Source organism: Caballeronia hypogeia, assembly GCF_001544875.2.
Classification (GTDB): Bacteria; Pseudomonadota; Gammaproteobacteria; order Burkholderiales; family Burkholderiaceae; genus Caballeronia; species Caballeronia hypogeia.
In genome coordinates this window covers 287,210-512,662 of sequence record NZ_FCOA02000001.1, presented here as the reverse complement: position 1 = coordinate 512,662, position 225,453 = coordinate 287,210, and the positions used below count along the sequence as shown (strand labels likewise).

Sequence of the window (225,453 nt, the reverse complement as noted above, 5' to 3'; positions counted from 1 at the left end):
CGCATCCGCTACATCCACGCGGAGCAATACGTGTCCGACGTGGTGAAGGCGTACCAGCGCAAGGCGTTCGACGACTTCAAGCGCTATTACCATTCGCTCGACCTGCTGCTGATCGACGATATTCAGTTCTTCTCGGGCAAGTCGCGCACGCAGGAAGAGTTTTTCTACGCGTTCGAGGCGCTGGTCGCGAACAAGGCGCAGGTCATCATCACGAGCGACACGTATCCGAAGGAAATCTCGGGTATCGACGATCGCCTCATTTCGCGCTTCGATTCCGGCCTCACCGTGGCGATCGAGCCGCCCGAACTGGAAATGCGCGTCGCCATTCTGATGCGCAAGGCGCAGTCGGAGGGCGTGAGCCTGTCGGAAGACGTGGCGTTCTTCGTCGCGAAGCATCTGCGCTCGAACGTGCGCGAACTCGAAGGCGCGCTGCGCAAGATCCTTGCTTATTCGAAGTTCCACGGCCGCGACATCAGCATCGAGCTGACGAAGGAAGCGCTGAAGGATCTGCTCACGGTGCAGAACCGCCAGATCTCGGTGGAGAACATCCAGAAGACAGTGGCCGACTTCTACAACATCAAGGTCGCCGACATGTATTCGAAAAAGAGGCCGGCTAACATTGCGCGCCCACGCCAGATCGCGATGTATCTGGCGAAGGAGCTGACGCAGAAGAGTCTGCCCGAGATCGGCGAACTGTTCGGCGGACGCGATCACACGACCGTGCTGCATGCCGTGCGCAAGATCGCGGCCGAGCGCGGCACCGACGCGCAACTGAACCACGAACTGCACGTGCTCGAGCAGACGCTCAAGGGCTGAGGAGCCGATCGGCGCTGCGCGAAGAACGCACGCGTCATTTATTGCGTTCCGCAGCCTGTTTTTTGACGAAAACGCCTCCATTTTTAGGGAGCGGTTCCGTTTTGAGGCACAATATAGGTTTAGCCGTCCGTGGCCTGGGCGGCATTCGAGCGCAGTTTTCGCGAGTGACCGGCGGGGGGCCGGCAACGCGTGTTACGAGGTTGTCCGTTGGGCAAATCTGGTGGCGAAACCGGCGGACAGGCCGTCACATCAACGAAGGAACTCTATGCAACTGGTCAAGACCGAACGAGATAATCTTCTAAGGCCGCTGCAAACCGTGAGCGGTATCGTAGAACGCCGCCATACGTTGCCGATCCTCGCCAATTTGCTCATTACCAAGAACGGCGCAGACGTGTCGTTCCTCTCGACCGACCTCGAACTCCAGATCACGACTCGCGCGGACTTCGGCGTCGGCAGTGACCAGGTCGCCACCACGGTCGCCGCGCGCAAGCTGCTGGACATTCTGCGCGCGATGCCCTCCGGCGAAGTCGCGCTCGACCTCTCCGACAAGCGCCTGACCGTGCGCTCGGGCAAGAGCCGCTTCAACCTGCAGACGCTCGCGGCGGATGAATTTCCCACCGTCAACCAGGCTACTGACTTCGGCGCGAGCCTTTCGGTTCCGCAAAAGACGTTCCGCCAGTTGCTCGGCATGGTCTATTTCGCCATGGCCCAGCAGGACATCCGCTACTACCTGAACGGCATGCTGCTGGTGGTGGACGGCGACCAGCTCATGGCGGTCGCGACCGACGGTCACCGTCTCGCGTTCTCGTCGATGAAAATCGAAGGCTCGTTCCCGCGCCAGGAAGTCATCATTCCGCGCAAGACGATTCTCGAACTCCAGCGCTTGCTTGAAGACATCGACGATTCGCTGAAGATCGACATCGCCGCGACGCAGGTGAAGTTCAGCTTCGGTCAGGTGGAACTCGTGTCGAAGCTGGTCGAGGGCAAATTCCCGGACTTTCAGCGCGTGATTCCGAAGGCGCACAAGAACACGTTCGAGATCGGCCGTGAAGAACTGCAACGCTCGCTGCAGCGCGCGGCCATTCTGACCTCCGACAAGTTCAAGGGCGTGCGCTGCCTGGTCGAACCGGGCCAGCTCAAGATCATGTCGACCAACGCCGACCAGGAAGAGGCGCAGGAAGAACTGGAGATCGCTTACCAGGGCGACACCGTCGATATCGGATTCAACGTCACGTATCTGCTTGACGTGCTCGCGAATCTGAAGGTCGACACGCTCAAGGTGAGCCTTGGCGACGCCAATTCCAGCGCGCTCATCACGATTCCCGAGAACGAGGAATTCAAGTACGTGGTGATGCCGATGCGTATCTGACGCGCTCAAAACCAAAAATACTCCAAGGGGCGGCGCGCCCCTTTGGCGTTTTTAAGGTGTTTCGAAAAGTTCGAGCAGTAACCCAGGCAGTGACGCAGAACCGGAAAAAATCCATGACTGAAAACACAAATTCGCAACCCGACAACAAGCCCGACAACAGCTACGGCGCCTCGTCCATTCAGATCCTGGAGGGTCTGGAGGCGGTGCGCAAACGGCCGGGCATGTATATCGGCGACACGTCGGATGGCACCGGTTTGCATCACCTCGTTTTCGAAGTGCTGGACAACTCCATCGACGAAGCGCTCGCCGGTTATTGCGACGACATTCACGTCGTGATTCACGCGGACAACTCCATCTCCGTCACCGATAACGGCCGCGGCGTGCCCACGGGCCTGAAGCGCGACGACAAGCACGATCCGAAGCGCAGCGCCGCCGAAATCGTCATGACCGAGCTGCATGCGGGCGGCAAGTTCGACCAGAACAGCTACAAGGTGTCGGGCGGCCTGCACGGCGTGGGCGTGTCGTGCGTGAACGCGCTGTCGGCGTGGCTGCGCCTCACTGTGCGCCGCGACGGCAAGAAGCATTTCATGGAGTTCGCGCGCGGCGTGGTGCAGAACCGCGAGATCGTCGAGGAAGACGGCGTGCAGTATTCGCCGATGCCGGTCGTCGGCGACACGGAAAATCGCGGCACCGAAGTGCATTTTCTGGCCGATGTGACGATCTTCGGCAATGTCGAATTTCATTACGACATTCTCGCCAAGCGCATGCGCGAGCTTTCGTTCCTGAACAACGGTGTGCGAATCCGTTTGACCGATCAGCGCACCGGGAAGGAAGACGATTTCGCGTTCGCGGGCGGCGTGAAGGGCTTTGTCGAGTACATCAACAAGGCGAAGACCGTGCTGCATCCGACCGTGTTCCATGCGGTGGGCGAGCGCGAGAACGTGACCGTCGAAGTGGCGATGCAGTGGAACGACAGCTTCAACGAAAGCGTGCTCTGCTTCACGAACAACATTCCGCAGCGCGACGGCGGCACGCACCTCACGGGCCTGCGGGCCGCGATGACGCGCGTGATCAACAAGTACATCACCGACAACGAAATCGCGAAGAAGGCGAAGGTCGAGACGACCGGCGACGACATGCGCGAAGGCTTGTCGTGCGTGCTCTCGGTGAAGGTGCCGGAGCCGAAGTTCAGTTCGCAGACGAAGGACAAGCTGGTGTCGTCGGAAGTGCGCGCGCCGGTGGAGGAAGTCGTCGCGAAGGCGCTGGAAGATTATCTGCAGGAAACACCGAACGACGCGAAGATCATCACGAGCAAGATCGTCGATGCCGCGCGTGCGCGTGACGCCGCGCGTAAAGCGCGCGAGATGACGCGTCGCAAGGGCGTGCTCGATGGCATCGGTTTGCCGGGCAAGCTGGCGGATTGCCAGGAGAAGGACCCGGCGAAGTCGGAGATTTATATCGTCGAGGGTGACTCGGCGGGTGGATCGGCCAAGCAGGGACGTGACCGCAAGTTTCAGGCGATCTTGCCTCTGCGCGGCAAGGTGCTGAACGTGGAGAAGGCGCGCTTCGACAAGCTGATTTCTTCCGAGCAGATCGTGACGCTGGTGACGGCGCTGGGCTGCGGCATAGGCAAGGATGATTACAACCTCGACAAGCTGCGTTATCACCGAATCATCATCATGACCGATGCGGACGTGGACGGCGCGCACATCCGCACGCTGTTGCTGACGTTCTTCTATCGGCAGATGCCGGAGATCGTCGAGCGCGGGTATATCTATATCGCGCAGCCGCCGCTCTACAAGATCAAGGCGGGCAAGGACGAGCGGTATATGAAGGACGCGCACGAGCTCAATCAACATATGCTGAAGCTCGCGTTGCAAGGGTCGGAACTGATTGCGACGGAAGGCGCCGATCCGATTTCCGGCGATGCGTTGGGCGAACTGGCGCGCGCGTATTTGCTGGCGCAGGCGGTGGTCGACCGTCTCAGCCGCATCTACGACGCGACCGCGCTGGAAGCGGTGATGGATGGCGTCGTGATCGATCTGTCGTCGGAGGAAGCGGCGCAGGAGTCGGCCAAGCGGCTGGAGGCGCGTCTGCGCGCCGATCCGCTGAAGCCGGAAGTGTCCGTCGAGCCCGCCTACGATCAGGTGCGTGAACTGCGCTCGCTGCATATCAAGCGGCGTCATCACGGCAATGTGAAGGTTTCCGTGTTCGACGAAGACCTGCAACTCACCGCGGATTACAAGCAGCTCGTGTCGACGGCGGATACGTTCAAGGGCTTGATCGGCGAGGGCGCGCTCATCAAGCGTGGCGAGCGCTCGATGGCCGTGACGGATTTCAAGAGCGCGATGAAGTGGCTGATCGCCGATGCGGAGCGCAACGTCTCGAAGCAGCGTTACAAGGGGCTCGGTGAGATGAACCCCGAACAGCTTTGGGAAACGACGATGGACCCGAGCGTGCGGCGTTTGCTGCGCGTGCAGATCGAAGACGCGATCGCGGCGGATGGGATCTTCACCACGCTCATGGGCGATGATGTGGAGCCGCGTCGAGCGTTTATCGAGAATAATGCGCTGCGGGCGGGGAATATCGATGTTTGAGCGGTAAGCGTCCTCGCCAGAACAAAACCCGTGACCGGATTCATCGTCACGGGTTTTTTTAATGACCGATCTACGTCCGATTAGCCCTTCAACGGCAACCAAATCTCCGTCACCAGATCCGCGGGCGCCGTCTCCCTCGGATCATTCACATAAACCTCGAAAACCGGCGCCTCACCCGTCTCGCGCCCGGACTTCGGCAACCATTCCCCATAAAGCCACTGATACGCGAAACAAAGCTGCGCATAAGGTCCGACATGCGTGAGCACCGCAAACTCGCCGCCGGCGACCTCCGCGCGCGACACCGGCGCCTCGAACTTCACCGCATCCGGCTCGAACAGCTCGCAACACGCCATCGACCGCAAATCGTCGGCGGGAACCACCGAAGGGTCATCGAAATAAATCCCGAGCGAGCGCGCTCGCGGATCCACCAGTCCGCGCGTCGCGAGCCAGTGAAACAGCAGCTCGAACGCCTTTCCGATGTTCATATAGTCGCCCTTGTGCCCGATCGCCGCGACCGTGAATCCGCTCTGCTTACGAATATCGACTTGATGCATCGCCGTATCTCCTGATTCAATGTCATCCAGGGAAACAAACATCGAAGCGCCGCCTTCAGTTCGGAACTGCCCCGGCGCCATCCGGTAACTTGCCTGAAACGCCCGTGAAAACGCCTGCACGCTGCTGTACCCGGCGCGCTCGGCAATCGAATCGATCGGTCCGGCGTCATGCACCAGCTCATTGGCCGCCCGATGCAGCCGCAGCCGGCGCACCGTCGCCGCCGCGGTCTCCCCATAAAACCCGTGATAAATCCGATGCCAGTGATACGGCGACAAACACGCCACCTCGGCGAGCCGATTGAGGTCCAGTTCGTCATCGAGATGATCGTGGATGTACGCGACCACGCGCGCGAGCCGCGCTTCGTAGAGCCTGCTGCTCATCGTCCGCCCCGTAAGTAATCTCGCTTGCCAGGAAAAGTAGCACGACCCGCTTTAGCATTTCTTGCTGACTTGCGCTGACCTGTACCAACCGCCTCGGCGCGCGAGACGCGTACACTTTCGCCTTTGGGCGCCGAAAAGCACCGCCGAGTCGGCGCCACTCCACCAGAGAAACACGAACATGTTCACCTGCCGAAACCAGTCGTGCGGCGCCGAATGGGCGCTGTCGGACGTCGACATCCACAACGAAGGCCAGGGCCTGCTGTTCCGCTGCCCGATGTGCGGCGCGCGCAATTACGTGACGCGTCACAAGACCGAGGAAGGCGAACTCACCTACGACCAAGTCCAGGAACTTCCGCCCAACGGCAAGCGCTAACCGCCATGACCACCGATAACTCTTTCAGCAGCCTGCAGCTTTCGCCCGCGATGCAGTCGAACCTGCAGCAACTCGGCTATCAGTCGATGACGCCGATCCAGGCTGCGAGCCTGCCACTCGCGCTCGCGGGCCACGATCTCATCGCGCAGGCGAAAACCGGCAGCGGCAAGACCGCCGCGTTCACGCTGCCCGTGCTCGCGCGGCTCGACACGAAGCAGTACGCGGTGCAGGCGCTCGTGCTCTGCCCGACGCGCGAACTCGCAGATCAGGTCACGCAGGAAATCCGCCGCCTTGCGCGCGCCGAAGAAAACGTGAAGGTGCTGACGCTGTGCGGCGGCACGCCGATGCGTCCGCAGATCGCGAGTCTCGAGCACGGCGCGCACATCATCGTGGGCACGCCGGGGCGCATCATGGATCACCTGCAGCGCGAGACGCTCTCGCTCGACGCCGTGCGCACGCTGGTCCTCGATGAAGCCGACCGCATGCTCGACATGGGTTTCTTCGACGACATCGCGTCGGTCGCGCGCCAGTGTCCGAAGGATCGGCAGACGCTGCTGTTTTCGGCGACGTATCCGGAAGGCATCGCGAAGCTGAGCCAGCAGTTCCTGCGCAATCCGCGCGAGATCAAGCTCACCGAGCAGCACAGCAACGCGAAGATCAAGCAGCGTTTCTATCAGGTCGAGGACGACGAGCGTCTGCACGCGGTCGGGCTTCTTCTCGATCACTATCGTCCGGTGAGCACGCTCGCGTTCTGCAACACGAAGAACCAGTGCCGCGATCTGCTCGACGTATTGCGGGCGCAGGGCTTCGAGGCGCTGACGCTGCACGGCGAGCTGGATCAGCGCGAGCGCGATCAGGTGCTCGTGCAGTTCGCCAATCGCAGTTGCTCCGTGCTCGTCGCGACCGATGTCGCCGCGCGCGGGCTCGACATCGCGCAACTGGAGGCGGTGATCAACGTCGACGTGACGCCCGATCCGGAAGTGCATGTGCATCGCATCGGCCGCACGGGGCGCGCGGACGAGGAGGGCTGGGCGCTGTCGCTCGCGAGCATGGACGAGATGGGGCGCGTCGGCGCGATCGAGGAGGCGCAGCGCAAGGAAGTGGAATGGCATCCGCTGAACGAGCTGACGTCGGCGGAGCCGGGTCACCTGAAACCGCCGATGGCCACGCTGCAAATCCTCGGCGGCCGCAAGGACAAGATCCGTCCCGGCGACGTGCTTGGCGCGCTCACCGGCGAAGCGGGCTTCGACGGCAAGCAGATCGGCAAGATCAACGTGATGGACATGGTCACTTACGTGGCTATCGAACGGAATGCGGCCGACGACGCCGCGCGCCGCCTGAGCGCGGGCAAGCTCAAGGGCCGCAAGGTGAAAGTGCGGCGGATGTAACGCCTCAGGCTTTCTGTGACGGACCGTCGGCCATGCCGTCCGACGCCGCCTTCGACGGATTGCGCGTCATCAGCCGCAATCCGCTCGCGATACTGCCCGCGCCCGCGAACGCCGCACCGAGCGAGAGCGCGAGCGTCGGCCCGTGTTTCCCCGCGATGCTGAAGCACAGCGCGACGAGCGCCGCGCCCGTCGCCTGTCCGATCAGACGCGACGTCGCGATGGTGCCGCTCGCGCCGCCGCTGCGTTCGCGCGGCGCGCTCGACATGAACGCCTTCAGATTCGGCGACTGAAAGAACCCGAAGCCCGCGCCGCAGATCGCCATGCGGAAGCAGATTTCGAGCGCGTGCGGCTGCGCGGGCAGCATCGCGAGCGACACCATTCCCACGCACAGAATCGCGAGCCCGACGCCGCCGAGCAGGCCGGGCGCGTGCCGGTCCGACATGCGCCCGGCGATCGGCGCCATCAACGCGACGAGGGCGGACCACGGCGTCATCAGAAAACCGGTTTCGACCTGGCTGCGACCGAGCACACTTTCAAAGAAGAACGGCAGCGACACGAACGCGAGCCCCTGCGCGGCGAACGAGCAGATGGCGGTCATCGTCGAGAGCGCGAACATCGGGCGGCGGAAGAGATCGACGGGCAGCATCGGCGCGGGATGACCGCGTTCGCGGCGCAGCAGCAGAACGCCCGCGACGACCGCGAGACCGAACGAGCCGAGCACGATGCGCGCGGGCGCGCGCTGCGACGCTTCACCGAGCGCGAAAATCAGCGACGCGAACGTGATGACGTTGAGCAGCGCCGCGACGCGATCGAAGCCGTGCGCGGCGCGTTTGGTCTGCGGCAAAGAGCGCCCCGCGATCATCAGGGCGAACACGCCGACGGGCAGATTGACCGCGAAGAGCCACGGCCACGTGCCGAGCGAGAGCACGATCGATGCGACCGTCGGCCCGACCGCGAACGCGATGCCGACGACCAGCGCGTTCAGCCCCACGCCGCGCCCGAGCCGATGCGGCGGAAAGATCGCGCTGATGAGCGCGGCGTTGACGCTCATGATCGCGCTCGCGCCGAGTCCCTGAAGCAGACGCGCGGCGACGAGCGAAGGCAGCGACCACGAGAACGCGCACACCGCCGACGCCACAAGGAACACGATGAGCCCGCCGAGATACACGCGCCGATGTCCGAGAATGCCGCCGAGCGCGGCGAAGGGCAGGAGCGTGGCGACCATCGCGAGCTGATACGCGTTGATGATCCAGACGGAGGCGGCGGGCGTCGTGTGCAGATCGGCGGCGATGGCCGGCAACGCCGTGTTGGCGATGGCCGTATCGAGCGTGGCGAGCGCAACCGAGAGCAGGATCGCCGCCATGCCGCGGCGCTCGAGCGGGGTCATCGGGGCGTCGGGATCGTGTGGCAGGTTTTGGGGGCGTTCTTCGGTGGGCACGGCGGCGAGTTCGGATGTAAGCAGACGGAGAATAATCCGACACGATACGGGAAGATGACGCGTTTCGCTGGGCGCTGCTGCGGGAGCTTTCAACGCGATGTCAGCGGTTATGCTGGGCGGACGAAAACCGAAGGAGCCCGGAGATGACGATTCGAATCGTGAGACTGGGGACGCCGCGCGCGAAGGACGAAGGACTGCGGATCGGCACGGTGCGCAGGCCGCCGCGCGGAGTGCCGAAGGCAGAGTTCGCGAAGCGCGATTTCTATGACGTGTGGTATCCGGTGCTTTCGCCGACGCAGGATCTCGTGACGCAGGCGCTTCACGCGGAGGACGACAAGGAATGGCGCGCGTTCGTGAAGAAATTCAAGGCGGAGATGGCGCAACCGGATGCGAGCAAGACGCTGGATTTATTGGCGGCGTTGTCGCATACGACGAATTTTTCGGTCGGGTGTTATTGCGAGGATGAGGGGAGGTGTCACCGGTCGGTGCTGCGGGAGTTGCTGGTGAAGCGCGGGGCGGAGGTGGTTTGAAGCTGATGCGCGATGACGCGGAAACGAAAAAGCCCAGTCGTATGACCGGGCTTTTCGCTTGAATCTGGTGGTGGGGCGTGAGTGACTCGAACACTCGACCTACGGATTAAGAGTCCGCTGCTCTACCAACTGAGCTAACGCCCCAACAGAAGCGAGATTATAGCGGGGGCTTTTGCAGGAGCGCAAGCCCCCGCGCAGAAAATTCTTAATCTTTTTACGAACCGGCTTTCCGCATGCATCGGCGGGCGCCCGACTGCCCGGTATCATGGCGCATCCATCGGCGACCAGAACACCATAAACCACATGGACGAATCCTCGATACGAGCCTTGCTCGACAGCATCCTGGCCCCGTGGGTCCGCGAACTCGGCCTGGCGCCGCACGCGATCGCGAATGACGAAATCACGCTGCGCCTCCCGTACTCCGACCATCTGCGCCACGCAGGCGGCGTCATCTGCGGTCAGGTCTTCATGTCCGCCGCGGATACCGCGATGGTCGTCGCCATCTCCCACGCCCTGGGCGGTTTCCAGCCGATGACCACCGTGTCGCTCAACACGACCTTCATGCGGCCGGTCAAAGAAGGCGACGTGCTCGTCACCGCGAGAATCCAGCGCCGCGGCCGCAATCTCGTGTTCGGCGAAATCGAATTGCGCGACGCGCAGAACGAACTCGCAGCCCACGCCACCACCACTTACGCGCTCATCAACAAATAAATGTTCGACCAGGTCGTATTCGCCGGCGGCGGCAACCGCTGCTGGTGGCAAGCCGGTTTCTGGGATGTCATCCGCCCGGAATTGAGTCTGAAGCCGCGCATCATCGCGGGCATATCGGCGGGCGCGGCCACCGCGTGCATGCTTTACACCAACGAGTCGCGCTGGGTGATGGACTACTACGCCCACGCGTTGCGCGACAACACGAAGAACGCCTACTGGGGCAACCTGCTGCGCGGGCAATCGGTGTTTCCGCACTACCGCATCTATCGGCAGGCGCTGCTCGACATCTTCGCGAATCGATTTGCCGAGCTGCAAAGCGCGCCCGAAATCCGCATCGGCGTGTCGCATCTGCCGCGCTGGCTCGGCGCGCGCAGTGCGGTCGCGGCGGGGCTCATCGCATACAACATCGAAAAGTACGTGCGCAAGACGCTGCATCCGACGCTCGGCCAGGCGCTCGGCTTTCATCCGGAATTCGTGACGGCGCAGGAATGCGCAAGCATCGACGATCTCGCCGATCTGATCCTGCAGTCATCGAGCACGCCGCCGTTCACGCCGGTACTTCGTCGACATGGCCGTCCGGTGCTCGACGGCGGCATGGTCGACAACGTGCCGGTCTCCGCGCTCGATGCCGCGCCGGGACTCGTCCTCGTGATGGTCACGCGTCTCTATCCACGCGAGCGCATGTTCGTTGTGCCGCATGGCGAACAGAAGCGCGTCTACATTCAGCCATCGCGCAAGGTGCCGATTTCGAGCTGGGACTATACGAGCCCTTCGCAAATGCAACATGCTTACGACCTGGGCCGCGCGGACGGCGAGGATTTTCTCGAGCGCCTGCCGCGCCTGATGGAAACAGCAGCGCATTCAGCCTGAGGAGCAGACCGTGGCGAAGAAGCATACGTATCAACTGAGCATCGACTGGACCGGCAATCTCGGCTCCGGCACGTCAGCCTATGACGCCTACTCGCGCGATCATCTGATCCGCGTCGGCACCAAGATGGCGATCGAAGCATCGAGTGACCCGGCTTTTCGCGGCGATCCCGCGCGGCACAATCCGGAGGAATTGTTCGTGGCGTCGCTGTCGTCGTGCCACATGCTCTGGTACTTGCACCTGTGCGCGACGAACAAGATCGTCGTGACCGGCTATATCGATGAAGCCATCGGCACGATGCAGGAGGAATCGAAGGGCGACGGGCGCTTCACCGATGTGCTGTTGCGCCCGCGCGTGACGATCGGCGCGGGTGGAGACGCCGGTCTCGCGGCGCGCCTGCACGAGGAGGCGCACCGTTTCTGCTTCATCGCGAACTCGGTGAATTTTCCGGTGCGATGCGAGCCGTCGATCGAAATCTCGACGCTCTGACTTCAGGAACGCTCAACGCCGGCGCACGTGCTGCAACGCTTCCTTGTTGAAGACGCTCGACGTGTCGCCCATATCGAACGCGAGGATATTCCGGAACGCCGCGCCGAAGTACAGCTCGTAGCTCTCGCGCTCGACATAGCCGATGTGCGGCGTGCAGATCACGTTCTCCAGCCGCAGCAGGCCGTAGCCTTGCAGGATCGGCTCGCTTTCGAACACATCGACGGCGACCATGCCCGGACGGTTGTGATGCAGCGAATTGAGCAGTGCGTTCTCTTCGAGCAGCTCGGCGCGGCTCGTGTTCACGAACAGCGCGGTCGGCTTCATGCGCATCAGGTCGTCCTGCTTGACGATACCGGTGGTCTCGTCGGTCAGACGCATATGCAGCGTGAGCACATCGCTCTGCTCGAACAGCGCCTCGCGGCTTTCGGCAACGTCGAAGCCATCTTCGCGCGCCGCGCTCTGCGAATGCTCGCGTCCAAAGACCAGCACGTTCATGCCGAACGCCTTCCCATAGCCCGCCACCAGCTTGCCGATCTTGCCGTAACCCCAGATGCCGAGCGTTTGCCCGCGCAGCACTTGCCCCAGGCCGAAATTCGGCGGCAGCGCGGACGTCTTCAGTCCCGATTGCTGCCACGCGCCCTGCTTCAAATTGGCCACGTACTGCGGAATGCGCCGATGCGCCGACATGATGAGCGCCCACGTCAGTTCGGCCGGCGCGACCGGCGAACCCGTGCCCTCCAGCACCGCGATGCCGCGTTCCGTGCACGCATCGATATCGATATGACCGCCGCCCGCGCGCCCGGTCTGGCTGATCATGCGCAGCTTCGGGCATTTGTCTAACAACTGCGAACTGATACGCGTGCGCTCGCGGATCAGCACCAGCGCGTCCACTTCCGAAAGTCTGCTGGCCAACTGTCCGAGACCACGCACCGTGTTATTGAAGACCTTCACCTCATGGTCATCGAGCAGGTGGAAGCAATCGAGCTTCCGGACGGCGTCCTGGTAGTCGTCGAGAATGGCGATTTTCATGGGCATTGGTTGGCTTTTGTTAGGCATCAAACGTGCTGCTTTTTAATCGAGGGCGAGAATAGAGCGCCTAAGTTCGGGTAAATACCGATAAATTGCGCTCTATTGCGCGTTATTGCGCTGCATCATGGTGTTCCGGCGGTGCAGTGTTATGCTTGACTCCCCATTTTTCTTGGAACCTCGCGCGTCCGCGCCAAAATCAAGAATTTTCAGCGCAACTTGCGGAAAACACGGTAATCCACGAGGAGCCAGGCCACTTAGTATCTCTTTTTAACAGTTTGTTCCTTTACGACGCAAGCCGCGGACCCATATGGCTGGCGAGGTAAAGGATTCATGCCCGTGACGCCGCATTGGCTTGCGAACCGCATTTCGTGCGATGGAAAAGTCTTCGAGACTCGCACGAGAAAGCCCGGCGGTTTGAGTCGCAAACGCCTCTCGCATGCAGCGTCTGAAGGGCGCAAGGTTTTCTTTGCAGAGAAACGGAGACAGCTCGATGAACCAGCCCGCAGTAGTCGAAGACAACAATAAGAACGCCGTCGAGATCGAAGCGCCGGCCTATGTCCGGCACCGAAAACTGATCGAATGGGTGCGGCGTGTCGCGGCCCTGACCAAGCCGGAGCGCATCGAATGGTGCGACGGCTCGCAGGAAGAATACGACCGGCTTTGCCAGTTGATGGTCGACGCCGGCACCATGAAGAAGCTCAACCCCGAGAAGCGCCCGAATTCCTTCCTTGCGTGCTCGGATCCGTCGGATGTGGCGCGCGTCGAAGACCGCACGTTCATCTGCTCGCAGCGCCGTGAAGACGCCGGCCCCACCAATAACTGGATCGATCCGCAGGAAATGCGCGTGACGCTCGACGGCCTGTTCGACGGCTCCATGCGCGGCCGCACCATGTACGTCGTGCCGTTCTCGATGGGCCCGCTCGGCTCGCCGATCGCGCATATCGGCGTGGAATTGTCGGATAGCCCGTACGTGGTGACGAACATGCGCATCATGACGCGCATGGGCCGCGCCGTGTACGACGTGCTCGGCGAGAATGGCCAGTTCGTGCCGTGCGTGCATTCGGTGGGCGCGCCGCTCGTCGATGGCCGCAAGGACGTGCCCTGGCCGTGCAACGACACGAAGTACATCGTCCACTTCCCGGAAGCGCGCGAAATCTGGAGTTTCGGCTCGGGCTACGGCGGCAACGCGCTGCTCGGCAAGAAATGCTTCGCGCTGCGCATCGCGTCGACGATGGGGCGCGACGAAGGCTGGCTCGCCGAACACATGCTGATTCTGGGCGTCACTTCGCCGGAAGGGCGCAAGTATCACGTCGCGGCGGCGTTCCCGTCGGCGTGCGGCAAGACCAATTTCGCGATGCTGATTCCGCCATCCGACCTGAACGGCTGGAAGGTGACGACCATCGGCGACGACATCGCCTGGATCAAGCCCGGGCGCGACGGCCGTCTCTATGCAATCAACCCGGAAGCGGGCTACTTCGGCGTCGCGCCGGGCACGAGCGAAAAGACCAACTTCAACGCGATGGCCACGCTGAAGGAAAACGTCATCTTCACGAACGTCGCGCTGACCGACGAAGGCGATGTCTGGTGGGAAGGCATGACCGACACGCCGCCCGCGCATCTGATCGACTGGCAGGGGCGCGACTGGACGCCGGCAATCGCGAAGGAAACCGGCGTGAAGGCTGCGCATCCGAACGCGCGTTTCACGGCGTCGGCGGCGCAGTGTCCGTCCATCGATCCGGATTGGGAGAATCCCGCTGGCGTGCCGATCGACGCGTTCATCTTCGGCGGACGCCGTTCCAACACGGTGCCGCTCGTGACCGAAGCGCGCAACTGGAAGGAAGGCGTCTACATGGCCGCGACCATGGGTTCGGAAACCACCGCCGCCGCGGCAGGCCAGCAGGGCGTCGTGCGTCGTGACCCGTTCGCGATGCTGCCGTTTTGCGGCTACAACATGGCCGACTACTTCGGCCACTGGCTGAAACTGGGCGAGCGCCTGGAAGCGACGAACGCCAAAGCGCCGAAGATCTTCTGCGTCAACTGGTTCCGCAAGGGCGACGACGGCAAGTTCGTGTGGCCTGGCTTCGGCGAGAACATGCGCGTGCTGAACTGGATGATCGGCCGCATCGAGGGCGCGGCGCAGGGTACGGAGCACGCGTTCGGCATCTCGCCGCGTTACGAGGACATCGACTGGGGCGCGCTCGGCTTTACGCGCGAACAGTTCGAGCAGGTCATTTCGGTCAACGATGCCGCCTGGCGCGACGAACTCGCGCTGCACGACGAGCTGTTCACGAAGCTGAAACAAGGTCTGCCGGAAGCGCTGCCGCAGGCGAAAGCCGGCATAGAGAAGCGTCTGGCCGCCTGAAGGCGCATCGATGAGTGAATCGTCCGGCGCGAGCCCGCGCTGGATTCGTGTCACAAATTGAATCAATCCCCATATCTCGGGCCCGCTTCGGCGGGCCCGAGTTTTTCTGCGCATACACTGTCAAAATTGACTCCGCCAGTACTTTCCTGCATTTCCAAAAATGGCATGAAACTGACGGGGTGTTGTGCAATTGACAACAATCGGTGATCTTTCATCTGCCCAACGCCCCTAAGCATCAGATTTTTTTCGAGTTTTTGGTGCTTACCGGCAACTTCTGCACGATTGCTTCAGTCCTAGGATAATCCTGAATTGCTTTGCAGCAGAATTCGAGCCGTCTATGCGGCAGGAGTTGTCTTATGGATCATTTGCAGTCGATGAGAGTGTTCGTCCGTGTCGCCGACCTGGGGAGTTTCGCCCGGGCCGCGAGCGCGATGGACATCTCGAACGCGGTGGCGACGCGCCACGTCGCGGACCTGGAAGGCCGCCTCGGCACGCGCCTGCTCAACCGCACGACGCGCAGCCTCTCGCTCACCGAGTCCGGTCAGGTTTATCTGGAACGGGCCCGGCAAATTCTCGACGAGCTGGAAGACGTCGAACAAATGGTGGTGGCGCGCAATCACGAACCGCTCGGCTCGCTGCGGATCGTCGCCCCAGTGGTGTTCGGTCTGCATAATCTCGCGCCTGTATTACAGACGTATGCGCAGCGCTACCCCAAAGTCGTGCCGGATGTGACGCTGGTCGATCGTCAGGTCGATCTGGTCGAAGAAGGTTTCGACGTCGGCATCGTCATCGCGCGGCAGGTGAAGAGCGCGAGCGTCGTCACGCGGCGGCTGACGACCGGTTGCATGACCGTGTGCGCGACGCCCGCGTATCTGGAAAAGCACGGCACGCCGACGCGTCCCGATCATCTGCTCGAACATCCGTGCCTGAGCCTGCCGTCCGAGTATTGGGGCGACGAGCGCGTGTTCACCGGTCCGGACGGCGAAGTGCGCGTGCGCCCGCAGAACGTGATCATCGCCAACAACACGGAAATGCTGCGCCAGTTCGCGCTGCTCGGCATGGGTATCGCGATTCTGCCGAGCTATCTGATCGGCAACGATACGACGCGCGGCCAGCTCGTGCGCCTGCTCGGCGACTATCAGCTGCCGCAGGTGGAAATCAACGTGGCGTACCCGAGCCGCCGTCACTTGCCGGCGAAGGTGCGGACGTTCATCGATCATCTCGTCGAGCATTTCAGCCAGACGCCGAATCATCAGCTCGGCGAGCAGTGGATTCGCGACGGGCGCGGCCGGCCGATCGCACATCCGCACTACGAACACGCCGATGACGACGCGCCGCCGCCGCGTTCGCGTCCCATCGACGGTGAACTCGCGCCGAAGCTCTCGAAACCCTCGCGCACGCGCGGGCGTGTACCGGTGGCCTCGCCTTTTTGAAGGGCTCGCGCCAGGAAGCGCAAATAAAAAACCCCGCGAATCGCTTCGCGGGGTTTTTTCTTGCAGATCAGCCGATGACGCTGACGCTCAGCTTGTCTTGCGCGCGGGCGCCTTCTTGGCCGCCGCCTTTTTCGCGGGCGCTTTCTTTGCCGCGGGCTTTGCGGGCGTGGTCTTGGCGGCGACCGCGACATCGCTGTCGCCGGAGTCGTCGCCGTTATCGGCCGATGCTTCCGCCGCCGCGCCGCGCTTGGCCGCCGTCTTCGCGCCCGGTTTCGCTTCCTTCTTCTCGAATTCGAAGCCGATCTTGCCGTCCGGCTGCTTCACGAGAAACGCCTTGAAGTTGCGACCGGTGCGCGACGACTTGAAGTTCGTCAGCAGATCCGTGCGGCCTTCGTTCAGGAGCTTCTCCATCTGTTCGCGCGCGATTTCCTGCTGAAGAATCACCTTGCCCGAACGGAAGTCGCAGGTCTTCGGATTCGACACCGAGTTCTCGCAGACATAGCTCATGCCGTGCTCGAACACGCGCGACTGGCACTTCGGGCACGCGCCGACCGGCGTTTGCTCGGAGAAATCGGGCGGTTCGCCGTCGTCGCCGCCGGTGTCCTGACCGAAATCGAATTCAAGCTTGTAGTTCTTGATCTCGTCGTCGAGCGCGAGCTTGAGAATGGCCGAGAACGGGCGGCCCATCTTGCTGCGGAAACCGGACAGCGGTCCGATGGTTTTCTCGCGCAGCAATTCCTCGACTTCCGGAATCTCGAACTGACGTCCACCCGGAATCTTCGAAATCGAAAACTCGCACTTCGTGCACGCGAAGCGGCGATAGTTCTCCTTCACCTGCGCGCCGCAGTTGGGGCACGGCGTTTCGAGCGTCGCGTAATCGCCGGGAATCGTGTCGGAATCGTATTCCTTCGCGCGCTTGACGATGGTTTGCGTCATCCGCGCGATTTCCTGCATGAACTGATCGCGATGCAGACTGCCGCGCTCCATCTGCGAGAGCTTGTGCTCCCACTGGCCGGTCAGTTCCGGCGCGGTCAGTTCCTCGACGCCCAGACCGCGCAGCAAGGTCATCAACTGGAACGCCTTGGCGGTCGGGATCAGTTCGCGGCCTTCGCGCACCATGTATTTCTCGCCGAGCAGACCTTCGATGATCGCCGCGCGCGTGGCCGGCGTGCCGAGCCCCTTCGCGGCCATCGCGTCGCGCAGTTCCTCGTCTTCGACGAGCTTGCCCGCGCCTTCCATAGCCGAAAGCAGCGACGCTTCGTTATAGCGCGCGGGCGGCTTGGTCACGAGACCGTGGGCCTCGACCTTTTCGACATCGACCTTTTCGTCCTTCTGCACCGGCACGAGATTGCCTTCCTCGCCCGCGGCTTCGCGGCCGTAGACCTGCAGCCAGCCCGGCTCGACCAGCACCTTGCCTTCTGTCTTGAAGTGATGGCCCGAAACCTCGGTGATGCGCGTCGTCACGAGATATTCGGCCGCCGGGAAGAACACCGACAGGAAGCGCTTCACGACGAGGTCGTACAGCTTCTGCTCCGGCTCGGACAGCGACTTCGGCGCCTGCAAGGTCGGGATGATGGCGAAGTGATCGCTGATTTTCGAATTGTCGAAGATGCGCTTGTTCGGTTTCACCCAGCCCTTGTCGAGCACCTGCTTGGCGAACGGCAGATAGTTGTTGCTTTCCTTGAGCATGGTCATCGTGTCCTTGACCGTGTTCAAGTAATCCTCCGGCAGCGCCCGCGAATCGGTACGCGGATACGTCAGGACCTTATGCTTTTCATACAGCGCCTGAGCGAGACCGAGCGTGTTCTTCGCCGAAAAGCCGAAGCGGCTGTTGGCTTCGCGCTGCAAGCTCGTCAGATCGAACAGCAGCGGCGACATTTGCGTGGACGGCTTGGATTCCTCGGAGACCGTGCCGGTCTTGCCGCGACACGCCGCGACGATAGATTCGGCTGCCGCGAGACTCCAGAGACGCGAATCGCGCTGCTCGGGATCGTTCTCGACGCGCTTGAACTTCGGATCGAACCAGCGACCTTCGTACAGGCCCTTCGCCGCGATGAACTCGGCGCGCACTTCCCAGTAATCGCGCGGCACGAATCGGCGGATTTTTTCCTCACGTTCGACGACGATAGACAACGTTGGCGTCTGAACGCGACCAACGGTTGTCAGGAAGAAGCCGCCGCCCTTGCTGTTGAACGCGGTCATCGCGCGCGTTCCATTGATGCCGACGAGCCAGTCCGCTTCCGAGCGGCAGCGGGCGGCGTCGGCGAGCGGCTGCATGTCGGCGTCGCTGCGCAGGTTTGCGAAGCCTTCGCGGATGGCGGCGGGCGTCATCGATTGCAACCACAGGCGCTGGACCGGCTGCTTCGCCTTGGCGTGCTGCGCGATCAGGCGGAAAATCAGTTCGCCCTCGCGCCCCGCGTCACATGCGTTGATGAGCCGGTCGATGTCCTTGCGTTTCAGCAGCTTCGTCAGCACCTTGAGGCGCGACTCGCTTTTCGCGATCGGATTCAGGTCGAAATGCGGCGGGATGACCGGCAGGTTCGCGAAGCTCCACTTCCCGCGCTTGACGTCGTATTCCTCCGGCGCGGCGATTTCCAGCAGGTGGCCGACGGCGGACGAGAGCACGTAATCGTCGCTCTCGAAATACTCGTCATGCTTCGTGAAGCCGCCCAACGCACGCGCGATGTCGTTCGCGACGGAAGGCTTCTCAGCGATGATCAGGGCTTTGGACATGACTCAATAGGGTTGGTAACTGGCAGCGGCCCGGTTTGGGCTGCTTTAACGACCGCTTTATAGCACAGGCTTTGAACCGTGGGCGCGCAAGCGCGAATCGCGGCATGGCCGCGCCGAGCTATCGACGCGCGTTTCGACGACCGCGAAACACTCGTTCCGATCAGGCCGTAGCAAGCGCCGGGCGCAGTTTCGGCGCACCGGTCATGTTCGGCAGCGCGGTCAGATCGATCAGCATCCGCCCGACGATGCTCGCCTGCGGCAACACCGTGCCGAAGAAGCGCGTCGTGACCGAGTCCTCGATCAGGATGGTAGGAAAATTTTCCACGTCGAGGTCGTCGAAGCGATCGGCGTGGTTCTCGATATCGATCCAGGCAAAGCAGATGTCCGGATGCGCCTCCGCGAGCTTGTCGAAACCCACACGATACTCGCGGCAAGTTCCGCACCACTCCGCGCACAAACAGGCTACCAACAGCGTGCCGGGCTCGGCGATGCGCTCCGCGATGCGATCGGCATCGGTATCGAGATTCAGCGCGGACATGGCGTATGCGGGGTCCTTTCTTCGTGTGGACTGCGAGGATGGTTCATTTTTCGCGAATGTAGCACGACGCGGCATCACGAGCGTTCGATGGCCGTGAAGCGGCCTCCCGCCAGCGCCGCCACGCGGCCCGACATTTCGAGTTGCAGCAACGCGCACTGCAACGCGGCGCCGTGCAGATCGGTGCGCGCGGCGAGAATTTCAAGCGTCGCGGGCGCGTGACCCAGCGCGGCGAGAACGCGCTCCGCGTCTGGGCCGACCGTAGCGACGGCGACATCGGCCGGACTCGCGGATGCCCAGCTCGCGCTGACCGGGCGCGCCTTCGCCCGCCTTGCCGCAGCAACCGCCTGCGCGGATGTGAAACCGAACTCTTCGAGCACCTCTTCGGGGGTCTCGACCAGCTTTGCGCCCTGTTTGATTAGGCGATGACAGCCCTGCGAAAGCGGTGCATGCACCGATCCGGGCATCGCGAAAACATCGCGCCCCATTTCGCCGGCAAGCCGGGCGGTGATGAGCGAACCGGAGCGCATCGCCGCCTCGACGACCAGCACGCCGCCCGACAGGCCCGCGATCAGCCGGTTGCGCTGCGGAAAGTTCGCGGAGCGCGCGGGCGTGCCGAGCGGCCACTCGGACAGGATCGCGCCGTCGCGGGCGATTTCATGCGCGAGCGTGTGATGCGCCGCCGGGTAGACGAGATCCGCGCCCGTGCCGATCACCGAAATCGTGCCGCCGCCGCCCTCCAGCGCGCCTCGATGCGCGGAGGCGTCGATGCCGAGCGCCAGCCCCGACACCACCGCGAGCCCGGCGTCCGACAACGCCCGCGCGAAGCGCCGCGCGTCTTCCAGGCCTTGGGGTGTCGCGTTGCGGCTGCCGACGATCGCCACCGCGCGCGCCTGCAGCAGGTCGAGACGCCCTTTGGCGTAGAGCAGCGGCGGCGGGTCGGGCATGGTGAGCAGCGCCCGCGGATAAGCGGCGTCAGCGAGCGTCAGAATGTGGTTGCCCGGCTCCGACGCCCAGGCCAGCGCCTCTTCAATATAGTGGTCGAACGGCATGCCTTCGATATCGGATGGCGGCGCGAGCACGGCTTCGGCGGCGCGGGCGTCGGCGGTTTGCGCGAGCGTCGCGAAACTCTCCGACAGCACTTCGAGCGGGCCGCCGAAAGCGCCGAGCAGCGTGCGCAACGCGATGGGGCGTAATCCCTTCGCGTGGGCGAGGCGCAACCAGGCGCGGAGTTCGTCGGCGTCGTGTGTCGGGACGGGCGGGTCGGTCGGCAGGGCGGCGGTCGTCATGTTAAGATTTTTGATCCGGAACAGATAAAGAAACGTCGCCGGCCTTGGGTCTTGCGACCTGAAGCGCCTTGAAGCGACGCCGTTCTGGCCGCTTGCCGGCGGCGTTGAATCCCCTGGATTCACCCGCATATCTTCGGCAATGCCGCCACTCACCCGCAACCTGGCCGAATGGCCGATTTACACGCGTCGCGGCGCGCGTAGACAATCCGAATCATGGCTCTGCTCAAGATACTCAACTACCCGGACAAGCGGCTCAACAAGGTGGCCAAGCCCGTCGCCGTCGTCGATGACCGCATCCGCAAGCTCGTCGCCGACATGGCCGAGACGATGTACGCCGCGCCCGGCGTCGGCCTCGCTGCGACGCAGGTGGACGTGCACGAGCGCGTGATCGTGATCGACGTCTCCGACGCGCACGACCAGCTAATGGTCTTCATCAACCCGGAACTCGTGTGGACCAGCGACCAGAAGAAGGAATGGGAAGAGGGTTGCCTGTCGGTGCCCGGCATTTACGACTTCGTCGAGCGCCCGGACAAGGTGCGCGTCAAGGCGCTGAATGAGAAGGGTGAAACCTTCGAGCTGGATTGCGACGGCCTGCTCGCGGTGTGCATCCAGCACGAGATGGATCACCTGGCGGGACACGTGTTCGTCGAATACCTCTCGACGCTCAAGCAGACGCGCATTCGCGGCAAGATGAAAAAGCTGGAAAAGGCGCTGTAACCCATGACTCAGTCGCTGCGGGTGGTTTTCGCCGGTACGCCGGAATTCGCTTCAGCCGCGCTCGCGGCGATTCACGCGGCCGGTTTCTCCGTGCCGCTCGTGCTGACGCAGCCCGACCGGCCCGCCGGACGTGGCATGAAGCTCACCGCGAGCCCGGTCAAGCGCTTTGCCGTCGAACACGGGCTCCAGGTCGCGCAACCTGCCTCGCTGCGCCGGGCGGGCAAGTATCCGCAGGAAGCGGCCGATGCCATCGAGTTGTTGAAAGCGACGCCGCACGACGTGATGGTCGTGGCCGCGTACGGACTGATCCTGCCGCAGGAAGTGCTCGACATTCCACCGCGCGGCGCGATCAACATTCACGCATCGCTGTTGCCGCGCTGGCGTGGCGCTGCGCCGATTCATCGCGCGATCGAAGCGGGCGACGCCGAGACTGGCATCACGCTGATGCAGATGGATGTCGGCCTCGACACCGGTGCGATGATCCGCGAATCCCGCACACCGATTCTCCCCGACGACACCACCGCGAGCTTGCATGACCGCCTCGCGCAGATGGGCGCGGAGCTGATCGTCGCGGGCTTGCGCGATCTGGAGCGCGACGGTTCGCTTCCATCCACGCCGCAGCCGGAAGAAGGCACGACCTACGCCGAGAAGATCGCCAAGAACGAAGCGGCGCTCGACTGGCGGCGTCCGGCGGTGGAGCTCGCGCGGCAGATTCGCGCGTTCGATCCGTTTCCCGGCGCGTCCGGCACGATCGGCGACGCCGTCATCAAGATTTGGGCCGCGCAGCCGGTCGAGGGCGCGGGCGAGCCGGGCGTGATCGCGGAGGTCTCGCCGGAAGGCATCGTTGTCACGTGCGGCCGCGACGCGCTGAAGCTCACGCAGCTTCAAAAACCTGGCGGCAAGCGCCTGCCGGTGCGCGAATTCCTCGCGGGCGCATCGCTCGCCAAAGGCCAGCGTTTCGCGCTGCCGGAAGCGGCGAACGTCCCCAAAGCATAAGGACACCGGCACAGGCGCGGCGCTAAAATAAATAGTTTCCCCACGCGCCCGCCTGTCTGGAGTTTCCGATGCTCGGCATTACCGGTTTCACCTTCTTTCTCGTCGCCGTCTTTCTCTTGAACGTCACGCCCGGTCCCGATACCGCGTACATCGTCGGGCGCAGCGTCGCGCAGGGGCGTGGCGCGGGCATCGTGTCGGCGCTCGGTATCTCGGCGGGCTGCATCGTCCACACCCTCGCGTGTGCGTTCGGCTTGACGGCGATTCTGGCGGCATCGGCGACGGCATTCACGGTCATCAAGATCGCCGGTGCGATTTATCTGATCTATCTGGGTGTGCGCCTCGTCTTCGCAAAGCACGAGGACGCCGACGCCACGAGGCAAGCGCAGGCGAGCGAGAAGGCCGCCCCCAAGTCGCTGCGTCAGCTTTTCGCGCAGGGCTTCGTGACGAACGTGCTGAATCCGAAGGTCGTACTGTTCTTCGTGTCGTTCTTCCCGCAGTTCGTCGCCGCCGACAGCCAGCACAAGGCGCTCGCGTTTCTCACGCTCGGCATCGTGTTCATCGCGATGAGCACGGTCTGGAACGGCTTCGTCGCGTGGATCGCGGGCAGCGTCACCGAGCGTTTCGCCGGCAAGTCGGGCGTGAAGAAATGGCTCGATCGCGGCGTCGGCAGTGCGTTCGTCGGGCTGGGCATCAAGCTCGCAACCGCGCATCGCTAAATTGTGCATCGCTCAATTGAATTATTGACGGATGCCACTATCTAACATTTTGCTTACAATCGTCGTTCCGGCTGCGTTGGCCGGGACCACCGCGCAATTCGCGCACTGCACATAGGGAGAGGAGCTCCGGACATGTTCAACTGGGTCAAAACCGCGATGCTGATGGCTGCGATCACGGCCCTCTTTGTCGTGATCGGCGGAATGATCGGCGGGTCGAAGGGCATGATGCTCGCGCTTATCGTCGCGCTCGGCATGAATTTCTTTTCGTACTGGTTCTCGGACAAGATGGTTCTGCGCATGTACAACGCGCAGGAAGTCGACGAAACCACCGCGCCGCAGTTCTATCGCATGGTGCGCGAACTCGCCACGCGCGCTCAGTTGCCGATGCCGCGCGTCTATCTGATCAACGAAGACGCGCCGAACGCGTTCGCCACGGGCCGCAATCCGGAGCACGCGGCGGTTGCCGCGACCACGGGCATTTTGCGCGTGTTGTCCGAGCGTGAAATGCGCGGTGTCATGGCGCACGAGCTCGCGCACGTGAAGCATCGCGACATTCTGATCTCGACCATCTCGGCGACCATGGCCGGCGCGATCTCCGCGCTCGCCAATTTCGCGATGTTCTTCGGCGGACGCGACGACGAAGGCCGCCCGTCGAATCCGATCGCGAGCATTCTGGTTGCGATTCTCGCACCGATCGCGGGCGCGCTGATCCAGATGGCGATCTCCCGCGCGCGCGAGTTCGAAGCCGACCGAGGCGGCGCGGAGATTTCAGGCGATCCGCAGGCGCTCGCGAGCGCGCTCGAGAAGATTCACGCGTACGCGACCGGCGTGCCGTTCCCTGCGGCGGAAGCGCACCCCGCGACCGCGCAGATGATGATCATGAATCCGCTCTCGGGCGGCGGAATCGCGAATCTGTTCTCGACGCACCCGGCCACCGAGGAGCGCGTCGCCCGGCTCATGGAAATGGCGCGCACGGGCCGCTTCTGAAGCAAGTGATGTCGCTGTGACGAAGGCCGTTCCGGTTGCGCCGGAACGGCCTTTTTTCTGCACTTCGGCCGCCCGTCCGGGCGCGCCATCCCCGCACGTTACAATTCTTGTCCACACGAGCCGTGTGCCCGACCGTTTCACCGTTCCCGTTTCGACATGACCGATCAGCCTTCCCGCCGGCGTCACGCCGCGCACACTCGCCTGAGCGCGCTTCGTCTCGCGCCCGATTCGCTCGCGTTCGCGCTCGATTGCGCCGCGCAGGCGGTGGGCGCGGTGCGCGCGGGCGCGGCGCTGCCGGCGGCGTTGCAGACGGTGATCGCGTCCGCGAAACATTCGGAGGCGCGCGGCGCGGTGCAGGACATCGCGTACCGCGCAATGCGCCGGCTCGCGCTCGCCGATGCGCTGCTGCACCGGCTCGTGAAGAAAGCGCCGCCGCCGCATGTGGGCAACGTGCTCGTGTGTGCGTTCACCCTGCTCGCCGACGACGAAGCGCACGCGGCCTACGCGCCGTTCACCGTGGTCGATCAGGCGGTCGGCGCGATCGCCGCGCGGCGCGAATTCGCGTTCGCGAAGGGCCTGGTCAACGCGGTGCTGCGCAACTTCCTGCGCGAGCGCGACACGCTCATCGACGAGATGCGCCAGAACGAAGTCGCGCGCTGGAATTACCCGCAATGGTGGATCGACGCAGTGAAGCGCGGCCAGCCCGACGCCTGGGAACAGATTCTCGATGCGGGCAACGCGCAAGGTCCGCTGACGCTGCGCGTGAACGCGCGTCATGCGAGCACCGATGAATATCTCGCGCGGCTGAAAGATGCGCATATCGAAGCGGACGCGGCGGGCCTGCATGCCGTGCGCCTGTGCACGCCGATGCCCGTCGAGCGCATTCCGGGTTTCGACGAAGGCGTGGTTTCGGTGCAGGACTCGGGCGCGCAACTCGCGGCCCAGTTGCTCGACGTGCGCGACGGCATGCGTGTGCTCGACGCGTGCGCCGCGCCGGGCGGCAAGACGGGGCACATTCTGGAACTGGCGAACGTCGATCTGATCGCGCTCGAAAGCGATCCGGAGCGCGCCACACGCATCGGACAGAATCTGACGCGCCTGAAGCTCGACGCGCAGATCAGAACCGGCGACGCGGGAGAGCCCGCGCAATGGTTCGACGGCGCGCCGTTCGATCGCATTCTCGCGGACGTGCCGTGCTCGGCGTCGGGCATCGTGCGGCGTCATCCGGACATTCGCTGGCTGCGGCGTGCATCGGACATCGACGCGCTGGTGCAGGAGCAGCGGCGTATCCTGAGCGCGCTGTGGCCGCTCGTCGCGAAAGGCGGTGAACTGCTTTACGTGACGTGCTCGATCTTCCCCGAGGAGGGCGAGTCGCAGGCCCGCTGGTTTGGAGCCGCGCATGAAGATGCGGTACGATTGGACGCGCCGGGCCAATTGTTGCCGATAGCGGCGCGCGCTAGCGCGGGTGCGGTACAGGGTTCACCGGACGGTACAAATCTCGAAGGCTCTGGGCCCGACGCCGCGCAAGGCGCTGTTCGAGTCTTCGCGGACCACGACGGATTCTTCTACGCGCGCTTTCAGAAACGGTGACGATCAAACGCTTTTTTCCGCTGAGGCTCGCGGCCGTCGTCTGGACTGCGCTGACGCTCTGGTTGAGTCTCGCCGCGGCCGATCCGGCGCTCGCCGAGACGATCGGCGTGCAGCGCGCGTCCCTTCAGGCGGACGGCAATGGCTGGAGCCTCGACGCGCATTTCGACTTCGACCTCAATACCAGCCTCGAAGATGCCGTGAACCGCAGCGTGCCGCTTTATTTCACGATCGACTTCAATCTGTCGCGACCGCGCTGGTACTGGTTCGACGAAGAGCCGGTCAACGTGTCGCAGAGCATTCGCCTTTCCTATCAACCGCTCACCAACGAATATCGCGTATCGACGGGCGGGCTGCAATTGCGTTTCGCATCGCTCAATGAAGCGCTCGCGGTCATCAAGCACGTGACTTCGTGGCATGTGATCGACCGGAATCAGGTGCGTGGCGGAGAAACCTATACGGCGTCGGTGCGCATGCAGCTCGATATCGCACTGATGCCCAAGCCGTTCCAGATCGACGCGGTGAATAACCGCGACTGGAACCTTTCCTCGGACTGGAAGCGTTTTACTTTTACGGCGGCAGAGCGTGCGAAATAGATTTCGACGCGGTCGCACCGACATGAAGAGTTTCGTCGTTCGATTGCTGGTCACCACGGTTGCGCTCACGGCAGTCCTGCTGCTCGTGATGCTCGCGCTCGCCAGCGCGAACACCGAGTTCTTTGACCGCTATTACGGCTGGCTCTACGCGGCGAACGTGGCGGTGGCGGTCGTTTTCATGCTGATCGTCATCAGCCTGATCATCATCATCGTGACGCGGGTGAGGCAAGGGCGCTTCGGCACGCGATTACTCGCCAAGCTCGCGTTCATCTTCGCGCTCGTCGGCGTGGTGCCGGGCGCGATCATCTATGTGGTCTCGTATCAGTTCGTGTCGCGCAGTATCGAGTCGTGGTTCGACGTGAACGTGGAAACCGCGCTCACCTCGGGTCTGACGCTCGGGCGCGGCATGCTGGAAAACTCGCTCGCCGACTTCAAGAATCGCGGCCGTCAGATGAGCGAGCAGCTCGCGAGCGCCGATCCGTCGAGTCTCACGCTCGCGCTTCTGCGTCTGCGCGATCAGTACGGCGTGCAGGACGCGGTCGTGTTCGAGCGCCCGCGCGACCAGTACAACCGCGAGGATCTCGCATCGAACAGCGGCTCGCAGCGCGTGGCGGGCTTGCGCACGGTCGCGCAGGCATCGGGCAATTACTACGCGCTCCTGCCGACCAACGAGCCGACCAGCACCATGCTGAAGCAGGCGCAGGACGGACCGTACGGCGCAATAGAAGGCGAGATAGACGGCGATCCGAAATCGAACGGGCCGAAGGGGGCGCTGCGATTACGCGTGATCACCAAGATTCCGGACCCGACCACGACGACCGAGTTCCAGCACGTCGACCGCTTCCTGCAGATCGAGCAGCCGGTGAGCCAGGCGCTCGCGCGCAACGCCGACGCCGTGCAGCGCGCGTATCGCGAATATCAGGAAAAACGGCTCGGGCGCACGGGCCTGCGCAAGATGTATATCGGCACGCTGACGCTCGCGCTCTTCCTGGCCACGTTCATCGCGATGATGCTCGCGCTCGCGCTAGGCAATCAGCTCGCGCGGCCGCTGTTCCTGCTTGCGCAGGGCACAAAGGAAGTGGCCGAAGGCGACTACACGCCCAAACGCGAGATCAATTCGCGCGACGAGCTCGGCTTTCTCACGCAGTCCTTCAACGCGATGACGCGCCAGCTCTCCGAGGCGCGCGCGGCGGTCGAGAACAATCGCATTGCGCTGGAGCACTCGAAGGCCTATCTGGAGAGCATTCTCGCGAACCTCACGGCAGGCGTGTTCGTGTTCGATCGCCAGTTCCGCCTGAGCACCGCGAATCGCGGCGCGGAGCGCATCTTCCGCCAGCCGTTCGCCGCGCTGCTCAATCAGCCGCTCGACCGGATCGACGTCCTGGCCGAGTTCGGCGCGATGGTGAGGAAAGCGTTCGCGGAGCGCGATGCAGCGGCTGTTGGCAGCGGCCATCCGGTCGGCGATCGCGGGCACTGGCAGCAGCAGGTCGCGGTCACGGTGCCGGGCGAAAACGATCCGCTCACGCTGCTCGTGCGCGGCACGCAGTTGCTCGGCGTGACCGAGAGCGAATCCGAGGATGCCGAAACGACGGGCTACGTCGTCGTGTTCGACGACATCTCCGACGTCATCTCGGCGCAGCGTTCAGTCGCGTGGGGCGAGGTCGCGCGGCGTCTCGCGCACGAGATCAAGAATCCGCTCACGCCCATTCAGCTTTCGGCGGAGCGTTTGCAGATGAAACTCGCGGACAAGCTCGCGCCGCCGGATGCGGACGTGCTCAAGCGCGCGTCGACGACCATCGTCAATCAGGTGCAGGCGATGAAGCAGATGGTCGATGATTTCCGCGAATACGCGCGCACGCCGCCCGCGGTGCTCGGCAACCTGCAACTGAACGATCTCGTCGCGGAAGTGCTGACCTTGTACGGCATCGAGGACGGCAAGACGCCCATCAAGATCGATCTCACGAAGCTGCCGGTGATACGCGGCGACGCGACGCAAATTCGGCAGGTGATCCACAACCTGCTGCAGAACGCGCAGGACGCGGTGGCCGAAGTCGCGGAGCCGCGCGTGCTGCTTGAAACGAGAACAGTAGAATATGGCGAGCCCGATGCTTCGGGGCACGCGCGAGTCGCGGTCCGCCTGACGGTTTCGGACAACGGCCCGGGCTTTCCCGCGCGCATACTTTCACGTGCTTTCGAGCCTTACGTGACGACGAAAGCGAAAGGCACGGGCCTGGGACTTGCAACGGTGAAGAAGATCGTCGACGAGCACGGCGCGCGCATCGACATACGCAATCGCTCGAAGGCGGCGGATGTGATCGAAGGCGCGCAGATATCGATTCTGTTTCTACAACTCGCGGACGATACCGCGGCGCCCGGCGCGACGCCTCCGGGGGCTGCAGCGACGGCGAATCACGGAACGACAAAAGCAACAGTGCAGACAAGGGCAGCTTAAATGGCAACCATCCTGGTGGTAGACGATGAAATGGGGATCCGGGAACTGCTCTCCGAGATCCTGAGCGACGAAGGTCACGTCGTCGATGTGGCGGAGAACGCGCAGGTCGCGCGCGACTACCGTTTGCAGCAGATGCCCGATCTCGTATTGCTCGACATCTGGATGCCCGACACCGACGGCGTGACGCTGCTGAAAGAGTGGGCCGCGCAGGGCAAGCTCACGATGCCGGTGATCATGATGTCCGGTCACGCGACCATCGACACGGCGGTCGAAGCGACGAAGATCGGCGCGCTCAACTTTCTCGAGAAGCCGATCGCGCTGCAGAAGCTGCTGAAGGCCGTCGAGCAGGGACTCGCGCACGGCAGCGCCGCGCCGCCCGCAGCGACGTCTGCGAAGCCGCCGGCGGCAGCGAGCGCATCGGGCGTGCCTGTCGCGGCCGCGTTGCCGACGGCCTCGGCGCCGAACGCATCCGGCGACGCGGGGGCGAGCGGCGTGGCGCAGGGACAGAGCGGACAGACCGCGTCCATCTCGTTCGACATCCCGCTGCGCGACGCTCGCGATGCATTCGAGCGCGCGTACTTCGAATATCACCTCGCGCGCGAGAACGGCAGCATGACGCGCGTCGCGGAGAAGACGGGGCTCGAGCGCACGCATCTGTATCGCAAGCTCAAACAACTGGGCGTCGATCTCGGACGGAACAAGAACGAGGTCTGAACCGGTCCTGAACGAGACCTGAGCGTGCTTTCGATTTTTTCGAAAAAATGCGCAAGGGGGCTTGAGAGGCGCGATAGTCTCTGCTATAGTTTCACCTCTTCGTTGGCCCGGTAGCTCAGTTGGTAGAGCAGCGGATTGAAAATCCGCGTGTCGATGGTTCGATTCCGTCCCAGGCCACCAGAATGCAAGAAGCCCGAGAGTTTAATCGCTCTCGGGCTTTTTCATTTCTGCCTCGCGATGTGAACGGGGCGCATGCGTTCAAGCAGTGCGCCCGTCTTGCAAGGTTACTTCGGATTCGCCGCGACGAAGTTCTTGAACGCGGTATAGGACGCCTTCTTCGTCACGCCGTCGTTCTTCAGCAGGCCGTATGCGCCTTCGCCGCCCGCCGGATCGTCGTACAGCTCGTAGGTCTGGATCGCCTGAATGTTGTACTTCGAGGCCACCGCGACGAACTCGCCCATCATCTGATTACCGACGAGATACGACGCGATCTGCTGATCCGTGCCCAACCACGGACGCACGCCGAATTCGTTGATCCAGATCGGCTTGCCCATTTGCTGGAGCACAGCCAGCACGTCGTGGCAACCGGTGCCGCCGCATGCATGCGTGATGTCGCCCTGATCCGAATACCAGTGCCACGCGGTAATGTCCCAGTTCACGGCCGGATGACCCGCCGAGCCATCGGGCTGCGTGCCGTTCGCGAGCATCTGATAGAAGCCGTAGTGCAGCCACGCGCCGCCGCCCATGATGATCTTGCCGTTCGGATCGATCGACTTCACGCCGGCGATCATGCCGCGGATCACGCCGCGCGCCATCTGAAACTTCGTGTTGTCGTACTGATCGGGATTCACGCCGTCGAGATTGCCGGCGAGCGCGTCGGCTTCAAGCTCGTTCGTCACTTCGTAGTAAGCGTATTTGTACGCCGTGGCCGTCCACACGCCGAGTTGATAGCCCGCGTTATAGGCATCGGTTTCGGTGCTGAAGTCGAGCCCCATCAGCATGACCGGATACACGGTCACGCCTCCCGCCGCCATCGTCTTCGCGATGCCCGCGAGCTTGGTCGCGCCGTACTGGCTGAACACCTCGTTGCGATACATCTTCACGCCAAGATCGTGCAACTGCGAAAGCTGCAGTGCGGGGCTGGAAATGTCGTACGCGCCGCCTTCGTTGTTGTGACCGTTTGCGCCGTAGAAGATCTTCGCGGCTTGCACGTTCTTCACGATTACGCTGACGTTCTGCACCGAGCGCGTGCCGCCCGTCGAGTCCGTGGCGGTGATCTGCCAGGTGTGCGTGCCGTTGGCTTGCGCGGTCGTGTCGACGGACATCGTGAACGCGCCGTTCGACGGCTTCACCGTCGCGACCTGCTTGCCGCTCGTCATGTCGACGACGGAAACCTTGGCCCATTTGGTGCCCGTCTTGCCGTTCACCGTCGCGGTGCCGGAGACGGTGGCGTTCGCCGTGGGCGACGTCACGCTGAACGTGGTCGTGGTGCGGCTCGCCGCATCGGCGGTCGATGCAAGATCGAACGCATCGTCGCCGCCCCCGCAAGCAACGAGCATCAGGCTGGTCGCGACTGCCGCAGCGATCAGGCTCGCCTTCGGCGCGAACGGAACGCGCGCGGCGCGCTGAGAGGTTTTGGTCTGGCTGTTCATTTTTTTGATAAGAACTACTGATCGAGATGATGTTTTGCCGTCGAAGTCGGTGCGTCGCCGGAGCGCCTCGAACGGCGACGGGTCGGAAACGGACCTGCGATCCCGCTTGACCCTGCGGGTGGGTTTGAAAATCAGGCTCGTTCGGCATGCGAATGAAGTGCTGGCCAGCCGCTTCATCGACGATCGCGGACAAACGTTTGCCCGCGCGTTCCGCCGATCCGGCGCTTTATCGCTCCCGGGAAAATATGCCGATAAACTGCTGATTTAAAACATTTTGTTACATGTATATCGGCGGAGGCGGTACGGGGTTTAGCGCGATCGGCAGATTATTTCATCTGATTTTTATATTTCGGCAATAAATACTGTTCGTGCGCGCGTAAAAAAGCCCGAGAGTGGATGGCGCTCGGGCTTCATCGGATTGGCGGTTGATCGTGCGACGAGCGCGGCGCGGCTCTATCTCGAATGCGACGCGATAAAATTCCTGACCGCGCCGAATGCGTCCTTCTGCGTTTTGCCGTCGTTTTTCAAGAGACCGTAGTTGCCTTCGCCGCCGGGCGGGTCGTCGTAGAGTTGATAGACCTGGATCGAGTGAATGTCGTAGGTCGATGCGAGCGAAACGAACTGCGCCATCATTCTGTCGCCGACCATGTAGGACGCGATCTGCTGATCGCTGCCGTAACTCGGACGCACGCCGAATTCCGTCAGCCAGATCGGTTTGCCGAATTGCTTGAGCACGGCGAGCACGTTGTAGCAACCGGTGCCGCCGCACGCATGGGTGATATCGCCCTGTTCGGAATACCAGTGCCACGCGGTGATGTCCCAGGTCACGACGGGATGGCCGCTCGAACCGTCCGGTTGCGTGCCGGATGCGAGCATCTGATCGAAGCCGTAATGCAGCCACGTTTCGCCGCCCATGATGATCTTGCCCGCCATATCCACCGACTTGATGCCCGCGATCATTCCGCGAATCACGCCCCGCGCGCGCTGGAACTTGCCGTTGTAATACTGCTGCGGAGAGACGCCGTCCACGTTTCCGATGAGTCCGCCGTCGCTCGAACCGAGTTCGTTCGACACCTCGTAATACGGATATCGACGCGACTGCGCCGTGAGCCGGCCAAGCGCGTAGCCGGCCCGGTACGCGGCGGGTTCGTCGTTGAAATCCGTGCCCATCAGCAGAACCGGATAAACGGTGATGCCGCCTGCGGCCATCGTGTCGGCGATTCCTGCGAGCTTGATCGCGGCCCCCAGGTTGTAGACTTCGTTGCGGTAGATCGTCACGCCGAGGGTTTTCAGTTGCGAGAACTGCAACGCGATGCTGGACAGGTCGTACGCGCCGCCTTCGTTGTTGTGGCCGTTCGCGCCGTAGAAGATGCTGTTCGTGGGCGTGGGCGTGGGCGTGGGCGTGGGCGTGGGCGGATCGGCCGATGCGGGCGCGCTGCTGGCAATGGGGCTGCTGGCGGTGGCGCTGCCGGTACTGGAAGCGGCTTCGGTGGCGGGGCCGACAACGGCGACATCGCTCGCGCCGGGCGCTACGGCGCTGCTCGCCGCGACGGCATTGCCCGCGCCGCCGACGCTCGCGGAAGAACCGACGGCGTCGCTTACGCTTTCGCCTCCACCTCCACCTCCACCTCCACTTCCACCTCCACCTCCACCTCCGCCACAAGCGACGCACAGAACGCTGACCGCGACCGCGATCAACTCAGCCTTCGCGCGATTGAGCAAAACATGGCGCGCGAAGGTATCGGTCGAAATCATATTTTGATCAGTGATGCGAACGAATATGGGCGCATCAGCGAGATTGGTACATTCGCTGTAACGTGGATCGGGAAAGGCGCTCCGCGAGCGCAGCCGAAATGCCGACCGTCAAAAAAACGTGATCGACCGACGTCATTGCTCCGAATTCAGCAATATTTGCCGGATTCGGCGTGAGCCAGGAAAGGCTACCGGACCTCCGGCGGTGCTGTAAATTGCCATCTGGCAATTGCCGGCAACGCGCGGCGAAACCTGCTCGAACTTCGCGCATCGAACGCCGTCATTTCCCTCGATGCGGCGCTTTTCGCGGCATTTAGTTCGTCTGGGCCAACGCGGCCGACGCATCCCCGCGACAAGCCCGCCAAACACCGCGCCGCGGCTCGGCGAACATTCGCGTCACGTGATAAAATTCGCGCCGAATTAAGGACTTGCCTCGTCCTCGGACCTGCAAGTCCTTTTCTTTTCGACGCTCCGAATCGCTCGCGCGTTGCGCCGAAATACTCACCCGACGCCAGAAACGACCGCCGCACGTTCCGCTATCGGCGGCATAAATGGCTTGCGCGTCCGGGCAAAGGTCGCCGGCCTATACTGGACTCGCGGGCAACGCCGCCCGCATCGCTCGGCGCGAAGTCCGGTCACTCCGACTGACTGTGCGGCGCGCGACGCCATCTCAATCACGGAGTACGGAGCTTTCACGGTGACTCGGATAGACGCTAAAGACAGCGCGCTTGTGCTGTTCTCCGGCGGCCAGGACTCGGCCACTTGCCTTGCATGGGCGCTCGAACGTTACAGGACGGTCGAGACACTCGGTTTCGATTACGGACAGCGGCATCGCGTGGAACTGGAATGCCGCGACGGGTTCCGCGCCGCGGTCTCGCGCGAATTTCCGCACTGGGCCGATCGCCTTGGCGAGGATCACATGATCGATCTGTCGGTGTTGGGCGCCATCAGCGACACGGCGATGACCCGGGAGATCGAAATCCAGGCAACGGCGAGCGGCTTGCCGAACACGTTCGTGCCGGGCCGCAACCTGCTGTTCATGACGATTGCCGCGGCCGTGGCGTATCGGCGCGGATTGAAGGTCTTGGTCGGCGGCATGTGCGAAACGGATTTTTCCGGATATCCGGATTGCCGCGACGACACCATGAAAGCGCTGCAAGTCGCGCTCAATCTCGGCATGGAAACGCGCTACGCGCTGGAAACGCCGCTGATGTGGCTCGACAAGGCCGACACGTGGCGTCTCGCGGAAACGCTCGGCGGCGAGGCGCTCGTCGAACTGATCCGCGTCGAAACGCATACGTGTTATGTCGGCGAGCGCGCGGAACTGCACGAGTGGGGTTTCGGCTGCGGCCAGTGCCCGGCATGCAAGCTGCGCAAGCGTGGCTATGAGGCGTATCGCGCAGGCGAGCAGGTCGATACCGCGCCGGTCTGATTATTTATTCGAGGTTCACAGGGCAGTCATGACGTACGCGGTAAAGGAAATTTTCTACACGTTGCAGGGCGAAGGCGCCAATGCCGGGCGTCCGGCCGTGTTCTGCCGCTTCGCGGGCTGCAATCTCTGGTCGGGGCGCGAGGAAGATCGCGCCGACGCCGTCTGCCAGTTTTGCGACACCGATTTCGTCGGCACCGACGGCGAGAACGGCGGCAAGTACAAGACGCCGGCGGAACTCGTCGCGAAGATCGCGTCGCTGTGGCCGGAAGGCGCTGCGCACAAGTTCGTCGTTTGCACCGGCGGCGAGCCGATGCTGCAGATCGACCAGCCGTTCGTCGATGCGCTGCACGAAGCGGGCTTCGAAATGGCCATTGAAACGAACGGATCGCTGCCGGTGCTGGAAAGCATCGACTGGATCTGCGTGAGTCCAAAAGCGGACGCGCCGCTCGTCGTGACGAAGGGCAACGAGTTGAAGGTCGTGGTGCCCCAGGACAACCAGCGCCTGGCCGACTACGAGAAGCTCGACTTCCAATACTTTCTCGTTCAGCCGATGGACGGCCCCTCGCGCGACATCAACACCAAGCTGGCGATCGACTGGTGCAAGCGCCATCCGAAGTGGCGCCTGTCGATGCAGACGCACAAATACCTGAACATTCCCTAAACGGTCAGCCGACGTGCAGACGATTACCCGAAAACTCGAATTCGATGCGGGCCACCGCATTCCCGACCACCGCAGCCAGTGCCGCAATCTGCATGGCCATCGCTACGTGCTCGAAATTTCGCTGCAAGGCGATCTGGTCGACGTCGAAGGCGCGCCCGACCGCGGCATGGTGATGGACTTCGCCGACGTGAAGGCGCTGGCCATGGAGCATCTCGTCAACAAGTGGGACCACGCGTTCATCGTTTATGAAGGCGATGTCAAAGTCCGCGAATTCCTGCAAACGCTGTCGGATCACAAGACCGTCGTGCTGGACCGGATTCCGACCGTCGAGAATCTGGCGGCGGTCGCCTTCGATATTCTCGCCAACGTCTACGACGCGCATTACGGCGTCAATCTGAAGCTCAAGCGCGTGCGTCTTTACGAAACGCCGAACTGCTGGGCCGACGTCGAGCGCACCTGATTCCGGAAGGGTGGAGCGCCTGGAGCACGCCGGGCGCGCGCACCTTTGTCACGGTATGATCGTCCGATGAGTCGCCCATTCCCCGGGCCGACGCGACACGGAGCGCACGCATGCCGTCACTTCTTCCGTCGTTTTCATCGCCACGGCCGCGCGCCGTGATCCTTCGAAGCGAAGGAGCCGCGCGATGAGCACGTTCACCAATCCCATCAAGCAGCGCCTTTCCGAGACCGGCACCTTGTTCGGCCTGTGGCTGTCGCTCGGCAGCGCCGATGCCGCCGAAGCGCTCGCGCACGCGGGCTTCGACTGGCTCTGCATCGATATGGAACACTCGCCGAACGATAGCGCCGACGTCGTCGCGCAACTGCGCGCGATCGCGGCCGCACATCTGCCGAGCGAGCCGATCGTGCGTGTGCCGACCAGCGAAGGCTGGCTGGTCAAGCGCGCGCTCGACGCCGGCGCGCGCACGCTGATGTTCCCGAACGTGCAATCGGCGGAAGAGGCCGCGCGCGCCGTGCGGCTCACGCAATATCCGACCGAGGCGGACTTACACGGCCTGCGCGGCGTCGCGGGCGCGGTACGCGCCGCGGCATACGGCATGCGTCGCGATTACGTGGCGAGCGCGAACGCGCAGATCGCGACGATCGTGCAGATCGAATCGGTGGCGGCGCTCGAAGCGGTCGACGAGATCGCCGCGACGCCGGGCGTCGATTGCCTGTTCATCGGTCCGGCGGATCTCGCAGCGAGTCTCGGCCATCTCGGCGATGGCAAGCATCCCGACGTGCAGGCGGCGATCGACAAGATCGTCGCTGCAGCGAACCGCGCCGGTATCGCGAGCGGGATCTTCGCGCTCGACGCCGCGAGCGCCAGGCAGTATGCGCAGGCGGGCATCAAGCTCGTCGCGATCGGCGCGGACGTGATGTGGCTGTTGAAGGCGACGCGCGCAGCTTTGCAGGAGGCGAGATCATGAAAACGGCATGGGCGCTGGTGGCCGCCGCGCTGAGTTTGTCGCTTTCGAGCGGCGCGGCGCTTGCCGACAGCGCACCGAAGCCAACCGACCTCGCGACGCAGAACGCCGTCGCCGATTACAACGCGGGCAATTTCACCGCGGCGCGCTCGGAGTTTCGTCGCGCGGCGCAGAAGGGCAGCCGTCTCGCGGAATTCAACTACGCGATGATGCTGCTCAACGGCGAAGGCGGTCCGGCCGATGTGCCCGAAGGCAAGAAATGGCTGCGCCGCGCCGCCGACGCCAACATGACCCACGCGCAATACGTCTACGGCAAGATGTACGACGACGGGCAGTTCGTCGAGCGCGACCCGACGGAGGCACATCGCTGGTTCTTGCGCGCGGCGAATCAGGGGCATGTGCAGGCGGAACTGGCGCTCGCCAACCAGTTTCTCGACGGACGCGGCACCGCGCGCGACAACACGCAGGCGTTCGCGTGGTACAAGAAGGCGGCCGAGGGCGGCGACATGACGGCGCAATACGTCGCCGGTTCGTTTTACGAGCGCGGCGGCGACGGCGTCGAGCGCAATCTGAACGTCGCGCGCGCCTACTATGCGGCGGCGGCGGCGCAGGGCGACCCGGCGGCCAAGCTCAAATATCTGCAACTGAGCGCCGAACTGGAGCAGAAAAAGCCTCAGTGACGTCGTGCGTCGGAAACAAAAAAGCCGTGGATTTCACAGGGAATCCACGGCTTTTTGCGTTTGCAAGGGCGATCAGCTTTGCATCAATCGCTTCTGTCGCGCGACGCTCATGATCAGCCCGACCGCGACGCCGAGCGTCGTCAGCGCGGTGCCGCCATAACTCATGAAGGGCAGCGGCACGCCGACGACCGGCAGAATCCCGCTCACCATGCCGATATTGACGAACGCATAAGTAAAGAACGCAAGCGTGAGCGATCCGGCCAGTAATCGCCCGAAGAAGGTCGCGCCGTTCGCCGCAATGAAAAGGCCGCGCGCGATCAGCGCCATATAGAGAAAGAGCAGCACCAGTCCGCCGGCAAGGCCGAACTCCTCGGAAAACACCGCGAAGATGAAGTCGGTGTGCTTTTCAGGGATGAATTCGAGGTGCGCCTGCGTGCCCTTCAGCCAGCCCTTGCCGAGCGTTCCGCCAGAGCCGATCGCGATCACCGCCTGAATCGTGTGGAAGCCCTTGCCGAGCGGATCGGAAGTCGGATCGAGCAGCGTGCAGATACGGTGCTTCTGATAGTCGTGCATCATCGGCCAGACGACTTCCGGCTGACAGATCTTGTCCTGGAACGTCGCGATGCCCGCCACCGCGATGACCGCCGCGATCAACACGGGCACGATCAGCTTGAAGCTCAGTCCCGCGAAGTAGATGACGAACATGCCCGCCGCGAACACGAGCACGGACGTGCCCAGATCCGGCTGCTTCGCGATGAGGCCCACCGGCAGCATCAGAATCAGAAAGCCGACGATGTAATCCCACCAGCGAATGTTGCTTTCGCGCTTCTGGTAGTACCACGCGAGCATCAACGGCATCGCGATCTTCATGATTTCCGACGGCTGGATCACCACGCCGACATTGAGCCAGCGCTTCGCGCCCTTGCGCGTCAGGCCGAATGCCGCGACCGCGATCAGCAGCGCGACGCCGACGGTGTACAACGGCACCGCGAAGCGCATCAGCGTTTGTGGCGGAATATTGGCGAGCACCCACATCAGGCCGAAGGTCAGCATGATGTTGCGCAACTGATCCTCGACGCGCCCGGGCACGTCGAGGCTTGCGCTGTACAGCGTCACGATGCCGACGCTCAGCAGCAGGAACACGATGAGCGCGAGCGGCTTGTCGAAGCCCGCGAACATGCGCTTGGCACGATCGATCACCTCGCGCTTGTCGAATTGCATGTGCAGTTGCATGGCGGTTTCCTTTATTCGTCGATGCCGCCGGACGGCGCGAGCACGCGCACGCCGTCGTTTCCGTTGCCGCGCACCATGGTGGGCGTCGGCTCGGTCGGGCGCTTCTTCGGCTCGGGCGCGCGGCCGGGCGTCGAAGCGGGCAGCGCCGCTGCAGGCGTCGGGGGCGCGGCCGAACCAGCGCGCGGCTTTTGCGCTTTCGCCGCCGATGCAGAAATCGCCGGCGCGGACGCCGCTCGGGCGACACTGGGATTCGACGCCGCCTGAGGCGAAAACGCCGGCGACGAATTCGCCACCGAGGCGGGCAGCGCGATTGCGGCGGGCGATTGTGTGCCGCCGATCATCGGCAGGCCGGAATCTTCCGTCGCGGATGCGGCGGCGGCGACCGCCGCAGCTTCCGCGCCCGGCTTCAGGCGATCGACCAGATAATAGTCGAGCACCTTGCGCGCGATCGGGCCGGCTGATTCCGCGCCCCAGCCGCCGTTTTCGACGATCAGCGCGAGCGCGATCTTCGGATTCTCCGCCGGCGCGAACGCGATGAACAACGCGTGGTCGCGCAGACGCTCGGAGGTTGCGCCGTGACCCCGGTAGTTCGAGCCTTGCAGCGAATACACCTGCGCCGTGCCCGTCTTGCCCGCCGCGAGATATGGCGCGCCCGCGAAGACCTTGGCCGCCGTGCCGTTCGTCACGACGCCTTCCATCGCGTGCTTGATGAAGTCGATGTCTTTCTGCGCGACCGGTATCTTGTTGCTCGGGTCGCGCACGACCGCGCGCATGTCCTTGGTGATCGGATTCTCGATATTGCGCACGAGGTGCGGCTTCATCACGACCCCGTTGTTCGCGAGCGTCGCGGTGGCATGCGCGAGTTGCAGGATCGTGAACGAGTTGTAGCCCTGGCCGATGCCGAGGGAAATCGTTTCGCCTTCGTACCAGCGTTGCTGCTCGGGCTTGCGATACGCCTTGCGCTTCCATTCCGTCGACGGAAGAATGCCGCGCGCCTCGCCCGCGATATCGATGCCGGTGATCTGGCCGAAGCCCCACGGCTTCATGAAGCCGGCCATGGCGTTCACGCCGAGATCGTGCGCGAGCATGTAGAAGTACGTGTCGTTCGACACGACGATCGCGCGGTTCATGTCGACCCAGCCCTGTCCGGAACGCACGTCGTTGCGGAACGTGTGGCCGCCGAAGGTATAGGAGCCCGGATCCTGGAAACCCCAGCCCGGCGTGCGCTTGTGCAGCGTCAGCGCGGCGAGCGCCATGAACGGCTTGTAGGTCGAGCCCGGCGGATACGTGCCGTGCAGCGGACGATTCAGCAGCGGATGATCCGGCGAGTTGTTGAGCGCGTCCCAGGTTTGCTGATCGATGCCGTCGACGAAGGAATTCGGATCGAAACTTGGCGCTGAGACGAACGCCAGCACGTCGCCAGTGGAAGGCTCGATCGCGACCAGCGCGCCGCGCTTGCCCGCGAAAGCCTGTTCGGCGACCTGCTGCAACCCTATATCCAGCGACAACTGGAGATTGTTGCCCGGCGTCGCCTGAGTGCGCGACATCGTACGCACCGGACGGCCGCCCGCCGTGACTTCGACTTCCTCGAAACCGGTCAGGCCATGCAGCTCGGTTTCATAACTCTGCTCGACGCCGATCTTGCCGACGTAATCCGTGCCCTTGTAGTTGTTGGCATCGAGACGCGGATCGTAGTGATCCGAGCTTTCGTCGTTGGCGTCGCTGGCGTCGTCGATGCGCTCCTGATCGCGCTGCGAAATCCGCCCGATATAGCCGATCACGTGCGCGGCGGTCATGCCGAGCGGATATTGGCGGAACAGGCGCGCGCGCACTTCAACTCCGGGAAAGCGGAAACGCTGCGCGGTGAATTTCGCGACTTCCTCGTCGGTCAGGCGCGTGCGGATCGGCAGGCTTTCGAAATTCTTCGAATCTTCGAGTAGTTTCTTGAAACGGCGGCGGTCGCGCTGGTCGATCGGAATGACCTGCGAGAGCTCGTCGATGGTTTCGTCGAGCGTGCCGTTGATCTTGGAACGCGTGATTTCGAGCGTGTAGGCGGAATAGTTTTTCGCCAGCACGACGCCGTTACGGTCGGTGATGATGCCCCGGTTCGGCACGATCGGCGCGACGGAAATGCGGTTTTCGTTCGCCTGCAACGAGTATTTGCTGAAGTGCCAGACCTGCAGATACAGGAAACGCAACCCGATCAGCCCGAAGCAGACGAACACGAACAGTCCCGCCGCCGCGACGCGCAGGCGGAACTTCGACAACTGTTGTTCGGTGTTCTTTATTTCGGTCATGCAGCTTTCGCGGGTTTCTCGCGATCCTCCGCGATTTCAAGTGTAGTCCGCGCGCGGCGGTTCATTCGGCGCGCCCGATGGCGCGCGGCCTCAGATCGGACGCGTATCGTCCGGGTCGGCGGCGCGGCGCTGTGGCATCAGCAGCAAAAAGCTGGCGATCGGCCACAGGAGCGCTTCCACGAACCCGTTGATCAGATAGCTCCAGCCGGGAAAGGCGGCGCCCGTCATCAGTCGGATGATGAACGGCACGAGGTGCGCGCCCACCAGGAGCGGTGCGACGACGAACATCTGCACGGGCAGCGCCATCCACAGCACGCGACGGTGAATCGTGATCGCGCCGTAGGACAGCAGCGTGTACGCGAGCGCGTGCTCGCCCAGCAGATTCGCATTGTGCACGTCCATCAGAATGCCGAGCATGAACGCGATACCCATGCCGACCTTGCGCGGTTGATGGACATTCCAGAACAGCAGCACGAGAGCGACGAAATCCGGCACGCCGATGAGCCGTCCCCACGGCATCAGGTTCAGCAAGAACGCGGCCGCGAGGCTGAACGTGATGAAGTACGGATTGACCGGCTGCAGGATGTATTGCGGACGGTTCATCGCGCGGCTCCCGAGGATGCGGGCTTGGAACTATGCGCCTTCTTCGATGGCTTCGCCGCCGCCCCCGATGCCGCTTTCGGCGCGGCTGCCCTGGGCGCGGACGCTTGCGCGGCAGGCGCTGCCGCCGCAGGGGGCGCGGAGCCCGCAGCCGGCGCGGACGCACCCGCGACTGCCGATGCACCGCTTGCACCCGCGGCCGCCTTGGCCGCCGGCTTCTTCTTGCCCTTGTTTTCCTTCGCTTCCTTCGCGGCCGCGGCCGCTTCGACTTCGATCGGATTCGGCGGCTCGTTCAGGTTGTAGTGCAGCACGAGCAACTGACGCGCGCCGCGCACCGCCGCGATGGGCACGCAGACCACGCGCGCGAACGCCGTGTCCGCCTGCTTGTCCACGCGTAGGACCTTCGCCACCGGCAATCCCGGCGGATAGATGCCGTCCAGGCCGCTGGTCACGAGCTCGTCGCCGGCCTGGACATCGGCGCTGATCGGCACGAAACGCAGGTCGAGCGTGTCGCCCTTCGGCGTGCCGTAGATCACGCTGCGCAAGCCGGTGCGCATGATTTGCACGGGCACGGCCTGGTCCTTGTCGGTGAGCAGCGTGACTTCGGACTGCAGCGGGAACACGCGCGTGACCTGGCCGATTACGCCATCCTCAGTGACGACCGGCGCGCCATCCTGGATGTTCTGTTGCGAACCCTTGCCGATCACGACTTTCTGCGTGAACGGATCGCGCGTGTCGTACTGGATTTCGGCGGGCGTTTCGTCGGTGGTCGCGCGCGATTGGAGATTCAGAAGCGCGCGCAGATGCGCGTTCTCGATGGCCAGTTGCGCCGCGTCGCCGGCCTTCACTGAGAGTTCAAGATTCTTGTCGGCGAGTTTCTTGTTTTCGCTGCGCAGCGTGGCGCTGGTCACGGCGAGATCCGCTGCGCCCATGAAGATGTCGCGCGGCACGAGCGCGGCGCGCTGCAACGGATAAAGTCCCGCGCCGAGCATGCCGCGCACGATTTCGAGCGTGCTGAAGCGCGCGTCCGACACGAGCAGCGCGATGGCGAGCACCACGAAGAAGATCAGACGCGCGAGCGCCGACGGGCCTTGCTTGAAAAGTGGCGGCGGACTGTATTCCATGGTCAGCGCCGAGGGCGTGAGCGGGTGGATCGATGCTGCAGGTATCTCGCCGGTGGCGAAACCTGCCCTACGCTGTTTCGACAACGGCCCGGACGGGTGCCGGGCCGCGCGCGCGTCGCGTTACGCGAGTGCGGCGAGTGCCGCGCGTGCGTTCAGTCGCTGCGGGGAAAACGGTCGCGCCGAAAGGAAGGGCGGACGGTTCCACGCGTGAGATCACTCGTACGAGAAGATGCTGCCGAGCTTGTCCATGCGCTCGAGCGCCATGCCCGAGCCACGCACCACGCAGGTCAGCGGATCTTCGGCGACGAGCACCGGCAGGCCGGTTTCTTCCGCGAGCAGGCGGTCGAGGTCGCGCAGGAGCGCGCCGCCGCCCGTCAGCATCATGCCGCGCTCGGCGATGTCCGCGCCGAGTTCCGGCGGCGTCTGTTCCAGCGCGATCTTCACCGAAGACACGATCTGGTTCAGCGGGTCCGTGAGCGCTTCGAGAATTTCGTTGCTCGAAATGGTGAAGCTGCGCGGAATGCCTTCGGACAGGTTGCGGCCCTTGACTTCCATTTCCTTCACTTCGGAACCCGGGAACGCCGAACCGATTTCCTTCTTGATGGCTTCGGCCGTCTGTTCGCCGATCAGCATCCCGTAGTTGCGGCGGATGTAGTTGACGATCGCTTCGTCGAACTTGTCGCCGCCCACGCGCACCGAGCCTTTGTACACGATACCGCCCAGCGAGATGACGCCGACTTCCGTCGTGCCGCCGCCGATGTCGACGACCATGGAGCCCGTTGCTTCCGACACCGGCAGGCCCGCGCCGATTGCCGCGGCCATGGGTTCTTCGATCAGATAGACCTGCGAGGCGCCCGCGCCGTGTGCCGCTTCCTTGATGGCGCGGCGCTCGACCTGCGTGGAACCGCACGGCACGCAGATGATGATGCGCGGCGACGGCGAGAACATGCGCGATTCGTGAGCGGTCTTGATGAACTGCTTGATCATCTGCTCGGTGACGGTGAAGTCGGCGATCACGCCGTCCTTCATAGGCCGGATGGCCTCGATGTTGCCCGGCACTTTGCCGAGCATCTGCTTGGCTTCCTTGCCGACTGCCTGAATGGTCTTCTTGCCGTTGGGGCCGCCTTCCTGGCGGATCGAAACGACCGACGGTTCGTCGAGGACGATACCCTTGCCGCGCATGTAAATCAGCGTATTGGCAGTGCCGAGGTCAATCGCCAGGTCGTTGGAGAAATAGCTGCGCAAAAAACCGAACATTCAAAAATCCTGTCTCGCTGAGTGGCCGTTCGTCGCCATGAGCGCCGGGGACGGCAGCGGAAAAAATAACGGATTGCCCGGGCGGCGAACGCTCGCCGTAATGTGCATATCCGGGAAGAAATCTACCGCAGAATGGCCTGCCTTACGCAAACGTTTCTCGCAATTCATTGATTCAGGGAGAAAGCCGCTGTGAGGCCGAACCAGAGGTGAGTCGAACGTGTAATGATACCTTATAATTTGTGGGTATCTATAGGAAAAGGATGGCAGTTTTTGCCATCGCCAGACCTGCTTCCGAGGGCTCCTTTCAAGTTCGTAACTTGCTGTTGCAGCGAAAGTTTTCGAATCTGGGGCTGTCCACGCTTTCTCCGGTGATTCCATGTCTTTGACCCTGACCGACGTAAAACGCATCGCGCATCTCGCGCGGCTCGAATTGCCCGACCACGAAGCCGAGCCCACGCTCGCACGACTCAACGATTTCTTCGGTCTCGTCGAGCAGATGCAGGCCGTCGATACGACCGGCATCGAACCGCTCGCGCACCCGATCGAGCAGATCGAGGAAGTCGCGCTGCGTCTGCGTGACGACGCTGTCTCAGAGCGCGTCGAGCGCGAAGAGTTCCAGCGCTCCGCACCCGCCGTGCAGGACGGGCTGTATCTCGTGCCGAAAGTCATCGAGTAAGCATCAAACATTCAGCGTCAGCGCGTGATTCAGACCGCGCTCATCAGGGAACTGCAATGCATCAAAAAAGCTTGACCGAATTGCGCGCCGCGCTCGACTCGAAGGAGATTTCCGCGGTCGAACTGGCGCAGTCGTATCTGCAACGCATCGAGGCCGCGAAGGATCTGAACGCGTTCATCGGCGTCGACGCCGCGCTCACGCTCGAACAGGCGAAAGCGGCCGACGCGCTCATCGCGCAGGGCAATGCCGGCGCGCTGACCGGTCTGCCGGTCGCGCACAAGGACGTGTTCGTCACGCGCGGCTGGACGTCCACCGCCGGCTCGCACATGCTCGAAAATTACGCGAGCCCGTTCGATGCGACCGTCGTCGATCGTCTGAAGCACGCCGGCATGGTCACGCTCGGCAAGACGAACATGGACGAGTTCGCGATGGGCTCGTCCAACGAGAATTCGTATTTCGGCGCCGTGAAAAATCCGTGGGACGTGAAGGCGGTTCCGGGCGGTTCGTCGGGTGGATCGGCCGCGGCCGTGGCCGCGCGTCTCGCGCCCGCCGCGACCGGCACCGACACCGGCGGCTCGATCCGCCAGCCCGCGTCGTTCACCGGCATCACGGGGATCAAACCGACGTATGGCCGCGTTTCGCGTTATGGAATGATCGCGTTCGCTTCGTCGCTGGATCAGGGCGGCCCGATGGCGCAAACCGCGCAAGACTGCGCGCTGCTCCTCAACGCAATGGGCGGTTTCGACGAGCGCGACTCCACCAGCCTGCAACGCGAAAGCGAAGACTACACGCGTTATCTCGGCCAAGCGTGGAACGGCAGCGATGACACGAGCAAGCCGCTGAAGGGTCTGCGCATCGGCATGCCGAAGGAGTATTTCGGCGCCGGTCTGGCGGACGACGTGCGGGCGTCCATCGACGCCGCGTTGAAGCAATACGAGGCGCTCGGCGCCACGCTCGTCGAAGTCACGCTGCCGAAGACCGAGCTTTCGATTCCCGTGTACTACATCATCGCGCCGGCCGAGGCATCGTCCAATCTGTCGCGCTTCGATGGCGTGCGCTACGGGCATCGCGCGGCGCAGTACAAGGACCTGCTCGACATGTACAAGAAGTCGCGCGCGGAAGGCTTCGGTCCCGAAGTGAAGCGGCGCATTCTCGTCGGCACGTACGTGCTTTCGCACGGCTATTACGACGCGTACTACCTGCAGGCGCAGAAGATTCGCCGCATCATCGCGCGCGATTTTCAGGAAGCGTTCAAGCAGTGCGACGTCATCATGGGACCGGTGGCGCCTTCGGTCGCGTGGAATCTCGGCGAGAAGGCCGACGATCCCGTGCAGATGTATCTCGCCGATATCTACACGCTTTCCGTGAGCCTCGCGGGCCTGCCCGGCATGAGCGTGCCGTGCGGCTTCGGCGCGGGGGCGAATGCGAATCGACCGGTCGGTCTGCAGATCATCGGCAACTATTTCAACGAAGCCCGGATGCTCCAGGTCGCCGACGCCTATCAGCGCGCGACCGACTGGCACCGCAAGGCACCATCGGCATCGGGAGTGTGAACATGCAGTGGGAAGTCGTCATCGGTCTGGAAACGCACGCGCAGCTTTCCACCGTCTCCAAGATTTTCTCGGGCGCGCCCACGCAATTCGGCGCGAGCCCGAACTCGCAGGCGAGCCCCGTCGATCTCGCGCTGCCCGGCGTGTTGCCCGTGATGAACCGTGGCGCCGTCGAGCGCGCGATCCGCTTCGGTCTTTCGATCGGCGCGCACATTGCGCCGCGCAGCATCTTCGCGCGCAAGAACTACTTCTATCCGGATCTTCCGAAGGGCTATCAGATCAGCCAGTACGAGATTCCGGTCGTGCAGGGCGGTCAGATCACGATTCAGGTTCCGGCCAACGAAAAGGCTGGCAAGGAAGCGTATTCGAAGACCGTCAACCTGACGCGCGCGCATCTCGAAGAAGACGCGGGCAAGTCGCTGCACGAAGACTTCGCGGGCATGACGGGCATCGACCTGAATCGCGCGGGCACGCCGCTGCTCGAGATCGTCACCGAGCCCGAAATGCGCAGCGCGGCGGAAGCGGTCGCTTATGCGAAGGCGCTTCATGGCCTCGTCGTGTGGCTCGGCATCTGCGACGGCAACATGCAGGAAGGCTCGTTCCGCTGTGACGCGAACGTGTCGGTGCGGCCGGTCGGCCAGAAGGAATTCGGCACGCGCGCCGAGATCAAGAACCTGAACTCGTTCCGCTTCCTGGAAGAGGCGATCCAGTACGAAGTGCGCCGTCAGATCGAGCTGATCGAAGACGGCGGCACCGTGGTGCAGGAAACGCGTCTCTACGATCCCGACAAGCGCGAAACGCGCTCGATGCGCAGCAAGGAAGACGCGCACGATTACCGCTATTTCCCGGACCCGGACCTGATGCCGCTCGTGATCGACGCCCCGTGGGTCGAGCGCGTGAAGGGCGAGATGCCCGAGCTGCCGGCGGACATCCAGAAGCGCATCGTCGACACGTACGGTCTGACGCCGTATGACGCGGGCGTGCTGACCTCATCGAAGGCGATGGCGGCGTATTTCGAGGCGCTCGTGCAGAAGGCCGGCGAATCCCAGGCGAAGATCGCCGCGAACTGGATGATGGGCGATGTCTCCGCGCAACTGAACCGCGAATCGCTCGATATCGGCGAATCGCCGGTGTCGGCGGCGCAACTCGCGCTGATCATTCAACGCATTGCCGACGGCACCATCTCCAACAAGATCGCGAAGGACATCTTCCAGACGATCTGGGACGAGAAAGCGACGGACGAAGCGGCCGCGGATCGCATCATCGAGGCGAAGGGCCTGAAGCAGATCTCGGACACCGGCGCGCTGGAGGCGATCATCGACGAGGTGCTCGCGGCGAACCAGAAGTCGGTCGAGGAATTCCGCGCGGGCAAGGAGAAGGCCTTCAACGCGCTGATCGGCCAGGCGATGAAGGCGACCAAGGGCAAGGCGAATCCGCAGCAGGTCAATGAATTGCTGAAAAAGAAATTGTCCTGATTCACACGGTCAGGAACTGACTTACGGGCTGTTGCCGGTTGAGCCTGGCAGCAGCCCGTTTTCATTGAAAGCGGGGAAAAACATACATGGCAAAGAAACCCGAACTCGACGACTTTCGCGTTCCTTTCTTAAATGGCGACAAAAAGCTCAAACCGTTCGATCTGACTTCGGTCGATCCGGCCGCTAAACCGTTCTCGAGCGGCGCGAAGGACGCCGACCGCGCGCGGCTCGCGGCGATCGGCGCGCAGCTCGACGACCTGCAGGAGAAGCTGCACGCGCAGCGTCGCCGGCGCGTGTTGCTGGTGCTGCAAGGCATGGACACGAGCGGCAAGGACGGCACCGTGCGCGCCGTGTTTCACGATGTCGATCCGCTCGGCCTGCGCATCGTGCCGTTTCGCGCGCCGTCGGAACGCGAGGCCGCGCACGACTTCCTGTGGCGCGTGCACGCGCAGGCGCCGATGGCCGGCGAATTCGCGATCTTCAACCGCAGCCATTACGAAGACGTGCTCGTGCCGCGCGTGCTCAAATCGATCGATGCAGACGAATGCGAGCGGCGTTATCGGCATATCCGCAATTTCGAGTCGCTGCTGGCGGATTCCGGCACGACCATCGTCAAATGCTTCCTGCATATTTCGAAGGCGGAGCAGCGCGAGCGTCTTCAGGCGCGTATCGACGATCCGACCAAGCACTGGAAGTTCGACGTCTCCGACCTCGACGCGCGCAAGCTCTGGGACGACTACCAGGCCGCCTACGCCGACGCGCTCGGCGCGACCTCGACGGAGTACGCGCCGTGGTACATCATTCCGGGCGATTCGAAGACGCATCGCAACGTGATGGTCGCCGAACTGCTGCTGCGCACGCTGCAGAACATGAAGCTCGAATTCCCGCCGGCGAAGGAATCGCTGAAGGGCGTGAAGGTCGAGTAAGACGAACTCAAGAAAAAGGAAGCGTATGTTTCGCGTGATTACCGCCAATCTGAACGGCATCCGTTCGGCCGCCAAGAAGGGATTCTTCGACTGGTTCGGCGAGCAGAAATCGGACGTCGTGTGCGTGCAGGAAATCAAGTGTTCGCAGGACGATCTCACGCCCGAGTTCCTCGCGCCGCACGGTTTTCAGGGCTATTTCCAGCACGCGGTGAAGAAGGGTTACAGCGGCGCGGGGCTGTATACGCGTCACGAGCCGGATGACGTGATCATCGGCTTCGGCTCGGAAGAGTTCGATCCCGAAGGGCGCTACGTGGAAGCGCGCTTCGGCAAGCTCTCGGTCGTCTCGGTGTATGTGCCTTCGGGTTCGAGCGGCGACGAGCGCCAGCAGGCGAAGTATCGCTTTATGGACGAGTTCATGCCGCATCTCGCGGAGTTGTCGAAAGAGCGCGAAGTGATTCTGTGCGGCGACGTGAACATCGTGCACAAGGAAATCGATATCAAGAACTGGAAGAGCAACCAGAAGAATTCGGGCTGCCTGCCCGAAGAGCGCGCGTGGCTCACGAAGCTCTTCGACGACGTCGGTTATGTCGATGTGTTCCGCACCATCGATCAGCGCGCCGAGCAGTACACGTGGTGGAGCAATCGCGGTCAGGCGTATGCGAAGAACGTCGGGTGGCGCATCGACTATCAGATCGCGACGCAGGAAATCGCCGCGACCGCGAAGAAGACGTCGATTTTCAAGGACATCAAGTTCAGCGATCACGCGCCGCTGACGATTGATTACGACTGGAAGCTCGGCAAGAAAAAATGAGCCTCAACGGCCGGACTTCTTGAACCGCCCCATCCCCGCATAATTCGGCAACTGGTCGATGCTCTTGCCCACCGCCTTCGCATACAGCGGCATCATGTCCGGCATGCGCTTGAGCAGGTCTTGCCGCCGATCCGGCCCGTACGGATGCAGCCAGATGAAACCGTCGTCGGCGCGGCGCGTGGTCGAGTCGATCTTGTTCCACAGCGTGACGGCCGCGCGCGGATCGTAGCCCGCGCGCGAGGCGATTTCGCTGCCGATCACATCGGCTTCGGTTTCGTCGGCGGGGGAATAGCGCATCGCGAGCAGTTCATCGCCAACATCCGGCTGCTGCGACGAATAGTTCGAGAAGCCGAAAAGCTGGGGCATGCCGTTCGAGGAAAGCTGCGCCGCCTGCTGCCGGCCGAGGCGCTCGCGCGCATGCTCGCGCAGCGCGTGGGCGATCTCGTGGCCGATCAGCATGCCGAGCTCGTTGTCGTTCAGACGAAGCTTGTCGATCAGCCCGCTGTACACCACGATCTTCCCGCCCGGCAGGCACACCATGCGCGTGTCCGGCGACTTGATGACGTTGATCTCCCACTTCCAGTTCTTCGCGCGATCGTTCCATTTGAGCGCGAACGGAATCTCGTGATTCGCGATCTCGCGCACGCGTTTGACCGTCGCGTCGCTGTCCGGAAGGAGCGTCTTGTTGCGTTCGGCGTCGTGGATGAGCTGCGCGTATTCCTGCGCCGACTGCGCTTCGAGCGTCGCGGGCGGAATCAGGTTGCGGAACAGCGCGGTATTGCCGAAGCGGATCTGGTTGTTCGGTGCGGAGTAGGGCGGCGGCGCCTTCTGTTCGTCCTGGGCCTGCGCGGACAAAGGCGCGATCGACGCCCATGCCAGTGCGCAAACCAAGGCGCGAAGCTTGAAAGAAAGCGTCATCGTTGAGTTCTCCAGGGCGCGATTTTCGGCAACAGTAACATGCCCGGTATCGACAGCGCGACGCAGATCAGGAAGTACGGAAACCATCCCGTTTCAGAGACGATATAGCCGCTGCCCGCCGCCGCTAACGTGCGCGGCACGGCAGCCAGGCTCGTGAAGAGCGCGAATTGCGTCGCGGTGTAGCGCGGGTCCGTGGTGCTCGCGATGTATGCGGTGAAGGTGGCGAGCGTGAGTCCTGTCGCGAAGGTTTCGAAGCCGTACAGCACGCCGAGCGCGAGCGGCGAAGGTCCGATCTTCGCGAGCCATGCAAAGCCGAGCGTCGCGATGATCTGCAGAAAACCGAAGATCCACAGCCCGCGCGCAATGCCGATCTTCACCAGCGCGATGCCGCCCAGCAAGCCGCCCGCGATGCTCGCCCAGAACGCGACCGCCTTCGCGATCACGCCGATCTGCGCGAGCGAGAATCCGACGTCGATGAAAAATTTTGTCGCGAGCGCGGTCGCCATCGTGTCGCCGAGCTTGTACAGGAAGATGAAGCCGAGCACGAGCAGCGCCGCGCGCCAGCCGTCGCGTGTGACGAACTCGTGAAACGGCTCGACGATCGCCTCGCGCAGACTCTTGGGCGGCGCGCCGTGAAGCTCGGGCTCCTTGACGACGAGCGTCATGATGAGACCCGGCAGCATGAACGCGGCGGTGATCAGAAACACGGTCTTCCACGGCAGGAAGCTCGCGAGAATCAGCGATAGCGAGCCGGGCACGAGTCCCGCAACCTTGTACGCATTCACGTGCACCGCGTTGCCGAGACCTTGTTCGGTATCGGCGAGCAACTCGCGCCTGTAAGCATCGATGACGATATCCTGGCTCGCGCTAAAGAACGCGACGAGGGCGGCCACCGCCGCGACGGCCCACAGGTTCTGTTCAGGCGAGAAGAACCCGAACGATCCGATGGCCACCATCACGAGCACTTGCGTGGCGAACATCCAGCCGCGCCGCCGTCCCGGACTCCAGCCGGGAAAGCGCGGAATGTAGCGGTCCATCAGCGGCGACCAGACGAACTTCCAGGTGTAGGGAAGTCCGATCAGCGCGAACAGGCCGATGTCCTTGACGTTGACATGCGCGGTCGTGAGCCACGCCTGCAACAGGCTATAAAGCGTGAAGAGCGGCAATCCCGACGTGAAGCCGAGAAAAACGCAAATGAGGATGCGCTTGTTGAGAAACGCGCGCCATCCGGGATGATCTTCGTGTGCAGTTAGAGCGGGCGCCTCGTGTGGCGTATCGGGCATGTCGTATAACGGGGAGTTGTCGATGCGTGAGCGCACCGGCAATCGTTACCGGCGCTTCACGCGATAGACCGCAAGACTACCACGCCAGTTCTCGCCCCAACGGATGGCCTGCCCGTCGTGCAGAACCACGCGATCCAGAATCTCGATGCCCACTTCCGGCGCGAGCGCCTCGAAATCCTTGATGGTCAGCACGCGCACGTTCGGCGTGTTGTGCCATTGATAAGGCAGCGATTTCGACACCGGCATGCGCCCCTGAATCACCGACAGCCGATGCTGCCAGTAACCGAAATTCGGAAACGACACGATGCATTGGCGTCCGACGCGCACCGTCTCGCGCAGGATCGCCGCGGTCTGGTGAATCGTCTGCAGGGTCTGCGAGAGGATCGCGAAGTCGAAGCTGTCGTCTTCGAAAAGCCGCAGTCCGTCTTCGAGATTCTGCTGGATCACGTTCACGCCTTTCTGGGCGCACGCGAGCACGCCGGCGTCGTTGATCTCGATGCCGTAGCCCGCCACTTCGAGCTCTTCGCCCAGAAGCGAGAGCAGCGAACCGTCGCCGCAGCCGAGATCGAGCACAGTCGAGCGCGGTTCGACCCAGCGGGCGATTGCGCGAAAGTCCGAGCGCAGCGCGAGGGAATCGAGTGTGTGCTGGTTCATGCGCCGATCTCCGTGGCAATGCGTTCGTAGTAGGCGCGCATCAGGTTGTGATAACGCGCGTCGTCGAGCAGGAAGGCGTCGTGGCCGTGCGGCGCGTCGATCTCCGCGTAGCTCACGGTGCGCTTGTTGTCGAGCAGCGCCTTCGCGATCTCGCGCGAGCGCGCCGGTGCGAAACGCCAGTCGGTCGTGAAACTCGTGATCAGATATTTCGCCGATGTATTGGCGAGCGCCTTCGTGAGATCGCCATCGAACGCCTTCGCGGGATCGAAATAATCGAGCGCGCGCGTGATCAGCAGATACGTGTTCGCGTCGAAGTATTCGGCGAACTTGTCCGCCTGATAGCGCAGATACGACTCCACTTCGAATTCGACGTCGAAGCTGAAGTTGTACGCATCGAGCGCGCCTTCGGCACGGCGCAGCGCGCGGCCGAACTTCACGGCCATGTCGTCGTCCGACAGATACGTGATGTGGCCGATCATGCGCGCGACGCGCAGGCCGCGCCGCGGCTTCACGCCGTGCGCGTAGTAGTCGCCGCCGTGGAAGTCGGGATCGGAGAGGATCGCGGAGCGCGCCGTTTCGTTGAACGCGATGTTCTGCGCCGAGAGCTTGGGCGTGGACGCCACCACGATGCAATGCGCGAGCCGCTCCGGATACATCATGCTCCACGCGAGCGCCTGCATGCCGCCGAGGCTCCCGCCCATCACGGCGGCGAAGCGCTCTATGCCGAAGCGGTCCGCGAGCCGCGCCTGCGCGTTCACCCAGTCTTCCACCGTGACGACGGGAAAGCTCGCGCCATACGGTTTGCCGGTCGCGCGGTCGATGCTCATCGGTCCCGTCGAGCCGAAGCACGAGCCGAGATTGTTCACGCCGATGACGAAGAAGCGATTGGTGTCGAGCGGTTTGCCGGGGCCGACCATGTTGTCCCACCAGCCGACGTTCTTCGGGTTATCGGCGTGGATGCCCGCGACGTGGTGCGAGGCGTTGAGCGCGTGACACACGAGCACGGCGTTCGAGCGCGCGGCGTTGAGCTCGCCGTAGGTCTCGACGACGAGTTCGTATTCGCCGAGCGACGAACCGTTCTGCATCGCGAGCGGCTCGGTGAAGCGCAGTGTTTGGGGAGTGACGATGCCGATCGATTCCATTCATTCCGCCTTTGAGCAAGCGGCTAAACGGTGTCGGCGATGCGCTGCCAGAAGGGACTGAGCGCGGCTGACGACCTCTTTAGCCGCATTTATAGTGAACGCCAGCCAGAAAGCACTGGGGTTCGCGCGCCCGCAATCGAGTCAGCAAATCGGCGCGTCGTTGATGTTCGAGAAATCTCGTTAGCGCTGAAGTATAGCGGAAAACGTCATAAATCCGCCAAACCGGCGGGCACGCTACAGCTTGCCGCCGCGCATGCCGAGCGTCAGCGCGCGCAGCGAACGCACCGTGCGATCCACGTAATGCGGCCGCCCGGCGCCCGGCTTGCGCGCCGACAAGCCGCCGCCCGACGTCTTCGCGACCGGCAGATGCCCGACGATCCACACCGTGCGAATCCCCAGCCGCCGATAGCTCTTCAGATGCCCGCGCGTGTCCTCGACGAGAATTGCGTCCTGCAGGCGCACGTTCGCGCGGCGCATGGTCCGGCGCAGCATGGGCGCGTCGGGCTTGGCGCGCCAGCGATTGCCCTCGCGCATGTCCTCGATCGCGATCACGCGCTCGAACAGCTTCGCGATGCCCAGCTCAGCGAGCACGCTGCGCGCGTAGAGCGTCGGCGCGTTCGTGAGCACGATCTTGCGTCCGGGCAGCGCGCGCAGGATGCGCGTGAGGCCGCGCTCGGCGCGCACCATCGAAGGCAGATCGGCGAAGGTGTGCACCACGCGCAGGAAGTCGGCCGGATCGACGCCGTGATGCTTCACGAGCCCGAGCAGCGTCGCGCCGTAACGCACCGTGTAGCCCACGCGCAGCCGGTTCGCCTCGTCGACATCGACGTTCAGGCGATCCATGATGTACTCGGTCATGCCGCGGTTGATCGCCGGAAAAATGGCGTGCGACGCGTGATGCAGCGTGTTGTCGAGATCGAAGAGCCAGACGGGGCCGTTCGGTTTCACGCGGCGCTGGGGGGACGGACGATGCGTGGTCACGTAGTTATTCACACGGAAAAACGCCCGCGCGGCGGCGGGCGTTTGAGAGGCGGGGACAAGCTCAATGCGAGCGGATCATCGTGCCGAACGGCTGTTCGGTGAGAATCTCGAGCAGCACCGAATGCTCGATGCGCCCGTCGATGATGTGCACCGAGCGCACGCCGCTCTTCGCGGCATCGAGCGCGGAGGAGATCTTCGGCAGCATGCCGCCGGAAATGGTGCCGTCGGCGAACAGCGCGTCGATCTCGCGCGCGGAAAGGTCCGTGAGCAGATTGCCTTCCTTGTCCATCACGCCGGGGATGTTCGTCATCATGACGAGCTTTTCCGCGTTCAGCACGACCGCCAGCTTGCCCGCGACGAGGTCCGCGTTGATGTTGTACGAGAGCCCGTCTTCGCCGAAACCAATAGGCGAAATGACCGGAATGAACGCGTCGTCCTGCAGCGCCTTCACGACTGCCGGGTTGATCGCCTCGACCTCGCCCACCTGACCGATGTCGATGAACTGGCCCGGATTATCGCGATCCGGCATCAGCAGCTTGCGCGCGTGGATGAGGCCGCCGTCCTTGCCGGTCAGGCCGACAGCGTGACCGCCGAAGTGGTTGATCAGCGTGACGATGTCCTGCTGCACCTCGCCGCCGAGCACCCACTCGACGACTTCCATCGTCTCTTCGTCGGTGACGCGCATGCCTTGGATGAAGGTGCCTTGCTTGCCGATCTTCTTCAGCGCCTGGTCGATCTGCGGGCCGCCGCCGTGCACGATCACCGGATTGATGCCGACGAGCTTCAGCAAGATGACGTCGCGCGCGAAGCCCTGCTTGAGGCGCTCTTCGGTCATGGCATTACCGCCGTATTTGATCACGACCGTCTTGCCGTGATACTGACGGATGTAGGGCAGCGCCTCGGCCAGGATTTCAGCCTTCAGGGTAGGCGCGATTTGCGTGAGATCGGGTTGCTCGGACATGGCGGCGAATAAGGCGAGGGAGCGTTTAAACACGCCGAATTGTACAGGACCGACGCGGCGCAGCATGACGAATTGCCGCGGCGGGCGACGTTTTCCGGCGGACCGGCCGGCATGCGATCATCGTTCGGGCGGATTGATGACAGGATGATGAACGATTCCCCTGAAACAAAAATGGCCAGCACCGCGGCGACGCAAAAATGCGCGCGATGCGGCGCGCCGTTTCGCTGCGGCGCGCGCGCAGGCGATTCGACCTGCTGGTGCGCCGGAATGTCTGCGTTGCCGCTCGAACGTCTGCGCGCGGACGAAAGCTGCCTGTGCCCGGCGTGCCTCGCGGCGGAGATCGCGCGCGTCGCCGATCCGGATTAGCAGACCGCATGCCGTGCCGTCCGCGACATCGGGTGCGACAAATCGCGCCAGATGCCGCAGCAGGCCCGATGCAAGCGGGATAATGTCGCATCGGGCGCGCCGCGCGCCGACAGGGCACTCAACCAGATGCATCGCATAACCAACACCGGACGCGTCAATCTCGGCCATCTCTTCTGGCTTCGCTCGCTCGCGATCATCGGCCAGTTGACGACCATCGCTGTCGTGCAAATTTTCTTCGGAGCGAAGCTTCCGCTTCCCGCGATGCTCCTCGTCGTCGCGCTCGAAATGATCTTCAACGGCCTCACCTGGTTGCGCGTCGCGCGGGCGCGGCAGGAGACGAATTCCGAGTTGTTCGGCCAGATGCTCGTCGACCTGGGCGCGCTCTCGGCGCTGCTGTTCCTCTCGGGCGGCGCGACCAATCCGTTCGTCACGCTCTATCTGCCTTCGCTTGCAATCGCCGCCGCCGTGCTGCCGTGGACCATGATGGCCTGCCTCGCGCTTTTCGCCGTCGCCTGCTACGCGCTGCTCAGCTACAACTTCGTGCCGCTCAATATCGAGAATCCGGCCAATCTCTTCGATTATTTCCGCACCGGCCTGTGGGTCAACTTCATGGTGAGCGTCGGGCTGATCGGCTGGTTCGTCGCGCGCATGTCGCGTGCGCTGCGCGTGCGCGACGCCGCGCTCGCCGACGCCCAGCAGCGTCATCTGCGCGACGAACGCGCGGTCGCGCTCGGCGTGCAGGCGGCGACCGTCGCGCACGAGATGGGCACGCCGCTCTCCACCATCGCGATGCTGTCCGAAGAATTGCGCGACTCCGCGGCACACGACAAGAACCTCGCGCCCTACGCGGCCGATTTCGAACTGCTCGAGCAGCAAATGGCGCTCTGCACCTCGGCGCTCGCGCGTCTGCGCAGCCGCGCGACGGGGCCGTCGAGCCGCCAGCCGCTCGACGAATGGCTCACGAGCTTCATCGAGCAATGGCGGCTGCGGCATCCGCAGGTGAAGTTCGCGAAGATCGCCTCGATGCCCGCCGACGCGTCGATCGACGACGCCGTGGCCGTCGGCCAGATTCTGACGATCCTGCTCGACAACGCGGCGCGCGCGAGCAGTGAATCGGTGACCTTGCAGGCGTCGGTGGAAAACATCGACGGCACGGATTGCGTGCGCCTGGACGTGTGCGACCGCGGCCCGGGCATTCCGGCCGCGCTGCGCGGCACGCTCGGCGCGGGGCCGGTCGACAGCACACAGGGCGGCCACGGCGTCGGCCTGTATCTGGCGTTCGCGGCGGCGGCGCGGCTTTCCGGCTCGATCGAGCTCATCGACGGCAAGCCGCGCGGCACGTGCGCGGTGTTGCGTCTGCCGAACCGCGGCGCGGTCGCGGCGCAGGCGTCGCAGGCCAGGACTGAACGAAGCGGCGCGGCCTGAACTCGAACCCGGGCGCACCACAGCGGTACTACGGAGAAAAAAACATGAGCGATATGAACTTTCTGATCATCGACGACGATGAAGTCTTTTCCGGCATTCTCGCCCGGGGCCTCACGCGGCGCGGCTACACGCCGCTCCAGGCGCACGACGCCGACGAAGCGCTGAAGCTCGCCAACCAGCAGAAGTTCGGCCAGATCACGGTCGACCTGCATCTGGGCAACGATTCCGGCCTGCGGCTCGTCGCGCCGCTGCGCGATCTGCAGCCCGACGCGCGCATTCTCGTGCTGACCGGCTACGCGAGCATCGCGACGGCGGTGCAGGCGGTGAAAGACGGCGCGGACAATTACCTCGCGAAGCCGGCCAACGTCGAGACGATTCTCGCCGCGCTTCACGAGCAGGCGAGCGAGCAGACAGCCGAGGAGGCGATCGAGAACCCGACTTTGCTGTCCGTCGCGCGGCTCGAATGGGAGCACATTCAGCGAGCGCTCGCCGAGAACAACGGCAATATTTCGGCGACGGCGCGCGCGCTCAACATGCATCGGCGCACGCTGCAACGCAAGCTGGCGAAGAAGCCGGTTCGACAGTGACGCGGATTCGCGCGCGGGGCGTTCGCGGCTGCGCGCGATGTTCGAAGATGGGATTTGAGCAGTGACCGGCAGGCTTGCCGGCGCGCTGGAGCGCGAAAACCGAAGCCCCAAAAAAAGAACCGCCCAAGCCGGGTGCCAAGGGCGGAAATCGGAGAGTTGCAACGACTACATGTGCTACTACATGGAACACGCACATGAACAGAATACGTTGCAGGGCGGATCGGCCATATAAGAAAACTCCCAATTAAGAATCTCCTTACTTTGTCTGCTTTTTGGCAGCTTTCTTTCGTCCGCTCTTTCGGACTTCTTACGCGGATATTTCAACGCTCATCCGCACGACGTTATCTCCCTCATACGCGCTCAAGAAAGTCGAATCGAGCGCCGTAAAGCCACTCTGTGCGCGAACCAAGGTTCGCATCGCGCTGTCCGCGGGCGTCGTCTGCGGGGCGCCGGCTTTTGCGTGCGACCGGGCGCGGCGATGAATTACCGCGCCCGGCCGACGAGAGGAGACATCGATGAAATGGTTTGACCGCCTGTCCGTGCTCAACAAGCTGTTGCTGTCTTTTGCGGTGGTGATCCTGTTCACCGCGGGCGTGGGCGCCACCGGCGTGATTTCGCTGGCGAAGATGAACGGGCTGATCGAGGAAATCGGCGACCGTCACATGGACGGTCTGTACTGGGTCGAGGAAGTCAACAAGCACAAGCTCAACACCGATCTGGCCGCGGCCAACCTGACTTTCGCGGATGACGCGGGCAAGACAAAGCTCAAGGAAGGCATGGCGGGCTCGCTCGACAGCATGCACCGCGCGTTCGAGCGCATGCGCCCGACGATCCGCTCCGCCGAGGGCATCGCGCTCTACGACGCGGCGAACAAGTCCGTTGCGGCGTGGGAGGACATCGTGCTGATGCAGATGGGCAAGAAAGCGATGCCGATCGACGTCGATCAAATGGGGCTCGTCGCGCGCGCGATCGCCGCGAGCGAGCAGGCCCGCGAGGCGCTCGAGCGTCTCGCCGACTTCAAGCGCAAGCGCGCGACCGAGGCGCGCAACGACGCGGCGTCGGAATACGCAATGATGCGCAGCGTGATGATCGCTTTCGTGTTCGGCGCGATCGTCGCGGGCGCGCTGCTCGCGGTGCTGATCGGACGGCGTCTTTCGACGCAGCTCGGCGGCGAGCCGGCTTACGCGGCCGATATCGCCGATCGCATCGCGCGCGGCGACCTGACGGCGCGCATCGCCACCCGTCCCGGCGACGACAGCAGCATGCTCGCGAGCCTCGGCAACATGAGCGCGAAGCTCGCGGATATCGTCGGCGGCATCCGTCATTCGAGCGATTCGATCCTGTTCGCGTCGCGGGAAATCGCGCAAGGCAATACGGACCTTTCGCAGCGCACGGAGGAGCAGGCGGCGTCGCTGGAGGAAACCGCGTCGAGCATGGAGCAGCTCACCCAGACCGTGCGCCAGAACGCGACCAATGCGGACGAGGCGAGCGGCCTGGCGCGCGGCGCGTCGGATGTATCGGCGCGCGGCAGCGAGCTGGTCGGCGAGGTGGTGGACAACATGCGCGAGCTGGCGTCCGGCTCCAAGCGCATGACGGACATCATCGCCGTGATCGAGGGCATCGCGTTCCAGACCAATATCCTCGCGCTGAACGCGGCCGTGGAAGCCGCGCGCGCGGGTGAGGAAGGGCGCGGCTTCGCGGTGGTCGCAGGCGAAGTGCGCTCGCTCGCGCAACGCAGCGCGATGTCGGCGAAGGAGATCAAGGAACTGATCGAGGCGTCGACGGCGCGCGTGGACAGCGGCGCGGCGCTGGCCGAGCGTGCGGGCGCGACGATGGCCGAAGTGACGCAGGCCGTGCAGCGGGTCACCGACATCATGGCGCAGATTTCGTCGGCGTCGCACGAGCAGAGCGCGGGCATCGAACAGGTGAACCGCGCGGTCGCGCAGATGGATCAGGTCACGCAGCAGAACGCGGCGCTGGTGGAGCAGGCCGCCGCCGCTGCGGGCGCGATGGCCGATCAGGCCGAGCATCTGAAAAGCGCGGTGGCGGTGTTCGAACTGGCGCGCGGCGGGTGATTGGGCGCCACGACGCGACGCGTAGCGGGCGCACGACGGCCAAACGGTCGTAATATCGGCTCGCTTGCCACCCGAGAGCCTGCTCCGTACACTCGCGCCTGTTTTTTACATCCAGCGCGCCGCACGGACGGCGCCAACCGCGAAGGAGCCCCGCCGATGTCCGATTCCTATTTCCCGCGCTGGCCCGTTCAGCCGGACGCCCAGGAGGGGCGCGTCGTCGCCCCCGACGAGCGCCTCGCCTGGCCGCAGATGATCGCGATGGGCGTGCAGCACGTCGTCGCGATGTTCGGCTCGACCGTGCTCGCGCCGCTCCTGATGGGCTTCGATCCCAATCTGTGCATCTTCATGTCGGGCATCGGCACACTGCTGTTCTTCGTGCTGGTGGGCGGGCGCGTGCCGAGCTATCTCGGTTCGAGCTTCGCGTTCATCGGTCTGGTGATCGCGGTGACGGGGTACGGCGGACACGGCCCGAACCTGAACATCGGGGTGGCGCTGGGCGGGATCATCGCGTGCGGCGTGGCTTACGCGATCATCGGGCTGATCGTGGCGGCGGTCGGCACGAAGTGGATCGAAACGCTGATGCCTCCGGTCGTGACGGGCGCGATCGTCTGCGTGATCGGGCTGAATCTCGCGCCGATCGCCGTGAAGGGCGTGATGGGCAGCAGCTTCGAATCGTGGATGGCGCTCGTCACCGTGCTGTGCGTGGGCGCGGTGGCGGTGTTCGCGCGCGGCATGGCGCAGCGCCTCCTGATCCTGATCGGCCTCGCGATCGCATACCTCATTTATGCGGTGCTGACGAACGGCATGGGCATGGGCAAGCCGATCGATTTCGCGATCGTCGCGAACGCAGCCTGGTTCGGCATGCCGCACTTCACCGCGCCCGTGTTCGAAGCGCCCGCGATGACGCTGATCGCGCCCGTCGCGATCATTCTGGTGGCGGAGAATCTCGGTCACATCAAGGCTGTCGGCGCGATGACGGGCAAGAGCCTCGATAAGTACATCGGCCGGGCGTTCATCGGCGATGGCATCGCGACGGTCGTTTCCGGCTTCGCGGGCGGCACGGGCGTGACGACGTATGCGGAGAATATCGGCGTGATGGCCGTCACCAAGATCTATTCGACGCTCGTGTTCGTGATCGCGGCGCTGTTCGCGATCGTGCTCGGCTTTTCGCCGAAGTTCGGCGCGCTCATTCAGACCATTCCGGGACCGGTGCTGGGCGGTGTGTCGATCGTCGTGTTCGGGTTGATCGCCGTGACCGGCGCGCGGATCTGGGTCGTCAACAAGGTCGATTTCTCGAACAACCGGAATCTGATCGTGGCGGCGGTGACGCTCGTGCTCGGCACCGGCGATTTCACGCTCAAGCTCGGCGGGTTCGCGCTCGGCGGCATCGGCACGGCTACGTTCGGCGCGATTATTTTCTATGCGTTGTTGCGGCGCCGCGAGTCCGGCGTGATCTGACGCGAAGCGCTTCAGGCGGATGACATGCGAAGCCCGATTGCCCTTGTGCAATCGGGCTTTTTGTTGTCACGCGCGGTCCGCGTTCAGGCCGCCGTCCCCCGCTTCCGGTTCACGATCGCCGTCTCCGACAAATCGATCTCCCGCATCAGCTTGTTCAAGGTCTCGTCGTTGATATCCTGAAGCGTGCGCAGCTTGAGCAATTCCGCGCGTTCGGCCCGCAGCGCCGCCATCTTCAGCCGCGTCTCCACCATCTCGCTCTTCTTCGCCGCCTTGCGCGGCGCTTCATCGTCGCCGAGCGATTCCAGCCGGCGCCGGTACATGCCCATGACGCGCGCCGTCGAGTCGGCGCAGCGCGCGGACGCGGCTTCGTCCATGTCCTCGATCAGTTCGTCGTGTGTGTCGTCGATCGCGCGGATCGCCGCCTGCGCCGCGCGCAGCCGCGCCATGCGCTCTTCCGCCGCGTGCGGATTGCGCTCGCGCTCGATGCCGCGCAGCAGCAGCGGCAAACCGACGACCGCGATCAGCAGCGACACCAGAATCACCGCCGAGGCGATGAAGATCGCCAGATCGCGGCCCGCGAGCGGCGCGCCGTTGTCGAGCGCGACGGGCAGCGACAGCACGCCCGCGAGCGTGACCGCGCCGCGCACGCCGGCGATGGTCGTCAACGCGAGCGTGCGCATGCCGGGCGCGGCGCTCTCCAGTCCCTGCTTCGCTGTCTTGCGCGCCGCCACCCAGCGCAGCGAATAGACCCACACGAAACGCAGCGCGTAGAGCGCGACCAGCGTCGCGAACACATAGCCGATCAGCAAGCCGACCTGGAAGTTACCGTCGTGATGCGCCTCGACCACCGCCTGCCCGAGGATGTGCGGAAACTGCAGGCCGAGCAGGATGAACACCATGCCGTTGAAGACGAATTCGATCATCGTCCAGGTGCTCGTCATGCGTACGCGCACGGCGCTCGGAATGCTGGCGCGCAGGCTCTGGATGTTCATCATCATGCCCGCCGACACCGCCGCGAGAATGCCCGAGCAGCCCGTGTGCTCCGCGACGACATAGGACGCGAACGGAATCAGGATGGTCAGGATCACGCCCGCCGCGGGGTCGTCGTCCTCGGAGAATTTCAGCAGGCGCGCCGGAATCTCCGTGACCGCCCAGCTGATCGCCGCGCCGATCGCGAGCCCGCCCGCCGCGATGATGAAGAAGCTGATGGTCGCGTCGCGCAGGGAAAACACGCCCGTGAGCGCAGCGGCGATCGCGAACTTCAGCGCGACCAGACCCGACGCGTCGTTCATCAGCGCCTCGCCTTCGAGGATATGCATCAGGTTCGCCGGAATCCGCTTGCGCCCGGCGATGCCCGTGAGCGCGACCGCATCGGTCGGGGAGAGCACGGCGGCGAGCGCGAACGCGACGGGCAGCGGCATTGACGGAATCATCGCGTGCAGGAAGTAGCCGAGCACGCCGACCGTCAGGAACACGAGCCCGAGCGCGAGCATCAGGATCGCGCGGCTCTGCATGTAGAGCTCGCGTTTCGGAATGCGCCAGCCGTCCGCGAACAGCAGCGGCGGAATGAACAGCAGCATGAAGAGCTCGGGGTCGAACGTGACGTGCAGGCGGAAGCCCGGCCAGGCGAGACATGCGCCGATGGCGATCTGGATCAGCGGCAGTGGCAACTTGATCGGAAGCAGGCTCAGGCCAAATCCCGAAAGCGCCACGGCAAGCAGAAGAATGAGGACGGTAAATACGATTTCCATGTGTGCGTTACAGCACGACCCGCGCGGGCGGCCGGCACGCGCGACGTCTAGCATTGTTTCGATGAGCCGAGAGTTTAGCCCCTACCCGCAAAGTGGTCAGCGGCCGTTGCCAGCGACGTGCACCGCGACGGTGCGCGTGCACGGCAGTCGGCCTGTTCGCGGTGCATCGCACGCGTAAAACGCCGACGAATCGGGAGGCGTCGCGCGCATGGAGCTTGCTTTATCGAAAGCCACGGGACACCGAGACTCCCGGCGAGATCATCGAGGGCTGTTCAATGAAAAAAGTAGAGAGCGTTGAGGAGAGGGCATCGACATGGTGATCGCCAATCCCGAGAAGCCGACCATCAACGCGCGCAGCTTCGAGCTGGGCGTGATGTCCGGGCTCGAGCGCTATTCGGTCGAGCATGGCGACTGGACCTTGTCGAGTGTCTTTCAGCCGGTGTTCAGCCTGTCGCACATGCGCGCCGTCGGCTACGAAGGGCTGCTGCGCGCGCACGATGCGCTCGACCGCCCGGTGTCCCCGCTCGACGTGTTCGGACAGGCGTCGCGCGTCGGCGAGGCGCTGCAGATCGACCGGCTCGCGCAGGCGCTGCATCTCGAAAACTTCAAGATGCTCGGCGCGAAAGACGAATGGCTCTTTCTGAACGTGCATCCGGGCGCGCTGACCGAGCCGTATCACGCGGCGTCGTTGCTGGCGAATCTGAAGCGCCTGAATATCGAGCCGCGTCGCGTGGTGCTGGAAGTGCTGGAACAGAGCGCGGAGGATATCGAACGGCTCGCGCTCGCCGTACAGCAGTTCCGCGAACAGGGCTTTCTCATCGCGCTCGACGATTTCGGCGCGGGGCATACGAACATCGAACGGATCTGGCAGCTCGATCCGGATATCGTCAAGCTCGACCGCGTGATGCTCTCGCACGCCGGCCACAACGTGCACGCGCCGCAGTCGGCGCGCACGCTCAAGCAGCGGCGCAACATGGAGGCGGTGCTTTCCGGGATCGTCTCGCTGCTGCACGAGGCGGGCAAGCTGGTGCTGATCGAAGGCGTCGAGACCGAGCACGAGGCGCAGCTCGCGCTCGCGAGCGGCGCGGACTTCGCGCAGGGCTTTTTCTTCGCGCGGCCGCATCCGGGGCTGGCCGACAGCGTGCATGCGCGCGACGTGATCGGCGAGCTGACCGAGCGTTATCGGCTGCAGACGGAAGCGCGCGAGCGGCGCGTGGCGACGCGGCTTCAGCCCTATGTCCGCGCCTTCGAGCGCGCCGCGGAACGGCTCGCGGCGGGCGAACCGCTCGACGAAGTCTGCTGGAATTTCCTTGCGCTCGACAACGCCGCCCGCTGCTTCCTGCTCGATCAGAACGGCCGGCAGGCGGACCGCAACGTCGTGCTGCGCGCGGACCGCGCCGCGCACGAGGCGCGCTTTCTGCCGCTCATCGACGCGCAGGGCGCCAACTGGCTGCGTCGCCCGTACTTCCGCGCGGCGCTCGGCGACCCCGAGCGCGTGCACGTGACGAAGCCGTATCTGTCGATCAACGAAGCGATGCCCTGCGTGACGCTTTCCGTGGAGACGCGTTCGCGAGGCCAGCGCTGCGTGCTGTGCGGCGACATCGACTGGCTCGCGGACGATATTGACTGATCGCTTCGCTTACTTGGCGACCACCACGGGGATGCCCTTCAGCGACGACGCGCCCTTCATCGTGTCGATGGCGGCGCGCACCGCGTCGCCCGTCGCCGCCTCGATGCCGACGCGCGCCGCGATGCCGCGTTCGCCGCGCTTGACCGTGGCGACGCTGGCGAGCTTCACGTGCCCGTAGCCGCGCACCTTCTCGAACAGCGCGGCGAGCGCTTCGATATCTTTCGCGTTGGCGGCGTCGAGCTTCGCGAGGGCGCGCGTCATCGTTACTTCGAAGTCGTCGGCGAGCTGGCGTTCCATGCGGCGTTCGAGCGTCCTGCCGAAGACATCGAGCGCGGTGCCGCGCAGCGCGCGCATCTTCGCGAGCGCGCCGAACACGGGCCACATCCACTGGCCGAAGGTTTTCTTCTGCGGCACGCCGCCGTGTGACAGAACAGGCGGCGCGAGATTGAACTTCACCGTGTAGCTATCGCCCGCCGTGCCTTCGAACTGCGCGGCGAGCGCGGCGCGAAACGCCGGGTCGGCGTGCAGGCGCGCGACTTCGTATTCGTCCTTCACCGCGAGCAGCTTGTAGAACGAAATCGCGATGGCGCGCGCGACGGCTTCATTGGCCGCCGCTTTCGAGATCAGCTTGCGATAACGCGTCACGTACTTCGCTCCGCCGTAAGCGAGCAGCCGTTCCTCGCGATCGCGGATCAGTTCGGGCAGGCTCATCTGATCCATCGCGACGTGCTTCGCCACGACTTGCGCCGTCAGCGATTCCAGCGCGGTCATGTCCGACGCCGCGAGCCGGCCGATGGAAAACGCCAGCTTGTTCGCCGCCACCGCGACGTTGTTCAGCTCGATCGCGCGCATCAGCGCCGCGTGCGACAGCGGCACGAGACCGAGCTGCCACGCGAAACCCAGCATCAGAATATTCGCGCCGATGGTGTCGCCGAGGAAACGCTGCGCGAGCGCCTGGGCGTCGCAGGAACGCATCGCGTCGTGAGCGCCGGGACCGGCGGCGTGACGCATCTTGTCGAGGAGCGCGTCGGCGTGAAGATTCGCTTCGGGGTTCTGCACGAAGCTCGCGTTCGGAATCGCGTGCGTGTTCACGACGATCTTCGTGCGATCGTGCCGCACCGTCTGCAACGCTTCCGGGCTCGCGCCGACGACCATGTCGCAGGCGAGCAGCAGGTCGGCCTGCTGCGTGTCGATTCGCACCTGATTGAGCAGCGCGTCCGTCGCCGCGAAGCGCACGAACGACAGCACCGAGCCGCCTTTCTGCGCGAAGCCCATGAAATCGAGCACCGACGCGCTCTTGCCTTCCAGATGCGCCGCCATGCTGATGAGCGCGCCGACCGTCACGACGCCCGTGCCGCCCACTCCGGTCACGAGAATGTCGTAGGGCGCGTTGTCGAGCCGGCCTTGCGGCAGCGGCAGCGCATCGACGCGACGCGCGAGTTCGGCGGGATCGAACGCGTGGCCTTCGGCTTTCTTCAGCTTCGCGCCTTCGAGCGTGACGAAGCTCGGGCAGAAGCCGTTCACGCACGAGTAGTCCTTGTTGCACGACGACTGATCGATGCGTCGCTTGCGTCCCAGCTCCGTTTCAATCGGCTCGACGGACAGGCAATTGGACTGCACGCCGCAATCGCCGCATCCTTCGCAGACGGCCTCGTTGATGAACAGGCGCTTGTCCGGGTCCGGGAATTCGTTCTTTTTGCGGCGGCGGCGCTTTTCGGCGGCGCAGGTCTGGTCGTAGATCAGCACGGTCACGCCCGGCGTGTCGCGCAGACGGCGCTGCACATTGTCCAGCTCGCCGCGATGATGAAACGTCGTGCCGCGCGGGAACTGGTCTTCGTGTCCCTGATACTTCTCCGGCTCGTCGCTGACCACGACCAGCAGCGCGATGCCTTCGGCTTCCACCTGGCGCGCGATCTGCGGCACGGAAATGCTGCCATCGACCGGCTGGCCGCCCGTCATCGCGACGGCGTCGTTGTAGAGAATCTTGTACGTGATGTTCGCCTTTGCGGCCACGGCCTGACGAATCGCGAGAATGCCGGAATGGAAGTACGTGCCGTCGCCGAGGTTCTGGAACACGTGCGGCGTTTTCGTGAACATGGAATGCGAGGCCCAGTCGACGCCTTCGCCGCCCATCTGGATCAGGCCGGTCGTGTCGCGCTCCATCCACGAAGCCATGAAGTGACAGCCGATGCCCGCCTGCGCGACCGATCCTTCCGGCACCTTCGTCGACGTGTTGTGCGGGCAGCCCGAGCAGAAGTAGGGCGTGCGCTTCACTGCGTCGGCGACGTTCGAGAGGATTTGCGGCGCGACCAGATCGACCACCTTGTCGCGTCGATCGAGCGCCGGTTTGTGGCGCGCGAGCCATTGCGCGAAAACCGGCAGCACGCGCGACGGGCGCAATTCACCGAGCGCGCTGAGCAGCGCGACGCCATCGCGCGCGTTCTTGCCGATCACGACCGGGCGCGCGCCATCCATGCGGTTGTACAAGTGATCCTTGATCTGCTGCTCGATGACCGGGCCTTTCTCCTCGATCACCAGCACTTCGCTCAAGCCCTCGACGAAGCTTTCCAGACGCGTCGTTTCCAGCGGATACGACAGGCCGACCTTGTAGATGCGCACGCCGGCGGCATCGAGATCGTCGACGGTGAGTTCGAGGCGGCGCAGCGCTTCCATCAGGTCGAGATGCGCCTTGCCGCAGGTCACGATGCCGACGTTCGCGCGCGGGCTTGGCGCGATCCACTTGTCGATGCTGTTCGTCTTCGCGAAGTGCCGCACCGCGTCGATCTTCGCGGCGAGGCGCGCTTCGATCGTCAGGCTCGGCAGATCGGGCCAGCGGTTGTGCAAGCCGCCTTGCGGCGGCGTGAAATCTTCGGGCGCCTTCCAGTCCATGCGGATCGCATCGAGATCGACAGTCGAGCCGGATTCCACCGTCTCCGAAATCGCCTTGAAGCCGACCCACGCGCCCGAGAAACGCGACAGCGCCCAGCCGTAGATGCCGAACTCCAGCATGTCCGCGACGTTCGACGGATTCACCACCGGCATATGCCACGAGATCATCGTCTGATCGCTCTGATGCGGCATCGATGACGACACGCAGCCGTGGTCATCGCCCGCGACGACCAGCACGCCTCCGTGCGGCGACGAGCCGTAGGCGTTGCCGTGCTTGAGCGCATCGCCTGCGCGGTCGACGCCCGGGCCCTTGCCGTACCACATCGCGAACACGCCATCGACGGTGCGTTCCGCGTCCGATTCCACGCGCTGCGTGCCGAGCACGGCGGTGCCGCCGAGTTCCTCGTTGATCGCGGGCAAAAAGCGCACATCGTGCGACGCGAGCAGTTTTTTCGCTTTCCACAGTTGCTGATCGACCATGCCGAGCGGCGACCCGCGATAGCCGCTGATGAAACCGGCGGTGTTCAGATCGGCGGCGCGATCCAGTTCGCGCTGCATCAGCACGAGGCGCACGAGCGCCTGCGTGCCGGTCAGGAAGATTCGGCCTTTCGTGGCGCTCAGGTTGTCGCTGAGCTGGTAATCCGACAGCGCAGGAGGAAGAAATGCATCGGCGGGGACGCGAGCGTTCATGGAATCTCCGGTCTCTTTTATATATGTGAGGCAATGCGACATTCTTTGCCGACAAAGGCGGAATGTTTTTGCGCACTCGCCGCGATTCGCCCCGCATCGAGAAACAACGCTTTCTTTTTCGAGATACGCGAGAGAAATTTTCTCGTTCCGGCGCGCGTCAGCGTTAACCCGGATCGGGAATCGGCCTGCGAAGGGACTAACCTGAGCGCTTCGAACGCCGACGAAAAAACGCCATGAAGCTCTTCTACTGGCCGAAGACCCGCGCCTTCCGCGCGTTGTGGATGCTCGAGGAAATGCGCGTGCCGTATCAGCTCGAGTTCGTGAACATTCGCGCGGGCGCGCAGAACGATCCGAACTTCAGCCGCATCAATCCGATGTCGAAGCTGCCCGCGCTCGAAGACGGCAGCGTGCGCGTGGCCGAATCCGGCGCGGTGCTGCTGTATCTCGCGGATCGTTATCCGGAAACGGCGCTGGGCGTGCCGCTGCACGATCCGGCGCGCGGGCGCTTCTTGCAGTGGATGTTCTTCACCGGCTCATGTCTAGAACCCGCGATGGCCGAACGCATGATCGGCGCGCCGGGCAACACGGTGAGCTTCGGCTGGGGCGATCTGGGGCGCGTCGAGCACGCGATCGAAAGCGCGCTCGAAGAAGGGCCGTGGCTGCTGGGCGATCAGTTCACCGCCGCCGACATTCTCGCGGCGAGCACGCTGCAGATCGCGTTCAAGGCGAAGCTGATCGCGCCGGAGGGCGTGCTGTTCGATTACGTCGAACGGTCGCTCGCGCGCGAAGGCCACGAGCGCGCGTCGGCCATCGACAATCGCGAGGCCGAGCGGCTGGCCTTGGCGCGGCACGTGGGCATCGCGCACGGCGCGGAAGAGTCGCAGTGAGAGCGGATCAGGGAAACGCGCGCGGCTTCGGAATGCCCGCGCCGGCTTCGATATCCGACACCGCGCGCTGATGCGCAAGCTCGACGGCCTCGGCGCGATCGGCGAGCCCGTCGTCGCCGCCGACTGTCGTCCACGGCTGCACGGCCTTGTCGTGATGACGGATCTCGTACTCCGCGTCCCAGCGCGCGCCCTGAAGTTCGACGGGTCGCACGTGGATCGCGTAGACGCCGTAAAGGAAGATCTGCTCCGGCATGATGTCCTCCGATGCAGCGGGGAAGCGTCGCTCTAGCGGCGCCCGGCCGCCTACAGTTCGATTTCCCCGAGAATGCGGTGCGCGAGCGCGCGCGCTTCATTGAGCGCTTCCTCCTCGTTTCCCGAGGCGGCTTCGACTTCGTAGAGCGTCGCGTCGGGGTCCTCGCCGTCGTCGCGCGCGAGCGAGACGAGACCCTGGAACTGGCCGTCGTCGATGGCGCGGACGCCGATCGTCGCGGTGTAAATGCCTTTGGTATAGACGGTGTCTTCCATGATGGATTCGCCTCCGGGCAAGGACGAATCCATGCTAGCACGCTGATATGTAACGCGTGCGACGCTTATTTAAGCAGTTCCTCGACCTCTTCCAGCGAGGGCGAATGCGCGCCGGAATGTCTGCACGCCGCCGCGCCCGCCGCGAGCGCGAACTTCAGGTGATCCGGCCATTCGCCGTGGCGCGCCATCAGGCTGTAAAGCAATCCGCCGATGGACGCATCGCCCGCGCCGACCGTATCCGCCACTTCGACGCTCGGCGGGCGCGCGTTGTACTGCTTGTCGCCGGCGTAGAGCGTGGCTTCGGCCGAGCCCCGCGTGACGAGCACGGTGGCCTGCGGGTTCATCGCACGGATTTTCGCGAGCGCCTCCGCCTCGGGCATGCCCTTGAACAGCATGTGCAGGTCTTCGTCCGACACCTTGATGAGATCGGCGAGGCTCGCCATGTTGCGCAGGATCGGCTCGTAGCCGTGCTCCATCAGATTGCGGTAATTCGGGTCGAAGCTGATCTTCACGCCGTGCTCGCGCAGTTGCGCGGCGAGCTTCGCGAGTGTGCTGCCGAGCGGCTGGCGCACGAGGCTGATGCAGCCGAAATGCGCCCATTTCACCCGCTCCATCCACCCGGACGGCAGCTTCGACGGATCGAAGGCCAGATCGGCGCCGTTTTCGCCCATGAAGTAATAAGTGGGCGGCTGCGTCTTGTGGACGATCGCGAGCAGCGGCGGACGCTCGACGCGCTGCATGAAGCGCATGTCGAGGCCGGACGCGACGCTGGCTTCCCAGAGGTCGTCGGAGAAATTGTCGACGCCGAGCGAGCCCGCGGAGGCCGTGGGCAGGCCGAGTCGCGCCACCGCGCGCGCGACGTTCCAGCCCGCGCCGCCCGGACGCGAAAGCCAGCTCGACACGTCCGTGCGGATCATGTCGGTGAGGATGTCGCCGGCCGATACGAATTGCGGGAAGTTCGTTTGCTCGCTTGCCATCGTTGTCACCGTGAGATTTGAGACGAAGAGAGCGCGTTCAGCACTTCGTAGCACGCGCCCATCGTGTGATAGTCGGTCTTGCCGGCGGGACTTTTCTCGTCGCCGTACTTGCGGTTGTCGCACGTGAGAATGCGATACCACGCGCCGTGTTCGTGATCGACGAAGTGCGCCCAGCTATAGCGCCAGAGTTCGTCGTAGCAATCCCAGAAACGCTCGCGGCCCGTGCGCGCGCCGAGCAGCGCCGCCGCCGCGAAGCTTTCCGCCTGCACCCAGAAATACTTGTCGTGGTCGCAGATGGTGTCGTCCGGGCCGAAGCCGTAATACAGGCCGCCGTGACGGCTGTCCCACGCGCGGCCGAAGCCCGCATCGAACAGTTCGATGGCGCGCGGCGCGAGCCACGGCAACGCGCGATGCCGCTCCAGAATCAGCAGCAGCTTGGCCCATTCGGTCTGATGCCCGGGCTGAAAACCCCACGGCCGGAAAATGTTCGAGCTGTCCGATTCGTTGTAGTGCCAGTCGACCGACCAGTCGCGATGGAAGTGCTCCCACACCATGCCGTTCGAAAGCCGCGCCTGCCGCATCGTGATATTGGCGGCGATGATCGACACGCGATCCAGATAGATCACATGACCGGTCGCCTCGTACGCGGCGAGCAGCGCCTCGGTCGCGTGCATGTTGGCGTTCTGCCCGCGATAGTCGGAAAGCTGCCAGTCGGCCGTGGCTTCGTCGGCGTACAGGCCGGCGTCTGCGTCCCAGAAGCGCTTCTCCATCAACGCGAAGGTTTCGCCGATCAGCGGTTTCGCTTCGTCGACGCCGGCCATCGCCGCGTGCGCGCAGGCGAGCAGCACGAAGGCCATGCCGTAGCAGTGGCGCGTGCCGTCGAGCGTGCGCTTCTGGCCGCCGCGCCACTCGATTTCCCAGTCGTAGCCTTCGAGCTGAGCGTCCCAGTGGGCGTCGCGCAGGAATCGGAAAGCGTGACGCGCGTCGTCCTGATAGCAGGCGTCGCCGAAATGCCGGTACGCCATCGCGTAATTGAAGACGAAGCGCGTGCTGCTGACGAGGTGGCGCGTCGTGCGGTCGTACACGCTGCCGTCGTCCTTGAAGAAGTGAAAGAAGCCGCCGGATGGGTCGCGAGCCTCGCGCGCGTAGAACGCGAGCGTGTCGCGCACGTGCGAGAGCAGGAAGTCGCGGCTGCGGAAGTCGAGCGCGCGTGGTGCCGGCGCGCTTTCCTCGATTTCCTCGATTGCTGTAACGGCCGGTGAGGCGGTCATGTTCATGGCGTCCTGATGTCCTGTTTCGTGCCCGAGCTCGCGCGCGGAACGAAATTGACGGCGACGAGCGTGTCGGCGTGGCTCGGCGCGCTCGATGGATCTTCCAGCAGCAACTCGACGCCGCGGCGCCCGAGCGCTTCCTTGTCGACGGTCACGGTCGAAAGCGGCGGCATGCTCTGCGCGGCCGCCGGGATATCGTCGAAACCGACGAACGCGATGTCATCCGGCACGCGCAGCCCGTGCGCGAGGCAGACGCGCATTGCGGCGAGGGCCGCTGCATCGTTATAGGCGAAAACGGCGTCGGGCAGCGGCATGGATTGCGCGCGGGCGTCGGCGATCAGGCGCTCCATGGCGTCGGCGGCGGCGAGATCGGCGGGCAGGCCAGGCTGCGTGGTGATTTCCAGCGTCGGATCGAAGAGCAGGCCCGCGTCGAAATAAGCCTTCCGATACCCGAGCGCACGCTGCGCGATGCTGTAGTGCGCAAGCGATCCGCCGATGAAGGCGATACGCCGTTTGCCCTTGCCGAACAGATGCTGCATGGCGAGCGACGCGCCTTTCACGTTGTCGATATTCACCGAGCGAAACCCTGGCGCGCGCAGGTCGATGAGCACGGTCGGACGCGCGAGCGCATGAAGATGGGCGAGCAGTTCCGGTTCGACGAAGCCCGCGACCGCGATGGCGTCGGGTGCGTGCAAGCGCATTTGCTGGGCGAGATCGTGCGTGGGGCCGGCGGTGAGCACCGACGGCACGAGCCGCCGCTCGCGACAGGCTTCCTCGAAGCCGTGCAGCACGTGCGAGAAAAAGGGGCTGACGGCGAAATTGTTGTGCTGCCGATGCAGCAGGAACGTCACGCGGCGAATGCGCGTGCGCAACTGTCCGGAGTCGTAGCCCAATTGCTGTGCAACCTCGACGACGCGTACGCGCGTTGCCTCGGACAAGCCCGGTTGATTCTTGAGCGCGCGCGAAACCGTCCCGATCGAGACGCTTGCCGCGCGCGCGACATCGCGAATGGTTGTGGCCATCGTGGTGTTCTCTGTCTCCGCGTGTTCTTCTGGCCGGCATAATGTTTATCGCGCACGACCCGATTCGCTTGTTGACGGCGATTGTATAGTAAAAAACTCGAAAAGCACCGTTCAACGAATTGGAGAAAACCAGTAGAGCCTTGTTATATATGAGATTCCTTGCGGTTTGTTTGTTTAGTAAAAGTCAAAAAACACTTCGAAGCGCCTCTCGGTCGTGGACGGATTGTTTGTCGGGTGTCCAGACATCGAGCACGAGATCGTCGTCCCAGTAGTGGCAGAGCAGCGGCAGACTCATGCGGCCACGTAGTTTCGCGTGCACTTCGTCGCCATTCTGCGTCCAGCCTTCGATAGGGCGACGCCAATGGCACGCGACTACCGCGCCGTCGCGCGACAAGCTCTGATGGATGTGTTCGACGATATGCCATAGCTGCGGTTCGTCAAGGTAATAACCTATCTCGCTGAGCACGACCAGGTCGAACGTGCCTCCCGGCCATGAATCAGGGAGAACCATCTGCTGGACTTTGACGTGCGGAAATTCCGCCACGCGCCGGCGTGTCAGCGCGACGGCGTCCTCGGCGACGTCCGTTGCGACAAGTTCCTCGCAGCGTGGGGCGAGCTGCGCGGTCAGTTCCCCGTTGCCGCACGCAGGCTCGAACACGCGCCCGTAGCGTTCGTGGGGAAGCGAGGCGAGCGTGAGCGTGCGCTTGCGCCGTTCATACCAGCGATTCCTGATCTTCCAGGGGTCGTCGCTGCCGCGATATAGATCATCGAAGTACTGCTTAGTATTTTTGTTGTCTGTGATCATATGAGTACAACTTCGAAAGGCCGGGTCAGTCGGGCCAGCACATGCTCAGGCAGGACTGGCGCATGACCTGTTCCGGCATCGGGTTCGATCTGGCTCCGGAAAGCCTGCACGGCCCGAAGTTTTCGGGCGTGCGTGGCGTCGTCCAGAACGATGCGGCGAGCACGGCTCCATGGCACGCGCGTATCGTCCGGCGACGCCCAGTGCCACGTCCAGAGCGGCACTTCGACGCAAGGCAGTTCGAGCGCATCGGCCACGGAATGGACGGAGCGCCCGGCCGCCTCGTGGTCGGGGTGCCCATCATAGCGCCACGTAGTGAAAACGATATCGCCTGGTTGAAGATGATTTGATAGTGATCCTAATAACTCCGCTTCGAACTGAGCTGCGTCGCCATCTTGCAGGCCCAGCCGGACAACTTGCACCTGACGCAGATGCAAGCGCTGCAGCGCTTCCCTTGTTTCCTGCGGACGTACGCGCGCAAGGCGATCCGGTGGCCATTCGCGCGAATCCGGGTGGCTCGCTGTGCCGTCCGTCACGGCGATAATCAGAATGTTCCGGCTGATCTCCGACAGACGCGCGAGCAGTCCGCCGGTGCCTAGCACTTCGTCGTCGGGGTGTGGCGCAACGACGACAGCTCTCGCGCCGAAGGGCACGAGCTCGCCCGGATCGACCTCGGGCAGCGCGCCGAGCCGCGCCCACCCCTGCCATGCCGCTTCCGGAGTGCCCTTGCCGGATATCTCGCGGTCGTTGGCCGGTCGATCCTTCGGCGTCTGGATGGTCACACTTGCCATGAAATCCTTTCCTCCGCGATGACACGCTCGGCGAGCGAAGCTTCGTCCCGCTCGGCGTGGCTTTGTCGAATGAATACCGGTAAGTCCGCCATGAGTTGCGCGAAATGTGCGTCGCGGCATAGCGGCCCCGCCCCCAGCGCGCGGCCGGCCCGCTCAACCACGCATGTGGCCGTGCGTTCCGCGGCGAGACGGGCGCGCATTGCCTGGAGCATTGAATCCGCCTGTGGCTGGCGATCGATGAATGCCGCCGTCTCGCGCAGCAGCGCCGCAGTGGCGCTGAGCGTCACGTCGATAGCGCCGAGATGAACCAGTTTGTGGTGACCCGGCCGCCGCCGGGCGTCGCGAGCGACGAACGCGGCGATCCCGGCCGCCGCACCGAACCAGCACGCGGCGATCCCGGCGCCGCCTTGCCAGAATCCGGGGCGCTCGAGATAGGCGCGCGGCGCGCCGAGGCGTCGGGCGGGCACGCGCTCGAAGCGAACATCGACACTGGCGCTCGCTTTCATGCCGACGGCCTGCCAGCCGGCATCGGTAACCTGCACGCCCGGCTGGCGCAAGTCGACGGCGGCGAGAACCGGTTCGTTCCGCTCGTTCCACGCGGTCAGAAGCGCATGCGTAACCGAGGCGGCTCCGGAGCACCAGGCCTTCGTGCCATGCAGCAGCACTGTCTCGGTTTCGGCGGGCCCCAGCGCCGCAAGCCGTGCGTCAGGCGGCTCCGCCGCCCACACGGCCCACGCGCTGCCAGCGTCCGGATGCCCCGCGGAGAGTTCGGCGAGGATCGCGAGGGCGTCGGTATGGCCTTCGTACAGCTTGACGAGCGAGAGGTCGAACGCTGCGACTGTACCCAGCGCGCGCCAGCGCTCCGCGGTATTGCCACGCCCCGGCAGTGGCAACCGGTCGAGGCGTGCGTCGATGAGCGCGCGCAGTGCGCTTCCCGCGTCCGGAGCGCTGCCTCGCTCATAAGACATTTCGTCGAGAAACGCTCGCAACGCGGATGCCGTCGCCTGATGCTCGACCAGGTTCATCGTTCGTTCCATTTTTGACTTGGGTCGCGTGGAGTCCTCAAGGCGTGCGTCACGTTCGTTTCGCACGCCTCTGAACAGAAGTGTGGCAAGGCACATGCCCGGCCCGCCAGTCGGCCAAAAGGCGTAGGCGCAAACGTCGGACGACGGACTGGATTCATCCGCAACTTCATGCGAACAGGCAGGCGTTCAGGCTTATGCCATTCGGCCGAATCGACACCCGCCCAGGGGCAGGCTCAAATGACACAAAGGCCGCACACGGCGGCCTTCGTCAGAGGAGGGAGTGAAGATGAGGCAGGGCAGGTGCGTTTCAGTGGCGCGCGGGCGTTCCCACGCGCTTGTTTTCGCGGACCGGTTCGGAGGCCGTCTTGCGTGCGCCCCAGCGCTGCGCGAGCACGGCGCACACCATGAGCTGGATCTGATGGAAGAGCATGAGCGGGAGCACGACCGCGCCGACTGCGTGCGAAGCGAAGATCACTTTCGCCATCGGAATGCCGGAAGCCAGGCTCTTCTTCGAGCCGCAGAAAATGATCGTGATCTGGTCGGCGCGGGAAAAGCCGAGTCGCTTGGCCGTGAACGCCGTGATGCAGAGCGCGGCCGCGAGCAGGAGGACATTGACCGCGAGCAGGCCGGCGAGTGTCGCGAGCGAGATCGAATGCCAGATGCCTTCGTTCACTGCTTCGCTGAATGCAACGTACACGACCAGCAGAATCGAGCCCTGATCGACGAACTTGAGCATCGACCGATGTCGGTCGATCCACCTACCGATCGCCGGCCGCAGCAATTGCCCGGCAATGAACGGCACGAGCAACTGCAGCGTGATATTGCCGACGGTGTGCCACGGCGAGCCGGTCGTCGCGCCATGATTGCTCACGACCAGCCCGACGAGCGCTGGCGTAATGAAGATGCCGAGCAGACTCGAAGCGGACGCGCTGCACACTGCGGCCGGCACGTTGCCCTTGGCCATGGAAGTGAAGGCAATGGAAGACTGCACGGTGGATGGCAGCGTGCAAAGAAACAGGATGCCGGTGTAGAGCGCGGGCGTCACGAGCGGCATCAGCACCGGCTTGAGCACGAGCCCGAGCACCGGAAACAGCGCGAAAGTGCTCAAGAGGACGACCAAATGCAAGCGCCAGTGCGTCGCGCCGGCAATGATCGCCTCGCGCGAAAGCTTGGCGCCGTGCAGAAAGAACAGCAGGCCGATGGCGACATTCGTGATCCAGTTGAACGCCACCGCCACGCCGCCGCGGCACGGCAGGAAGCTCGCGATGATGACCGTGCCGATCAGCGCCAGCGTGAAATTGTCAGGAAGAAGTTTGGGCCGTGCCATTCAAGATTCTCGCACTCGGACGTGTCGGGCCGCCGCGACCGGCGTTTCCGGCGTCAAGTCATGGAAAACCATGATTTTCGCTTGTACCCGATTAAATTGGCAAATTCATTTCATCGATTCATTGATTCCATTCGCGCATGAAAGCGTCGGATCAATTCGTTCAGCCGTCCGTCGATTAGCAACATTCACGCCGGTACGCACGCCTCTTTATCGACCGGCAACGCCCAGCCAAATGAGGAAAATAGAGCAGAAATTTCATCACATGATTGGTCGTCCGAAACGCTCGCGGAACCCGAAAAACTCTGACGTAACATGGTGTTACAACCATCGAGCAGGCCTAACACTTTTTGGCTCGACTGTCGCCGCGGCGCGAAATAAATTGTGGGATACACCGGCCGGCGGGTCTTTTGCATCGTCTTCGATGGCATGACCCGGAAGTTCCGACTACGGCCGGTTGTCCGACTGAATCGACGGCCAGACGCTGCCGATATCGCGGACGGGAATAGGGTCGGACGCACGCAGTTTCGACATGGCGCTTACTGGCTTTCGCAAGACTACCCGGCTTTTCGTTTCCGCAGCGCTCGGCGCGCTAGCGGTGGCGGGTTCGTTCGCCCTTGCAGGCCCCCGCGCGGAATGGCTGTCGTCGGCGGTTTTCAGCGATTCTGCAAACAGCAGGCAATCGTTGCACTACACGCCGGTTGCCGCGAAAGACGGTTTGACGCCCGTAAGCGCCGAAGTCCGTCCGGTGCCGCGTGTCGACCAGGCGGTTCCCCTGCGCGGCGCGGGGTCGATCCGCGCCGACATCACGCGTTACAACGAAGAACGTAGCCTGCCGCGGCCGCCCGGCCGTCCGGCCGACGATTCGCGCACGCCCGCCAACGCGAACTATCGCAACTGATTCTTCCCGCGGTTCAATTCAAGGGTCCGATCCGCGTCATCGACGCGCGTCGCGTCGGCGGCTACGCAAGACAAAAAAATAATCGCGCGTCTAGTTCGGCCGTCACGCTGACGTAATCTCGCCACAGTCGAACATCGATTTTCTTTCGAGCATCCCGCTGCGTATTCCCCGCGCGGACAATGCGACTGCGTCAGGAAAAGTCTCTTTTCCAACATTTCAAATTGATTTCGATGTCGCTGAGGCGCGTCGGCGCTCGCTTCGTCAGGCATTGCTTTCAGCGAAATCGACCCGCACGCGCGACAGCGGGCGTTTTGCTGCGAGTGCGTACGGTCGGCATTATCCAGATCGCTATACCCGTAATAACCAAAAACATTTTTGACCGGATAAATGGTCCGTAAAGATGGTGCCGCTCCACACGCGATGCCTCTCTCGCCCATTAAACCGTCACGCCGGTCAGACGAGGCGAGTGCAACGCCCCTCGCCCGCCAAGTTTTCAATTTTCGACAAAGACAGGAGAGTTCATGAAGTCAACCGTCAACCGTGCGCCGAAGACTACGGTGAGAGCAACGGTCAAGGCCACCGCAGTCGCCGCAGCCATGCTCGGCCTTTTTGCCGCGGGCGCGGCACACGCGCAGTCGAGCGTTTCGCTGTACGGGCAGGTCGACGAATGGGTCGGCGCTCAGAAATTTCCGGGCGGCGATCGCGCATGGAACGTGAGCGGCGGCGGCATGTCGACGTCGTACTGGGGCTTGAAGGGCGCCGAAGATCTGGGCGGCGGCTACAAGGCCATCTTCACGTTGGAAAGCTTCTTCCGCGCGCAGAACGGCCAGTATGGCCGATTCCAGGGCGATACCTTCTTCGCGCGTAACTCGTACGTAGGCATTCAAGGCCCGATCGGCACCCTCACGACGGGCCGCCTGACCACGCAACTCTTCGTCTCGACGATTCTCTTCAACCCGTTCGTCGACTCGTACGTCTTCTCGCCGATGGTCTATCACGTGTTCCTCGGCGCCGGCACGTTCCCGACGTATCGCACGGATCAGGGCGTGATCGGCGATTCGGGCTGGAACAACGCGGTGCAGTACACGTCGCCGGACTTCAACGGCCTGTCGGGCAGCGTCATGTACGCGTTCGGCAACCAGGCGGGCGACGGCCGCTCGAAGAAGTGGAGCGCGCAATTCCTGTACTTCCACGGCCCGTTCGCGGCGACCGGCGTCTATCAGTATGTCAACTTCAATAACACGCCGGGCGATCTGACTTCCGTCGACGGCTTCGCGACGCCCGGCTACAAGAGCCAGAGTGTCGGCCAGCTCGGCGCGTCCTACGACTTGAAGTACGTGAAATTCTTCGCGCAGTACATGTACACGAAGAACGACTACGAAGGTCCCGGCAGCAGCTTCCACGTCAACACGGGGCAGGGCGGCGTGACGATTCCGGTCGGCCCGGGCACGGTGATGGCGTCGTACGCCTACTCGCGCAGCAACGGCGGCCTCGACCAGACGCACAAGAGCTGGGCGCTGGGCTACGACTATCCGCTGTCCAAGCGCACTGACGTCTATGCGGCGTACCTGAACGACAAGTACACGAGCATGTCGTCGGGCGATACCTTCGGCGTCGGCATCCGCGCGAAGTTCTGACAAGCGACAAGCGTCTGAATCAAACGAAACACCGCGCCTGGAGCGCGGTGTTTCGTTTCAGCGGCGGAAAAAATCAGCGGATTGCGAGCCGCGCCTTCGCGTCGTCGTATTCGCGCTTGAGCCGGCCGACCAGTTCCGCCACGCTCGGCACGTCGTTCATCAGACCGACGCCCTGGCCCGCGCCCCAGATATCCTTCCACGCCTTCGCCTTGCTCGTGCCGTCCGCGAAGTTCATCGCGGTTTTATCCGAGACGGGCAGCGCGTCCGGATCGAGCCCCGCGTTGACGATGCTCTCGCGGATGTAATTGCCGTGCACGCCCGTGAACAGATTCGTGTAGATGATGTCGGCCGCGTTCGAATCGACGATCGAGCGCTTGTAGCTTTCCTGTGCGTGCGATTCCTTCGTCGCGATGAAGCGCGTGCCCATGTAGGCGAGGTCGGCGCCCATCGCCTGCGCGGCGAGAATGGAGCCGCCGTTGGCGATCGCGCCGGACAACACGATCGGACCGTCGAAGATGCGCCGCACTTCGCCCACGAGCGCGAACGGGGAGGTCGTGCCCGCATGGCCGCCCGCGCCCGCCGCGACGAGAATCAGTCCATCGACGCCCGCCTCGAGCGCCTTCTGCGCGTGCCGCAGATTGATCACGTCATGCAGCACGATGCCGCCATACGAATGCACCGCGTCGATCATTTCGCGCACTGGCGCGCGCAGGCTCGTGATGAAGATCGGCACCTTGTGCTCCACGCACACGCGCACGTCCTGCTCGAGTCGCGCATTCGACTGATGAACGATCTGATTGACCGCGATCGGGCCGATGACCGCATCCGGATTCGCGGCCTTGTGCTCCGCGAGCGAGGCCTGGATCTGCGTGAGCCATTCGTCGAGCAGCTCGGCGGGACGTGCGTTCAGGGCGGGAAACGAACCGACGATACCCGCCTTGCATTGCGCAAGCACGAGCTCGGGATAACTGACGATGAACATCGGCGAGCCGACGACGGGCAACGCGAGGTGCTGCAAGATGGCGGGCAAAGCCATGGCACGAGTCTCCTGAGTGTATCTGCAGCGCTGAGACCATTCTAAGGGCGCCGCACGAATTTGTAAGTCCGATTCACTTTGCTGAAGAACGCGGCGCATCAGGCCACCCGATTTCGGCGGCGCGCCGTTAAATGCACGATCGTTCTATTATACGCACGCGTGTCTTCCGGCACTCTGGCGGATTCTGAGGAAACCTTCGGTTTTCGTTCGCGCGCGCGCTCAGGCCCCTCGGCCAGGCTCATCCACGCCTACAATGGTCCGCTACGCCACGAACAAGAAAACATCATGTCTTTCGGAGACTACGAGCCGTTTCGCGTCGATGCGGGAGGTGTGGAAATCGTCGGAGTGAAGGGGGGAGACGGGCCGCCGTTATTGCTGTTGCACGGCCATCCGCAGACTCACGAAATCTGGCACAAGTGCGCCGGCCAACTGGCCCGGCACTTCACCGTGATCGCGACCGACCTGCGCGGCTATGGCGCGTCGGGCAAACCGAAGAGCGATGCGCGTCACACGCCTTATTCGAAGCGCGCGATGGCAGCGGACCAGGTCGCGGTGATGCGTCACTTCGGCTTCGAGCGTTTTCTCGTCTGCGCGCACGATCGCGGTGCGCGCGTCGCGTATCGCATGGCGATGGATTTCCCCGATGCCGTCGATCGCCTGATGCTGCTCGATATCGCGCCGACGCTTGCGATGTACGAAGCCACCGATCGCGAATTCGCGACCGCGTATTTCCACTGGTTCTTCCTGATTCAGCCGACGCCGTTGCCCGAGTTGCTGATCGGCGGCAATCCGGCTGGGTATATCGATCGCGTGATGGGCAACCGGCATGCGGGCCTCGCGCCGTTCGCGCCGCATGCGTTGCAGGCGTATCGCGATGCGCTGGCGTCGCCCGGTACGATCTTCGCGATATGTGAGGACTATCGCGCGTCGGCGGGCATCGACCTGGAGCACGATCGCGCGGACCTCGAGCGCGGGTTGAAGATCGCATGTCCGTTGCGCGTGCTGTGGGGCGAGCAGGGCGTGATCGAGCGCTGCTTCGATGCGCTCGCGCTATGGCGTCGTGTTGCGCGCGACGTGAGCGGCCGCGCGCTGCCGTGCGGGCACTATATTCCCGAGGAGGCGCCCGATGCGCTGCTCACCGAAATACTGGCGTTCTTCGAAGCGGACGCGCCCTGAAACGTCCGCCGCCATAGAGTCTTACGCAGTTCGGGCACGCGTTAAAGATTCTGTAGGGAAAGCACCGATGCACGTCAAATAGTGTCGCGCTACGATACCCTGGACGTTGATCACGTCCATATGATTCTGCCGCTTGCCGTAGCTGACAAGCGGCTTTCTTTTTGTGCGGCCGGTTTGCTTCAGGCGGCCGACACCATTTCTCCGCTCACCTTCACCGCCCCGCCGCGCGCCAGTTCTCCGACGATTCTCTCCACCAGCGCCCGGCGTTCGTGAGACGGTGCGAGCACATCGGCGGCGGCGCGCATCGAGCGGGCGTTTTCCGTCATCGAGACGAGCGCGTCGAGCGTCATCGCGCGGACCTCCATCAGCTTGAACACGATCAGTACCTTGAGCGCATTCTTCGCGTTGCGCGCGGGATCGGCCTGCAGATAGTCGAGCCGCGAACGCGCGATGTCGAGCGCGCGCGCCACGTCCGTGAACGGCGCGCCGTGGCCGGGAATCACGACATCGACGTCGAGTTGCGAAATCAGCTCGAGCACCGCGCGTTCTTCCGCGAATCCGCTCGCGCCTTCGAGTTCGGGAAAGATCACGCCGAAGCCGTTTTCCCACAACGCGTCCGCGCTGATCAGCACGCGCATTTCAGCGCAGTGAAGCATCAGCGAATGCGGATCATGGCCGGGCGCGCCGAGCACGTTCCACTCGAAGCCGCCGAGCGCGAGCATCGCGCCGTGTTCGATCGTGCCCGTGAAACCGAAGCGCTCGCAGCGCTGGCCGGTGGCGCGGAACGTGAGCGCGCCTTCGTCCCAGTCGCGCACGGCGTGCGCTTCGCTTGCGGGTATCAGCGTGTCGCACGCGTAGGTGTGCTGCAGCAGCGCGTTGCCGCCGCAATGATCGGAATGCAGATGGGTGTTGACGATCAGATCGAGCTTGCGCGCGCCGAGTTGCCGCTGCACCAGTGCGAGCGTCTGCGGCGCGTGCGACGCATAGCCGGTATCGACGATGGCTGCGCCGTCCGCGCTGGCGAACAGCACATTGTTCGACGAGAGCCAGCCGCGCTCGAACACCGTCATCGCGTTCCGGAGCGGTTGCGGTAGCACGTTCACGTCGCGCGCTCCTTATGCATCACGACGATGGTCGCCGACGCCTTCATCACCGGCTCGTCGAGTTGATTCACCGCGCCGCCTTCGAGCTTGACGAGATCGCCGTTCAGGCTGGCTTTCCACTTCGCCTCGACCACGCGCCAGGACATCGTGAGGACGTCGTCGGCTTTCACGGCGCGCGTCAGCCTGATGCCGAATTCGAGTCCGAGCGGCTGCGCGTAACGGGAGAAATGCGTGGCCAGCATGGCCATCAGATGCGCGGTCGGCTGCGTGCCCGATGCGATCAGCGAACCGAAGCGGCTGGCGCGCGCAAGCGCGTCGTCGTGGTGCAGGGGATTGAGGTCATTGACGAGCGTCGCGAAATGTTTGATCGAACCGGATGGCAGCGCGAGCGTCGCTTCGAACGATTCGCCGATCGTCACAATGCGCGCGCCAAGCCGGCGGCTCTCGGCGCGCGCGAGCACCGCGCGCTTCTCGTCGTCGTCCGAGGACGCCCACGCGGCGATTTCGTCGATGGTGCGAAAGCAGCCATCGCAAAAGCCGGTTTCCGGATTCATGCGGCAGACGTCGACGCACGGCGACGCCACGTCGCTCATGACTCGGCCGTCTCGCGCAACGCGACGTCGACGACCGGCGCGCCTGTCAGCTCGATCAACTCCTGCGGCGACAGATTGAAGACGGCGTGCGGGTGTCCGGCCGCGGCCCACAGGCTTTCGAGCGCGAGCAGATCTTCGTCGATCAGCGTGACGGGCGTGACCGCGTGGCCGATCGGGCACACGCCGCCGATCGCATAGCCGGTCTTCTCGCGCACGAACTTGGCGTCCGCGCGCGCCAATGCGCCGACGCGCGCCGCGACCTTCGCCTCGTCGACGCGATTCGCGCCGCTCGCGATCACGAGCACGGGCGCGTCGTCGTCGCGGCGGCGGAACAGAATCGACTTGGCGATCTGCGCGATCGAGCAGCCGAGTCCGGCTGCCGCTTCAGCCGAGGTCTTGCCGGTTTCGGGCAGCATCACGACGTCGTGCGGATGGCCGCGGTCCTTCAACATGAGCGCGACGCGTCGCGCCGAATCGGGTAATTGATCGATCATCGTTGTCCTGGATTTTCGTTGGGCTTCAGACGCAGGCCGCCGCGCCGTCGCGCTTCTTCGTGAAGATCGCACGTCCGGCGCGCGACGAACTCGGCTTGCCGATGGCGCGCGAAATGAAATCGCCGATCTCGACGAGCTGATCCAGATCGATGCCCGTCTCGATGCCGAGCCCGTTCATCAGATAGACGACGTCTTCAGTCGCAACGTTGCCGGTCGCGCCCTTCGCATACGGGCAGCCGCCCAGGCCCGCCACCGACGCATGGAAAATCTCGATGCCTTCGAGCAGCGCCGCATAGATGTTGCCGACCGCCTGCCCGTACGTGTCGTGGAAGTGCCCGGAAAGGCGCTCGCGCGGAAATACCTTCTGCGCCGCCGCGAGCACTTCGCGGGTGCGCCTGGGCGTGCCGACGCCGATCGTGTCGGCGATATCGATTTCGTCGCAGCCCAGCGCCTTCATGCGCTCGACCACATCCACCACGGATTCGATGCTCACTTCGCCCTGATACGGGCAGCCGAGCGCGCACGAAATGGAGCCGCGCAGGCGCATGCCGGCGTCCTTCGCGGCTTTTGCCACCGGCTCGAAGCGCGCGATGCTCTCCGCGATGCTGCAGTTGATGTTCTTCTGCGAGAACGCCTCGCTCGCCGCGCCGAAGATCACGATTTCATCGGCTTTCGATTCGAGCGCGCCTTCGAAGCCGCGCATGTTCGGCGTGAGCACCGAGTAGATCGTGCCCGGACGGCGCTCGATGCCGGCCATGACGGCTGTGGCGTCGGACATCTGCGGCACCCATTTGGGCGAGACGAACGAGGTCGATTCCACGTTCACGACGCCCGCATTCGCGAGCCGGTTCACGAGCTCGATCTTGGTTTCGGTGGGCACGAACTCCTTCTCGTTCTGCAGGCCGTCGCGCGGTCCGACTTCGACGATTTTTACTTTGGCGGGAATCATGTTTGTCTCCTTTTCCATCCGATGCGGTTCGGTTCTATGCGCTTTCGATCCGTTCAGTATCCGCGCCTGAAATCGACGATGCCGCTGATCGGCTCGCCGCGCGCCAACGCACGGATCTTGCCGGCGATCTGCACGATGCTTTCCTCGCGCAAGGTTTCCGCCGAGATATGCGGCGTCACCGAGACGCGCGGGTGCGTCCAGAACGGATGATCCTGCGGCAGCGGCTCGGTGTGAAACACGTCGAGCGTTGCGGCGGCGATCTGGCCTCGGTCGAGCGCGGCGACGAGATCCGTATCGACCAGATGCGGTCCGCGAGCCACGTTCACCAGATACGCGCCGCGCGAGAGCTTGTCGAATGTGCGCGTGTTCAGAATGCCTTCGGTGTCCGGCGTGTGCGGGAGCAGGTTGATGAGCACCTTCACGCCGTCGAGGAACGCATCGAACTGTTCAGGACCGGCATGAACCTGCACGCCTTCGATCGACTTCGGCGTGCGGCTGTAGCCGCGCACCGGCACGCCGAGCTTCAGCAGGCTTTTCGCGACTTCCGCGCCCAGCACGCCCAATCCGAGCACGCCGACCGTGAACGACTCGCGCGCGTGTTGCGGCAGCTTTTCCCAGCGGCCCTCGCGTTGCAGCGCGTCGTATGCGTCGAAGCGGCGCAGATAGCGCAGCACGCAATAGCTCGCGTACTCGACCATCTGCTGCGCCATGCCGGTGTCCTCCAGCCGCACTAGCTTCGCGTTCGGCGGCAGGGTGCCCGGCTCCTTGCGTTCGACATCGAGGATCGCGTCGACGCCCGCGCCCAGGTTGAACACGGCCTGAAGATCGGGCCGGTTCGCGAAGAGCTCGCGCGGCGCGCGCCAGACGATTGCGTAATCGGCGGGCGCGGTGTCGCCCGGCTCCCACACTCGCAGATCGGCGTCCGGCAACTCGCGCTTGAGGCCGCCGAGCCACGCGTCGATATCGGCGCCCTTCTCGTAGAAGATGATTTTCATGACCGAGTGAGTTTAATTCGCGTGCGCGTGCGTGTGTCCGCACGAGCGCTCCGCATGCTCGGCGCCCGTGTTCTGCGCTGCTTCCGCGCGCATGCCCAGCCGCTCGATCAGCTTGCGGTCGGCCTCTGCTTGCGGGTTGCTCGTCGTCAGAAGCTGGTCGCCGTAGAAGATCGAGTTCGCGCCCGCCGCGAAGCACAGCGCCTGCAAGGCTTCATCCATCTGCTCGCGGCCGGCGGAGAGGCGCACCATCGCTTTGGGCATCGTGATGCGCGCGACCGCGATCGTGCGCACGAACTCGAACGGATCGAGCGCGTCGACGCCGGTGAGCGGCGTGCCCGCGACTTGCACGAGGTTGTTGATCGGCACCGATTCCGGATACGGCTCCATGTTCGCGAGCTGCGAGATCAGCCCGGCGCGCTCACGGCGCGACTCGCCCATGCCGACGATGCCTCCGCAGCACACGTTGATGCCCGCGTCGCGCACGTGTTCGAGCGTGTCGAGGCGATCCTGATACGTGCGCGTCGAAATGATCTGGCCGTAGAACTCCGGCGATGTATCCAGATTGTGGTTGTAGTAATCGAGACCGGCATCGCGCAGGCCTTGCGCCTGATGCGCTTCCAGCATGCCGAGCGTCACGCAGGTTTCGAGGCCCATCGCCTTCACGCCGCGGATCATGTCCTTGATCGGCTCCAGATGACGGTCCTTCGGATTGCGCCACGCCGCGCCCATGCAAAAGCGCGTCGCGCCGTTGGACTTCGCGACTTCGGCCGCCTTCAGTACTTCGTCCACGTCCATCAGCTTTTCGGCTTTCAGGCCCGTGTCGTGATGCACCGACTGCGGACAGTAAGCGCAATCCTCCTCGCAGCCGCCCGTCTTGATGGACAGCAGCGTGGACAACTGCACGGCGTTCGGATCGAAGTGTTCGCGATGCACGGTCTGCGCGCGATACAGCAGGTCGTTGAACGGCAACTCGTACAGCGCGACGACATCTGCGACGCGCCAGCGCTGCATCGGTTGCGGCGTGGTCGTGGAAAGGTTCTCGGCGGCGATGGATTGCGTCATGGGTTCAGTCCTTTCGGTAAAGCTGGTCTTGTAAAACGCCGATGTCGAGCGACTCGGCTGCGCGCTTTGCATCCGTTGGCGCGAGATGCGGAATCACGCCGATGAGCGGCGCTTTGATGCGTTGTTCGAGCGTAGCGATGTTTTGGTCGGGATAAAGCATGTCCGGATCGACGCGATTCGCGACCCAGCCCGCGAGTTTCAGACCGCGCGACGTGATCGCTTCGACCGTGAGCAGCGCGTGGCTGATGCAGCCGAGCCGCATGCCGACGACGAGCACCACCGGCAAGCCGAGCGCGACCGCGAGGTCGGCGGTGTCGTGCGTGTCGTCGAGCGGCACGCGAAAGCCGCCGACGCCTTCCACCACGACGACGTCCGCTTGCGTCACGGCGACGCGATGCGCCTCGACGATCCGCCCGATATCCAGCGCGATGCCCTCGCGCGCCGCGGCGATATGCGGCGCGATAGGCTCGCGCATCATGAACGGCGTGCGGATTTCGTTCGGCAGCGCGACGGTCGCGGCGGCATCGAGCTGATCGGCGTCTTCGTTGTGCAGCACGCCATCGCGCTCGACCGCGCCCGAGGCGATCGGCTTCATCGCGGCGGCGCGCAGGCCGGCGCGCGCGAAGCCGTGCAGCAGCGCGGAAGAGACAAGCGTCTTGCCGATTTCCGTATCGGTTCCGGCGACGAAAAAAGATAAAGCGGTCATAGCGAATTCAAGGCGTGATCGAGGCGCGCGAGATCGTCCTCGCTGTGCGCGGCGGAAAGCGAAATGCGCAGGCGCGAGGTGCCCGCCGGAACCGTCGGCGGACGAATCGCGGGCACCCAGAGTCCGTGTTTGTCGAGTGCGGCGGCGAGTTCCAGTGTCTCGTCGTTGCCGCCGATCACGAGCGGCTGCACGGCGGTATGCGAATCGACCGGCATCCAGCGCGTGCGTTTCAGCATTGCGCGCGTGGTTTCGATCAGCGCGGCGAGATGCGCGCGCCTTTGGTCGCCTTCATCGCCCGCAATGATCTCGATGCTCTTCGACACCGCATGCGCGACCGCCGGCGCGGACGCCGTCGTGAAGATATACGGACGCGCGCGTTGAATCAGCCATTCGACGACCGTTTCATCGGCGCAGACGAACGCGCCCGACACGCCCGCCGCCTTGCCGAGCGTGCCGACATAGACGAGATGCGGCGAGCGCAGCGCGTAGTGCGCGAGCGCGCCGCGCCCTTGCGGACCGAGCACGCCGAAGCCGTGCGCGTCATCGACGACGAGCCAAGCGCCGTATTTCTCCGCCAGCTCGACGAGGCGCGAGAGCGGCGCGATGTCGCCGTCCATGCTGAACACCGTATCGGTGACGATCAGCTTCGTCGCGGTTTCGTCGCGCGAGGCGTCGAGCATGGCGTCGAGCGCGTCCATGTCCGCGTGCGGATAGATCTGCGTCTCGGCGCGCGACAGGCGCACGCCATCGATCAGCGACGCGTGGTTCAGCGCGTCCGAAAACACGAGCGTGCCGCGTCCGGCGAGCGCGGTCACCACCGCGAGGTTCGCCATGTAGCCGGTGCTGAAGTACAGCGCGCGCGGATTGTCGACGAAACCGCCCGAGAACGCGGCGAGATCGTCTTCGAGTTGCGCGTGCGCGCGCGAATGACCGCCGAGCAGATGCGAACCGCCGCTGCCCGCGCCATACAGCGACGCGCCTTCGGCCAGCGCCGCGCGCAGCGCATCGTGCGCGGCGAGGCCGAGATAATCGTTGCTCGCGAAGCCGACGATCGCGCGGCCATCGACGGTCATATGTGCCGAACACGCGCCGTCGATGGTCTTGCGGCGGCGGCGCAGGCCGCGCGCATCGATATCCTTCAGGCCTTGTTCGAGCGTTTCGTAGAGCATTCCGGCCGTCGTGCTCATGCGGCGTTCTCCGCGAGCGTGGCGTTGAGCGTCTCGCGCGTGCGTTGCGCGAGCAGCGCGAGTTCGTCATCGGTGAGGATGTACGGCGGCATCATGTACACCGTGGTGCCGATGGGACGCATCAGCAGTTCGCGCTGCAATGCGTGAGCGTAGAAACGGCGCGAGAACGTCCTGTCGTCGATATCGACATCGAAGGCGAAGATCGTGCCGCAATTGCGCAGGTTCTTCACGCGTTCGTGCTGGCCGACTTGCGCTTGCAACGCCTCGCGCAATAACGCCGACTTGCGCCGGTTCTCTGCGAGCACGTCGGCGCTCTCGAACAGATCGAGCGTGGCCAACGCGGCCCGGCACGCGAGCGGATTGCCGGTGTACGAGTGCGAATGCAGGAAACCGCGCGTCAAATCGTCGTCGTAGAAGGCGGCGTAGATGGCGTCGCGGGTCAGGACGATCGAAAGCGGCAGGTAACCACCGCTGATGCCTTTCGACAGGCAGATGAAATCCGGCCAGATGCCTGCCTGCTCGCATGCGAAGAATGTACCGGTGCGCCCGCAGCCGACCGCGATTTCATCGGCGATCAGATGCACGCCGAACTCGTCGCACAACGCGCGCAGGCGCGTGAGATACGACGCGTCGTACATCGCCATGCCCGCCGCGCATTGCACGAGCGGCTCGACGATCACGGCGGCGAGCGTGTCCGCGCGTTGCTCGAAAAGCGCGCGCATTGCGGCGATGGCCTCATCGACGCCCGCCACCGCCGGCGACGCGACCACATGCGCGTGACGGATCAGCGGATCGTAAGCGTCCTTGAAGATGGCGACATCCGTCACGCCGAGCGCGCCGATGGTTTCGCCGTGGTAACTGTTGGCGAGACACGCGAATTCGCGCTTCTCGCCCTGCCCGCGATTGCGCCAGAAGTGAAAGCTCATCTTCAGCGCGATTTCGACCGCCGACGCGCCGTCCGACGCGAAAAACGCATGGCCGAGCGTGCGATCCGTGAGCGCGGAAAGACGCTCGGCCAGCTCGACCGCCGGCGCGTGCGTGCAGCCGGCGAGCATCGCGTGCTCGAGCGTGTCGAGCTGATCCTTCAACGCGCGGTTGATATCGTCGTTCGCGTGACCGAAAAGGTTGACCCACCACGAACTGATCGAATCGAGATAGCGGTTGCCTTCGTGGTCGAAGAGCCACGCGCCCTTGCCGCGCGCGATCGGCACGAGCGGCACGCGCTCGTGATGCTTCATCTGGGTGCACGGATGCCACACGGCAGCGAGCGAGCGTGTCACCCAGTCTTGATTGGCTTCTGTGTTCAAAAACGGCTCCCAGGCCCGCGCGCGTTGCGGGCCGGATACATCGGCAGGCATGCAAGCGCCTGCGTTACTGGAGAAATGCCGGGAAAGCTGCGCCAGTCAATTATCCCTAAAAGCTGCCGTACCTTCCGTAATCGGAAGGTTTTTTGAGCGTGCGTGAGCGCCCAACGGAAATGCGAAAACGCGCTATCGCGCGCAACGTCGCTCAAATCGATGCGTTGTCGGTGCAATGACGTGGAAGATGCGGTTTGGGAAAAGCAAACGCCGGCGCGCAGGCCGGCGTTCCGAAGTGGCGAAGAGGGAGCGTTCAGCGCGATGCGGTCTGCGTCTCGGCCGCCCGATCGTTCCACACCACGCGATTGTTCACCGCGTAGAGCCGGCACGGATCGGCGCTCTGCTTCTGGCAACTGGCGATGGCGACGGACATCGGGTCGTCGCCGCCTTCGGCCCACGACCACGCGCCCGAATCCGACACGGCGAACGCGCGGCTCGAATACTGCGAGAGGAAGTTGCGGTAGCCGGCGCGGCCGTTTTCATCGACGTACGGCACGGACTGCACCGAATCGAGATCGGCGAAGTTGGTCGCCTTCGGCATGTGCGGTTCGGAAACCTGGTACTGCACGGCGGTCGGCATGCCGATCTGCGCAAGGAAGGCCTTCACGCGCGGCCACCAGATCTGCACGCCGTCGCGATCGCCGACGAGGCGGTGCGCGTCGTTCTTGTAGCTGCCGAAATCGACCATGTCGGCCTGTGCGCCGTGTGACGTGAACGCGGCGTACATCTGCGCGGACAGATCGCCTTGCCAGACGGAGTCGTTGTCGCCGTAAAGCCACAGCGACGGCAGACGCACGTTCTGGCCATAGTCGCCGAACGCGTTGACGAGGTTCTTTTGCCAGCCCGCGCATTCGTCCTGACGCAAGCCGCCCGAGAAGTTGATGAGACCGCGCACGCCGGGTGCCGAAACGGCATCGCGCGCGCCATAGGCCATGGTCGTCAGGCCGCCGTGCGACGTGCCCGCGACGACGATGTGCGTCTTGTCCACATACGGCTGCGCGCTCATGTACGCGACGGTTGCCGCGACGTCCTGCGCCTGCGCGAAGCCGTTCGCCTCGACGTTGCAGCCGTGGCCGGCGTATTCGCCGCCCGAGCCCGCGAAACCGCGGCGGTTCGGCACGACCACGATATAACCGTGACGCACGAACTCACGCGCGAGCGCGACCGGACGATTGCGCGGCTGCGCGTGCGAGTCGCCGGGAAGCTTGCCGTGGTTGAAGACGATCATCGGGAACGGGCCCGCACCGTCCGGCTTGAACACCGTGGTTTCGAGCGAGATGTCGGCTTCGGGAATCTGGATGACGCTTTCGTTCAGGCCGCTGGTGGCGGCGGGAAGGCTCGCGTCGAGCGAATCGGGAATGTGGGACGCCTGGCCGAATGCGGGAGCCTGGAGGCCTTCGGACTGGCGCACGCCGCCGATCGGCTCGGCGCGCGCCGCGGTCGTGACGAACGACGCCGCGAGCGAGCACACCATGCTGCATCCGATGACCCAGGTCCTGATCCCCATCCGTGAACTCCGACTGCGCTTCCAATAAGGCGTTGAACGGCCAAGCCCCAACGTCTGATTTTTGAAGTCACAAACCTATCGCGCTGCTCTCGAAGAGCAGTATCGGTTGCGGATTCCGGGAGTCATGCCAGGAAAAGGCATGACAATTGGCTTCAAAACGGGGCTTCGCTGCGAGTGTCCGGGCACGGGAATGACAGCGCCCTGACGTGTACAGAGATTAACCGTTCAAAATTGCACTGCACAATAAGTGCAACCCCGTAACTGTTTAATCTGAAAGGAAAAACTTAGGAAATTAATACCGCTGGACAATGCTTTTTTGTTAAAAGAATATTTACTTTTCTTTGATCTGACCATCGACGTAAATCCAGTTTCCGGACTGGTTTCGCGTGAAGCGGCTCGCCTCGTGCAGACGATGCGCGCGGCCCCCGACTTTGTAGCGCGCGACGAACTCCACTTCCTCGTGATTCCCGTCGATGGGCGTGTGCCGTTTGATCTGCAGACCGAGCCAGCGCGTGCCGGAGTCAGAGGCGTCGAGGTCGGGCGGACAGGTCGATTCGGCCCAGGTCGCGCGCAGATAGGCCGTGTCGCCGAGCACGTAGGCGGTGTAGCGCGAGCGCATCAGCTCCATTGCGTTGATGGGGGCCTCGCCGCCTTCGATGAAACGCCCGCAACACGCCTCATAGCGCGGTGCGGGCGCGTTCGGACGCCGGTCGGGCGCGGCGCCGCCACAAGGACATTCGACCGGCTTCATTGATCGACGCCCGGCATTTCGACGTGACGCGGCTGGCCGCGCACGCGATCGAGCCACGCGCGGATCGCCGGATAGCGCGCGAGATCGACGTTCGCTTCGGCGGCGACGTGCGTGTAGGCGTAGAGCGCGATATCCGCCACCGTATAGCGCTCGCCGACGAAGAACGTGCGCGTCGCGAGATGTTGCTCCATCACATCGAGCGCGCGATACGAACCCGCGATTTTTTCGGGCAGACGCGGATCGTCGGTCCGCTTCTGAAATTGCAGGATGAAGCGCGCCACCGCGATATGCGGCTCGTGGCTGTATTGCTCGAAGAACATCCACTGCAGCACCTGCGCGCGTTCGAGGCGCTCGGCGGGCATGAGCGGCGTGCCTTCGGCGAGATAGCAGAGAATCGCGTCGGATTCGGTGAGCGTGGTCTTGTCGTCGATGACGAGCACCGGAACCTTGCCGTTCGGGTTGAGCTTTTTGAAGTCGTCGGTGCGGGTCGCGCCGTGCATCATGTCGACTTCATGCCACACGTAAGGCAGGCCGAGTTGCTCGAGCGCGAGGCGCACCTTGTAGCAGTTGCCCGACGGGGACACGCCGTGTACTTGATACGTCACATTCACTCCTGGTTCACCATTCGATCTTCGTGCCGTCGTACTGCACGAAGGTGCCGTTGAATTCATCGCGCATCGCGCCCGCCTCGGCGATGACCGCGCGCATGCCCGACACGCTGTGCGCGACGTCGATGGCCGCCGAGGCCCCGCCCATCTCCGTGCGCACCCAGCCCGGATGCAGCGCGATGCACGCCGTATGGCGCGATTCCAGCGACGCCGTCTTGAGCGCCGAATTGAGCGCCGCCTTGCTCGCGCGATACAGCCAGCCGGTCGTGCCGCTCGCCTCGCCGATGCTGCCCATCTTGCTCGACACGACCGCAAGCACGCCGCGCGCGGCGTCGGTGAGCGGCAGCAGCACGGGAATGAGCTGCATCGGGCCGCGCACGTTGGTGTGCATGACCTGATCGAAATCTTCCGCGCCGATGGCTTCCACGCCTTCCGTGCGCGGGCCGTAGACGCCGGACACGATGATCGCCAGGTCCAGCCGTTCCTCGTCGAGCTGCCACGCGAGCGAGGCGACCTGTTCAGGCTGAGTGACATCGAGCGGGAAGGTTTGCGCACCCATCGCGTCGAGCGCGGAGAGCGACGCCTTGTCGCGCGCGGTGGCGAGCACGCGCCAGCCGTCGCGGCAATATTCACGCGCGAACTCGTGGCCCAGGCCACGCGACGCGCCGATGATCAATACGGTTTTCATGGGCGATGGCTTCCTGTGATGACGTCCTTGCGACTATAGCGCGCGACTCGCGGTCGCTGCTTGCGCGCCGAAGTTTCCAGTATCGTTCTGCCCTTTCGATTGTGTAAGAGCGGAAAGATGATGGATTGCGATGTCGTGATCGTCGGCGCCGGGCCGGCGGGTTTGTGTCTCGCGAACGCATTGAGCGGCGCGGGTCTTTCGATCGTGCTTGTCGAGCAGCAGAGCGACGATGCGCTTCGCGATCCTGCATTCGACGGGCGCGAAATCGCGCTGACGCAGCAATCCGTCGCGTTCCTGACGACGCTCGGCGTGTGGGCGCGGATCGACGCGCGCGTGAAATCGCCGCTGGCCAATGCGCGCATTTTCAACGGCTCGTCCCCGTTCGCGATGAAGATCGGGCATGCTCTTTCCGGGCACGACGAACTCGGCTGGCTCGTGTCGAATCATCTGATCCGGCGTGCAGCGTTCGAGTCGGTGGAACATTTGCGTGCGTCGGGCGCGGACATTCGCGTCATGGCGTCGGCGCGCGTGATCGACGTCGATACCGATGCGGCCAGCGCACGCGTACGCCTCGATAGCGGCCAGACGCTCGCGGCGCGGCTGGTCGTCGCGGCGGACAGCCGCTTTTCGGCGACGCGGCGCATGATGGGCATCGCTGCCGGCATGCACGATTTCGGCAAGTCGATGCTGGTCTGCTGCATGACGCACGACGCGCCGCACGAACACACCGCTTGGGAGTGGTTCGGGCATCGGCAGACGCTCGCGCTGTTGCCGATGAACCCTGATCCGGCGAGCGGTGCGCATCGGTCGTCGGTGGTGGTGACGCTTACGGCGCGCGAGATCGAGCGGCTGAACGCGCTCGAAGCCGATGCGTTCAATCGCGAGATCGAACGTCGTTTCGAGCGGCGGCTCGGCGCGATGACGCTGCGCTCGACGCGGCACGTCTATCCGCTGGTGGCGGTTTATCCGAAGCGGTTTGTCGCGACGCGGTTCGCGACGGTCGGCGACGCCGCCGTAGGCATGCATCCGGTGACAGCGCACGGGTTCAATTTCGGGCTGGTCGGAATCGAGGCGCTTTCTCGCGCGGTCGCCGCTGCGCAAGCCGCTGCGCTCGATATTGCCGGCGACGCGTTGCTTTCACGCTATGAAGCGCAACATCGGCGCGCGACGCGGCCGCTGTATCTGATCACACGGTTCATCACTGAGGTCTATACGCGCGATTCGCTGCCGGCGCAGATCGCGCGCGATGCGATGCTGCGGATCGGCGAGAAATTGACGCCGTTCAAGCGCGCGGTGGCGATGTCGCTGGCGGGGCAGTGAAGGGGGAATGCTGGAGATTCCTATATCGTCTGGATGAGTAGGGATGCTGATTGAATCGGAGTAAAGTCTCGCTACTCGCAACGTTCATCTGTCGGCAATCGCGGTCGGGGAACTTCTTCGTGGCGTCGAGCGGCTTCGTCACCGAGGCGACCTGCCGCAGGCTCAAACACTCGAACGGTGGTTGAGAGGCGTATTGCGCCAGTACGAAGGAAAGATACTGGCTGTCGACGAGGAGATAGGCGGACTGTGGGGAACCCTTCGCGCCCGGCATCCTGAGCCGGCGGTGGACCGACTCATCGCTGCGACGGCCATCTATCATGGCCTGACCGTGGTCAAGCGCAACGTGAGAGATTTCGAGCAAACGGGCGTGGAGATGCTCAGCCCATTCGATTAGAACCAAGCCGGCCGGGTGCGCGTCGAAGCACCCTGGACCGGCCCGAGGCGCTTAAACGATCTCCACCCCCATCGCCGTCGCCTCCCCACCACCAATACACAAACTCGCCACGCCGCGCTTCAACCCACGCGCCTTCAACGCTCCAATCAGCGTCACCAGAATCCGCGCGCCCGAAGCTCCGATCGGATGCCCCAGCGCGCACGCGCCGCCATTCACGTTCACCTTCTCGTGCGGCAGATCGTGCTCGCGCATCGCGGCCATCGTCACGACGGCGAACGCCTCGTTGATCTCATACAGATCGACATCGCTCGCGCGCCAGCCGTTCTTCTCGAAGAGCTTGCGGATCGCGCCGACGGGCGCCGTCGTGAACAGCGCCGGCTGCTGCGCGAACGTGCTGTGCCCGACGACCCGCGCGATCGGCGCGACGCCCAGCCGCTTCGCAGTCGATTCGCGCATCATCGCGAGCGCCGCCGCGCCATCCGAAATCGAGGACGAATTCGCCGCCGTCACCGTGCCGTCCTTTGCGAACGCCGGCCTGAGCGACGGAATCTTTTCGATATTGGCCTTGAACGGCTGCTCGTCGCGCTCGACGAGCACATCGCCCTTGCGGCCCTGCACCGTCACCGGCGCGATCTCCCACTTGAACGAGCCGTCTTCATTGGCGCGTTGCGCGCGCCGCAGCGACTCGATCGCGAACGCATCCTGCGACTCGCGCGAGAACGCATACGACGACGCGCACTGCTCCGCGAACGCGCCCATCAGACGGCCTTTCTCGTAGGCGTCCTCCAGTCCGTCGAGGAACATGTGGTCGAGCACCTGCCCGTGTCCCATGCGCATGCCGCCGCGCGCCTTCGGCAGCAGATACGGCGCGTTGGTCATGCTTTCCATGCCGCCCGCGACGATCACATCCACCGAACCGGCGAGCAGCATGTCGTGCGCGAACATCGCGGCGCGCATGCCGGAGCCGCACATCTTGTTGATCGTCGTGGAGCCGGTGGCGAGCGGCAAACCCGCGCCGAGCGCCGCCTGGCGAGCGGGCGCCTGGCCTTGCCCCGCGGGCAGCACGCAGCCCATGATGACTTCTTCGATCTGCTCGGGCGCGAGGCCCGCGCGCTCGCGCGCCGCGGCAATGGCCGCCGCGCCCAGTTGTGGCGCGGTCAACGCGGCGAAGTCGCCCTGGAACGCGGCCATCGGCGTGCGCGCCGCCGAGACGATGACTACCGGATCTGCTTGTGTCTCACTCATGTTTCAGCTCCTTGATGACGCCTTTGATGATTTCGGGAACGTCGCCCAGACGCGCCGCATCGGACGCGAGCACGTCGTTCTCCGCGGATTGCGCGCCGCTGCGGCTCAGCGCGGCGATGCACGACCGGTACACCGGATCGATCTGTTCCTGCGAGCCGATCATCAGGCCCATGTTGCGCAGTCGGCCGTCGTGCACGCCGTAGGTCCAGCCATGCACGGTCAGCTCCTGCCCACGCGCCCACGCGTCGCCGACGATGGTCGTGCGGCACACGTTGATGGTCTGCTCGATCGTGTTCAGCTCAACGAGACGGCGGTGGCGCGCGCTGCCCACGGGCCATTCGTCGAGCAGCGCGGCATGCTTCTCGCGCACGTCCTCGACGTGGCGCAGCCAGTTGTCCGCCAGTCCGACGCGCCGTCCGACGAGCGCCGCGCCCACGCCCGAGCAGCCGTAATGGCCGACCACCATGATGTGCTTCACCTTCAGCATGTCGACGGCGAACTGGATCACGGACAGACAGTTGAGGTCGGAGTGCACGACCACGTTCGCGATGTTTCTGTGCACGAACACCTCGCCCGGCGGCAAGCCGATGATCTGGTTGGCGGGCACGCGCGAATCCGAGCAGCCGATCCACAGATATTCAGGCGCCTGCTGATCCGCGAGGCGCTTGAAGAAGTCGGCGTCTTCGGAGAGCTGGCGCTCGACCCAGCTCTGGTTGTTCGCGAACAGATGGGCGAGGGGATTCGATGCGTCGTGGTTATCGGATTGGTGGTTCATGTTCGATAGTCAAAGCCGGACGCGCGCCCTTCAGGCGGCGCGCGCGTCCTGTTCGCCGGGCTTCCCGAAGCGCTCCGGATAGCGGATGCAGAATCGGGCTTCCCGGTCATAGGGAAAGAAATCGGCGAGCTCGCCGCGCAGCAGTTGTTCCTTGTGATGCTGCCAGAGCGCGGGATCGAAGAAATCCGCGTGATGGCGCATGAACGCGGCGCGCACGCGCGGATCGCCGAGCAAAAAGGTGCCGTACGTTTCGGGAAAGATGTCGTGCGGGCCGACGGTATACCACGGCTCGCCCGACATCTCGTCTTCCTCGTTGCGCGGCGGCGGCACGCGGCGCACGTTGCAGTCGGTCAGATATTCGATCTCGTCGTAGTCGTAGAACACCACGCGGCCATGCCGCGTCACGCCGAAGTTCTTGTACAGCATGTCGCCGGGAAAGATGTTGGCCTGGATCAACTGTTTGATCGCATTGCCATACTCTTTGATGCCGTGGTCGATTTCTTCGTCGCTGCCGTTGTGCAGATAGAGATTGAGCGGCACCATGCGTCGCTCGATATACACATGCCGGATGACGAGATTGTCGCCTTCGTATTCGATCATCGAAGGCGCTTCCTTCTCCAGCTCGCGCACCAGCGTATGGTCGAGACGCGAGACGGGCAGCGCGACGCTCGAATATTCGAGCGTGTCGGCCATGCGGCCTAAGCGATCGTGGCGCTTCACGAGCAGGTACTTGTCCTGGATCTTCTGGCGCGTGGTTTCCTTCGGCGGCGGAAACGCGTCCTTGATGAGCTTGAAGACGTACGGGAACGAAGGCAGCGTGAAGACGATCATCACCAGCCCCTTGATGCCGGGCGCGATGATGAACTGATCGCTCGAATGCGACAGATGGTGCAGCAGATCCCGATAGAAATCGTTCTTGCCCTGCTTCTGCAATCCGACCGATGTGTAGATCTCCGCCTTCGGCTTGCGCGGCATGATGGTGCACAGGAACTGCACGTACGCGGACGGCACTTCCATATCGACCAGAAAATACGAGTGCGAGAAGCTGAAGATGATGAGCACCTGCTCGCGCGAAAGCAGCACGGTGTCGAGCGCGAGCAGGCGCGGCTTGGTGTGGCGAATCGCGATGGCGAACGGCAGCAGCGCGTCGCCATTGATGATCCGCCCGACGATATACGCCGCCTTGTTGCGAAAGAACAGCGACGAAAGCACGTGAATCTGAAAGTTCGGCGCGGGCGTGAGATCGCCGAAGGCATCGCGCAGCGACTGCATCACGCACTGCACGTCGCGCCGCAGATCCTCGAACGGCGGCGAAAGCTGAAAGTTCGTCACGATGCGTTCGAGCGTTGCGGCGAGGCCGTCCTTCTCCGGGTAATACGCGCGATACGTGGGCTTCGCGGCGGGCTCGTCGTTTTCGATGTACTCCGTCGAAATGGCCGGCCGCACGAAGATGAAATCGTTGTTGAAGTACGAGCGATGCAGAATCTTGCAGCACACCGAGTTGAAGAAGGTCTCGGCGCATTCCGGCTGCCGGTGCGTCGTCAGCAAGCCGATGTAGTGCAGCTTGATCTGCTGCCAGACGTCGTCGTCGATGTTCTCGGCGTCGTATTCGTCCTCCAGCAGCGCGACGCACTCCGCCACGCGATCGTCATATGACGCGATGCGGTCGCGCGCGAGCTGCTGCATGGCGAGCCACTCGCCTCGCTCGAACAGATCCTTCGCCTTGATCGCGGCTTCGCGGAACACGCGGTAATGGCGATCGAAACCTTCGAGCATCGTCTTCGCGACATCGAAGCCGATTTGCGACGAGAGCAGCTTGGGGAAGTGATTCATGTCGTCGGCCCTGGCGCTTCGTGCGTCGGCGGAGAATTACGCGGCTTTCGGCTTGCGTGAGCGCTTTTCGATGCCCGCCGCGAGCAGTGCGCGCCCTTGCTCTTCATAGGCGGCGAGTTCGGCGAGTGTCGTGTTCAGGTCGTCGAGCTGACGTTCGAGCACGTCGCGATGCGCGGCGATGGTGTCGACGAAAGCCTGGAGCTGCGTCGCGGAGCCGGTGGGTGAGTCATACAGATCGAGCAACGTGCGGATTTCCGACAGCGTGAAACCGAGGCGCTTGCCGCGCAAGGTGAGCTTCAGCCGCGTGCGATCGCGCGACGAATACACGCGCCGCAGGCCGTTCGAACCCTCGCGTTTCGGCGCGAGCAGGCCCTGGTCTTCGTAGAAGCGGATGGCGCGCGGCGTGATGTCGAACTCGCGCGCCAGTTCGGTGATCGTGTAGTGCGTGGCTTGAGTCATCGCGGGCGGCAGCGCAAATGCGCGCGCAACGTTAGAATGGACGTTTACGTTATCGTCAACTTCGCCAAATTGCAACGCGGCGCAAACCCGGAGGCAGACAACGCATGAACGCACTCGAACACCAGCTCGACTATGTTTTCGGCGACGCCCTGCCCGAATCGGGCGGCGTCAGGGAAGTGGCGCCGGGCGTGTTCTGGCTGCGCATGCCGTTGCCGTTCGCGCTCGATCACATCAATCTCTGGCTGCTGCGGGACGAAATCGACGGCATGCACGGCTGGACGGTGGTCGATTGCGGCATTTCGAACGAGGCGATCCGCGCGAACTGGGAGCGCATTTTCGACACCGTGCTCGACGGCCTTCCGGTGCTGCGCGTGATCGTCACGCATTGCCATCCGGACCATCTGGGCCTCGCCGACTGGATCTGCAAGGGCGGCGACAGGCAGCGCTGGAACGTGCGGCTGTGGATGTCGCTCAGCGAATACGCGATGGGCCGCGTGATGGGCGCCGGCGACGGCTCCAACGCCGGTGGCGAACGGGCAGCGGCGCATTTCGCGGCGCACGGCCTGACGGACGAAGCCTCGCTCGACGCACTGCGCAAGCGCGACAGCTACTATCCGACGCTCGTGCCGTCGATTCCGCACGAATACCGCCGCATCCGCAACGGCGACGTCATCAGAATCGGTGCGCGTGACTGGCAAGTGGTGACGGGCTACGGCCATTCGCCGGAGCACAGCGCGCTGTTCAGCGCATCGGACAAGCTGCTGATCTCCGGCGACATGGTGTTGCCGCGCATTTCGACGAACGTATCGGTGTTCGCGATCGAGCCGGAAGGCAATCCGCTCGCGCTCTATCTGGAGTCGCTCGCGCGCTACGAGGCCATGCCCGACGACACGCTGGCGCTGCCGTCGCACGGCAAGCCTTTCCGCGGCGTGAAGACGCGCATCGGGCAACTGCGCGAACATCATCGCGCGCGGCTGGCGGAAGTGCGCGAGGCGTGCGCGCAGCAAGCGTGCAGCGCCGCCGACATCGTGCCGATCATGTTCAAGCGCAAGCTCGACATTCATCAGATGACATTCGCGCTCGGCGAAGCGCTCGCCCATCTGAATTTGCTGTGGCTGGAAGGCGCGCTGAAACGCAAAACCGGCGAGGACGGTGTGATCCGTTTCTCGCCGGCCTGAAGCTACGATTACTGCAGCGAAACCCCGCCGAAATTCACGCGCCCGAACGGACTCACGCTATAACCGCTGACGTTCGCGCGCGTGAGCGCGGCGGCCGTCGGGTAGACGAGCGGAATCCACAGCGCCTGATCGTGGATGATCTTCTGCGCGCCGACATACGCCTGCGTGCGCTTCGCGACATCGGGCGTGGCCTTGCCGTCGGCGATGAGCTTGTCGAGCTGCGGGTCGCAGTAACGCGCGAAGTTGATCCCCGACTTCACCGCATTGCAGCTGAAGAGCGGCGACATGTAATTGTCCGGATCGCCGTTGTCGCCGGCCCAGCCCATGAACAGCATGTCGTGCTGGCCTTGCTTGGCCTGCTTGATGAGCTCGCCCCATTCGATCACTTTCACCTGCGCCTTCACGCCGATCTTCGCGAGGTCGGCCTGCAGCAACTCGGCGCCTGTCTTCGGATTCGGATTCAGCACGCTGCCGTTCGGACGTACCCAGATCGTCGTCTCGAAGCCGTCCGGGAAGCCTGCGTCGGCGAGCAGCTTCTTCGCATCGGCCGATGAATACTTGTACGCCGCGATGTTCTTGTCGTAGCTCCACGTGTTCGGCGGATACGGATTCACGGCGGGCGTGCCGGTGTTGTCGAACACGGTCTTCATGTAGGTCGTACGGTCGAAGGCCATGTTGATCGCCTGACGCACCTTCGGGTTGTCGAGCGGCTTCTTCTGCGTGTTGAGCGCGACAAACGCCGTCATGAACGCGGGCGCTTCGCTCACCTTGAGCGACTTGTCCTTCTTCGCGTCGGTGACGTCCTGCGGTTTCGGCGACAGCGCGATCTGGCATTCGCCCGCCTTGATCTTCTGCGCGCGCACGGATGCGTCGGGCGTGATCGCGTAGATCAGCCGGTCGATCTTCGGCTTCGCGCCCCAGTACGACGGATTCACGTCGTAACGGATCACGGAATCCTTGGTGTAGCTCTTCAGCACGAACGGACCGGTGCCGATCGGCTTGCTGTTCAGATCGAACTGCTGGTTCGCTTTCAGCAACTTGTCCGCGTATTCCGACGAATAGATCGACGCGAAGCCCATCGTGAGGATCGGCACGAAGGTCGCGTTCGGCTCGTTGAGTTCGAACTTCACGGTATGGTCATCGACTTTCGTGATGGCCTTGATGAGCTTCACGAGGCCCATCGACTGCGCGTGCGGAAAGCCGCTCGCCCCGGCGATCTTGTGCCACGGATTGCTGTCGTCGAGCATGCGCGAGAACGTGAAGACGACGTCGTCGGCGTCGAGCGGGCGCGTCGGCTTGAAATAATCCGTCGTCTGAAACTGAACGTTCGGACGCAGATGGAAGGTGTACGTGAGGCCATCGGCGCTGACGTCCCACTTTTCCGCGAGCGAGGGCACGACTTTCTTCGTGGCTTCGTCGTACGAGACGAGCGTGTTGAAGATGACGTCGGCGGACGCGTTGGTCGTCACGAGCGAATTGAACTGCACGACGTCGAAGCCGTCCGGGCTCGATTCGGTGCAGACGGTGAGCGGTTTGGACATCGCGAGCATCGGCGCGGCGAGCAGGGCGGCTGCCGTGGCTGCCGCGAGGAGTTTCAGACGCATGAGATCTCCCGTGATCTTCATTATTGTTCGTGGATGAGCGTGGGGGCGCGCAGCAAGCGACGCGCCCGGCGCGGCCAGAATAGCGAATGCCCCCGCCGCCGACAACGATTCGATCCGCATACGCTTATGCGCGGCGCCGCTGATTAGGACGAGCTTCGGGCACGCGCGGCTTGCCGAAACGGGGCGCATCGGGCTAAACTTGCGCCGTCTTTGGGGAGTAGCCTTCCTTCGTGCGCGAAGGAGAACGCGTCAACATCCTCGGCCCTGCTGCCGTGGCGCGTTCGACCGGACCGGTTTGGCGAGACCATCGATGCGCTTCGTCGTTCGTGGCCGGACGGCGCGTGGTGCATCGTGGTTCGCTTGACGTCCGGCCGTGGAATCATCGTGTCCCCACAACAACAAAACCCCCTGCTTCCGCGCATGCTTGCGCGCCCGCCGCATTTGTCCGTGCGAGGTGTCGCATGACGATGCTCTTCCTCGAACTCGCGCTGATGCTCGGGATCATCCTGATCGCCTCCGAGCTATTCACGAACGCGCTCGAACATCTCGGTGAGCGCCTCGGCATTTCCGAAGGCGTGACCGGATCGCTGTTCGCGGCGGTCGGCACGGCCTTGCCCGAAACGACGGTGCCGATCATCGCGCTCTTAGGCGGCACGCCCAGCCGCGCGGTCAACGAGGAGATCGGCGTCGGCGCGATTCTCGGCGCACCGCTGATGCTCGCGACGCTGTCCACCTGCCTGATGACATTCGCGATTCTCAAGTCGCGCGGCTTGCGCGGTCGGATCGTGCCGGAGCGCAGCGGTTTCACGCGCGATCTTAATTTCTTCCTTTTCGCGTTCCTGATCGCCTGCGGAGCGATGTTCGTGCCGCATCACGCGTGGCCGGTGCGGGCGATGTTCGCCGCGGGACTCGTCGCGCTGTATGTCGTTTATGTGATTTCGACGTTCAAGGCTTCGGCCAGTCTCGTCGAGGGCGGGCATGGGACCGAGGCGCCCGAGGCGTTGTTCGCATCGAAGCTCGGACTGAAGACTTCACTCGGCTCGATCATGCTGCAGTTTCTCGTCGGCATCGTGCTGCTGGTGGGTGGTGCGAAAGGCTTCATTCACGGCGTCGAGGGCGTGTCGCACGTGCTCGGGATTTCGGCGCTGCTGCTGTCGCTCATCATCATTCCGATCGCGACCGAGTTGCCGGAAAAGGTGAACAGCATCATGTGGGCGCGCAGAGGGAAGGACACGCTCGCGTTCGGGAACATCACCGGTGCGATGGTGTTTCAAGGCACGCTGCTGCCAGCTATCGGCATCATGCTGACTCCCTGGGAGCCGCGCGTGGAAGTGCTGACCGGCGTGCTGATCACGCTGGCGGCGGCGGCATGGCTCAGGCTCAACGCGAAGCCGAACGGCGTCGTGCTGTGGGCGCTGCTGGGCAATGGCGTCTTGTATGCGCTGTATCTGACGCTGACGCTGGGACGATGAACCGGCGCGGCAAATAAAAATGCCCGCCGAAGCGGGCATCGAGGGCGAAGCAGCGCGCCGACCGAATCGGCGCGTTGTTCTTGTTGTTCTTGAACTTGTTATCGGCGCGAGCAGAAAAAACTTTAGAAGCGCGCCGCCTGATGATATCGGCTGACGGCCTTCGCGCCGTCCATCGACCGGCGATACACCGCCGCGAGCGCCGCCTGCGCATCCTTCGCGCGGGTCGCGACCGCATCCATGCTTGCCTGAATCTTGCGAATCATTGCGAGCGCGTCGGCCGGCTGTTCCGCCTGCAACGCCATCACGAGCGGCGCCCGCGCTTCGGTCAGCTCGGCGGCGCGCGCCCAGTCGTCCTTGCCCGCCGCTTCCTCGATCGCCTCGGTCAAAGCCCAGGCGTTTTGAATCAGTTCACGTTGTTCCATGGTCCGTCATCCTTACGTCTTGTTCGTCGCCATCGCGCCCGCGCTGTTGGTGCCGCCGAACAGCGCCGTCAGATAGCTCGACTGTGTCTGCATCGACGACATCAGCGAGTTCAGCGCGGTGAACTGCGCGTTGTACGCAGTCGTCAGCTGAGCGGTGTACGCGGTGAGCTGCGTCTGCTGGTCGCCGATGCTCGTCAGATCGTCGTTGAGCGCAGTCGTGCGCGTGTCGATGATGCCGCCCGTCTGCAGGAACGCGGTCAGGCTGTTGTTCAACTGCGCCGCGACGCCGTCCGTCGTGTTGAACAGCGACGCGACCGTGCTGCTCTTGTTGGTGAGCGCGTCGGTGAGTGCGTCTTCGTCGGTCGAGAGCGTGCCGTCCGGCTGCAGCGTGATGCCGATCGACGCCAGGTTCACCTTGTTCGCGCCCGAGCCGATGCCCTTGCTGATCGTGCTCGAGATCGTGTTCTTGATCGTGTTCATCATCGAGTCGCCGAGCAGCGCGCCTTGCGAGCTTGCCGTCGAGTCGTACGACGTGAGCGATGCCGCTGTCGTGATGAAGTTGTTGTACGCCGTGACGAACGCATCGATGGCCGTCTTCTGGCCGGTGACGTCCGCGCCGATCGTGAGCGTCTGCGTCGTGCCGACCGAGTCCGCCGTGAGGTTCATCGTCACGCCGGAGATCGCTTCCTTGATGGTGTTGCTCGAACTTGTGACCGCCGTGCCCGCGACCGTGAGGTGCGAGTCGACGCCGGCGCTCGACTGCGTCCAGCCGCTCGTGCTGCTGATGGTCGTGTGCTCGGGAACGGTGACGGTCGCGTTCGGGTCGTCGGCGGTGGGCGCCGGATCGGTCGTCGTGGTGCCCGACGACACCGCGAGGTTGTTGATCGCGGAGTCTTTGTCGTCGGCCTGGACGGTGACGTTGATGTTGTTGCCGAGACCCGTCGACGTGGAGCGCAGCACGAGGTGCGCGCCGTCCGCGCCGTTGACGATGGTCGCCGAGATGCCGGGATTGTCGGACGCCGAGTTGATCGCCGATGCGATGCCCGCGAGCGTGTTGTTGGTGCCGTCGAGCTTGATCGTGCTCTTGTTGTTGCCGATGCCGACGGTGATCGAGCCGGTGCCGAGCGCGTCGGTGGTCGAGAAGATGCCCGAGGTGATCGACTGCGCGGACGCGATGTTCGTCACCTTGACCGCGTAACTGCCCGCGACCGCGTCGGTGTCGGTGGAGCCGGTGAGGCCCTTGCCGTCGGCGGTGGCCGTGAACGAACCGAGCGTTTTGCCGTTTGAGAGGTTCGTGAGCGAGCTTTGCAGTAGCGACAGCACGGACTTGAGCGTGCCGACCGCCGTCAACTGCGTGTTGTCGGCGGTCTTCTTGTTGTTGAGCGCGTCGGTTTGTCCCGCGACCTTCGCGTTGACGATCGCGGTGACGAGCGAGTTCACGTCCATCGTCGAGTTCGTGGAACCGCTGATGATCGACTGTGCTGCCTGTTGTACGGCGCTCGTCGGATCGACAGTGGAAGACGATGTCGTCGCTACGGTGGTCATGTGTACTCCGGTCGTGTTGCTGCGCGATCGTGTGAAATTGGGCGGGAGTCGTCATCTCCCGAAAACGCGCCTAGGGAGACGAGCTCCCTGGGCGCTGACTGCTTTGATGCTTTGTTACGTCCGGCGCGCATTGTACTGACCGATGCGCGCCGGTTACAGCTCAGGCGTCGATGCTTAGCCGAGGAGCTTCAGAACTTGCTGGGGCATCGAGTTCGCTTGAGCCAGCACCGAGATACCAGCTTGTTGCAGCACTTGAGCCTTCGACAGGTTCGCGGTTTCCTGCGCGAAGTTCGCGTCGGTGATTTGCGACTGAGCGGACGACAGGTTGGTCGACTGAGCCGTCTGCGTCGAAGCGATCGACGAGAAACGGTTCTGTGCGGCGCCGAGGTCAGCCTGGATCGAGTTGACCGAATCCAGCGCGTTGTCGATCGATTCGATCGCCAGGTTCGCACCGTTGGCCTTCGTCAGATCGATGTCGGAGACCTTCGGGGGCTGGTTTTGCGCGTTGGCTTGTGCGACGCCGTCAGCGGATCCGGCCGAGTTGGTGTTCGCTACGAGTGCGCCCTTGCCCTTGAAGCCGCCGCTGGTCGTGTCGAACACGCCGCCCGTGCCGGTCAATGCGGCCGAAATATCGGTCGTCGTGTCTTCCGTACCGTCTGCTTTCACGCCCTTGAACGTGTAGCCGCCCGAGCCATCGCCGTAGACGTTGACCGAGGTGTACGCCGGCGTGGCCGAACCGGTCGAGAGAGCGCCCGTTGCCGTCAGGTTGACCGACACGTTGCCGAGCTTGCCGCTCGGACCGCTGGTCGTGCCGGCGCTTCCCGCCGTGTACGTATTGCCCGAGTTGATGGCGCTGACGTCCAGCGATCCAGCAACGTCAGGACCGTCGCCGGTGGCGGCGGAGGCGACGGCAGTCAGGGTTGCGACGTGAGTCGTCGGATCAGTCGTCGTGGTGAAGAGGTTGGCAACGGAGGTCGGGTCGAGGTCGACATCGCCGCCTGCGGTGACGCCCTTGAACGTGAAGCCACCATTGGTGTCGCCGAACACCTTGATGCCGGTTACGTCGCCCGTGCCCGTACCCGCGCCGCTGAGCGTCGGGTTCAGCGCTGCGCCGAACGTGATCGTGCTGCCGATCTGCGTAGCGTCGTGGTACGTCGCTGCCGTTGCGCCGGTCGTCGTGGTGACGTTGGCTGCCTTGATGGAAGCGATCGCGTCCGTCTGGGCTTGCGAAGCACCATACAACGCGCCCGACGTATTGGCCGTCAGCGTCAGCGCCGTCTTCGAACCTGCCGTGCCGGTCGTCGTGCCCGAGAACAGCTTGCTCGTAACCGACGAGCTGATCGCCTGGTTGTTCTGGTCGGTGAACGAGAAACCGCCGTTGCCGTCAGCCAGCACGTTGATTTGCGTGATGGCTGCCTTCGCCGAGCCGGTCGTCGCGTCGCCGGCGCTCGTCAGGCTCAGGCCCGACAGCGTGCCGATCGTCGCGCCCTTCTGCGGCAGACCGCCACCGAGTTGTGCAGCCGAAACGCCGTTGCTCAGATCGATGCCGATCGTCTGACCGACGTTCGCGCCAACCTGGAACGAAACCGTGCCAGCCGAGCCGTCGAGCACGTTCGTGCCGTTGTACGTCGTCTGCGAAGCGATACGGTTCACTTCAGCGATACGCTGCGTCACTTCCTTCTGCAGCGAAGCCTGGTCGCTCGACGACAGCGAGCCGCTCGATGCCTGCACGGCGAGCTGGCGGATACGCTGCAGGTTATCCGAGATCTGCGACAGACCCGACGACGCCGTTTGGGTCATCGACACGCCGTCGTTGGCGTTCGACACGCCCTGGTTCAAACCGTTGATCTGCGACGTCATGCGCGACGCGATTGCTTGGCCAGCAGCATCGTCAGCAGCGCTGTTGATGCGCTTGCCCGACGACAGGCGGGTGATGGCCGACGACAGCGCGCTTTGCGTGCTGTTGAGGTTCTGCTGGGCAACCAGCGAGTTGATGTTGCTATTGATACCGATCATTTGTTCTCTCCTGGGAGACTGTATCTGGCTTTGGCTAATGGCACCGAGTGAGTTGCCTGGCGGTCCTGCGCTCGGTGATAGCCGGCCGCCTACTTGTGGTTATCGGGACCGTGGAAAAAAACTTAAGACCCGCGCAAACGATTTGTGTAACGAATCGCTTCGCAAGCCTGCAAAGCCGCCTCCGGCAAGGCTCGCGTTTCGCGCGTATGCTTTTCGATCCCTCTTTCGAGCATCCGGAGCACACATGCAGACACGCAATATCGGCACATCGGAGCTAAAAGTCGCGCCGCTCGTCTTCGGCGGCAACGTGTTCGGCTGGACCGCCGACGAGCGCACGTCGTTCTCGATCCTCGACGCGTTCGTCGATCACGGCCTCGATTTCATCGACACCGCCGACGTGTATTCCGCCTGGGTCGACGGGCACCAGGGCGGCGAATCGGAGACGATCATCGGCAAGTGGTTCAGGGACAGCGGCAAGCGCCACAAGGTCGTGCTCGCGACGAAAGTGGGCAAGCTGAGCACACGGCCAGGTCTCACGGCGGCGAACATCGCTGCGGCCGTCGACGACTCCTTGCGGCGTCTCAAGACCGATTACATCGACGTCTATTTCTCGCATCACGACGACGAGCAGACGCCGCTCGACGAAACGCTCGGCGCGTATCAGAAGCTCATTCAGACGGGGAAGGTGAGGGTGATCGGCGCGTCGAACTACACGGGCGCGCGCGTCGAAGAGGCGCTGAAGATCGCGAAGGATTCGGGCTTGCCGGCCTATCAGATACTGCAGCCGGAGTACAACCTCTACGATCGCGAAGGCTACGAGACCGACCTCGAACTCGTCGCGCAACGGCACGAGATCGCGGTGGCGCCGTACTACGGTCTGGCGAGCGGCTTCCTGTCGGGCAAGTACCGCTCGAAGGCGGACACCCAGCACAAGGCGCGCGGCTCGCGCGTCGAAAAGTATCTGAACCCGCGTGGCCTGAAAATTCTCGATGCTCTCGACGAAGTCGCCAAACGCAATAGCACGACGCCCGCGACGGTCGCGCTCGCCTGGATGATCGCGCGGCCGAGCGTGACCGCGCCGATCGCGAGCGCGACCTCGGTCGCGCAACTCGAAAGCCTCGCCGCCGCGACACGCCTCGCGCTAGCCGAAGATGACGTGAAACTCCTCGACGAAGCCAGCGCGTGGCAAAAATAAATCCGTTGCATCAATGAGTTGGACGTTTCGAAGGTGTTGGCAGCGGCGCGGTGTTCTGGTAACATCGCGCCCGAATCGAGAAATGTGCCCGATTTCCTGCCTTCGCCGCTGAGAATGACAAAGTCAAAAACCAGCAGCGAACGGCTCTGAAATACGCGTTCAGGTAGTTCTTCCGTAGTTCTTCCGAAGGCGCAAGCCGCTCAGGCGGTTGAATCCCAACTCTCTCTTTTCCGGCCTCCGTGGCCGCTTTGCTCGTGTCCGCCATGTCATTTCATGTCCGGCGGACGATCGGAGTGCCGGGGCGCGGCGGGTTTCATCGTCGTCGCGCGCTTAGAAATACGTTTAGCAAACCAGGATTTACATGACCACCATCGTCCTTAAAGAAAATGAGCCGTTCGATGTCGCAATTCGGCGTTTCCGCCGCACCATCGAGCGCAATGGCCTGATCGCCGAGCTGCGCGAGCGCCAGTCGTACGAAAAGCCGACCACCGAGCGCAAGCGCAAGAAGGCCGCCGCTGTCGCGCGTCTGCGCAAGCGTCTGCGCAGCCAGATGCTGCCGAAGAAGATGCACTAAAGCGTCTCGTGCGCGCGAGATTCTTCGAATCCTGGCGCGCATGGCAAAACGGCGGTGCGACCCGTGAGGGCGCACCGCCGTTTTCGCTTTATGGCCTGGGAGTCGAGCGTTTCAGACAAACTCGTGACGCTTGCCGAGCGCCGCGAGCAGATGCGGCCACTCTTCGACATCGGCGTCGTCGTGGACCTGCTCCAGTTCGAGCAGCAGATCGATGATGTTCGGATCGTAGGCATTCACGTTCGATGCATACAGCGCCCGCAGGAGCTTGCCGTCCTGCGCATGCCGGTAGTACGAAATGCCGACGCCTTCCAGCGCCGGCTCGTACAGATCGTCGCGCACGAGCGAGCCGATCGCGCACTTGCGGCCTTCCGGGCTGCGGAGCCGGCACGAGCCGTTGTCGTCTTCCGACACCGCGAGTTGCGTGAGCAAATGCGTGCTCACGCGCTCGAAAATGTCCTTCGCGGTCAACATCGTAATAGGGCTCAACATCACTGCACCTGCACTATCAAGCAGCCGTTTTAAGAAGCTCGGCGGACAAGCCGAACTGACGCGCGATCGACGTGAGACGTTCGCGCCATTCCCACTTGCCGAAAACGTCATGAACGTTCTGCAGGCAGGAAAGCAGTTCGACGGTATTGGGATCGAAGACGTTGATGCGCGCGCGCAGCAGGGCGCGTTTGAGCGCGGCGACGCCCACGTCCATGTACGCCGGAATTTCCCCCGGCGTCCGGGCGATATAGCGGATGGGCACGCCTTCCATGGCGGTGACGTAATCGCGCGGCTTTATGAAGCGTCCGACGGGGCAGCCGCCGCAATATCCGCGGTAGGCGCCGCCACCGCGCGGCAGCAGGGCCGCTTGCCCCTGCACGAAAAGATGCTCTACTGCGCTGTTGAAAATCTCCTGATGGGTCAGGAAGTTCAAGCTTTTCATGATCTTCTCCCCTGCGCCCCTGCGCAGCGGCCATGCGTTTGGATATTCGAGAACCTGCACCTGCTGCACCGGAGCGGCGGCGTCGTTGCAAATAGGGCGCAACCTGATGAACGCAACGCCGCCCGGACACTGATTCGAGCACGACGGTTTTCCCGGCTTGGGCGTTGAGCTCTCAGAGCGCCCTTGAGTGCTCGCGTCGGATTTCTACACACAGTGAACGATCCATACACCGTCAGTTATAACGGTTCGGGCCGGTAAAAAGGTGCGCTAGCACACGCGAGGACGCCATTTTTACACGGAGCGCACGTTCGTGCAGTGCGGAAAACCCGTCCAAAACCCTTTCAATTCGCGGATTTGCGCGTGCTTCACTGCAAAAAAACTTGCAGCCATAGGGAGTTTCCCTAGGCGTTACGTTTTCGGCTCAGAAACGTTGCCAAAAAGCAAAAAAATTTCGCTGAAGAAATATCTTAATGCGCGGATCTGGTCGCAATTTTCCGTTTCGTCTTAGCTTTTCCTCGCGACAGGCAGCCGGCCGCATGATCGTTGACCATGCCGGTCGCCTGCATGAATGCATAGCAAATGGTCGTGCCGACGAACTTGCAGCCGTATTTTTTGAGCGCTTTGCTGAGCGCGTCGGATTCCGGGGTGGAGGCGGGTGTGGGATTCTTCGCATCGCGCGGCGTGTCGATCGTCTTGCCGTCGACGAACGACCAGACGAACTCCGCGAACGAGCCGTGCTCCTGCTGGATCTGCTTCACGGCGCGCGCATTGAGCACCGCGGACGCGATCTTCGCCCGGTTGCGTACGATGCGCGCGTCCAGCACGATCCGCTCGATATCCTTCTCGGTAAAGCGCGCCACGCGGTCGATGTCGAAGTCCGCGAACAGCGCGCGATAGCCTTCGCGCTTGTTGAGGATCGTCGACCAGGACAGGCCCGCCTGCGCGCCCTCCAGCACCAGCATTTCGAAAAGATGCTGATCGTCGTGCGAGGGCACGCCCCATTCGCCGTCGTGGTAAGCGATCATTGCCTCCGTCGTGGCCCAGGCACAGCGGGTGTGATCGGTGTCTGCCATTGCGACTCCTGATGATTCGAATCGGGTCAGCATAGCGGAATGACCGCGCCGCGCCACTCGGCCGATCGGCCTATGTCGTTTTGGCGTATGCCGTCCGGCTAATTGGCGCGCGCTGCCGACGCCGGTAAGCTTGCGCCCATGAATACCTATCCGACCTCCATATTCAATGGCTATCTGCTCGGCGTCGACGGCGGCGGAAGCGGCACGCGCGTGATCCTCGCGAACGCGCAGGGCGTGGAGCTTGCGCGAGCGGTCGCCGGCCCTTCCGGGCTGGGACTCGGCGTGGAGCGCGCGTGGCAATCGATCGGCGAGGCGTGCCTGCGCGCGTTCGCTGCCGCCGCGCTGCCGTTCGACTGGCGCGCTTGCGCGCTCGGCTGCGGGCTCGCCGGCGTGAACAACGCCGACTGGCTCGCCGCCTTTCTCGCCGCTGCGCCGGGCGTCCACGCGCTCAGCGTCGAAAGCGATGCTTACACCACCGTTCTCGGCGCGCATGGCGGCGAGGCGGGCGTGATCGTCGCGCTCGGCACGGGCAGCATCGCGGCTTCGCTGGACGACGCGGGCGTGTGCCGTATTGCCGGCGGCTACGGCTTTCCGAGCGGGGACGAAGCGAGCGGCGCGTGGCTCGGCTTGCGCGCCGTGGTACATCTCCAGCGCGTGCTCGACGGCCGCGCTGCGCATGACGACTGGTCGCGCGCATTGCTCGTTCGCACGGGCGCGGCGGATCGCGACAGTCTGGTCGTCTGGCTGTGCGCCGCGAACCAGACCGCCTACGCCACGCTCGCGCCCACGGTGTTCGAGTTCCGCGATCATCCGGACGCCGCTCGGCTTCTCGAAGATGCAGGGCGGGAAATAGGCAGGCTGATCGCGCCGCTCGACGTGGCGGGGACATTGCCTGTAGCGCTGTGCGGTGGGCTGGCCGAACCTTACGTGCCGTTCGTGCCGCCTGCCTTGCGCGAGCGACTGCGGGCGCCGCTCGCCGATTCCGCGGCGGGCGCGCTGCGCCTTGCACAGCGCGCCGTGTCCGCTTCGGAGGCTCGTCACGGCGCGGCGCGATAAAATACCGACCTCCGCGGCACCGCGAAAGCAACCACAAAGGCAGTCATGTACTCGGTCATCGCCACTGATCTCGACGGTACGCTCCTCAATAGCGACCACCAGCTCGATCCCTTCACCGCCGAAACCGTGCGCACGCTGGCCGCGCGCGGCGTGCCCATCATCATCGCGACGGGCCGGCATTATTGCGACGTCGCTGGCATCCGCGATCTGCTCGGCGTGGATGCATACCTGATCACGTCGAACGGCGCGCGCGTGCATGCGCCGGGCGACGAACGCATTTATTCGCGCGACCTCGATCCCGCCGCCGTGCGCCGCCTCGTGCAGCCGGATCTTGTGGGCGACAGCCGCGTCATCGTCAATCTGTTCGCCGACGACGCGTGGCTCATCGACCGTCACGCGCCCGAACTGCTGGTTTTCCACCAGGATTCGGGCTTCAAGTACGAGGTGATGGATCTGCGCGAGCATGACGGTCAGAACATCGCAAAGGTGCTGTATATCGGCGAGCCGGCGGATCTGAAGAAAACCGCGGCGAATCTCGAACGTGAATTCGGCGACGCGCTCTACGTGACCTATTCGTTGCCAGACTGTCTGGAAGTGATGACTTCGGATGTATCGAAGGGCCGGGCGCTGCGCTTCGTGCTGGAGCGGCTGAACCTCGAAACGGCGCAGTGCGTCGCTTTCGGCGACAACATGAACGATATCGACCTTCTGGAAACCGCCGGTCATCCGTTCATGATGAACAACGCCAACCCCGATCTCATCAAGCGTCTGCCAAACGTGCCGCGTGTGGGCAATAACTTCGAGGCGGGTGTTGCGCATCAACTGCGCAAGTTGTTCGAAATTCGCGACGAACTCGCATCGCCGGGGCAGACGCCCGACTGAGCGTCTGCCGCGAGGGGCCGCCGGCATGTTTCAGCGGCCCGGTTTCGATTACCCACGACGGCCCCAGTTGTTGCCATAACTGTTGCCGTAGCCGCCGTGATCCCAGCCTGTGCGGTTCCAGCGACCGTTGTCGTGACCGTAGTCGCCGTGCCAGCGCGGCTCTTCGTGGCGGTAGTACGGCGCGCGATACGCCGGTGCGGCCGGGCGTACGTACACGGGAGCCGGCGCCACATACGCCGGTGCGCCGAGCGAGACGCCGATGTGCAGATCGCTGTGAGCCTGGGCTGCGCCGACCGCGCCAATGGCAAGACCGGTCGCGACGAGCATATGGGTGACGATGCGCTTCATGGTGTTTCTCCTGGAAGGCGACGTGTGTCGCATGAGTCCAATGTAAGCGCCGGCCGTCTTACATGCTTCGATGACTTGTTACGGTGTGCAAGGGCGGCGTAAGCGCGAAAATCGCGCAGCCGCGTGACGTTCGATTCGGCAGAGCCCTATGTGGCAAGGCTTTCGAGGAGAGCCCAGCTGTAGCCGATAACGCGTCGCGGCAAATCATAAGCATGCTTCGTAATTCCGCATTACATTTGTCGCGCGGCGTTAATCATTCCAATGGCGTGCAAAAGCAAAAACGGGCGCCCGAGGCGCCCGTTTTCGTTTGCAGCATTGTGCTACGCGTCGTCGCTTACTTTTGACGCGTGAGGCACGGATACAGCAGACCCGCGAGGATTGCGCCGACAATCGGGGCAATCCAGAACAACCAGAGCTGGTCGAGCGCCCAGCCGCCGACGAAGAACGCCTGGCTCGTCGAGCGCGCCGGGTTCACCGACGTGTTGGTGACCGGAATGCTGATCAGATGGATGAGCGTCAGGCACAGACCGATGGCCAGCGGCGCGAAGCCCTTCGGCGCGCGGTCGTCGGTGGCGCCCAGGATCACGAACAGGAAGAAGAACGTCATCGCGACTTCGGCCACCAGAGCGGCGGTCATCGAGAAATGACCCGGCGAGTGCTCGCCGAAGCCGTTCGCGGCGAACGCGCTCGTGGCGAAATCGAAGTTCGGATTGCCAGTCGCGATCAGGTAGATCACCAGCGCGCCGAGCGTGGCGCCGAACACCTGGGCGACGATATACGGCACGAGGTCGCGCACCGGGAAGCGGCCAGCGGTCGCGAGTCCGATGCTCACGGCCGGATTGAGGTGGCAGCCGGACACGTGCCCGATGGCGTAAGCCATCGTCAGCACGGTGAGACCGAATGCCAGCGAGACGCCGGCGAATCCGATGCCGAGTTCAGGGAATGCCGCTGCGAGCACGGCGCTTCCGCAGCCGCCCAGCACGAGCCAAAAAGTACCGAAGATTTCAGCGCCGAGACGCTTCGACAAATGCATGATTCTGCCTTCGTGAAAATAATGAAAAACCGTTGATTTGAAACAAGAACGCCACAAAAGCGCTTGCGGAGCGCAGTGTAAGCGCGACCAATTTCAAAAACTGTCAAAAATGGTCGATCAGCGGTCAATTCACCGGCATCGGGCAGAAACTTCGGATTCTTCCTTATCGAGAGCCGACGCGTTCGGCGCGCGGACGAAAAAAAAGCCGCCCAATTCAGGGCGGCATTTCATCTTGCTGAACAATCGCGAATCAGTCGGCGATCAGTCCATTACCCAACGGCAACCTGACGCAGAACCGGGCGCTTGGCGGCCTGCAGCATTGCGGTATAGCTTTCGACGTAGTTCGAAGCCATGGTCCGCGCGCTGAAGCGGCGCTCGAACTGCGCGCGAATCTCCGCGCGATTCAGTTCATCCAGACGTTGCAGCGCGCCCACCGCGCCCTGTACGTCCTCGCAGATGAAGCCCGTGACGCCTTGATCGATCACTTCCGGCACCGAGCCGCGATTGAACGCGATCACCGGCGTGCCGCACGCCATCGCCTCGATCATCACCAGGCCGAACGGCTCGTTCCAGTCGATCGGGAAGAGCAGTGCCTTCGCGCCCGAGAGGAATTCCGGCTTCTGCGCCTCGTTGATCTCGCCGATGAATTCCACATGCGCCTGGGAAAGCAGCGGCTCGATCGTCGACTTGAAGTATTCCTGGTCGACCTTGTCCACCTTGGCCGCGATCTTCAGCGGCAGGCCGCTTTGCGCCGCGATCTTGATGGCGAGGTCCGCGCGCTTTTCCGGGCAGATACGGCCGAGAAAGGCGAGGTATTCCGGCTTCTTGTGCGGCTGCGGCGCGAGCAACTGGTCCGGCAGGCCGTGATAGACCGTGTTCAGCCAGTTCGCCTGCGGCAGCGGGCCGCGCTGGTTGTCCGAGATCGAGATCACGTTCGCCTTCGTGAACGTGTTGAAGATCGGCTGCAGTTCAGGCAGGTCGAGACGGCCATGCAGGGTCGTCACGAACGGCGTGTCCATCTGCGTGAACAGCGGGAACGGCATGTAGTCGAGGTGGAAGTGCAGTACGTCGAACTCGTGGGCGCGCTGGCGGACGGTTTCGAGCAGCAGCATGTGCGGCGCGAGGGCGTCGCGGACCGTCGGATCCAGTCGCAGCGCGCGCGGCCACACGGCTTCGAGGTTCGCCTTCGTTTGCGAATCGCCGCTGGCGAACAGAGTGACGTCGTGACCCAGATCGACGAGCGCGTCGGTCAGATACGACACCACTCGCTCAGTGCCGCCGTAAAACTTCGGAGGAACTGCTTCGTGCAACGGTGCAATTTGTGCGATTCGCATAACGTGACTCTCCTTTTCATTAGAGGCATTGCAGTCACACTCCGGTCGAGCGCTCAACACATGCCATTCGGGCGGGCCGCGCGTAGGTTGGACGCCGCCCGAGATCGGCCCGGAGATGAAAAACATCGCGACCGGGTTATCCCTTAATGCTCATTATCGGGATCGAGAGCGGCATTTCACGTCATTTTTCAATCGCTTATCGTTGTTACAGCGCGAAACAACTGCTGTTACGAAGTCAGAAATTGCACCGATATCGCCGACGTGGACGAATGTGAAGTGTGGGTGAGGCCGCGAGGCACTTGTCAGCACGGAATGTTCCCGGACGCCCGCGCACGGCCGGACGCGTGTTCACGGATTCAGCGCCTTAAAATGCGGCCTCGAAACCATTAAGTCAGACAAATAGTTGCCGATAACCTGAATCTGCCGCCTTCATTTCCTTGCACGGCCCCGTGTAAGAAATATTCCTACATAAAACTTCGCGAAACTCCGTCGCGGTGTCGGATGCTTTGTCCGACAGGCGCGCCCGCGCGCTTCGTGGACAATCGGATCGACACCAGAAAACACGCGCGGGGCCGGTTTCGCCATGTCTGCCGCGATCCGAGCAAACGTTCCCGCCGGGCTTGACCAGCCATGTATCGATTCGGGGAAAAAGATGACGGCCAGCAATCCAAGTACGCTCGCGGAAATCCGCGAGGTGAACCTGTCGTACTTGCTCCTCGCACAGCGGCTTTTGAATGAAGACCGTGTCTCGGCGATGTACCGTCTCGGAGTTTCCGAGCAGGTCGCGCAGGTCTTGTCGTCGCTGACGCTCGCGCAGGCGGTGAAGGTGGCGTCGTCGAGCCATCTGCTGTGCGGTTTCCGTTTCGACGATCACACGATCCTTTCTTCACTCGCCGACAAGGACAGGAGCGCGGCGCTCGCGCACGCCCATGCCGCCATATTGCTGGCGGACGCCCCCGTCACGCAGATCGGCTGAGCGCGCTGCGGTCCGATGGCGACGAAAAGCGTGGTCGCGGAAGTCCGCGAGATCACTCTGGCGATCGAGCTGATCGAGCTCGGCGCGCGCCTGCAATTGCTGGAGGCGGAGACGAGTCTGTCGCGCGATCGCCTGATCAAGCTCTACAAGGAGCTCAAGGGCGCCTCGCCGCCCAAGGGCATGCTGCCGTTTTCGACCGACTGGTTCATGACGTGGCAGCCGAACATTCATTCGTCGCTGTTTCACGGCATCTACCGCTTCATTGAGCGGCACGGCGGCGGCGCGGGCGCGCAGAGCACGATCCAGGCGATCGTGAGGAGCTACCGGCTCTATCTCGAGCACGCCGCGCTCTACGGCGACGAGCCGGTGCTGTCGCTCACGCGCGCCTGGACGCTGGTGCGCTATTTCGAATCCGGCATGCTCCAGACCAACACCTGCACGCGCTGCGGCGGAGGTTTCGTCGCGCATGCGTACGACTTGCGCGCGGGCTATGTCTGCGGGCTGTGCCAGCCGCCGTCGCGCGCGGGCAAGACGCGCAAGGCGGCCGATCCGCATCGCGCGCCGCTGGGCAGCACGTCCATCGCGGCCTGACGTCGCACCTTCGCCAGGCTCCGCAGCAGGCATCTCTCGAACCCAGGCGCGACGCGGGTTTTACCGTTTGCCGCCCTCGCGGTCACGCCCCCAAAGTTTTCCAGTCGAGTGCCGTAAACCACTTAACGGCGGTCTTACCGCAACAAAACGTGAGGACTCGACTGTGCTGATTTTCGTTGGAACGCTCGTGACATTGCTGTCCGTCTTCGGCGGCTATGCGCTCGAAGGCGGCCATCTCGGCGCGCTCATGCAGCCCGTCGAGATTCTGATGATCGCGGGCGCGGGCATCGGTGCGTTCATCCTCGGCAACAACGTCAAGACGATCAAGGCGACCATTCAGGTCATCCCGACGCTCTTCAAGGGCGCGAAGTACGACAAGAGCATGTACATGGAGCTGATGGGCCTGCTCTACGTGCTGCTCGCCAAGGCGCGCAAGGAAGGCACGCTCGCGCTCGAGGGGGATATCGAAGATCCGTCGAAGAGCCCGGTCTTCAGCCAGTACCCGAAGATTCTCGCGGACCATCACATCGTCGAATTTCTGACGGATTATCTGCGCCTCATGGTCAGCGGCAACATGAACGCGTTCGAGATCGAAAGTCTCATGGACGAGGAGATCGAAACGCATCACGTCGAAGGCGAAGCGCCCGCGCACGCGCTCTCGAAGGTCGGCGACGCCATGCCCGCGTTCGGCATCGTCGCGGCCGTGATGGGCGTCGTGCACACCATGGCCTCCGCCGATCAGCCGCCCGCGATTCTCGGCGAGATGATCGCGCAGGCGCTCGTGGGCACCTTTCTCGGCATTCTGCTTTCGTATGGCTTCATCGGGCCGCTCGCCGGCGTCGCGGAACAGCGGGTCGCGGAGCAGACCAAGATGTTCCAGTGCATCAAGGTGACGATTCTCGCGAGCCTGAACGGCTATGCGCCCGCGATCGCGGTCGAGTTCGGCCGCAAGGTGCTGTTCTCGACGGAGCGCCCGTCGTTCTCCGAACTGGAAGAACACGTGCGCCGGGTCAAGTCCAAGTGATGGACCGCTTCGTGACTTATCCATCGGCGAGGGCCGCGCAATGAGCACCGAACGCGAACGTCCCATTTTCATCAAGCGTGTCGTCGGCAAGGGCAGCAAGGGCCATCACGGCGGCGCGTGGAAGCTCGCCTACGCGGACTTCATGACCGCGATGATGGCGTTCTTCCTGCTGATGTGGCTGCTCTCGTCCACGTCGCCGGTGCAACGGCGCGGCATCGCGGAATATTTCCAGATGCCGCTCAAGGCGGCGATGGTCGGCGGCAAGACCGTCGGCATGGACAACAGCCTCATCACCGGCGGCGGACGCGATATCTCCAGCACCGAACCGGGCGCGGCGCGCCGCACCGACGGCACCACGCAACTCGCGCAGCGCGCCTCCTCCGACACCGACGAAGAGCTGCTCAAGGCCGCGCAGGGCGAGCTCGAACGCCGCGAACAGGCGCGCCTGCACGACCTGCAAGTCAAGCTGATGGCCGCGATCGAGGCCAATCCCACGTTGCGGCAGTTCAAGCAGCAAATCCGCATCGAGTCGACGCAGCAGGGCTTGCGCATCGAGATCGTCGATACGCAGAAACGCCCGATGTTCGCGCTCTCCAGCGACTCCGTGCAGCCGTACATGCGCGACATCCTGCGCGAGATCGGCCGTTCGCTTAACGACGTGCCGAACCGCATCGTCGTGCAGGGGCACACCGACGCCGTGAAGTACGCGGGCGGCGACAAGGGCTACAGCAACTGGGAGCTCTCGGCGGATCGCGCGAACGCGTCGCGGCGCGAGCTGGTCTCGGGCGGCATGGACGAAGCGAAGGTGCTGCGCGTGCTCGGCCTCGCTTCGACACAGAACCTCAACAAGAAAGATCCGCTCGATCCGGAGAACCGGCGCATCAGCGTGATCGTGCTCAATCGCAAGACCGAGATGTCGATGATGCGCGACGACGGCGCGCCCGGCGCCACGCTCGACAACGGCACGGACGCCACTGGCGCGCCCGAGACGGCGCTCGGCCAGCTCATCCCGGGCGTGGCCGCGAAGCGCGCGGCAAATTGAGCAAATTTGCCCCGAAAACAAGCTCAAGACTCGACGCGTTTCGACCGTCAACACGGCAAGAGACAAACATGATCAAGAACATTCTGGCAATCGACGATTCGGCCGCGATGCGGCAAATCATCTCGGCGACGCTGGCGGCGGCGGGATACGAAGTGACCGTCGCATCCGACGGCGATGAAGGGCTGGAGTGGGCGCTCGCCGAGCGCTTCGATCTCGTTCTGACCGACCAGCACATGCCGGGCAGGAGCGGGCTCGATCTGATCGTGGCGCTGCGCGCGAACCCGGCTTACCGGGCGACGCCGATTCTGGTCCTGACGACCGAAGGCGGCGAGCCGTTCAAGGACGCGGCGCGCACGGCGGGCGCGACGGGCTGGATCGAGAAACCGCTCGATCCGGACCTGCTGACCGAACTGGTCGCCGCGCTCTCGGAAGAAACGCAGCACTGAACGACCAAGCAAGCAGCATTGAAGAGCGCGCACTACAGCGCCGACTGAACAGCATTCCTGCGGTGACTCAAGCATGACACTCGACATTACCCAGTTCTATCAAACCTTCTTCGACGAGGCGGATGAACTGCTCGCGCAGATGGAGCAACTGCTGCTCGTTCTGGATATCGCGAATCCGGATCCGGAAGACCTCGCGGCGATCTTCCGCGCGGCGCACTCGATCAAGGGCGGCGCTGCGACCTTCGGCTTCACCGCGCTGACCGAAACCACGCACATTCTCGAATCGCTGCTGGACCGCGCGCGCAACAACGAACTGACGTTGCGCCGCGACATGATCGACACCTTCCTCGCGACCAAGGACGTGTTGTCCGACCAGCTCGCCGCGTATCGCGCGAGCGCCGAGCCGGATGCGGCCGCGGCCGCCGCGATCTGCGCGAAGCTGGAGCGCCTGAAGAACGAAGGCGCCGAAGGCGGCGCGGTCGCCGTCCGCGCGGCGGCGAACAGCGAGCCGCCCGCGCTGCCGGGCACGGCCGAGAAGGCGAGCGCGCCGGTCGCGCCGGCCTACGAAGGCCCCAACGCGCCCCCCGCGCACGTGATCGCCCAGGCGGCGGACGTGATCGAGGACGACGGCAACTGGGATGGCGCGTTCGAACTCGCCGATGGCGCGAACGCCGGGACGAGCGCAGGAACCATGAATGCAGGAACCGCTGCCGGCGCGCCGGTGGCGGAAGTTGGACCCCACCTGAAAATTACGCTACGGGGGGTGGGCGAGAAGGACCTGGCGACTCTGATCGAGGAGCTGGGGAATCTGGGAAGCATCGTCGGAGAAAAGAAGACGGACGCCGAGTACGTGGTTTGGCTCGACTCGGACGTTCCCGCTGACGATATCGTCGCCGTGTGCTGCTTCGTGATCGATGAAACGCAGATCACGATCGGCCGTGGCGACGCGGCGGCGCAAGCCGTCGAAGCGCAGCCGGCGCACCTGGAAGCGCCGGCGGTGGCGGCAGTATCGCAACCCACGCTACAACAAGAGCCGAAGCAATCGCGGGCGGAAGTCGCGCCCGCATCCGCGGCCGGCAATGAAGCAGCAAAAGAAGAAGCGGTGGCGGCGGCAGATTCGAAAGACTCGTCCGCCGCCCAACCGTCAGGCAAGTCCGCATCGGGCGACGCCGATAAAAAGGCGCGTCCGCAAGCGGCCGCATCGGCGGAAGGCAGCTCGATTCGCGTCGGCGTGGAGAAGGTCGATCAGCTCATCAATCTGGTGGGCGAACTCGTCATCACGCAGGCGATGCTCGCGGAAACCACGAGCACCTTCGATCCCGCGCTGCACGACCGTCTGTTCAACGGCATGGCGCAGCTCGAGCGCAACGCGCGCGATCTGCAAGAGGCCGTCATGTCCATCCGCATGATGCCGATGGATTACGTATTCAGCCGCTTCCCGCGCCTCGTGCGCGACATTGCCGGCAAGCTCGGCAAGGAAGTGGAGCTCGTCACGTTCGGTCAGGCGACCGAGCTCGACAAGAGCCTGATCGAGCGCATCATCGATCCGCTCACGCACCTCGTGCGCAACTCGCTCGATCACGGCATCGAGACCGTGGAGGCGCGCCGCGCATCGGGCAAGCCGACCACCGGCCAGCTCGTGCTGTCGGCGGCGCATCACGGCGGCAACATCGTGATCGAAGTGAGCGACGACGGCGCCGGCCTGCGCCGCGACAAGATTCTCGCCAAGGCGCAGAAGCAGGGCATGCAGGTTTCGGAATCGATGAGCGATGAAGAAGTCTGGCAACTCATCTTCATGCCGGGCTTCTCGACCGCCGAACAGGTGACCGACATTTCCGGTCGCGGCGTCGGCATGGACGTGGTCAAGCGCAATATCCAGTCGATGGGCGGTCACGTCGAAATCATGTCGCGCCAGGGCGCGGGCACGACGACGAAGATCGTGCTGCCGCTCACGCTGGCGATTCTCGACGGCATGTCGGTGAAGGTCGGCAACGAGATCTTCATTCTGCCGCTCAACTTCGTGATGGAGTCGCTGCAGCCGGTGGCCGAAGACATCTACACGGTCGCCAACGGCGAGCGCGTGGTGCGCGTGCGCGGCGAATATCTGCCGCTGGTCGCGCTGCATCGCGTGTTCGATGTCGAAGGCGCGCGCACCGAACCGACGCAGGGCATCGTCACGATCATGCAGACGGAAGGACGCCGCTTCGCCATGCTGATCGACGAACTCGTCGGCCAGCAGCAAGTGGTCGTGAAGAACCTAGAAACGAATTACCGCAAGGTGCACGGCATTTCCGCCGCGACCATCCTGGGCGACGGCAGTGTCGCGCTGATCGTCGACGTGGCCGCGCTCAACCGCGAATCGCGCGCACAGCACGGCGCGCACTCTCACTAACACCATCAGACCAACGGCAGGCCAAAGGGAGCTCTCGTGGCAGACATTCAATCCATCAATAACGTGCGGCGTGACGCACAACAGGCCGAAGCCGCCGGACAAGAGTTTCTGGTGTTCACGCTCGGCGCCGAGGAATACGGCATCGACATCCTGAAGGTGCAGGAGATTCGCGGCTACGACAACGTTACACGCATCGCGAACGCGCCCGCGTTCATCAAGGGCGTGATCAATCTGCGCGGCATCATCGTGCCGATCGTCGATATGCGCATCAAGTTCAATCTGGGCCGCGTCGAGTACGACAACCAGACCGTCGTGATCATCCTGAACGTCGCGCATCGCGTGGTCGGCATGGTGGTCGACGGCGTATCCGACGTGCTCACGCTCACGCAGGAGCAAGTGATGCCCGCGCCGGAATTCGGCGGCACGCTCGCGACGGAATACCTGACGGGTCTCGGCACGGTCGATGGCCGCATGCTGATCCTGATGGACATCGAAAAGCTCATGACGAGCCGCGAGATGGAGTTGATCGACTCCGTCGCCGCATAACGAGCGAAGTGAGAAAGAAGCCATGCTGAAGAAGTTGTCGATCCGCACGACGCTCACGCTCGTCGGCCTGCTGTTCACCGGATGCGCGGCGCTGATCGGCGCACTCGCGCTGACCGGGCTCAACTCCGCCGGCGCGTCGCTCGCGTCGCTCGCGCAGGAAGACATGGTCGCGATGCGCGCGCTCTCCGAAACGTCGTCGTATCTGCTGCGCGCGCGCGTGACCCTGGACAAGGTGCGCTCGCTCGCCGAAGCCGGCAGCGCCGACGAGGCGAAGAAGGCCATCGATCGCGGCCAGTATCTGCTCGACAAGAGCAACGAGAACTGGAAGCTCTATCTCGACACGCCCAAGCCCACGCTGCCGAAAGACACGCTCGACGCGCTCGTCGCGCAGCGCGATACGCTCGTGAAGACCGGCGTGGAGCCGGAATTCGCCGCGATCCGCGTGAACGACATGGCCGCGTATCACGCGATCGCCGACACGAAGATCAGCCCGATGTTCGTCACGTTCGATCAGGCCGTGACCGCCGCCGTCGCCTCGCATCAGGAGCACGCGGAGAATTCGCGCGCCAGCACGTCGTCGCATATCGCGGCGCTCAACATGACGATCGGCGCGGTGCTCGTGCTCGCGGTGCTGATGCTGATCGGCACGCGCATGGCGCTCTCGAGCCTGATCGTGAAGCCTATCAACGAGGCCGTCGATCACTTCGACCGCATCTCGCGCGGCGATCTCACGCAGAGCGCGCACAGCGACAGCGGCAATGAAATCGGCCGCCTGTTCGCGGGCATCGAACGCATGCGCGCCAATCTGACCTCGATGGTCGGCGCGGTGCATCGCGGCGCGGAGTCGATCGATGTCGGCGCACACGAGATCGCGAGCGGCAACACCGATCTGTCGCAGCGCACGGAAGAGCAGGCCGCTTCGCTGCAGGAAACGGCGTCGAGCATGGAAGAGCTCACCAGCACGGTGAAGCAGAACGCCGACAACGCGCGCCAGGCGAGCCAGCTCGCGGTGAACGCGTCGGATATCGCGTCGCGCGGCGGCGAAGTCGTCGAGCAGGTCGTCGAGACCATGCACGCGATTGCATCGAGCTCGAACAAGGTCGTGGACATCATCGGCGTGATCGAAGGCATCGCGTTCCAGACCAACATTCTCGCGTTGAACGCAGCCGTGGAAGCGGCGCGCGCCGGCGAGGAGGGGCGCGGCTTCGCGGTGGTCGCGGGCGAAGTGCGCTCGCTAGCACAACGCAGCGCCGCGGCGGCGAAGGAAATCAAGACGCTGATCGGCGATTCGGCCGCGAAGGTCGACAGCGGCACCGACCTAGTCGCACGCGCCGGTCAGACGATGGGCGAGATCGTGCAGGCGGTGCGCCGCGTGACGGACATCATGGGCGAGATCAGCGCGGCATCGGAAGAACAGTCCGACGGCATCGAGCAGGTCAACCGCGCCGTCACGCAGATGGACAGCGTGACGCAGCAGAACGCCGCGCTCGTCGAGCAGGCTGCGGCTGCCGCGGCGTCGCTCGAAGAGCAGACTCGTCAACTCAAGGACGTGGTCGCGCAATGGCGCGTGGACGGCGCAGGCGTGGCCATGCCCAAGCGCACGAGCGCATCGGCGGCGGTCGCGCGTCTTGCGTCGGGTGCGCCGGGTGCGCGTATCGAGCCTTCGTCGGCTGCTGTGGCGAAGAGCGTCGAGAAGCACGCGAAGTCCGCCGAGAGCGCAAAAGTTGCGCCGGAAGCGGCCGTTATCAAGGAAGCACCCAGCGAAGCGCCGAAGGCCGCAAGCAAGCCGGTCAGCAGGCCCGCGATCAAGCCGGCGAGCACGGTAAGGCCGGCGCCGCGCGCGAAGGCCACGACGGCCGACGACGGCGACTGGGAAACCTTTTAACCCGAATCCGGAACGAAAACGGCCATGCAGGCATCGCGCACCATGATCGATAGCCGTCGTTTCAACGAAACGCACGGAAGACGCGAGCCGGCATGGTCGAGCGCGACGAACACGCCACATCGGGCGCCGGGTATGGCGCCAAGGAAGCACGAAACATCATGATGGCAACGCGCAACCCGCGCATCGACTTGCCCGCCAATGTGCGCAGCCCCGAAGTCGAGCGCGATTTCGAATTCACGTCGGCGGACTTCGCCCGCATTCGCGAGCTGATTCATCGGCGCGCGGGCATCTCGCTGTCGGACCACAAACGGGACATGGCGTACAGCCGCCTCGCGCGACGTCTGCGCGCATGCGGCATCGACACGTTCAGGCAGTATCTCGACCGCCTCGAAACCCACGAGGACAACGCCGAATGGGAAGCGTTCGTCAACGCGCTGACCACGAACCTCACGGCGTTCTTCCGCGAGTCGCATCACTTTCCGATTCTCGCGGAGTTCGCCAAGCGCCGGCAGCAGCCGCTGTCGGTGTGGTGCTCGGCGGCGTCGACCGGCGAGGAGCCGTATTCGATCGCGATGACGCTCGTCGAAGCTCTCGGCGATCACGCCGCGCGCCAGTGCACGGTGTTCGCGAGCGACATCGACAGCCAGGTGCTCGCCAAGGCAGAGGCGGGCGTGTACTCGCTCGATCAGGTGAAGGCCTTGCCCGTGGAGCGGCTGAAGCGCTTCTTTCTGAAGGGCACGGGCTCGCACGCGGGTCTCGTGAAGGTGCGTCCCGAACTGCGCGCGATGGTGAACTTCGGCCGCGTGAATCTGACGGACGCGCGCTACGACGTGAAAGGCCCGTTCGACGCGATCTTCTGTCGCAACGTGATGATCTACTTCGACAAGCCGACGCAAGCACAAGTGCTGACGCGCTTCGAGCCGCTGATGAAACCGGGCGCGCTGCTGTTCGCGGGGCATTCGGAGAACTTCACGTATGTGTCGCAGGCGTTCAGGCTGCGTGGCCAGACCGTGTACGAACTGATGCGCGACACGAAGCCCGCGACGGCGCCGAAAGCCGCGCGCGCGCTCGCAGGGGCGGCGGTATGAGCGGACTGCCGATCGCGTCGAATCTTTATTTCGACAATCACTTCAAGAAGCCGGGCGTGAAGCTCCTGCCGAACGAGTTCTACATGACGAGCGAAGACATGGTGCTCGTCACGGTGCTCGGTTCGTGCGTGGCGGCGTGCATCAACGACCGCACGGCGGGCATCGGCGGAATGAATCATTTCATGTTGCCCGATGACGGTTCCGACGCGTCGCACGCCGCCTCCGATTCGATGCGCTACGGCGCGTACGCGATGGAAGTGCTCATCAACGAACTGATCAAGCGCGGCGGACGGCGCGAGCGTTTCGAAGCGAAGGTGTTCGGCGGCGGCGCGGTGCTCGCGGGCATGACGACCATCAATATCGGTGATCGCAATTCAGAGTTCGTGCGTCGCTATCTGGCGCTCGAAAAAATTCGCATCGTCGCCGAGGACTTGCAGGGCGCGCATCCGCGCAAGGTCGCGTTCATGCCGCGCTCGGGTCAGGTGATGGTCAAGAAGCTCAAGACGCAGCACGATCCGGTGGTCGTCGAGCGCGAGCAGGCGCTCGTGCAGCGCACGCCGGAAGAGCGCGCGGAACGCCTCGCGAAGGCGCGTGCGCGGGTCGAATTGTTTCAGCCGAACGCGGCGGGCGCGAAACCGCGCGCGGAATTGTTCACGTCGCAGGCGAAGCCGCGCGTCGAACTGTTCGGCGCCGCGCGCACGCAGCGTTTCGTCAAAACGGCGGAGGAAGCATGACACTCAACGCCATCGGCATGAAGGCGCCGGGCGCGCCGAAGATCAAGGTCTTGTGCGTCGATGACTCGGCGCTCGTGCGCAGCCTGATGACCGAGATCATCAACTCGCAGCCCGACATGCACGTGTGCGCCACCGCGCCCGATCCGCTCGTCGCGCGCGAACTGATCAAGCAGCACAACCCGGACGTGCTCACACTCGATGTCGAAATGCCGCGCATGGACGGCCTCGACTTCCTGGAGAAGCTGATGCGCCTGCGGCCGATGCCGGTCGTCATGGTGTCGTCGCTGACCGAGCGCGGCAACGAAATCACGCTGCGGGCGCTCGAGCTCGGTGCGGTCGATTTCGTCACGAAGCCGAAGGTCGGCATTCGCGACGGCATGCTCGACTACGCCGAAAAGCTCGCCGACAAGGTGCGCGCCGCATCGCGCGCGCGCGTGCGGCAGCACGCCCACACGACGAGCGCGCCCGCGCAGACGCAGGCCGCGCACAAGCCCGCGCCGCATTTCAACAACCCGCTCGTATCGACGGAAAAGCTCGTGATCGTCGGTGCATCGACGGGCGGCACGGAAGCCATCCGCGAAGTGCTCGTGCCGCTGCCGCCCGACGCGCCCGCGGTGCTGATCGCGCAACACATGCCGCCTGGTTTCACGAAGTCGTTCGCGCAGCGCCTGAACGGGCTGTGCCGCATCACGGTGAAGGAAGCGGAGCACGGCGAGCGCGTGCTGCCGGGTCACGCGTATATCGCGCCGGGCCACGCGCACCTGGTGCTGGCGCGCAGCGGGGCGAACTATGTCGCGCATCTGTCGGACGCGCCGCCGGTGAACCGGCATCGGCCATCGGTCGATGTGCTGTTCCACTCGGCCGCGCAACACGCGGGCAAGAACGCGATCGGCGTGATCCTGACCGGCATGGGCCGCGACGGCGCCGCCGGTCTTCTGGAAATGCAGCAGGCGGGCGCGTACACGCTCGCGCAGGACGAAGCGAGTTGCGTGGTGTTCGGCATGCCGCGCGAAGCGATTGCAATGGGCGGCGCAAGCGAAGTCGCGCCGCTCTCTGAAATGAGCCGGCGCGTGATGGCGCGGCTTGCCTCGATGGGCGAACGCGTGCAGCGCGTCTGAACTTTTTGGATTGATTACGCGGCGCTGCCGCTTTGAGAACACACGGGAGTAATGATGGACAAGAACATGAAGATCCTCGTCGTCGACGATTTTCCGACGATGCGCCGTATCGTGCGTAACCTGCTCAAGGAACTGGGCTACGGCAACGTCGATGAAGCCGAAGACGGCGCGGCGGGTCTCGCGCGTCTGCGTGGCGGCGGCTTCGACTTCGTGATCACCGACTGGAACATGCCGAACCTCGACGGCCTCTCGATGCTGCAGCAGATCCGCGCGGACGCGGCGCTCTCGCATCTGCCGGTGCTGATGGTGACGGCGGAATCGAAGAAGGAGAACATCATCGCGGCGGCGCAGGCGGGCGCGAACGGTTACGTGGTCAAGCCCTTCACGGCCGCCACGCTCGACGAGAAGCTCACCAAGATTCTCGAGAAGTTGGCCAAAACCGGGAGCTGATCGTGAATGATCTGACCACTGAATTCGCCGCCGCGATGGCGCAGAGCGAAGGCAGCGAGAGCGATCTGTCGAGCGACCGCATTCTCGCGCGCATCGGCCAGCTGACGCGCACCCTGCGCGACTCGATGCGCGAGCTCGGCCTCGACAAGCAGGTCGAAGCCGCCGCGCAAGCCGTGCCCGACGCGCGCGACCGCCTTAAGTACGTCGCGACGATGACCGAGCAGGCCGCCGAGCGCGCGCTGAACGCGATCGAGCTCGCCAAGCCGATGCAGGAAGCCATGCAGACCGAGGCGCTCGCCCTCGACGCGCGCTGGGCCAAATGGTATGACGCGCCGCTCGCGCAGGGCGAAGCAGGCGCGCTGCTCGCTGAGACGCGCACGTTCCTGCAAAACGTGCCGGAGCGCACTCAGGCGACCAACGCGCAACTGCTCGAGATCATGCTCGCGCAGGATTTCCAGGATCTGACCGGGCAGGTCATCAAGAAGATCACGGACGTCGTGTATCTGATCGAGCAGCAATTGCTGGGCGTGCTGCTGGAGAACATCGCGCCCGAGCGGCGCGAGCAGTTCGCGGCGTCTGCGGCGGCGTTGATGTCGTCGGCGAGCGTCACTCAGGACAGTCTGCTCAACGGTCCGCAGATCAATCCGGAAGGGCGCAGCGACGTCGTTCAGGATCAGTCGCAGGTCGACGATCTGCTCGCGAGCCTCGGTTTCTGAGGTCCGTTTTCGGGTAGTCCGTTCGACATACTCAGCGTTGCAAACGAACGCGAAGCGCATACCAATGCGCTTCGCGTTTTTGCTTGTGTGCGCTTGCGAACGTTAGGACTATTCCTCGTGGCTGGCATACTTACGCTGTTCGCAACGGAAAATTTCGTGCGAAAAATAGGTGGCAGATCTGTCACTCAATCGTCATGAGGCGGTCGCGGACGAGTATGCGACCGACGGATTAACCGATAGGAGGCCCAGTGAAGGCACCGAAGCAATCCCGTCATGGGCATCTTGTAACAGCGCTGGCGTTCGCCGCCGGCGCGTTGAGCGTATGCGCGGCGGCGCCGGCATACGCGGTGCTCGGCGGCGAGCCGATGACCGCGCCGGACGGCGCGACGTCCACCAACGCCGTGGTGCGTGCGGCGACCCCGAACGGCGCATCGGGCGTATCGGCGGCGACGGCATCGAATTACACCGTGCGCACGACCACGCTCGCGAGCGGCACGACCATCAACGAATATCTGACCACCGAAGGCGTGGTTTTCGGAATCGCATGGCACGGTCCGCGCGTGCCGGATCTCGCGTCGCTGCTCGGCAGCTATTTTCCGCAGTATCAGGAGGGCCTGAAGGCGCAGCGCGCCGCGCGCGGCGGCCGTGGGCCGGTGAGCGTGGAAAGTTCGGGGCTCGTCGTCCGGTCGGTGGGCCATATGGGCTCGTTCGCGGGCAGCGCGTATCTGCCGCAATCGTTGCCGGCGGGCGTGTCGGTCACCGACATTCAGTAAGGGACGGGAGAATCCAGTATGCATAGAACGACACGTGGCCTTCCCGCCTATTCGTCCCATCGCCGCGGCGGCCTGGTCCGCTGGCTCGGCGTCCTTTGTCTCTCGATCATGCTCGCGGCCTGCGGCGGCGGCGGCGACAGTTCCAGTTCCAGTTCCAGTTCCAGCGGCGGCGGCTCGTCGGGTGGCTCTGGCGGCAGCTCGGGTGGCGGCAGTTCGGGCACCAGCACGGCGAACGCCCAGCCGATTTCGCCCAACGGCACTAACGCAGTGCCGATCAGCGTCGATTCCGGCGTCGCCGGTTTCGTCAACATTCCGAATGTCTCGGTGACGGTGTGCGTGCCCGGCACGTCGCAGTGCCAGACCATCGACCATATTCAGGTCGATACGGCTTCGTTCGGCCTGCGCATTCTGGGCGGCGCGGCGCAGTCGGTGGTCACCAGCCTGCCCGGCGTGCGCGCCGCGAACGGCGGGCAGCTCTCGGAATGCGCGGGCTTCGCCGACGGCTATACGTGGGGCACCGTGCGAACCGCCGACGTGAAGATCGGCACGGAAGTGGCGTCGGGCGTGCCAATCCAGATCATCGGTGACCTGGCCGCATCGGCGGCGCCGACAGGCGCGAACGGCTGCCCGTCCGGCAACGACGAGAACTCCACCGCCGATATCGGCGCGAACGGCATTCTCGGCATCGGACCGGCGACGTACGACTGCGGCAGCTCGTGCGCGAGCACGGCACTCAACGCGATGTACTTCTCGTGCACCAACGGCACGAACTGCACCGGCAGCACCGCGACGCTCGCCCAGCAGGTGATCAATCCGGTGACGAAGTTCGCGGTCAACAACAACGGCGTGATCCTGCAGTTGCCGCCGGTGCCCGATAACGGCGCGGCGAGCGCGACAGGCGTACTGATATTCGGCATCGGCACGCAGGGCAACAACTCGATCGCGGGCGTGACGAAGTACGGCACGGACGGTTACGGCGATCTGTCGGGCGTGTACAAGGGCTCGAAGTACACGACGTTCTTCGATTCCGGATCGAACGGCAACTTCTTCCAGGACAGCTTCCCGTTGTGCTCGAGTTCGAGCGCGTTCTATTGCCCGAGTTCGGAGCAGCAACTGTCGGCGACGATCACCGGCACCGAAGGCAACACCGCGACCGTGCCGTTCCAGCTCGTCAGCGCTCGCACGCTGACGTCGAGCGGCGGCAAGTTCGCGTTCAACAGTCTCGGTGGGCAACTGGGCATGTCGAATTACTTCGACTTCGGTCTGCCGTTCTTCTTCGGCCGGCACGTCTATGTCGGATACGACTTGCCGGGCAGCTCGCCTTACGTGGCGTTCTGATCGCCCGAAGGCCTGACGGGCCAGCAAAAGAAAAACCGGCTGCGTTTGCGCGCAGCCGGTTTTTTTATCGACGCTTCATTCGCCCGCGCGTGGCTTGCGCGGCGCGCGCTCGAACAGCGCGTCGTAGAGCCAGCGCGGCAGCGCATGCAGCAGCATGCCCGCGATGCGCATCTGCCACGGAAAGGTCGCGTAGCGCACGCCGCGCGCGATGGCATCGGCGGTTTTCGCGGCGAAGCGGTCGGCGTCCATCAGGAAGGGCATTGGATACGGATTGTGCGCCGTCATCTCCGAGCGCACGTAGCCGGGCGCGATGGTGACGACGGACACGCCCTGCGGCCGCATCTCGACGCGCAGCGACTCCAGATACTTCGCCGCCGCCGCCTTCGACGCGCTGTACGCGCCCGATCCCGGCAGTCCGCGCACACCCGCGACGCTCGCAATGCCGACGAGCGTGCCGCGCCGCGCGGCCGTCATCGACGCGACGAAAGGCTCGAAGGTCGCGACCATGCCGAAGTAATTGGTGTCCATCACGGCGCGGAAGGTGTCGAGATCGCCGTGGCCGGTCAGCACGCCGCGGCTCATGCCCGCGTTCGCGATCACGATATCCGCCGCGCCATGCTCCGCGATGAAGCGGCGCGCGGCATCGGCGAGCGCGTCGGCGTCGCGCACGTCGGCGGGATAAATCGAAATGGAGCTTTGCGGATGGCGCGCGGCGAAGGCCCCGAGGGACTCTGCGCGGCGGGCGACGAGGCCGACAACGGCCCCGCGCTTCACATACTCTTCGGCCAGTGCGAGGCCGATGCCGCTCGATGCGCCGGTGATGAAAACCTTCAGGCGAACTTCATTCATGCCGGCGCGGGAGGGAGTTACAGCTTCTTGTCGCGAACTTGCTGGACGAGGAAGTCCATCACCGAGGTCGTGCCCGGCAGGCTGTTGGTCATCGCCGGACCGGTTTCGTACTTGCCTTGCACGACGACCGTCGGCACGCCGTCGATCTTGTAGTCCTGCATGAGCTTGGCGTCGCGCTGCACGGCGCTTTGCGTCGAGAAGGAGTTATAGGCGTCCATGTACTTCTTCGGATCGACGCCCTGTGTCTTGAGGAAGTCCGCCTGCGCCTGCGGCGTCAGCAGATAGTTCTTCTTCACGTGGATTTCGTTGAACACGGCCGGCGTGACCTTCTCGGCGACACCGAGCGCGTCGAGCGCGTGATACATCTTCGAGTGCGGGATGAAGTCGTCGCGGAACGCCACCGGCACGCGCTTGAACACGACATCGGGCCCCTGCTTCTTCGCCCATGCCTCGATGTACGGCTCGAACTCGTTGCAGTGCGGGCAGCCGTACCAGAAGAACTCGATGACCTCGACCTTGCCCGCGGGCGCGCCGACCGGCTGGGCCGCCTGCAGCACCGTGTAGTCCTTGCCTGCGGTGGGCGCGGCCGCGGCCGAATTCGCGACGCTCATCGAAGCGGCTGCGATGCCAAGGGAGAGAGCCAACGCGCTAAACAGTTTTTTCATGATTGGAGAAGGAAAGCAAAAGGTACGCGAGAGCGACAAAAGGAGGTCCATAAGTGGGACATACGACGCTTAAACCACACTTAAGCCATGCTTGAACGGTCAGGGCGCGGATGAGGCGCCGGCCCTCTTTCGCGTCTGCGCTGCCGCTAAGGGCGCGCAGACGTTTCGACTTCCAGCTGCCTTATTGCTTGGAGAAACGGATCACGGCCGTATCGACGCCGGCATCAGAGAGACGCTGACGCGCGGTGTTCATCTCCTCGAACTTCGCGAACGGACCGATGCGTACGCGATAGTACGTCACTCCGCCCGCATCGCGCTGAGTGACCTTCGATTCGAAGCCCTGGAAGCCCAGGCGCGCGCGCTGCTGCTCGGCGTCGGCCTGAGTCTTGTACGCGCCGACTTGCAGGAAGTAACCGGTATTCGGCTCGCCGGGCGCGGGCGGCGTGGTCTTGGCTGTCGTCGGCGCCGAGCCGCCCTTCGGCGGCGTGGCGTTGGCGTTACTCGTTGCGTTCGGAGCGCCCGGCGTGGTTTCCGGCTTCTTCGCGGTCGTCGTGCTCGCGTTCTTCGGCGTCGACGCGCTTCCGGCCGAAGGCGGCACTTCGACGATCTGCGGCTCGTCGAGCATGCCCGACGACTGCGTCTGATTGTTGGTCTGGCCCGGCGCGGTATTCGGCGGCGTGGGCTGCGCGGCTTGCGGCACGGCCTGGCCCGGCGTCTTGCCTTGCAGCGGACGGTTCGGGTCGTACGGCTGCGCGGCGGACGGCGCGGAGTTGGCCTCCGACGGCGGCGGCGCGACCTTCGCCACGAACGGCGTGGGCGCGCGCGTGATATAGAGCGCGACGATCACGGCGATCGCGAGGCCGACAATCAGGCCCAGCACGATGCCGATGAATGTTCCCCCGGTTTGCTTCGACTGTTTCGATGTGCGGCGTGGTTTTGCCATCGTATGAATCACCTGCGAGAGAGTCTTCTGGTTGGGCGACGATTATAGCCGGGGGTCAAGGCGCTCCTGCGCCAGCCTTCCGTCCCCACGCGCCGGAATAGTCCGATTTCGACGCGTGCGCGAAGGAAGGCCGCAGGCAATTACATCTTCTGGGGAGCCGAAACGCCGATGGTCGCAAGGCCGTTCTCGAGGACCTGGCGGGTCGCCGCGAGCAGCGCGATGCGTGCGGTGCGTTCCTTTTCGTCGTCCACGAGCACGCGCTCGGCATTGTAGAACGAGTGAAATTCGCCAGCGAGATCGCGCAGATAGAACGCGACCGCGTGAGGCGCGAGTTCCTCGGCGGCGTGCTGAAGCATCTCGGGGAACTCGGCGAGCTTGTTGAGCAGCGCCATTGCGCGGTCGCTCGACAAAGGCGAGAGATCGGCCTGCGCCGCTTGCGCGAGATCTCCCGCGTAACGCTCCTTCCAGTCGTTCAGGATCGTGCAGATGCGCGCGTGCGCGTATTGCACGTAATAGACCGGATTCTCGTCGTTCTGCTTGAGCGCGAGGTCGATGTCGAACACGAACTCGGTGTCGGCCTTGCGCGAGATCAGGAAGAAGCGCACGGCGTCGCGGCCGCGGCGGATGACGTCCGCGTCGATCTGATCGGGCGCGGTTTCGTGGCCGGGAGCCAGGCCGCCCGACCATTCGATCAGGTCGCGCACCGTCACGTAGCTGCCCGCGCGCTTGGAGATCTTCACTTCCTGACCGTTGCGCATGACGGTCACCATCTTGTGCAGCACGTAGTCGGGATATCCCTTCGGAATGCCGATACCCAGGCCCTGCAGACCGGCGCGCACGCGCGCGATCGTGCCGTGATGGTCCGAGCCCTGGATGTTGATGACCTTGGTGAAGCCGCGTTCCCACTTGGTCACGTGATACGCGACGTCCGGCACGAAGTACGTGTACGTGCCGTCGGATTTCTTCATGACGCGGTCCTTGTCGTCGCCGTCGTCGGTCGTGCGCAGCCACAGCGCGCCGTCCTGCTCGTAGGTCCTGCCGGCATCGACGAGCGCCGCGACCGTCTTCTCGACGCGGCCTTCCTTGTACAGCGACGACTCCAGATAGAACTGGTCGAACTTCACGCCGAACGCGGTCAGGTCCATGTCCTGTTCGTGACGCAGGTACGCCACCGCGAAGTGCCGGATGGCTTCGAGATCCTCGACGTCGCCCTTGCCCTTCACGGGCTCGCCGTCTTTCGCGGCGACCGTTTCGCCAGCCATGTAGTCGCGCGCGATGTCCGCGATGTACTCGCCGTTGTAGGCGGCGTCGGGCCACTCGGCGTCGCCCGGCTTGAGGCCGCGCGCGCGCAGTTGCGTGGAGTTGGCCAGGTTGCCGATCTGCACGCCCGCGTCGTTGTAGTAGAACTCGCGATGCACGTCGTAGCCCTGCGTTTCGAGCAGGTTCGAGAGCGCGTCGCCGAGCGCGGCCTGACGGCCGTGGCCGACGTGCAGCGGACCGGTCGGATTCGCCGACACGAACTCGACGAGCACGTGCCTGCCCGCGTCGCGATCCGAACGGCCGAACGCGGCGCCTTCGCCCAGCACGGCCGGGATCACGTCTTGCTTCGCCGTGGCGGCAAGACGCAGATTGATGAAGCCGGGACCCGCGACTTCCGCGCCCTCGACGAGACCCGCGGCCGACGGATGGGCCAGCACCGCATCGACGATCTGCTGCGCGAGCTGACGCGGATTCGCGCGCAGCGGCTTGGCGAGCTGCATCGCAACGTTCGACGCCACGTCGCCGTGCGCGGCGACCTTCGGTCTTTCCAGTACGATCACGGGCGTGACGAACGCCGCTTCGGAGGCGCCCTGAGTGGCTTGCGCGACCTGCTTGACCGCGTCGGTGAGGAGCGTTTCGAGAGTGTGTTTATGTGCGGGCAGCATGCTGAATGTGATCCGGTGGAGCGAGTCCGATGGGTAGGGCGATGGGCTTGAGGACGGCGCTGGCGGCCGGTTGCGGAGGCCGCTCGCGAGTCCTGCGAGGCCTCGCGAACATGGAACGGACGAAGCCCGGTTATATCCCTACAAAGTGGGGATTTTAGCAGGTGCTAATATGTCGAATCAGGGTGTCGTCATGTCGTCATCGTCATGTTGTCAGGGAGACCGGCTCGTCTGCGCGTTTCGTTTGCAAACCGCTATGACCCAACATAAACAAAAGGACCATGCCATGCTGATCACATTCAAATCCCCCGCCGCGCCGGACGTCATCATGCTCGAGAACCTTGCGGAATACTTGCTCGGCATCATTGGCAAGCAATTGACCGCACGAGGCGTCATCACGCACGAAGATATTCCCGCAGCCATTCAAAAACTCGAAACGGCCGTCGCCACCGACAAGAAAGAGCGCGCCGAGCACGAGGGCCATTTTCACGAAGGCGAGGAAGGCCACCACCCGCACGAGCATCCGGTCGGGCTCGCGCAGCGCGCGTTTCCGTTCATCGACATGCTGCGGCTCGCGCAGAAGCACAACGCGGATATTCTCTGGGGCGTCTGATTCGGGCCGTTCACGGCGCCGGCAAAGAAAAACCCGCATCGCTGCCGATGCGGGTTTTTTTCTTCCGATGAAACCTCGGACGGCTTCGGTCGCGCTGCTGCCCGTTACTGCTCGGTACTGACCGTTATTGCGATTGGCCGCTTTCCGCGCCAGCGGGTTTCGCGGGCGTGTGCGGTTTCTTCGGCTTTTTCGGTTTCTTCTTGTGCTCCGACTGCGGCGGCGAGTACGAGGACGCCTGAGTGCTGCTTGCCTGCGCGAACGCGGCGGAGCTCGATGCGGCGAGCAAAGCCGCGGCGATCGCTACGGTTACGGCGGACGTCATCTTCTTCATGCGACTTTCTCCGTTGACGAGATGAATGCGTTTCGCCGTGACCACGGCGAAACGCGCTGACAAGTCTACGGAAACCAAAATTTTCCCGCCGGTTCCGTGCGTATTCCCGCTATCAGCAGCGCAGTATGTTGTCGCTTCGTTTCTCAGCGTTGCGGCGCGAGCGCGCGCTCCGCGTCCGAGGTCGACAGCGACATGCGCTCGGCGTAGCTCGCGAGCTGATCGTCGCCGATCTTGCCCACCGAGAAGTACGTACAGTCCGGATGCGCGAGATAGAAGCCCGAGACGCTCGCGGCCGGCAGCATCGCGAGGGACTCGGTCACGCTCATGCCGATTTCCTCCGCCTGAAGCACTTCGAACATATCGCGTTTGACGAGGTGATCCGGGCACGCCGGATAACCCGGCGCCGGACGAATGCCGACGTACTTCTCCGCAATGAGCGCATCGTTGTCGAGCGTTTCGTTCGCCGCGTAGCCCCACAGTTCGCGGCGCACGCGCGCGTGCAACGCTTCGGCGAACGCTTCCGCGAAACGATCCGCGAGCGCCTTCAGCATGATCGCGCTGTAGTCGTCGTTATCGGCCTCGAACTGCCGTTCTTTTTTGTCGACGCCCAGACCCGCCGTCACCGCGAAGATGCCGATGTAATCCGCCACGCCCGAATCCTTCGGCGCGATGAAGTCGGCGAGCGACCGGTTCGGGCGCATCACGCCGTCGACGACCGGCCGCACGCTTTGCTGACGCAGATTGCGCCAGGTCATTGCGACTTGCGTGCGCGATTCGTCCGTGTAGATCTCGATGTCGTCGTCGTTGACGGTGTTCGCCGGCAGAAGCATGACGACGCCGTTCGCCGTCAGCCAGCGGCCCTGGATGACGCGCGAGAGCATCGACTTGCCGTCGGAGAACACGCGGCGCGCCGATTCGCCGACGATTTCATCGTTGAGAATCGCCGGATACGGGCCCGCGAGATCCCAGGTCTGGAAGAACGGACCCCAGTCGATGTAACTCGCCAGTTCCGCGAGGTCGTAATTCTTGATGACGCGCCGCCCTATGAAGCTGGGCTTCTTCGGTGTATACGCGTTCCAGTCGATCTTCGTCTTGTTGGCGCGCGCTTGGTCGTAGGTGACCATGGGCTGCGCTTTCTTGTTGGCGTGCTGCGCGCGGATGCGGTCGTAGTCGGTCTTGAGCTCGTCGAGATATCTGGCCGCGCCTTCGTCCGACAACAAACTCGACGCCACCGACACCGAACGCGATGCATCCGGCACATACACGACCGGACCTTCGTAGTTCGGCGCGATCTTGACGGCCGTATGCACGCGCGAAGTCGTCGCGCCGCCGATCAGAAGCGGCGTCTGCTTGCCGCGGAAGTATTCGTCGCGCTGCATCTCAGAGGCGACGTAAGCCATTTCTTCGAGACTCGGCGTGATCAGCCCCGACAGGCCGATGATGTCCGCGCCTTCTTCCTTCGCCTTCTGCAGGATGGTCGCGCAGGGCACCATCACGCCCATGTTGACCACTTCGAAGTTGTTGCACTGGAGCACAACCGACACGATGTTCTTGCCGATGTCGTGCACATCGCCCTTCACGGTCGCGATGACGATCTTGCCCTTCGGACGCACGTCCGCGCCCGCATCGGCGAGGCGCTTCTTCTCTTCTTCGATGAACGGAATCAGATGCGCGACCGCCTGTTTCATCACGCGCGCCGACTTCACCACTTGCGGCAGGAACATCTTGCCCTGCCCGAACAGATCGCCGACGACGTTCATGCCGTCCATCAGCGGACCTTCGATCACGTTGATCGGACGGCCGCCCGCTTTGTCGATCTTCTGCCGGACCTCTTCCGTATCCTCGACGATGAAGTTCGTGATGCCATGCACGAGCGCATGCGAGAGCCGCGCCTCGACCGGCTGATTGCGCCATTCGAGGTTTTCTTCCTTCTTGGCCGCGCCGGTCTTGAACTTGTCGGCGACTTCGAGCAGACGATCCGTGCCGTCTTCGCGACGATTCAGCACGACGTCTTCCACTTTCTCGCGCAGCTCGGCGTCGAGATCGGCATACACGCCCAGTTGACCCGCGTTCACGATGCCCATGTCCATGCCCGCCTGAATCGCGTGATACAGGAACACGGTGTGAATGGCTTCGCGCACCGGGTCGTTGCCGCGGAACGAGAACGACACGTTCGACACGCCGCCGCTCACCTTCGCGTGCGGCAGATTCCGCTTGATCCAGCGCGTCGCGTCGATGAAATCGACCGCGTAATTGTTGTGTTCCTCGATGCCCGTCGCGATCGCGAAGATGTTCGGGTCGAAGATGATGTCTTCGGGCTCGAAGCCGACTTCGTTCACGAGAATGTCGTAGGAGCGCTTGCAGATTTCGGTCTTGCGCTGGAAGGTGTCGGCCTGACCTTTTTCGTCGAAGGCCATCACGACCGATGCCGCGCCATAGCGGCGGATCAGCTTCGCGTGATGCTTGAACGCCTCTTCGCCTTCCTTCAGCGAGATCGAATTGACGATGGCCTTGCCCTGCACGCACTTCAGCCCGGCCTCGATCACCTCCCATTTGGACGAGTCGATCATGATCGGTACGCGCGCGATATCCGGTTCGGAGGCGATCAGATTCAGAAAGCGCACCATGGCGGCTTTCGAATCGAGCATGGCCTCGTCCATGTTGATATCGATGACCTGCGCGCCGTTCTCGACCTGCTGGCGCGCGACGGCGAGCGCTTCATCGAACTGGCCGTTCAGGATCATGCGCGCGAACGCCTTCGAGCCGGTCACGTTCGTGCGCTCGCCGACGTTGATGAAAAGCGAGCCGTCGGTGACGTTGAACGGCTCGAGGCCGGAAAGGCGCATCGTGTGATCGGTCATGTCTGGTATTCCGTATTGATTCAGGCGGCGTCGCGATACTGAGACGGGAAGTTGCGCGGCTTGACTTCGGCGAGCGCCTTCGCGATCTCGGCGATATGCTCAGGCGTCGTGCCGCAGCAGCCGCCCGCGACGTTCACGAGACCCGCCGTCGCGAATTCCTTCAGCAATCCGGACGTCACATCCGGCGTCTCGTCGAAGCCCGTGTCGCTCATCGGGTTCGGCAGGCCCGCGTTCGGATAGCACGACACATACGTGTCGCACAGCTTCGCCAGCTCCGCGATGTACGGGCGCATCAGCGCCGCGCCCAACGCGCAGTTCAGACCGAACGTGAGCGGCTTCGCGTGACGCAGCGAGTTCCAGAACGCTTCCACCGTCTGGCCGGAGAGAATGCGGCCCGATGCATCGGTGACGGTCCCCGAGATCATGATCGGCACGAGTTCGCCGGTGTCGTCGAAAAGCTGATCGAGGGCGAAGAGCGCGGCTTTCGCGTTAAGCGTGTCGAAGATCGTTTCGACCAGAAACAGGTCGCAGCCGGCATCGAGTAGCGCCTTCGCCTGTTCGTAGTACGTGTCGCGCAATTCGTCGAAGCTCACGTTGCGCGCGCCCGGATCGTTCACGTCCGGCGAGATGCTCGCGGTCTTGGGCGTCGGCCCGATCGCGCCGGCGACGAAGCGCGGCTTGTCCACTGTCGAGTATTTGTCGCAAGCTTCGCGCGCGAGTTTCGCGGACTCGATGTTCATCTCCGCCGCGAGGTCTTCCATGCCGTAATCGGCCTGTGCGACACGCGTGGCGCCGAACGTGTTCGTCTCGATGATGTCCGCGCCCGCCGCGAGGTATTGCTCGTGAATCTCGCGAATCACCTGCGGCTGCGTGATCGACAAAAGTTCGTTATTGCCCTTGATGTCGCGGCCATAGTCCCTGAAGCGCTCGCCGCGATAGGCGGCTTCGTCGAGCTTGTAGCGCTGGATCATCGTGCCCATCGCGCCGTCGAGGATCAGGATGCGCTTCTGCAGGAGCGCGGGCAGCGCGGCGCCGCGTGTATAGGCGCGCGCGGGGAGATGAGGAGTGGCGTTCTGGGACATGACGGACGAGGCCTGCACCAAATGTTAAATAGCCTGACATTGTAGCCGCAGCGAGGGGCGGTCGCTTCCGCCCGGCGCGGCCGAGCGCGGCGGGGCCCACGGCGCGCTCCGCGCAAAAAAGAACCCCGCCATTGCGGGGCGGGGTCTTTTGAGGGGGCGAGTGTCGCCTGAGCCGCATAGCCGTGCGGCGGCGGTCGCGGACGGCGGCTGGCCGCCCGCGCGCTGGGTTGATCAGTGAAGCACGACCGGCTGATTCATCAAGATATCGAACTGGCCGAGGAATTCATCGACATCCTCGAGCGACGGCTCTTCCGCGATCAGTTGTTGCACGTGCTCGCGGAACTTCGCGGCCAGCGCTCCGTCGATGAAAATCTCCCGCTGCGTGTTCTTGTCGACGATCTCGTAACCGCCCGCCTTCATGGCGAGATGGTTGTCCTGCGGCGGAAACTCGACGACGCAGTAGTTGGGGCTGTTGTAGATCATTTGCATGGCGACACTCCTTATTCCTTGTTTGCTCCTGCCAAACCTGAGTCCTAGTTGGAGCGATTGGGTTGGAATTCAAGGGGTGGCCTCGATGTGATGCCGTTTGTATCGAGGCTTTCTTTTGCAGCATTAGCGATAATAATCAGGCGGAATCGCGTAAGAAGCCGTCCAGTAGCGCACTAAAGCGCTGCGATTCCTCGACCGGTGACAGGTGCGCGGCGTTGAGTAGTTGGAATTGCGCGCCCGGCACCTCGTCCGCAATCACTCTGGAAGCAGCATGCGGCGTGCCAACGTCATGTTCGCCTGCAACCACCAGCGTGCGTTTCTGCACGGAGGCGAGTTTGTCACGCGCGTCGAAACGGCTGACTGCCTCCGCTGCGCGCGCAAACCCCTCGGCGGGCGTGCGCGCGATCGTTTCCCCGATCTGCTCGACCACTTCGGGATGCGCCTTGCGAAATTCAGGCGTGAGCCAGCGTTCGAGCGTCGCATCCACAATACTCGCAGTCCCGTTTTCGCGCACGGAAGCCGCCCGTTGCGCGAAGGTCGGACGCGCTTCCTCCGGAACGAACGCGGGCGCGCCCACCACCGTCAGCGATTCCACCTTGTCCGCGTGGTTGATCGCAAGCTTCTGCGCGACCATTCCGCCAATCGACAACCCGACCACATGCGCCGACGGCGCGCCGAGCTTGTCGAGCAGCACGGCGAGATCGTCGGCGAGATCGTCGATGGTGAACGCGTCGGGCGACACGGCCGTCTCGCCGTGGCCGCGCAGGTCGTAGCGCAACACGGTGAAGTGGTTGCGGAAATAGCCGGCCATCTGGTCCCACACGGACAGATCGCCTGCCAGTTGATGGACGAAGACGAGCCAGCGGCCGCCGCCTTCGTTGTCGAGAACGTAACGTGTATCGATGCGATTGATCGTCAACTGCATATCGGCTCCGTAAAGAATGCGGTTTGCGATGCTGTTTCCGATGGCCTGCATGGGACGCCCTGCGCCGTCGCTGTACCCGGTGTCACGAAGTGTGACGGGTGCGTTACGGTTTGTCCGCCTGTGGCGCGGCGGGCAAGTATTCTTCAGACGCATTCCGCGTGCCCGAGGTTCCACCTTGGTCCGGTGCACCCCGTGCACCCGGCGTGCCCGGTGGCGCGAGCCGCCCGGCCCAGAGCAGTTCGATTTGCATTCCGTTCGGCTCGGTCTGAAGGATCCGCACGGGCAGCCAGCCGAGCGAGGGCGCGAGCCAGATGTCGAGCTTGCGGCGATCGCCTTCCTTGCGCGGCAGGCGCGTGAAATGGCGCGCACCGGTAAAGCCGTCGCGCGTCTGCACGTTTTCGTCGCCGACGGTTTCGATCGGCCAGATCTCGTTGCTGTCGTTGTCCGTCACGCTGAACTGGCGCGTGACGCCTGGCTTGTATTTGTCCGGCGCGCCGCGCACAAGGCTGGCCAGTTGCATCACGACGCTGAAGCGGTCCTGCGCGCCATCGGCGAGCGGCTGGCTCTGCGGCGTTTTCGTGTAGACGATCTGCTTCGTTTCGCGATTGAAAATGGCGATGTCGGCGGCGCGGCGGCCGCGTTGCTCGGAATACTGTTCCGGCGCGATGCCGAATCCATCGATATGACCCTTGCTCGAATAAACGTATGGACCGACGAAGGGCAGCGGAATCGAGACGACCATCTCGTAATGCTGGCCGTCGTTGGTCCAGTGAATGGTGCCGGTCTGATTCATCATGCCGTTCACGAGCGTGTCGTAACGCAACTCGCCGGACGGCGGAACACTGAATTTGTCACCCGACGCAGCAGCCGGTTGCGACGCAGGCGATGGCGCCTGCGCCACTTCGGACGCCTGCGCCGAGGATGCCGCCGCGCCTGAACCGGCTGCAGGCGCGTCCGGCGTCGGCGTCGCGGCGCTGAGAACCGGCGCGGCGGCGGGCGTGGCTGGCGCCGGTGCAGCGGGTTTCGGCGGCGCGGGCGCGACAGGCTTCGGCGGCGCGGGTGGCGTCGGTGCGGGCGGGGCGATGGGCTTCGGCGTCAACAATTCGATCTGCACCGGCGGCGTTTCCACCGGCGCGCCCGCCGGTTGCCGATTGCGATCTATCCACCGCATCGCGCACCAGTGCAGACCAGCGACGATCAGCACGGCCACCATCCAGCGTCCCCAGCGTCGCGGCGTGGCGGATTCGGGGGCGGCATCGGGCGGCTCGCCGGATGCGGGGCGAGGGCGGCGGAACGGGAACAATGGCATCGTGCGGATGGTAGGGCTTGTGACGGGGCGGTTTGCGGATGAGGCGAAAGGTTTTCGACACGCGCGCACCAGTCGATGTTCCTCCCGCCCCGGAGCGCGATTTCAGCGCTCGCCCGCCTTATACCCCAGTTCATACGACAGACCACGCGCGCATTCGCGTAACGCCGAATCGATTTCACCGTTCCAGCGCGTGTCGAAGGTGCCTTCGTGACCGAGTGCGATCAGGCCGAGCGCGAGTTCGCCGGTCGAATCGAAGACCGGGGTGCAGAACGCGTGGATCGTCGGCAACAGCATGCCTTCGACGCGCGCCGCGCCGTGTTCGCGCACTTCGGCGAGCATCGGCTCGACATCGGCTATTTTCTGCTTCGTGGCGGCGAGCTCGCGATCGAGCATCGGCTGCGTCTTGCTGCGCGGCAGGTACGCGGCGAACAGCAGGCCGGTCGCCGAGGACAGCAGCGGCATCACGTCGCCGAGCTTGAGCGACGCCTTCGCCGGATGGCTCGATTCCATCCAGTGCACGACCGTCGGTCCCTGATTGCCCCACACCGCGATGCCCACGGTCACGTCCATCCGATCGCGCATTTCAGCCAGCGCGATGCGCGCGAGCTTCACGCCATCGACGCGCGCGAGCCGCGCCAGACCCATTTGCAGCGCGAAGCCGCCGAGCTCGTAGCGGCCCGACACCGGATCCTGCGACGCGACGCCGAGCCGCAGAAAGCTCACGAGATACCGATGCGCCTTCGCCGGGCTCATGCCCGCGCGCTGTGCGAGGTCGCGCAGCATCATCGCGCGCGGCTCATTGGTGAGCACGTCGAGCAGCCGGAAGCCGACTTCGATCGATTGAATGCCGGAGCGCGTTTTTTCTTCGGTGGCGTCGGAGGCGTCGAGGTTGTCTTCGTCGTCGGTGGCTTGCGTGGATTGCATGAAAGAGGTGAACGTAAAAAGGCTTATGCCGATCGGCCGGGTCGTCGTCGGCGATTCACCATCGTAAAATACATTTCCCCTAACGTCACCACGCTCACCCGGCACTGCTCCATGAAACTCGCAACACTGAAGGACGGCACGCGCGACGGCCAGCTCATCGTCGTCTCGCGCGATCTGCGCACGGCAAGCATCGCGGATGGCGTCGTCGGCACACTGCAACGCGCGCTCGACGACTGGACCTTCTACGCGCCGCAACTCATGGACATCTACGACGCGCTGAACGCGGGCCGCGCGCGCAACACCTTTTCATTCGATCCGAAATCGTGCATGGCGCCGCTGCCGCGCGCGTTCCAGTGGGCGGACGGATCGGCCTATGTGAACCATGTCGAGCTGGTGCGGCGCGCGCGCAACGCGGAAATGCCGCCCGAATTCTGGACCGATCCTCTGATGTATCAAGGCGGGAGCGACGACTTCATCGGCCCGGCGGACGACATCGTGTGCGCGACGGAATCGTATGGCATCGACTTCGAGGCGGAAGTCGCGGTCGTTACGTCGGATGTTCACATGGCCGCGATGCCCGACGAAGCATTGCGCAGTGTGCGCCTGCTGATGCTCGTCAACGACGTGTCGCTGCGCAATCTGATTCCCGCCGAGCTCGCGAAGGGCTTCGGCTTCTTCCAGAGCAAGCCGGCCACGGCGTTCTCGCCCGTCGCCGTCACGCCGGACGAACTCGGCGACGCGTGGCGCGAAGGCCGCGTGCATCGGCCGATGATCGTGCACTGGAACGGCAAGAAGGTCGGTCAGCCCGATTGCGGCACGGACATGGTGTTCCATTTCGGCCAGTTGATCGCGCACGCCGCGAAGACGCGCAACCTGCGCGCGGGCTCTATTGTCGGCTCGGGCACCATCTCCAACAAGGACGCGAAGCGCGGCTACTGCTGCATTGCCGAGAAGCGCTGCCTGGAGACCATCGAGCACGGCGCGCCGCAGACCGATTTCATGAAGTTCGGCGACAGCGTGAAGATCGAGATGTTCGACGAAGAAGGCAAGTCGATCTTCGGCGCGATCGATCAGGCGGTCGTGCAGCCGGAGCATTGAGCCTTGGCGCATCGCAACGGGTTTAGCCCGATGCGATGCGCGCGGGCCGCGCCTTACACTTTGCCGGGCTGCGTTCAGCGCAGAGAAAACCAACAAGAAAAGGAGACTTTCGATGGCGGCAGGCAAGTGGCGGTTTGTGATCGGCGCGGCGTTCGCGTTCGCGGCAACAGCAGCGGCAACGACGACGGTGTTCGCGCAGCAGGCGCAGCACGTGAAAATCGGGCTCGTGCTCTCGCTCACGGGACCGGCCGCGTCGCTCGGCATTCCGGCGCGCGACACCGTTGCATTGCTGCCGAAGGAAATGGGCGGCAAGCCGGTCGACTACATCGTGCTCGACGACGCCTCCGACACCACGCAAGCCGTGCAAAGCACGAAGAAGCTCATCAGCGAGGATCAGGTCGACGCGATCATAGGCTCGTCGATCACGCCGAACTCGCTCGCCATGATCGATGTCGTCGCGCAAGGGCAAACGCCGATGATCTCGCTGGCGTCTTCGTCGAAGATCATCGAGCCGGTGGACGACAAGCGCCGCTGGGTTTTCAAGACGCCGCAAACCGACGCGATGATGGCCTCCGCGATCGCCGAGCACGCGAGCAATCATGGCGTGAAGACGCTCGCGTACATCGGCCAGGCGGACGCGCTCGGCGAGACTTTCTACGCCGAAGTCGCGAAGTTCGCGCAGTTGCACAAGATCGAAGTGGTCGCCAACGAGCGCTTCAATCGCACCGATCCGAGCGTGACCGGGCAGATTCTCAAGATTCTCGCGGCGAAACCCGACGCGGTCGTCGTGGGCGCGGCCGGCACGCCTGCCGCGCTGCCGCCGAAGACGCTCGCGCAACGCGGCTATAAGGGCAAGGTCTATCACAATCACGGCGTCGGCAATCGCGACTTCCTGCGCGTGTGCGGCGCGGATTGCAACGGCACGTTCCTGCCCGCGAGCCCGGTGCTCGTGGCCGCGCAGTTGCCCGACGATCATCCGGCCAAGCGCCTCGCGCTCGAATACATCAAACTGTACGAGGCGAAGCAGGGCGCGGGTTCCGTGTCGGCGTTCGGCTCCTATGCGTGGGACGCGGGCATGTTGCTGAACCGCGCGGTGCCCATCGCGATGAAAGCAGGCGCGCCCGGCACGCCGGCGTTTCGCGCCGCGCTGCGCGATGCGCTCGAAGGCACGAAGAATTTCGCCGACACCAACGGGCAGGTGAACATGACGCCCAACGACCATATCGGCCTCGATCAGCGCGCCCGCGTGATGGTCGAGATTCGCGACGGCAAGTGGATCTACCAGCCGCGCTAACTTTTCATCGCATTTTTCTTCGGACGGACCATGAGCGATCTCTCCATGTATTCGGGCTACAAGTCGCTCGAACTGCGCCGCCATCCGCACGGCGTGCTCGAAGTGGTGATGCCCGGAGCGGGCGCGAACAAGAGCGGTCTGTCCACCGCCGACGCCAACATGCATCGCGAACTCGCGGACATCTGGCGCGACATCGACCGCGATCCGGATACACGCGTCGCGCTGATTCGCGGCGAAGGCAAGGGCTTTTCAGCGGGCGGCGATCTCGGGCTCGTCGAGGAAATGGCGAATGACTTCGATGTGCGAGCGCGCGTCTGGCGCGAAGCGCGCGATCTCGTCTATAACGTGATCAACTGCAGCAAGCCGGTGGTCTCGGCAATGCACGGTCCGGCGGTCGGTGCGGGGCTGGTCGCGGGCCTGCTCGCGGACATCTCCATCGCGTCGAAGTCCGCGCGCATCATCGACGGGCACACTCGGCTGGGCGTCGCGGCGGGCGATCACGCCGCGATCGTCTGGCCGCTGCTGTGCGGGATGGCGAAGGCCAAGTACTATTTGCTGCTGTGCGAGCCGGTGAGCGGCGAGGAAGCGGAGCGCATCGGGCTGGTGTCGCTCGCCGTCGACGAGAGCGAACTGATGCCGAAGGCGATCGAAGTCGCGAACCGTCTCGCGCAGGGCTCGCAGACAGCGATCCGCTGGACCAAGTACGCGCTCAATAACTGGCTGCGCTCGGCGGGGCCGACGTTCGATACGTCGCTCGCGCTGGAGTTCATGGGCTTCGCTGGGCCGGACGTGCACGAAGGCATGCGGTCGCTGCGTGAGCGGCGTGCACCGGACTTCCCGGGCGGCGCGCCGTTCTGAATTCCGAACGTTGCGGCCGGCACGCGCATTCATACCCTAGAAAACAAGGAGAGTCGAATGACCGACAACACAGGCGGCACGCCGCCCTACACGATTCCCGGTTTTCCCGGATTCGGCGACGCGAACATGATGGGCAAGATGTGGGAACTGATGCGTCTGAACCCGTTCGCCGCCGCGATGCCCGGCGGCGGGCAGGGCATGGGTCCCTCCCTCTCGATGATGTCCGACATGCTTGCTCCACTCACGAACATCGAAGAGCTCGACAAGCGCGTGACCGACATGCGCGCCGTCGAGCACTGGCTGAAGCTCAACCTGAACATGCTGCAATCGGCGATTCAGGCGCTCGAAGTACAGCGCGCGACGCTCGCCACATTGCGGGCGTTCGGCGCGTTCGCGCAGACGTCGGTCGAAAGCGCGCACAACGCGGCGACTGAAAACGCCAAATCGGCGACCGCAGGCTGGCCGATGGGCGGCGCCGCAGCGAAACCGGATGCGCCGAAGGAAGGCGCGGCCGCTCAGGCCGGCGCCGGGGAAGCCGCTGAAAGCGACGAGGGGGAGGCGCAGCCGTCCGCGCCGCCGCCGGGTTTCGATCCAACCGGCTGGTGGAACGTGCTGCAATCGCAGTTCAACCAGCTTGCGCATCTCGCGATGATCCAGCCTGGCATGGGCGGCCCGCTCAACGCGGCGGGCGCGGCGAGCGCGTCGGATCAGCCGGCCGCCGCGGCGGGCAATCACGCTGAGGCGCCGGCAAACGGCGGCGAGGAAAAATCCGAGGCCGCAGCAAAGAAAGCGCCGGCGCGCAAGGCTGCACCGCGCAAGAAGCCTGCGTAAGTTTCCGGATTCATTCTCCGATCTTCCATGCAACGTCCGGCGGAACGCAGGTTCCGCCGGACGTCTCATTGATTTCGATGTTTTGCTTGATCAAACACGTCCCGCTGTCATTTCGCATGTAGAAACGCTTCTCGTCACCACGCTTCGTTTTAATTTTGTCTATGATGAAACATCGACGGTTCGGAGAATTTTGTCCACCGTTCGAGTCGGGCATGCAACATGCACTGTCTGGTGCGCGTAAGTCTTTCATCGTTATGTCCATGACAAACCCATCAGAACAAGACTTCGATTCGGAACCGCCCGCGGACCACGAGGCGCTCACGGATCCCGACTCCCCGCCTGCGTCGGCCCTGGGCGTGACGGGCATAGGCATCGGCGCGATAGCTCAGGAAATTGGTCTGACGAAGGACACGCTGCGTGTCTGGGAGCGCCGTTACGGATTTCCCCAGCCGATGCGCTCGGCCGGCGGCGAACGCCTCTATCCACAAGAACAGGTGTCGAAGCTGCGGCTCGTGAAGCGTCTGCTCGATGCCGGCCATCGTCCGAGCAAGGTGCTGGCACAGCCGGTCGACGTGTTGCAGCAACTGGCGGAAAGCTCCGGCATCGGCCAGGACGCGCCGGACGCCGAACTCGATCACCTGATCGCGCTGCTGCGCGCGAGCGCCTATGAAGAGTTTCGCTTCGGACTTTTGAAGCGCGCGACCCGCGACGGGCTCGAACGCTTCGTGCTGGATGTCGCGGCACCGCTGGCGGCGCGCGTCGGCAACGCGTGGGCCGCGGGCACCCTGCAGGTGTATCACGAGCATCTGTTCAGCGAGGCGATCCAGGTGACGCTGCGTACGCTGATGCGTCCGCTCTCCGACGCGCTGCGCGGGCGCGGCAGCCGTCCGCGCGTGCTGCTCACGACGATTTCCGGCGAAGGGCACGGCCTGGGCATTCTGATGGCCGAAGCGATGTTTACGCTCTCCGAATGCGAATGCATCCAGCTCGGGCTGCAGACGCCGCTGCACGACATCGTCGAAGCGGTGACCGCGCACAAGGTGGACATCGTCGCGCTGTCCTTCACGGCAGTGCTGCCGGCGCAGTCGATCGCCAACGGCCTGCTCGACCTGCGCAAGCTCCTGCCGCCGCATGTGCGAGTCTTCGTCGGCGGCAGCAGTCCGGCGCTGCGCCGCAAGTTCCAGGACGGGGTGCATTACGTGGCAGGGTTGACACCGATCGACGAAACTGTCGCGGATTGGCGTCAATCCGCCGTGCTATGATCGACGACGCTCGCTGCGGCGGGCACTGGCGCGAAAACCAGACGGCGGCCGCGGACGTGTGGCAGGCCGCGCGCAGGCGGGCATGACCCACATCGTGCGCGTCGAGTGCATCGCACTGCTGTCACGCAGACAGGGCATACTGCGCGGCCGGTCCGGCGCCACTTGAACATACCTCAGGCACAGGTTTCGCTCCTCACCCACGGTAGAACAAGACGCACAACACGCAACATTTGCACGGGGAAGTGCAGTGTTTCAGCGGGGCGCGACGCATTGCCGCGGCGCCTTATTTGCGTACTCGTCGTCGCTTTTGGTCTTTGGCCGACTGAATCCCGCGTAAAATTGAAAGCTTGTCTGCTCGCGTGCAAGGTTTCCTTGCACCCAAGAGCCGAACGTCAATACAGATATAACGTCGCATAAGTGGCATCAGGGGTGGACTATGAACACCATGCTTTATCCGGAACTTTATAAATCGCTGGAATCCGTCCGCTGGGATATGGAGAAGGACATTCCCTGGGACAAATTCGATGCTTCCCTGCTCACCGACGAGCAGGCCAAGACCATCAAGATGAACGCGATCACCGAATGGTCCGCTCTCCCTGCAACTGAAATGTTTTTGCGCGACAACCACAACGACAGTGACTTCTCCGCTTTCATGAGCGTGTGGTTCTTCGAGGAGCAGAAGCATTCGCTCGTACTGATGGAGTATCTGCGGCGCTTCAAGCCGGAGTTCGTGCCGAGCGAGGAGGAGCTGCACGCGGTGCGATTCGAGTTCGATCCGGCGCCGCCGCTCGAGACGCTCATGCTGCACTTCTGCGGCGAAATCCGCCTGAATCACTGGTATCGCCGTGCGGCCGAGTGGCACACGGAGCCGGTCATCAAACACATCTACGAAACCATTTCGCGCGACGAAGCCCGTCACGGCGGCGCGTATCTGCGCTACATGAAGAAGGCGCTCGCAACCGCGGGCGACACGGCGCGCGCGGCGTTCGCGAAGATCGGCGTGCTGATGGCGTCGGCGCGCCGCACGGAAAAGCCACTGCATCCGACCAACCTGCACGTGAATCAGGCGCTGTTCCCGCGTGACACCGTACAGTCGCGCCTGCCCGATCCGGAATGGCTCGAGCGCTGGCTGGACGACCAGATCCGCTTCGACGACAGCTGGGAGAAGAAGGTCGTCGAGCGCATTCTTCACAATCTCTCGATCCTTTTCGAGCGCTCGTTCGTGACCGCGCAGGAACTGAACCGCTACCGAAAGGAAGTGACGCAGCGTCTGCAAGCCACGCCGGGCGGCGCGGCTGAGCAGCCCGCGTAAGGTTCGGGATTCAGGAGAAAAAACGGCCCGCCGGGTGTAACCGGCGGGCCGTTTTGCTTTCGCAAACCGCCTCGGTGCCGCTTCACGGGGGAAGCGCCGTGGCACAATGCGCGCTTTCAGAACACCGCAACGAGCGCCGCCATGCCCGCCATTTTCGAACGCAAGATCACCACGCGCGATGCGCTCGCAGCGCTGCGCCAGACGCTCGCCGGTCCTGTCGTTTTCACCAACGGCGTCTTCGACATTCTTCATCGGGGTCACGTGACCTATCTCGCCGATGCCAAGGCGCTCGGCGCTACGCTCATCGTCGGCGTGAACAGCGACGCGTCCGTGCGCACGCTGGGCAAGGGCGACGATCGCCCGATCAATCGCGAGGACGATCGCATGGCGCTGCTTGCGGCGCTTGAAAGTGTCGACTGGGTCGTGAAGTTCGAAGAAACGACGCCGCTGCAACTGATCGAGGCCGTCCACCCCGACGTGCTGGTGAAAGGCGGCGATTACGATATGGACAAGCTGGCCGAGTCGGCGCTCGTGCGCGGTTGGGGCGGCAAGGCGCTCGCCATCGCGTTCGAGCACGACCGCTCTACGACCGCACTGCTCAAAAAGGTCCGCGCGCAGTCCTGATCCGCATCACGCTTCGTTCGCGCTCATTGCCCGAGCGGCGCGGTCCGCACATTTGCGGCTGGAGCCGGACCGCCGACGCGCGGCTGGTCGAATGCTTCCTCGGGCGGAATGGAGCGCGTCGTCAGCGCTTCGGGACGCACCTGCTGCGTCAGATGATGCGGCTCGCGCGCGCTGGCCGCGGGAAGCGGACCGAACGTGCCGCGCATGACCGCGAACATCAGCAGGTTGGCGAGAATCAGCAAGGCGATCAACCAGCGCAGCATTCTTGGGCTCCGTCCCTCGATCTATAAATCGGCGAATCAGGGTGAGTGGGGCGCCGTCGCGTCACGCGCGATGAGCGCGAGGCCGGACAGCACGAGAGAGTCGTGTCGGGTATGCGGTACGCCGAGCGCGCCCGCGATTTCATTCGCCGCGCCGCCGCCGAGCACGAGACGCACTTCGGCTTGCCATTGTGTCTTGAGGTCGCGCCATGCGCGCTCGATCAGGCTCGCCTGAGCGAGCAGGCATCCGGAAGACAGCGCGGCGGCGGTGTCGATGGCGAAGAAGCTGCGCGTTTCGCCGAGCGCTTCGCGCGCGGAGGCGGCGTCGAGCGTCGGCAGTTGCGCGGTGTGGCTGCCCAGCGATTCCATCATCAGCGACCAGCCCGGCGCAATCAGTCCACCGATGAACACGCCGTCGGCGCGCAACGCTTCGAGCGTGGTGGCGGTGCCGAAGGTCGCGACCAGCAGGTTTTCGCCGGGATACGCGGCGCGCGCGGCAATCATGCCGGCCCAGCGGTCGCTGCCCAGGCGCGTCGGGTCGGAATAAGCGTTGATCACGCCGCACTGCGTGGCCTTCGCGTGCACGACCGTGCGCGGCAAGCTCGGCCAGCGGGCGTCGAGCAGACGCTGGATGCGGTTCTGCACCGGCGTGCCCGCGACGTTCGAAATCCACGCGTTCGCCGGAGCGGGCAGATCGGTCCACGCGTCGAGAGCGGCGTCGTCGGCGGCGGTCGAGTGATGCGCGTGCTCGAAGGCGCCCGTAGCCAGCGGCGTGCCGTCTTCCTCGACGAGCGACCATTTGATGCGGCTGTTGCCCGCGTCGATCAGCAGAAAGCGCGTGGCGCTCACGGACGCTCCTTCGCGAGGCGCAAGGTGACTTCGCCGGTCGCGACGGTGCGCGGGCCTTCGGGCGCGTCGATCTGCAACTGGCCGGTGTCGTCGACGCCAGAGGCGATGCCGCGCGTCACTTCCATGCCCTGATCGATCAGCGCGACTTCGCGTCCGGCCCACGCGTGAGCGTCGAGCCAGCGCTGGCGGAACGGGCGGAAGCCTTCGGCCTCGAAGCGCGGCAACGCAGCGTCGAGCGCGTTGAGGAGCGCGGCGAGCGTCTCGGTGAGATTGGCGTCGGGCCATGCGCGCGCGAGCGCGGCGGGTGTGGCGCCCGGCACGGTCGATGCGGACTGCCGGTTCGCGTCGTCGACCTGGGCGGCGAGTTGCTCGGCGCCGTGCAGGTTCATGCCAATGCCGATCACCACGGCCGTCGCGCCCGGCGCATTCCATGCGGTTTCGATGAGAATGCCGGCGAGCTTGCCGTCGTCGAGCAGGACGTCGTTGGGCCATTTCAGCGCGGGACGCGCGGACGGCGTGAGCGGCAGGCGAGCGAGCGCGTCGAGCACGGCAGTGCCGATGGCGAGACTCAGTCCCGAGAGACCTTCGATGGGCCGCTTGAGCACGCAGCCCACCGACATAAGGAGCGCGTTGCCCGGCTCGGCGAGCCACGCGCGGCCGCGCCGCCCGCGTCCGGCGGTCTGCGAATACGCGACGCGCGCCGTGGGGGCGGGTGTGCTGTCACGCCGCAACGCGCGCAGTTGCTCCATCAGGTCCGCGTTCGTGGAGCCGGTTTCGTCGACGATGTCGATGGTCCAGTCGCGGGCGGGCCGTTCGGCGAGCGTCGCGAGACGGGAGCGGTCGATGCGCCAGGGAGCGTCGGGGGCGAAGGAGGAGGGCGAGTTCATGGCGGGTATTGTAGCCGCGCGATGGCCGTGCAACGCCCTCGAAAAAGTCACACGAACGCGATGCGCAGGCGTTTGCCGCACGCGGCGGCGTACTTGTGCAAGGTCTCGAGTCTCGGCGAATGCTTCGCGCTGGCGAGCGACCCTTCGAGTCGCGCAATGGCCGAGGCAGTCGTACCCATGCGCTCTGCGATCTGCGCCTGTGTGAGCCCCGCTTCCTTGCGCGCACGAAGCACGGAATCGAGCGCTTCGTATTTGGGGCCGAGGGCGTCGCATGCCGCCTTGAACTCCGGGTCCGCCAGCATGCGCTGGGTGTCTTCATCTGTGTGGGGGGCCGGATCGTAGCGGTCTTCCAACAGGCGTTGCAGACGTGTCTTAACCATTGCGCTTTACCTCTTTCATGCTGCTGAACGCGACGCGCAATTCGCTTTTCGGGGTGCGTTGCGTCTTTTTAACCAACGTGTGCAGGATAACGATCCGTCGACCTGCCTGCGTGCAATAGGACACCCGCCCGATACCTTCTTTGCCATGCGGACGGAGTTCGAAAAGACCTTCGCCGAGCGCACGCGAATACGGTATGTACAAATTCGGCCCGTGGTTTTTCATGGTGTCTTTCAAGCGCCAATAGTCGGCGCGAATAGATGGCGGTATTTCCAGGATTTCACGTTGAACGCGCGTGCTGTAGTACTCGATCGTCCACTGACCAACGTCGTCGAATGTTAGCGTATTTGCTAATTTCTGAAGACGAGGGTTGCCATCCAGTCTTCCCGCGCCAGTGATTCAAGGAAATTCAGCCATTCGACATACGCCTGTCGCCATCCCCGCGCCCCCAAACCAACCTTCGCTACAATGTCCTCTCCCCTTTAACCGCGTCTCACCGCGCCATCGATCCTTGGACTTCGACACGCCGCCGCGCCTAAGAGTGGAAGCCGGCCAGCAGGGCAAGGTGGTCCGGCTCTCGGGTCAGTGGACCGCGCTCGCGCTCGCTCGCGACCGCGCGAAAAGCGGCGTCACGCGCAGGCTGCGCGCCATCGGGCGCGAGGCGATCGGTCAGTGGGATCTGCTGTCGGTCGAGCGGCTCGATCACGTCGGCGGCCAGGCGCTCTGGCGCATATGGGGCCGCAAGATGCCGGCGACCATCGCGCTGTCGGATACGCAGCGCGAAATCTTCGAGCGCGTCGCGCTGCTCGACGCCGAGCGCGAGGAGCCCGAACCCGTCGACCGCGTCAATCCCGTCACGCGGCTCGGCCAGCTCATCTTCGATTTCTTCGATCACCTCTACGGCGGCCTCTCGATGTTCGGCGGCTTCGTGCTCGATCTTTTCGGGCTCGTTCGGCGTCCGCAGCGAATCCCGTGGACGGAAATCTCCGCGAACATCTACAGCGCCGGCGCCCAGGCGCTCGCGATCACCGCGCTCGTCGCGTTCCTCATCGGCATCGTGCTGAGTTACCTGTCCGCGCAGCAATTGCAGGCGTTCGGCGCGAACCAGTTCATCGTCAATATCCTCGGGCTTTCGGTGATTCGCGAGCTGGGTCCGGTGCTCTCCGCGATTCTCGTCGCCGGCCGTTCGGGCTCCGCGATCACCGCGCAGATCGGCGTGATGCGCGTGACCGAGGAACTCGACGCGATGCAGGTCATGGGCATTCCGCACGGCCTGCGCCTCGTTTTGCCGCGCGTGATCGCGCTCGGCATCGCCATGCCGCTGCTCGTCATGTGGACCAACATCATCGCGCTGACGGGCGGCGCGCTCGCGGCGAAGCTCGTGCTGTCCATCGACGTGTCGTTCTTCATCCGCTCGTTGCCGTCGGTCGTGCCGATCGCCAATCTGTGGATCGGCCTGGGCAAGGGCGTCGTGTTCGGCATGCTGATTGCGCTGGCCGCGTGTCACTTCGGCTTTCGCATCAAGGCGAATTCGCAGAGTCTCGGCGAAGGCACGACGACTTCGGTCGTCACGTCGATCACCATCGTGATTCTCGCGGACGCGGTGTTCGCGATCCTGTTCCAGAACGTCGGACTGTAGAACGCCATGTCGACCACGCTCGCCACCGCCGTCCGCCATCAGCCGCCGCCAGTCATCGCGGAGCCGGTGATCGAGGTGCGCGACCTCACCAAGCGCTACGGCCGCACCGTGATTCACGAGCACCTGAATCTGGATGTGCGGCGCGGCGAGATCGTCGCGCTGCTGGGCGGCTCGGGTTCCGGCAAGACCACGCTCGTGCGGCAGATTCTCGGCCTCGAATATCCGACGTCGGGCACCATTCGTGTGCTCGGCGAAGAGTGGGCGCGCATGGACGAGGAAACCGCGAAGATGCTGCGCACGCGCTCCGGCATGATGTTTCAGCAGGGCGCGCTGTTTTCGTCGCTGACGGTGTATGACAACATCGCGCAGCCGTTCCGCGAACTCGGCAAGATTCCCGAGGACCTGATCCGTGAGTTCGTCATGCTCAAGCTCGAAATGGTCGGGCTGTCGTGCAAGCACGCGAGCAAGATGCCTTCCGCGTTGTCGGGCGGCATGGTCAAGCGCGTGGGCATCGCGCGGGCGATCGCGCTCGAACCGGAACTGCTGTTCCTCGACGAACCCACCGCCGGCCTCGATCCGAAAGCCTCCGACGAGTTCGTCGATCTGATCGCCACCTTGCATCGCGCGCTCGGCCTGACCGTGGTGATGGTCACGCACGATCTCGATACGATGGTCGCGCTGTCCACGCGCGTCGCCGTGCTCGCGGACCGGCGCGTGCTGGTCGCGGCGCCGGTGGAAGAGGCGTGCGCGGTGGATCACCCGTTCATTCGCGAGTATTTTCTCGGACGGCGCGGACGTCGCGCGCTGCAGGCGCTGCCGCCCGAGCGCCGCGCGAAGCTGCCGCCGGCCGCGCTCGAGGACGCGCCGATCGCCATCAACAAATAGCCGCGCCCCTAAGCGTCGCGCGCGAGCAAGGAACCTGCCGATGGAAAACAAATCACATGCGTTCTGGACCGGGCTTTTCACGATCGTGCTCGTGCTGGCCATCGCGTTCGCCGTGTTCTTCTTCAACGTGGACCGCACCGTGCGCGTGCCGTACGACCTGATCGCGCGCACCAACGTCACCGGCCTGTTCACGGACGCGTCCGTGCGTTATCGGGGTCTCGGCGTCGGCAAGGTGCAGTCGATCAGCTTCGACAAGTCGCATCCGGGGCAGATCCGCATCCGCATTCTCGTCGACAAAAACGCGCCGATGACGCATTCCACCTTCGCGACGCTCGGCTTTCAGGGCGTGACGGGGATCGCCTTCGTGCAGCTCGACGACACCGGCACCGATCCGACCGCGCTCGCCTCGTCGCCGCAGCACGTGGCCGAAGTGCCGATGCGCCCCGGTCTCTTCGAGCAGTTGCAGCAGCGCGGCGACGTGATCCTGAAGAAGTTCGAGCGCCTGTCCGAAGACGCCGACAAGTTCCTCTCCGACGACGTGCGCAACCAGCTCATGGCGACGACGAAGAGTCTTCAGGGCGCCGCCGACGGCATCGCGACGCTCGCGAGCCAGGTTCAGCCCGCGACGGCGCACTTGCCGCAAACCCTGAAACAGATCGACACCACGCTTGCATCGACCAATCAGCTCATGCAGAACCTGAATCGTCCGGACGGCCCGCTCGTCAGCAATCTGAACAAGGCGGGCAAGGCCGCCGAGGAAGCGGGCGCGGCGCTGACGGACATGAACGAGTCGCTGCGCTTCATCACGGCGCGCGTGGGCTTCGAGGCGCTGCCGCGCTTCTACTCGTTCAGCGACGACGTGAGCGCGGCCGCCCGTTCGGTCGATCGCGCCGCCGACGCCTTCAGCACCAATCCGCGCAGCGTGCTCTTCGGCGCGCCGCAGAAAGATCCCGGTCCGGGCGAGCCGGGCTTCACGTGGCCGGCGCAGCCGTCGCACTGATCGAGAGAAGAACGACATGGCAGACATCGACATGAACGGAGCGAAACGGGCAATCGCGGCGCTCGTGCTCGCCGGCCTCACGCTGCTCGCGGGTTGCGGATCGGCCCCGAACGCGATGCCGAACGCGCGCTACGACCTTGGCACGACGCCGACGGCGAACGCTTCAGCCAACGGCCTGCCAATGCCGCCGGTGAAAGTGCTCGCCGTGAGCGCGCCGCGCAATCTCGAAACCGATGCGTTCGCGTATCGCCTGAGTTACGTCGATGCCCAGCGCACCGGTAGCTATTCGAACAGCCACTGGACGATGCCGCCCGCGCAACTCCTGACGCAGCGCCTCCGCGAGGCGCTCGCGGCGCGCGGCCCGATTCTGTCGGGCGCCGATCCGGTGCGCGCGGTGCCGCTGCTCGAAATCGAGCTGACGAACTTCGAACAGGTTTTCGACGCGCCCGAGCAAAGCCACGGCGCGGTCGCCGTGCGCGCGACGCTCACGCAGCAAGGCCGCGTGGTCGGCCAGCGCAGCTTCGCGGCGAGCGCGCCCGCGCCGAGCGCCGATGCATCGGGCGGCGCGCGGGCGCTGGCATCCGCATCGGATGACGTAATCGGGCAACTCGCCGCGTGGCTCGCCGCGCAACCGCTCGCGGCGTCGCGATGACGTTCGGCTGCGTGCGCCGCCGTCCGGGCGGCCCATGACGATCAAGCAATGGCAGCGCCGCCCGTCGGCGTTTTCCCGGCAGGCGCTCGCAGCGTACGCGGCGCTGGTGGTCTATGGCTCGCTCTATCCGTTTTCCGGCTGGCGTTCGCTCGGCCTGAGTCCGTTCGCGTATCTCACCGATCCGCTGCCGCAATATCTCACCGTCTTCGATGTCGTCACCAACGTGCTCGGCTATATGCCGCTCGGCGCGCTGATCGTGCTCGCGCTCTATCCGCGCATGCGCGGCACGCTCGCGGTGGGCGCGGCGCTCGTCGGCGGCGCGCTGCTGTCGGGCACGATGGAAGCGATTCAGACGTATCTGCCGACGCGTGTCGCGTCGAACCTCGATCTCGCCGCCAATGCGCTCGGCGCGCTGATCGGCGGCGTGCTGATCGCGCCTGCGACGAGCGCGCTGCTCGATCGCGGCCTGCTGCGGCGCATCCGCTTCACGTGGTTCGAGCGCGATGCCGCGTATGTGATCGGCCTGACGGCGCTGTGGCCGTTTGCGGCGCTGTTTCCCGCGCCGTATCTGTTCGGCGGCGGCGACCTGCCGCGCGTGCTGTGGGATCAGCTCGATCCGTCGATGCAGGACGCGATCCTCGCGTGGACGCCCGCCGCGTGGGACCTCGAAAGCTGGCCGGACCGGCTCGGCGCGCTTTTGCCCGACGACGCATGGGAGGCGCTCATCACGTCGAGCGGCCTGTTCGCGGCGCTGGTGCTCGCGACGCTGCTCACGCGCCGCCGCGCGCCACGCATCCGTTTGATGCTGTTCCTCGTCGCGGCGACGCTCATCGCGAAGGCGGGAGCCTCCTTTCTGCAATCGCGCGCGGGCCTGACGTTCGACTGGGCGACGGACGGCGCGCTCGAAGGCGTCGGCATCGCGACGCTGGCGGGCGTGCTTACGGTGTCGCTGCCGCGCGGACTGCGCGCCGCGCTCGCGGGCGCGGCGCTGGTTTTCTCGCTCACGCTCGTCAACTTGCTGCCGGTGAATCCGTACTTCGACATCGTGCTCGCCGACTGGCGGCAGGGGCGCTATCTGCACTTCAACGGGCTCGCGCACTGGCTCGCGTGGGTGTGGCCGTATGCGGCGCTCGGGTGGCTTGCGTCGGCGGCGGAGCGCGCGTGGCTCGCGCGTCGGCGGGCGGCATCGGATGGTGGCGAGCGCTGAAGCCGGCAGCGGGCACGAACATCGCTCGCTATAATCGACCGACACTCTTTTCGCAACGCGCTCATGGATTCCTTCTACAAGTACCACGTGTTCTTCTGCCTGAATCAGCGCGACGCGGACGCGGCGCGTCCGAGCTGCGCGAACTGCAACGCGCAGGCCATGCAGGAACATGCGAAGAAACGCGTCAAGCAACTGGGCCTCGCGGGCGAAGGCCAGGTGCGTATCAACAAGGCGGGATGTCTGGACCGCTGCGAGCTGGGGCCGGTCGTGGTCGTGTATCCGGAAGGCACCTGGTACACGTATGTCGATGAAACCGACATCGACGAGATCGTGGATTCGCATCTGGCCCAGGGCAAAATCGTCGAACGTCTTCTGATCGATCAACCGGCATGAACGCGCAAACCGAAAAATTCCTGATCGACGGGCCGGTAGGCAAGATCGAATGCGCGCTCGATAAAACCGATGCCGCGCCGCGCGGCATCGCGCTCATCGCGCATCCGCATCCGCTCTTCGGCGGCACGATGGACAACAAGGTCGCACAGACGCTCGCGCGCACCTTCGTGCAGCTCGGCTACACCACGTATCGCTCGAACTTTCGCGGCGTCGGGCAGACGGGCGGCGAGCACGACAACGGCATCGGCGAACAGGACGACCTGCTCGCGGTCATCGACCACATGCGCGCAGTTCCGGGGCAGGCCGACGTGCCCATCGTGCTCGCCGGCTTCTCCTTCGGCACTTTCGTGCTGTCGCACGTCGCGAAACGCATGCTGGACGCGGGCAAGCAGATCGAGCGCCTGGTGTTCGTCGGCACGGCGGCGAGCCGCTGGGAAGTCGCGCCCGTGCCCGACACCACGCTCGTGATCCACGGCGAAGTGGACGACACCGTGCCCATTCAATCCGTGTACGACTGGGCGCGGCCGCAGGAATTGCCAGTGGTCGTGATTCCCGGCGGCGAGCACTTCTTTCATCGCAAGCTGCATATCCTGAAGCGCGTGATTGTCGACGCGTGGCGCTGATCGAAGCTGATCGATGCAATAAGCGCAATCGCCTGAATCCTGAATGAAACCGCGCGGCGCAAGGCTTTCGAAGGCCTGCGCCGCGCGTCGTTTTTTCCGCCGGAAAGCATGAATTCGCGCGACTTGTAGGCGGATTCGCAGGAATACGGGCACGCGCGACGCGTATAATGGCGCAGAATTTTTTCGCCGCAGCCTTATGTCTCGCTGAGCGGCGTCGCGCGACGCGTCGTTCGGCGCCTTGCGCCGGCTTCGAGCGCCGGCATCCAGCGACGAACGCCCAAGCCAAACGTTTGTAGAACCCCGTTTGAGAACCGATAGCGCGGCCGTCTGTCGAATGAGCGCTTCTTCGCCGCGGCACCGAGCGTGCCGCAGTCCTGGCGAAGTGCGCGGCCGGCATAGACGGTCCGCCTGTTCAACCCGCGTTTCGCCGACCCCGATCACCGATCATCGACGAAGCGCCGATGCTTTTTCTGCCGATCGATCCTATGCGCTTTCTCCCTTCCGGCCTGTCTGTTCCTGCTGTTTCCGTTTCCTCTTCCGTTTCCGTTCGCGTCAAAGCCGCTCTCGTGCTGCCGGCCGTGCTGGCCGCCGCGAGCGCGTTCGCACAGGTGCCGCCGCCCGACGTGACGGCGCGCTCGTGGGTGCTCGTCGACGCCACCAGCAATCAGGTGCTCGCGTCGGGCAATCCTGACGAGCGCGTCGAGCCCGCTTCGCTGACGAAGCTGATGACCGCGTATCTCGTCTTCGACGCGCTGAAGTCGAAGAAGATCAACATGGATCAGACCGTCATGCCGAGCGAGGCCGTGCGCCGCGTGCGCACCGACGAGTCGCGCATGTTCATCGAGGCGAACAAGCCGGTCACGGTGCATGACCTCGTGTACGGCATGATCGTGCAGTCGGGCAACGACGCGGCCATCGCGCTGGCGGAACTCGTCGGCGGCAGCGAGGGCAACTTCGTCACGCTGATGAACGCGGCGGCGAAGCGCATCGGCATGACGCACACGAATTTCGCCGATGTGAACGGCATGCCCGATCCGAATCACTACACCACCGCCGGCGACCTCGCCGTGCTGTCCACGCGCCTGATCCGCGACTTCCCCGAGTACTACAGCATCTTCTCGGTGAAGGAGTTCACGTACAACAAGATCAAGCAGCCGAACCGCAACCGCCTGCTGTGGCTCGACCCGACCGTCGACGGCCTCAAGACCGGCCATACGAAGGCCGCGGGCTACTGCCTGATCGCGACCGCCAAGCGTTCGCTCGTCGGCGTGCCCGACGCGAGCCGCCGTCTGGTCGCCGTGATGATGGGCGAGCCGAAAGAGCACAACCGCGTGCAGGACAGCCTGAAGATGCTCAACTACGGCTACACCGCGTACGACGCGCTGCGCCTGTACAAGGCCAATCAGGTGATCGAATCGCCGCGCGTGTACAAGGGCGCGACGGACAACGTGCAGGCCGGCGTCACGACGGATCAGTACATCACCGTGCCGAAGGGCCTGGGTGACAAGGTCAAGCCCATGGTCACGCACAACGATCTGATCGTCGCGCCGATCAAGAAGGGCCAGCAGATCGGCACCGTCAAGATGGTGGCCGACGGCAAGGAAGTCGCGCAGTTCCCGCTCGTCGCGCTGAATGACGTGCCGGAAGCCGGCATCTTCGGCCGCATGTGGGATTCGGCGCTGCTGTGGTGGCAGAAGCGCAAGTAAGCGAAAGTCGAAAGGAGCAGTGTCGATGAGTCAGGCTGAAGCATTCGATCCCACGGTCTATCTGAACGGCGAGTGGGGGCCGCTTTCCGAAGCGCGCATTCCCGTACTCGACCGCGGCTTCATCTTCGGCGACGGCGTGTACGAAGTCGTGCCGCTCTACGCGCAACCCGACGGCACGCGCCTGCCGTTCCGGCTCGCGCAGCATCTCGCGCGCCTTGCCCGCAGCCTCGGCAAGATTCGCATCGACAATCCTTTCGATGACGCCGGCTGGCGCGCGCTGATTCATCGCGTGATCGCGGAAAACGCGGGCGCGGGCGATGCGCTCGTCTACATCCAGGTCACGCGCGGCGTCGCGAAGCGGCGCGGGCACGCGTTCCCGGCGGGCATTACGCCGACCGTGTTTGTCATGCTCGGCCATCTCGTGTTCCCGAGCGCGGCGGATCGCGCTCGCGGCGCGGTCGCCGTCACCGCCGAGGACAAGCGCTGGCTGCATTGCGACATCAAGTCGACTTCGTTGCTGGGCAACGTGCTGATGTCGCAACACGCGGTGGAAAACGACGCGCTGGAGACCATCCAGTTGCGAGACGGCTTGCTTACCGAAGGTTCGTCCTCAAATGTGTGGATCGTGAAGGGCGGCACGCTGCTGGGCGCGCCGCGCGGACCGCGCATTCTGGAAGGTATCCGCTACGGGCTGATCGAGGAACTGTCGCGCGAGGCGGGCATTCCGTTCGAGGAGCGCGACATCACCGAAGCCGAACTGCGCTCGGCCGATGAAATCATGATCAGCTCCGCGACCAAGGAAGTCATGCCGATCACCACGCTCGACGGCGTGCAGGTCGGCGAAGGCAGACCCGGCGCGGTCTATGCTGCACTGTTCGAAGCCTACCAGCGGGCGAAGACGCGCGAATTCGAGCAGGCGTCGAAGCGCGTCATCTGAAGGAGAAAGCCATGTCCGACAAGTCTCAACCAACCGATCCGACCGATTCCGCCGCGCACAGCGCCGACGAACTGTTCGACTTCCCCTGCGATTTCCCGATCAAGGTGATGGGCAAGACGCATCCGGAATTCCACGACACGATCGTTGGCGTGCTGAAGGAATTCGACCGCGATTTCGATGCATCGCGCGTCGAATCGCGGCCTTCGTCCGGCGGCAATTACACGGGTCTCACCTGCACGGTGCGCGCGCAGAATCGCGCACATCTCGACGATATCTATCGCGCGCTCACCGGCCATCCGATGGTCAAGGTAGTGCTTTGAGCTTGCTTGCGGGCGCATCGCACACGGCCGGCGTGCGTTCGTAGAGCAGCCTGAACTGCTCGGCTTCCGCAAAAATCCATTCCCTGAAGGCCTGTACGCGCTGCGTCTGAAGCAGCGCGTGCGGACACACGAAGTAGTACGTCCACGGACTCGGGCCGTCGATGTTGAACAGCCGCACGAGGCGCCCCGCGACGATTTCCTGCATCGCAAGCGTGCGCCGCACGAGGGCGATTCCCTGGCCGTCCATGGCCGCCTGCAGCAGATTCGACGAATCCTCATACAAGACGCCGCGCTTCGGTTCCGCGAAGTCGGTGAGTCCGGCCGCGTCGAACCACGGGCGCCACAGCTCCTCGTCCGAGCGCAATAGCGGCACGTTCGCGAGATCGCGCGGCACGCGCGGCAGGTCGCCGCCGCGGAAATTCGGCGAGCACGCCGGGAAGAACACTTCGTCCAGCAATTCCTCAGCATGCAGGCCGGCGTACTTGCCATAGCCGAAGCGGATCGCGACGTCCACGTCGTCGCGGTTGAAATCGGTGAGCGCGTTCGTCGACAGCAGTTCGAGGTCGATTTCCGGATGCTTTTCGATAAAGCGCCCCACGCGCGATGTGAGCCAACGCGCCGAAAACGACGACAGCATCGAGACGATCAGCCGCCGGTCACGGTCGCCGGAACGGATGCGGCGCGTGGATTCCGCCAGCGCGATGAGCGCCGCGCGCACGTCGGCGGCGTAGTGTTTGCCGCGGTCGGTGAGGCGCACACGCTTGCCGTCGCGCGCGAACAGCGACACGCCGAGCTCCGCCTCCAGCGCGCGAATCTGATGACTGACGGCGCCGTGGGTGACGAAAAGCTCGTCGGCGGCGCGGGAAAAACTCTCGTGTCGGGCGGCGGCTTCGAAGGCGCGCAGCGCGTTCAGTGCGGGAAGCTGGCGGAGGTCCATATGGATGGTCCCAGAGGTCGTTGTCAATGCAGCTCACATAGCGGTGAAAATTGATCGTTTTGCCTGAGGCCTTGCCCCGCCTAGGATTGTAGTCATCGAAACGTACCTTTGGCGGAGCGGATCATGCGAGAAATATCAACAAGCGTAACCTTCGAAATCAAGCCCGGCGAAACCGTCCCGATGCGCATCGCGCGCGGCACGCGCCTGAGCGTGCAGGGAGCGGCTGTGTGGGCGACGCGCAGCAACGACATCGAGGATTACTGGCTCGCGCCCGGCGACAAGCTCAAACTGCGCGAGCGCGAGCGGCTATGGCTTTCGGTCGAGGGTGACCGTCCGGCCTATGTCGTCTTCACCATCCTGCCGCGTTGCGACGAACGTGCGATGCACTGGGTTTCCACGGGTATCGAACGTCTTGCGCAGCGTCTGCGCTCCGGTTGGCGAACCGTCTGACACCAACTATTCGAATTTGCCATCGAAGGCATGCGAATTCACCATCGGCGGGCATGGAGCTTCTTCGGTAAACTACCGGCACCATGTCCGCCACACCGCTCGCACTCCCGCCAGAAGTCCCCGACGCGTCCGACACCGTGCTGATCTCCGGTGAACATCCGGTCACGTTGCGCTGGCGCGGCCTCGAACCCTATCAGCAGAGCTTCGATGCGATGCGCGCGTTCACCGACGCGCGCACGCCCGATACACCTGACGAAATCTGGCTTGTCGAGCATCCACGCGTGTTCACGCTCGGCCTCGCGGGCGATCCCGCGCATCTGCTGCTCGCCGACAGCGGCATACCGCTCGTCAAGGTGGATCGCGGCGGACAGATCACGTATCACGGACCGGGGCAGGTCGTCGCTTATCTGCTGATCGACCTGAAGCGCCGCAAGCTGATGGTGCGCGAGTTCGTGCGGCGCATCGAGGAGGCCGTGATCGAAACGCTCGCGACGTATAATCTCGCGACCGATCGCAAGTCGGGCGCACCCGGCATTTACGTGGCGCAACCCTCCGCGCAACAGGCGGAACGGGGCGCGAACGTTCGTTCTCACGAGCAGCATCGAGGCGCGAAGATCGCCGCGCTCGGACTCAAGATTCGCAACGGCTGCAGCTATCACGGCGTGAGCCTGAATGTGGCCATGGACTTGCAGCCGTTCCTCGCAATCAACCCGTGCGGCTACGCGGGACTCGAAACGGTCGACATGGCGACGCTGAGCGTCGCGGCCGACTGGCGCGACGTAGCCTTCACGCTGGCCGAACGGCTGGCGCATCAAATCGGCGGCCTTCCCGCAATTGCCGCTGCATCAACCGGATCGACCGAATGACTGACGCAACCGCAAACCTGGCTGGCGACTCCGCTGCTCCCTCCGCTTCCGCCTACGACGCCACTGCAAAGCAGAAGGCGCAGGCGAAGACCTCGCGCATTCCGATCAAGGTGATCCCGATCGAGAAGCTCAAGAAGCCGGAATGGATTCGCGTACGGACGGCGACAGGCAACTCGCGCTTCAACGAGATCAAGAAGATTCTGCGCGAGCACAGCCTGCATACGGTATGCGAGGAAGCGAGCTGCCCGAACATCGGCGAATGTTTCGGCAAGGGCACGGCGACGTTCATGATCATGGGCGACAAGTGCACGCGCCGTTGCCCGTTCTGCGACGTCGGCCACGGCCGCCCCGATCCGCTCGATCCGGACGAGCCGATGAATCTCGCGCGCACCATCGGCGCGCTGAAGCTGAAGTACGTGGTGATCACGTCCGTGGATCGCGACGATCTGCGCGACGGCGGCGCGGCGCACTTCGTCGAGTGCATCAAGAATGTGCGCGAGCATTCGCCGGAAACGCGCATCGAGATTCTGACGCCGGACTTCCGCGGCCGTCTGGATCGCGCGATCAACATCCTGACCGCCGCGCCTCCCGATGTGATGAACCACAACCTCGAAACGGTGCCGCGTCTGTACAAGGAAGCGCGTCCGGGTTCGGACTATCACCATTCGCTCAAGCTGCTGAAAGACTTCAAGGCGCTGCATCCGGAAGTCGCGACGAAGTCGGGCTTGATGGTGGGCCTGGGCGAGACGGAAGAGGAAATCCTGCAGGTGATGCGCGATCTGCGCGCGCACGATGTGGACATGCTGACTATCGGCCAGTATCTGCAGCCGTCGGAGCATCATCTGCCGGTGCGGGCATACGTACACCCGGATACCTTCAAGATGTACGAGGAAGAGGCGTACAAGATGGGCTTCACGCACGCGGCGGTCGGCGCCATGGTGCGCTCGAGCTATCACGCGGATGTTCAGGCGCATGGGGCTGGAGTAGTTTGAGTTTTTTCCGCGCTTTGTGAAAAACCCACGGGAGACCGTGGGTTTTTTGTTTGCGCGACTTCCAGAACCCCGGACGCCTCCATTCCGGATTTCCGGAAACCCGGATTCCCCGCCGCGCGCGCTTCAGAAAACTCCCATAAAATCATCGGCTTAAAGCGCGTATCAAGCTGGCATTCCCCTTGCAATATAAGCGGCACGGCCCGCGGGCCGCCCATAATAGTCAAGGAGACAAGCCGATGACCCCTCTCGCATCCAAACGTCCCTGAATCCGTCGACGAAGCGGCTATCGCTTACGCGGCGCGATTCGGCGTGCGCATCCCACAGATTCACCCGCGCACGACATCAACGCTTCCGCGCGTCACGCTCGCCGCTGGCTACCTTCCGCCAACTGCTTGTTATTGCCTGGAATCATCGTGAAAAAACCTATCCATAAAGTCCTGTACGTGCAGGTGATCGTCGCCATCATCATCGGCATCGCGCTCGGGCACTTCTATCCGACCCTCGCCACCGACATGAAGCCGCTCGGCGACGGATTCATCAAACTCATCAAGATGGTGATCGGGCCGATCATCTTCTGTACCGTCGTGACCGGCATCGCCGGCATGGAAGACATGAAGAAGGTCGGGCGCGTCGGCGGCAAGGCGCTCCTGTACTTCGAAATCGTCTCGACCTTCGCGCTGATCCTCGGCCTCGCGGCGACGCACATCCTGAAGCCCGGCGTCGGCTTCAACGTCGATCCGGCCACGCTCGACCACAAGGCCGTCGATTCCTTCGCGACGAAGGCGCACGGCCAGAGCACGGTCGACTTCTTCATGCACATCATCCCGGACACGCTGGTTTCGGCGTTCGCGCAGGGTGAAATCCTCCAGATCCTTCTGATCGCACTGCTGTTCGGCTCGGTGCTTGCGCATGTCGGCGAGCGTGGCAAGGTGGTGACGAACTTCATCGAAGGTCTGTCGAGCATCCTGTTCGGCATGGTCGGCATCATCACGAAGCTCGCACCGATCGGTGCGTTCGGCGCGATGGCGTTCACCATCGGCAAGTACGGCATCGGCTCGCTGCTGCCGATGCTCAAGCTCGTCGGCACCTTCTATCTGACCTCGATCGTGTTCGTGGTCGTCGTGCTCGGCGCGATCGCGCGCATGGTGGGCTTCAACATCCTGAAGTTCGTCGCGTACATCAAGGAAGAGATGCTGATCGTGCTCGGCACGTCGTCGTCGGAAGCGGCGCTTCCGCAACTGATGCTCAAGCTCGAAAAGCTCGGCTGCTCGCGCTCGGTCGTGGGACTCGTGGTGCCGACCGGCTACTCGTTCAACCTCGACGGCACCAACATCTACATGACGATGGCCGTGCTGTTCATCGCGCAAGCCACGAACACCGACCTCACGTGGGGCCAGCAGTTGACGCTGCTCGCGGTGACCATGCTCACGTCGAAGGGCGCGAGCGGCGTGACCGGCGCGGGCTTCATCACGCTGGCAGCGACGCTCGCCGTGGTGCCGACGATTCCGCTCGCCGGCATGGTGCTGATCCTCGGCATCGACCGCTTCATGTCGGAATGCCGCGCGCTCACGAACATCGTCGGCAACGGTGTGGCGACCGTGGTTGTCTCGGCGTGGGAGAAGGAACTGGATCGCAACAAGCTGAAAGCGGCGTTGTCGCGTGAGGTGGACGTGACCGACCGCAACGAAACCGAAACGGCGTAAGCCGCGAGCACAACATGAACGCGGCGAAGCCTCCCTCCACGAGCGCTTCGCCGCGTTCGCTCGTCGGCGCGTCCTCGAAGCCTTTCGCAGAAGGCGCCTATGCCACAATGACAGATCCTCATTCGCGGGAATCTGCCGACGTGACGCGCCGCATCCTCGTGTTCCTCACGCTGCTCGCCGCGCTAGTCGCGTGTTGCGCGCTGACGTGGCATATCGCGTGGCGAAGCGGCATCGACGAATTGCGGCTCAACGCCGCGAGCCGCGTCGATCGCACGACCAACACGCTCAAGAGCACGCTCGACCGCTACGAATATCTGCCGTATCTCCTCTCGAAGCATCCGGTCGTGCAGAACGCGCTCGATCATCCCGACGCGGCGGGCGTCGATCGCGCGAATCGATATCTCGAAGATCTCAACGCGCGCGCGCACGCGACCGTCACGTATCTGATCCGCGCCAACGGCATCAGTGTCGCCGCGAGCAACTGGAAAGCCGCGGACAGTTTCGTCGGCGTGGACTACAACTTCCGGCCGTATTTCATCGATGCCATGAAGGGCGGCGTCGGCCGGTTCTTCGGCATCGGCACGATCTCGACCGAGCCGGGCTATTACATCTCGCAGCCGGTCTATCGCGAGGGCACGAAGGAGATCATCGGCGTCGCGGTCGTGAAGCTCAATCTCGAATGGCTGCAGGGCGCGGATGCGTCCGAGCCGCTCATCGTCACCGACGACCACGGCGTGATCTTTCTTTCCTCGGTGCCGGCGTGGAAATACCACACGGTGCGGCCGCTGCCGCAGAACATCGAGGCGTCCGTCTACGCGACGCGCCAGTATGCGCAGCAAGCCATCACGCCGCTGCCGATGACCATCGTGAGCACGCTCGAAGGCGGTGCGCAGATCGTGCGCGTCGGCGGCGGGCGCAATGCGCCGGCGTATCTCGCGACGCATCGCTCGATCGGCGAGCCGGACTGGCAGTTGATCACGATGGCGCCGCTCGATCCGGTGGAAAGCGCCGCGCAGAACGCGGTGATCGTCACGGCGCTCGTGTTCGTGTCGCTGTGTCTGCTGGCGTTCTACTGGCGCATGCGGCGCGCCCGCGTGCGCGAAATGATCCGCAGCCGCGAGCTATTGCAAACGGCCTATGCCGAATTGAATCAGCGCGTCGCGGAGCGCACGGCGGATCTGTCGGAAGCGAACGCGCAACTGACGAAGGAAGTCGCGGAGCGCACGCGCGCGGAGCAGGATCTGCGCGCCGCGCACGACGAACTCATCCAGGCGAGCAAGCTCGCCGCGCTCGGCCAGATGGCGGCGGGCATCACGCACGAACTGAATCAGCCGCTTGCCGCGCTGCGCAGTTTCTCCGACAACACGCGCGTGCTGATCGAACGCGGCGATCAGGCGGCGGCGCGCGAGAATCTCGAAGCCATCGCGTCGCTGACCGAGCGCATGGGCAACATCACGAATCAGCTCAAGCTGTTCGTCACCAAGGCGCGGCCGAAAAACGCGCGGGCGGACGTCGCGCGGGCGCTGCGCAATGTGTTTTCGATGCTGCGTCCGCGCATGAAGAACGTCGTCATCGACATCGCGCCGGAACTCGTCGAAGGAGCCGCGCCCGTGTTCGTGCGCTGCGAGGACTTGCGTCTGGAGCAGGTGTTCATCAACCTGATCGGCAATGCGCTCGATGCGGTCGCGTCGTGCGACCGGCCGCGCATCGTCGTCGAACTGGATGCGCGCACGGACGTGATCGAGATCGTCGTGCGCGACAACGGCCCCGGCATTCCCGCCGACGCGTTGCCGAAGCTGTTCGAGCCGTTCTTCACGACCAAGGAAATGGGCCAGGGACTCGGCCTCGGGCTCGCGATTTCATCGGCGATCGCGCGCGACTACGGCGGCACGCTCGTCGCGCGCAATCGCATGGCGCCGATCGTCGCGGACGGCCCCGAAGGCGGTACGCAGGACGACGCCGACAGCTCCTGGGGCGCAGAATTCGTATTGACGCTGCGCCGCGCGTAACTTTGCAGAGGCAAGACATGACCACCGGTTTGCAGGTGATCTTCATCGAAGACGACGAGCTCGTGCGCCGCGCGAGCGTGCAGAGCCTTCAGCTCGCGGGCTTCGACGTGACCGGACACGGCAGCGTCGAAGCCGCCGCGCGCGCGATCGACGCGAATTTCCCCGGCGTGATCGTGAGCGACATCCGCCTGCCCGGCGCGAGCGGCCTCGACCTGCTCGCGCAATGCCGCGAGCGCGCGCCCGAAGTGCCGGTGATTCTCGTCACCGGCCACGGCGACATTTCGATGGCCGTGCAGGCGATGCGCGACGGCGCGTATGACTTCATCGAAAAGCCGTTTGCCTCCGAGCGTCTGATCGAAGCGGTGCGGCGCGCGCTGGAGCGCCGCAAGCTCGTGCTGGAAAATCAGGCGTTGCGCCGTGAGCTGGCGGGCGCGGGACAGAGCCGCATCATCGGGCGCAGTCCGGCGATCGAACAGGTGCGCCGGCTGATCGCCAACGTCGCGCCGACCGACGCCTCCGTGCTCATCAACGGCGACACCGGCGCGGGCAAGGAACTGATAGCGCGCAGCCTGCACGAGATCTCGCCGCGTCGCGACAAGCCGTTCATTGCGGTGAATTGCGGCGCGTTGCCGGAGCAGATGTTCGAATCCGAAATGTTCGGCTACGAGGCGGGCGCGTTCACCGGTGCGCAGAAACGGCGCATCGGCAAGCTGGAGCACGCGTCCGGCGGCACGCTGTTTCTCGATGAAATCGAGAGCATGCCGCTGTCGTTGCAGGTGAAGCTGTTGCGCGTGCTGCAGGACGGTGTGCTGGAGCGGCTCGGCTCGAATCAGCCGGTGCGCGCGAATTTGCGCGTCGTCGCGGCGGCGAAGGGCGATATGAACGAGCTGGTCGCGGAGGGCACGTTCCGGCGCGACTTGCTGTACCGGCTGAACGTCGTAACGATCACGCTGCCGCCGCTCAACGAGCGTCGCGAAGATATCGTGCCGCTCTTCGAGCACTTTCTGCTCGATGCCGCAGTGCGCTACGAGCGGCCTGCGCCGCTGCTCACGGACCGTCAGCGCGCGGAACTGATGCAGCGCGACTGGCCCGGCAACGTGCGCGAGCTGCGCAACGCGGCGGACCGCATGGTGCTCGGCATTCTCGATGACGGCGGCGCGGCGGCCGCGCTCGATACCTCGACGCATTCGCTCAAGGAGCGCACCGAGCAGTTCGAGCGCGCGGTGATCGCGGAAGCGCTGGAGCAGTGCGGCGGCGCGGTCGCGGTGGCGGCCGACCGGCTGCAACTCGGCAAGGCGACGCTTTACGAGAAGATCAAGCGATACGGAATCGTCGTGAAGGGCGATTCCGAGCGCTGAACGAAAAAACGCCCGCATTCAGCGGGCGTTACGTTTCGGGCAATGTCCGGGCTCAGGCTGCGGAGCCGAGCGCCTTGTCGAGCAGTTGATCCAGTTCCGCGAACGTCGGCTCGCCGACATAGCGCTTGAGAATCTTGCCGTTCTTGTCGATGACGAAGGTCGTCGGCGTCAGTTGCACGTTGCCGAATTGCTTGGCGGCGCTGCCGTCGTCCATCGCTACCTTGAACGGCAGGTTACGCGTTTGCGCGTAATTGCTGACGTACATCGGCGCGTCGTAGTTCATCGCGACCGCTACGAACTCCAGGCCGCGGCCCTTGAACTTGTTGTACGTGTCGATCATCTGCGGCATTTCCTTCATGCAGGTCTCGCAGCTCGTCGCCCAGAAATTGACGAGGTAGACCTTGCCTTTCAGATCGCCCGAAGTCGAAATCTTCTGTCCCGACAGGAGCGTGAAAGTCGCGTCAGGCGCCTTCTGCTGACCGCCGAAGGCGAAGTACCCGGTGCAGGCGATCACGCCCGCAACGAGCGCCATCACGATGTAGCGCAGCGGACTTTTGGCGCGCGCGGGTGTTTCTTGCGTGGTTTGGGACATGGGAACCTCGAAGTGCGCTCCTGAAAGCGGCGGCAGCCGCAGTGGAGACCGGTGCCTATTTTAGCGCCAATTTCGGGATGAATCCGTGACGCGCCGATAACCCCGCCATCGCAGCGCGATAATGATGCTTTTCCCGCAGCGATTCGTCATGAAGCGAGTTTTCCCTTTGAATCCTTCCCGTCCGGCGCGCGCGAAGCGTCGCTTTCTTCCGATCAAATTCTTCCTGAAGGGCATGGTGTGCGCATGTGTCGCATCCGGCGCACTGCTCGCGTGCACGCCCGCGTACGACTGGCGCACCGTCATGAACAACGACGACGGCTACGAAGTCACGCTGCCGGCGAAGCCGCGCACGGACGAGCGCAAGATCGAGATCGCCGGCCAGCCGATGATGATGAAAATGCAAACCGCCGAAGCCGGCGACGCCGTGTTCGCCGTCGGCACCGTGGTGCTGCCGAGCGCCGATCCGGCGCTGCAACGCGCAACGCTCGATTTTCTCCAGCAGGGGCTCGCGCGCAACGTGAACGCCAAACCCGAGGCGCGCGAAACGCAGATCGATCTGGCCGCGGGCGGGCGCGTGTCCGGCAGCGAGATTCAGGTGAAAGGGGAAGGCGGCGACAAGCGCGAGTCGCGGACGATTCACGCGCGCTTCGTTGCGCGCGGCACGCATGTCTATCAACTGGCGATCGTGTCTGACAAATCGCCGCCACAGGAACAGGCCGACCAGTTCTTCACGTCCTTCAAACTTTTTTAGAGGAAGGCCTCGAATTCAGTGAGCACTGACTTAGGAGGTGTCTTAGTCCGCGTAGACAAGCCAAAGTTCCTTCGCAAGTTTACGCGCTAATTACTGGATTCATATGGACTTTTTTCGCTATCCACAATGTCTGTGGATAACTGTGTGGAAAAGAATGTGCGGTGACGCTCAAAAGCCCGGCCCGCCGCGTTTACCTTACTTTGCCTTCGATTCTGGCAAGTTAAATAATTCAATAAAATCAATGGTCTGCGAAATTGGGCAGCAATTGCACTTTGATCCGAAGAAAAAGGGTGCAGGATCGGCTCAGTGTGAATAAGTCAAGTCTTGACAAGCACGTTTCGCCAAGCACGGCGCGGGCCACACGTTGATCGATGCGCTCAGGCTACCGACAACGTCCGCCGATACTGCACCGCTTCGGCGACATGAGACGCATCGGGCGTGTCGACTCCGGCGAGGTCGGCGATGGTCCGAACGACCTTGAGCACACGGTAGTAGGCGCGCGCCGACCAGCCGAAGCGTTCGCCCGCCGCGCGCAGCAATGCCTCGCCGGCGGCGTCGGGGCGGCAGACGTCATCGGCTTCGCGGCCGTCCAGTGCGCGATTGATCTTGCCCTGACGCCGCGTCTGAATGTCGCGGGCGGCCGCGACGCGCGTGGCGACCACGGCCGACGATTCGCCGCGCTCGACTCCGCGCACCGACAGTTCCGCCTGCGACAGCGCGGGCAGCTCGATCTGAATGTCGATGCGGTCCACGAGCGGCCCGGAAAGCTTGCGCAAGTAACGCGCGGCGACGTCGGGCGAACAGCGGCAGCGCCCGCCCGGATCGCCATGCCAGCCGCACGGACAGGGGTTCATCGCGGCGACCAGTTGGCACGAAGCAGGGAACTCCGCCTGATGCGCGGCGCGCGAAATCGTGATTTGTCCGACCTCGAGCGGTTCGCGCAGCGTTTCGAGCACCTTGCGGTCGAATTCGGGGAGTTCATCGAGGAACAGCACGCCGAGATGCGCCAGCGTGATCTCGCCGGGCTGCGGCGGATTGCGTCCGCCGACGAGCGCCGCTGAACTCGACGAGTGATGCGGCGCGCGAAACGGCCGGCGACGCCACTGCCCGGGCTCGAAGCCGATTGCGCTTGCGGAGAGGATCGCCGCCGAGGTGAGCGCTTCGTCGTCGCTCATGGGCGGCAGAAGGCCCGGCAGGCGCGCAGCGAGCATCGACTTGCCGGCGCCGGGCGGGCCGACCATCAGCAGGTGATGCCCGCCCGCCGCGGCGACTTCGAGCGCGCGCCGGGCGGCGGGCTGGCCGATGACGTCGCCGAGATCGGGCGCGGGCGCGGCCCCTGCGGCGAGCGGCGGCCGCGTCGCTTGCACCGGCCGCAGGCGTGCATCGGGCACGTTGTTCAGATGCGCGCAAAGCGTGGGCAAGTCCGCCGCGCCGAACACTTCGACGCCAGGCACGAGCGCTGCCTCGGCCGCGCTCGCGAGTGGCACATAGATTTCGGGGGTGCGCGCGCCGGTATCGCGTATCGACGCGTAATGCCGGGCCGCGCCGCAGACCATCGCGAACGCGCCGCGCATCGGCCGGAGGGCGCCGGTAAGGGAAAGCTCGCCTGCGAATTCGCGGTGTTCGAGCGATTCCGGCGGAATTTGCCCGCTCGCGGCGAGAATGCCGAGCGCGACGGGCAGGTCGAAACGGCCGGATTCCTTCGGCAGATCGGCGGGCGCGAGATTGACGGTGATGCGTCGGACGGGAAAATCGAAACCGCAGTTCTGCAGCGCGGCGCGCACGCGCTCGCGGCTTTCGCGGACTTCGAGATCGGGCAGACCGACGATCGAAAACGACGGCAACCCGTTGGCGAGATGGACTTCGACGACGACTTCGGGCGCGCGCCCAGGAGCGGGCGCGCGGCTGCGTACCACGGCAAGCGACATGATTTCACCTGAAACGGCGCGTAGGACGCGCCGGTAAACAAACTAGAAACTCACGGCTCGCTAGCCGAGGTACGAGATGGAACGCTCCGGGTGCTTAGTCCTGCGCGGCGCTGCTGCTGCCGCCGCCGCCCGCGAGACGCTGCTCCAGTTGCGCGACGCGCTTTTCGAGTTCCTCGAGCCGCGCGCGGGTGCGCACCAGCACTTGCGTCTGAGTGTCGAATTCCTCGCGGGTGACGAGATCGAGCTTCGAGAAGCCTTGAGAGAGCATGGCCTTCATGTTCTTCTCGACGTCTTTTGCCGGTGAGTTCTGGAAGAACTCGCTCATCTTTTGCTGAAGATCGTTGAAAACGTCGTTCGGCTGTTTCATGTTTTTCTCCCTTCCTGCACAAAAAAAGTGCACGCGTTGTTAGGTCAGTGCCCCGATTCATCGAATGTTCGATCTTGGTGCGTGCCGGCAATCCGGCCCGCATACCTCGAAGCACCGCTGAGGCGTCGCGATTTTAGCGCCGCCGCGCCCTCGCGTTTCCCGCCCATGCCCCTTTTTGCGGGACCTTGAGACCACTCTAGCAACGAACCCACCCCTGCGCCAGCACGCGCGGCGCACGTTGGCCGTTCGGCAGACCCTTCCAGCGAAGGTTTCGCAAAATCGCGCGAACCCGCGTGAATGCTAGCTTGGCATACGAGTTGCATAACTGGCGCGACCTTTTCTGCACGCTTCAATGGACGGCATCGAAGGATCAGAAACCACAGCGAGGGATACATGAAGCTCATTACCGCAATCATCAAGCCGTTCAAGCTGGACGAGGCGCGTGAAGCGCTGTCGGCCATCGGCGTCTCGGGCATTACCGTGACCGAGGTGAAAGGCTTCGGCCGACAGAAGGGGCACACCGAGCTCTACCGCGGGGCCGAATACGTCGTCGACTTCCTGCCGAAAGTGAAGGTCGAGGCGGCCGTGTCGGACGACATCGTCGATCAGGCGATCGAGGCCGTCGAGCGCGCCGCGCGCACAGGAAAAATCGGCGACGGAAAGATCTTCGTCACCGCAATCGAACAGGTTATCCGCATCCGCACCGGCGAGACCGGCGCCGACGCGCTCTAACAAGAAACAGGCGATAAGAGGAACCAGAAGAATGCGTAACTTTCTGATGTCACTGTTGGTGGCGGGCGCGCTGATCGGCGCCAATGTCGGCACCGCTCTCGCCCAGGATGCGTCCGCTCCGGCCGCTGCCTCGGCACCCGCGTCGTCCGACACCGCCGCAAGTGCACCCGTCAGCGCCAACACGGCAATGGCTTCGTCGGCTGAAGGCGCATCGGCGGCGGAAGCGGCCTCGGGCGCTTCGGAAGCCGCGCCCGCCGCGCCGACCGAGCCGTTCATGGTCGACTCGTCGAAGATCGCCTCGGGCGACACCGCGTGGATGCTGACATCCGTCGCGCTGGTGCTGTTCATGACGATTCCCGGCCTCGCGCTCTTCTACGCGGGCATGGTCCGCAAGAAGAACGTGCTCGCCACGGTCATGCAGAGCTTCGCGATCTGCTGTCTCGTGACGATTCTCTGGACGGTCGTCGGCTACAGCATCGCGTTTACGCCGGGCAATGCGTTCATGGGCGGCTTCTCGCGCGTGTTCCTGCACGGCATGGCCTACATCAAGGGCGACAAGGCGACGACGCTCACCGTCAGCCACCTGGCCACGACGATTCCCGAATCCGTCTACTTCGCGTTCCAGCTGACCTTCGCGATCATCACGCCGGCGCTGATCACGGGCGCGTTCGCGGACCGCATGAAGTTCTCGGCGATGCTCGTGTTCATGACGCTGTGGTCGCTGATCGTCTACTCGCCGGTCGCGCACATGGTCTGGGAACCGACCGGCTGGCTCGCATCGGCTGGCGTGCTCGACTTCGCGGGCGGCACGGTGGTTCACATCAACGCCGGTATTGCGGGCCTGATGTGCTGTCTGGTGCTCGGCAAGCGCGTCGGCTACGGCCGTGAAGTGATGGCGCCGCACAATCTCGTGCTCTCGCTGATCGGCGCGTCGATGCTGTGGGTGGGCTGGTTCGGCTTCAACGCGGGCTCGGCGGTCGCCGCCGACGGCCGCGCCGGTTTCGCGATGCTCACGACGCAGATCGCCACCGCCTTCGCCGCGTTCGGCTGGATGTTCGCGGAGTGGATCACGAAGGGCAAGCCCTCGGTGCTCGGCATCATCTCGGGCGCGGTCGCGGGTCTGGTGGCGGTGACGCCGGCGTCGGGCTTCGTCGGCGTGACGGGCGCGATCGTGATCGGCATCGTCGCGGGCGTGGTCTGCTTCTGGTCGGCGACCTGGCTCAAGCACAAGTTCAACTACGACGACTCGCTCGACGCGTTCGGCGTGCACGGCGTGGGCGGTATCCTCGGCGCGCTGCTGACGGGCGTGTTCGCGGTGAAGGACATCGGCGGCTTCGACGGCAGCGTTCTCGTGCAGGCGAAGGGCGTGCTCGTGACGCTCGTCTACAGCGGTGTCGTCAGTTTTGTGCTGCTGAAGATCATCGACATGACCATGGGTCTGCGCGTCACGGAAGAGCAGGAACGCGAAGGTCTCGACGTCACGCTGCACGGCGAACACGTCGAATGACATCGATGCCGCATCCGGCGCGCCGCGAGAGGGCGCCCGGATGCGGTGCGCAAGAACGAGCGCAGCGACTTTGCCCGCCTTCGAAGGCGGGCATTTTTTTGGCTGATCGGATCTGGTCAAGGTTTCGTCCAGCGTCGCGCGCGCGATCTGTCGGACCGATCGCACGGAAATCCGCGAAAGGGCCGCGCCGCAAGGGGGAAACCTTGTCGATTGGCGGTTCATCCCCAATTAGGCAAAGCAATTGCTCTACAATCTTTCCTCCCCTGTTCGCGAGTAACACATGGTTCCGCACCTCGTCACGGCGTTGAATGGCCCGCTGCTCGATCTCGAGCGGAAAATTCTCGAGGCCATGCCTGCCATCGAGCGCTGGTTCCGGCTCGAATGGCAGGAGCACACGCCGCCGTTCTACTGTTCCGTCGATCTGCGCAACGCGGGGTTCAAGCTCGCGCCCGTCGACACCAATCTCTTCCCCGGCGGCTTCAACAATCTGCCGCAGGAAGTGCTGCCGCTCGCGGTGCAGGCGGCGATGGCGTCCATCGAGAAAATCTGCCCGGACGCGAAGAATCTGCTCGTCATTCCGGAGCGCCACACGCGCAACGCGTTCTATCTGGAGAACGTCGCGCGGCTCGCGCTGATCATGCGTCAGGCCGGGCTCAACATCCGCTTCGGCACGCTCGACGAAACCATTCACGGACCGGTGACCATCGCGCTCGCGGACGGGCAAAAGATCGTGCTCGAACCGCTCGAGCGCACGCCGCGGCGTCTGGGCCTGAAGAATTTCGATCCGTGTTCGATCCTGCTCAACAACGATCTTTCCGCCGGCATTCCGCCCGTGCTGGAGAATCTGCACGAGCAATACCTGCTGCCGCCGCTGCACGCGGGCTGGGCGGTGCGTCGCAAGTCGACGCACTTTTCCTGCTATGACGACGTCGCGAAGAAGTTCGCGAAGATGGTCGAAATCGACCCGTGGATGGTGAACCCGTATTTCGCGCACGTGGAAGGCGTGGACTACGAGGCGCGCACCGGCGAGCAGGCGCTCGCGGAAGCCATCGACGGTGTGCTCAAGAAGATCGCGAAGAAATATCGCGAGTACGGCATCAGTGAACGTCCGTACGTGGTCATCAAGGCCGACGCCGGCACTTACGGCAAGGGCGTGATGACCGTGCACGACGCGAGCGAGGTCGCCGCGCTGACCAAGCGCGAGCGCACCCGGATGAACGACGCGAAGGAAGGCCTGCAGGTCCACGACGTGATCGTGCAGGAAGGCGTGCATACCTTCGAGCGCGTGGAAAACGCGGTCGCGGAGCCGGTCGTGTACATGATCGACCGCTACGTGGTCGGCGGTTTTTATCGCGTGCACGAGTCGCGCGAGCGCGACCAGAATCTCAACGCGCCGGGCATGCATTTCGTGCCGCTCGGCTTCGAGCACACGGCGCTGCCGGACACGCACGCCAAGCCGGGCGCGGCGCCGCCGAACCGTTTCTACATGTACGGCGTGGTGGCGCGGCTCGGGCTGCTGGCGGCATCGGTCGAGCTCGAAAAGACCGATCCGGAAGCCATCCAGGTGTGATCGGGTGTGAAATGGCGGCTTGCGGTAAGCTCGCAGGCCGCGCACCGAATTAGCAAACGCTCATGAACATCCTCTTTATCGCCGACCCGCTCGATCGCTTCAAGATCTACAAGGACACGACCTACGCGATGATGGCCGAAGCCGCGCGGCGCGGTCATGTGCTCTACGCGTGCGAGCCGCAGCATCTCGCGTGGACGGGCACGAAGGTCGAAGCGGGCGTGCGGCGCATCGCGATCGTCGGCGACGAGGCGAACAGCGACCGCTGGCCGTGGTACGCGGCCGAGCAGGCCGAGCATCTGCCGCTTACGCATTTCGACGCGGTGCTGATGCGCAAGGACCCGCCGTTCGATCTGGAATACGTGAACGCCACCTGGCTGCTGGAAATCGCCGAGCGCAACGGCGCGCGCATCTTCAACAAGCCGCAGGCGATCCGCGATCACTCCGAGAAGCTGGCCATCGCGGAATGGCCGCAGTTCGTCACGCCGACGCTCGTCACGCGCGACGTGGCGCGTCTGCGCGCCTTCCACGCCGAACATGGCGATGTGATCCTCAAGCCGCTCGACGGCATGGGCGGCATGGGCGTGTTCCGCGTCAAGGCGGACGGCATGAATCTAGGCTCGATTGTCGAGATGCTGTCGGAGGACGGCGCGCGTACCGTCATGGCGCAAAAATTCATCCCCGAGATCAAGGACGGCGACAAGCGCATTCTCGTGATCGGCGGACAGCCCGTGCCGTATTCGCTCGCGCGCATTCCGCAGGGCAGCGAAGTGCGCGGCAATCTCGCTGCGGGTGGCCTGGGCCGTGCGCAGCCGCTTTCGGCGCGCGATCGCGAGATTGCGGAGACGCTCGGGCCGGTGCTGCAGGCGCGCGGCCTGCTGCTCGCGGGGCTGGACGCAATCGGCGACTATCTCACCGAGGTCAACGTCACGAGCCCGACGTGCTTCCGCGAGATCATGGACCAGACGGGCTTCGACGTCGCGGGCATGTTCATCGACGCACTCGAGCGCGCGGTCAGCTGATTCCGCGCGTGGCGTCGGGCCAAACTCGCGTCCAAGACACTGTTAGAATTGACGTCTCGCGCCCGCGATTTTGGGGCGCGATTGCGTCTTGAAGCACGGTTAAGCACGAAGGCGCAAGCTAGGTTGGAGAAATCGAAGCTGATGGCAGGCACAGTGGAAGGCGGTTGATTTTCCCGCGCCGCGCGCCCAACTTCGAGTTATGCGACGCTCGCGCATTTTCGAGCGATCTCCGACGATTTCGTCTGATTTTTGTCGCTAAATTGTCGCTTGAGGCTTTTCATCTGACATGGCTGGCATTCTGATCATCGCGCACGCCCCGTTCGCCACCGCGCTGCGCGAGTGCGTCGCACATATTTATGGCGGCTTGCCCGCGCGCATCGGTGTCATTGATGTGATGCCCGACTGCGATCCTGTCGAGGTCCGCGCGTTTGCGCGCTCGGAAATCGACCGTCTGAAGGAAGAGAACGGCGCGATCGTCCTGACCGACGTGTTCGGCGCGACGCCCGCGAACATCGCGGCGAGCTTGCACGATACCGACGTGCGCGTGCTCGCCGGCTGCAATCTGCCCATGCTGGTGCGCGCCGTCTGTTACCGCGCGACGCCGCTCGACACGCTCACCGAAAAGATTCTCCAGGGCGGCTCGAAGGGCATTCAGGAACTCGATTCCTCCACGCCGCTCAATCCGTGCGCGCTCGCGACGAAAGCCGCCGGATCGCCCGATCCGGCATGCTCGGCCAGCGCCGATCTGGTCAGCGCGAAGGCCGCGAGCCACTGACGCCGCTATTTCATCCAACCTGCGCTTCGGAGCATCATGCTGCAACAAGAAACAACAATCGTGAACAAGCTGGGGCTTCACGCACGCGCATCGGCGAAGCTCACACAACTGGCGGGCAATTTTCAATGCGAAATCTGGATGAGCCGCAACGGTCGCCGGATCAATGCGAAGAGCATCATGGGCGTGATGATGCTGGCGGCGGGCATCGGCAGCACAGTGACGATCGAAACCGAAGGGTCCGATGAAGCCGAAGCCATGCAAGCCATCCTCGCCCTGATCGCCGACAAATTCGGGGAAGGGCAGTAAGCGTTCCGTCGCCGTATCGAATTCTGAAGAAAGCCGCGCATCGACGCGGCTTTTTTCATATTCGCGAGACGGGTTCGCGTTATTTAGCGTAAACCGTTCCGGCCCTGCCGCGACCGTGTGTTCAGGGACTTAACGAAGCATTCGAATCTATAATGGGCGCGCGGCTGGCGCCCGCCGAGGGGGCTTGAGAGGCCGCGGACAGTCAAAACTAGAGGAGGTGCGCGTGTCGTTCACGCTGCATGGAATTCCCGTCTCACGCGGCATCGCCATCGGGCGCGCGTATCTGATCGCGCCGGCGGCGCTCGACGTAGACCATTACCTGATCGAACCCGATCAGATCGACGCAGAAATCGCCCGCCTGTACGAGGCGCAGGCGGCCGTGCTCGCGGAGCTCGACGCGCTGCGTGAAGATCTCGCCGCCGACGCGCCGAGCGAAATGGGCGCGTTCATCAATGTCCACGCGATGATTCTGAACGACGCCATGCTCGTGCAGGAAACCATCGATCTGATTCGCACGCGCCGCTACAACGTCGAGTGGGCGCTCACCGAGCAACTGGAAATCCTCGGCGGCTATTTCGATGAAATCGAGGACGAATACCTGCGCGAACGCAAGGCCGACGTCGAGCAGGTCGTCGAGCGCCTGCTAAAAGCGCTCGCCGGTTCGCCCACGGCGGCGTCGCTCGTCGTGCATACGGCCGTGAGCAACGGCCACAACGAAATGATCGTGGTCGCGCACGACATCGCGCCAGCCGACATGCTGCAGTTCAAGACGCAGGCGTTCAAGGGCTTCGTCACGGACCTGGGCGGGCGCACGTCGCATACGGCGATCGTCGCGCGCAGTCTGGGCATTCCGGCATCCGTCGGGGTGCAGCAGGCGAGCGTGCTGATCCGGCAGAACGATCTCATCATCGTCGACGGCGACCATGGCATCGTGATCGTCGATCCGGCGCCGATCGTCCTCGAAGAATATTCGTATCGGCAAAGCGAGAAGGTTCTGGAGCAGCGCAAGCTCCAGCGCCTGAAGTTCTCGCCGACGCAAACGCTGTGCGGCACGAAGATTCAACTGTGCGCGAACATCGAACTGCCGGAGGATGCGCAGGTTGCAGTGGAAGCGGGCGCGATGGGCGTCGGCCTGTTCCGCACCGAATTCCTCTTCATGAATCACAAGAACCAGTTGCCGGAGGAAGAGGAGCAGTTCGAAGCGTACAAGCGCGCGATCGAGCTGATGAACGGCAAGCCCGTGACGATCCGCACCATCGACGTGGGCGCCGACAAGCCGCTCGATTCCATGGGCGGCGGCGACGGCTACGAGACCGCGCCGAACCCCGCGCTCGGGCTGCGCGCGATCCGCTGGAGCCTGTCCGAGCCGCAGATGTTCATCACGCAGTTGCGCGCCATTTTGCGTGCGTCGACGTTCGGCCCGACCAAGATCCTGATTCCGATGCTCGCGCACGCGCAGGAGATCGACCAGACGCTCGATCTGATCCGCGAGGCGAAGCGCCAGCTCGACGAAGAGGGCGTCGCGTTCGACCGTCAGATTCAGGTCGGCGCGATGATCGAGATTCCGGCCGCGGCGATTGCCGTGCGGCTGTTCCTGAGCCGGCTCGATTTCCTTTCCATCGGCACGAACGATCTGATCCAGTACACGCTCGCGATCGACCGCGCGGACAACGCCGTCGCGCATCTCTACGATCCGCTGCATCCGGCGGTGCTGAACCTGATCGCATTCACGTTGCGCGAGGCGAAGCGCGCGGGCGTGCCGGTGTCCGTTTGCGGGGAAATGGCCGGCGATCCCGCTGTCACGCGTCTCTTGCTCGGTCTCGGGCTCACCGAGTTCTCGATGCACCCGAGCCAGCTGCTCGTCGTGAAGCAGGAGATTCTGCGCTCGAATCTGAAGGCATTCGAGAAGCCGGTCGCCGATGTGCTCGCGGCTTACGAGCCCAACGAACTGCTGGCCGCGCTCGCGGCCTTGCAGAAGATCTGAACCGCTGAATCAGCGACGCGCGCCGCAGACCGGGCAATCCGGCTGCCGCGCGATTCTCATCGTGTTCCACTCCATGCGCAGCGAGTCGAGCATCATCAGCCGTCCCGCGAGCGTCTCGCCGAAGCCGCCGATCACGCGCAGCGCCTCCGCCGCCTGCATCGCTCCGATGATGCCGACGGTCGGCGCGAACACACCCATCGTCGAACAGGCGACTTCCTCGAACGGCTGATCCGGCGGGAACACGCACGCGTAGCACGGCGAATCGGGCGCGCGGAAGTCGAACGTGCTGATCTGGCCGTCGAAGCGCAAGGCCGCGCCCGAGACCAGCGGCACGCCGTGGGCGACGCAGGCCGCATTGATCGCGTGACGGGTCGCGAAGTTGTCGCTGCAATCGAGCACGACGTGCTTGCCGCGCACGTTCGCGTCGAGCCAGGCGGCGTCGGCGCGTGCGTTCACGGCGATCACTTCGATATCGGGATTGAGCGCGTTCAGGGTTTCGCGCGCGGATTCCACCTTCGGTGCGCCGACCGAGCGCGTCATGTGCACGATCTGCCGCTGCAGGTTCGTGAGATCGACGGTATCGGCGTCGGCCAGCGTGATCTTGCCGACGCCCGCAGCCGCGAGATACATCGCGGCAGGTGCGCCGAGACCGCCCGCGCCGACGATGAGCGCATGCGCATCGAGAAAGCGCTGCTGCGCCTCGATGCCGATTTCATCGACGAGGATATGGCGGGAATAGCGAAGGAGTTGATCGTCGTTCATCGCGGAGTCGGCTGCGAAAGGAACGCCGTAAGATCGGCGCGCCGGAACGTGACATTCTAAGCGCGCCGAAGAGAGAGAGGCTGCGCCAAAGAGAAAGGGCTTCGCGGCACATGCCGCGAAGCCCTTTTGTGCAACCAGGACGCGCTTACTTCGACTGCTGCTGCGCGGTCGGCGCCGAAGCCGGTTGGGAGCCCGAAGCCGGCGAGGAACCCGGCGCCGGCGCGGAACCCGGCGTGGCCGGCAGCGCGGGCGGCGCGACCACCGGCGCGGATGCCGAGCGCGGCGGCTTGTTCTGCGCGAGCTTGCGTTCGCTGTACGACTTCGACTCGATGACCGGCTTGCCTTCGAGCTTGTTCAGACCCTGCTGGAGCATGAAGTCGTCCGCGCTGCCGAACTCGACCGGCTTGCGTTCGCGGTCCTTGCGACGCTGCTCCGGCGTCTTCTTGTCGTTCTGCTCTTCGAGAATGCGCAACTGCTCCAGGCGATCCGCCTCGCGCTGCTCCTGCTCCTTCTTCTCGTTCGGGTCCTGCGTGTTCGCGAGGTGATTCGAGTAATCGACTTCGCGCGTGACGAGCGCGTCGTCCGGATCGCCGTCCGCGTATTGATCGACCGGAACGTCCGGGCGCACGCCCTGGTTCTGGATCGACTTGCCGCTCGGCGTGTAGTAATAAGCCGTGGTCAGGCGCAGCGCGCTGTCCGCGGTCATCGGACGGACGGTCTGCACCGAGCCCTTGCCGAAGGTCGTCTTGCCGACGATCAGCGCGCGGTGATGATCCTGCAGCGCACCCGCGACGATCTCTGATGCCGACGCCGAATAGGCGTTGGTCAGCACGACCATCGGCACTTTCTTGAAGATTTCCGGCACGTTCTTCAACGGATCGGAATCGAAGGACGGCAGGCGGTAGTTGTCGTAGGTGTCGCGGAAAGTCTGCTTCGCGTCAGCGATCTGGCCATTGGTCGATACGACGACGGCGTTATCCGGCAGGAACGCGCCCGCGACGCCGACCGCGCTTTGCAGCAGGCCGCCGCCGTTGTTGCGCAGGTCGAGCACGAGGCCCTTCAGGTTCGGCTGCTGGCGCGCGAGATCCTGAAGCTTGGCGGCCAGGTCCGGCACCGTGCGTTCCTGGAAGCTCGTGATGCGGATATAGCCGTAGCCCGGCTCCGGCACCTTCATCTTCACCGACTGCACGCGGATCACGGCGCGCGTGACGGTGAGCGGGAAGGTGCGGTCGTCGCTCTTGCGGAAGATGGTCAGTGTGACCTTGGTGCCCGGCTCGCCGCGCATCTGCTTCACGGCTTTATCGAGCGTCATGCCGCGCACCGGCTTGTCGTTGATGCGCGTGATCAGGTCGCCCGGACGGATGCCGGCGCGGAACGCCGGCGTGTCTTCGATCGGCGAGATGACCTTGATGAGCCCGTCTTCCGACGAGATTTCGATGCCCAACCCTGCGAAGCGACCCTTGGTCTGCTCCTGCAGTTCTTCGTAATCGGTCTTGTCGAGGTAGGACGAGTGCGGGTCGAGGCTCGACACCATGCCCTTGATGGCGGCGGTGAGGAGCTTTTTATCGTCGACCGGTTCGACGTACTCGTGCTTGATTTGCCCGAAAACTTCGGCGAAGAGCCTCAATTGGTCGAGAGGGAGCGGCGATGAGGCGGATTGCTGGGCGGACGCGGAAATCTGCAGGGTTGCAAGTGCGCCGGCAGCAACGCCAACGGCGACCAGGCCGAAGTTTTTCAGGTTCTTTCGCATAGAGGAGTGCGGTCGGAATCGGATGAGCTGCATCGTAGGTGACGGGCCAGTATACCCGTTCACCTTGTTTGACGACTTAAACGCAACTTAAATGCCTGAAGCTTTGGCGGCCGTCAGCGTAGGGTTGCGCACGTATTTCGAGATTCTGTCGATGCCGCTGGCGAGCCGTCAGCCGCGCGCCACATGCGTCGAGGGCGCCTCTCACGGCGCCCTCGTCGGCAGGATTTCTTCGGGAACCGGCTCACGCCGGCCCGTGATGTCGCGTCAGCCAGCCTTGCCCTGCTTGGCGACGGCTGCCTGCGCTGCCGCGATGGCTTCCGGGTCGCCCAGATAGTAGTGCTGGATCGGCTTCAGGTTCTCGTCGAGTTCATAGACGAGCGGCACGCCGTTCGGGATGTTCAGCCCGACGATGTCGGCGTCGGAAATATTGTCCAGGTACTTGACCAGCGCGCGGATGGAGTTGCCGTGCGCCGAAATCACGATCTGCTTGCCCGACTTGATGGCCGGCGCGATCGACTCGTTCCAGATGGGCAGCACGCGCGCGACCGTGTCTTTCAGGCACTCGGTCAGCGGTAACTGCTCGCGCGGCACCTTCGCGTAGCGCGGGTCGTTGTAGGAGGCGCGTTCGTCGCCCGGTTCGAGCGCGGGCGGCGGCGTGTCGTAGCTGCGGCGCCAGACGAGGACCTGATCGTCTCCGTACTTCTTGGCGGTCTCGGCCTTGTTCAGGCCCGCGAGCGCGCCGTAGTGGCGCTCGTTCAGGCGCCACGAATGCACGACCGGGATATACATCTGGTCCATTTCGTCCTGCACGTGCCAGAGCGTGCGGATCGCGCGCTTCAACACCGACGTGTAGGCAATGTCGAACTGATAGCCGGCTTCCTTCAGCAGCACGCCGGCCTGGCGCGCCTCGCGGTTGCCCTGCTCGGTGAGATCGACGTCGACCCAGCCGGTGAAGCGATTTTCCTTGTTCCACGTTGATTCGCCGTGGCGGATGAGCACTAGCTTGTACATGATTTCGGTCGGTCAGTTGAAAAAGCGGTGTGCCGGTCGCGCCCCGTCATTCTGCCCTTGCGCGCGGGGCGCGGCCATCGGCCGGACGGCGGAGGCCATCGCGGGAAACGGTTATTTTATAATGCTCCGATTGCCCTCATTTCCCTTTCTTCCTTTCCTACTAAATTTCGGCGGCCCTCGACGTGAAGTTTTTCACTGAATACCAGAACATCGCACTCATCGTCATCGCGCTCGTCTCCGGCGCGCTGCTCCTCTGGCCCGCCATCACGCGGCGCGGACGCGGCGGCGTCTCGGCGGCCGAGGCGACCACGCTCATCAACCGGCGCAACGCGGTCGTCGTGGACGTGCGGCCCGCCGCCGAGTTCGCCAAAGGCCATCTGCCGGCCGCGCGCAATATCGAGGTTTCGGAGCTCCAAGCAAAAATCGGCCAGATCGCGAAGAATAAGAGCAATCCGGTCGTGCTCGTTTGCCAAACCGGTCAGGAGTCGCAGCGTGCGAGCCGCACCGTGTCCGAGGCGGGTTACGCCGAGGTCCACGTTTTGCAAGGCGGAGTGGACGCCTGGCAAAAAGCAGGCATGCCGGTGGTGAAACAAGGAGCAGTCAAGTGAAAAAGGTTGTCATGTACAGCACGGTCGTGTGCCCGTATTGCCAGATGGCCGAACGTCTTTTAAAGTCCCGCGGGGTCGAAAGCATCGAGAAGATCCTGATCGACCGTGAGCCGGGCCGGCGCGAGGAAATGATGACGCGCACCGGGCGGCGCACGGTGCCGCAGGTGTATATCGGCGAAACGCACGTCGGCGGCTACGACGATCTTTCCGCGCTCGACCGCAAGGGCGGCCTCGTGCCGCTGCTCGAATCGGCCTGACGGCACACACGCGTCGCGCGTTTCATGCAGATTCGCGCGCCGCTTACTGAAATACCTGGGAAATCACTATGTCCGACGAGAACAATCAGCCGTTTTTCAACATCCAGCGCATCTACCTGAAGGACATGTCGCTCGAGCAGCCGAATTCGCCGGCTATTTTCCTCGAGCAGGAAATGCCGTCGGTCGAAGTCGAAGTCGACGTGAAGGCCGACCGCCTCGCGGAAAGCGTCTTCGAAGTGCTGGTCACCGGCACGGTCACGGCGAAGGTCAGCGACAAGGTCGCATTCCTGATCGAAGCGAAGCAGGCAGGCATCTTCGATATCCGCAACATTCCGGCCGAACAGATCGATCCGCTCGTCGGCATTGCGTGCCCGACCATCCTGTTCCCGTATCTGCGCTCGAATATCGCCGACGCGATCACGCGCGCCGGCTTCCCGCCGATCCACCTCGCGGAAATCAACTTCCAGGCGCTGTACGAGCAGCGCATTGCTCAGCTCGCGGGCGCTCAGGACGGCGCGGCGAACGGCTCGAAGCACTAAGTAGTTTCCCCTGACTCTGCCGACCGGAGCCGAGCATGAAAGTAGCCGTTCTCGGCGCCGGCGCGTGGGGCACCGCACTTGCGGGCCACCTCGCGACCCGGCACGACACGAAGCTCTGGGCGCGCGATGCCGCGCTCATCGAATCTCTTTCCCGCACGCACGAAAACACGCGCTATCTGCCAGGCGTGGCGTTGCCGAACGCGCTCGTCTTCGAGACGGATTTCGCCTCCGCGCTGGCGCACGCCGCGGCGGACGACGCCTTGTGCGTCGTCGCGACGCCCGTCGCCGGCCTGCGTGATCTGTGCCGTGCGATGAAGCAGGCCGGCGTCGTGCCGGCGCATATCGTCTGGCTTTGCAAAGGCTTCGAGGCCGATACGCAGTGTCTGCCCAATGAGGTCGTCGCGGCCGAGCTTCCCGAGCACCGCAGCAACGGCACGCTGTCCGGCCCGAGCTTCGCGCGTGAAGTCGGGCAGGGCCTGCCGGTCGCGCTGACGGTCGCGAGCGCCTCGGCGGATTTGAGCGCGCGCACGGTCGCGGCGTTTCATCATGGCGCGATGCGCATCTATACCGGCGACGATGTCATCGGCGTCGAAGTGGGCGGCGCGGTGAAAAACGTGCTCGCGATCGCGACCGGGATTTCCGATGGCCTCGGCCTCGGCCTGAACGCGCGCGCCGCGCTGATCACGCGCGGACTCGCGGAAATGTCGCGGCTGGGCGTCGCGCTCGGCGGTCGCGCCGAAACCTTCACAGGCTTGACCGGGCTCGGCGATCTCATCCTCACCGCGACGGGCGATCTGTCGCGCAATCGCACGGTCGGCATGCAGCTCGCGAGCGGACGCACGCTCGACGAGATTCTCGCGGCGCTCGGCCATGTCGCGGAGGGCGTGCGTTGCGCACGCGCCGTGCTGGCGCTGGCGCAATCGCGCGGTATCGAAATGCCGATCACGCAGGCGGTATGCCGCGTGCTCTTCGACCACGTGACGCCGCGTGACGCCGTGCAGGCGCTGCTCAGCCGGGACGCGAAGGCGGAATAGCAGCGCCCGCCGCGTTCGTCCGCAAGGAGGTGTGCGATGGTCCAGCTCGAAGCGCAGGTCGCCGATATCACCACGCTCGATGTCGATGCCATCGTCAACGCGGCGAACAAGTCGCTGCTCGGCGGGGGCGGCGTCGATGGCGCGATTCATCGCAAGGCGGGCAAAGGCCTGCTGCGCGAGTGCGCGACGCTCGGCGGCTGTGAAACCGGCGACGCGAAGATCACCGCCGGCCACGATCTGCGCGCGAAGCACGTGATTCATGCGGTCGGTCCGCGCTGGAGCGGCGGCAAGAAGAACGAGCCGGAACTGCTCGCGAGTTGCTACCGGCGGGCGCTCGAACTGGCTGAAGAAGCGGGCTGCGAGTCGATCGCGTTTCCCGCCATCAGTTGCGGCATCTATCACTTTCCGCCGGAGCAGGCCGTGCAGATCGCGGTTCGCACGGTCATCGAGACCTTACCTTCCACGCCTGCGCTGAAGCGCGTCATATTCGCCTGCTTTCAGGCCGACAGTTCGCCCTATACAAAGCCGAGCTCGACGCGACTCAGGCTTAGGCGCCGCCTTCGAAGCCGGCCTGACGCCACGCTTCGAACGTCACGATCGCCACCGTGTTCGACAGATTCAGGCTGCGGTTGCCGGGACGCATCGGCAGACGCACGCGTTGCTCGCCGGGAAAACGCTCCAGCAACTCGGGCGCGAGGCCACGCGTTTCCGCGCCGAACACGAACCAGTCGCCGGGGCGGAACGCGTGATCGAAGAACGGCGTCGACCCTCGCGTAGTGAAAGCGAACATGCGCGTCGCGTCGGGCGCTTCCTTCGCGATGAAAGCGTCCCAGTTCGCATGTACGTTCATTTCGGCGTACTCGTGATAGTCGAGACCGGCGCGGCGCATTCTTGCGTCGTCGAGTGGAAAGCCGAGCGGCTCGATCAGATGCAGACGCGCGCCCGTGTTCGCGCACAGGCGGATTACGTTGCCGGTGTTCGGCGGAATTTCGGGTTCGACGAGTACGACGTTGAACATGGATTGCTGACTGTGAAGGTGATTAATCTTTCGGCGTGCGCAGCGCCACGAAGTTCGTGACGCGGCGCGCGCCGGCAAGCTTGAGCGTGCGCGCGAGTGCGTCGAGCGTCGCGCCCGAGGTCATCACGTCGTCGACGACGCCTATGTGTTTGCCGCGCACATCGCCCCGGATCGCGAACGCGCTCGCGACATTGCGGCGTCGCGTGTCCTGATCGAGTCGCGATTGCGCCGATGTATGCCGCACGCGCGCGATCAGTGTCGCATCGCCATTCACGCCGATGCGGCGCGCGAGCGGTCGCGCGATGGCCCATGCCTGGTTGTAACCGCGCGCCGCAAGCCGTACTCGCGACAAGGGCACCGGCACGATCACGTCCGGAGCGGGCAGATTACTGCTCTCGAAAAGCGCATGCAATTGCCGCGCGAATTCCGCACCCACCGCGAGCCGCGCGCGAAATTTCAGCTCGACGGCGAGCGTGTCGAGCGGCGCGCGATAGTCGGCGAGCGCGAGCGTGTCGTTGAACGCAGGCGGCGCTTCGAGACAGGCGGCGCAGTGCGCGCGCACGTCTTCGCACACGCGCCGCCGATGCGACGCATCGAGCGGCAGCGCGCAGGTCGCGCAGCGCACGCGCGCCTCGTTCCAGTACTGCGCGTCGCAGCCGCTGCACAACAGCCCTTGCGACAAATTGCCACATAGCGCGCACTGGCTCGGAAGCGCGAATCCGCCGATGCGTCTGGCCGCCGCGACGAGTCCACGCACGCGCGCGCCGACGCGCACGGCGAAGGGCGTTCGTAACGGAAGACGCATGTTGTCGGTATTCATGACGGCGGGGTTCGGGAAAATCACGGCTCGAAGCGCTAAACACGCGCATTCGTTGCGCTTCACGACGCGTTTATGCCTCGTATCAGCACTTCGGGTGGGTCGTTTTCGAGACGACCGAGTATACTTCGCACTCTCTGCGAAAAGATCGACATGTCCCCCACGTCCTCCAAAACTAGCCGTCCGGCCTATGATCCGCGCCGTTTGCGCGAGATCTTCGACGGTCGCGCCGCCGCCTTCGACGAGGTCGCGTTTCTGCCGCGCGAAATCGCGCAGCGCATGCGCGAGCGGCTCGAATACATCAAGGTCGCGCCGGTGCGCGTCCTTGATGCGGCGTGCGGCGTCGGAGCGGATCTGGGCGGATTGAGAGAACGTTTTGCCGAGGCGTCGGTGACCGGCGTCGATATTTCTTCCGCGATGCTCGCGCGCGCCCGCGCCGCCGAAGCCGCGGACACCGACCGCGACGCCGGCTGGCGCCGCTTTCTGCCGACGACGCTCGCGAAGGCGTTCGGCGCGCGCGGCCCGCAACTCGCGCAGGCCGATTTTTCCGCGCTGCCGTTCGCCTCGGAAGCGTTCGAATTGCTGTGGTCGAATCTCGCGCTGCACTGGCATGCGCGTCCCGATCTCGTCTTTCCCGAATGGCAGCGTGTGCTGAAAGTGAACGGCCTGCTGATGTTCAGCACGTTCGGCCCCGACACCCTGCGCGAACTCCGCGCCGCATATCGCGAAGCGGAGCGCACGCTTGGCCTGGCGCCCGCGCCGCACACGATCGATTTCGTCGATATGCACGATCTCGGCGACATGCTGGTGGAAAGCGGCTTCGAAATTCCGGTGATGGATCAGGAAGCCCTGACCATCACATATAAATCGCCCGAGTCGCTGTTCGCCGACGTGACGCGCTGGGGCGCCTATCCGTTCGCGCGCGCGTTCGAGGCAGGCCGCGCGGACCCGAACGCCTTGCGCGGCGCGGTTCATCAGGCGCTGGAAGCCTTGCGCCGCGACGACGGCACGATCCCGCTGACATTCGAGGTGATCTACGGCCACGCATGGAAGGCAGTGCCGCGCACGACGGCCGAAGGACACGGCATCGTGCGGCTCGAAGATATCGGGCGCGGTCCGAAAAGGAAGCTGTAAGCAGAATCGTCGAGGCGGTAAAGAGGGCGGGAGTTATGTCTGAGATTTGCGCTCGAAAACGGCGCAAAAAGGTGCGTCAAAAAGGCGCAGAAGCTTGTGGCGCTTGGGTTTGCGACGTTACGACCCTTGCTTGTGGATGCCACCCAAGACGCCTATAATGCGTCAGTTTGTCACCCGGACCGACACAAATTTGGGCGAAATCCGAGCAAATATGTGTGATTGCGTGCGGATTGATGGAGGCAGCGATGCAAGCCAGCCAGACGCTGACGGAGTCCGAGCCGGTCATCAAGGACTGGCTGATGAAGCGCAACTGCTCGGTTTCGCCGCGTCAGTTCGTGGGCTTCTATATGTCGCTTGCGCTGGTTTCGCTGGCAATCGCAATGTCGCTTTTTCTGAACGGCGCCTGGCTGGTGCTGCCGTTCACCGGAGTCGAACTGGCGGTCGTGGGTGTCGCGTTCGTGATTTACGCGCGCCATGCGGTCGACTACGAACGAATCCGGTTGTATCAAAACCGGTTGTTGATCGAACAGATGAACGCCGAAGTGCTGACGCAGTTCGAGTTCAACCCGCGCTGGGTGCGGGTCGAAGCGGGCGCGACGCCGAGAGAGCCGCTCACGATCGTATCGCGCGGTCAATCGGTGAAAATCGGGCAACACCTTGCACAGCATCGTCGCAAACAGTTTGCTGCCGAGCTACAGGCGTCGCTGAGACGCCTCTGAGAGGAGCCGGCGGCCGCGCGATGCCACGGGGGTCGAGGGTTTGAATGGAAAATTTGGGTAAGGATGCTATGAAAACAATCAAGCGAGCCCTCTCGGGCGTGCTGGCGGCAGGCGCACTGCTTTCCGCCGGCGCGGCCCTGGCGGTCGAAAACAGTCCAGGCGGTCCCGCTGTCAACGAGATCAACTTCCAGCCGCCTGTGACGAAGATCGCCGAGGAGCTCTACGGCCTCCATATCTTCATGCTCATCATCTGTACCGTCATTTTCATCGGCGTGTTCGGGGTGATGTTCTATTCGATGTTCATGCATCGCAAGTCGAAGGGCTTCAAGCCGGCCAACTTTCACGAAAGCACCACTGTCGAAATCATCTGGACGATCGCGCCGTTCATCATCGTCATTCTGATGGCGCTGCCGGCAACCAAGGCCGTCGTCGCGATGAAGGACACGTCGAACGCCGACCTCACCGTCAAGGTCACCGGCTACCAGTGGAAGTGGGGCTACGACTACGTGAAGGGTCCGGGCGAGGGCATCAGCTTCCTCTCCACGCTCGCCACGCCGCGCAGCGAAGTGAACGGCCAGAAGCCGATTTCCACGCTGTATCTGCAGGAAGTGGACAACCCGCTCGTCGTTCCGGTCGACAAGAAGATCCGCATCATCACCACGGCGAACGACGTCGTGCACTCGTGGTATGTGCCGGCGTTCGGCGTGAAGCAGGATGCGATTCCGGGCTTCGTGCGCGACACCTGGTTCAAGGCCGAGAAGGTGGGCACGTATCGAGGCTTCTGTACGGAACTGTGCGGCAAGGAGCACGCGTACATGCCCGTTGTGGTCGAAGTGCTGTCGGCTGACGACTACGCGAAGTGGGTCGATGCGCAAAAGAAGAAGATGGCAGCAGGTCAGGACGATCCGCTCAAGACCTACACCAAGGACGAACTGATGGCGCGTGGCCAGCAGGTCTATTCGTCGAACTGCGCGGTTTGCCACCAGCCGACCGGCAAGGGTGCGGGCCAGTTCCCGGCGCTCGACGGCTCGAAGATCGCGAACGGCTCGATCGCCGGGCATCTGAATATCGTGCTGCACGGCAAGGGCGCGATGCCGCCGTGGCAGGGCGTGCTGAACGATGTCGAGATCGCGTCGGTCGTCACGTTCGAGCGTAATAGCTGGAGCAACCACACCGGCGACCTGCTGCAGCCGAAGCAAGTGATCGACGCCAAGGCGGGCAAGATGCCCGAAGGTGGCGGCACGGCGGCGGCGGCATCTGCGCCGGAAGCGGCCAGCGCCGCGCCGGCTGCAGCTGAAGCGAGCGCGCCGGCTGCATCGGGCGCGGAGGCGTCGCAAGCCGCCGGCCTGCCCGCCAGCATCTATTTCGAGACGGGCAAGGACGCACTGCCCGCCGACGCGAAGAGCGCGGTGGACGCCGCCGCGGCCTACGCGAAGGCGCATCCGGACGCGAAGATCGCGCTGTCGGGATTCACCGACGCGACCGGCAACGCCGACCAGAACGCCGATCTCGCCAAGCGCCGCGCGCAAGCCGTGCGCGACGCGTTGAAGGCCGCGGGCGTGTCGGAAGACCGCATTGTGTTGAAGAAACCGGAAACCATCACGGGCGGCGCCGATAACAAGGAAGCCCGCCGCGTTGAAATCAGTCCGGCTGCTTGACGTGCCGAGCGTGTGTTTTCCTTCGCGCCAAACGCAACGGAAAACCACGCGTCATTGCCAAGTGCCCCGAGTATTCGCTTTAGGAGATGATTGTCATGTCTAGCATCGGACACGATGTAGGCGCAGGTCACGACCACGCGCACGACCATGCGCACGAGGTGCCGCATGGCTGGCGCCGGTGGCTGCTCGCCACCAACCACAAGGACATCGGTACGCTGTACCTGCTGTTCTCCTTCATCATGTTCCTCTCCGGAGGCGTGATGGCGCTCGGCATCCGTGCCGAGCTGTTCGAGCCGGGCCTGCAGATCATGCGCCCCGAGTTCTTCAATCAGCTGACCACCATGCACGGCCTGATCATGGTGTTCGGCGCGATCATGCCGGCGTTCGTTGGTTTCGCGAACTGGATGGTGCCGCTGCAGATCGGCGCATCGGACATGGCGTTCGCGCGCATGAACAACTTCAGCTTCTGGCTGCTGCCGGCCGCTGCGGTTCTGCTGGTCGGCTCGTTCTTCGTGCCGGGTGGCGCAACGGCCGCGGGCTGGACGCTGTACGCACCGCTTTCCACGCAGATGGGCCCGGGCATGGACTTCGCGATTTTCGCGGTCCACATCATGGGTGCGTCGTCGATCATGGGCGGCATCAACATCGTCGTGACCATCCTGAACATGCGCGCGCCGGGCATGACGCTCATGAAGATGCCGATGTTCGCGTGGACCTGGCTCATCACCGCGTACCTGCTGATCGCCGTGATGCCGGTTCTGGCGGGCGCGATCACCATGGTGCTGTTCGACCGTCACTTCGGCACGTCGTTCTTCAATGCGGCGGGCGGCGGCGACCCGGTCATGTACCAGCACATCTTCTGGTTCTTCGGCCACCCCGAGGTGTACATCATGATCTTGCCGGCGTTCGGGATCGTGTCGCAGGTGATCCCGGCGTTCTCGCGCAAGCCGCTGTTCGGCTATAGCTCGATGGTGTACGCAACCGCGTCGATCGCGATCCTGTCGTTCATGGTGTGGGCGCACCACATGTTCGCGACCGGCATGCCGGTGACGGGCCAGCTGTTCTTCATGTACGCGACGATGCTGATCGCGGTGCCGACGGGCGTGAAAGTGTTCAACTGGGTCGCCACGATGTGGCGCGGCGCGCTGTCGTTCGAAACCCCGATGCTGTTCGCGATCGGCTTCCTGTTCGTGTTCACGATGGGCGGCTTCACGGGTCTGATCCTGTCGATGGCGCCGCTCGACATCCAGATGCACGGTACCTATTACGTGGTGGCGCACTTCCACTACGTGCTGGTGGCGGGCTCGCTGTTCGCGCTGTTCTCGGGCTGGTACTACTGGTCGCCCAAGTGGACCGGCTGGATGTACAACGAAATGCGCGGGAAGATCCACTTCTGGGCGTCGATGATCACCTTCAACGTCACGTTCTTCCCGATGCACTTCCTGGGTCTCGCGGGCATGCCGCGCCGCTATGCGGACTACCCGGCGCAGTTCACCGACTTCAACCAGATCGCGACCATTGGCGCGTTCGGCTTCGGCCTCTCGCAGGTGTACTTCCTGTTCGCGGTCGCGCTACCGGCGTATCGCGGCGGCGGCGAGCTGGAAAAAGCCGGCGACAAGCCGTGGGATGGCGCGGAAGGCCTCGAATGGACCGTGCCGAGCCCGGCGCCGTTCCATACGTTCGAGCATCCGCCGACGGTTGAATAAATAGCATCGAAGGCCTGCGAGGCCTTCCTCAGGGAAGCCTCGCAGACCGCAAGCAAGAGAACGCATGGCCCCGAATCCACAAAAAAGACGCACGCCCGAAGAAATCCGCGCGGGCAACAAGCGGCTCGGAATCATCATGATGTTGATTGCCGCCGTCTTCTTTCTGGGTATCGTCGTCCGGCAATACCTGTTGTCGCGAGGGTAGGAAAGCAACGTGTCCACTCAGCAGGAAAATTCGCATATCGACCGGTCATTCAACCGGTCGATGCTGGTGAAGCTCTTCATCGTGGCGGCGCTGATGTTCGGCTTCGGCTTCGCGCTGGTACCGATGTATCGCGCGATCTGCCAGATCACCGGCATCAACAACCTCGTGCAGCGCGACGTCAGCGCGCGCGAGGCGAAGAACACGCAGGTGGACATGAGCCGCACGATTTCGATCGAATTCGATGCGAACGCGCGCGGCCCGCTGCAGTTCAAGCCGGAGCAGAACTCGATGGACATCCATCCCGGCGAAGTGATGACGGTGATGTACGACGTGACCAACGAGCAGAATCGCACGGTGAAGGCGCAGGCCATCCCGAGCTATGCGCCGAAGCAGGCCACCGAGTACTTCAACAAGATCGAATGCTTCTGCTTCACGCAGCAGACCCTGGCGCCGAAGGAATCGAAGCGCATGCCGGTGGTCTTCGTCGTGGATCCGAAGCTGCCGAAGGACGTGAAGACGATCACGCTGTCCTACACGTTCTTCGAGCTCGACGCGCCGAAGAGCGCGGCGAACGGGTCGTGATCGCCATGAACACGGAGCCGCGCAAGAAGGGCGGGTTCTTGAAGCTCATGAAGGCGGTGTTCTGGTCGTTTTTCGGCGTGCGACGCCGGGCCGACCTGGAAAGCGACGCAGCGCAACTGAATCCGCTGCATCTGATCGCGGCGGGCGTCATCGGCGCGGTGCTGTTCATCGTCGTGTTGCTGCTGGTCGTGCGTGCGGTAGTGGGATAGACGGAACGCCGGGCGTATCGGTTGAGCGCGCGGCGTCGAAAGAAAATTCAAGCAACTGGATCGAAGTGGAGAATCAATAATGAGCGGTCAAAACGAGAGCCCGTACTATTTCGTGCCGCATCCGTCGCGGCATCCGGTGATGGCTGCAACCGGCTTGCTGATCATGCTGGCCTCGCTGGCGTCCTGGGTGAACGGCCATAGCTTCGGGCCTGTCGGCACGTTCATCGGCCTGCTGTTCGTGCTGTTCGTGCTGTGGCACTGGTTCGGCGACGCGATCTCCGAATCCGAAGGCGGCATGTACGGCAAGCGCGTCGATGTGTCGTATCGCTGGAGCATGAGCTGGTTCATCTTCTCCGAAGTGATGTTCTTCGGCGCATTCTTCGGCGCGCTGTTCTATGCCCGCCAGATCGCGATGCATCAGCTCGGCAGCCTCGACTACAAGCTGATCTGGCCGGACTTCACCGCCGTGTGGCCGAACAACGGTCCCGCCGCGCTGGTCGGTCATTTCCGCGCGATGGTGCCGTGGCCGCTGCCGACCATCAACACGGCGCTGCTGCTGTCCTCCGGCGCCACGCTGACGGTGGCTCACCACGCGCTGCGTGAAGATCATCGGAAGAAGGCGATCATCTGGCTGGGCGCGACGGTGCTGCTCGGCATCACCTTCCTGTTCTGCCAGGGCTACGAGTACTTTCACGCGTACAACGAACTGAACCTGACGCTCGCCTCCGGCGTGTACGGCTCGACGTTCTTCCTGCTGACCGGCTTCCACGGTTTCCACGTGTTCCTGGGCGGTACGATGCTCGCCGTCGTGATGGTCCGGCTGATTCGCGGGCACTTCACAGCCGATCACCACTTCGCGTTCGAAGGCGCCGCGTGGTACTGGCACTTCGTCGACGTCGTGTGGCTGGGGCTGTACGTCGTCGTCTACTGGCTGTAAGCGAATACCGGAGCGGGCGCGTTTAGCCGTCCGCGATGCAAGACCGGCGGCGACGCCGGTCCGAGAGCATAGAAGCAGTGATCAACACGCCGCCCTCGAAGTCTCAAGGGGCGGCGTTGCGTTTCCAGGGGGCGGATGAATGCGCGTGCGAAAGAGCCGTGGCGCGACAATTCGTCTCGTAGGGCGCAGTCCGCGCCGCGGGTTATCGTCCTCAACGTCCGATGGGGATGCCCGAAGATTGAATCCAGCCCATCCAGTGCGCGAACAGGATGAAGAGGAAGAGGGAAATGGACAGCCCGACGCGCGCGGCGAGGGACCACACCATCCGCTTTGTCCGGCCCCGGTCGTTCATCATGAAGTAGAGCGCCGAACCCAGGCTGCCAATGATGAGGATGAATGCGATAGCAACGATGATGTGCATGAAACCAGCCAGCGATTTTGCTCAGAAACCACGTTGAGCAGTATTGAATTGAACCATCTCATTATCTCACTCGATGGATTGCGCCGTGCAGCACCGGCTCGCATGCTCGCGCTAAGGTGTGCAGCATGAAGATCCGCTTCTGGCCCACGCTCGTGATTCTGATCGTCGTCGCCGTGACGGTGCGCCTGGGCTTCTGGCAACGCGATCGCGCGCATCAGAAGGAAGCGCTCAACGCGCGAATCGTCGCGTTCGAGAATGCGCCGGCGCAGCAGGTCGGCGTCGCGCCGATCCCGCTCAAGTCCATCGAGTTTCATCGTGTACAGGCGCGCGGCGAGTTCATGCCGGAGCGGGTCGTGTATCTGGACAATCGTCCGTATAACGACCAGCCAGGCTTTTATGTCGTGATGCCGCTTAAACTCGAGGGCGGCGGCTACGTGCTGGTGAATCGCGGCTGGCTGCCGCGCAACCTGGCGGACCGCACGGGCATCGAGCCGTACGAGACGCCGAAGGGCGTGGTCGACGTAACAGGCATCGCGCGCGCGAATGCGTCGCAGGCGTTCGAGCTGGGGCAGGGCGGATCGGCTGCGCACAAGGAGATTCGTCAGAATCTGGATGTAAAGGCGTATGCCGCCGAGACCGGGCTCGCGTTCCAGCCCTTCGTGATCCAGCAGACGAACGATACCGGCGACAAGCTCGTGCGCGACTGGCCCGCGCCGACGCTCGGCGTCGAACGAAACTACGGCTACATGTTCCAGTGGTGGGGCATGGCGGCGGCGGCCATCGGCTTCGGCCTGTACGCCGCGCGCCGCGCCGCCAAGAAAGGCGACGATCGCGAAGAAAGCGACGACGAAGCCGAACACCACGCCTGAAGCACCGACCGAACAGATACGTATATACCGATGCAATCACAACGCTCCACTGCCACCGCGCAGCAACGAACCACGAAGAAGGGCTCCTGGCATAGCGGCCGCTGGATGCTCGTGCTGCTCGCGCTCGTTTGCGCGGCGCCGGTGATCGCGTCCTATCTGATGTATTACGTGTTCAAGCCAGCGGGCGGAACGTCGAGTTACGGCGCGCTGATCGAGCCGCAACGGCCGATTCCGTCGCAACTGATGGTCACCGACGAGAAAGGCCAGAGCCTGCCGTTCAAGTCGCTCGAAGGCAAATGGCTGATGATCACCGTGAACGGCAGCGAGTGCGACGAGCAATGCGCCACGCGCCTGTATTTCATGCGCCAGGTGCGCGTGCTGCAATCGGGCGAGCGCGAGCGCGTCGTCAATGTCTGGCTGCGCACCGATGACAAGCCGGTCTCGGACGTCATCAAGACCGCGTATCCGCAGCCGGACACACGCATGCTCATCGCCAGCGCGAAGGACGTCGCGGCGTGGCTGCCTGTGAACGACGGCGCGAAGCTCACGGATCACATCTTTCTCGTCGATCCGAACGGCAACTTGATGATGCGCTTCCCGAAGAATCCCGATCCGAAGAAGATCAACGCGGATCTGGCGAAGCTCTTGAAGTGGTCGCGCATCGGCTAAAACGCAGGACGAAGGTAGAAGAGCATGTTTTTACTGCAACTCGGTCTGATCGGCATATGCATCGCGCTGCTGCCGCTTTCGTACGTCTGGGTCAAGGCCGATGACAACAAGTTCCGCAAGCTGGTCTGGCTCACCACGTTCCTGACGCTCGATCTGATCATGTTCGGCGGTTTCACGCGACTGACCGATTCGGGCCTCGGCTGTCCGGACTGGCCGGGCTGCTACGGCACGTCGTCGCCGTTCATCGCGCATGCGCAGATCAGCGCCGCGTATCACGCGATGCCCACCGGCCCGGTCAGCATGGTCAAGGCGTGGATCGAGATGCTGCATCGCTATTTCGCGATGGCGATCGGCGTGCTGATCATCGCGCAGGTGATCATCGCGTGGACTGCGCGTGTGAAGAAGCGTCCGCTGCATGTGTCGCCGTGGTGGCCGACCGGCATTCTGGCGCTCATTCTCCTGCAAGGCGCGTTCGGCGCATGGACGGTCACGCTCAAGCTGCAACCCGTGATCGTCACGACGCATCTGCTGCTCGGGCTCGCGCTGCTGGGCGTGCTCGGCTGGCTCGCAGCGCGCATGACGCCGATTCCATCGCTCGATTCCGCCACCGCGCGCTGGATGCCCGCCGCGGCATTCGGATTGCTGCTGCTGGTGGTGCAGATCGCGCTCGGCGGCTGGGTCAGCACGAACTACGCGGTACTGGCCTGCACGGACTTTCCGCTGTGCAACGGCCAGTGGATTCCGCCGATGAACTTCGAGCACGGCTTTCACCTGTGGCGCGCGCTCGGCATGACCGGCGACGGCGAAGTGATCTCGCAGGACGCGCTCGTCGCCATTCACTGGACCCATCGCACGTTCGCGGTCGTGGTCGTGCTTTACCTGCTGTGGCTTGCGCTCCGGCTGCGACGATTCGAATCGCTGCGAAAGCCCGCGAATGGCGTATTGTTGCTGATCGTGATTCAGTTCCTGACCGGCATGTCGAACATCGTGTTGCAGTGGCCGTTGCCGGTCGCCGTGGCGCACAACGGCGGGGCCGCCATCCTGTTGCTGCTGCTCGTTATGCTAAACTTTCGAATCTCTTCCAGCCGTCCCGGCCGCGCCGCGGTTCCCGCGCGCGACGTCGTTTCAGCGTGACTCCACATCATGGATAGCACGACACTCAATTCCCCCTTCGGTAGCCGCGCATCGCAATATCTCGCGCTGACCAAACCGCGCGTCACGCAGCTGGCCGTGTTCTGCGCCGTCATCGGCATGTTCCTGTCCACGCCGGGCATGGTGCCGTGGGACAAACTCATCGGCGGCGCCGTCGGCATCTGGCTGCTCGCCGGCGCTGCGTTCGCGATCAACTGTCTCGTCGAACAGAAAGTCGATGCGAAAATGCGCCGCACCGCGTGGCGTCCGTCCGCGCGCGGCCAGATCACCACGACGCAGATTCTGACCTTCTCGGCGGTGCTCGGCGGTATCGGCATGTGGACGCTCTACACGTTCACGAATCCGCTCACGATGTGGCTGACCATCGCCACGTTCGTCGGCTATGCGGTCATCTACACGCTGCTGCTCAAGCCTTATACGCCGCAGAACATCGTGATCGGCGGCGCCTCGGGCGCGATGCCGCCCGCGCTCGGCTGGGCCGCAGTCACGGGGCATGTGCCCGGCGACGCGTGGATTCTCGTGCTCATCATCTTCGTGTGGACACCGCCGCATTTCTGGGCGCTCGCGCTGTATCGCCGCAAGGACTACGAGAACGCCGGCCTGCCGATGCTCCCTGTCACGCACGGTGAAAAGTACACGCTGCTCAACATTTTCCTGTACACGCTGGTGCTGTTCGCGGTCACGCTGATGCCGTACATCTCGGGCATGAGCGGCGTCGTGTATCTGGCGAGCGCGATCGCGCTCGGCGCAGGATTCATCGGTTATGCGTGGAAGATGTATCGCAATTATTCCGATGAGCTCGCGCGCAGGACTTTCCGTTATTCGATCGTCTATCTTTCGCTGCTGTTCGGCGCGCTGCTCGTGGATCACTATGTGCGCACGGTGATTGGCGCATGACGGTCATTTTTCGTCGTATCTTCGCGCTGCTCATGTTCGTGGCGCTGCTTTCCGCGTGCGAGAAAGCGCCCGATTTCAAGAATCTCGACATCACCGGCAACAAGCAGTTCGGCAGCGATTTCTCGCTCCCCGATACGCACGGCAAGACGCGCACGCTGGCCGACTTCAAGGGGAAGGCGGTCGTCCTGTTCTTCGGCTATACGCATTGCCCGGACGTGTGCCCGACGACGCTCGCCGAACTCTCGCAAGCCATGCAGCAGCTCGGCGACAAGTCGAAGGACGTGCAGGTGCTGATGGTCACCGTCGACCCGGCGCGCGATACGCCCGATCTGCTCGGTCAATATGTGGCAGCGTTCAATCCTTCGTATATCGGCTTACGTCCGGCGAACGATGCGCAGCTCGCGCAGGTCGCGAAGGACTTTCGTGTCTACTACGCGAAGGCGCAAGGCAAGACGCCCGACGATTACACGATGGATCACACCGCCGCGAGTTACGTCTTCGACAAGGACGGCAAGCTCCGTCTCTTCGCGCGTGACGGGCAGGGCGTGGAGCCTTGGGTTCACGACCTGAAGCTGCTGATCGACTGATGGAGAAAGTGGCCCACGCGGGCCACTTTTCATTTCAGACTTCCGATGACGGCTCCGGCAAATTCAGTCCGGGCGCAAGCCGCATCGCCTTGAACTCGATGATGTCGTAGTGGGCGAGCTTCTGCCGGGCGAACGGGTCTTCCGCGATGATCGCATCGAGCCGCTCGCGCTCGATGCCCGACGCCAGAATGATGCCGCCTTCGCGCGGCACCTTCGGCCCCGCGACGACGAACACGCCCGCGGCGAAATAACGTTCGAGATAGAGGCGATGGGCTTCGAGCGCATCGTCGATTTCGGCCAGCGCGCCGGTATAGCGCAAATTGATCACGTACATGATGAGTCGCCCTCGAGCGCAAAGATTTGCGATGTTTTGTTGCGATTCTATCCGCACGACACGCTTACCACGCGGCCCGTGATATCCACATGAGCATTCTGTATTTCCGCTCGCACCATGGTTGTGCGAACATCCGTCACCTCGACAGATTGTGCGTGAAATTCGCAGGTCGATGAAGAATCAGGCAATCCCGCGGCAAGAACGCATCACCGAAACAGGAACACAATGCAGCGCAGAAATTTGCTCAAAGCCATTACCGCCATCGCGACGTCCGCCGCGCTCTTCACCAGCCTCGCCGCTCACGCCGATGACAAGGTGATCAAGGTCGGCACGATCAGCGGTCCCGACGCGCAGATCTGGCAAGTCGTGCAGAAGGTCGCCAAGCGCGAAGGGCTCAATGTGAAAGTGATCGAATTCAACGACTACGTGCAGCCGAACGCGGCGCTCGATGCCGGCGATCTCGACGCGAACAGCTTTCAGCATCAGCCGTATCTGGACAGTCAGGTCAAGCAGCGCGGCTACAAGATCGTGAACGCCGGACTGACTTACATCTCGCCGCTCGGCGTGTACTCGAAGAAGCTCAAGTCGCTGAAGGATCTGCCGCAGGGCGCGAAGGTCGCGGTGCCGAACGATCCGTCGAACGAGAACCGCGCGCTTCTGCTGTTGCAGTCGCAAGGCGTGATCAAGCTGAAAGCGGGAGCGGGCACGAACGGAAACAACGCGACGGCGCTCGACGTGGCCGAGAATCCGAAGAAGGTCAAGCTCGTCGAACTCGACGCAGCGCAGCTCCCGCGCACGCTCGCCGATGTCGACGCCGCCGCGATCAATACAAACTTCGCGCTGGCTGGCGGCCTTCAGCCGACCAAGGACGCCATCGCCCTCGAGGACGTGCACAGCCCGTACGCGAACCTGATTGCAGTGCGCGCCAAAGACAAGGATCAGCCGTGGGTGAAGAAGCTGGTCGCTGCATACCAGTCCGATGACGTGCGCCAATTCCTGAAGAGCGAATTCAAGGGCTCGGTCGTGCCTTCTTTCTGAACGCCAAAGAGCTTGTACTTAGGAACGGCGTCCTGCGGGACGCCGTTTTGCATTGCGGCCCGAGAAACCTCAGTCGACATACAACTGTTGCAGTTCCCGCTGCCACACGATACCCGTGGTTTCGTCGGACTCCGGCGTGAAGCCGGTTCGCTCGAGCAGTGCACAGAGGTCTTGCTGAGGCTCGTCCAGGCGACAGATCACCTGTTCGTAACGAGCGCCGTGGGCGAAGTTCGCGCACGCGGCCACGAGTCGTTCACCGAGCCCGCGTCTGCGCACGCCCGGTTCGACGAACAGCAACTCGATCCGCGCCCGCGTTTCGGACTCCGCAGTAAGCAAGGCAGCGCCAACGCGTGTTGCCGAGTCCTGCTCCGCGATCCAGCAGGCAATGCGCGGCTTGTTCGCCTGCATGGCGACGAGGAAGTTCGCCACTCGTTTCGCCGCGAGCGCCTCGCTGGAGAGCCTCGGCCGCGGACCGGGATAGAGATGCGCGTGGCGCTCGATCATCCAGCCGAAGTCACCGCTGCGCGGCGCGCGCAAGCGGATTTCTCCTTCGCCGCATGTCGACGACAGTAACCGTTCGACGTCCGCCATTGCGGTGCAAAGCTGCTCGATCTCGCCGGCGGTCAGGCGCTTGAGCAGCAGGCCCGTTTCCGCGGAGATATGCAGGTCGATCTCATCGACCTGGGCTTTCGCTTCTGGCGTGATCGTCAGCAGGTGTGCGCGTCCGTCGGACTCGTTTCTTCGTCGCACGACGAGACCGAGCTTCTGGAAATTGTTGATCAACCTGCTGAGATAGCCGGTATCCAACCCGAGGTTGCGCGATAGGTCCGCGGCCGTGCTGGCCCGCTGCTGTGCCAACTCGTGAAGAATTCGCATCTCGGTCAGTGAGAAGCAGCTTTTGTGCAGCCGCTCATGGAGCGCACCGGTGTGGCGCGCGTAGAAACGGTTGAAGCGGCGTACCGCTTCGACGGCCCGGCTCGGATCAGGACAGCCCATCACGTCAGTCTCTCGTCTTTTGTTGAAATTAATAGTGAATCCGAACTAATGGGACTATTGTGCCAAAGAAGAACGAGCGTGCGAATACGCAAATGCCCGAAAAAGCGCTCAGCAACCCAAAAAATGGGTATTCCGGCAAGTAAGGAACCAATTCATCAACTGGACTGCATGTAAGGGAAAGTCCGTATGCCCAGCTTGTTTCCGGACGATCCGCTAAACAGTTTTTAACTTATTGATTTGGCTGAGATTTTAATGTGTTCGTTGAAGTGTCATCTTAGAATTGACTGGTATTATGTTGGTTATATAATGGGCTCCAATTCGACGACCGGGCGCCGCTGATGGAGTACCGCTGGCAGGACCTGATGCCCGACCCTCGCAGCGACACGCCGCTTTATCTTCAATTGACCTCGCGTCTCGCCAAGGCAATTCATGCGGGCTCCTGGGCGGCGGGCGAGGCGCTTCCGTCCGAACGCACGCTGTCGGAGCGCGTCGGGGTGTCACGAATCACGGCGAGAAAAGCCATCGCGTTGCTCGTCGAACAAGGTTTGATCCGGCGCGTGCGTGGAGCGGGCAGCTTCATTACGCCGCGCGTCGAAGATCCGCTTTCCAGGCTCACCGGTTTCACCAGAAAAATGGAGCAGCGTGGCTTTCGGCCAGATTCGATCTGGCTGGATCGCGGAGTGCGAGCAGCGAATCGAGACGAAAGCGTGCGTCTTGGCTTGCCTCCGGGCGCGGCCGTTGCGAGCCTGAGGCGACTGCGTCGCGCCGACGGCATCGTGATGGCGGTCGAGCATTCGGCCTTGCCTGTCGCGGTCGTTCCGGAGCCGCTCGCGATCGGCGCGTCGCTCTATCGGTATCTGGAGGAGCGCGGGTCGTCGGTGGTGCGCGCGTTGCAGCATTTTCGCGCGGTGAACGCGGGCGCCGAAATCGCCCGGCTGATGGGTGTGGCGCCGCGCGCCGCGCTGCTGGTCATCACGCGCGTCGGCTATTCGGCGGATCAGCGCGCGATCGAATTGACGGATACCTACTGCCGCGACGACTACTACGACTTCGTCGCCGAGCTGCATCGATAAGCGTCGGCACAGACGCATGACGTCACAGGCAACACGAGAGTTGACACGAAAACGAGAGGGACCAGGGAGGCCGTTCGCTTCTTCCGTTACGGAAGCCTGCTCGCAGCACGGCGCGGACGGCGCTGAACCTCAATCAAGCATCGCGCACTTCCAGAGAACTTCATGCTGAAAGGAAACATACTCACGACCGATGGCTGGATCCACGGCACGATTCGTTTCGAGAACGGCCGCGTGACGGCGCTCGAAGGCCATATCGCCGATCCGCTCGCGAACGACGCGCCGTACATCCTGCCGGGCTTCATGGACCTGCACGTGCACGGCGGCGGCGGGCGCGACATCATGGAAGGCGGCGACGCCGCCGACACCGTCGCGCGCCAGCACGCCCAGCACGGCACGACGAGCCTGCTCGCCACCACCATGACCGCGCCGCGCGACGAACTCATGGAAGTCGTCGCCGGCCTGGGCGTACAGGCGAAGCATCGCGCCGCGGGTGGTGCGCGCATGCTCGGCGTGCATCTGGAAGGTCCTTACATCAATCCCGGCAAGCTCGGCGCGCAACCGGACGCGGCCGCAGTCGCGGTGCGCGACGAAGTGCTGAAGTACCTCGAGCTCGCGCCGATCCGCGTCGTCACGATCGCGCCGGAAATCTCGGGCCATCTGGACATCATCTCGGAAATGGCGTCGCGCGGCGTGCGCGTGCAGCTCGGCCATTCGCTCGGCACCTACGACGACGCCGTGAACGCGCTCAAGCACGGCGCGCGCGGCTTCACGCATCTGTTCAACGCCATGTCGCCGCTGCATCACCGCGACCCGGGCATGGTCGGCGCGGCGCTCGCGCACGCCGAATACGCCGAGCTCATTCCCGATCTGCTGCACGTGCATCCGGGCGCGATCCGCGCCGCGATGCGCGCGATCCCGCGTCTGTACGTGGTCACCGACAGCACTTCGGCCGCCGGCATGCCCGACGGCGAATATCGCCTGGGTAGCCAGCACGTCACCAAATGCATGGGCGGCGTGCGTCTCGCGGACGGCACGCTCGCCGGCAGCACCCTGACGATGGATCAGGCGCTGCGCAATCTCGTCTCGCTGGGCATCCCGCTCGCGGATGTCTCGAATCGCCTGTCGCGTTATCCCGCCGACTACCTCGGACTCGAAGACCGCGGCCGCATCGCGCGCGGTGCCTGGGCCGATCTCGTCGTGCTCGACCGGGAACACGCGCTGACCGCCACGTACGTCGAAGGAGAGTCAATTGTCGAATATGCTTAATGAGGCGCTGGAGTCCGCGGATGTCGTCGCGGCTCAGCTCGCCGACACGTCCCGCATCGAAGCGCTCGCGGAAAAGCTCAGGGAGCAGCCGCGCAATGTCGCGCTGACGGTCGCGCGCGGCAGTTCCGACCACGCCGCCAGTTACTTCGCCAGCCTGACGATGAGCCGCATCGGCGTGCCGGTCGCCTCGCTGCCGATGTCCGTCGCCACGCTCCAGCAGGCGCCGCTGCGCGTGTCGGGCCAGTTGGCCGTCGCGTTCTCGCAATCGGGCAAGAGCCCGGACCTTGTCGGCACCATGCAGGCGTTGCGCGATGCGGGCGCGTTCACCGTCGCCGCCGTCAATGTTGTCGGCTCGCCGCTCGAAGACGCGTGCGAATACTTCCTGCCGCTGCTCGCCGGTCCCGAGCTTTCGGTGGCCGCGACCAAGAGCTATATCGCGATGCTGTCGCTGTCGGCCATCGTGATCGCGCACGTGCAGCGCGACCACGAACTGCTCAACGCGCTGAAGACGCTGCCGGACGCGCTGCGCGCGGCGGGCAAGCTCGACTGGACGCGCGCCGTGAGCGAACTCACGAACGTGGATCGCATGATCGTGATCGGCCGCGGGCTAGGTCTGGCAATTGCCCAGGAAGCGGCCCTCAAGCTCAAGGAAACCTCGGGCATTCAGGCCGAGGCGTTCTCCAGCGCGGAAGTGCGTCATGGACCGATGGAAATCATCGACCGCGACTATCCGCTGCTCGTGTTCGCGCCGCGCGGTCCGGAACAGGCGGGTCTCATCCAGCTCGCCGCCGACATGCGCGCACGCGGCGCGCGTGTGCTGCTCGCCGCGCCCGGCGACGTGCCCGAAGCGGAGCTGCCGCTGGTCGCCACCGATCACCCGGCGCTCGATCCGATCGCCGCGATTCTTTCGTTCTATGTGATGGCCGCGGGTCTGGCCGCCGCGCGCGGGCGCAATCCCGACGCGCCGCGCCACCTGAACAAGGTCACCGAAACCCATTGAGTGAGACAAGCCGATGCGCCGTGCCGAGGAGTCCCTGTTGAACCATTCCATCGATAACCCGAACGACGTCGTGCTGCTCGCGCCGTTCACCGGCCCCGTCGTGCCGCTCGCCGACGTGCCCGATCCCGTGTTCGCCGAAGGCATGTTCGGTGACGGCATCGGCATCGATCCGCTCGACAATGTGCTCGTGTCGCCTTGCGACGGCACCATCACGCATCTCGCGCGCACGCATCACGCAGTGACGCTGCGCACGAAAGAGGGCGCAGAGATCCTGGTGCATATCGGCATCGATACGGTCGAGCTCGGCGGCGAAGGTTTCGCGCCGATCGTCGAGCAGGGCGCGGCGGTGCGCGCAGGTGATCCGCTGATCGAATTCAACGCGGATTACGTCGCGCGGAACGCGCCGAGCCTGGTCTCGGTGATCGCGGTCGCGAACGGCGATGCCTTCGATGTCGTCGATCGCGCCGGGCGCGGCGTGTCGAAAGCGGGCTCGCGCCTGCTGGTGCTGCGCGCGAAGAGCGGCGAGAAAGCGGAGACCGCGCGCTCGGGCGCCGTGGTGATGGAAGAGGCGCGCCGCAGCCTGACGCTTGCTCACGCGGGCGGCCTGCACGCCCGTCCGGCGGCGCGGGCGCGCGAAGCGGCGCGCGGCTTCGACGCCAAGGTCGAAGTGCGTTACGAGGGCAAGAAGGCGCCGGTGGAAAGCGTCGTCGGCCTGCTCGGTCTGGGTGCGGGCGAGGGCGCGACCATCGAACTGGTCGGTATCGGGGCGCAGGCGCATCAGGCGGTCGAAGCGGTGGCGGCCGAGTTGCTGCGCGCGGCTGCCGGCGAAGTTGAAGAGTCGCCTGCGCGCGACCGGTCGCCGGCGCCCGTCGTCGCGGCGCGCGCATCAGGCGAGCCGTTGCCGCCGAACACGCTCGCGGGCGTGTGCGCGGCGCCGGGCATCGCGGTGGGCAAGCTCGTGCGCTGGGACGATCAGGACATCGTGCCGCCGGAGCAGGCGGCCGGTTCGTCGGCGGCGGAAAGCCGTGCGCTCGACAAAGCCATCGCCCAGGTCGACGCCGAACTCGGCGAAACCGTGCGCACGGCGTCGCAGCGTGGCGCGGTGGGCGAAGCGGGCATTTTCGCGGTGCATCGCGTGCTGCTGGAAGATCCCACGCTCGTCGATGCCGCGCGCGATCTGATCAGCCTCGGCAAGAGCGCGGGCTTCGCGTGGCGCGAGGCGATCCGCGCGCAGATCGCGCTGCTGAACAACGTGCAGGACGAGCTGCTCGCCGAGCGCGCCGCCGATCTGCGCGATATCGAAAAGCGCGTGCTGCGCGCGCTCGGCCTGACCAACACCGCGGCTCTGGAGTTGCCGCAGGAAGCGGTGCTCGCGGCCACCGAATTCACGCCGTCCGATCTGTCGTCGATCGACCGCACGCGCGTCACCGCGCTCGTCATGGCGCGCGGCGGCGCGACTTCGCACGCGGCGATCATCGCGCGCCAGATGGGCATTCCGGCGCTCGTCGCGATCGGCGATGCGCTGCACGCGATCCCCGAAGGCACGCAAGTCGTGGTCGATGCCTCCGCGGGCCGCATCGAGCATGCGCCGACGCAACTCGACGTCGAACGCGCCCGCGCCGAGCGCGAGCGTCTCGCCGGCGTGCGCGAGGCGAATCGCAAGATGTCGCAGCAGGCGGCATCGACGAAGGACGGCCGCGCGATCGAAGTCGCCGCGAACATCGCGACGCTCGACGATGCGAAAGCCGCGGTCGAAAACGGCGCCGATTCCGTCGGCCTGTTGCGCACCGAGTTGCTGTTCATCCATCGCCAGTCTGCGCCGACGGTGGCCGAGCACGCCGAAAGCTATCAGGGCATCGTCGATGCGCTCGCCGGCCGCACCGCGATCATCCGCACGCTCGATGTCGGCGCGGACAAGGAAGTCGATTATCTGACGTTGCCACCCGAAGAAAACCCCGCACTCGGCCTGCGCGGCATTCGTCTCGCGCAGGTGCGCCCCGACCTGCTCGACGACCAGTTGCGCGGCCTGCTCGCCGTGCAGCCGATCGGCGCGGTGCGCATTCTTCTGCCGATGGTCACCGATGTCGCCGAGTTGAAACGCCTGCGTGCGCGCATCGACGAACTGGCTCGCGAAGCGGGCCGCACGGGGCCTATCGAAGTGGGCGTGATGATCGAAGTGCCGTCGGCGGCGCTGCTGGCCGACCAGCTCGCGAAACACGCGGATTTCCTTTCGATCGGCACCAACGATCTCACGCAGTACACGCTCGCGATGGACCGCTGCCAGCCCGACCTCGCCGCGCAGTCCGACGGCCTGCATCCGGCCGTGCTGCGCCTCATCAAGGCGGCGGTGCAGGGCGCGGAGAAGCACGGCAAGTGGGTCGGCGTGTGCGGCGCGCTCGGCGGCGATCCGGTCGCGGCGCCCTTGCTCGTCGGCCTGGGCGTAACCGAGTTGTCGGTCGATCCGGGTTCGGTGCCGGGCATCAAGGCGCGCGTGCGCAATCTCGATTACCAACTGTGCCGCCAGCGCGCCGAGGACTGCCTCGCGCTCGAATCGGCGCAGGCAGTAAGAGCGGCAAGCCGCGAAATCTGGCCACAGGAATAACTTTTCCGCCGGTTTCACGGAGCCTTTTTCCAGCAATCCTCAAGCAGCAACGACAAGACCTATATTTTTGGAGAACCCGATGGACGCCAACCCGTTTGCAAAAATGCAGCGACTAGGCCGCGCGCTGATGCTGCCGATCGCCGTACTACCGGTGGCCGGCCTGCTTCTGCGTCTCGGCCAGCCCGACGTCTTCAACATCAAGATGATCGCCGACGCCGGCGATGCGATCTTCACCAACCTGCCGCTCCTCTTCGCCATCGGCGTGGCGGTGGGCTTCGCGAAGGACAACAACGGCACGGCGGGTCTCGCCGGCGCGATCGGCTATCTGATCGAAGTGGCCGTGATGAAGGACATCAACGACAAGCTCAACATGGGCGTGCTGTCGGGGATCATCGCCGGTATGGTGGCCGGCTATCTGTATAACCGCTACAAGGACATCAAGCTGCCCGAGTATCTGGCGTTCTTCGGCGGCAAGCGCTTCGTGCCGATCGTGACCGGCGTCGCGTGTCTGATACTCGGCATCGTCTTCGGCTACATCTGGCAGCCGGTGCAGGCGGCCATCGACGCCGCGGGCAACTGGCTGACGACGGCCGGCGCGCTCGGCACCTTCGTCTTCGGCGTGCTGAACCGCATCCTGCTGGTGACGGGTCTGCATCACATCATCAACTCGCTCGCGTGGTTCGTGTTCGGCTCGTTCACGCCGCCGGGCGGCGGCGCGGTCGTGCACGGCGACCTGCATCGCTTCTTCGCGGGCGATCCGACCGCGGGCGGCTTCATGACCGGCTTCTTCCCGATCATGATGTTCGGTCTTCCGGCCGCATGCCTCGCGATGTTCCACGAAGCGCCGAAGGATCGCCGCGCGGTCGTCGGCGGCCTGCTGTTCTCGATGGCGCTGACCGCGTTCCTCACGGGCGTGACCGAGCCGATCGAATACAGCTTCATGTTCCTGGCGCCGGTGCTGTACGGCATCCACGCGGTGCTGACGGGCTTGTCGCTCGCGATCTGTTCCGCGCTCGGCATCCATCTGGGCTTCACGTTCTCGGCGGGCGCGATAGACTACGTGCTGAACTACGGGCTGTCGCAGCGCGGGTGGCTGGCGCTCGTGGTGGGTGCGGTGTACTTCGTCGTCTACTACGGCCTGTTCCGCTTCTTCATCCGCAAGTTCAACATGGCGACGCCGGGCCGCGAGCCCGCCACGACCGACGCCGAAACCGACCTCACGCAAACCGTCGATGGCGGCCTGATCCCGCCGGTTCCGGGCGCGGCTGCCGTGTCCGCGTCGAACACGCGTGCGTCGAAGTACATCGCGGCGCTGGGCGGCGCGTCCAACCTGACGCTCGTCGATGCCTGCACGACGCGTCTGCGTCTGTCGGTGGCGGATACGGAGAAGGTGTCGGAAGCGCAGTTGAAGAGAGCCGGCGCGCGTGGGGTGCTGAAGCGCGGCGCGACCAACGTGCAGGTGATCATCGGGCCGGAAGCGGACCTGATCGCCGATGAAATCCGTGGTGAACTGGAGCATTCGTCGACGCGTGGCGCGACGCCCGCCTCGTCCGCACCGGCGCAACCGGCAGCGGCAGGATCAGCAGTGAGCGCCGACCAGACGCCCGGCCCGCTCGATCCGGACCCGTTCCGCTGGCTCGCGGTGTTCGGCGGCGCGACCAACGTCGCTTCGCTCGACGCGGTAGCGCAGACGCGCCTGCGCGTGGTCGTGCGCGATCCGTCTTCGGTGGATCGTCAGCGTTTGTCGTCGCTGGATGTCGCGTGGATGTCTACCGATACGTTCCATATCATCGTGGGCGCTGCGGCTCAGCGATATGCGGCGCAATTGAGCACGCGCCTGTCGGCGGGCGGCAGCGGCGCAGCGCCGATGCCGGCCTGATGCCGACTTGATGCAATAGTCGATGGTTGAAAGCAGACGGCGCCTTCGGGCGCCGTTTGTATTTGGGGTGCGGCCAAAGAAAAAGCCCGCCGTCTTTCGACAGCGGGCTTCGCAACTTGCTCTAAGGCACAGTCAGGTGTTACGCGAAGTCGTGCAGGGCCGAGCGCATCTTCTTCATGGCGCTTGCCTCGATCTGGCGAATCCGCTCCGCCGACACGCCGAATTCGTCGGCCAGTTCATGCAGCGTCATGCCGCCCGAGCCGTCGTCCTGCACGTCGAGCCAGCGCGCCTTGATGATGCGGCGGCTGCGCTCGTCCAGCGACTCGAGCGCTTCGGCGAGGCCATCGCTTTGCAGCTTGTCGAACTGGCGTGCGGCGATCACGTTGGTCGGCTCATTGTGCGAGTCAGCCAGATAGGCGATGGGCGCGAACGCTTCCTCGCCGTCCTCGACCTGACCTTCGAGCGCGATATCGCCGCCCGACAGACGCGTTTCCATCTCCGCGACTTCCTCGCGCTTCACATTCAGTTCGCTTGCGAGACCTTCGATCTCGTCCGGCGTGAACGCCGAATGGCTGGTCTTGTGGCTACGCAGGTTGAAGAACAGCTTGCGCTGCGCCTTGGTCGTCGCAACTTTCACCATGCGCCAGTTGCGCAGGATGTACTCGTGAATCTCGGCCTTGATCCAGTGCATTGCGTACGACACCAGGCGCACGTTTTGCTCAGGGTCGAAGCGCTTCACAGCCTTCATCAGACCGATGTTGCCTTCCTGGATCAGGTCCGCGTGCGGCAGGCCATAGCCCAGATAGTTGCGGGCGATCGACACGACGAGGCGCAGGTGCGAAAGCACGAGCTGGCGCGCCGCGTTCAGGTTGCCCTGCTCACGGAATTCGGTGGCGTACTGACGTTCCTCTGCCGGCGACAGCATCGGAATACGGTTCACTGCTTGTATGTATGAATCGATGTTGCCGATCTGGCCGGTCAGCATCGACGACTGTGCGTACGTCAGCGCGCCTGCCGAAGATGCCTTGGCAGGTGCCGAGTTCACAACATTCGGAAGGGTCATCGCATTGGTCACGCTCATAAGCTCCTTATCAACAATTCATTCGCCGCTTAACACGGCGACAAGTCAGACACGATATTAGCACTCCGGTTCAGTGAGTGCTAAGTGTTAGAGCGACGGGGAATGTGGGAGTTCCCACAAAAACTATCGAATTTGCGGGATCAATAGGACAGACTGTTGCGCTGGGAGCGGAAAATTCAAGCGACTCTGGATTGGTGTTCGAATGAGTTACCGTGGTTTCGGGTTGTAACGAAAGATAATTTAACAAAACATCGCAACCAGACGCTATATCTGCAACTGCTGTCTAATCTCACTGAAATTCGCCAGACAGCATCGATTAGTGAAACACACCCGTTATCCGAGAGTATTTGGGGTGCTCATGTATAAAAACAAGACTCCGTGGCATCGTCCGTTGTCCCGTCTGGTTGTGTGCGTCGCGCTTGGCTTCGTTTCGGCGGCGGCGCACGCTGACCGGTTCGGCGTGCAAATCGCAGGCGGCGTCGCCAACCGCGATATCAAGAAAATCGATCTCGGTCTGTCATGGGATCCGGACCTGATCTGGTGGGAAACCGGCGGGTTCCACTTCACGTTCATCGGCGAAGGGCATGTTTCCTACTGGCATACGACCGAGGATAACGCGGTACACCCGAGCATCTGGGAGTTCGGCATCACGCCGGTGGTCCGCTTCGTGAAGAGCGCTGGTTATTTCCGGCCGTTCATCGAGGCCGGCGTCGGCGTGCGGCTGCTCTCGCACACACGCATCACGGAGGATTTCAGCGTGGGGTCGGCGTTTCAGTTCGCGGACATGGTGGGCGTCGGCATGATCTTCGGCGCCAGGCAGAACTACCAGGTAGGCTTTCGCTTCCAGCATATGTCGAACGGTGGTATCAAAGAGCCGAATCCTGGTATAAATTTCAGCCAGCTATATCTGCAATACAACTTCTGACGGGGCGCCTGCGCATCGGTTCCCCGACACAAGGGGATCGACAGATGCCGGCAAAAACCATTGAGGCCATACGCGGCCTCGAGCGCGACCGCTTCCGTGCGATGGTCGAGGGCGACGGCCCGACGCTGGACGCGCTGCTGGCCGAAAACGTCAGCTACGTCCACACCAACGGCAAGCGGGAGACGAAGCGCCAGTTCATCGACGCCATCACCGCCGGGCGTCGCCGCTATCGGCAGATCGAGATCCAGTCGCAGGACGTGATGCCCGCCGGCCGCGACACCTGCCTCGTGTCGGGACGCGTGCTGATCGAAATGGAATCGAAGAACGGCGCGCTGCTCTTTCCGATTGCCTACACGGCGGTGCACATCCAGACCGAAGGCCAGTGGCAACTGCTGGCGCTGCAGGCGACGCGCGTCGCACTCGAGTGAGGCCACGCGCGCCGCCGCATCACGCTTCGACGGTTTCGTCCTGCCGCATCTCGTCGAGCCGTTCCGAGCGATTCACCGCGCTCACGACCGCATCGGCGACCGCCAGCGCCGGGTTCGCATGCACCGCCACGCCGAAGCGCGTCTGGCCGTCGCCGACACGGCAGCCGACGAACGCCGCCGTGTCGCCGCCCGTCGTCACCGCCGTCTCGAACCAGTTCACGTTGGCATCGACGCCCAGCGCCGCCGCGATCGTCTGCGCGTAAGCCTCGCTGCTCGCGGCGTGCGCGGCCGGCGCTATCGCGACGTGCCGTCCGAATACCGACAACGTCGACGCATCGACACGCGTGAGCGCGCCGCCCGCGTCGAAATATTCGCGCCGGAAGAGTTCGCAGATCGCCTCGCCGCTGATTTCCGCGCCGGACGTATCGGTGACTTTCTGGACCGCGTGGCTGAATTCGATCTGCACGCGGCGCGGCGGCGTGAAGCCCAGACCGCGTTCGAGCAGATAGGTCGCACCGCCCTTGCCCGACTGGCTGTTCACGCGAATCACGGCGTCGTAGCTGCGGCCGAGATCCGCAGGATCGATCGGCAAGTAGGGCACTTCCCAGACGGTTCCCGGCACCCGCTGCGCGAAGCCCTTGCGGATCGCGTCCTGATGCGAACCCGAAAACGCGGTGAACACGAGATCGCCGGCATACGGATGACGCGGATGCACCGGAATCTGGTTGCAGCGCTCGACGACACGGCGCACGGCGTCGATATCGGAAAAATCGAGGCCAGGATCGATGCCCTGCGTGTAGAGATTCATCGCGAGCGTCACGAGATCGACGTTGCCGGTGCGCTCGCCATTGCCGAAGAGACATCCTTCGATGCGGTCCGCGCCCGCGAGCAGCGCCAGTTCGGCGGCAGCGACCGCCGTGCCGCGATCGTTATGCGGATGCACGGACAAGACGATGCTGTCGCGAAAACCCATGTTGCGGTCCATCCACTCGATCTGGTCGGCGAACACGTTCGGCGTGGCGGATTCGACGGTCGCGGGCAGGTTCACGATCATCTTGTGATCGGGCGTCGGACGCCACACTTGCGCCACCGCGTCGCAGACTTCGCGCGCGAAAGAGAGCTCGGTCATGCTGAACGTCTCGGGCGAGTATTGGTAGACCCAGTGCGTATCCGGCCGCGCGGCCGCGCATTCCTTGATGATGCGCGTGCCTTCCACCGCGAGCGCCTTCACTTCGTCCTTCGACTGGTTGAACACGATCTTCCGGAACGACGGCGCGATCGCGTTATAGAGGTGCACGATCACGCGACCCGCGCCTTCGACGGCCTCGAACGTGCGTTCGATCAGCTCGCGGCGGGATTGCACGAGCACTTCGATGGTCACGTCGTCGGGAATGCGTTTTTCGTCGATCAGCTTGCGGACGAAGTCGAAATCGGTCTGCGATGCCGACGGGAACCCCACCTCGATTTCCTTGAAACCCGTTGCCACCAGCATCTCGAAGAATTCGAGCTTGGCTGCGATGCTCATCGGCTCGATCAGCGACTGGTTGCCGTCGCGCAGATCGGTGCTCATCCAGATGGGCGCCTTTTCGATCGTGCGATTCGGCCAGCGGCGGCCATTCAGACGGACTTGCGGAAACGGGCGGTATTTCTCGGCGGGGTTCGGCATCATGATCGTCGATCTCTCTTCGGACGGTTTGCGTAGCGCCTGCGAGAGAAACCGAATCCGGCGGCTGGCCGATTGCGGTTCGATGCACCTAAGACCGGGCCGCGCGCACGATCACACGGATCACCAGCGATGGTGACGCCTGCGACCAACGTGAACGTGCGCGAAGCAGCGTGCATTTGACCCTCGCGTTTCCGTCTCGCGGGATGCGCGAACGAAAAGCTGACGACTACAGGTGGTAAGAAAAGGAACTGCGGGGACTTCTGGCAGGACCGCGCTTGCTCGGAAAACCCGATAACGCGCGGCGCTACGTCTGGCGACTTACGCTAGACGTAGCGATAGGGGCCGCGCTAGGCGGCCCGAAATAATTCGGAGGGAGGAGGGCTGGGTGAAGCTCATGCGCTCGACTTTAAACCAGCGTTGAATACCGTGTCAAATCGGATTTGCCTGGTCAGCGAGCGGTTTGCGTGCGATCTCGGCGATCACTTCGACCTGACGCGCGACCGCCGGCGGCACTGGCACGTCGCCGCGCAGCACGCATTCGACCCAGCGCGCGGTGGTCGCCGCGTCGAGCGCTTCGGGCAGATCGACGTGCGGCGCGTGCGGTTGCGAATGCTCCGGCGACATGAGCGTTTCGACCCGACCGTCGTGAAACCAGTCGACCTGGACCTGACGCCGCGTGTCCGCGACCGCTTCGCCTTCGGTGCCGCGCGCGAGCAGCGCGCCGCCCGTGGCCGCGTCGGGATGTTCGGTGAACAGCCCGGTCAGACTCTCGCGATACTCCGGATGCGTGTAGTTGACGAGCCGCAGACCCGGCTCCGCGAAGGGTTGCAGGATTTTCACGAGTGTGTGGGTCGAGTTGCGGACACCCATGCGGCGCCGTAGCGCCAGCAACCGCGCGAGCTTCGGCGCGAGCACGGTGATCGGCGCGAAGGCGAGACGGCGCGATGCGAGGCTGTCTTCGATTTCATCGTGCGAGGCCGCGTGCGCGATCCCGAGTTCGGCGAAGATTTCGGCGCTGGTCACGCGGCCTGGATCGTCGGTGACGCCGTGCACGAGCACCGGCACGCCTTCGCGCGCGAGCAGCAGCGACAGGAGCGGCACGAGATTGGGTGTCTTGCGCGCGCCGTTGTAGCTCGGAATCGACACGGGGCGCGCGTGTTCGCGACCATCCTGGACGTGCAGCGGCTCGAACGAGCGATGCGCGGCGGAGAGCATCGCGGCGAGCTCGGCGGAAGACTCGCCTTTCACGCGATAGGCGAGCAGGACCGCGCCCAGCTCGAGCTCGGGCACGCGGTTTTCGAGCATCGCTTCGTAGAGCGCGAAGGTGTCGTCGTGGGACAAGGCGCGCGCGCCGTTCGGCCCGCGGCCGATTTCCTTGATGTAGCGTGCGCAGGCGAAAGTGGGGGCAGCGGATTCGGTCATGGAAAAGTGCGCGGATCGGGCGCTCAATTCCGTACTGTGAGCCGTACCTTGAGCGATGCCGTCGCGCGATCTGATGTGCAGGAATGTCATTCAGTACCGCATTTGACGTGCGCTGGCAAGGTCCGACGAGGCAATGCGTCCGGCGATTTTCCCGGCCGAAGGCGCTTCGAAAGCTCGCAAAGCCGCGCCTGCCAAGCCTCGCGGGCTTCGCCACGATGTGCGGGCGCGCGTTAAACTCGCTGTTCTCGCAGGCGGTCCGCGCCAGCGCATTCGTCCATCAATCTGCAAATCAAAACAGCAACAGGAGAGCGGGATGAGTTACGTGTTTTCTCCGGCGCCGGCGGCGGCCGTGCCCGTCGACAGTTCGAACGAGCAGTTTCCCGTGCGCCGCATCTACTGCGTCGGCCGCAATTACGAAGCTCACGCGCGCGAAATGGGCCACGATCCGGATCGCGAGCCGCCGTTCTTCTTCAGCAAGCCCGCCGACGCCGTGCTGTACGTCGCGCCGGGTGCGACTGGCGAATTCCCGTATCCGTCGCAGACTAAAAATCTGCACTTCGAGATGGAACTGGTCGCCGCCATCGGCAAGCAGGGCAAGGACATTCCCGCCGATAAAGGTCTCGATTACGTCTACGGCTACGCGCTCGGCCTCGACATGACGCGCCGCGACCTGCAGGCCGAAGCGAAGAAACTCGGCCGTCCGTGGGACACCGCGAAGGGCTTCGACCGCTCCGCGCCCATCGGTCCGATCCATCCGGTGTCGAAGGTCGGGCATCTGGAGAAGAGCGCGATCTGGCTGACCGTCAACGGCGAGGAAAAGCAGCGTTCGGACATCTCGCAACTGATCTGGTCGGTGGGCGAGACGGTCGCGTATTTGTCGACGCTCTTCGAACTCTTCCCCGGCGATCTCATCTTCACCGGCACGCCGGAAGGCGTCGGCGCGGTCGTGAAGGGCGATCTGCTGAAAGGCGGCGTCGATGGCATCGGCGAGTTCTCGGTGCGTGTCGTATGAAGCTCTACAGCTATTTCCGCAGCTCGGCGGCGTATCGCGTGCGTATCGCGCTGAACCTGAAGGGGCTCGACTACGAGTACGTGCCGGTTCACCTGTTGCGCGACGGCGGCGAGCAGCTCAAGCCCGACTATCGCGCGGTGAATCCGGACGGCATCGTGCCCGCGCTCGTCGATGGCGACGACGTGCTCACCCAGTCGCTCGCGATCATCGAATATCTGGAGGAGACGCATCCGGAGCCGCCGCTGCTGCCGAAAGATCCTTCCGATCGCGCGTTCGTGCGCGCGGTGGCGATGCAGATCGCGTGCGAAATCCATCCGCTCGACAATCTCCGCGTGCTCAAATACCTGAAGCATGAGGTGAAAATCGACGAGGACGCGAAGAACGCGTGGTATCGGCATTGGGTGGAAACGGGCTTCGAGACGCTCGAAAAGCGTCTGGCTAGCGACAAGCGCGTCGGCAAGCTGACCTTCGGCGACACGCCGACCGTCGCCGATCTGTGCCTCGTGCCGCAGGTGTTCAACGCGCGGCGCTTCAAGATCGACACGAGCCAATACCCGACGATCGAGCGCATCGCCGATCACGCGTGCAGCATCGAGGCATTCGCCAAGGCCGCGCCGGCTCAGCAGCCTGACGCCGAATGACGGTTGATGCGGCGAGTTATCTGGCTGGCGCGGGACTGGGCGCGAGCCTGATCGTCGCGATCGGCGCGCAGAACGCCTTCGTGCTGCGGCAAGGACTGAAGCGCAGGCACGTGGGCATCGTCGTGGCGATCTGCGCGCTCATCGATGTCTTGCTGATCGGGCTGGGCGTCGGAGGCATGGGCGCGCTCATTTCACGGGCGCCGGTTCTGCTCGACGTGATTCGCTGGGCCGGCGCGGCCTTCGTGTTTCTCTACGGCCTGCGCGCGTTCATCGCCGCGTGGCGCGGGCCGGGACATCTGAACGCGTCGGACAGCGAATCGCAGACGGCGATCGGCGCGGCATCCACTGTGCTCGCGCTGTCGCTGCTCAATCCGCACGTTTATCTCGACACGGTGGTGCTGCTCGGCGGCATCGGCGCGCAACGCGGCTGGCCGGGCAACGCGTGGTTCGCGGCGGGCGCGATGTGTTCTTCCATCATCTGGTTCACCGCGCTGGGCTACGGCGCGCGACTGCTGGAGCCGTGGTTCGAGAAGGACGTATCGTGGCGCGTGCTCGACGTGATCGTCGGCTGCGTGATGTGGTGGATCGCGGCGGCGCTCGCGTTCTCTCGATGAAATGAAAAAGGGGCGTTCGTCTCTGAACGCCCCTTTTTGACTTGCCAGCTTCAGCCGAGCAGCGCGTCGGCGAATTCTTCCGCGCTGAACGGCTGCAAATCCTCGACCTTTTCGCCCACGCCGATGAAATACACCGGCACCGGACGCTGCCGCGCGATCGCCGCGATGATGCCGCCCTTCGCGGTGCCGTCGAGCTTCGTCACGATGAGGCCGGTCAGGCCGAGCGCGTCGTCGAACGCCTTCACCTGCGCGAGCGCGTTCTGACCCGTGTTCGCGTCGATCACGAGCAGGACTTCGTGCGGTGCGTCGGGCATCGCCTTCGCAATCACGCGGCGCACCTTGCGCAGTTCTTCCATCAGATGAAGCTGTGTCGGCAGGCGGCCGGCGGTGTCGGCCATCATGACGTCGATCTTGCGCGCACGCGCGGCGCCGACCGCGTCGTAGATGACCGCGGCGGCGTCGCCGCTTTCCTGCGCGATCACCATCACGTTGTTGCGCTCGCCCCAGACCGTCAGTTGCTCGCGCGCGGCGGCGCGGAACGTGTCGCCGGCGGCGAGCAGCACGGACTGATTGAAGCGCTGCAGATGCTTGGCCAGCTTGCCGATGCTCGTCGTCTTGCCGACGCCGTTGACGCCCGCGATCATCATCACGAGCGGCTGCGCGCGACCGAGCATCAGCGATTTTTCGAGCGGACGCAGGAGGTCGACGAGCAGTTCGCGCAGCGCGGCCTTGACCTGCGACGCTTCGGTCAGACGGTCCGCGCGAACTTTCTCACGCAGCGATTCGAGCAGGAATTCGGTGGCGTCGACGCCGGCGTCGGACATGAGCAGCGCGGTTTCGAGCTCTTCGTACAGGTCTTCGTCGATCTTCGCGCTGACGAAAATGCCGGTGAGATTGGAACTGGTCTTCGAGAGCCCGTGACGCAGACGCGAGAGCCAGGACTTTTTCGAGGCGGGATCGAGCATCGGCGGCGGCACGATCTCTTCGCTCGCCTGATCCGTTTCGGGACCGCGCGACCATTGCGACTGGGTGCGGCCTTGCCAGTACTCCTTCGACTCGGCCGCCTGGGGAGCCGCGGGAGTAGTCGGCGCCGGAGCAGCGGGCACAGCCGGCACAGTCGGCTTAGGCGACGCGACGGGCTCGTGACGCAGCACCGGGGGCTTTTCCTCGGGCAGTTCGTTTTGCGCAGGCGCCTCGGCCGCGAGCGCCTGTCGCTCCAGTTCCGCGTCGGAGACTTCTTCCTCCTCGGCCGCCTCGGGGGATTCTTCCTGAGGTGCGTCGAGCTGCTCGTCCGCCGGCTTTTTGAATCGTTTGAAGAAGCTGAACATGGGTCTGTGAGATGAGGCGCGCGTCATCCGATGGCCGCGTGCGCGCGTGTGCGGCGCTTCGCGCGTGGCCCGCGCAATGGATTGGAAGCCGCATATTTTATCAGGCGCGGCCAGTCGCGCCCGTGCGGCTCCCGGCATGGCGCGCGCGTGTGGTAACGTTGCCTTTCATTGCGCGCGCAGCCGCATTCCAATTGAAAACAGGTCAGGCGCGCTCGTCGGGCGCGGCCGTGCGTCCGGCTCGAACACGATCATTTATGCCTCGCTCGTCCGCCACTCGCTCCACTTTGCCCAGCCACACGCCGTCGCGCGGAGGCAAGCCGCACACGATCCGTATCATCGGCGGAGACTGGAAGCGCACGCCGCTGCCCGTGCTCGATCTCGACGGGCTCAGGCCCACGCCGGATCGCGTGCGCGAGACGCTCTTCAACTGGCTCGGCCAGGATCTCAGCGGCCAGAATTGCCTCGACATGTTCGCCGGAAGCGGCGCGCTCGGTTTCGAGGCGGCGTCGCGCGGCGCTGCGCGCGTGCTGATGGTCGAACGAAGCGGCAAGGCCGCCGCGCAGATCCGCGCGAATCAGGCGAAGCTCGGCGCGCGCAATATCGAAGTCGCGGAAGCCGACGCTCTGCGGCTCGCCGCCAGTCTCGCGCCCGGCTCGTTCGACGTGATCTTCCTCGACCCGCCGTTCGGCGATCAGGCGCTGCTTTTGCGCGCGCTGGAACTCGCGACGCCGCTCGCCGCCGCCGATGGCGCGATCTACGTTGAATGCGGCGATCCGCTAGACGCCTCGTCCATCGATGCGCTCGCGGGCTGGTCGGTCGTGCGTGAAGGCAAGGCGGGCGCGGTCCGCTATCATTTGCTGCGTCGCGAAAATGAGGAATAATGCGCGTTGCCCATTTTGGCGAGCCCAGTCACGCGGGGAATGAGGCAGAGCTGGCCGTCGCAGCCACGCGGCCCAAACGTAAATAGAAAGAGGAGAAGCTCATGGTTGTCGCCGTGTATCCGGGAACGTTCGACCCGCTCACTCGCGGGCATGAGGACATCGTCCGGCGCGCATCGAGCATTTTCGATCAGCTCGTCGTGGGCGTGGCCGACAGCCGCGCGAAGAAGCCGTTCTTTTCGCTGCAGGAGCGGCTGGATATCGCGCACGATGTGCTCGGGCATTATCCGAACGTTCAGGTGAGCAGTTTCACCGGGCTATTGAAGGATTTCGTGCGCAAGAACAACGCGCGCGTGATCGTGCGCGGCCTGCGCGCCGTGTCCGATTTCGAATACGAGTTCCAGATGGCGGGGATGAACCGCTATCTGCTTCCCGACGTCGAGACGATGTTCATGACGCCGTCCGACCAGTACCAGTTCATTTCCGGCACCATCGTGCGCGAGATCGCGCAACTCGGCGGCGATGTGAGCAAGTTCGTGTTTCCGTCGGTGGAAAAGCGGCTGATCGATAAAGTCACCGATCAGACCCAGAAAGATCCGGCGGCGCCTTGATACGCCGGGCCCGCGCACCTACCTTGTAGGTTGCGCGGGTTTCAAGCCGGACCACGTTCCGGCGCAAGAGAGTGAAGCATGTCCCTGATCATTACCGACGAGTGCATCAACTGCGACGTTTGCGAGCCCGAGTGCCCGAACGACGCCATTTCGATGGGTCCCGAGATCTACGTGATCGACCCGAACAAGTGCACCGAATGCGTCGGACATTTCGACGAACCGCAGTGCCAGCAGGTGTGCCCCGTGGAATGCATTCCGCGCGACCCGGCGCATGTCGAGACGCCTGAGCAATTGCTGGCCAAATATCACGCGCTGATGGCGGCGAAGGGCAAGTAAGCCCTTCGATTTCCCGCTTCGATCAGCCGATCAGTTCCTTCAACGCTGCAACGAGCGCATCGCATTCGGCCGGCGTGCCGATCGAAATGCGCAAATGCTGATCGATGCGCGGCAATTTGAAGTGACGCACGAAGATTTCCTTTGCCTTGAGCGCGGCGGCGAGCGTCGCGGCGTCGTGCGCCGGATGCTTCGCGAATACGAAATTGGCCGCGGACGGCACGACGTCGAAACCGAGCGCTCGTAACTGCGCCGTCATACGGTCGCGGCTTTCCACCACTTTCGCGCAGCTTTCCTCGAACCACGCCTGATCCTCGTACGACGCGAGCGCCGCCGCTTGCGCGAGCCGATCAAGCGGATAGGAGTTGAAGCTGTCCTTCACCCGCGTGAGGCCTTCGATCAACGCGGCATCGCCGAACGCGAAGCCCACGCGCATGCCCGCGAGCGAACGCGCCTTCGACGTCGTCTGCACGACGAGCAGGTTCGGATACGTATCGATCAGATTGACCGCTGACTCCGCGCCGAAATCGACATACGCCTCGTCGATGATCACCGGCACGTCGGGATTCTGTTTCAGCAAGACTTCGATCTCGGACAGCGGCAGCGCACGGCCCGTCGGCGCGTTCGGATTCGGCAGCAGTACGCCGCCGTTCGGGGCGCGGTAATCGTCGACATCGATCGCGAAATCCGCGTTCAGCGCAATCGCGCGGTATTCGACGCCGTAGAGCTGGGCATATACCGGATAAAAGCTGTAGGTGATGTCGGGGAACAGGATCGGCGCTTCGTGCTTCAGCAGCGCGGCGAACGCGTGCGCGAGCACTTCATCGGAACCGTTGCCCGCGAACACCTGTTCGACGCGCAGCCCATGATGTTTCGCGACGGCTTCGCGCAACGCGCGCGCGGTCGGGTCGGGATATTTACGGAGCGTCGCGCCATCCTCGCCGAGTTCGCGACGGACCGCCTCGACGACACGCGGCGATGGCGGATACGGGTTCTCGTTCGTGTTGAGCTTGATCGGATGCGCCAGAGCGGGCTGTTCGCCCGGCACGTAAGGCGTCAGGGTGTGGACGATATCGCTCCAGAAACGGCTCACTTTTTTCGACTCCAGATCAAGAGTTGCGATGCAGGTTCATCACGGCGCGTTCGGTCTCGCCCGCGACGACGAAAGGCATCACGGCAAGCGCGCGCTCGATCGATTGATCGATCACATCCTGCTCTTCGCGGCGCGGCGGCTTCAGCACGAAGTTCGCGACGTCGGGCTTCGCGCCCGCGCGTGCGCCTTCGGGAATCAGATCGCGCGGATGCCCGATGCCGATGCGCAGCCGCCAATACTGCTGCGACGAAAGATGCGCGGAAATGTCCTTGAGCCCGTTGTGCCCGCCGCTGCCGCCGCCGAGCTTCATCTTGACGGTGCCGGGCGGCAGGTCGAGCTCGTCGTGCGCGACGAGAATCTCGTCGGGCAGAATCTTGAAGAATTGCGCGAGCGCGACCACCGATTGCCCCGAACGGTTCATGAACGTCTGCGGTTCCAGCAGATGCACTTCGTGGCCGTGCAGACGCCCCTTGCCGTAGAAGCCGTGGAAGCGTTTTTCCTCGCGCAGCGTGGCGCTGGCGTCGCGTGCGAACTGGTCGACGAACCAGAAGCCCGCGTTATGCCGCGTCGCGGTGTATTCGGCGCCCGGATTTCCCAGGCCGACGATCAGCTTGATCATGTCGATTCACGTAAAACGAAAAAAACCCGCCGGGGCTTGCGCGCCGGCGGGTCACGTCGACCGTTCGTGCGAACGGATCGAGAGTATCGCGATGCT

General features: G+C 64.0%; 219 protein-coding genes, 2 tRNA genes, 2 pseudogenes and 1 riboswitch (1 of these 224 running past the window's edge). Of the genes and pseudogenes, 128 read left to right on the top strand and 95 right to left on the bottom strand.

Going from position 1 to position 225,453, the window contains the following annotated elements:
- From dnaA to gyrB, 3 genes are all read left to right on the top strand, one after another.
- On the top strand, positions 1-816 hold the 3' portion of the coding sequence (dnaA, locus tag AWB79_RS02365) for a chromosomal replication initiator protein DnaA (protein WP_061165737.1). The gene continues 768 nt to the left of window position 1, outside the view; only the last 816 of its 1,584 coding nucleotides appear in the window; the start codon falls outside the window, past its left edge; it ends in the stop codon at positions 814-816.
- 265 nt (positions 817-1,081) lie between these two features.
- Positions 1,082-2,185 carry a DNA polymerase III subunit beta gene (gene dnaN / locus AWB79_RS02360; RefSeq protein WP_061165736.1) on the top strand — a complete coding sequence of 368 codons (1,104 nt, stop codon included), beginning with the start codon at positions 1,082-1,084 and terminating at the stop codon, positions 2,183-2,185.
- A gap of 113 nt (positions 2,186-2,298) precedes the next feature.
- Positions 2,299-4,782 carry a DNA topoisomerase (ATP-hydrolyzing) subunit B gene (gene gyrB / locus AWB79_RS02355; RefSeq protein ID WP_061165948.1) on the top strand — a complete coding sequence of 828 codons (2,484 nt, stop codon included), beginning with the start codon at positions 2,299-2,301 and terminating at the stop codon, positions 4,780-4,782.
- An 80-nt stretch (positions 4,783-4,862) separates the two neighbouring features.
- Here gyrB and AWB79_RS02350 read toward each other — a convergent pair whose 3' ends face one another.
- On the bottom strand, positions 4,863-5,717 hold the full coding sequence (locus AWB79_RS02350; protein ID WP_061165735.1) for an AraC family transcriptional regulator: 855 nt from the start codon (positions 5,715-5,717) through the stop codon (positions 4,863-4,865).
- Positions 5,718-5,895: 178 nt separating this feature from the next.
- On the opposite strand from AWB79_RS02350, the gene AWB79_RS02345 reads away from it, so the two are divergent.
- Positions 5,896-6,090: a hypothetical protein gene (locus AWB79_RS02345; RefSeq protein ID WP_061165734.1), complete on the top strand. Its 195-nt coding sequence runs from the start codon at positions 5,896-5,898 to the stop codon at positions 6,088-6,090.
- Positions 6,091-6,095: 5 nt separating this feature from the next.
- Positions 6,096-7,478 carry an ATP-dependent RNA helicase DbpA gene (dbpA, locus tag AWB79_RS02340; protein WP_061165733.1) on the top strand — a complete coding sequence of 461 codons (1,383 nt, stop codon included), beginning with the start codon at positions 6,096-6,098 and terminating at the stop codon, positions 7,476-7,478.
- Between the two features lie 4 nt (positions 7,479-7,482).
- Here dbpA and AWB79_RS02335 read toward each other — a convergent pair whose 3' ends face one another.
- A complete protein-coding gene (locus AWB79_RS02335) occupies positions 7,483-8,865 on the bottom strand; it encodes an MFS transporter (RefSeq protein ID WP_061165732.1) in 1,383 nt (460 codons plus the stop codon).
- Positions 8,866-9,059: 194 nt separating this feature from the next.
- On the opposite strand from AWB79_RS02335, the gene AWB79_RS02330 reads away from it, so the two are divergent.
- A complete protein-coding gene (locus tag AWB79_RS02330) occupies positions 9,060-9,446 on the top strand; it encodes a DUF488 domain-containing protein (protein ID WP_061165731.1) in 387 nt (128 codons plus the stop codon).
- A 68-nt stretch (positions 9,447-9,514) separates the two neighbouring features.
- Here AWB79_RS02330 and AWB79_RS02325 read toward each other — a convergent pair.
- Positions 9,515-9,590: transfer RNA gene (locus AWB79_RS02325), tRNA-Lys, on the bottom strand.
- A 159-nt stretch (positions 9,591-9,749) separates the two neighbouring features.
- On the opposite strand from AWB79_RS02325, the gene AWB79_RS02320 reads away from it, so the two are divergent.
- The 3 genes from AWB79_RS02320 to AWB79_RS02310 are packed head-to-tail and all read left to right on the top strand — an operon-like array spanning position 9,750 to position 11,514.
- Complete coding sequence (locus AWB79_RS02320; protein WP_061165730.1) at positions 9,750-10,157, top strand: PaaI family thioesterase; 408 nt, start codon at positions 9,750-9,752, stop codon at positions 10,155-10,157.
- A complete protein-coding gene (locus tag AWB79_RS02315) occupies positions 10,158-11,027 on the top strand; it encodes a patatin-like phospholipase family protein (protein ID WP_061165729.1) in 870 nt (289 codons plus the stop codon).
- Positions 11,028-11,037: 10 nt separating this feature from the next.
- Positions 11,038-11,514, top strand: coding sequence for an OsmC family protein (locus AWB79_RS02310; protein WP_061165728.1), 477 nt, complete (start codon positions 11,038-11,040; stop codon positions 11,512-11,514).
- A gap of 12 nt (positions 11,515-11,526) precedes the next feature.
- Here the strand turns inward: AWB79_RS02310 and AWB79_RS02305 are convergent, their stop codons facing one another.
- Positions 11,527-12,543: a D-2-hydroxyacid dehydrogenase family protein gene (locus tag AWB79_RS02305; RefSeq protein ID WP_061165727.1), complete on the bottom strand. Its 1,017-nt coding sequence runs from the start codon at positions 12,541-12,543 to the stop codon at positions 11,527-11,529.
- 490 nt (positions 12,544-13,033) lie between these two features.
- On the opposite strand from AWB79_RS02305, the gene AWB79_RS02300 reads away from it, so the two are divergent.
- Positions 13,034-14,905, top strand: coding sequence for a phosphoenolpyruvate carboxykinase (GTP) (locus AWB79_RS02300; protein WP_061165726.1), 1,872 nt, complete (start codon positions 13,034-13,036; stop codon positions 14,903-14,905).
- 356 nt (positions 14,906-15,261) lie between these two features.
- Positions 15,262-16,338 carry a transcriptional regulator GvmR gene (gvmR, locus tag AWB79_RS02295; protein WP_061165725.1) on the top strand — a complete coding sequence of 359 codons (1,077 nt, stop codon included), beginning with the start codon at positions 15,262-15,264 and terminating at the stop codon, positions 16,336-16,338.
- Positions 16,339-16,425: 87 nt separating this feature from the next.
- On the opposite strand, the gene AWB79_RS02290 is transcribed toward gvmR, so the two are convergent.
- The 3 genes from AWB79_RS02290 to dprA form a co-directional block, all read right to left on the bottom strand.
- Positions 16,426-19,071 carry a DNA topoisomerase III gene (locus tag AWB79_RS02290; protein ID WP_061165724.1) on the bottom strand — a complete coding sequence of 882 codons (2,646 nt, stop codon included), beginning with the start codon at positions 19,069-19,071 and terminating at the stop codon, positions 16,426-16,428.
- Positions 19,072-19,231: 160 nt separating this feature from the next.
- Positions 19,232-19,609, bottom strand: coding sequence for a thioredoxin family protein (locus AWB79_RS02285; RefSeq protein WP_061165723.1), 378 nt, complete (start codon positions 19,607-19,609; stop codon positions 19,232-19,234).
- 74 nt (positions 19,610-19,683) lie between these two features.
- Complete coding sequence (gene dprA / locus AWB79_RS02280) at positions 19,684-20,895, bottom strand: DNA-processing protein DprA (protein WP_061165722.1); 1,212 nt, start codon at positions 20,893-20,895, stop codon at positions 19,684-19,686.
- A gap of 213 nt (positions 20,896-21,108) precedes the next feature.
- On the opposite strand from dprA, the gene def reads away from it, so the two are divergent.
- From def to AWB79_RS02235, 9 genes are all read left to right on the top strand, one after another.
- Entirely contained in the window at positions 21,109-21,612 is a 504-nt protein-coding gene (def, locus tag AWB79_RS02275) for a peptide deformylase (protein WP_061165721.1), read from the top strand.
- A gap of 3 nt (positions 21,613-21,615) precedes the next feature.
- Positions 21,616-22,608, top strand: coding sequence for a methionyl-tRNA formyltransferase (gene fmt / locus AWB79_RS02270; RefSeq protein ID WP_061165720.1), 993 nt, complete (start codon positions 21,616-21,618; stop codon positions 22,606-22,608).
- Between the two features lie 68 nt (positions 22,609-22,676).
- Positions 22,677-23,324 carry a LysE family translocator gene (locus AWB79_RS02265; protein WP_061165719.1) on the top strand — a complete coding sequence of 216 codons (648 nt, stop codon included), beginning with the start codon at positions 22,677-22,679 and terminating at the stop codon, positions 23,322-23,324.
- A 132-nt stretch (positions 23,325-23,456) separates the two neighbouring features.
- Positions 23,457-24,311: a zinc metalloprotease HtpX gene (htpX, locus tag AWB79_RS02260; RefSeq protein WP_061165718.1), complete on the top strand. Its 855-nt coding sequence runs from the start codon at positions 23,457-23,459 to the stop codon at positions 24,309-24,311.
- Between the two features lie 156 nt (positions 24,312-24,467).
- Entirely contained in the window at positions 24,468-25,901 is a 1,434-nt protein-coding gene (gene rsmB, locus AWB79_RS02255; protein ID WP_061165717.1) for a 16S rRNA (cytosine(967)-C(5))-methyltransferase RsmB, read from the top strand.
- Positions 25,898-26,494 carry a DUF4390 domain-containing protein gene (locus AWB79_RS02250; RefSeq protein ID WP_061165716.1) on the top strand — a complete coding sequence of 199 codons (597 nt, stop codon included), beginning with the start codon at positions 25,898-25,900 and terminating at the stop codon, positions 26,492-26,494. The genes rsmB and AWB79_RS02250 overlap by 4 nt, the downstream gene beginning before the upstream one ends.
- Positions 26,495-26,516: 22 nt before the next feature.
- Positions 26,517-28,946, top strand: a complete 2,430-nt coding sequence (locus AWB79_RS02245) for a sensor histidine kinase (protein ID WP_061165715.1) — start codon at positions 26,517-26,519, stop codon at positions 28,944-28,946.
- Complete coding sequence (gene esaR / locus AWB79_RS02240) at positions 28,947-29,660, top strand: response regulator transcription factor EsaR (protein ID WP_061165714.1); 714 nt, start codon at positions 28,947-28,949, stop codon at positions 29,658-29,660.
- Positions 29,661-29,764: 104 nt separating this feature from the next.
- Positions 29,765-29,840, top strand: a tRNA-Phe gene (locus AWB79_RS02235).
- 104 nt (positions 29,841-29,944) lie between these two features.
- Here the strand turns inward: AWB79_RS02235 and AWB79_RS02230 are convergent.
- Positions 29,945-31,312, bottom strand: a complete 1,368-nt coding sequence (locus AWB79_RS02230; RefSeq protein WP_061165713.1) for a hypothetical protein — start codon at positions 31,310-31,312, stop codon at positions 29,945-29,947.
- Here AWB79_RS02230 and AWB79_RS02225 point away from each other — a divergent pair.
- Positions 31,296-31,580, top strand: coding sequence for a hypothetical protein (locus AWB79_RS02225; RefSeq protein WP_157695677.1), 285 nt, complete (start codon positions 31,296-31,298; stop codon positions 31,578-31,580). The two genes, AWB79_RS02230 and AWB79_RS02225, sit on opposite strands and share 17 nt — an antisense overlap.
- A 185-nt stretch (positions 31,581-31,765) precedes the next feature.
- Here AWB79_RS02225 and AWB79_RS02220 read toward each other — a convergent pair whose 3' ends face one another.
- Complete coding sequence (locus tag AWB79_RS02220) at positions 31,766-33,067, bottom strand: glycosyl hydrolase (RefSeq protein WP_157695676.1); 1,302 nt, start codon at positions 33,065-33,067, stop codon at positions 31,766-31,768.
- Between the two features lie 694 nt (positions 33,068-33,761).
- Here AWB79_RS02220 and queC point away from each other — a divergent pair.
- From queC to AWB79_RS02195, 5 genes are all read left to right on the top strand, one after another.
- The gene (gene queC / locus AWB79_RS02215) at positions 33,762-34,496 is read left to right on the top strand and encodes a 7-cyano-7-deazaguanine synthase QueC (protein WP_061165711.1); all 735 of its coding nucleotides are present in this window, start codon (positions 33,762-33,764) and stop codon (positions 34,494-34,496) included.
- A 28-nt stretch (positions 34,497-34,524) separates the two neighbouring features.
- On the top strand, positions 34,525-35,157 hold the full coding sequence (queE, locus tag AWB79_RS02210; protein ID WP_061165710.1) for a 7-carboxy-7-deazaguanine synthase: 633 nt from the start codon (positions 34,525-34,527) through the stop codon (positions 35,155-35,157).
- A gap of 13 nt (positions 35,158-35,170) precedes the next feature.
- Positions 35,171-35,617 carry a 6-carboxytetrahydropterin synthase QueD gene (gene queD, locus AWB79_RS02205; protein WP_061165709.1) on the top strand — a complete coding sequence of 149 codons (447 nt, stop codon included), beginning with the start codon at positions 35,171-35,173 and terminating at the stop codon, positions 35,615-35,617.
- Between the two features lie 184 nt (positions 35,618-35,801).
- The gene (locus AWB79_RS02200) at positions 35,802-36,584 is read left to right on the top strand and encodes an HpcH/HpaI aldolase family protein (protein ID WP_061165708.1); all 783 of its coding nucleotides are present in this window, start codon (positions 35,802-35,804) and stop codon (positions 36,582-36,584) included.
- A complete protein-coding gene (locus AWB79_RS02195) occupies positions 36,581-37,261 on the top strand; it encodes a tetratricopeptide repeat protein (RefSeq protein ID WP_061165707.1) in 681 nt (226 codons plus the stop codon). The genes AWB79_RS02200 and AWB79_RS02195 overlap by 4 nt, the downstream gene beginning before the upstream one ends.
- A gap of 72 nt (positions 37,262-37,333) precedes the next feature.
- Here the strand turns inward: AWB79_RS02195 and rodA are convergent, their stop codons facing one another.
- From rodA to AWB79_RS02170, 5 genes are all read right to left on the bottom strand, one after another.
- On the bottom strand, positions 37,334-38,482 hold the full coding sequence (gene rodA / locus AWB79_RS02190; RefSeq protein WP_061165946.1) for a rod shape-determining protein RodA: 1,149 nt from the start codon (positions 38,480-38,482) through the stop codon (positions 37,334-37,336).
- A 23-nt stretch (positions 38,483-38,505) separates the two neighbouring features.
- The gene (gene mrdA, locus AWB79_RS02185) at positions 38,506-40,791 is read right to left on the bottom strand and encodes a penicillin-binding protein 2 (protein WP_061165706.1); all 2,286 of its coding nucleotides are present in this window, start codon (positions 40,789-40,791) and stop codon (positions 38,506-38,508) included.
- A 90-nt stretch (positions 40,792-40,881) separates the two neighbouring features.
- A complete protein-coding gene (gene mreD, locus AWB79_RS02180; protein ID WP_061165705.1) occupies positions 40,882-41,394 on the bottom strand; it encodes a rod shape-determining protein MreD in 513 nt (170 codons plus the stop codon).
- The gene (mreC, locus tag AWB79_RS02175; RefSeq protein ID WP_061165704.1) at positions 41,391-42,515 is read right to left on the bottom strand and encodes a rod shape-determining protein MreC; all 1,125 of its coding nucleotides are present in this window, start codon (positions 42,513-42,515) and stop codon (positions 41,391-41,393) included. Before mreC ends, mreD begins: the two co-directional genes overlap by 4 nt.
- Positions 42,516-42,728: 213 nt before the next feature.
- Entirely contained in the window at positions 42,729-43,772 is a 1,044-nt protein-coding gene (locus AWB79_RS02170; protein ID WP_004189550.1) for a rod shape-determining protein, read from the bottom strand.
- 376 nt (positions 43,773-44,148) lie between these two features.
- Here AWB79_RS02170 and gatC point away from each other — a divergent pair, with 376 nt between their 5' ends.
- From gatC to AWB79_RS02145, 5 genes are all read left to right on the top strand, one after another.
- Positions 44,149-44,448: an Asp-tRNA(Asn)/Glu-tRNA(Gln) amidotransferase subunit GatC gene (gatC, locus tag AWB79_RS02165; protein WP_035509719.1), complete on the top strand. Its 300-nt coding sequence runs from the start codon at positions 44,149-44,151 to the stop codon at positions 44,446-44,448.
- A 56-nt stretch (positions 44,449-44,504) separates the two neighbouring features.
- Positions 44,505-46,001 (top strand): Asp-tRNA(Asn)/Glu-tRNA(Gln) amidotransferase subunit GatA, encoded by a 1,497-nt coding sequence (gatA, locus tag AWB79_RS02160; protein WP_061165703.1) that lies wholly within the window; start codon positions 44,505-44,507, stop codon positions 45,999-46,001.
- Positions 46,002-46,003: 2 nt separating this feature from the next.
- Positions 46,004-47,473 carry an Asp-tRNA(Asn)/Glu-tRNA(Gln) amidotransferase subunit GatB gene (gene gatB / locus AWB79_RS02155; RefSeq protein ID WP_061165702.1) on the top strand — a complete coding sequence of 490 codons (1,470 nt, stop codon included), beginning with the start codon at positions 46,004-46,006 and terminating at the stop codon, positions 47,471-47,473.
- A gap of 86 nt (positions 47,474-47,559) precedes the next feature.
- A complete protein-coding gene (locus AWB79_RS02150; RefSeq protein ID WP_061165701.1) occupies positions 47,560-48,399 on the top strand; it encodes a polyphosphate kinase 2 family protein in 840 nt (279 codons plus the stop codon).
- A gap of 25 nt (positions 48,400-48,424) precedes the next feature.
- Positions 48,425-49,210: an exodeoxyribonuclease III gene (locus AWB79_RS02145; RefSeq protein WP_061165700.1), complete on the top strand. Its 786-nt coding sequence runs from the start codon at positions 48,425-48,427 to the stop codon at positions 49,208-49,210.
- 3 nt (positions 49,211-49,213) lie between these two features.
- Here the strand turns inward: AWB79_RS02145 and AWB79_RS02140 are convergent, their stop codons facing one another.
- The 6 genes from AWB79_RS02140 to argB all read right to left on the bottom strand — a co-directional run bounded on the left by AWB79_RS02140 (position 49,214) and on the right by argB (position 55,149).
- Positions 49,214-50,128 carry a M48 family metallopeptidase gene (locus tag AWB79_RS02140; protein ID WP_061165699.1) on the bottom strand — a complete coding sequence of 305 codons (915 nt, stop codon included), beginning with the start codon at positions 50,126-50,128 and terminating at the stop codon, positions 49,214-49,216.
- Positions 50,125-51,411, bottom strand: a complete 1,287-nt coding sequence (locus AWB79_RS02135) for an AmpG family muropeptide MFS transporter (protein WP_061165698.1) — start codon at positions 51,409-51,411, stop codon at positions 50,125-50,127. Before AWB79_RS02135 ends, AWB79_RS02140 begins: the two co-directional genes overlap by 4 nt.
- A gap of 45 nt (positions 51,412-51,456) precedes the next feature.
- Complete coding sequence (metW, locus tag AWB79_RS02130) at positions 51,457-52,065, bottom strand: methionine biosynthesis protein MetW (RefSeq protein WP_061165697.1); 609 nt, start codon at positions 52,063-52,065, stop codon at positions 51,457-51,459.
- On the bottom strand, positions 52,062-53,207 hold the full coding sequence (metX, locus tag AWB79_RS02125) for a homoserine O-succinyltransferase MetX (protein WP_061165696.1): 1,146 nt from the start codon (positions 53,205-53,207) through the stop codon (positions 52,062-52,064). The genes metW and metX overlap by 4 nt, the downstream gene beginning before the upstream one ends.
- Before the next feature lie 234 nt (positions 53,208-53,441).
- A complete protein-coding gene (locus tag AWB79_RS02120; protein WP_061165945.1) occupies positions 53,442-54,188 on the bottom strand; it encodes a pyrimidine 5'-nucleotidase in 747 nt (248 codons plus the stop codon).
- Positions 54,189-54,249: 61 nt separating this feature from the next.
- On the bottom strand, positions 54,250-55,149 hold the full coding sequence (argB, locus tag AWB79_RS02115; protein ID WP_061132650.1) for an acetylglutamate kinase: 900 nt from the start codon (positions 55,147-55,149) through the stop codon (positions 54,250-54,252).
- 111 nt (positions 55,150-55,260) lie between these two features.
- On the opposite strand from argB, the gene AWB79_RS02110 reads away from it, so the two are divergent.
- The 5 genes from AWB79_RS02110 to AWB79_RS02090 all read left to right on the top strand — a co-directional run bounded on the left by AWB79_RS02110 (position 55,261) and on the right by AWB79_RS02090 (position 61,060).
- Positions 55,261-55,515: a cysteine-rich CWC family protein gene (locus AWB79_RS02110; protein ID WP_374728516.1), complete on the top strand. Its 255-nt coding sequence runs from the start codon at positions 55,261-55,263 to the stop codon at positions 55,513-55,515.
- A gap of 126 nt (positions 55,516-55,641) precedes the next feature.
- Positions 55,642-56,940, top strand: coding sequence for an ATP-binding protein (locus AWB79_RS02105; RefSeq protein ID WP_061165944.1), 1,299 nt, complete (start codon positions 55,642-55,644; stop codon positions 56,938-56,940).
- Between the two features lie 44 nt (positions 56,941-56,984).
- Positions 56,985-57,527, top strand: a complete 543-nt coding sequence (locus tag AWB79_RS02100; protein ID WP_061165694.1) for a response regulator transcription factor — start codon at positions 56,985-56,987, stop codon at positions 57,525-57,527.
- Between the two features lie 515 nt (positions 57,528-58,042).
- Positions 58,043-59,602 carry a methyl-accepting chemotaxis protein gene (locus AWB79_RS02095; RefSeq protein WP_061165693.1) on the top strand — a complete coding sequence of 520 codons (1,560 nt, stop codon included), beginning with the start codon at positions 58,043-58,045 and terminating at the stop codon, positions 59,600-59,602.
- Positions 59,603-59,758: 156 nt separating this feature from the next.
- A complete protein-coding gene (locus AWB79_RS02090; RefSeq protein WP_061165692.1) occupies positions 59,759-61,060 on the top strand; it encodes a solute carrier family 23 protein in 1,302 nt (433 codons plus the stop codon).
- An 83-nt stretch (positions 61,061-61,143) separates the two neighbouring features.
- Here the strand turns inward: AWB79_RS02090 and AWB79_RS02085 are convergent, their stop codons facing one another.
- Entirely contained in the window at positions 61,144-62,811 is a 1,668-nt protein-coding gene (locus AWB79_RS02085) for a Na+/H+ antiporter (protein ID WP_061165691.1), read from the bottom strand.
- A 313-nt stretch (positions 62,812-63,124) separates the two neighbouring features.
- Here AWB79_RS02085 and AWB79_RS02080 point away from each other — a divergent pair, with 313 nt between their 5' ends.
- On the top strand, positions 63,125-64,441 hold the full coding sequence (locus AWB79_RS02080; protein ID WP_061165690.1) for an EAL domain-containing protein: 1,317 nt from the start codon (positions 63,125-63,127) through the stop codon (positions 64,439-64,441).
- 9 nt (positions 64,442-64,450) lie between these two features.
- On the opposite strand, the gene AWB79_RS02075 is transcribed toward AWB79_RS02080, so the two are convergent.
- On the bottom strand, positions 64,451-68,020 hold the full coding sequence (locus AWB79_RS02075) for an indolepyruvate ferredoxin oxidoreductase family protein (protein WP_061165689.1): 3,570 nt from the start codon (positions 68,018-68,020) through the stop codon (positions 64,451-64,453).
- 233 nt (positions 68,021-68,253) lie between these two features.
- Between AWB79_RS02075 and AWB79_RS02070 the strand changes: the two genes are divergently transcribed.
- Positions 68,254-68,907 (top strand): glutathione S-transferase family protein, encoded by a 654-nt coding sequence (locus tag AWB79_RS02070; protein ID WP_061165688.1) that lies wholly within the window; start codon positions 68,254-68,256, stop codon positions 68,905-68,907.
- 7 nt (positions 68,908-68,914) lie between these two features.
- On the opposite strand, the gene AWB79_RS02065 is transcribed toward AWB79_RS02070, so the two are convergent.
- From AWB79_RS02065 to AWB79_RS39280, 10 genes are all read right to left on the bottom strand, one after another.
- Positions 68,915-69,160, bottom strand: coding sequence for a hypothetical protein (locus tag AWB79_RS02065; RefSeq protein WP_061165687.1), 246 nt, complete (start codon positions 69,158-69,160; stop codon positions 68,915-68,917).
- 50 nt (positions 69,161-69,210) lie between these two features.
- Positions 69,211-69,432, bottom strand: coding sequence for a hypothetical protein (locus AWB79_RS02060; RefSeq protein WP_061165686.1), 222 nt, complete (start codon positions 69,430-69,432; stop codon positions 69,211-69,213).
- 65 nt (positions 69,433-69,497) lie between these two features.
- Positions 69,498-70,409: a carbohydrate kinase family protein gene (locus AWB79_RS02055; RefSeq protein WP_061165685.1), complete on the bottom strand. Its 912-nt coding sequence runs from the start codon at positions 70,407-70,409 to the stop codon at positions 69,498-69,500.
- A 5-nt stretch (positions 70,410-70,414) separates the two neighbouring features.
- Positions 70,415-71,686 carry an AGE family epimerase/isomerase gene (locus AWB79_RS02050; protein WP_096031491.1) on the bottom strand — a complete coding sequence of 424 codons (1,272 nt, stop codon included), beginning with the start codon at positions 71,684-71,686 and terminating at the stop codon, positions 70,415-70,417.
- The gene (locus AWB79_RS02045) at positions 71,683-72,702 is read right to left on the bottom strand and encodes a LacI family DNA-binding transcriptional regulator (RefSeq protein WP_061165683.1); all 1,020 of its coding nucleotides are present in this window, start codon (positions 72,700-72,702) and stop codon (positions 71,683-71,685) included. The genes AWB79_RS02050 and AWB79_RS02045 overlap by 4 nt, the downstream gene beginning before the upstream one ends.
- A 184-nt stretch (positions 72,703-72,886) precedes the next feature.
- Positions 72,887-73,507, bottom strand: a complete 621-nt coding sequence (locus AWB79_RS02040; protein WP_061165682.1) for a class I SAM-dependent methyltransferase — start codon at positions 73,505-73,507, stop codon at positions 72,887-72,889.
- Entirely contained in the window at positions 73,504-74,295 is a 792-nt protein-coding gene (locus AWB79_RS02035) for a PIG-L deacetylase family protein (protein WP_061165681.1), read from the bottom strand. Before AWB79_RS02035 ends, AWB79_RS02040 begins: the two co-directional genes overlap by 4 nt.
- The gene (locus tag AWB79_RS02030; protein WP_082862255.1) at positions 74,283-75,320 is read right to left on the bottom strand and encodes an acyl-CoA dehydrogenase family protein; all 1,038 of its coding nucleotides are present in this window, start codon (positions 75,318-75,320) and stop codon (positions 74,283-74,285) included. The genes AWB79_RS02035 and AWB79_RS02030 overlap by 13 nt, the downstream gene beginning before the upstream one ends.
- 307 nt (positions 75,321-75,627) lie before the next feature.
- Positions 75,628-76,647, bottom strand: a complete 1,020-nt coding sequence (locus AWB79_RS02025) for a bile acid:sodium symporter family protein (RefSeq protein ID WP_061165679.1) — start codon at positions 76,645-76,647, stop codon at positions 75,628-75,630.
- Between the two features lie 185 nt (positions 76,648-76,832).
- A complete protein-coding gene (locus tag AWB79_RS39280) occupies positions 76,833-77,075 on the bottom strand; it encodes a hypothetical protein (RefSeq protein WP_157695675.1) in 243 nt (80 codons plus the stop codon).
- Between the two features lie 101 nt (positions 77,076-77,176).
- On the opposite strand from AWB79_RS39280, the gene AWB79_RS02020 reads away from it, so the two are divergent.
- Together AWB79_RS02020 and AWB79_RS02015 are read left to right on the top strand one after the other, a co-directional pair.
- Positions 77,177-77,545: a hypothetical protein gene (locus AWB79_RS02020; RefSeq protein ID WP_061165678.1), complete on the top strand. Its 369-nt coding sequence runs from the start codon at positions 77,177-77,179 to the stop codon at positions 77,543-77,545.
- Positions 77,546-78,066: 521 nt separating this feature from the next.
- A complete protein-coding gene (locus AWB79_RS02015; protein WP_061165677.1) occupies positions 78,067-79,182 on the top strand; it encodes a porin in 1,116 nt (371 codons plus the stop codon).
- A 73-nt stretch (positions 79,183-79,255) separates the two neighbouring features.
- On the opposite strand, the gene AWB79_RS02010 is transcribed toward AWB79_RS02015, so the two are convergent.
- Positions 79,256-80,218, bottom strand: a complete 963-nt coding sequence (locus AWB79_RS02010; protein ID WP_061165676.1) for an NAD(P)H-dependent flavin oxidoreductase — start codon at positions 80,216-80,218, stop codon at positions 79,256-79,258.
- A 285-nt stretch (positions 80,219-80,503) separates the two neighbouring features.
- Between AWB79_RS02010 and AWB79_RS02005 the strand changes: the two genes are divergently transcribed.
- Positions 80,504-81,394: an alpha/beta fold hydrolase gene (locus tag AWB79_RS02005; protein ID WP_061165675.1), complete on the top strand. Its 891-nt coding sequence runs from the start codon at positions 80,504-80,506 to the stop codon at positions 81,392-81,394.
- Between the two features lie 179 nt (positions 81,395-81,573).
- Here the strand turns inward: AWB79_RS02005 and AWB79_RS02000 are convergent, their stop codons facing one another.
- The 13 genes from AWB79_RS02000 to AWB79_RS01940 form a co-directional block, all read right to left on the bottom strand.
- On the bottom strand, positions 81,574-82,497 hold the full coding sequence (locus AWB79_RS02000; protein ID WP_232470786.1) for an MBL fold metallo-hydrolase: 924 nt from the start codon (positions 82,495-82,497) through the stop codon (positions 81,574-81,576).
- Positions 82,494-83,051: a DUF1289 domain-containing protein gene (locus AWB79_RS01995; protein WP_232470801.1), complete on the bottom strand. Its 558-nt coding sequence runs from the start codon at positions 83,049-83,051 to the stop codon at positions 82,494-82,496. The genes AWB79_RS02000 and AWB79_RS01995 overlap by 4 nt, the downstream gene beginning before the upstream one ends.
- A gap of 35 nt (positions 83,052-83,086) precedes the next feature.
- Complete coding sequence (locus AWB79_RS01990; RefSeq protein ID WP_061165674.1) at positions 83,087-83,584, bottom strand: YbaK/EbsC family protein; 498 nt, start codon at positions 83,582-83,584, stop codon at positions 83,087-83,089.
- 25 nt (positions 83,585-83,609) lie between these two features.
- Positions 83,610-84,533 (bottom strand): hydroxymethylglutaryl-CoA lyase, encoded by a 924-nt coding sequence (locus AWB79_RS01985; RefSeq protein ID WP_061165941.1) that lies wholly within the window; start codon positions 84,531-84,533, stop codon positions 83,610-83,612.
- A 53-nt stretch (positions 84,534-84,586) separates the two neighbouring features.
- The gene (locus tag AWB79_RS01980) at positions 84,587-85,528 is read right to left on the bottom strand and encodes a 2-hydroxyacid dehydrogenase (protein WP_061165673.1); all 942 of its coding nucleotides are present in this window, start codon (positions 85,526-85,528) and stop codon (positions 84,587-84,589) included.
- A 12-nt stretch (positions 85,529-85,540) separates the two neighbouring features.
- Positions 85,541-86,590, bottom strand: a complete 1,050-nt coding sequence (gene bioB / locus AWB79_RS01975) for a biotin synthase BioB (RefSeq protein ID WP_061165672.1) — start codon at positions 86,588-86,590, stop codon at positions 85,541-85,543.
- 4 nt (positions 86,591-86,594) lie between these two features.
- Positions 86,595-87,296, bottom strand: coding sequence for a dethiobiotin synthase (gene bioD, locus AWB79_RS01970; RefSeq protein WP_061165671.1), 702 nt, complete (start codon positions 87,294-87,296; stop codon positions 86,595-86,597).
- Positions 87,293-88,483, bottom strand: coding sequence for an 8-amino-7-oxononanoate synthase (gene bioF, locus AWB79_RS01965; RefSeq protein ID WP_082862249.1), 1,191 nt, complete (start codon positions 88,481-88,483; stop codon positions 87,293-87,295). The genes bioD and bioF overlap by 4 nt, the downstream gene beginning before the upstream one ends.
- Positions 88,480-89,790 carry an adenosylmethionine--8-amino-7-oxononanoate transaminase gene (locus AWB79_RS01960; RefSeq protein WP_061165940.1) on the bottom strand — a complete coding sequence of 437 codons (1,311 nt, stop codon included), beginning with the start codon at positions 89,788-89,790 and terminating at the stop codon, positions 88,480-88,482. Before AWB79_RS01960 ends, bioF begins: the two co-directional genes overlap by 4 nt.
- A gap of 304 nt (positions 89,791-90,094) precedes the next feature.
- Positions 90,095-91,348 (bottom strand): dienelactone hydrolase family protein, encoded by a 1,254-nt coding sequence (locus AWB79_RS01955; RefSeq protein ID WP_061165670.1) that lies wholly within the window; start codon positions 91,346-91,348, stop codon positions 90,095-90,097.
- 331 nt (positions 91,349-91,679) lie between these two features.
- Positions 91,680-92,099 carry a YchJ family protein gene (locus AWB79_RS01950; protein WP_061165669.1) on the bottom strand — a complete coding sequence of 140 codons (420 nt, stop codon included), beginning with the start codon at positions 92,097-92,099 and terminating at the stop codon, positions 91,680-91,682.
- Positions 92,096-92,704 carry a glutathione S-transferase family protein gene (locus AWB79_RS01945; RefSeq protein WP_061165938.1) on the bottom strand — a complete coding sequence of 203 codons (609 nt, stop codon included), beginning with the start codon at positions 92,702-92,704 and terminating at the stop codon, positions 92,096-92,098. Before AWB79_RS01945 ends, AWB79_RS01950 begins: the two co-directional genes overlap by 4 nt.
- A gap of 13 nt (positions 92,705-92,717) precedes the next feature.
- Complete coding sequence (locus AWB79_RS01940; RefSeq protein WP_061165668.1) at positions 92,718-93,395, bottom strand: SDR family oxidoreductase; 678 nt, start codon at positions 93,393-93,395, stop codon at positions 92,718-92,720.
- Positions 93,396-93,512: 117 nt separating this feature from the next.
- Here AWB79_RS01940 and ubiM point away from each other — a divergent pair, with 117 nt between their 5' ends.
- Together ubiM and AWB79_RS01930 are read left to right on the top strand one after the other, a co-directional pair.
- Positions 93,513-94,715, top strand: a complete 1,203-nt coding sequence (ubiM, locus tag AWB79_RS01935) for a 5-demethoxyubiquinol-8 5-hydroxylase UbiM (protein WP_232470785.1) — start codon at positions 93,513-93,515, stop codon at positions 94,713-94,715.
- An 88-nt stretch (positions 94,716-94,803) separates the two neighbouring features.
- Positions 94,804-95,109, top strand: coding sequence for a type II toxin-antitoxin system VapC family toxin (locus tag AWB79_RS01930; RefSeq protein WP_061165667.1), 306 nt, complete (start codon positions 94,804-94,806; stop codon positions 95,107-95,109).
- 51 nt (positions 95,110-95,160) lie between these two features.
- Here AWB79_RS01930 and AWB79_RS01925 read toward each other — a convergent pair whose 3' ends face one another.
- Genes AWB79_RS01925 through AWB79_RS01910 form a run of 4 tightly spaced genes read right to left on the bottom strand, consistent with a single transcriptional unit; the run spans position 95,161 to position 99,421 of the window.
- Positions 95,161-96,354 (bottom strand): acetyl-CoA C-acetyltransferase, encoded by a 1,194-nt coding sequence (locus AWB79_RS01925; protein ID WP_061165666.1) that lies wholly within the window; start codon positions 96,352-96,354, stop codon positions 95,161-95,163.
- A complete protein-coding gene (gene can / locus AWB79_RS01920) occupies positions 96,347-97,129 on the bottom strand; it encodes a carbonate dehydratase (RefSeq protein WP_061165665.1) in 783 nt (260 codons plus the stop codon). Before can ends, AWB79_RS01925 begins: the two co-directional genes overlap by 8 nt.
- Positions 97,130-97,159: 30 nt before the next feature.
- A complete protein-coding gene (gene aceK / locus AWB79_RS01915; RefSeq protein ID WP_061165664.1) occupies positions 97,160-98,962 on the bottom strand; it encodes a bifunctional isocitrate dehydrogenase kinase/phosphatase in 1,803 nt (600 codons plus the stop codon).
- Positions 98,963-98,998: 36 nt separating this feature from the next.
- Entirely contained in the window at positions 98,999-99,421 is a 423-nt protein-coding gene (locus tag AWB79_RS01910; protein WP_061165663.1) for a MerR family transcriptional regulator, read from the bottom strand.
- Positions 99,422-99,525: 104 nt separating this feature from the next.
- On the opposite strand from AWB79_RS01910, the gene AWB79_RS01905 reads away from it, so the two are divergent.
- A complete protein-coding gene (locus AWB79_RS01905) occupies positions 99,526-100,599 on the top strand; it encodes an MBL fold metallo-hydrolase (protein ID WP_061165662.1) in 1,074 nt (357 codons plus the stop codon).
- Positions 100,600-100,607: 8 nt separating this feature from the next.
- Here the strand turns inward: AWB79_RS01905 and AWB79_RS01900 are convergent, their stop codons facing one another.
- Complete coding sequence (locus AWB79_RS01900) at positions 100,608-102,203, bottom strand: ABC transporter substrate-binding protein (protein WP_061165936.1); 1,596 nt, start codon at positions 102,201-102,203, stop codon at positions 100,608-100,610.
- A gap of 193 nt (positions 102,204-102,396) precedes the next feature.
- Positions 102,397-102,576, top strand: a riboswitch (yybP-ykoY riboswitch).
- Positions 102,577-102,664: 88 nt separating this feature from the next.
- Here AWB79_RS01900 and AWB79_RS01895 point away from each other — a divergent pair.
- Positions 102,665-103,675, top strand: a complete 1,011-nt coding sequence (locus AWB79_RS01895; RefSeq protein ID WP_061165661.1) for a sodium:calcium antiporter — start codon at positions 102,665-102,667, stop codon at positions 103,673-103,675.
- Positions 103,676-103,797: 122 nt separating this feature from the next.
- Here AWB79_RS01895 and fliT read toward each other — a convergent pair whose 3' ends face one another.
- The 4 genes and pseudogenes from fliT to AWB79_RS40890 form a co-directional block, all read right to left on the bottom strand.
- On the bottom strand, positions 103,798-104,097 hold the full coding sequence (fliT, locus tag AWB79_RS01890) for a flagellar protein FliT (RefSeq protein ID WP_061165660.1): 300 nt from the start codon (positions 104,095-104,097) through the stop codon (positions 103,798-103,800).
- 12 nt (positions 104,098-104,109) lie between these two features.
- Positions 104,110-105,642, bottom strand: coding sequence for a flagellar filament capping protein FliD (fliD, locus tag AWB79_RS01885; RefSeq protein WP_061165659.1), 1,533 nt, complete (start codon positions 105,640-105,642; stop codon positions 104,110-104,112).
- A gap of 174 nt (positions 105,643-105,816) precedes the next feature.
- Positions 105,817-106,689: a flagellin gene (locus AWB79_RS40895; protein ID WP_374728519.1), complete on the bottom strand. Its 873-nt coding sequence runs from the start codon at positions 106,687-106,689 to the stop codon at positions 105,817-105,819.
- A gap of 108 nt (positions 106,690-106,797) precedes the next feature.
- Positions 106,798-107,658 (bottom strand): annotated as a pseudogene (locus AWB79_RS40890) (flagellin N-terminal helical domain-containing protein); the annotation flags it as partial.
- A gap of 244 nt (positions 107,659-107,902) precedes the next feature.
- Here AWB79_RS40890 and AWB79_RS01875 point away from each other — a divergent pair.
- Complete coding sequence (locus AWB79_RS01875) at positions 107,903-108,853, top strand: aldo/keto reductase (protein WP_061165657.1); 951 nt, start codon at positions 107,903-107,905, stop codon at positions 108,851-108,853.
- Positions 108,854-109,214: 361 nt separating this feature from the next.
- Positions 109,215-109,427 (top strand): 30S ribosomal protein S21, encoded by a 213-nt coding sequence (gene rpsU / locus AWB79_RS01870; protein ID WP_008351904.1) that lies wholly within the window; start codon positions 109,215-109,217, stop codon positions 109,425-109,427.
- A 111-nt stretch (positions 109,428-109,538) separates the two neighbouring features.
- Here the strand turns inward: rpsU and AWB79_RS01865 are convergent, their stop codons facing one another.
- The 3 genes from AWB79_RS01865 to AWB79_RS01855 all read right to left on the bottom strand — a co-directional run bounded on the left by AWB79_RS01865 (position 109,539) and on the right by AWB79_RS01855 (position 111,431).
- Positions 109,539-109,916, bottom strand: a complete 378-nt coding sequence (locus AWB79_RS01865) for a hypothetical protein (RefSeq protein WP_232470784.1) — start codon at positions 109,914-109,916, stop codon at positions 109,539-109,541.
- A gap of 16 nt (positions 109,917-109,932) precedes the next feature.
- Entirely contained in the window at positions 109,933-110,358 is a 426-nt protein-coding gene (locus AWB79_RS01860) for a hypothetical protein (protein ID WP_061165935.1), read from the bottom strand.
- A 467-nt stretch (positions 110,359-110,825) separates the two neighbouring features.
- Positions 110,826-111,431: a DNA-3-methyladenine glycosylase I gene (locus AWB79_RS01855; RefSeq protein WP_061165655.1), complete on the bottom strand. Its 606-nt coding sequence runs from the start codon at positions 111,429-111,431 to the stop codon at positions 110,826-110,828.
- A 138-nt stretch (positions 111,432-111,569) separates the two neighbouring features.
- Here AWB79_RS01855 and AWB79_RS01850 point away from each other — a divergent pair, with 138 nt between their 5' ends.
- Together AWB79_RS01850 and AWB79_RS01845 are read left to right on the top strand one after the other, a co-directional pair.
- Positions 111,570-112,487, top strand: a complete 918-nt coding sequence (locus AWB79_RS01850; RefSeq protein ID WP_061165654.1) for a glucosamine kinase nucleotide-binding domain-containing protein — start codon at positions 111,570-111,572, stop codon at positions 112,485-112,487.
- Between the two features lie 45 nt (positions 112,488-112,532).
- Entirely contained in the window at positions 112,533-113,369 is an 837-nt protein-coding gene (locus AWB79_RS01845) for a Cof-type HAD-IIB family hydrolase (RefSeq protein ID WP_061165653.1), read from the top strand.
- Positions 113,370-113,417: 48 nt separating this feature from the next.
- Here AWB79_RS01845 and AWB79_RS01840 read toward each other — a convergent pair whose 3' ends face one another.
- The 3 genes from AWB79_RS01840 to AWB79_RS01830 form a co-directional block, all read right to left on the bottom strand.
- Positions 113,418-113,717 carry a hypothetical protein gene (locus AWB79_RS01840; protein WP_061165652.1) on the bottom strand — a complete coding sequence of 100 codons (300 nt, stop codon included), beginning with the start codon at positions 113,715-113,717 and terminating at the stop codon, positions 113,418-113,420.
- Between the two features lie 334 nt (positions 113,718-114,051).
- Positions 114,052-114,750, bottom strand: coding sequence for an aquaporin Z (gene aqpZ / locus AWB79_RS01835; RefSeq protein WP_061165651.1), 699 nt, complete (start codon positions 114,748-114,750; stop codon positions 114,052-114,054).
- Between the two features lie 269 nt (positions 114,751-115,019).
- Positions 115,020-116,084 (bottom strand): glycosyltransferase family 4 protein, encoded by a 1,065-nt coding sequence (locus AWB79_RS01830; RefSeq protein ID WP_061165650.1) that lies wholly within the window; start codon positions 116,082-116,084, stop codon positions 115,020-115,022.
- A gap of 652 nt (positions 116,085-116,736) precedes the next feature.
- Here AWB79_RS01830 and flhD point away from each other — a divergent pair.
- From flhD to AWB79_RS01755, 15 genes are all read left to right on the top strand, one after another.
- On the top strand, positions 116,737-117,060 hold the full coding sequence (flhD, locus tag AWB79_RS01825) for a flagellar transcriptional regulator FlhD (RefSeq protein ID WP_061165649.1): 324 nt from the start codon (positions 116,737-116,739) through the stop codon (positions 117,058-117,060).
- A gap of 15 nt (positions 117,061-117,075) precedes the next feature.
- A complete protein-coding gene (gene flhC / locus AWB79_RS01820; protein WP_061165648.1) occupies positions 117,076-117,651 on the top strand; it encodes a flagellar transcriptional regulator FlhC in 576 nt (191 codons plus the stop codon).
- Between the two features lie 163 nt (positions 117,652-117,814).
- Positions 117,815-118,675 (top strand): flagellar motor stator protein MotA, encoded by an 861-nt coding sequence (gene motA, locus AWB79_RS01815; protein WP_061165647.1) that lies wholly within the window; start codon positions 117,815-117,817, stop codon positions 118,673-118,675.
- 40 nt (positions 118,676-118,715) lie between these two features.
- Complete coding sequence (gene motB, locus AWB79_RS01810) at positions 118,716-119,717, top strand: flagellar motor protein MotB (protein WP_061165646.1); 1,002 nt, start codon at positions 118,716-118,718, stop codon at positions 119,715-119,717.
- A gap of 68 nt (positions 119,718-119,785) precedes the next feature.
- Positions 119,786-120,163: a response regulator gene (locus AWB79_RS01805; RefSeq protein ID WP_061165645.1), complete on the top strand. Its 378-nt coding sequence runs from the start codon at positions 119,786-119,788 to the stop codon at positions 120,161-120,163.
- Positions 120,164-120,236: 73 nt separating this feature from the next.
- Positions 120,237-122,555, top strand: coding sequence for a chemotaxis protein CheA (cheA, locus tag AWB79_RS01800; RefSeq protein WP_061165644.1), 2,319 nt, complete (start codon positions 120,237-120,239; stop codon positions 122,553-122,555).
- 36 nt (positions 122,556-122,591) lie between these two features.
- Positions 122,592-123,101: a chemotaxis protein CheW gene (cheW, locus tag AWB79_RS01795; protein ID WP_061165643.1), complete on the top strand. Its 510-nt coding sequence runs from the start codon at positions 122,592-122,594 to the stop codon at positions 123,099-123,101.
- A 22-nt stretch (positions 123,102-123,123) separates the two neighbouring features.
- The gene (locus AWB79_RS01790; RefSeq protein ID WP_061165642.1) at positions 123,124-124,986 is read left to right on the top strand and encodes a methyl-accepting chemotaxis protein; all 1,863 of its coding nucleotides are present in this window, start codon (positions 123,124-123,126) and stop codon (positions 124,984-124,986) included.
- Between the two features lie 158 nt (positions 124,987-125,144).
- On the top strand, positions 125,145-126,074 hold the full coding sequence (locus AWB79_RS01785; protein WP_061165934.1) for a CheR family methyltransferase: 930 nt from the start codon (positions 125,145-125,147) through the stop codon (positions 126,072-126,074).
- Positions 126,071-126,808: a chemoreceptor glutamine deamidase CheD gene (gene cheD, locus AWB79_RS01780; protein WP_061165641.1), complete on the top strand. Its 738-nt coding sequence runs from the start codon at positions 126,071-126,073 to the stop codon at positions 126,806-126,808. Before AWB79_RS01785 ends, cheD begins: the two co-directional genes overlap by 4 nt.
- A gap of 17 nt (positions 126,809-126,825) precedes the next feature.
- The gene (locus tag AWB79_RS01775) at positions 126,826-127,926 is read left to right on the top strand and encodes a protein-glutamate methylesterase/protein-glutamine glutaminase (RefSeq protein WP_061165933.1); all 1,101 of its coding nucleotides are present in this window, start codon (positions 126,826-126,828) and stop codon (positions 127,924-127,926) included.
- Positions 127,927-127,980: 54 nt separating this feature from the next.
- A complete protein-coding gene (gene cheY / locus AWB79_RS01770) occupies positions 127,981-128,376 on the top strand; it encodes a chemotaxis response regulator CheY (RefSeq protein ID WP_061165932.1) in 396 nt (131 codons plus the stop codon).
- A 35-nt stretch (positions 128,377-128,411) separates the two neighbouring features.
- Complete coding sequence (gene cheZ, locus AWB79_RS01765; protein WP_061165931.1) at positions 128,412-129,092, top strand: protein phosphatase CheZ; 681 nt, start codon at positions 128,412-128,414, stop codon at positions 129,090-129,092.
- A 248-nt stretch (positions 129,093-129,340) separates the two neighbouring features.
- Positions 129,341-129,865 carry a DUF2844 domain-containing protein gene (locus tag AWB79_RS01760; protein ID WP_061165640.1) on the top strand — a complete coding sequence of 175 codons (525 nt, stop codon included), beginning with the start codon at positions 129,341-129,343 and terminating at the stop codon, positions 129,863-129,865.
- 18 nt (positions 129,866-129,883) lie between these two features.
- A complete protein-coding gene (locus AWB79_RS01755; RefSeq protein WP_061165639.1) occupies positions 129,884-131,203 on the top strand; it encodes a DUF3443 domain-containing protein in 1,320 nt (439 codons plus the stop codon).
- Positions 131,204-131,278: 75 nt separating this feature from the next.
- On the opposite strand, the gene AWB79_RS01750 is transcribed toward AWB79_RS01755, so the two are convergent.
- The 4 genes from AWB79_RS01750 to argS all read right to left on the bottom strand — a co-directional run bounded on the left by AWB79_RS01750 (position 131,279) and on the right by argS (position 135,585).
- Positions 131,279-132,052 (bottom strand): SDR family oxidoreductase, encoded by a 774-nt coding sequence (locus AWB79_RS01750; RefSeq protein WP_061165638.1) that lies wholly within the window; start codon positions 132,050-132,052, stop codon positions 131,279-131,281.
- Positions 132,053-132,069: 17 nt separating this feature from the next.
- Positions 132,070-132,717: a thiol:disulfide interchange protein DsbA/DsbL gene (locus tag AWB79_RS01745; RefSeq protein ID WP_061165637.1), complete on the bottom strand. Its 648-nt coding sequence runs from the start codon at positions 132,715-132,717 to the stop codon at positions 132,070-132,072.
- A gap of 181 nt (positions 132,718-132,898) precedes the next feature.
- The gene (locus AWB79_RS01740) at positions 132,899-133,660 is read right to left on the bottom strand and encodes an SPOR domain-containing protein (protein ID WP_061165636.1); all 762 of its coding nucleotides are present in this window, start codon (positions 133,658-133,660) and stop codon (positions 132,899-132,901) included.
- A gap of 140 nt (positions 133,661-133,800) precedes the next feature.
- Complete coding sequence (argS, locus tag AWB79_RS01735; protein WP_061165635.1) at positions 133,801-135,585, bottom strand: arginine--tRNA ligase; 1,785 nt, start codon at positions 135,583-135,585, stop codon at positions 133,801-133,803.
- A gap of 283 nt (positions 135,586-135,868) precedes the next feature.
- Here argS and AWB79_RS01730 point away from each other — a divergent pair, with 283 nt between their 5' ends.
- Positions 135,869-136,195 (top strand): DUF1840 domain-containing protein, encoded by a 327-nt coding sequence (locus AWB79_RS01730; RefSeq protein ID WP_061165930.1) that lies wholly within the window; start codon positions 135,869-135,871, stop codon positions 136,193-136,195.
- 124 nt (positions 136,196-136,319) lie between these two features.
- Here the strand turns inward: AWB79_RS01730 and AWB79_RS01725 are convergent, their stop codons facing one another.
- The 7 genes from AWB79_RS01725 to AWB79_RS01695 all read right to left on the bottom strand — a co-directional run bounded on the left by AWB79_RS01725 (position 136,320) and on the right by AWB79_RS01695 (position 144,116).
- Positions 136,320-136,526 (bottom strand): hypothetical protein, encoded by a 207-nt coding sequence (locus AWB79_RS01725; RefSeq protein WP_035497479.1) that lies wholly within the window; start codon positions 136,524-136,526, stop codon positions 136,320-136,322.
- A gap of 143 nt (positions 136,527-136,669) precedes the next feature.
- On the bottom strand, positions 136,670-139,387 hold the full coding sequence (gene metH / locus AWB79_RS01720; RefSeq protein ID WP_061165634.1) for a methionine synthase: 2,718 nt from the start codon (positions 139,385-139,387) through the stop codon (positions 136,670-136,672).
- Positions 139,388-139,407: 20 nt separating this feature from the next.
- Positions 139,408-140,469: a homocysteine S-methyltransferase family protein gene (locus AWB79_RS01715; RefSeq protein ID WP_061165633.1), complete on the bottom strand. Its 1,062-nt coding sequence runs from the start codon at positions 140,467-140,469 to the stop codon at positions 139,408-139,410.
- 231 nt (positions 140,470-140,700) lie between these two features.
- The gene (locus tag AWB79_RS01710) at positions 140,701-140,958 is read right to left on the bottom strand and encodes a BTH_I0359 family protein (RefSeq protein ID WP_008351849.1); all 258 of its coding nucleotides are present in this window, start codon (positions 140,956-140,958) and stop codon (positions 140,701-140,703) included.
- A 136-nt stretch (positions 140,959-141,094) separates the two neighbouring features.
- Entirely contained in the window at positions 141,095-141,883 is a 789-nt protein-coding gene (locus tag AWB79_RS01705) for an alpha/beta fold hydrolase (RefSeq protein ID WP_061165929.1), read from the bottom strand.
- 103 nt (positions 141,884-141,986) lie between these two features.
- The gene (locus tag AWB79_RS01700; protein ID WP_061165632.1) at positions 141,987-143,192 is read right to left on the bottom strand and encodes a DUF3108 domain-containing protein; all 1,206 of its coding nucleotides are present in this window, start codon (positions 143,190-143,192) and stop codon (positions 141,987-141,989) included.
- A 102-nt stretch (positions 143,193-143,294) separates the two neighbouring features.
- Positions 143,295-144,116, bottom strand: coding sequence for an IclR family transcriptional regulator (locus AWB79_RS01695; RefSeq protein ID WP_061165631.1), 822 nt, complete (start codon positions 144,114-144,116; stop codon positions 143,295-143,297).
- 111 nt (positions 144,117-144,227) lie between these two features.
- Between AWB79_RS01695 and AWB79_RS01690 the strand changes: the two genes are divergently transcribed.
- The 7 genes from AWB79_RS01690 (at position 144,228) to rfaE2 (ending at position 151,395) form a co-directional block, all read left to right on the top strand.
- Entirely contained in the window at positions 144,228-145,214 is a 987-nt protein-coding gene (locus AWB79_RS01690; protein ID WP_061165630.1) for a fumarylacetoacetate hydrolase family protein, read from the top strand.
- Positions 145,215-145,326: 112 nt separating this feature from the next.
- On the top strand, positions 145,327-146,508 hold the full coding sequence (locus tag AWB79_RS01685; protein ID WP_061165629.1) for an ABC transporter substrate-binding protein: 1,182 nt from the start codon (positions 145,327-145,329) through the stop codon (positions 146,506-146,508).
- Between the two features lie 30 nt (positions 146,509-146,538).
- The gene (locus AWB79_RS01680; protein WP_061165628.1) at positions 146,539-147,366 is read left to right on the top strand and encodes an enoyl-CoA hydratase/isomerase family protein; all 828 of its coding nucleotides are present in this window, start codon (positions 146,539-146,541) and stop codon (positions 147,364-147,366) included.
- Positions 147,367-147,423: 57 nt separating this feature from the next.
- Positions 147,424-148,197, top strand: a complete 774-nt coding sequence (locus AWB79_RS01675; RefSeq protein ID WP_061165627.1) for a PhaM family polyhydroxyalkanoate granule multifunctional regulatory protein — start codon at positions 147,424-147,426, stop codon at positions 148,195-148,197.
- 260 nt (positions 148,198-148,457) lie between these two features.
- Positions 148,458-149,459: a MerR family transcriptional regulator gene (locus tag AWB79_RS01670; RefSeq protein ID WP_061165626.1), complete on the top strand. Its 1,002-nt coding sequence runs from the start codon at positions 148,458-148,460 to the stop codon at positions 149,457-149,459.
- A 436-nt stretch (positions 149,460-149,895) separates the two neighbouring features.
- Positions 149,896-150,771, top strand: coding sequence for a ferritin family protein (locus AWB79_RS01665; protein WP_061165625.1), 876 nt, complete (start codon positions 149,896-149,898; stop codon positions 150,769-150,771).
- A 141-nt stretch (positions 150,772-150,912) separates the two neighbouring features.
- Entirely contained in the window at positions 150,913-151,395 is a 483-nt protein-coding gene (rfaE2, locus tag AWB79_RS01660) for a D-glycero-beta-D-manno-heptose 1-phosphate adenylyltransferase (protein WP_061165624.1), read from the top strand.
- A 23-nt stretch (positions 151,396-151,418) separates the two neighbouring features.
- On the opposite strand, the gene AWB79_RS01655 is transcribed toward rfaE2, so the two are convergent.
- From AWB79_RS01655 to AWB79_RS01635, 5 genes are read right to left on the bottom strand one after another with little or no spacing between them, the layout of a single operon-like run.
- Entirely contained in the window at positions 151,419-151,658 is a 240-nt protein-coding gene (locus tag AWB79_RS01655; RefSeq protein ID WP_061165623.1) for a hypothetical protein, read from the bottom strand.
- Positions 151,659-151,694: 36 nt separating this feature from the next.
- Positions 151,695-152,504, bottom strand: coding sequence for a type III pantothenate kinase (locus AWB79_RS01650; protein ID WP_061165622.1), 810 nt, complete (start codon positions 152,502-152,504; stop codon positions 151,695-151,697).
- Positions 152,501-153,391, bottom strand: a complete 891-nt coding sequence (locus tag AWB79_RS01645) for a biotin--[acetyl-CoA-carboxylase] ligase (RefSeq protein WP_061165621.1) — start codon at positions 153,389-153,391, stop codon at positions 152,501-152,503. The genes AWB79_RS01650 and AWB79_RS01645 overlap by 4 nt, the downstream gene beginning before the upstream one ends.
- 47 nt (positions 153,392-153,438) lie before the next feature.
- The gene (locus tag AWB79_RS01640; protein WP_082862248.1) at positions 153,439-153,771 is read right to left on the bottom strand and encodes a helix-turn-helix domain-containing protein; all 333 of its coding nucleotides are present in this window, start codon (positions 153,769-153,771) and stop codon (positions 153,439-153,441) included.
- Positions 153,764-154,039, bottom strand: coding sequence for a type II toxin-antitoxin system RelE/ParE family toxin (locus AWB79_RS01635; protein WP_332459649.1), 276 nt, complete (start codon positions 154,037-154,039; stop codon positions 153,764-153,766). Before AWB79_RS01635 ends, AWB79_RS01640 begins: the two co-directional genes overlap by 8 nt.
- Positions 154,040-154,280: 241 nt before the next feature.
- On the opposite strand from AWB79_RS01635, the gene AWB79_RS01630 reads away from it, so the two are divergent.
- The 10 genes from AWB79_RS01630 to AWB79_RS01585 all read left to right on the top strand — a co-directional run bounded on the left by AWB79_RS01630 (position 154,281) and on the right by AWB79_RS01585 (position 163,131).
- A complete protein-coding gene (locus AWB79_RS01630) occupies positions 154,281-155,408 on the top strand; it encodes an MlaE family ABC transporter permease (RefSeq protein ID WP_061165619.1) in 1,128 nt (375 codons plus the stop codon).
- Positions 155,409-155,414: 6 nt separating this feature from the next.
- The gene (locus tag AWB79_RS01625) at positions 155,415-156,293 is read left to right on the top strand and encodes an ABC transporter ATP-binding protein (protein ID WP_061165618.1); all 879 of its coding nucleotides are present in this window, start codon (positions 155,415-155,417) and stop codon (positions 156,291-156,293) included.
- Positions 156,294-156,333: 40 nt separating this feature from the next.
- Entirely contained in the window at positions 156,334-157,293 is a 960-nt protein-coding gene (locus tag AWB79_RS01620) for an MlaD family protein (protein ID WP_061165617.1), read from the top strand.
- Positions 157,294-157,309: 16 nt separating this feature from the next.
- Positions 157,310-157,945 carry an ABC-type transport auxiliary lipoprotein family protein gene (locus AWB79_RS01615; RefSeq protein WP_061165616.1) on the top strand — a complete coding sequence of 212 codons (636 nt, stop codon included), beginning with the start codon at positions 157,310-157,312 and terminating at the stop codon, positions 157,943-157,945.
- A 34-nt stretch (positions 157,946-157,979) separates the two neighbouring features.
- The gene (locus AWB79_RS01610; protein ID WP_061165615.1) at positions 157,980-159,152 is read left to right on the top strand and encodes a VanZ family protein; all 1,173 of its coding nucleotides are present in this window, start codon (positions 157,980-157,982) and stop codon (positions 159,150-159,152) included.
- A 63-nt stretch (positions 159,153-159,215) separates the two neighbouring features.
- Entirely contained in the window at positions 159,216-159,545 is a 330-nt protein-coding gene (locus AWB79_RS01605; protein ID WP_061165614.1) for a (2Fe-2S) ferredoxin domain-containing protein, read from the top strand.
- A complete protein-coding gene (locus tag AWB79_RS01600) occupies positions 159,542-160,168 on the top strand; it encodes an alpha/beta hydrolase (protein WP_061165613.1) in 627 nt (208 codons plus the stop codon). The genes AWB79_RS01605 and AWB79_RS01600 overlap by 4 nt, the downstream gene beginning before the upstream one ends.
- 485 nt (positions 160,169-160,653) lie before the next feature.
- Positions 160,654-161,874 carry a D-alanyl-D-alanine carboxypeptidase family protein gene (locus AWB79_RS01595; protein ID WP_061165927.1) on the top strand — a complete coding sequence of 407 codons (1,221 nt, stop codon included), beginning with the start codon at positions 160,654-160,656 and terminating at the stop codon, positions 161,872-161,874.
- 25 nt (positions 161,875-161,899) lie between these two features.
- Positions 161,900-162,811: a D-amino acid aminotransferase gene (locus tag AWB79_RS01590; RefSeq protein WP_061165612.1), complete on the top strand. Its 912-nt coding sequence runs from the start codon at positions 161,900-161,902 to the stop codon at positions 162,809-162,811.
- Positions 162,812-162,822: 11 nt separating this feature from the next.
- Positions 162,823-163,131: a DUF493 family protein gene (locus AWB79_RS01585; protein WP_061165611.1), complete on the top strand. Its 309-nt coding sequence runs from the start codon at positions 162,823-162,825 to the stop codon at positions 163,129-163,131.
- Here the strand turns inward: AWB79_RS01585 and AWB79_RS01580 are convergent.
- Positions 163,115-164,068, bottom strand: a complete 954-nt coding sequence (locus AWB79_RS01580; RefSeq protein WP_061165610.1) for a transcriptional regulator GcvA — start codon at positions 164,066-164,068, stop codon at positions 163,115-163,117. The two genes, AWB79_RS01585 and AWB79_RS01580, sit on opposite strands and share 17 nt — an antisense overlap.
- 123 nt (positions 164,069-164,191) lie before the next feature.
- Between AWB79_RS01580 and AWB79_RS01575 the strand changes: the two genes are divergently transcribed.
- The 6 genes from AWB79_RS01575 (at position 164,192) to AWB79_RS01550 (ending at position 171,446) form a co-directional block, all read left to right on the top strand.
- A complete protein-coding gene (locus tag AWB79_RS01575; protein ID WP_061165609.1) occupies positions 164,192-164,518 on the top strand; it encodes a DUF2917 domain-containing protein in 327 nt (108 codons plus the stop codon).
- Positions 164,519-164,601: 83 nt separating this feature from the next.
- Positions 164,602-165,384: a lipoyl(octanoyl) transferase LipB gene (lipB, locus tag AWB79_RS01570; RefSeq protein WP_061165608.1), complete on the top strand. Its 783-nt coding sequence runs from the start codon at positions 164,602-164,604 to the stop codon at positions 165,382-165,384.
- Complete coding sequence (lipA, locus tag AWB79_RS01565) at positions 165,381-166,376, top strand: lipoyl synthase (RefSeq protein ID WP_061165607.1); 996 nt, start codon at positions 165,381-165,383, stop codon at positions 166,374-166,376. Before lipB ends, lipA begins: the two co-directional genes overlap by 4 nt.
- Before the next feature lie 413 nt (positions 166,377-166,789).
- On the top strand, positions 166,790-168,079 hold the full coding sequence (locus AWB79_RS01560; protein WP_061165606.1) for a dicarboxylate/amino acid:cation symporter: 1,290 nt from the start codon (positions 166,790-166,792) through the stop codon (positions 168,077-168,079).
- Between the two features lie 14 nt (positions 168,080-168,093).
- On the top strand, positions 168,094-170,088 hold the full coding sequence (locus AWB79_RS01555) for a sensor histidine kinase (RefSeq protein ID WP_061165605.1): 1,995 nt from the start codon (positions 168,094-168,096) through the stop codon (positions 170,086-170,088).
- Positions 170,089-170,105: 17 nt separating this feature from the next.
- The gene (locus tag AWB79_RS01550; protein WP_061165926.1) at positions 170,106-171,446 is read left to right on the top strand and encodes a sigma-54-dependent transcriptional regulator; all 1,341 of its coding nucleotides are present in this window, start codon (positions 170,106-170,108) and stop codon (positions 171,444-171,446) included.
- Positions 171,447-171,498: 52 nt separating this feature from the next.
- Here AWB79_RS01550 and AWB79_RS01545 read toward each other — a convergent pair whose 3' ends face one another.
- Positions 171,499-172,038, bottom strand: coding sequence for a peroxiredoxin family protein (locus AWB79_RS01545; protein ID WP_061165604.1), 540 nt, complete (start codon positions 172,036-172,038; stop codon positions 171,499-171,501).
- A 148-nt stretch (positions 172,039-172,186) separates the two neighbouring features.
- Between AWB79_RS01545 and AWB79_RS01540 the strand changes: the two genes are divergently transcribed.
- Positions 172,187-172,789: a hypothetical protein gene (locus AWB79_RS01540; protein ID WP_374728515.1), complete on the top strand. Its 603-nt coding sequence runs from the start codon at positions 172,187-172,189 to the stop codon at positions 172,787-172,789.
- Between the two features lie 377 nt (positions 172,790-173,166).
- Here the strand turns inward: AWB79_RS01540 and AWB79_RS01535 are convergent, their stop codons facing one another.
- Positions 173,167-174,717 carry a YifB family Mg chelatase-like AAA ATPase gene (locus tag AWB79_RS01535; protein ID WP_061165603.1) on the bottom strand — a complete coding sequence of 517 codons (1,551 nt, stop codon included), beginning with the start codon at positions 174,715-174,717 and terminating at the stop codon, positions 173,167-173,169.
- Positions 174,718-174,811: 94 nt separating this feature from the next.
- Complete coding sequence (locus tag AWB79_RS01530; RefSeq protein WP_061165602.1) at positions 174,812-175,084, bottom strand: accessory factor UbiK family protein; 273 nt, start codon at positions 175,082-175,084, stop codon at positions 174,812-174,814.
- Positions 175,085-175,477: 393 nt separating this feature from the next.
- On the opposite strand from AWB79_RS01530, the gene AWB79_RS01525 reads away from it, so the two are divergent.
- The 7 genes from AWB79_RS01525 (at position 175,478) to ptsP (AWB79_RS01495) (ending at position 182,977) form a co-directional block, all read left to right on the top strand.
- Positions 175,478-175,816, top strand: coding sequence for a P-II family nitrogen regulator (locus AWB79_RS01525; protein WP_061165601.1), 339 nt, complete (start codon positions 175,478-175,480; stop codon positions 175,814-175,816).
- A gap of 31 nt (positions 175,817-175,847) precedes the next feature.
- A complete protein-coding gene (locus AWB79_RS01520) occupies positions 175,848-177,323 on the top strand; it encodes an ammonium transporter (protein WP_061165600.1) in 1,476 nt (491 codons plus the stop codon).
- 280 nt (positions 177,324-177,603) lie between these two features.
- A complete protein-coding gene (gshA, locus tag AWB79_RS01515; RefSeq protein ID WP_061165599.1) occupies positions 177,604-178,893 on the top strand; it encodes a glutamate--cysteine ligase in 1,290 nt (429 codons plus the stop codon).
- A gap of 62 nt (positions 178,894-178,955) precedes the next feature.
- Complete coding sequence (gene gshB, locus AWB79_RS01510; RefSeq protein ID WP_061165598.1) at positions 178,956-179,912, top strand: glutathione synthase; 957 nt, start codon at positions 178,956-178,958, stop codon at positions 179,910-179,912.
- A 286-nt stretch (positions 179,913-180,198) separates the two neighbouring features.
- Positions 180,199-180,687, top strand: a complete 489-nt coding sequence (locus tag AWB79_RS01505) for a PTS sugar transporter subunit IIA (protein ID WP_061165597.1) — start codon at positions 180,199-180,201, stop codon at positions 180,685-180,687.
- Between the two features lie 36 nt (positions 180,688-180,723).
- A complete protein-coding gene (locus AWB79_RS01500; RefSeq protein WP_061165596.1) occupies positions 180,724-180,993 on the top strand; it encodes an HPr family phosphocarrier protein in 270 nt (89 codons plus the stop codon).
- 223 nt (positions 180,994-181,216) lie between these two features.
- Positions 181,217-182,977 carry a phosphoenolpyruvate--protein phosphotransferase gene (gene ptsP / locus AWB79_RS01495; protein WP_198398954.1) on the top strand — a complete coding sequence of 587 codons (1,761 nt, stop codon included), beginning with the start codon at positions 181,217-181,219 and terminating at the stop codon, positions 182,975-182,977.
- A gap of 9 nt (positions 182,978-182,986) precedes the next feature.
- On the opposite strand, the gene AWB79_RS01490 is transcribed toward ptsP (AWB79_RS01495), so the two are convergent.
- The 3 genes from AWB79_RS01490 to gpmA form a co-directional block, all read right to left on the bottom strand.
- Positions 182,987-183,739 (bottom strand): HesA/MoeB/ThiF family protein, encoded by a 753-nt coding sequence (locus AWB79_RS01490; RefSeq protein WP_061165594.1) that lies wholly within the window; start codon positions 183,737-183,739, stop codon positions 182,987-182,989.
- Between the two features lie 145 nt (positions 183,740-183,884).
- The gene (locus AWB79_RS01485; protein WP_061165593.1) at positions 183,885-185,489 is read right to left on the bottom strand and encodes a S41 family peptidase; all 1,605 of its coding nucleotides are present in this window, start codon (positions 185,487-185,489) and stop codon (positions 183,885-183,887) included.
- Between the two features lie 264 nt (positions 185,490-185,753).
- Positions 185,754-186,500: a 2,3-diphosphoglycerate-dependent phosphoglycerate mutase gene (gene gpmA / locus AWB79_RS01480; RefSeq protein ID WP_061165592.1), complete on the bottom strand. Its 747-nt coding sequence runs from the start codon at positions 186,498-186,500 to the stop codon at positions 185,754-185,756.
- Positions 186,501-186,682: 182 nt separating this feature from the next.
- On the opposite strand from gpmA, the gene AWB79_RS01475 reads away from it, so the two are divergent.
- The 5 genes and pseudogenes from AWB79_RS01475 to AWB79_RS38025 all read left to right on the top strand — a co-directional run bounded on the left by AWB79_RS01475 (position 186,683) and on the right by AWB79_RS38025 (position 189,489).
- Positions 186,683-187,108 (top strand): rhodanese-like domain-containing protein, encoded by a 426-nt coding sequence (locus AWB79_RS01475; protein ID WP_061165591.1) that lies wholly within the window; start codon positions 186,683-186,685, stop codon positions 187,106-187,108.
- Positions 187,105-187,365, top strand: coding sequence for a glutaredoxin 3 (gene grxC, locus AWB79_RS01470; protein ID WP_061132821.1), 261 nt, complete (start codon positions 187,105-187,107; stop codon positions 187,363-187,365). The genes AWB79_RS01475 and grxC overlap by 4 nt, the downstream gene beginning before the upstream one ends.
- Positions 187,366-187,433: 68 nt before the next feature.
- Complete coding sequence (gene secB, locus AWB79_RS01465) at positions 187,434-187,904, top strand: protein-export chaperone SecB (protein ID WP_061165590.1); 471 nt, start codon at positions 187,434-187,436, stop codon at positions 187,902-187,904.
- A 35-nt stretch (positions 187,905-187,939) separates the two neighbouring features.
- On the top strand, positions 187,940-188,938 hold the full coding sequence (locus AWB79_RS01460) for an NAD(P)H-dependent glycerol-3-phosphate dehydrogenase (protein WP_061165589.1): 999 nt from the start codon (positions 187,940-187,942) through the stop codon (positions 188,936-188,938).
- 36 nt (positions 188,939-188,974) lie between these two features.
- Positions 188,975-189,489, top strand: a pseudogene (locus AWB79_RS38025) (O-acetyl-ADP-ribose deacetylase).
- Here the strand turns inward: AWB79_RS38025 and trmL are convergent.
- The gene (trmL, locus tag AWB79_RS01455) at positions 189,486-189,956 is read right to left on the bottom strand and encodes a tRNA (uridine(34)/cytosine(34)/5-carboxymethylaminomethyluridine(34)-2'-O)-methyltransferase TrmL (protein WP_061165588.1); all 471 of its coding nucleotides are present in this window, start codon (positions 189,954-189,956) and stop codon (positions 189,486-189,488) included. The pseudogene AWB79_RS38025 and the gene trmL overlap by 4 nt on opposite strands.
- Before the next feature lie 22 nt (positions 189,957-189,978).
- Positions 189,979-190,761, bottom strand: a complete 783-nt coding sequence (locus tag AWB79_RS01450) for a phosphoribosyltransferase family protein (RefSeq protein WP_061165924.1) — start codon at positions 190,759-190,761, stop codon at positions 189,979-189,981.
- A gap of 165 nt (positions 190,762-190,926) precedes the next feature.
- Between AWB79_RS01450 and AWB79_RS01445 the strand changes: the two genes are divergently transcribed.
- The 8 genes from AWB79_RS01445 (at position 190,927) to AWB79_RS01415 (ending at position 197,923) form a co-directional block, all read left to right on the top strand.
- Positions 190,927-191,907 carry a methyltransferase domain-containing protein gene (locus AWB79_RS01445; protein WP_061165587.1) on the top strand — a complete coding sequence of 327 codons (981 nt, stop codon included), beginning with the start codon at positions 190,927-190,929 and terminating at the stop codon, positions 191,905-191,907.
- 245 nt (positions 191,908-192,152) lie between these two features.
- A complete protein-coding gene (locus AWB79_RS01440) occupies positions 192,153-192,626 on the top strand; it encodes a DUF2244 domain-containing protein (RefSeq protein WP_061165923.1) in 474 nt (157 codons plus the stop codon).
- A gap of 44 nt (positions 192,627-192,670) precedes the next feature.
- A complete protein-coding gene (coxB, locus tag AWB79_RS01435; protein WP_061165586.1) occupies positions 192,671-194,284 on the top strand; it encodes a cytochrome c oxidase subunit II in 1,614 nt (537 codons plus the stop codon).
- Positions 194,285-194,379: 95 nt separating this feature from the next.
- Complete coding sequence (ctaD, locus tag AWB79_RS01430) at positions 194,380-195,990, top strand: cytochrome c oxidase subunit I (RefSeq protein WP_061165922.1); 1,611 nt, start codon at positions 194,380-194,382, stop codon at positions 195,988-195,990.
- Between the two features lie 64 nt (positions 195,991-196,054).
- Positions 196,055-196,195 (top strand): cytochrome oxidase small assembly protein, encoded by a 141-nt coding sequence (locus AWB79_RS39965; RefSeq protein ID WP_086972134.1) that lies wholly within the window; start codon positions 196,055-196,057, stop codon positions 196,193-196,195.
- A 9-nt stretch (positions 196,196-196,204) separates the two neighbouring features.
- Entirely contained in the window at positions 196,205-196,777 is a 573-nt protein-coding gene (locus tag AWB79_RS01425) for a cytochrome c oxidase assembly protein (RefSeq protein ID WP_061165585.1), read from the top strand.
- Positions 196,778-196,782: 5 nt separating this feature from the next.
- Positions 196,783-196,986, top strand: a complete 204-nt coding sequence (locus AWB79_RS01420; RefSeq protein ID WP_061165921.1) for a DUF2970 domain-containing protein — start codon at positions 196,783-196,785, stop codon at positions 196,984-196,986.
- Positions 196,987-197,065: 79 nt separating this feature from the next.
- The gene (locus AWB79_RS01415) at positions 197,066-197,923 is read left to right on the top strand and encodes a cytochrome c oxidase subunit 3 (RefSeq protein WP_061165584.1); all 858 of its coding nucleotides are present in this window, start codon (positions 197,066-197,068) and stop codon (positions 197,921-197,923) included.
- A 211-nt stretch (positions 197,924-198,134) separates the two neighbouring features.
- On the opposite strand, the gene AWB79_RS01410 is transcribed toward AWB79_RS01415, so the two are convergent.
- Positions 198,135-198,344, bottom strand: a complete 210-nt coding sequence (locus tag AWB79_RS01410; protein ID WP_061165583.1) for a twin transmembrane helix small protein — start codon at positions 198,342-198,344, stop codon at positions 198,135-198,137.
- A 125-nt stretch (positions 198,345-198,469) separates the two neighbouring features.
- Here AWB79_RS01410 and AWB79_RS01405 point away from each other — a divergent pair, with 125 nt between their 5' ends.
- The 5 genes from AWB79_RS01405 to AWB79_RS01385 are packed head-to-tail and all read left to right on the top strand — an operon-like array spanning position 198,470 to position 202,518.
- Positions 198,470-199,213 (top strand): SURF1 family protein, encoded by a 744-nt coding sequence (locus AWB79_RS01405; RefSeq protein WP_061165582.1) that lies wholly within the window; start codon positions 198,470-198,472, stop codon positions 199,211-199,213.
- A gap of 30 nt (positions 199,214-199,243) precedes the next feature.
- Positions 199,244-199,882, top strand: a complete 639-nt coding sequence (locus tag AWB79_RS01400) for an SCO family protein (protein ID WP_061165581.1) — start codon at positions 199,244-199,246, stop codon at positions 199,880-199,882.
- A 24-nt stretch (positions 199,883-199,906) separates the two neighbouring features.
- Positions 199,907-201,016 carry a COX15/CtaA family protein gene (locus AWB79_RS01395; RefSeq protein ID WP_061165580.1) on the top strand — a complete coding sequence of 370 codons (1,110 nt, stop codon included), beginning with the start codon at positions 199,907-199,909 and terminating at the stop codon, positions 201,014-201,016.
- Positions 201,017-201,025: 9 nt separating this feature from the next.
- Positions 201,026-201,931 (top strand): heme o synthase, encoded by a 906-nt coding sequence (cyoE, locus tag AWB79_RS01390; protein WP_061165579.1) that lies wholly within the window; start codon positions 201,026-201,028, stop codon positions 201,929-201,931.
- On the top strand, positions 201,928-202,518 hold the full coding sequence (locus AWB79_RS01385) for an SCO family protein (RefSeq protein ID WP_061165578.1): 591 nt from the start codon (positions 201,928-201,930) through the stop codon (positions 202,516-202,518). The genes cyoE and AWB79_RS01385 overlap by 4 nt, the downstream gene beginning before the upstream one ends.
- A 34-nt stretch (positions 202,519-202,552) precedes the next feature.
- Here AWB79_RS01385 and AWB79_RS01380 read toward each other — a convergent pair whose 3' ends face one another.
- Entirely contained in the window at positions 202,553-202,852 is a 300-nt protein-coding gene (locus tag AWB79_RS01380) for a YciI family protein (protein WP_061165577.1), read from the bottom strand.
- 225 nt (positions 202,853-203,077) lie between these two features.
- On the opposite strand from AWB79_RS01380, the gene AWB79_RS01375 reads away from it, so the two are divergent.
- Positions 203,078-203,890: a MetQ/NlpA family ABC transporter substrate-binding protein gene (locus AWB79_RS01375; RefSeq protein WP_061165576.1), complete on the top strand. Its 813-nt coding sequence runs from the start codon at positions 203,078-203,080 to the stop codon at positions 203,888-203,890.
- A 69-nt stretch (positions 203,891-203,959) separates the two neighbouring features.
- Here AWB79_RS01375 and AWB79_RS01370 read toward each other — a convergent pair whose 3' ends face one another.
- Positions 203,960-204,886: a bifunctional helix-turn-helix transcriptional regulator/GNAT family N-acetyltransferase gene (locus AWB79_RS01370; RefSeq protein WP_061165575.1), complete on the bottom strand. Its 927-nt coding sequence runs from the start codon at positions 204,884-204,886 to the stop codon at positions 203,960-203,962.
- Between the two features lie 338 nt (positions 204,887-205,224).
- Between AWB79_RS01370 and AWB79_RS01365 the strand changes: the two genes are divergently transcribed.
- From AWB79_RS01365 to nagE, 5 genes are all read left to right on the top strand, one after another.
- Positions 205,225-205,959 carry a GntR family transcriptional regulator gene (locus tag AWB79_RS01365; protein ID WP_061165574.1) on the top strand — a complete coding sequence of 245 codons (735 nt, stop codon included), beginning with the start codon at positions 205,225-205,227 and terminating at the stop codon, positions 205,957-205,959.
- A gap of 162 nt (positions 205,960-206,121) precedes the next feature.
- A complete protein-coding gene (gene nagA, locus AWB79_RS01360) occupies positions 206,122-207,225 on the top strand; it encodes an N-acetylglucosamine-6-phosphate deacetylase (RefSeq protein WP_061165573.1) in 1,104 nt (367 codons plus the stop codon).
- On the top strand, positions 207,218-208,225 hold the full coding sequence (locus tag AWB79_RS01355; protein WP_061165572.1) for an SIS domain-containing protein: 1,008 nt from the start codon (positions 207,218-207,220) through the stop codon (positions 208,223-208,225). Before nagA ends, AWB79_RS01355 begins: the two co-directional genes overlap by 8 nt.
- 13 nt (positions 208,226-208,238) lie before the next feature.
- Positions 208,239-210,827 carry a phosphoenolpyruvate--protein phosphotransferase gene (ptsP, locus tag AWB79_RS01350; RefSeq protein ID WP_061165571.1) on the top strand — a complete coding sequence of 863 codons (2,589 nt, stop codon included), beginning with the start codon at positions 208,239-208,241 and terminating at the stop codon, positions 210,825-210,827.
- A 79-nt stretch (positions 210,828-210,906) separates the two neighbouring features.
- On the top strand, positions 210,907-212,706 hold the full coding sequence (gene nagE / locus AWB79_RS01345) for an N-acetylglucosamine-specific PTS transporter subunit IIBC (RefSeq protein ID WP_061165570.1): 1,800 nt from the start codon (positions 210,907-210,909) through the stop codon (positions 212,704-212,706).
- Between the two features lie 139 nt (positions 212,707-212,845).
- Here the strand turns inward: nagE and rpoH are convergent, their stop codons facing one another.
- On the bottom strand, positions 212,846-213,781 hold the full coding sequence (gene rpoH / locus AWB79_RS01340) for an RNA polymerase sigma factor RpoH (RefSeq protein ID WP_061165920.1): 936 nt from the start codon (positions 213,779-213,781) through the stop codon (positions 212,846-212,848).
- A gap of 364 nt (positions 213,782-214,145) precedes the next feature.
- Here rpoH and AWB79_RS01335 point away from each other — a divergent pair, with 364 nt between their 5' ends.
- Positions 214,146-214,712: an acyloxyacyl hydrolase gene (locus tag AWB79_RS01335; protein WP_061165569.1), complete on the top strand. Its 567-nt coding sequence runs from the start codon at positions 214,146-214,148 to the stop codon at positions 214,710-214,712.
- A 44-nt stretch (positions 214,713-214,756) separates the two neighbouring features.
- Positions 214,757-215,140 carry a nuclear transport factor 2 family protein gene (locus AWB79_RS01330; protein WP_061165568.1) on the top strand — a complete coding sequence of 128 codons (384 nt, stop codon included), beginning with the start codon at positions 214,757-214,759 and terminating at the stop codon, positions 215,138-215,140.
- 19 nt (positions 215,141-215,159) lie between these two features.
- Here AWB79_RS01330 and leuA read toward each other — a convergent pair whose 3' ends face one another.
- Together leuA and ybiB are read right to left on the bottom strand one after the other, a co-directional pair.
- Positions 215,160-216,809 carry a 2-isopropylmalate synthase gene (gene leuA / locus AWB79_RS01325; RefSeq protein WP_061165567.1) on the bottom strand — a complete coding sequence of 550 codons (1,650 nt, stop codon included), beginning with the start codon at positions 216,807-216,809 and terminating at the stop codon, positions 215,160-215,162.
- Between the two features lie 426 nt (positions 216,810-217,235).
- The gene (gene ybiB, locus AWB79_RS01320; RefSeq protein ID WP_061165566.1) at positions 217,236-218,228 is read right to left on the bottom strand and encodes a DNA-binding protein YbiB; all 993 of its coding nucleotides are present in this window, start codon (positions 218,226-218,228) and stop codon (positions 217,236-217,238) included.
- Positions 218,229-218,541: 313 nt separating this feature from the next.
- Between ybiB and AWB79_RS01315 the strand changes: the two genes are divergently transcribed.
- The 3 genes from AWB79_RS01315 to AWB79_RS01305 are packed head-to-tail and all read left to right on the top strand — an operon-like array spanning position 218,542 to position 220,495.
- Positions 218,542-219,240: a fumarylacetoacetate hydrolase family protein gene (locus AWB79_RS01315; protein ID WP_061165565.1), complete on the top strand. Its 699-nt coding sequence runs from the start codon at positions 218,542-218,544 to the stop codon at positions 219,238-219,240.
- The gene (gene maiA, locus AWB79_RS01310; RefSeq protein WP_061165564.1) at positions 219,237-219,881 is read left to right on the top strand and encodes a maleylacetoacetate isomerase; all 645 of its coding nucleotides are present in this window, start codon (positions 219,237-219,239) and stop codon (positions 219,879-219,881) included. Before AWB79_RS01315 ends, maiA begins: the two co-directional genes overlap by 4 nt.
- Complete coding sequence (locus AWB79_RS01305) at positions 219,878-220,495, top strand: LysE/ArgO family amino acid transporter (RefSeq protein WP_061165563.1); 618 nt, start codon at positions 219,878-219,880, stop codon at positions 220,493-220,495. Before maiA ends, AWB79_RS01305 begins: the two co-directional genes overlap by 4 nt.
- 50 nt (positions 220,496-220,545) lie before the next feature.
- Here the strand turns inward: AWB79_RS01305 and ftsY are convergent, their stop codons facing one another.
- Positions 220,546-221,823 (bottom strand): signal recognition particle-docking protein FtsY, encoded by a 1,278-nt coding sequence (gene ftsY / locus AWB79_RS01300; protein ID WP_061165562.1) that lies wholly within the window; start codon positions 221,821-221,823, stop codon positions 220,546-220,548.
- A 254-nt stretch (positions 221,824-222,077) separates the two neighbouring features.
- On the opposite strand from ftsY, the gene rsmD reads away from it, so the two are divergent.
- The 3 genes from rsmD to AWB79_RS01285 all read left to right on the top strand — a co-directional run bounded on the left by rsmD (position 222,078) and on the right by AWB79_RS01285 (position 223,648).
- Positions 222,078-222,704, top strand: coding sequence for a 16S rRNA (guanine(966)-N(2))-methyltransferase RsmD (gene rsmD, locus AWB79_RS01295; RefSeq protein WP_061165919.1), 627 nt, complete (start codon positions 222,078-222,080; stop codon positions 222,702-222,704).
- A gap of 101 nt (positions 222,705-222,805) precedes the next feature.
- The gene (coaD, locus tag AWB79_RS01290) at positions 222,806-223,312 is read left to right on the top strand and encodes a pantetheine-phosphate adenylyltransferase (RefSeq protein WP_061165561.1); all 507 of its coding nucleotides are present in this window, start codon (positions 222,806-222,808) and stop codon (positions 223,310-223,312) included.
- A gap of 78 nt (positions 223,313-223,390) precedes the next feature.
- Entirely contained in the window at positions 223,391-223,648 is a 258-nt protein-coding gene (locus tag AWB79_RS01285; RefSeq protein WP_061165560.1) for a YfhL family 4Fe-4S dicluster ferredoxin, read from the top strand.
- Positions 223,649-223,670: 22 nt separating this feature from the next.
- On the opposite strand, the gene hisC is transcribed toward AWB79_RS01285, so the two are convergent.
- Complete coding sequence (gene hisC, locus AWB79_RS01280) at positions 223,671-224,738, bottom strand: histidinol-phosphate transaminase (RefSeq protein ID WP_061165559.1); 1,068 nt, start codon at positions 224,736-224,738, stop codon at positions 223,671-223,673.
- A 16-nt stretch (positions 224,739-224,754) separates the two neighbouring features.
- Positions 224,755-225,357, bottom strand: coding sequence for an aminoacyl-tRNA hydrolase (gene pth, locus AWB79_RS01275; protein ID WP_061165558.1), 603 nt, complete (start codon positions 225,355-225,357; stop codon positions 224,755-224,757).
- Positions 225,358-225,453 lie beyond the last annotated feature (96 nt).

Excerpts from the sequence above, each read along its gene's own strand:
- AWB79_RS01985 (WP_061165941.1), bottom strand. The coding sequence starts at position 84,533 with ATGATTCCCGCCAAAGTAAAAATCGTCGAAGTCGGACCGCGCGACGGC.
- AWB79_RS02030 (WP_082862255.1), bottom strand. The coding sequence starts at position 75,320 with ATGAACCTGGTCGAGCATCAGGCGACGGCATCCGCGTTGCGAGCGTTT.
- rodA (WP_061165946.1), bottom strand. The coding sequence starts at position 38,482 with ATGCAATTCGACAAGCGCGAGGTGATCGATCGTGCCAAGCGCATGTTC.
- AWB79_RS01500 (WP_061165596.1), top strand. The coding sequence starts at position 180,724 with ATGCTGCAACAAGAAACAACAATCGTGAACAAGCTGGGGCTTCACGCA.
- lipB (WP_061165608.1), top strand. The coding sequence starts at position 164,602 with ATGTCCGCCACACCGCTCGCACTCCCGCCAGAAGTCCCCGACGCGTCC.
- AWB79_RS01730 (WP_061165930.1), top strand. The coding sequence starts at position 135,869 with ATGCTGATCACATTCAAATCCCCCGCCGCGCCGGACGTCATCATGCTC.
- AWB79_RS01490 (WP_061165594.1), bottom strand. The coding sequence starts at position 183,739 with ATGAACGACGATCAACTCCTTCGCTATTCCCGCCATATCCTCGTCGAT.
- AWB79_RS01550 (WP_061165926.1), top strand. The coding sequence starts at position 170,106 with ATGACCACCGGTTTGCAGGTGATCTTCATCGAAGACGACGAGCTCGTG.
- AWB79_RS02060 (WP_061165686.1), bottom strand. The coding sequence starts at position 69,432 with ATGGAAGACACCGTCTATACCAAAGGCATTTACACCGCGACGATCGGC.
- AWB79_RS01315 (WP_061165565.1), top strand. The coding sequence starts at position 218,542 with ATGAGTTACGTGTTTTCTCCGGCGCCGGCGGCGGCCGTGCCCGTCGAC.
- AWB79_RS01600 (WP_061165613.1), top strand. The coding sequence starts at position 159,542 with ATGAACGCGCAAACCGAAAAATTCCTGATCGACGGGCCGGTAGGCAAG.
- nagE (WP_061165570.1), top strand. The coding sequence starts at position 210,907 with ATGGACGCCAACCCGTTTGCAAAAATGCAGCGACTAGGCCGCGCGCTG.
- AWB79_RS01695 (WP_061165631.1), bottom strand. The coding sequence starts at position 144,116 with ATGCAATCCACGCAAGCCACCGACGACGAAGACAACCTCGACGCCTCC.
- AWB79_RS01620 (WP_061165617.1), top strand. The coding sequence starts at position 156,334 with ATGGAAAACAAATCACATGCGTTCTGGACCGGGCTTTTCACGATCGTG.
- AWB79_RS01980 (WP_061165673.1), bottom strand. The coding sequence starts at position 85,528 with ATGAAAATCATCTTCTACGAGAAGGGCGCCGATATCGACGCGTGGCTC.
- aqpZ (WP_061165651.1), bottom strand. The coding sequence starts at position 114,750 with ATGCATTTGTCGAAGCGTCTCGGCGCTGAAATCTTCGGTACTTTTTGG.
- rsmB (WP_061165717.1), top strand. The coding sequence starts at position 24,468 with ATGACCGATCAGCCTTCCCGCCGGCGTCACGCCGCGCACACTCGCCTG.
- htpX (WP_061165718.1), top strand. The coding sequence starts at position 23,457 with ATGTTCAACTGGGTCAAAACCGCGATGCTGATGGCTGCGATCACGGCC.
- AWB79_RS01395 (WP_061165580.1), top strand. The coding sequence starts at position 199,907 with ATGTTTTTACTGCAACTCGGTCTGATCGGCATATGCATCGCGCTGCTG.
- flhC (WP_061165648.1), top strand. The coding sequence starts at position 117,076 with ATGGCGACGAAAAGCGTGGTCGCGGAAGTCCGCGAGATCACTCTGGCG.
- coaD (WP_061165561.1), top strand. The coding sequence starts at position 222,806 with ATGGTTGTCGCCGTGTATCCGGGAACGTTCGACCCGCTCACTCGCGGG.
- AWB79_RS01925 (WP_061165666.1), bottom strand. The coding sequence starts at position 96,354 with ATGAGTGAGACACAAGCAGATCCGGTAGTCATCGTCTCGGCGGCGCGC.
- AWB79_RS01530 (WP_061165602.1), bottom strand. The coding sequence starts at position 175,084 with ATGAAACAGCCGAACGACGTTTTCAACGATCTTCAGCAAAAGATGAGC.
- AWB79_RS01355 (WP_061165572.1), top strand. The coding sequence starts at position 207,218 with ATGCTTAATGAGGCGCTGGAGTCCGCGGATGTCGTCGCGGCTCAGCTC.
- AWB79_RS02350 (WP_061165735.1), bottom strand. The coding sequence starts at position 5,717 with ATGAGCAGCAGGCTCTACGAAGCGCGGCTCGCGCGCGTGGTCGCGTAC.
- AWB79_RS01700 (WP_061165632.1), bottom strand. The coding sequence starts at position 143,192 with ATGCCATTGTTCCCGTTCCGCCGCCCTCGCCCCGCATCCGGCGAGCCG.
- fliD (WP_061165659.1), bottom strand. The coding sequence starts at position 105,642 with ATGACCACCGTAGCGACGACATCGTCTTCCACTGTCGATCCGACGAGC.
- ctaD (WP_061165922.1), top strand. The coding sequence starts at position 194,380 with ATGTCTAGCATCGGACACGATGTAGGCGCAGGTCACGACCACGCGCAC.
- AWB79_RS01955 (WP_061165670.1), bottom strand. The coding sequence starts at position 91,348 with ATGGGGATCAGGACCTGGGTCATCGGATGCAGCATGGTGTGCTCGCTC.
- AWB79_RS02035 (WP_061165681.1), bottom strand. The coding sequence starts at position 74,295 with ATGGCAAGTGTGACCATCCAGACGCCGAAGGATCGACCGGCCAACGAC.
- AWB79_RS02285 (WP_061165723.1), bottom strand. The coding sequence starts at position 19,609 with ATGTCCGCGCTGAATCTCGATACCGATGCCGATCGCATCGCGGAGCGC.
- AWB79_RS01790 (WP_061165642.1), top strand. The coding sequence starts at position 123,124 with ATGCTGAAGAAGTTGTCGATCCGCACGACGCTCACGCTCGTCGGCCTG.
- AWB79_RS01545 (WP_061165604.1), bottom strand. The coding sequence starts at position 172,038 with ATGTCCCAAACCACGCAAGAAACACCCGCGCGCGCCAAAAGTCCGCTG.
- AWB79_RS02245 (WP_061165715.1), top strand. The coding sequence starts at position 26,517 with ATGAAGAGTTTCGTCGTTCGATTGCTGGTCACCACGGTTGCGCTCACG.
- queE (WP_061165710.1), top strand. The coding sequence starts at position 34,525 with ATGACGTACGCGGTAAAGGAAATTTTCTACACGTTGCAGGGCGAAGGC.
- AWB79_RS01645 (WP_061165621.1), bottom strand. The coding sequence starts at position 153,391 with ATGAACTCGCCCTCCTCCTTCGCCCCCGACGCTCCCTGGCGCATCGAC.
- cheZ (WP_061165931.1), top strand. The coding sequence starts at position 128,412 with ATGGCGCAGAGCGAAGGCAGCGAGAGCGATCTGTCGAGCGACCGCATT.
- AWB79_RS01670 (WP_061165626.1), top strand. The coding sequence starts at position 148,458 with ATGACAAACCCATCAGAACAAGACTTCGATTCGGAACCGCCCGCGGAC.
- AWB79_RS02105 (WP_061165944.1), top strand. The coding sequence starts at position 55,642 with ATGCATCGCATAACCAACACCGGACGCGTCAATCTCGGCCATCTCTTC.
- AWB79_RS01840 (WP_061165652.1), bottom strand. The coding sequence starts at position 113,717 with ATGAAGCGCATCGTCACCCATATGCTCGTCGCGACCGGTCTTGCCATT.
- AWB79_RS02305 (WP_061165727.1), bottom strand. The coding sequence starts at position 12,543 with ATGAAAATCGCCATTCTCGACGACTACCAGGACGCCGTCCGGAAGCTC.
- AWB79_RS02020 (WP_061165678.1), top strand. The coding sequence starts at position 77,177 with ATGGCGCTTACTGGCTTTCGCAAGACTACCCGGCTTTTCGTTTCCGCA.
- AWB79_RS02100 (WP_061165694.1), top strand. The coding sequence starts at position 56,985 with ATGAGCGATATGAACTTTCTGATCATCGACGACGATGAAGTCTTTTCC.
- cyoE (WP_061165579.1), top strand. The coding sequence starts at position 201,026 with ATGGATAGCACGACACTCAATTCCCCCTTCGGTAGCCGCGCATCGCAA.
- AWB79_RS02170 (WP_004189550.1), bottom strand. The coding sequence starts at position 43,772 with ATGTTCGGTTTTTTGCGCAGCTATTTCTCCAACGACCTGGCGATTGAC.
- AWB79_RS01865 (WP_232470784.1), bottom strand. The coding sequence starts at position 109,916 with ATGTTGAGCCCTATTACGATGTTGACCGCGAAGGACATTTTCGAGCGC.
- AWB79_RS01605 (WP_061165614.1), top strand. The coding sequence starts at position 159,216 with ATGGATTCCTTCTACAAGTACCACGTGTTCTTCTGCCTGAATCAGCGC.
- AWB79_RS02045 (WP_061165683.1), bottom strand. The coding sequence starts at position 72,702 with ATGGCCACAACCATTCGCGATGTCGCGCGCGCGGCAAGCGTCTCGATC.
- ptsP (WP_061165571.1), top strand. The coding sequence starts at position 208,239 with ATGCGCCGTGCCGAGGAGTCCCTGTTGAACCATTCCATCGATAACCCG.
- AWB79_RS01990 (WP_061165674.1), bottom strand. The coding sequence starts at position 83,584 with ATGATCGATCAATTACCCGATTCGGCGCGACGCGTCGCGCTCATGTTG.
- AWB79_RS01405 (WP_061165582.1), top strand. The coding sequence starts at position 198,470 with ATGAAGATCCGCTTCTGGCCCACGCTCGTGATTCTGATCGTCGTCGCC.
- AWB79_RS01785 (WP_061165934.1), top strand. The coding sequence starts at position 125,145 with ATGATGGCAACGCGCAACCCGCGCATCGACTTGCCCGCCAATGTGCGC.
- AWB79_RS02315 (WP_061165729.1), top strand. The coding sequence starts at position 10,158 with ATGTTCGACCAGGTCGTATTCGCCGGCGGCGGCAACCGCTGCTGGTGG.
- AWB79_RS02085 (WP_061165691.1), bottom strand. The coding sequence starts at position 62,811 with ATGGAAATCGTATTTACCGTCCTCATTCTTCTGCTTGCCGTGGCGCTT.
- metW (WP_061165697.1), bottom strand. The coding sequence starts at position 52,065 with ATGAACCAGCACACACTCGATTCCCTCGCGCTGCGCTCGGACTTTCGC.
- AWB79_RS02015 (WP_061165677.1), top strand. The coding sequence starts at position 78,067 with ATGAAGTCAACCGTCAACCGTGCGCCGAAGACTACGGTGAGAGCAACG.
- AWB79_RS01415 (WP_061165584.1), top strand. The coding sequence starts at position 197,066 with ATGAGCGGTCAAAACGAGAGCCCGTACTATTTCGTGCCGCATCCGTCG.
- AWB79_RS01450 (WP_061165924.1), bottom strand. The coding sequence starts at position 190,761 with ATGCGTCTTCCGTTACGAACGCCCTTCGCCGTGCGCGTCGGCGCGCGC.
- AWB79_RS02145 (WP_061165700.1), top strand. The coding sequence starts at position 48,425 with ATGTTTCGCGTGATTACCGCCAATCTGAACGGCATCCGTTCGGCCGCC.
- mrdA (WP_061165706.1), bottom strand. The coding sequence starts at position 40,791 with ATGACCGAAATAAAGAACACCGAACAACAGTTGTCGAAGTTCCGCCTG.
- AWB79_RS01905 (WP_061165662.1), top strand. The coding sequence starts at position 99,526 with ATGAACGCACTCGAACACCAGCTCGACTATGTTTTCGGCGACGCCCTG.
- AWB79_RS02090 (WP_061165692.1), top strand. The coding sequence starts at position 59,759 with ATGTCCGATTCCTATTTCCCGCGCTGGCCCGTTCAGCCGGACGCCCAG.
- AWB79_RS01940 (WP_061165668.1), bottom strand. The coding sequence starts at position 93,395 with ATGAAAACCGTATTGATCATCGGCGCGTCGCGTGGCCTGGGCCACGAG.
- AWB79_RS01900 (WP_061165936.1), bottom strand. The coding sequence starts at position 102,203 with ATGCGTCTGAAACTCCTCGCGGCAGCCACGGCAGCCGCCCTGCTCGCC.
- AWB79_RS01580 (WP_061165610.1), bottom strand. The coding sequence starts at position 164,068 with ATGGACCTCCGCCAGCTTCCCGCACTGAACGCGCTGCGCGCCTTCGAA.
- AWB79_RS02345 (WP_061165734.1), top strand. The coding sequence starts at position 5,896 with ATGTTCACCTGCCGAAACCAGTCGTGCGGCGCCGAATGGGCGCTGTCG.
- AWB79_RS02010 (WP_061165676.1), bottom strand. The coding sequence starts at position 80,218 with ATGGCTTTGCCCGCCATCTTGCAGCACCTCGCGTTGCCCGTCGTCGGC.
- AWB79_RS01535 (WP_061165603.1), bottom strand. The coding sequence starts at position 174,717 with ATGTCGCTTGCCGTGGTACGCAGCCGCGCGCCCGCTCCTGGGCGCGCG.
- fmt (WP_061165720.1), top strand. The coding sequence starts at position 21,616 with ATGACTCAGTCGCTGCGGGTGGTTTTCGCCGGTACGCCGGAATTCGCT.
- AWB79_RS01525 (WP_061165601.1), top strand. The coding sequence starts at position 175,478 with ATGAAGCTCATTACCGCAATCATCAAGCCGTTCAAGCTGGACGAGGCG.
- AWB79_RS01485 (WP_061165593.1), bottom strand. The coding sequence starts at position 185,489 with ATGCGAAAGAACCTGAAAAACTTCGGCCTGGTCGCCGTTGGCGTTGCT.
- AWB79_RS02055 (WP_061165685.1), bottom strand. The coding sequence starts at position 70,409 with ATGGCAAGCGAGCAAACGAACTTCCCGCAATTCGTATCGGCCGGCGAC.
- AWB79_RS02140 (WP_061165699.1), bottom strand. The coding sequence starts at position 50,128 with ATGACGCTTTCTTTCAAGCTTCGCGCCTTGGTTTGCGCACTGGCATGG.
- AWB79_RS01335 (WP_061165569.1), top strand. The coding sequence starts at position 214,146 with ATGTATAAAAACAAGACTCCGTGGCATCGTCCGTTGTCCCGTCTGGTT.
- AWB79_RS01775 (WP_061165933.1), top strand. The coding sequence starts at position 126,826 with ATGAAGGCGCCGGGCGCGCCGAAGATCAAGGTCTTGTGCGTCGATGAC.
- gshA (WP_061165599.1), top strand. The coding sequence starts at position 177,604 with ATGGTTCCGCACCTCGTCACGGCGTTGAATGGCCCGCTGCTCGATCTC.
- AWB79_RS01625 (WP_061165618.1), top strand. The coding sequence starts at position 155,415 with ATGTCGACCACGCTCGCCACCGCCGTCCGCCATCAGCCGCCGCCAGTC.
- cheD (WP_061165641.1), top strand. The coding sequence starts at position 126,071 with ATGAGCGGACTGCCGATCGCGTCGAATCTTTATTTCGACAATCACTTC.
- AWB79_RS01590 (WP_061165612.1), top strand. The coding sequence starts at position 161,900 with ATGAGTCAGGCTGAAGCATTCGATCCCACGGTCTATCTGAACGGCGAG.
- AWB79_RS02300 (WP_061165726.1), top strand. The coding sequence starts at position 13,034 with ATGAACCAGCCCGCAGTAGTCGAAGACAACAATAAGAACGCCGTCGAG.
- aceK (WP_061165664.1), bottom strand. The coding sequence starts at position 98,962 with ATGAATCACTTCCCCAAGCTGCTCTCGTCGCAAATCGGCTTCGATGTC.
- AWB79_RS02195 (WP_061165707.1), top strand. The coding sequence starts at position 36,581 with ATGAAAACGGCATGGGCGCTGGTGGCCGCCGCGCTGAGTTTGTCGCTT.
- flhD (WP_061165649.1), top strand. The coding sequence starts at position 116,737 with ATGACGGCCAGCAATCCAAGTACGCTCGCGGAAATCCGCGAGGTGAAC.
- AWB79_RS02050 (WP_096031491.1), bottom strand. The coding sequence starts at position 71,686 with ATGAACATGACCGCCTCACCGGCCGTTACAGCAATCGAGGAAATCGAG.
- rsmD (WP_061165919.1), top strand. The coding sequence starts at position 222,078 with ATGCCTCGCTCGTCCGCCACTCGCTCCACTTTGCCCAGCCACACGCCG.
- ubiM (WP_232470785.1), top strand. The coding sequence starts at position 93,513 with ATGATGGATTGCGATGTCGTGATCGTCGGCGCCGGGCCGGCGGGTTTG.
- AWB79_RS01690 (WP_061165630.1), top strand. The coding sequence starts at position 144,228 with ATGAAACTCGCAACACTGAAGGACGGCACGCGCGACGGCCAGCTCATC.
- AWB79_RS01755 (WP_061165639.1), top strand. The coding sequence starts at position 129,884 with ATGCATAGAACGACACGTGGCCTTCCCGCCTATTCGTCCCATCGCCGC.
- AWB79_RS01520 (WP_061165600.1), top strand. The coding sequence starts at position 175,848 with ATGCGTAACTTTCTGATGTCACTGTTGGTGGCGGGCGCGCTGATCGGC.
- AWB79_RS02080 (WP_061165690.1), top strand. The coding sequence starts at position 63,125 with ATGGTGATCGCCAATCCCGAGAAGCCGACCATCAACGCGCGCAGCTTC.
- metX (WP_061165696.1), bottom strand. The coding sequence starts at position 53,207 with ATGGAATCGATCGGCATCGTCACTCCCCAAACACTGCGCTTCACCGAG.
- AWB79_RS02005 (WP_061165675.1), top strand. The coding sequence starts at position 80,504 with ATGTCTTTCGGAGACTACGAGCCGTTTCGCGTCGATGCGGGAGGTGTG.
- AWB79_RS01845 (WP_061165653.1), top strand. The coding sequence starts at position 112,533 with ATGTACTCGGTCATCGCCACTGATCTCGACGGTACGCTCCTCAATAGC.
- AWB79_RS02330 (WP_061165731.1), top strand. The coding sequence starts at position 9,060 with ATGACGATTCGAATCGTGAGACTGGGGACGCCGCGCGCGAAGGACGAA.
- nagA (WP_061165573.1), top strand. The coding sequence starts at position 206,122 with ATGCTGAAAGGAAACATACTCACGACCGATGGCTGGATCCACGGCACG.
- AWB79_RS01680 (WP_061165628.1), top strand. The coding sequence starts at position 146,539 with ATGAGCGATCTCTCCATGTATTCGGGCTACAAGTCGCTCGAACTGCGC.
- AWB79_RS01830 (WP_061165650.1), bottom strand. The coding sequence starts at position 116,084 with ATGCGAATCGCACAAATTGCACCGTTGCACGAAGCAGTTCCTCCGAAG.
- AWB79_RS01860 (WP_061165935.1), bottom strand. The coding sequence starts at position 110,358 with ATGAAAAGCTTGAACTTCCTGACCCATCAGGAGATTTTCAACAGCGCA.
- AWB79_RS01440 (WP_061165923.1), top strand. The coding sequence starts at position 192,153 with ATGCAAGCCAGCCAGACGCTGACGGAGTCCGAGCCGGTCATCAAGGAC.
- AWB79_RS02040 (WP_061165682.1), bottom strand. The coding sequence starts at position 73,507 with ATGATCACAGACAACAAAAATACTAAGCAGTACTTCGATGATCTATAT.
- AWB79_RS01505 (WP_061165597.1), top strand. The coding sequence starts at position 180,199 with ATGGCTGGCATTCTGATCATCGCGCACGCCCCGTTCGCCACCGCGCTG.
- AWB79_RS02265 (WP_061165719.1), top strand. The coding sequence starts at position 22,677 with ATGCTCGGCATTACCGGTTTCACCTTCTTTCTCGTCGCCGTCTTTCTC.
- AWB79_RS01595 (WP_061165927.1), top strand. The coding sequence starts at position 160,654 with ATGCGCTTTCTCCCTTCCGGCCTGTCTGTTCCTGCTGTTTCCGTTTCC.
- AWB79_RS02335 (WP_061165732.1), bottom strand. The coding sequence starts at position 8,865 with ATGACCCCGCTCGAGCGCCGCGGCATGGCGGCGATCCTGCTCTCGGTT.
- ftsY (WP_061165562.1), bottom strand. The coding sequence starts at position 221,823 with ATGTTCAGCTTCTTCAAACGATTCAAAAAGCCGGCGGACGAGCAGCTC.
- AWB79_RS01575 (WP_061165609.1), top strand. The coding sequence starts at position 164,192 with ATGCGAGAAATATCAACAAGCGTAACCTTCGAAATCAAGCCCGGCGAA.
- AWB79_RS01285 (WP_061165560.1), top strand. The coding sequence starts at position 223,391 with ATGTCCCTGATCATTACCGACGAGTGCATCAACTGCGACGTTTGCGAG.
- argB (WP_061132650.1), bottom strand. The coding sequence starts at position 55,149 with ATGTCCGAGCAACCCGATCTCACGCAAATCGCGCCTACCCTGAAGGCT.
- maiA (WP_061165564.1), top strand. The coding sequence starts at position 219,237 with ATGAAGCTCTACAGCTATTTCCGCAGCTCGGCGGCGTATCGCGTGCGT.
- AWB79_RS01745 (WP_061165637.1), bottom strand. The coding sequence starts at position 132,717 with ATGAAAAAACTGTTTAGCGCGTTGGCTCTCTCCCTTGGCATCGCAGCC.
- AWB79_RS01370 (WP_061165575.1), bottom strand. The coding sequence starts at position 204,886 with ATGGGCTGTCCTGATCCGAGCCGGGCCGTCGAAGCGGTACGCCGCTTC.
- AWB79_RS01610 (WP_061165615.1), top strand. The coding sequence starts at position 157,980 with ATGACGATCAAGCAATGGCAGCGCCGCCCGTCGGCGTTTTCCCGGCAG.
- AWB79_RS01655 (WP_061165623.1), bottom strand. The coding sequence starts at position 151,658 with ATGCTGCGCTGGTTGATCGCCTTGCTGATTCTCGCCAACCTGCTGATG.
- bioD (WP_061165671.1), bottom strand. The coding sequence starts at position 87,296 with ATGACCGCTTTATCTTTTTTCGTCGCCGGAACCGATACGGAAATCGGC.
- mreC (WP_061165704.1), bottom strand. The coding sequence starts at position 42,515 with ATGGAATACAGTCCGCCGCCACTTTTCAAGCAAGGCCCGTCGGCGCTC.
- AWB79_RS01875 (WP_061165657.1), top strand. The coding sequence starts at position 107,903 with ATGCAGACACGCAATATCGGCACATCGGAGCTAAAAGTCGCGCCGCTC.
- AWB79_RS01400 (WP_061165581.1), top strand. The coding sequence starts at position 199,244 with ATGCAATCACAACGCTCCACTGCCACCGCGCAGCAACGAACCACGAAG.
- AWB79_RS01665 (WP_061165625.1), top strand. The coding sequence starts at position 149,896 with ATGAACACCATGCTTTATCCGGAACTTTATAAATCGCTGGAATCCGTC.
- ybiB (WP_061165566.1), bottom strand. The coding sequence starts at position 218,228 with ATGACCGAATCCGCTGCCCCCACTTTCGCCTGCGCACGCTACATCAAG.
- AWB79_RS01305 (WP_061165563.1), top strand. The coding sequence starts at position 219,878 with ATGACGGTTGATGCGGCGAGTTATCTGGCTGGCGCGGGACTGGGCGCG.
- AWB79_RS01585 (WP_061165611.1), top strand. The coding sequence starts at position 162,823 with ATGTCCGACAAGTCTCAACCAACCGATCCGACCGATTCCGCCGCGCAC.
- AWB79_RS01850 (WP_061165654.1), top strand. The coding sequence starts at position 111,570 with ATGAATACCTATCCGACCTCCATATTCAATGGCTATCTGCTCGGCGTC.
- rfaE2 (WP_061165624.1), top strand. The coding sequence starts at position 150,913 with ATGCCCGCCATTTTCGAACGCAAGATCACCACGCGCGATGCGCTCGCA.
- AWB79_RS01675 (WP_061165627.1), top strand. The coding sequence starts at position 147,424 with ATGACCGACAACACAGGCGGCACGCCGCCCTACACGATTCCCGGTTTT.
- AWB79_RS01445 (WP_061165587.1), top strand. The coding sequence starts at position 190,927 with ATGTCCCCCACGTCCTCCAAAACTAGCCGTCCGGCCTATGATCCGCGC.
- AWB79_RS02065 (WP_061165687.1), bottom strand. The coding sequence starts at position 69,160 with ATGCCGGAGCAGATCTTCCTTTACGGCGTCTACGCGATCCACGTGCGA.
- dprA (WP_061165722.1), bottom strand. The coding sequence starts at position 20,895 with ATGACGACCGCCGCCCTGCCGACCGACCCGCCCGTCCCGACACACGAC.
- lipA (WP_061165607.1), top strand. The coding sequence starts at position 165,381 with ATGACTGACGCAACCGCAAACCTGGCTGGCGACTCCGCTGCTCCCTCC.
- AWB79_RS02110 (WP_374728516.1), top strand. The coding sequence starts at position 55,261 with ATGCGATCATCGTTCGGGCGGATTGATGACAGGATGATGAACGATTCC.
- cheA (WP_061165644.1), top strand. The coding sequence starts at position 120,237 with ATGACACTCGACATTACCCAGTTCTATCAAACCTTCTTCGACGAGGCG.
- leuA (WP_061165567.1), bottom strand. The coding sequence starts at position 216,809 with ATGATGCCGAACCCCGCCGAGAAATACCGCCCGTTTCCGCAAGTCCGT.
- AWB79_RS01640 (WP_082862248.1), bottom strand. The coding sequence starts at position 153,771 with ATGGTTAAGACACGTCTGCAACGCCTGTTGGAAGACCGCTACGATCCG.
- argS (WP_061165635.1), bottom strand. The coding sequence starts at position 135,585 with ATGCTGCCCGCACATAAACACACTCTCGAAACGCTCCTCACCGACGCG.
- motB (WP_061165646.1), top strand. The coding sequence starts at position 118,716 with ATGAGCACCGAACGCGAACGTCCCATTTTCATCAAGCGTGTCGTCGGC.
- AWB79_RS01540 (WP_374728515.1), top strand. The coding sequence starts at position 172,187 with ATGAAGCGAGTTTTCCCTTTGAATCCTTCCCGTCCGGCGCGCGCGAAG.
- AWB79_RS39280 (WP_157695675.1), bottom strand. The coding sequence starts at position 77,075 with ATGCCATCGAAGACGATGCAAAAGACCCGCCGGCCGGTGTATCCCACA.
- coxB (WP_061165586.1), top strand. The coding sequence starts at position 192,671 with ATGGAAAATTTGGGTAAGGATGCTATGAAAACAATCAAGCGAGCCCTC.
- AWB79_RS01995 (WP_232470801.1), bottom strand. The coding sequence starts at position 83,051 with ATGAATCCGGAAACCGGCTTTTGCGATGGCTGCTTTCGCACCATCGAC.
- can (WP_061165665.1), bottom strand. The coding sequence starts at position 97,129 with ATGAACCACCAATCCGATAACCACGACGCATCGAATCCCCTCGCCCAT.
- gpmA (WP_061165592.1), bottom strand. The coding sequence starts at position 186,500 with ATGTACAAGCTAGTGCTCATCCGCCACGGCGAATCAACGTGGAACAAG.
- rpsU (WP_008351904.1), top strand. The coding sequence starts at position 109,215 with ATGACCACCATCGTCCTTAAAGAAAATGAGCCGTTCGATGTCGCAATT.
- AWB79_RS02150 (WP_061165701.1), top strand. The coding sequence starts at position 47,560 with ATGGCAAAGAAACCCGAACTCGACGACTTTCGCGTTCCTTTCTTAAAT.
- AWB79_RS02070 (WP_061165688.1), top strand. The coding sequence starts at position 68,254 with ATGAAGCTCTTCTACTGGCCGAAGACCCGCGCCTTCCGCGCGTTGTGG.
- AWB79_RS01950 (WP_061165669.1), bottom strand. The coding sequence starts at position 92,099 with ATGAAGCCGGTCGAATGTCCTTGTGGCGGCGCCGCGCCCGACCGGCGT.
- gvmR (WP_061165725.1), top strand. The coding sequence starts at position 15,262 with ATGGATCATTTGCAGTCGATGAGAGTGTTCGTCCGTGTCGCCGACCTG.
- AWB79_RS01805 (WP_061165645.1), top strand. The coding sequence starts at position 119,786 with ATGATCAAGAACATTCTGGCAATCGACGATTCGGCCGCGATGCGGCAA.
- gatA (WP_061165703.1), top strand. The coding sequence starts at position 44,505 with ATGCATCAAAAAAGCTTGACCGAATTGCGCGCCGCGCTCGACTCGAAG.
- AWB79_RS01375 (WP_061165576.1), top strand. The coding sequence starts at position 203,078 with ATGCAGCGCAGAAATTTGCTCAAAGCCATTACCGCCATCGCGACGTCC.
- dbpA (WP_061165733.1), top strand. The coding sequence starts at position 6,096 with ATGACCACCGATAACTCTTTCAGCAGCCTGCAGCTTTCGCCCGCGATG.
- AWB79_RS01855 (WP_061165655.1), bottom strand. The coding sequence starts at position 111,431 with ATGGCAGACACCGATCACACCCGCTGTGCCTGGGCCACGACGGAGGCA.
- AWB79_RS39965 (WP_086972134.1), top strand. The coding sequence starts at position 196,055 with ATGGCCCCGAATCCACAAAAAAGACGCACGCCCGAAGAAATCCGCGCG.
- AWB79_RS01750 (WP_061165638.1), bottom strand. The coding sequence starts at position 132,052 with ATGAATGAAGTTCGCCTGAAGGTTTTCATCACCGGCGCATCGAGCGGC.
- gatB (WP_061165702.1), top strand. The coding sequence starts at position 46,004 with ATGCAGTGGGAAGTCGTCATCGGTCTGGAAACGCACGCGCAGCTTTCC.
- metH (WP_061165634.1), bottom strand. The coding sequence starts at position 139,387 with ATGACCGATCACACGATGCGCCTTTCCGGCCTCGAGCCGTTCAACGTC.
- secB (WP_061165590.1), top strand. The coding sequence starts at position 187,434 with ATGTCCGACGAGAACAATCAGCCGTTTTTCAACATCCAGCGCATCTAC.
- AWB79_RS01725 (WP_035497479.1), bottom strand. The coding sequence starts at position 136,526 with ATGAAGAAGATGACGTCCGCCGTAACCGTAGCGATCGCCGCGGCTTTG.
- AWB79_RS01555 (WP_061165605.1), top strand. The coding sequence starts at position 168,094 with ATGAACGCGGCGAAGCCTCCCTCCACGAGCGCTTCGCCGCGTTCGCTC.
- def (WP_061165721.1), top strand. The coding sequence starts at position 21,109 with ATGGCTCTGCTCAAGATACTCAACTACCCGGACAAGCGGCTCAACAAG.
- AWB79_RS02095 (WP_061165693.1), top strand. The coding sequence starts at position 58,043 with ATGAAATGGTTTGACCGCCTGTCCGTGCTCAACAAGCTGTTGCTGTCT.
- AWB79_RS02135 (WP_061165698.1), bottom strand. The coding sequence starts at position 51,411 with ATGCCCGATACGCCACACGAGGCGCCCGCTCTAACTGCACACGAAGAT.
- bioF (WP_082862249.1), bottom strand. The coding sequence starts at position 88,483 with ATGAGCACGACGGCCGGAATGCTCTACGAAACGCTCGAACAAGGCCTG.
- AWB79_RS01705 (WP_061165929.1), bottom strand. The coding sequence starts at position 141,883 with ATGCAGTTGACGATCAATCGCATCGATACACGTTACGTTCTCGACAAC.
- AWB79_RS01740 (WP_061165636.1), bottom strand. The coding sequence starts at position 133,660 with ATGGCAAAACCACGCCGCACATCGAAACAGTCGAAGCAAACCGGGGGA.
- AWB79_RS01895 (WP_061165661.1), top strand. The coding sequence starts at position 102,665 with ATGACGATGCTCTTCCTCGAACTCGCGCTGATGCTCGGGATCATCCTG.
- AWB79_RS01385 (WP_061165578.1), top strand. The coding sequence starts at position 201,928 with ATGACGGTCATTTTTCGTCGTATCTTCGCGCTGCTCATGTTCGTGGCG.
- AWB79_RS01710 (WP_008351849.1), bottom strand. The coding sequence starts at position 140,958 with ATGCAAATGATCTACAACAGCCCCAACTACTGCGTCGTCGAGTTTCCG.
- gyrB (WP_061165948.1), top strand. The coding sequence starts at position 2,299 with ATGACTGAAAACACAAATTCGCAACCCGACAACAAGCCCGACAACAGC.
- mreD (WP_061165705.1), bottom strand. The coding sequence starts at position 41,394 with ATGAACCGTCCGCAATACATCCTGCAGCCGGTCAATCCGTACTTCATC.
- AWB79_RS01330 (WP_061165568.1), top strand. The coding sequence starts at position 214,757 with ATGCCGGCAAAAACCATTGAGGCCATACGCGGCCTCGAGCGCGACCGC.
- AWB79_RS02075 (WP_061165689.1), bottom strand. The coding sequence starts at position 68,020 with ATGAACGCTCGCGTCCCCGCCGATGCATTTCTTCCTCCTGCGCTGTCG.
- AWB79_RS01380 (WP_061165577.1), bottom strand. The coding sequence starts at position 202,852 with ATGTACGTGATCAATTTGCGCTATACCGGCGCGCTGGCCGAAATCGAC.
- pth (WP_061165558.1), bottom strand. The coding sequence starts at position 225,357 with ATGATCAAGCTGATCGTCGGCCTGGGAAATCCGGGCGCCGAATACACC.
- AWB79_RS01685 (WP_061165629.1), top strand. The coding sequence starts at position 145,327 with ATGGCGGCAGGCAAGTGGCGGTTTGTGATCGGCGCGGCGTTCGCGTTC.
- AWB79_RS01910 (WP_061165663.1), bottom strand. The coding sequence starts at position 99,421 with ATGACTCAAGCCACGCACTACACGATCACCGAACTGGCGCGCGAGTTC.
- cheY (WP_061165932.1), top strand. The coding sequence starts at position 127,981 with ATGGACAAGAACATGAAGATCCTCGTCGTCGACGATTTTCCGACGATG.
- gshB (WP_061165598.1), top strand. The coding sequence starts at position 178,956 with ATGAACATCCTCTTTATCGCCGACCCGCTCGATCGCTTCAAGATCTAC.
- fliT (WP_061165660.1), bottom strand. The coding sequence starts at position 104,097 with ATGGAACAACGTGAACTGATTCAAAACGCCTGGGCTTTGACCGAGGCG.
- AWB79_RS02320 (WP_061165730.1), top strand. The coding sequence starts at position 9,750 with ATGGACGAATCCTCGATACGAGCCTTGCTCGACAGCATCCTGGCCCCG.
- AWB79_RS01715 (WP_061165633.1), bottom strand. The coding sequence starts at position 140,469 with ATGTCCCAGAACGCCACTCCTCATCTCCCCGCGCGCGCCTATACACGC.
- AWB79_RS01410 (WP_061165583.1), bottom strand. The coding sequence starts at position 198,344 with ATGCACATCATCGTTGCTATCGCATTCATCCTCATCATTGGCAGCCTG.
- AWB79_RS01420 (WP_061165921.1), top strand. The coding sequence starts at position 196,783 with ATGAACACGGAGCCGCGCAAGAAGGGCGGGTTCTTGAAGCTCATGAAG.
- AWB79_RS01460 (WP_061165589.1), top strand. The coding sequence starts at position 187,940 with ATGAAAGTAGCCGTTCTCGGCGCCGGCGCGTGGGGCACCGCACTTGCG.
- AWB79_RS02220 (WP_157695676.1), bottom strand. The coding sequence starts at position 33,067 with ATGATTTCGACCGATACCTTCGCGCGCCATGTTTTGCTCAATCGCGCG.
- esaR (WP_061165714.1), top strand. The coding sequence starts at position 28,947 with ATGGCAACCATCCTGGTGGTAGACGATGAAATGGGGATCCGGGAACTG.
- dnaN (WP_061165736.1), top strand. The coding sequence starts at position 1,082 with ATGCAACTGGTCAAGACCGAACGAGATAATCTTCTAAGGCCGCTGCAA.
- AWB79_RS02200 (WP_061165708.1), top strand. The coding sequence starts at position 35,802 with ATGAGCACGTTCACCAATCCCATCAAGCAGCGCCTTTCCGAGACCGGC.
- AWB79_RS02290 (WP_061165724.1), bottom strand. The coding sequence starts at position 19,071 with ATGTCCAAAGCCCTGATCATCGCTGAGAAGCCTTCCGTCGCGAACGAC.
- bioB (WP_061165672.1), bottom strand. The coding sequence starts at position 86,590 with ATGACGCAATCCATCGCCGCCGAGAACCTTTCCACGACCACGCCGCAA.
- AWB79_RS01615 (WP_061165616.1), top strand. The coding sequence starts at position 157,310 with ATGGCAGACATCGACATGAACGGAGCGAAACGGGCAATCGCGGCGCTC.
- AWB79_RS01365 (WP_061165574.1), top strand. The coding sequence starts at position 205,225 with ATGGAGTACCGCTGGCAGGACCTGATGCCCGACCCTCGCAGCGACACG.
- AWB79_RS02230 (WP_061165713.1), bottom strand. The coding sequence starts at position 31,312 with ATGAACAGCCAGACCAAAACCTCTCAGCGCGCCGCGCGCGTTCCGTTC.
- trmL (WP_061165588.1), bottom strand. The coding sequence starts at position 189,956 with ATGTTCAACGTCGTACTCGTCGAACCCGAAATTCCGCCGAACACCGGC.
- AWB79_RS02025 (WP_061165679.1), bottom strand. The coding sequence starts at position 76,647 with ATGGCACGGCCCAAACTTCTTCCTGACAATTTCACGCTGGCGCTGATC.
- gatC (WP_035509719.1), top strand. The coding sequence starts at position 44,149 with ATGTCTTTGACCCTGACCGACGTAAAACGCATCGCGCATCTCGCGCGG.